At 46.1% G+C, this 230686-nt stretch carries 201 protein-coding genes, 4 tRNA genes, 1 other RNA gene, 2 pseudogenes and 1 riboswitch (2 of these 209 only partly in view); of the genes and pseudogenes, 64 read left to right on the plus strand and 144 right to left on the minus strand.

What is annotated here, in order from left to right; translation table 11 throughout:
* On the minus strand, positions 1-1133 hold the 5' portion of the coding sequence (locus EJL91_RS03435) for a hypothetical protein (protein WP_125140553.1). The gene continues 316 nt to the left of window position 1, outside the view; only the first 1133 of its 1449 coding nucleotides appear in the window; the start codon lies at positions 1131-1133; its stop codon lies beyond the left edge, outside the window.
* A gap of 347 nt (positions 1134-1480) precedes the next feature.
* On the opposite strand from EJL91_RS03435, the gene EJL91_RS25330 reads away from it, so the two are divergent.
* Complete coding sequence (locus EJL91_RS25330) at positions 1481-1681, plus strand: helix-turn-helix domain-containing protein (RefSeq protein WP_423243422.1); 201 nt, start codon at positions 1481-1483, stop codon at positions 1679-1681.
* Positions 1682-1948: 267 nt separating this feature from the next.
* Here the strand turns inward: EJL91_RS25330 and EJL91_RS03445 are convergent, their stop codons facing one another.
* From EJL91_RS03445 to EJL91_RS03500, 12 genes are all read right to left on the minus strand, one after another.
* Entirely contained in the window at positions 1949-2731 is a 783-nt protein-coding gene (locus tag EJL91_RS03445; RefSeq protein WP_125140554.1) for a class I SAM-dependent methyltransferase, read from the minus strand.
* 17 nt (positions 2732-2748) lie between these two features.
* A complete protein-coding gene (locus EJL91_RS03450) occupies positions 2749-3444 on the minus strand; it encodes a response regulator (protein ID WP_125140555.1) in 696 nt (231 codons plus the stop codon).
* On the minus strand, positions 3437-6127 hold the full coding sequence (locus EJL91_RS03455; protein WP_125140997.1) for a sensor histidine kinase: 2691 nt from the start codon (positions 6125-6127) through the stop codon (positions 3437-3439). The genes EJL91_RS03450 and EJL91_RS03455 overlap by 8 nt, the downstream gene beginning before the upstream one ends.
* A 272-nt stretch (positions 6128-6399) precedes the next feature.
* Positions 6400-7740, minus strand: a complete 1341-nt coding sequence (locus tag EJL91_RS03460) for an MATE family efflux transporter (protein WP_125140556.1) — start codon at positions 7738-7740, stop codon at positions 6400-6402.
* A 145-nt stretch (positions 7741-7885) separates the two neighbouring features.
* Positions 7886-8518 (minus strand): K(+)-transporting ATPase subunit C, encoded by a 633-nt coding sequence (kdpC, locus tag EJL91_RS03465; RefSeq protein WP_125140557.1) that lies wholly within the window; start codon positions 8516-8518, stop codon positions 7886-7888.
* Positions 8519-8534: 16 nt separating this feature from the next.
* On the minus strand, positions 8535-10619 hold the full coding sequence (gene kdpB / locus EJL91_RS03470) for a potassium-transporting ATPase subunit KdpB (protein WP_125140558.1): 2085 nt from the start codon (positions 10617-10619) through the stop codon (positions 8535-8537).
* 49 nt (positions 10620-10668) lie between these two features.
* Positions 10669-12381, minus strand: coding sequence for a potassium-transporting ATPase subunit KdpA (kdpA, locus tag EJL91_RS03475; RefSeq protein ID WP_125140559.1), 1713 nt, complete (start codon positions 12379-12381; stop codon positions 10669-10671).
* Positions 12382-12409: 28 nt separating this feature from the next.
* A complete protein-coding gene (locus tag EJL91_RS25335; protein WP_125140998.1) occupies positions 12410-12487 on the minus strand; it encodes a potassium-transporting ATPase subunit F in 78 nt (25 codons plus the stop codon).
* Between the two features lie 269 nt (positions 12488-12756).
* Entirely contained in the window at positions 12757-12951 is a 195-nt protein-coding gene (locus tag EJL91_RS03485; protein WP_125140560.1) for a hypothetical protein, read from the minus strand.
* A gap of 156 nt (positions 12952-13107) precedes the next feature.
* Positions 13108-14418 carry an SLC13 family permease gene (locus EJL91_RS03490; protein ID WP_243125217.1) on the minus strand — a complete coding sequence of 437 codons (1311 nt, stop codon included), beginning with the start codon at positions 14416-14418 and terminating at the stop codon, positions 13108-13110.
* Positions 14419-14422: 4 nt separating this feature from the next.
* Positions 14423-15373, minus strand: coding sequence for an alpha/beta hydrolase (locus EJL91_RS03495; RefSeq protein ID WP_125140561.1), 951 nt, complete (start codon positions 15371-15373; stop codon positions 14423-14425).
* A 301-nt stretch (positions 15374-15674) separates the two neighbouring features.
* Positions 15675-16481: a MerR family transcriptional regulator gene (locus tag EJL91_RS03500; RefSeq protein WP_125140562.1), complete on the minus strand. Its 807-nt coding sequence runs from the start codon at positions 16479-16481 to the stop codon at positions 15675-15677.
* A 260-nt stretch (positions 16482-16741) separates the two neighbouring features.
* Between EJL91_RS03500 and aroD the strand changes: the two genes are divergently transcribed.
* Entirely contained in the window at positions 16742-17497 is a 756-nt protein-coding gene (aroD, locus tag EJL91_RS03505; protein WP_125140563.1) for a type I 3-dehydroquinate dehydratase, read from the plus strand.
* 33 nt (positions 17498-17530) lie between these two features.
* On the opposite strand, the gene EJL91_RS03510 is transcribed toward aroD, so the two are convergent.
* From EJL91_RS03510 to EJL91_RS03520, 3 genes are all read right to left on the minus strand, one after another.
* The gene (locus EJL91_RS03510) at positions 17531-18733 is read right to left on the minus strand and encodes a vWA domain-containing protein (RefSeq protein WP_125140564.1); all 1203 of its coding nucleotides are present in this window, start codon (positions 18731-18733) and stop codon (positions 17531-17533) included.
* On the minus strand, positions 18723-19535 hold the full coding sequence (locus tag EJL91_RS03515; protein ID WP_125140565.1) for an AAA family ATPase: 813 nt from the start codon (positions 19533-19535) through the stop codon (positions 18723-18725). Before EJL91_RS03515 ends, EJL91_RS03510 begins: the two co-directional genes overlap by 11 nt.
* Before the next feature lie 75 nt (positions 19536-19610).
* Positions 19611-21047 (minus strand): aldehyde dehydrogenase family protein, encoded by a 1437-nt coding sequence (locus EJL91_RS03520; protein WP_125140566.1) that lies wholly within the window; start codon positions 21045-21047, stop codon positions 19611-19613.
* Between the two features lie 344 nt (positions 21048-21391).
* On the opposite strand from EJL91_RS03520, the gene EJL91_RS03525 reads away from it, so the two are divergent.
* Positions 21392-22345: an alpha/beta hydrolase gene (locus tag EJL91_RS03525; RefSeq protein ID WP_125140567.1), complete on the plus strand. Its 954-nt coding sequence runs from the start codon at positions 21392-21394 to the stop codon at positions 22343-22345.
* 167 nt (positions 22346-22512) lie between these two features.
* On the opposite strand, the gene EJL91_RS03530 is transcribed toward EJL91_RS03525, so the two are convergent.
* From EJL91_RS03530 to EJL91_RS03550, 5 genes are all read right to left on the minus strand, one after another.
* The gene (locus tag EJL91_RS03530) at positions 22513-23985 is read right to left on the minus strand and encodes a carboxylesterase/lipase family protein (RefSeq protein ID WP_125140568.1); all 1473 of its coding nucleotides are present in this window, start codon (positions 23983-23985) and stop codon (positions 22513-22515) included.
* 102 nt (positions 23986-24087) lie between these two features.
* A complete protein-coding gene (locus EJL91_RS03535; RefSeq protein ID WP_125140569.1) occupies positions 24088-25230 on the minus strand; it encodes a TRAP transporter substrate-binding protein in 1143 nt (380 codons plus the stop codon).
* An 86-nt stretch (positions 25231-25316) separates the two neighbouring features.
* Positions 25317-26603, minus strand: coding sequence for a TRAP transporter large permease (locus EJL91_RS03540; protein ID WP_341466941.1), 1287 nt, complete (start codon positions 26601-26603; stop codon positions 25317-25319).
* Positions 26603-27106: a TRAP transporter small permease gene (locus EJL91_RS03545; protein WP_125140571.1), complete on the minus strand. Its 504-nt coding sequence runs from the start codon at positions 27104-27106 to the stop codon at positions 26603-26605. The genes EJL91_RS03540 and EJL91_RS03545 overlap by 1 nt, the downstream gene beginning before the upstream one ends.
* Positions 27107-27359: 253 nt before the next feature.
* A complete protein-coding gene (locus EJL91_RS03550) occupies positions 27360-29678 on the minus strand; it encodes a helix-turn-helix transcriptional regulator (RefSeq protein WP_164516737.1) in 2319 nt (772 codons plus the stop codon).
* Positions 29679-29947: 269 nt separating this feature from the next.
* Here EJL91_RS03550 and EJL91_RS03555 point away from each other — a divergent pair, with 269 nt between their 5' ends.
* A complete protein-coding gene (locus EJL91_RS03555; RefSeq protein WP_125140573.1) occupies positions 29948-30844 on the plus strand; it encodes a LysR family transcriptional regulator in 897 nt (298 codons plus the stop codon).
* Between the two features lie 26 nt (positions 30845-30870).
* On the opposite strand, the gene EJL91_RS03560 is transcribed toward EJL91_RS03555, so the two are convergent.
* From EJL91_RS03560 to EJL91_RS03575, 4 genes are all read right to left on the minus strand, one after another.
* Positions 30871-31863: a sensor histidine kinase gene (locus EJL91_RS03560; RefSeq protein ID WP_125140574.1), complete on the minus strand. Its 993-nt coding sequence runs from the start codon at positions 31861-31863 to the stop codon at positions 30871-30873.
* Positions 31856-32536: a response regulator transcription factor gene (locus EJL91_RS03565; protein WP_125141000.1), complete on the minus strand. Its 681-nt coding sequence runs from the start codon at positions 32534-32536 to the stop codon at positions 31856-31858. Before EJL91_RS03565 ends, EJL91_RS03560 begins: the two co-directional genes overlap by 8 nt.
* Positions 32537-32636: 100 nt before the next feature.
* Positions 32637-33554, minus strand: a complete 918-nt coding sequence (locus EJL91_RS03570) for a LysR family transcriptional regulator (RefSeq protein WP_125140575.1) — start codon at positions 33552-33554, stop codon at positions 32637-32639.
* A gap of 162 nt (positions 33555-33716) precedes the next feature.
* On the minus strand, positions 33717-33983 hold the full coding sequence (locus EJL91_RS03575) for a DUF1905 domain-containing protein (protein WP_125140576.1): 267 nt from the start codon (positions 33981-33983) through the stop codon (positions 33717-33719).
* A gap of 648 nt (positions 33984-34631) precedes the next feature.
* Here EJL91_RS03575 and EJL91_RS03580 point away from each other — a divergent pair.
* Positions 34632-34982, plus strand: coding sequence for a hypothetical protein (locus tag EJL91_RS03580; protein ID WP_125140577.1), 351 nt, complete (start codon positions 34632-34634; stop codon positions 34980-34982).
* 304 nt (positions 34983-35286) lie between these two features.
* Positions 35287-35523 (plus strand): acyl carrier protein, encoded by a 237-nt coding sequence (locus EJL91_RS03585; RefSeq protein WP_243125218.1) that lies wholly within the window; start codon positions 35287-35289, stop codon positions 35521-35523.
* A 607-nt stretch (positions 35524-36130) separates the two neighbouring features.
* Here the strand turns inward: EJL91_RS03585 and EJL91_RS24760 are convergent.
* Positions 36131-36268 carry a hypothetical protein gene (locus EJL91_RS24760; protein ID WP_206429449.1) on the minus strand — a complete coding sequence of 46 codons (138 nt, stop codon included), beginning with the start codon at positions 36266-36268 and terminating at the stop codon, positions 36131-36133.
* A 532-nt stretch (positions 36269-36800) separates the two neighbouring features.
* Positions 36801-37382, minus strand: coding sequence for an SOS response-associated peptidase (locus tag EJL91_RS03595; protein WP_125140580.1), 582 nt, complete (start codon positions 37380-37382; stop codon positions 36801-36803).
* Positions 37383-38008: 626 nt separating this feature from the next.
* On the opposite strand from EJL91_RS03595, the gene EJL91_RS03600 reads away from it, so the two are divergent.
* Together EJL91_RS03600 and EJL91_RS03605 are read left to right on the plus strand one after the other, a co-directional pair.
* Positions 38009-38200 (plus strand): hypothetical protein, encoded by a 192-nt coding sequence (locus tag EJL91_RS03600; protein WP_125140581.1) that lies wholly within the window; start codon positions 38009-38011, stop codon positions 38198-38200.
* 176 nt (positions 38201-38376) lie between these two features.
* Positions 38377-38790: a VOC family protein gene (locus EJL91_RS03605; RefSeq protein WP_125140582.1), complete on the plus strand. Its 414-nt coding sequence runs from the start codon at positions 38377-38379 to the stop codon at positions 38788-38790.
* 65 nt (positions 38791-38855) lie between these two features.
* Here EJL91_RS03605 and EJL91_RS03610 read toward each other — a convergent pair whose 3' ends face one another.
* The 6 genes from EJL91_RS03610 to EJL91_RS03630 form a co-directional block, all read right to left on the minus strand.
* Positions 38856-39389, minus strand: a complete 534-nt coding sequence (locus EJL91_RS03610; protein ID WP_125140583.1) for a cell wall hydrolase — start codon at positions 39387-39389, stop codon at positions 38856-38858.
* Between the two features lie 89 nt (positions 39390-39478).
* Positions 39479-39739: a hypothetical protein gene (locus tag EJL91_RS03615; protein WP_125140584.1), complete on the minus strand. Its 261-nt coding sequence runs from the start codon at positions 39737-39739 to the stop codon at positions 39479-39481.
* A 219-nt stretch (positions 39740-39958) separates the two neighbouring features.
* Positions 39959-40678 carry a hypothetical protein gene (locus EJL91_RS03620; protein ID WP_125140585.1) on the minus strand — a complete coding sequence of 240 codons (720 nt, stop codon included), beginning with the start codon at positions 40676-40678 and terminating at the stop codon, positions 39959-39961.
* A gap of 69 nt (positions 40679-40747) precedes the next feature.
* Positions 40748-40891 carry a hypothetical protein gene (locus EJL91_RS24485; RefSeq protein WP_164516738.1) on the minus strand — a complete coding sequence of 48 codons (144 nt, stop codon included), beginning with the start codon at positions 40889-40891 and terminating at the stop codon, positions 40748-40750.
* Positions 40888-42309: a GmrSD restriction endonuclease domain-containing protein gene (locus EJL91_RS03625; protein WP_125140586.1), complete on the minus strand. Its 1422-nt coding sequence runs from the start codon at positions 42307-42309 to the stop codon at positions 40888-40890. The genes EJL91_RS24485 and EJL91_RS03625 overlap by 4 nt, the downstream gene beginning before the upstream one ends.
* Positions 42310-42327: 18 nt before the next feature.
* Positions 42328-43044 (minus strand): hypothetical protein, encoded by a 717-nt coding sequence (locus EJL91_RS03630; protein WP_125140587.1) that lies wholly within the window; start codon positions 43042-43044, stop codon positions 42328-42330.
* A 662-nt stretch (positions 43045-43706) separates the two neighbouring features.
* Between EJL91_RS03630 and EJL91_RS24765 the strand changes: the two genes are divergently transcribed.
* The 34 genes from EJL91_RS24765 (at position 43707) to EJL91_RS03800 (ending at position 89712) form a co-directional block, all read left to right on the plus strand.
* The gene (locus EJL91_RS24765; RefSeq protein WP_206429450.1) at positions 43707-43883 is read left to right on the plus strand and encodes a hypothetical protein; all 177 of its coding nucleotides are present in this window, start codon (positions 43707-43709) and stop codon (positions 43881-43883) included.
* 110 nt (positions 43884-43993) lie between these two features.
* Positions 43994-44497, plus strand: coding sequence for a hypothetical protein (locus EJL91_RS03635; protein ID WP_125140588.1), 504 nt, complete (start codon positions 43994-43996; stop codon positions 44495-44497).
* A 73-nt stretch (positions 44498-44570) separates the two neighbouring features.
* On the plus strand, positions 44571-47246 hold the full coding sequence (locus tag EJL91_RS03640; RefSeq protein ID WP_125140589.1) for an RNA dependent RNA polymerase: 2676 nt from the start codon (positions 44571-44573) through the stop codon (positions 47244-47246).
* A 14-nt stretch (positions 47247-47260) separates the two neighbouring features.
* Positions 47261-47995 carry a hypothetical protein gene (locus EJL91_RS03645; protein WP_125140590.1) on the plus strand — a complete coding sequence of 245 codons (735 nt, stop codon included), beginning with the start codon at positions 47261-47263 and terminating at the stop codon, positions 47993-47995.
* A gap of 266 nt (positions 47996-48261) precedes the next feature.
* A tRNA-Gln gene (locus EJL91_RS03650) sits at positions 48262-48333 on the plus strand.
* Positions 48334-48367: 34 nt separating this feature from the next.
* Complete coding sequence (locus EJL91_RS03655) at positions 48368-48592, plus strand: hypothetical protein (RefSeq protein ID WP_125140591.1); 225 nt, start codon at positions 48368-48370, stop codon at positions 48590-48592.
* A 48-nt stretch (positions 48593-48640) separates the two neighbouring features.
* Positions 48641-48901 (plus strand): phage holin family protein, encoded by a 261-nt coding sequence (locus EJL91_RS03660; protein WP_125140592.1) that lies wholly within the window; start codon positions 48641-48643, stop codon positions 48899-48901.
* A 45-nt stretch (positions 48902-48946) separates the two neighbouring features.
* A complete protein-coding gene (locus EJL91_RS03665; RefSeq protein ID WP_125140593.1) occupies positions 48947-50296 on the plus strand; it encodes a hypothetical protein in 1350 nt (449 codons plus the stop codon).
* A gap of 87 nt (positions 50297-50383) precedes the next feature.
* A complete protein-coding gene (locus tag EJL91_RS03670) occupies positions 50384-50884 on the plus strand; it encodes a hypothetical protein (RefSeq protein WP_125140594.1) in 501 nt (166 codons plus the stop codon).
* Between the two features lie 3 nt (positions 50885-50887).
* Positions 50888-51904 carry a hypothetical protein gene (locus EJL91_RS03675; RefSeq protein ID WP_125140595.1) on the plus strand — a complete coding sequence of 339 codons (1017 nt, stop codon included), beginning with the start codon at positions 50888-50890 and terminating at the stop codon, positions 51902-51904.
* A gap of 17 nt (positions 51905-51921) precedes the next feature.
* The gene (locus EJL91_RS03680; protein WP_125140596.1) at positions 51922-52521 is read left to right on the plus strand and encodes a hypothetical protein; all 600 of its coding nucleotides are present in this window, start codon (positions 51922-51924) and stop codon (positions 52519-52521) included.
* Positions 52518-53297, plus strand: coding sequence for a hypothetical protein (locus EJL91_RS03685; RefSeq protein ID WP_125140597.1), 780 nt, complete (start codon positions 52518-52520; stop codon positions 53295-53297). Before EJL91_RS03680 ends, EJL91_RS03685 begins: the two co-directional genes overlap by 4 nt.
* 40 nt (positions 53298-53337) lie before the next feature.
* The gene (locus tag EJL91_RS03690; protein ID WP_125140598.1) at positions 53338-54069 is read left to right on the plus strand and encodes a hypothetical protein; all 732 of its coding nucleotides are present in this window, start codon (positions 53338-53340) and stop codon (positions 54067-54069) included.
* 409 nt (positions 54070-54478) lie between these two features.
* Positions 54479-54925 (plus strand): RusA family crossover junction endodeoxyribonuclease, encoded by a 447-nt coding sequence (locus EJL91_RS03695; protein WP_125140599.1) that lies wholly within the window; start codon positions 54479-54481, stop codon positions 54923-54925.
* 83 nt (positions 54926-55008) lie between these two features.
* Entirely contained in the window at positions 55009-55602 is a 594-nt protein-coding gene (locus EJL91_RS03700; protein WP_125140600.1) for a hypothetical protein, read from the plus strand.
* 17 nt (positions 55603-55619) lie between these two features.
* Positions 55620-56045 carry a hypothetical protein gene (locus tag EJL91_RS03705; protein ID WP_125140601.1) on the plus strand — a complete coding sequence of 142 codons (426 nt, stop codon included), beginning with the start codon at positions 55620-55622 and terminating at the stop codon, positions 56043-56045.
* A 99-nt stretch (positions 56046-56144) separates the two neighbouring features.
* Complete coding sequence (locus EJL91_RS03710; protein WP_125140602.1) at positions 56145-62336, plus strand: hypothetical protein; 6192 nt, start codon at positions 56145-56147, stop codon at positions 62334-62336.
* Positions 62337-62715: 379 nt separating this feature from the next.
* On the plus strand, positions 62716-63786 hold the full coding sequence (locus tag EJL91_RS03720) for a hypothetical protein (protein WP_125140603.1): 1071 nt from the start codon (positions 62716-62718) through the stop codon (positions 63784-63786).
* A gap of 2 nt (positions 63787-63788) precedes the next feature.
* Positions 63789-64682, plus strand: coding sequence for a hypothetical protein (locus EJL91_RS03725; RefSeq protein ID WP_125140604.1), 894 nt, complete (start codon positions 63789-63791; stop codon positions 64680-64682).
* Positions 64683-64696: 14 nt separating this feature from the next.
* Positions 64697-66169 (plus strand): DUF5048 domain-containing protein, encoded by a 1473-nt coding sequence (locus EJL91_RS03730; RefSeq protein WP_125140605.1) that lies wholly within the window; start codon positions 64697-64699, stop codon positions 66167-66169.
* Positions 66169-66810 carry a hypothetical protein gene (locus EJL91_RS03735; protein ID WP_125140606.1) on the plus strand — a complete coding sequence of 214 codons (642 nt, stop codon included), beginning with the start codon at positions 66169-66171 and terminating at the stop codon, positions 66808-66810. Before EJL91_RS03730 ends, EJL91_RS03735 begins: the two co-directional genes overlap by 1 nt.
* 13 nt (positions 66811-66823) lie before the next feature.
* The gene (locus EJL91_RS03740; protein WP_125140607.1) at positions 66824-67543 is read left to right on the plus strand and encodes a hypothetical protein; all 720 of its coding nucleotides are present in this window, start codon (positions 66824-66826) and stop codon (positions 67541-67543) included.
* A 15-nt stretch (positions 67544-67558) separates the two neighbouring features.
* On the plus strand, positions 67559-74446 hold the full coding sequence (locus tag EJL91_RS03745; RefSeq protein WP_125140608.1) for a DUF6273 domain-containing protein: 6888 nt from the start codon (positions 67559-67561) through the stop codon (positions 74444-74446).
* Positions 74447-74498: 52 nt separating this feature from the next.
* Positions 74499-74756 carry a hypothetical protein gene (locus EJL91_RS03750; RefSeq protein WP_125140609.1) on the plus strand — a complete coding sequence of 86 codons (258 nt, stop codon included), beginning with the start codon at positions 74499-74501 and terminating at the stop codon, positions 74754-74756.
* A gap of 12 nt (positions 74757-74768) precedes the next feature.
* On the plus strand, positions 74769-75632 hold the full coding sequence (locus tag EJL91_RS03755; RefSeq protein ID WP_125140610.1) for a hypothetical protein: 864 nt from the start codon (positions 74769-74771) through the stop codon (positions 75630-75632).
* A 19-nt stretch (positions 75633-75651) separates the two neighbouring features.
* Complete coding sequence (locus EJL91_RS03760) at positions 75652-76839, plus strand: hypothetical protein (protein ID WP_125140611.1); 1188 nt, start codon at positions 75652-75654, stop codon at positions 76837-76839.
* Positions 76840-76860: 21 nt separating this feature from the next.
* The gene (locus EJL91_RS03765) at positions 76861-81642 is read left to right on the plus strand and encodes a hypothetical protein (protein WP_125140612.1); all 4782 of its coding nucleotides are present in this window, start codon (positions 76861-76863) and stop codon (positions 81640-81642) included.
* A gap of 54 nt (positions 81643-81696) precedes the next feature.
* Positions 81697-81930, plus strand: coding sequence for a hypothetical protein (locus EJL91_RS03770; RefSeq protein WP_125140613.1), 234 nt, complete (start codon positions 81697-81699; stop codon positions 81928-81930).
* A 16-nt stretch (positions 81931-81946) separates the two neighbouring features.
* Complete coding sequence (locus EJL91_RS03775; protein WP_125140614.1) at positions 81947-84460, plus strand: LamG domain-containing protein; 2514 nt, start codon at positions 81947-81949, stop codon at positions 84458-84460.
* A gap of 14 nt (positions 84461-84474) precedes the next feature.
* Complete coding sequence (locus EJL91_RS03780) at positions 84475-86124, plus strand: hypothetical protein (RefSeq protein WP_125140615.1); 1650 nt, start codon at positions 84475-84477, stop codon at positions 86122-86124.
* A gap of 17 nt (positions 86125-86141) precedes the next feature.
* Positions 86142-86732, plus strand: coding sequence for a hypothetical protein (locus EJL91_RS03785; protein WP_125140616.1), 591 nt, complete (start codon positions 86142-86144; stop codon positions 86730-86732).
* A gap of 39 nt (positions 86733-86771) precedes the next feature.
* On the plus strand, positions 86772-87512 hold the full coding sequence (locus EJL91_RS03790; protein WP_125140617.1) for a hypothetical protein: 741 nt from the start codon (positions 86772-86774) through the stop codon (positions 87510-87512).
* A gap of 74 nt (positions 87513-87586) precedes the next feature.
* Entirely contained in the window at positions 87587-88471 is an 885-nt protein-coding gene (locus tag EJL91_RS03795; protein WP_125140618.1) for a hypothetical protein, read from the plus strand.
* A gap of 83 nt (positions 88472-88554) precedes the next feature.
* Positions 88555-89712 carry a hypothetical protein gene (locus EJL91_RS03800; RefSeq protein WP_125140619.1) on the plus strand — a complete coding sequence of 386 codons (1158 nt, stop codon included), beginning with the start codon at positions 88555-88557 and terminating at the stop codon, positions 89710-89712.
* 215 nt (positions 89713-89927) lie between these two features.
* Here EJL91_RS03800 and EJL91_RS03805 read toward each other — a convergent pair whose 3' ends face one another.
* From EJL91_RS03805 to EJL91_RS03825, 5 genes are all read right to left on the minus strand, one after another.
* The gene (locus EJL91_RS03805; protein ID WP_125140620.1) at positions 89928-90428 is read right to left on the minus strand and encodes a hypothetical protein; all 501 of its coding nucleotides are present in this window, start codon (positions 90426-90428) and stop codon (positions 89928-89930) included.
* Positions 90429-90648: 220 nt separating this feature from the next.
* Positions 90649-92187: an IS66 family transposase gene (tnpC, locus tag EJL91_RS03810; RefSeq protein WP_125140621.1), complete on the minus strand. Its 1539-nt coding sequence runs from the start codon at positions 92185-92187 to the stop codon at positions 90649-90651.
* An 88-nt stretch (positions 92188-92275) separates the two neighbouring features.
* The gene (tnpB, locus tag EJL91_RS03815; RefSeq protein ID WP_125140622.1) at positions 92276-92632 is read right to left on the minus strand and encodes an IS66 family insertion sequence element accessory protein TnpB; all 357 of its coding nucleotides are present in this window, start codon (positions 92630-92632) and stop codon (positions 92276-92278) included.
* Complete coding sequence (gene tnpA, locus EJL91_RS03820) at positions 92626-92997, minus strand: IS66 family insertion sequence element accessory protein TnpA (RefSeq protein WP_125140623.1); 372 nt, start codon at positions 92995-92997, stop codon at positions 92626-92628. The genes tnpB and tnpA overlap by 7 nt, the downstream gene beginning before the upstream one ends.
* 523 nt (positions 92998-93520) lie before the next feature.
* The gene (locus EJL91_RS03825; protein WP_125140624.1) at positions 93521-94060 is read right to left on the minus strand and encodes a hypothetical protein; all 540 of its coding nucleotides are present in this window, start codon (positions 94058-94060) and stop codon (positions 93521-93523) included.
* An 88-nt stretch (positions 94061-94148) separates the two neighbouring features.
* On the opposite strand from EJL91_RS03825, the gene EJL91_RS03830 reads away from it, so the two are divergent.
* Entirely contained in the window at positions 94149-94562 is a 414-nt protein-coding gene (locus EJL91_RS03830) for a hypothetical protein (protein WP_125140625.1), read from the plus strand.
* Positions 94563-94643: 81 nt separating this feature from the next.
* On the opposite strand, the gene EJL91_RS03835 is transcribed toward EJL91_RS03830, so the two are convergent.
* Positions 94644-95126, minus strand: a complete 483-nt coding sequence (locus EJL91_RS03835) for a hypothetical protein (protein ID WP_125140626.1) — start codon at positions 95124-95126, stop codon at positions 94644-94646.
* A gap of 14 nt (positions 95127-95140) precedes the next feature.
* Positions 95141-95938, minus strand: coding sequence for a tyrosine-type recombinase/integrase (locus EJL91_RS03840; RefSeq protein WP_125140627.1), 798 nt, complete (start codon positions 95936-95938; stop codon positions 95141-95143).
* Positions 95939-96049: 111 nt separating this feature from the next.
* Here EJL91_RS03840 and EJL91_RS03845 point away from each other — a divergent pair, with 111 nt between their 5' ends.
* Genes EJL91_RS03845 through EJL91_RS24490 form a run of 4 tightly spaced genes read left to right on the plus strand, consistent with a single transcriptional unit; the run spans position 96050 to position 99939 of the window.
* Positions 96050-96508 (plus strand): hypothetical protein, encoded by a 459-nt coding sequence (locus tag EJL91_RS03845; RefSeq protein ID WP_125140628.1) that lies wholly within the window; start codon positions 96050-96052, stop codon positions 96506-96508.
* Positions 96505-99363 carry a hypothetical protein gene (locus EJL91_RS03850; RefSeq protein ID WP_125140629.1) on the plus strand — a complete coding sequence of 953 codons (2859 nt, stop codon included), beginning with the start codon at positions 96505-96507 and terminating at the stop codon, positions 99361-99363. The genes EJL91_RS03845 and EJL91_RS03850 overlap by 4 nt, the downstream gene beginning before the upstream one ends.
* Before the next feature lie 12 nt (positions 99364-99375).
* The gene (locus EJL91_RS03855; RefSeq protein ID WP_125140630.1) at positions 99376-99762 is read left to right on the plus strand and encodes a hypothetical protein; all 387 of its coding nucleotides are present in this window, start codon (positions 99376-99378) and stop codon (positions 99760-99762) included.
* Positions 99763-99774: 12 nt separating this feature from the next.
* On the plus strand, positions 99775-99939 hold the full coding sequence (locus EJL91_RS24490) for a hypothetical protein (RefSeq protein WP_164516739.1): 165 nt from the start codon (positions 99775-99777) through the stop codon (positions 99937-99939).
* A 582-nt stretch (positions 99940-100521) separates the two neighbouring features.
* On the opposite strand, the gene EJL91_RS03860 is transcribed toward EJL91_RS24490, so the two are convergent.
* Positions 100522-100938: an MBL fold metallo-hydrolase gene (locus EJL91_RS03860; protein ID WP_125140631.1), complete on the minus strand. Its 417-nt coding sequence runs from the start codon at positions 100936-100938 to the stop codon at positions 100522-100524.
* A gap of 353 nt (positions 100939-101291) precedes the next feature.
* Here EJL91_RS03860 and EJL91_RS03865 point away from each other — a divergent pair, with 353 nt between their 5' ends.
* Together EJL91_RS03865 and EJL91_RS03870 are read left to right on the plus strand one after the other, a co-directional pair.
* Positions 101292-102239: a peptidoglycan recognition protein family protein gene (locus EJL91_RS03865; RefSeq protein WP_125140632.1), complete on the plus strand. Its 948-nt coding sequence runs from the start codon at positions 101292-101294 to the stop codon at positions 102237-102239.
* Positions 102240-102291: 52 nt separating this feature from the next.
* Positions 102292-102840, plus strand: coding sequence for a hypothetical protein (locus tag EJL91_RS03870; protein ID WP_243125219.1), 549 nt, complete (start codon positions 102292-102294; stop codon positions 102838-102840).
* A gap of 1657 nt (positions 102841-104497) precedes the next feature.
* Here the strand turns inward: EJL91_RS03870 and EJL91_RS03875 are convergent.
* From EJL91_RS03875 to dctP, 33 genes and pseudogenes are all read right to left on the minus strand, one after another.
* Positions 104498-104570, minus strand: a tRNA-Thr gene (locus tag EJL91_RS03875).
* A gap of 43 nt (positions 104571-104613) precedes the next feature.
* Positions 104614-104685 (minus strand) — tRNA-Glu (locus EJL91_RS03880).
* A gap of 15 nt (positions 104686-104700) precedes the next feature.
* Positions 104701-104774: transfer RNA gene (locus EJL91_RS03885), tRNA-Pro, on the minus strand.
* 195 nt (positions 104775-104969) lie between these two features.
* Positions 104970-105164: a heavy-metal-associated domain-containing protein gene (locus tag EJL91_RS03890; protein ID WP_125140633.1), complete on the minus strand. Its 195-nt coding sequence runs from the start codon at positions 105162-105164 to the stop codon at positions 104970-104972.
* A gap of 98 nt (positions 105165-105262) precedes the next feature.
* A complete protein-coding gene (locus EJL91_RS03895) occupies positions 105263-105565 on the minus strand; it encodes a metal-sensing transcriptional repressor (protein WP_125140634.1) in 303 nt (100 codons plus the stop codon).
* Positions 105566-105634: 69 nt separating this feature from the next.
* Positions 105635-107920 carry a heavy metal translocating P-type ATPase gene (locus EJL91_RS03900; RefSeq protein WP_125140635.1) on the minus strand — a complete coding sequence of 762 codons (2286 nt, stop codon included), beginning with the start codon at positions 107918-107920 and terminating at the stop codon, positions 105635-105637.
* Between the two features lie 580 nt (positions 107921-108500).
* Positions 108501-109007: a COG2426 family protein gene (locus EJL91_RS03905; protein WP_125140636.1), complete on the minus strand. Its 507-nt coding sequence runs from the start codon at positions 109005-109007 to the stop codon at positions 108501-108503.
* Between the two features lie 8 nt (positions 109008-109015).
* Positions 109016-109483, minus strand: a complete 468-nt coding sequence (locus EJL91_RS03910) for a zinc ribbon domain-containing protein (RefSeq protein ID WP_125140637.1) — start codon at positions 109481-109483, stop codon at positions 109016-109018.
* Positions 109484-109581: 98 nt separating this feature from the next.
* Positions 109582-111948: a DUF6449 domain-containing protein gene (locus EJL91_RS03915; protein ID WP_125140638.1), complete on the minus strand. Its 2367-nt coding sequence runs from the start codon at positions 111946-111948 to the stop codon at positions 109582-109584.
* The gene (locus tag EJL91_RS03920; RefSeq protein WP_125140639.1) at positions 111923-112822 is read right to left on the minus strand and encodes an ABC transporter ATP-binding protein; all 900 of its coding nucleotides are present in this window, start codon (positions 112820-112822) and stop codon (positions 111923-111925) included. The genes EJL91_RS03915 and EJL91_RS03920 overlap by 26 nt, the downstream gene beginning before the upstream one ends.
* Entirely contained in the window at positions 112815-113318 is a 504-nt protein-coding gene (locus EJL91_RS03925; protein ID WP_341466944.1) for a GntR family transcriptional regulator, read from the minus strand. Before EJL91_RS03925 ends, EJL91_RS03920 begins: the two co-directional genes overlap by 8 nt.
* A gap of 152 nt (positions 113319-113470) precedes the next feature.
* Complete coding sequence (locus EJL91_RS03930; protein ID WP_125140640.1) at positions 113471-113785, minus strand: hypothetical protein; 315 nt, start codon at positions 113783-113785, stop codon at positions 113471-113473.
* 209 nt (positions 113786-113994) lie between these two features.
* Positions 113995-114750 carry a TIGR03915 family putative DNA repair protein gene (locus EJL91_RS03935; RefSeq protein ID WP_125140641.1) on the minus strand — a complete coding sequence of 252 codons (756 nt, stop codon included), beginning with the start codon at positions 114748-114750 and terminating at the stop codon, positions 113995-113997.
* A 1-nt stretch (position 114751) separates the two neighbouring features.
* On the minus strand, positions 114752-116377 hold the full coding sequence (locus tag EJL91_RS03940; RefSeq protein ID WP_125140642.1) for a putative DNA modification/repair radical SAM protein: 1626 nt from the start codon (positions 116375-116377) through the stop codon (positions 114752-114754).
* A gap of 429 nt (positions 116378-116806) precedes the next feature.
* The gene (locus EJL91_RS03945; protein ID WP_125140643.1) at positions 116807-117907 is read right to left on the minus strand and encodes a cytidylate kinase-like family protein; all 1101 of its coding nucleotides are present in this window, start codon (positions 117905-117907) and stop codon (positions 116807-116809) included.
* Positions 117908-117922: 15 nt separating this feature from the next.
* Positions 117923-119368 carry a sodium:proton antiporter gene (locus EJL91_RS03950; protein ID WP_206429451.1) on the minus strand — a complete coding sequence of 482 codons (1446 nt, stop codon included), beginning with the start codon at positions 119366-119368 and terminating at the stop codon, positions 117923-117925.
* A gap of 264 nt (positions 119369-119632) precedes the next feature.
* Complete coding sequence (gene galE, locus EJL91_RS03955) at positions 119633-120649, minus strand: UDP-glucose 4-epimerase GalE (RefSeq protein ID WP_125140644.1); 1017 nt, start codon at positions 120647-120649, stop codon at positions 119633-119635.
* Positions 120650-120895: 246 nt separating this feature from the next.
* Positions 120896-121525, minus strand: coding sequence for an RNA polymerase sporulation sigma factor SigK (gene sigK / locus EJL91_RS03960; RefSeq protein WP_125140645.1), 630 nt, complete (start codon positions 121523-121525; stop codon positions 120896-120898).
* A 121-nt stretch (positions 121526-121646) separates the two neighbouring features.
* Positions 121647-122450 (minus strand): GNAT family N-acetyltransferase, encoded by an 804-nt coding sequence (locus EJL91_RS25340; RefSeq protein ID WP_125140646.1) that lies wholly within the window; start codon positions 122448-122450, stop codon positions 121647-121649.
* 115 nt (positions 122451-122565) lie between these two features.
* Positions 122566-123015 carry a SufBD protein gene (locus EJL91_RS03970; RefSeq protein WP_125140647.1) on the minus strand — a complete coding sequence of 150 codons (450 nt, stop codon included), beginning with the start codon at positions 123013-123015 and terminating at the stop codon, positions 122566-122568.
* Between the two features lies 1 nt (position 123016).
* Positions 123017-123265 carry a hypothetical protein gene (locus EJL91_RS03975; RefSeq protein ID WP_125140648.1) on the minus strand — a complete coding sequence of 83 codons (249 nt, stop codon included), beginning with the start codon at positions 123263-123265 and terminating at the stop codon, positions 123017-123019.
* Between the two features lie 414 nt (positions 123266-123679).
* Positions 123680-123775: pseudogene (locus tag EJL91_RS24840) on the minus strand (type II toxin-antitoxin system YafQ family toxin); the annotation flags it as partial.
* A gap of 439 nt (positions 123776-124214) precedes the next feature.
* Positions 124215-124556: pseudogene (locus EJL91_RS03985) on the minus strand (transposase); the annotation flags it as partial.
* Entirely contained in the window at positions 124526-124768 is a 243-nt protein-coding gene (locus EJL91_RS03990) for an AAA family ATPase (RefSeq protein ID WP_341466957.1), read from the minus strand. The gene EJL91_RS03990 and the pseudogene EJL91_RS03985, both read right to left, overlap by 31 nt.
* A 229-nt stretch (positions 124769-124997) precedes the next feature.
* On the minus strand, positions 124998-125837 hold the full coding sequence (locus EJL91_RS03995) for a nucleotidyl transferase AbiEii/AbiGii toxin family protein (protein WP_125140650.1): 840 nt from the start codon (positions 125835-125837) through the stop codon (positions 124998-125000).
* Entirely contained in the window at positions 125837-126430 is a 594-nt protein-coding gene (locus EJL91_RS04000) for a type IV toxin-antitoxin system AbiEi family antitoxin domain-containing protein (protein WP_125140651.1), read from the minus strand. The genes EJL91_RS03995 and EJL91_RS04000 overlap by 1 nt, the downstream gene beginning before the upstream one ends.
* A 646-nt stretch (positions 126431-127076) precedes the next feature.
* Positions 127077-127556: a peptide deformylase gene (locus EJL91_RS04005; RefSeq protein ID WP_125140652.1), complete on the minus strand. Its 480-nt coding sequence runs from the start codon at positions 127554-127556 to the stop codon at positions 127077-127079.
* Positions 127557-127986: 430 nt separating this feature from the next.
* Positions 127987-128349: a VOC family protein gene (locus EJL91_RS04010; protein ID WP_125140653.1), complete on the minus strand. Its 363-nt coding sequence runs from the start codon at positions 128347-128349 to the stop codon at positions 127987-127989.
* A 470-nt stretch (positions 128350-128819) separates the two neighbouring features.
* Complete coding sequence (locus EJL91_RS04015) at positions 128820-129386, minus strand: glycerol-3-phosphate responsive antiterminator (protein WP_243125220.1); 567 nt, start codon at positions 129384-129386, stop codon at positions 128820-128822.
* Positions 129383-129946, minus strand: a complete 564-nt coding sequence (locus tag EJL91_RS04020) for a YcxB family protein (RefSeq protein ID WP_125140654.1) — start codon at positions 129944-129946, stop codon at positions 129383-129385. The genes EJL91_RS04015 and EJL91_RS04020 overlap by 4 nt, the downstream gene beginning before the upstream one ends.
* Before the next feature lie 52 nt (positions 129947-129998).
* Positions 129999-131312 (minus strand): TRAP transporter large permease, encoded by a 1314-nt coding sequence (locus tag EJL91_RS04025; RefSeq protein ID WP_125140655.1) that lies wholly within the window; start codon positions 131310-131312, stop codon positions 129999-130001.
* On the minus strand, positions 131309-131821 hold the full coding sequence (locus EJL91_RS04030; RefSeq protein ID WP_125140656.1) for a TRAP transporter small permease: 513 nt from the start codon (positions 131819-131821) through the stop codon (positions 131309-131311). The genes EJL91_RS04025 and EJL91_RS04030 overlap by 4 nt, the downstream gene beginning before the upstream one ends.
* Positions 131822-131962: 141 nt before the next feature.
* A complete protein-coding gene (gene dctP, locus EJL91_RS04035; protein ID WP_164516740.1) occupies positions 131963-133057 on the minus strand; it encodes a TRAP transporter substrate-binding protein DctP in 1095 nt (364 codons plus the stop codon).
* Between the two features lie 564 nt (positions 133058-133621).
* On the opposite strand from dctP, the gene EJL91_RS04040 reads away from it, so the two are divergent.
* Both EJL91_RS04040 and EJL91_RS04045 read left to right on the plus strand, forming a co-directional pair.
* Positions 133622-133939: a DUF6442 family protein gene (locus EJL91_RS04040; protein WP_125140658.1), complete on the plus strand. Its 318-nt coding sequence runs from the start codon at positions 133622-133624 to the stop codon at positions 133937-133939.
* Between the two features lie 11 nt (positions 133940-133950).
* On the plus strand, positions 133951-134163 hold the full coding sequence (locus tag EJL91_RS04045; protein ID WP_125140659.1) for a helix-turn-helix transcriptional regulator: 213 nt from the start codon (positions 133951-133953) through the stop codon (positions 134161-134163).
* A gap of 71 nt (positions 134164-134234) precedes the next feature.
* Here the strand turns inward: EJL91_RS04045 and argF are convergent, their stop codons facing one another.
* From argF to EJL91_RS04135, 18 genes are all read right to left on the minus strand, one after another.
* Positions 134235-135140, minus strand: a complete 906-nt coding sequence (gene argF, locus EJL91_RS04050; RefSeq protein ID WP_125140660.1) for an ornithine carbamoyltransferase — start codon at positions 135138-135140, stop codon at positions 134235-134237.
* A complete protein-coding gene (locus EJL91_RS04055) occupies positions 135137-136321 on the minus strand; it encodes an aspartate aminotransferase family protein (protein WP_125140661.1) in 1185 nt (394 codons plus the stop codon). Before EJL91_RS04055 ends, argF begins: the two co-directional genes overlap by 4 nt.
* A gap of 39 nt (positions 136322-136360) precedes the next feature.
* Positions 136361-137227: an acetylglutamate kinase gene (gene argB, locus EJL91_RS04060; RefSeq protein WP_341466958.1), complete on the minus strand. Its 867-nt coding sequence runs from the start codon at positions 137225-137227 to the stop codon at positions 136361-136363.
* Complete coding sequence (gene argJ / locus EJL91_RS04065; protein WP_125140663.1) at positions 137227-138435, minus strand: bifunctional glutamate N-acetyltransferase/amino-acid acetyltransferase ArgJ; 1209 nt, start codon at positions 138433-138435, stop codon at positions 137227-137229. Before argJ ends, argB begins: the two co-directional genes overlap by 1 nt.
* Positions 138436-138470: 35 nt before the next feature.
* A complete protein-coding gene (argC, locus tag EJL91_RS04070; protein WP_125140664.1) occupies positions 138471-139421 on the minus strand; it encodes an N-acetyl-gamma-glutamyl-phosphate reductase in 951 nt (316 codons plus the stop codon).
* Positions 139422-139466: 45 nt separating this feature from the next.
* Positions 139467-140852 (minus strand): argininosuccinate lyase, encoded by a 1386-nt coding sequence (gene argH, locus EJL91_RS04075; RefSeq protein ID WP_125140665.1) that lies wholly within the window; start codon positions 140850-140852, stop codon positions 139467-139469.
* A 100-nt stretch (positions 140853-140952) separates the two neighbouring features.
* Complete coding sequence (locus tag EJL91_RS04080) at positions 140953-142203, minus strand: argininosuccinate synthase (protein ID WP_125140666.1); 1251 nt, start codon at positions 142201-142203, stop codon at positions 140953-140955.
* Positions 142204-142618: 415 nt separating this feature from the next.
* Positions 142619-143821 carry a DUF2812 domain-containing protein gene (locus tag EJL91_RS04085; protein ID WP_243125221.1) on the minus strand — a complete coding sequence of 401 codons (1203 nt, stop codon included), beginning with the start codon at positions 143819-143821 and terminating at the stop codon, positions 142619-142621.
* Positions 143818-145044 (minus strand): DUF2812 domain-containing protein, encoded by a 1227-nt coding sequence (locus EJL91_RS04090; protein ID WP_125140667.1) that lies wholly within the window; start codon positions 145042-145044, stop codon positions 143818-143820. Before EJL91_RS04090 ends, EJL91_RS04085 begins: the two co-directional genes overlap by 4 nt.
* A gap of 10 nt (positions 145045-145054) precedes the next feature.
* Positions 145055-146230, minus strand: coding sequence for a DUF2812 domain-containing protein (locus EJL91_RS04095; RefSeq protein ID WP_125140668.1), 1176 nt, complete (start codon positions 146228-146230; stop codon positions 145055-145057).
* The gene (locus tag EJL91_RS04100) at positions 146227-146541 is read right to left on the minus strand and encodes a PadR family transcriptional regulator (protein ID WP_125140669.1); all 315 of its coding nucleotides are present in this window, start codon (positions 146539-146541) and stop codon (positions 146227-146229) included. Before EJL91_RS04100 ends, EJL91_RS04095 begins: the two co-directional genes overlap by 4 nt.
* 379 nt (positions 146542-146920) lie before the next feature.
* Positions 146921-148768, minus strand: coding sequence for an ABC transporter ATP-binding protein (locus tag EJL91_RS04105; protein ID WP_125140670.1), 1848 nt, complete (start codon positions 148766-148768; stop codon positions 146921-146923).
* On the minus strand, positions 148752-150497 hold the full coding sequence (locus EJL91_RS04110) for an ABC transporter ATP-binding protein (protein WP_125140671.1): 1746 nt from the start codon (positions 150495-150497) through the stop codon (positions 148752-148754). The genes EJL91_RS04105 and EJL91_RS04110 overlap by 17 nt, the downstream gene beginning before the upstream one ends.
* Before the next feature lie 174 nt (positions 150498-150671).
* The gene (locus tag EJL91_RS04115; protein WP_164516741.1) at positions 150672-151955 is read right to left on the minus strand and encodes a helix-turn-helix domain-containing protein; all 1284 of its coding nucleotides are present in this window, start codon (positions 151953-151955) and stop codon (positions 150672-150674) included.
* A 95-nt stretch (positions 151956-152050) separates the two neighbouring features.
* A complete protein-coding gene (locus EJL91_RS04120) occupies positions 152051-153298 on the minus strand; it encodes an ABC transporter permease subunit (protein WP_206429452.1) in 1248 nt (415 codons plus the stop codon).
* Positions 153295-154377, minus strand: a complete 1083-nt coding sequence (locus EJL91_RS04125; protein WP_125140673.1) for an ABC transporter permease subunit — start codon at positions 154375-154377, stop codon at positions 153295-153297. The genes EJL91_RS04120 and EJL91_RS04125 overlap by 4 nt, the downstream gene beginning before the upstream one ends.
* The gene (locus EJL91_RS04130) at positions 154374-155972 is read right to left on the minus strand and encodes a sugar ABC transporter ATP-binding protein (protein ID WP_341466946.1); all 1599 of its coding nucleotides are present in this window, start codon (positions 155970-155972) and stop codon (positions 154374-154376) included. Before EJL91_RS04130 ends, EJL91_RS04125 begins: the two co-directional genes overlap by 4 nt.
* A 96-nt stretch (positions 155973-156068) precedes the next feature.
* Positions 156069-157226: a DUF3798 domain-containing protein gene (locus tag EJL91_RS04135; protein WP_125140674.1), complete on the minus strand. Its 1158-nt coding sequence runs from the start codon at positions 157224-157226 to the stop codon at positions 156069-156071.
* Between the two features lie 443 nt (positions 157227-157669).
* On the opposite strand from EJL91_RS04135, the gene EJL91_RS04140 reads away from it, so the two are divergent.
* Positions 157670-158566 carry a LysR family transcriptional regulator gene (locus tag EJL91_RS04140; protein ID WP_125140675.1) on the plus strand — a complete coding sequence of 299 codons (897 nt, stop codon included), beginning with the start codon at positions 157670-157672 and terminating at the stop codon, positions 158564-158566.
* A 7-nt stretch (positions 158567-158573) separates the two neighbouring features.
* Here the strand turns inward: EJL91_RS04140 and EJL91_RS04145 are convergent, their stop codons facing one another.
* The 6 genes from EJL91_RS04145 to EJL91_RS04170 all read right to left on the minus strand — a co-directional run bounded on the left by EJL91_RS04145 (position 158574) and on the right by EJL91_RS04170 (position 166469).
* Positions 158574-159995, minus strand: coding sequence for a sodium:solute symporter family protein (locus EJL91_RS04145; protein WP_125140676.1), 1422 nt, complete (start codon positions 159993-159995; stop codon positions 158574-158576).
* A 43-nt stretch (positions 159996-160038) separates the two neighbouring features.
* Positions 160039-161217, minus strand: a complete 1179-nt coding sequence (locus EJL91_RS04150) for a M20 metallopeptidase family protein (protein WP_125140677.1) — start codon at positions 161215-161217, stop codon at positions 160039-160041.
* Positions 161211-162719, minus strand: coding sequence for an HAL/PAL/TAL family ammonia-lyase (locus EJL91_RS04155; RefSeq protein WP_125140678.1), 1509 nt, complete (start codon positions 162717-162719; stop codon positions 161211-161213). The genes EJL91_RS04150 and EJL91_RS04155 overlap by 7 nt, the downstream gene beginning before the upstream one ends.
* Before the next feature lie 338 nt (positions 162720-163057).
* Positions 163058-165061, minus strand: a complete 2004-nt coding sequence (locus EJL91_RS04160) for an oxidoreductase (protein WP_125140679.1) — start codon at positions 165059-165061, stop codon at positions 163058-163060.
* A gap of 142 nt (positions 165062-165203) precedes the next feature.
* Complete coding sequence (locus tag EJL91_RS04165; protein WP_125140680.1) at positions 165204-165551, minus strand: GntR family transcriptional regulator; 348 nt, start codon at positions 165549-165551, stop codon at positions 165204-165206.
* Entirely contained in the window at positions 165552-166469 is a 918-nt protein-coding gene (locus EJL91_RS04170) for a GntR family transcriptional regulator (protein WP_125140681.1), read from the minus strand.
* A gap of 306 nt (positions 166470-166775) precedes the next feature.
* On the opposite strand from EJL91_RS04170, the gene EJL91_RS04175 reads away from it, so the two are divergent.
* Complete coding sequence (locus EJL91_RS04175) at positions 166776-168731, plus strand: oxidoreductase (RefSeq protein ID WP_125140682.1); 1956 nt, start codon at positions 166776-166778, stop codon at positions 168729-168731.
* A 116-nt stretch (positions 168732-168847) separates the two neighbouring features.
* On the opposite strand, the gene EJL91_RS04180 is transcribed toward EJL91_RS04175, so the two are convergent.
* The 12 genes from EJL91_RS04180 to EJL91_RS04235 all read right to left on the minus strand — a co-directional run bounded on the left by EJL91_RS04180 (position 168848) and on the right by EJL91_RS04235 (position 183421).
* Positions 168848-169276 (minus strand): MarR family winged helix-turn-helix transcriptional regulator, encoded by a 429-nt coding sequence (locus EJL91_RS04180; protein ID WP_125140683.1) that lies wholly within the window; start codon positions 169274-169276, stop codon positions 168848-168850.
* A 91-nt stretch (positions 169277-169367) separates the two neighbouring features.
* Complete coding sequence (locus EJL91_RS04185; RefSeq protein WP_125140684.1) at positions 169368-170015, minus strand: CatA-like O-acetyltransferase; 648 nt, start codon at positions 170013-170015, stop codon at positions 169368-169370.
* Between the two features lie 57 nt (positions 170016-170072).
* Positions 170073-170170: riboswitch (purine riboswitch) on the minus strand.
* 174 nt (positions 170171-170344) lie between these two features.
* On the minus strand, positions 170345-171979 hold the full coding sequence (locus tag EJL91_RS04190; protein ID WP_125140685.1) for an amidohydrolase: 1635 nt from the start codon (positions 171977-171979) through the stop codon (positions 170345-170347).
* A gap of 78 nt (positions 171980-172057) precedes the next feature.
* Positions 172058-173146 (minus strand): phosphotriesterase family protein, encoded by a 1089-nt coding sequence (locus tag EJL91_RS04195; RefSeq protein ID WP_125140686.1) that lies wholly within the window; start codon positions 173144-173146, stop codon positions 172058-172060.
* Positions 173147-173249: 103 nt separating this feature from the next.
* Positions 173250-174215: an ABC transporter ATP-binding protein gene (locus EJL91_RS04200; RefSeq protein WP_125140687.1), complete on the minus strand. Its 966-nt coding sequence runs from the start codon at positions 174213-174215 to the stop codon at positions 173250-173252.
* A 36-nt stretch (positions 174216-174251) separates the two neighbouring features.
* Positions 174252-175076 (minus strand): ABC transporter permease, encoded by an 825-nt coding sequence (locus tag EJL91_RS04205; protein WP_125140688.1) that lies wholly within the window; start codon positions 175074-175076, stop codon positions 174252-174254.
* Positions 175073-176143, minus strand: a complete 1071-nt coding sequence (locus tag EJL91_RS04210) for an ABC transporter ATP-binding protein (RefSeq protein WP_125140689.1) — start codon at positions 176141-176143, stop codon at positions 175073-175075. The genes EJL91_RS04205 and EJL91_RS04210 overlap by 4 nt, the downstream gene beginning before the upstream one ends.
* A gap of 89 nt (positions 176144-176232) precedes the next feature.
* Positions 176233-177180 (minus strand): ABC transporter permease, encoded by a 948-nt coding sequence (locus tag EJL91_RS04215; RefSeq protein WP_125140690.1) that lies wholly within the window; start codon positions 177178-177180, stop codon positions 176233-176235.
* A 102-nt stretch (positions 177181-177282) separates the two neighbouring features.
* Positions 177283-178875, minus strand: a complete 1593-nt coding sequence (locus EJL91_RS04220; RefSeq protein WP_125140691.1) for an ABC transporter substrate-binding protein — start codon at positions 178873-178875, stop codon at positions 177283-177285.
* Positions 178876-179380: 505 nt separating this feature from the next.
* On the minus strand, positions 179381-180367 hold the full coding sequence (locus EJL91_RS04225; RefSeq protein WP_125140692.1) for an aldo/keto reductase: 987 nt from the start codon (positions 180365-180367) through the stop codon (positions 179381-179383).
* 31 nt (positions 180368-180398) lie between these two features.
* The gene (locus tag EJL91_RS04230; RefSeq protein ID WP_243125222.1) at positions 180399-182081 is read right to left on the minus strand and encodes an amidohydrolase; all 1683 of its coding nucleotides are present in this window, start codon (positions 182079-182081) and stop codon (positions 180399-180401) included.
* 65 nt (positions 182082-182146) lie between these two features.
* Positions 182147-183421: a helix-turn-helix domain-containing protein gene (locus tag EJL91_RS04235; protein ID WP_125140694.1), complete on the minus strand. Its 1275-nt coding sequence runs from the start codon at positions 183419-183421 to the stop codon at positions 182147-182149.
* A 523-nt stretch (positions 183422-183944) separates the two neighbouring features.
* On the opposite strand from EJL91_RS04235, the gene EJL91_RS04240 reads away from it, so the two are divergent.
* Entirely contained in the window at positions 183945-184628 is a 684-nt protein-coding gene (locus tag EJL91_RS04240) for a DUF2461 domain-containing protein (RefSeq protein WP_125140695.1), read from the plus strand.
* Positions 184629-184820: 192 nt separating this feature from the next.
* Here EJL91_RS04240 and EJL91_RS04245 read toward each other — a convergent pair whose 3' ends face one another.
* The 11 genes from EJL91_RS04245 to EJL91_RS04295 all read right to left on the minus strand — a co-directional run bounded on the left by EJL91_RS04245 (position 184821) and on the right by EJL91_RS04295 (position 195838).
* The gene (locus EJL91_RS04245; protein WP_125140696.1) at positions 184821-185243 is read right to left on the minus strand and encodes a DUF2000 domain-containing protein; all 423 of its coding nucleotides are present in this window, start codon (positions 185241-185243) and stop codon (positions 184821-184823) included.
* Positions 185244-185567: 324 nt separating this feature from the next.
* Positions 185568-186464: an NYN domain-containing protein gene (locus tag EJL91_RS04250; protein WP_125140697.1), complete on the minus strand. Its 897-nt coding sequence runs from the start codon at positions 186462-186464 to the stop codon at positions 185568-185570.
* Positions 186465-187068: 604 nt separating this feature from the next.
* Positions 187069-187404: a TIGR04076 family protein gene (locus tag EJL91_RS04255; RefSeq protein ID WP_125140698.1), complete on the minus strand. Its 336-nt coding sequence runs from the start codon at positions 187402-187404 to the stop codon at positions 187069-187071.
* A 197-nt stretch (positions 187405-187601) separates the two neighbouring features.
* On the minus strand, positions 187602-188684 hold the full coding sequence (locus tag EJL91_RS04260; RefSeq protein WP_125140699.1) for a phosphotriesterase family protein: 1083 nt from the start codon (positions 188682-188684) through the stop codon (positions 187602-187604).
* A 58-nt stretch (positions 188685-188742) separates the two neighbouring features.
* Entirely contained in the window at positions 188743-189720 is a 978-nt protein-coding gene (locus EJL91_RS04265; protein ID WP_125140700.1) for an ABC transporter ATP-binding protein, read from the minus strand.
* A 28-nt stretch (positions 189721-189748) separates the two neighbouring features.
* On the minus strand, positions 189749-190567 hold the full coding sequence (locus EJL91_RS04270; protein WP_125140701.1) for an ABC transporter permease: 819 nt from the start codon (positions 190565-190567) through the stop codon (positions 189749-189751).
* A gap of 16 nt (positions 190568-190583) precedes the next feature.
* Positions 190584-191600, minus strand: coding sequence for an ABC transporter ATP-binding protein (locus EJL91_RS04275; RefSeq protein WP_164516742.1), 1017 nt, complete (start codon positions 191598-191600; stop codon positions 190584-190586).
* 21 nt (positions 191601-191621) lie between these two features.
* Entirely contained in the window at positions 191622-192566 is a 945-nt protein-coding gene (locus EJL91_RS04280) for an ABC transporter permease (protein WP_125140702.1), read from the minus strand.
* 33 nt (positions 192567-192599) lie between these two features.
* A complete protein-coding gene (locus tag EJL91_RS04285) occupies positions 192600-194219 on the minus strand; it encodes an ABC transporter substrate-binding protein (RefSeq protein WP_125140703.1) in 1620 nt (539 codons plus the stop codon).
* Between the two features lie 333 nt (positions 194220-194552).
* Positions 194553-194924 carry a GntR family transcriptional regulator gene (locus EJL91_RS04290; RefSeq protein ID WP_125140704.1) on the minus strand — a complete coding sequence of 124 codons (372 nt, stop codon included), beginning with the start codon at positions 194922-194924 and terminating at the stop codon, positions 194553-194555.
* On the minus strand, positions 194921-195838 hold the full coding sequence (locus tag EJL91_RS04295; protein ID WP_125140705.1) for a GntR family transcriptional regulator: 918 nt from the start codon (positions 195836-195838) through the stop codon (positions 194921-194923). Before EJL91_RS04295 ends, EJL91_RS04290 begins: the two co-directional genes overlap by 4 nt.
* A 304-nt stretch (positions 195839-196142) precedes the next feature.
* On the opposite strand from EJL91_RS04295, the gene EJL91_RS04300 reads away from it, so the two are divergent.
* The 3 genes from EJL91_RS04300 (at position 196143) to EJL91_RS04310 (ending at position 200374) form a co-directional block, all read left to right on the plus strand.
* Entirely contained in the window at positions 196143-198098 is a 1956-nt protein-coding gene (locus EJL91_RS04300) for an oxidoreductase (protein WP_164516743.1), read from the plus strand.
* A 133-nt stretch (positions 198099-198231) separates the two neighbouring features.
* On the plus strand, positions 198232-199581 hold the full coding sequence (locus EJL91_RS04305) for an MATE family efflux transporter (RefSeq protein ID WP_125140707.1): 1350 nt from the start codon (positions 198232-198234) through the stop codon (positions 199579-199581).
* Between the two features lie 181 nt (positions 199582-199762).
* A complete protein-coding gene (locus EJL91_RS04310; RefSeq protein ID WP_125140708.1) occupies positions 199763-200374 on the plus strand; it encodes a DJ-1/PfpI family protein in 612 nt (203 codons plus the stop codon).
* Between the two features lie 109 nt (positions 200375-200483).
* On the opposite strand, the gene EJL91_RS04315 is transcribed toward EJL91_RS04310, so the two are convergent.
* The 5 genes from EJL91_RS04315 to EJL91_RS24495 all read right to left on the minus strand — a co-directional run bounded on the left by EJL91_RS04315 (position 200484) and on the right by EJL91_RS24495 (position 205643).
* Positions 200484-201845, minus strand: coding sequence for an ABC transporter permease (locus tag EJL91_RS04315; protein ID WP_125140709.1), 1362 nt, complete (start codon positions 201843-201845; stop codon positions 200484-200486).
* The gene (locus EJL91_RS04320) at positions 201832-203679 is read right to left on the minus strand and encodes a COG1361 S-layer family protein (protein ID WP_125140710.1); all 1848 of its coding nucleotides are present in this window, start codon (positions 203677-203679) and stop codon (positions 201832-201834) included. The genes EJL91_RS04315 and EJL91_RS04320 overlap by 14 nt, the downstream gene beginning before the upstream one ends.
* Complete coding sequence (locus EJL91_RS04325; RefSeq protein ID WP_125140711.1) at positions 203676-204443, minus strand: ABC transporter ATP-binding protein; 768 nt, start codon at positions 204441-204443, stop codon at positions 203676-203678. The genes EJL91_RS04320 and EJL91_RS04325 overlap by 4 nt, the downstream gene beginning before the upstream one ends.
* Before the next feature lie 330 nt (positions 204444-204773).
* Complete coding sequence (locus EJL91_RS04330) at positions 204774-205196, minus strand: hypothetical protein (RefSeq protein ID WP_125140712.1); 423 nt, start codon at positions 205194-205196, stop codon at positions 204774-204776.
* A gap of 285 nt (positions 205197-205481) precedes the next feature.
* Complete coding sequence (locus EJL91_RS24495) at positions 205482-205643, minus strand: type II toxin-antitoxin system antitoxin (protein ID WP_164516744.1); 162 nt, start codon at positions 205641-205643, stop codon at positions 205482-205484.
* Between the two features lie 183 nt (positions 205644-205826).
* On the opposite strand from EJL91_RS24495, the gene EJL91_RS04335 reads away from it, so the two are divergent.
* Both EJL91_RS04335 and EJL91_RS04340 read left to right on the plus strand, forming a co-directional pair.
* Positions 205827-206018 (plus strand): hypothetical protein, encoded by a 192-nt coding sequence (locus EJL91_RS04335; protein ID WP_125140713.1) that lies wholly within the window; start codon positions 205827-205829, stop codon positions 206016-206018.
* 115 nt (positions 206019-206133) lie between these two features.
* Complete coding sequence (locus tag EJL91_RS04340; RefSeq protein ID WP_125140714.1) at positions 206134-206358, plus strand: hypothetical protein; 225 nt, start codon at positions 206134-206136, stop codon at positions 206356-206358.
* 121 nt (positions 206359-206479) lie between these two features.
* On the opposite strand, the gene EJL91_RS04345 is transcribed toward EJL91_RS04340, so the two are convergent.
* On the minus strand, positions 206480-206683 hold the full coding sequence (locus EJL91_RS04345) for a helix-turn-helix domain-containing protein (protein WP_125140715.1): 204 nt from the start codon (positions 206681-206683) through the stop codon (positions 206480-206482).
* Between the two features lie 186 nt (positions 206684-206869).
* Here EJL91_RS04345 and EJL91_RS04350 point away from each other — a divergent pair, with 186 nt between their 5' ends.
* The 4 genes from EJL91_RS04350 to rnpB all read left to right on the plus strand — a co-directional run bounded on the left by EJL91_RS04350 (position 206870) and on the right by rnpB (position 210005).
* Entirely contained in the window at positions 206870-207097 is a 228-nt protein-coding gene (locus EJL91_RS04350; RefSeq protein ID WP_125140716.1) for a hypothetical protein, read from the plus strand.
* 318 nt (positions 207098-207415) lie between these two features.
* Positions 207416-208339 (plus strand): aspartate carbamoyltransferase, encoded by a 924-nt coding sequence (pyrB, locus tag EJL91_RS04355; RefSeq protein ID WP_125140717.1) that lies wholly within the window; start codon positions 207416-207418, stop codon positions 208337-208339.
* On the plus strand, positions 208333-208758 hold the full coding sequence (locus EJL91_RS04360; protein WP_125140718.1) for an aspartate carbamoyltransferase regulatory subunit: 426 nt from the start codon (positions 208333-208335) through the stop codon (positions 208756-208758). The genes pyrB and EJL91_RS04360 overlap by 7 nt, the downstream gene beginning before the upstream one ends.
* Positions 208759-209643: 885 nt before the next feature.
* Positions 209644-210005, plus strand: an RNA gene (rnpB, locus tag EJL91_RS04365) — RNase P RNA component class A.
* Positions 210006-210061: 56 nt separating this feature from the next.
* Here the strand turns inward: rnpB and EJL91_RS04370 are convergent.
* The 11 genes from EJL91_RS04370 to EJL91_RS04420 form a co-directional block, all read right to left on the minus strand.
* Entirely contained in the window at positions 210062-211078 is a 1017-nt protein-coding gene (locus EJL91_RS04370) for a CPBP family intramembrane glutamic endopeptidase (protein WP_125140719.1), read from the minus strand.
* A 206-nt stretch (positions 211079-211284) separates the two neighbouring features.
* On the minus strand, positions 211285-212940 hold the full coding sequence (locus tag EJL91_RS04375) for a nucleoside kinase (RefSeq protein ID WP_125140720.1): 1656 nt from the start codon (positions 212938-212940) through the stop codon (positions 211285-211287).
* Between the two features lie 33 nt (positions 212941-212973).
* Positions 212974-213777 carry a Nif3-like dinuclear metal center hexameric protein gene (locus EJL91_RS04380; RefSeq protein WP_125140721.1) on the minus strand — a complete coding sequence of 268 codons (804 nt, stop codon included), beginning with the start codon at positions 213775-213777 and terminating at the stop codon, positions 212974-212976.
* Complete coding sequence (locus EJL91_RS04385) at positions 213764-214456, minus strand: tRNA (adenine(22)-N(1))-methyltransferase (protein WP_125140722.1); 693 nt, start codon at positions 214454-214456, stop codon at positions 213764-213766. Before EJL91_RS04385 ends, EJL91_RS04380 begins: the two co-directional genes overlap by 14 nt.
* A 24-nt stretch (positions 214457-214480) precedes the next feature.
* The gene (gene rpoD, locus EJL91_RS04390) at positions 214481-215599 is read right to left on the minus strand and encodes an RNA polymerase sigma factor RpoD (RefSeq protein ID WP_125140723.1); all 1119 of its coding nucleotides are present in this window, start codon (positions 215597-215599) and stop codon (positions 214481-214483) included.
* 138 nt (positions 215600-215737) lie between these two features.
* Positions 215738-217528, minus strand: a complete 1791-nt coding sequence (gene dnaG, locus EJL91_RS04395; protein WP_125140724.1) for a DNA primase — start codon at positions 217526-217528, stop codon at positions 215738-215740.
* Between the two features lie 10 nt (positions 217529-217538).
* Positions 217539-218546 (minus strand): deoxyguanosinetriphosphate triphosphohydrolase, encoded by a 1008-nt coding sequence (locus EJL91_RS04400; RefSeq protein ID WP_125140725.1) that lies wholly within the window; start codon positions 218544-218546, stop codon positions 217539-217541.
* 250 nt (positions 218547-218796) lie between these two features.
* Positions 218797-220506, minus strand: coding sequence for a S8 family peptidase (locus EJL91_RS04405; protein ID WP_125140726.1), 1710 nt, complete (start codon positions 220504-220506; stop codon positions 218797-218799).
* Between the two features lie 128 nt (positions 220507-220634).
* Positions 220635-221552, minus strand: coding sequence for a SufB/SufD family protein (locus tag EJL91_RS04410; protein ID WP_125140727.1), 918 nt, complete (start codon positions 221550-221552; stop codon positions 220635-220637).
* Positions 221552-222286, minus strand: a complete 735-nt coding sequence (locus EJL91_RS04415; RefSeq protein ID WP_125140728.1) for an ABC transporter ATP-binding protein — start codon at positions 222284-222286, stop codon at positions 221552-221554. Before EJL91_RS04415 ends, EJL91_RS04410 begins: the two co-directional genes overlap by 1 nt.
* 313 nt (positions 222287-222599) lie before the next feature.
* Entirely contained in the window at positions 222600-223481 is an 882-nt protein-coding gene (locus tag EJL91_RS04420) for an SMP-30/gluconolactonase/LRE family protein (RefSeq protein WP_125140729.1), read from the minus strand.
* Positions 223482-223671: 190 nt separating this feature from the next.
* Here EJL91_RS04420 and EJL91_RS04425 point away from each other — a divergent pair, with 190 nt between their 5' ends.
* Entirely contained in the window at positions 223672-223809 is a 138-nt protein-coding gene (locus EJL91_RS04425; protein ID WP_279230033.1) for a CbrC family protein, read from the plus strand.
* 144 nt (positions 223810-223953) lie between these two features.
* Here the strand turns inward: EJL91_RS04425 and EJL91_RS04430 are convergent, their stop codons facing one another.
* From EJL91_RS04430 to EJL91_RS04455, 6 genes are all read right to left on the minus strand, one after another.
* Complete coding sequence (locus tag EJL91_RS04430; protein ID WP_125140731.1) at positions 223954-225231, minus strand: aminotransferase class V-fold PLP-dependent enzyme; 1278 nt, start codon at positions 225229-225231, stop codon at positions 223954-223956.
* A 158-nt stretch (positions 225232-225389) separates the two neighbouring features.
* A complete protein-coding gene (locus tag EJL91_RS04435) occupies positions 225390-226247 on the minus strand; it encodes a MurR/RpiR family transcriptional regulator (RefSeq protein WP_125140732.1) in 858 nt (285 codons plus the stop codon).
* Between the two features lie 167 nt (positions 226248-226414).
* Positions 226415-227788, minus strand: coding sequence for a Na+/H+ antiporter NhaC family protein (locus EJL91_RS04440; protein ID WP_125140733.1), 1374 nt, complete (start codon positions 227786-227788; stop codon positions 226415-226417).
* A 23-nt stretch (positions 227789-227811) separates the two neighbouring features.
* Complete coding sequence (locus EJL91_RS04445; protein ID WP_125140734.1) at positions 227812-228360, minus strand: HD domain-containing protein; 549 nt, start codon at positions 228358-228360, stop codon at positions 227812-227814.
* 160 nt (positions 228361-228520) lie between these two features.
* Positions 228521-229717 (minus strand): pyridoxal phosphate-dependent aminotransferase, encoded by a 1197-nt coding sequence (locus tag EJL91_RS04450; RefSeq protein ID WP_125140735.1) that lies wholly within the window; start codon positions 229715-229717, stop codon positions 228521-228523.
* 41 nt (positions 229718-229758) lie between these two features.
* Positions 229759-230686: the 3' portion of a beta/alpha barrel domain-containing protein gene (locus tag EJL91_RS04455; protein ID WP_125140736.1), read on the minus strand. It continues 83 nt past the right edge of the window; the window shows 928 of its 1011 coding nt (coding positions 84-1011); its start codon lies off the right edge, out of view; the stop codon is at positions 229759-229761.

Genomic DNA, 230686 nt, shown 5'->3' on the forward strand with positions numbered 1-230686 from the left:
ATAATTCTGTCATCACCGCTGAAATAACCACTTACCACCTCAGGGCAGGTAGTGACCCCCGCGAAGATGTCTTCTCTCAGGAACCATTCCTCTTTCTCACTTGGCTCCATCGTGTAACATGTATACCAGCCGCACAGTTCCTCGGCCGTGACGGCGCCCCGGCCGTCTATGTACTCCCTCAGATGATCCAGCCGGATCGGATCGCCCTCTTTTGGTTCCCCGATTAAATCCAGATATCCGATATAACGGACTGCTGGTATTTCGCCGATTGCCTGATCCAGAAGAATCGCCATCATCGAATAGGCCTGGTTTTCATTTTCCTTTAAAAGGGGCAGCAGCTTTTCACAGAATATGGAAAGACCTATCTGCTTGTCGTCCAGTTCCTCAATCCAGACCAGAGCATCCTCTGTGCCGGCTCCCTGTCCGTACATTCTCAGTTCAAAGCCTTTTGACGGCTGTCTTCCTATCCCGATATTCCAGTTCTCAAATAATTCTTCCGGCGCATGCTCTTTAAAATAAACGAGCTTTATCAGGCGTGACCGTTCTCCGTCCGGCGTTAGGAACAGTTCGCATTTTTCTCCGTTAAATCCCATCTCAAAGCAGATATTCTCAAAAGCCGGGGAAAGCAAATCGGCGCACATGCCGGCCACTTTTTCACCATGTTCCCTGCGCTTTATCATCTCGCGAAGTTCAGCTTCCCCTTCAAGAAACGAATCCCAGCCCTCCTTCACTCTCTGACGGAAGGGTTTCATGGATACAGGAATTGTGAGATTCCGCTCACATTCCTCAATAAAGTTTATCGTATCTTCATCTCCCGGGAGCGCCTCCAAAGCCTTTTCAAAGTAATATTTGGCCTTCTTATCCTGGTTTAAATAGTAGCATGCATAACCCATGCGGAAATTCCATCTGTGATCCGCGCCGAGTTCTTCCCCGACCGATTCCAGCAGACGGACCGCCTTCTTAAAAAGTCCGCTGTCTCCCTCACCGGCCAGGTTATTGCAGGCACAGGCCAACTCACTGATCAGGACCGGGGTCTGCTCTTTCTCGGGAAGAGCCTCTATAAAGTCTATAATTTTCTGATATTCTTCATTTTGATTCCATTCATTAAGCTGGCGTAAAAAAATCTGATCCATGTTATGCGGCCTCCGTATCCGCTGGGTTTCGTTGGTGCGGCAATCTGACTTCATTATACTGAATCAGAGGGGATTTTTCAAGAGGGGCGAGATCTGGCCGAATAACGAATGTATTACCGGACGTGTGGGAAACAGAAATGAAAAAGATGCCGATTGTATAATTTTTGTGCAACAGGAGGCACAGAAGAAATGGTGCGCCCGCTGCGCAAGGGTAAGCCCTGCCGGTTTGTCGAATGTTACTGAACTTTATCAAATAATGTAAAACATTCCTGACAGACTTCATGCTATACTATCGCTATAAGACAAGCGCGCGCCTTAAAAAAGAGACATGAAAAAGAGGTTTGACAGTGAAAATAGGGAACCAACTACAGGTAATCATGGACAAGAGAAATTTGACTTACCGGCAACTTGAACGAATGACCGGCATATCGCATACGACGCTTAACAAGATTGCGATCGGAGATACTTCTCCAACTCAAAATACGATGATATCGATCGCTAAAGGGTTGCGTATGGATGTGACCGAAATATTTGATTTAAAGTATTAAGGAGATACGAATGAAAACGGACTTCGTGAAAGCGATCTTCCTGATGATACCGATGATGGTAAGATAGCTGTGTCAATGAATCAACAGTCCCGGCAATACTTTGTATCCTTACCCAGTCCCGCCTGATACAGTTTTCCCCCCTTTGAGCGCTAATCAGGCAAGCGGGCAAGCCCGGATACGTATGGCGTATTGCACTTTGAGGCATAGCCAGTTTTGGCTATGCCATTTAAATTTAAGGCGGTAAGTTGAGCGCAATTTCTTTTCCTCTCAGGGTTTCCGGGCAAGCTCTAAATCAATTGTATCAAATAGGGTGATTGTGCCGCCCGAATGATGAATGGCCCGTTCTATTTCCGAAAAGAATTTTCTTCTTTTCTGTTCTTCAATCGCAATATGGTCGGAATACGTGCCAAGAAGGGCGGTGTATTCTTCCGCCGTAAAAACCCTTGTCCTGTGATAGAGCCGACAGCTTATATCGGTAAATCCGTATTTTAGCGCCGTTTCTGCACTCCTCCGCGCATCTTCCTCCCGGTACTCGCCGGGGCTTGAGGAACCGGGCATGTATAGCGAGTAGATTTGTTGGAGTGTTTCCCCGAGTCCTCCCCTGCCTTTCTCTATGTATGGATGGTTAGCAAACCGGGCAAATGCGCCCCCGCTTCTCAGTATATCATAGACCTTCGCATATCCCGTCTCTTCCGGGATCCAGTGAAATGCGGATGCGCAGTATACAAGATCGCAGGAATTACTTTCACAGTTAAAATCTTCGAATTTAGCCGTTACAACTGAAAAATCGGAAAATCCCCTGAATTTATGACGGCACAGCTCCGCCAAATTGCCTCCGCATTCCACGGCAGTCACTTTGCATCCTTTCATTAGAACCGGCAAGGTCGCCTGCCCTCCTCCAATTCCAATTTCCACAACACGGCTCGACCGATCGATTGTAATATACTTCCAAATATCCTCATATAACTCCGGAACATATCCCGGACGCATTTTTTCATACTTTTCAGCTTCCAAATCAAATGTCCATTGAAGCCCGCTTCTTAACGCCATAACTCTCCGTTCCTTCCCTAGACCTTCAGCATCCTGTACCCCACTCCGATATGCGTCTGGATATACTGGGGATTGGATGGATCTGCCTCAATCTTCTTTCTTAATGTCGCCATAAATACTCTCAGAGACGCCACATCGTTATCCCAGGCGCTTCCCCATATTTCTTTTGTAATATAGGTATGCGTCAGAACTTTGCCTTCATTTTTCGCCAGCAGGCAGAGCAGTTTATATTCAATTGGAGTCAGATGAAGCTCCTCCTTTTTCAGGGTAACGGTTCCTGCCGCATAATTGATTTCCATATCTCCGTTTGTGAAGACAGAAACCGGCGTCGAACCGTTTCCTGAGTCGTTCAGCCTGCGGAAGGTGACGCGCAGGCGGGCCAGCAGCTCTTCCACGGAAAAGGGCTTTGTCAGATAGTCGTCCGCTCCCGCGTCCAGAGCGTCGATTTTATCTGTATCTTCGCTTCTGGCGCTGAGTACGATGATGGGCGTCTTGGCCCAGGAACGAATCTTGTGTATAATATCAATCCCGTCCATATCGGGAAGTCCCAAATCCAGCAAAACCACGTCTGGATTATAGGAAACCGCCTCTGTTATGGCCGTCTCCCCCGTCGCAGCGGTCCGGAACCGGTACTGATGTGTCTCCAGCGTTGTGGTGATGAGATTTCTGACGGCAGCATCGTCTTCCACTACCAAAATTAACGGTTTATTCATGCAGTGTTACCTCCTCAAGTGGTAAAGTAAATGTAAAGACAGCTCCATGGGGCACATTGTCCGTGGCCGTAATTGTCCCTCCGTGTGCCGTAATAATTGATTTGCAGAGAGCCAGGCCAAGGCCGAGGCTGCGGCGGCTGTCGGCCACCTTTGTTCCTGCGGTATAGAACATATCAAAGATATGTTTTTTAGCCTCTCCGGAGATACCTTCGCCCGTATCCGCTACGGTCACGACGGCGGCTCCCCCTTCCTTTTTGGATTCAACCGTTACCTCTGAACCCTGAGGCGTGTATTTAATGGCGTTATCGACCAGATTGATAATTACCTGCATAATCAGCCTCGCATCCGCCCTCACCAGCAGGAGGGAATCATCCGATAACACCCGGATATTGTGTTCAGCCCGTCTTCGATCCGTGTGGCGCAGGGCCTCTGCAATAATCTCATCGAGGAGTTCTGCCGTCAGCCGCAGTTTCATCGTTCCGTCTTCAATTCTTGTAACCGACAGCAGGTTTTCCACCAGATTAATAAGCCAGAGGGAATCATCATAAATATCCTCATAGAGCCTTAACCGTTTCTCCCTGTCAATGCAGTCCTCACTGGAAAGCAGGATTCCCGCATTTCCGGATATCGAGGTCAGGGGCGTCCTCAGGTCATGTGAAATGGAGCGCAGCAGATTGGCCCGGAGCTGTTCATTCTTCGCCATCAGCGCGGCTGCCTCCCTCTCCTTTGACACCTTATCATTCCTAAGCGCCAGGGCACATTCCCCCAGAATTGAAAGCATGATGCTGTTCTCAAATGCATCGAGAGGCTCCCCGTCTATAGCGATTCCCACGACTCCGAATACCTCCTGCGACATCCGCACGGACAGATAGAGGCACCTGGCATTTCCCAATGTCCCGGTTGTCGCGCCCGCGCGCTTATTATTGTGGAAAACCCAGGCTGCCACTGCCCGCTCATTTTCATCGGTATAGGCCGACAGCGGGGTTTCACTGTGGACGGCAAAGAGCTGCGGGGCTGCCAGACCACCATTCCGGATTCTGTAGAACAGAATATCCCGGTTCAGCAGCTTTGTCAACTGGTTGCATGTCACGGAAATCATCCCTGTCAGATCCTTTTCATTGCCGAGCGCCCGGTTTGTGTCAAACAACACCCTGGTCCTATAGGCTGTCTCGGCGGCCTGACGCGCCTGACGCTGAATCTTGACCGCCAGGGAACTGGTCAGAAATGCCGCTATAAACATAATCGGAAAGGTGGCAAGATACTTTGGGTCATAAGCGTTAAACGTAAATCTGGGCGCTGTGAACAGAAAGTTAAAAAGCAGGACGCTGATCACGGAGCTAATCAGGCTGTACAGCCGGTGTGATGTGACAACCGCGGTCACCAGCACGCCGAGAATATAGATGGTTATAATATTAGCCTCGCTGAACTGAAGCAGGTCGAACAGATAACTGACCGCCGTAGCGGACGCAAGCACCAGGAGGCTCTTTGCAACCTCAGCCATGGAAAGCTTCTGTTTCTTTGTAAAATGGGGCCGCGCCCGGTAAGACAGGGCAATCTGATCCGGAATAATATAGATATCCAGATTAGGGGCTATCCTGGTAATCCTCTCGGTTAGCGGCGGTGGCCCCAATAAAAAACTGCGGCGCGTGCTGCTTCTGCCGAGTACAATTTTCGATACGCCGGACAGGCGGGCAAATTCGGAAATCTGAAAAGCGATGTCCTCCCCGTATACGGTTTCAATCGCTGCCCCGAGCTGCTCCGCAAGGCGGGCGTTCTGCCTGAGCCTCTCCTTATTTTCCTCGGAGGAGGATGCAAAATCCGGCGTTTCCACGAACACAGCCGTAAAACTCCCCTTAAATGCCGCCGCCATCCTGGCCGCAGTGCGGATAATTTTCGCATTAGTCGGCGAACCCGACAGACATACCAGAATGTGCTCATCGGCAAGGCTCCTGTTCACCTTCCCTCCCGACTGCTCCGACATCCGGTTGACCCGGTCCGCACACCGGCGCAGCGCAATTTCCCTCAGCGCAACGAGATTCTCCACTGAAAAGAAATTTCCCAGCGCCTTTTCGGCCTGCTCTTTCCGGTAAACCTTACCCTCTTTCAGGCGTTCAATCAGTTCACCCGGCTCAATATCCACAAGCTCCACCTGCTCCGCATTGTCAAATACAGAATCCGGGATTCTCTCCCTCACCGTAATGCCCGTGATGGAGGCGACAAGGTCGTTAAGGCTCTCAATATGCTGGACGTTGATTGTTGTGTAGACGTCGATGCCGTTATTGAGCAGTTCCCTCACATCCTGGTACCGTTTCCGGTGGCGGCATCCCTCCGCGTTAGTGTGCGCCAGCTCATCTACCAGAATCAGCTGCGGTTTTCTCGCTATGGCCGCGTCCAGGTCAAACTCCTGCAGCGTAATGCCGCCGTGGCGGATTCTTTTGGCCGGCAGAAGCTCCAGCCCATTTAGCAGCCGGGCGGTCTGAGGGCGTGCATGAGGTTCCACATAACCGGCAGCTACATCAATGCCGCGCCGTTTTGCCTCATGGGCGGCCTGCAGCATCGCATATGTTTTGCCCACCCCTGCTGCATATCCAAAAAATATTTTCAGGCTGCCCCTGCTTTTTGCCTCTTCCTCGTTCTTAATCCGGCGTAAAAATTCCTCGGGGCTGCTTCTGTTTTCTTCCATAAAAATCACCTCTGTCTGTGAGAATATACCGTAACGATTCTCTTCCATTCATTTCCTTCATCCTAATCGGTTACAGTATATCAGACTATTTTTAAAAGACGTATAAGGAAATAAGCGGATGGTATTAAGATTGCATTAAGATTTCCCCCAGCGCCACAGCTTAATCCCGTAAAAACGGCGTTTTGGGAAACCGGTGACAAAAAATCCCTCCGGGGATCCTTATATCCGCCGGAGGGATTCATTCTCATTCGCTGTCCCTTCCTCCGCTCTCTTTACTTCTCCTGAACCTGTTCGAAGGAACTTCCATACTTTTTATATACATAAATATCAAAAATAATCATGCAGGTCCATCCCAATGTCGTTCCTACGGCAACCGATTTCAGTCCAATATCCGCAATCAGGCTGTAAGTAAGTATAATCCGGATCGGCATCTGGATCAGGGTACCCATAAGCGTAAATTTCAGTTTTCCTATACCTCTGAAATATCCCTGGAAACTGTATGTGATTCCCGCCATAAAATAAAAGCAGGCCATCGGACGCAGATAGGCAAGGCCGATTGCAATGGCATTCGTCTCACTGGGTTTCAGGAAAATCTCAAACAGCGGCCGTCCGGCAAACAGAATAGCAAATGTGACAAAAACCGTATAAGTGACGGCTATCACCATTGTAATCTTAAATGCCTTCGGAATGCGGTCGTATTTCCTGCCGCCCTTGTTCTGGGCCGAAAAAGTGGTTACCGACGAAGCAATACTGCTCCCGGGCGCCAGCACATAGCTGTCTATGATGGATGCCGCATTAAAGGCTGCAATCGCATCCACTCCCAGGGTATTGACCCCCGACTGCACCAGTAAACGGCCGAGATAAAGCATGGTCTGCTGAAGGGCTGAAACTGAGCTGTAATTCACGGTGCTTTTCAAAAGTTGGAGATCAATCCGTATTTCCGAAGGCTTCAGGCACAGGGCAGGCACTTTCCTGTAGATATAAATAAGCAGCGCCACCGATGAAACCGCCTCCGAAATCACGGTGGCATAGGCCGCCCCCAGAACTCCCAGCTGAAGGTTCCTGATAAAATAGACATCCAGGAAGATATTAATTGCCGTGCTGAACATCAAAACATAGAGCGATGTTTTTGAATCCCCGGTCGCTCGCAGGGCCGCCGCCAGGATATTATAAAGAAACGTAAAGATAAGCCCTCCGGAAATCACCCTCAGATACCTTGCCGCCAAAGCGGAAATTTCCACAGGAGTCCGTGTGAGCCGTATGAAAAAATCACTTCCGGCGTAAAACAATACCGTCAATACAACGGTCAGAATCAGTCCGGCGCCAAGCGAGGTGGACAGCTCTTCCCTGAGCCTCTTATAATTCTTAGCGCCAAAGTATTCCGCCATCAAAATGGATGCTCCCATCGTGATTCCGGCAATCATAAAAATCAGAATATTCATAATCGGCCCGGCCGCCCCAATCGCCGCCAGCGCCTCTTTCCCTTTAAACTGCCCCACCACTACGGAATCCACCGTGTGGTAAAGCTGCTGTAACAAATCACTGAATATAAGCGGCACCGAATACAGTAACAGGTGTTTCGTAATATTCCCTTCCGTCATATCCCGAGTCATCGCAAAACCTTCTTTCTCATTCGAACGCGATGACAATTATATTCCCTGCTGCACCATGTGTCAATAACATATCATCGAAAAGAAATAGGTCATAGACAGAACGGAAATTGGGGGATTTTCCACTCTTTCCATCCCGCCAGCATCCTTATTTTCCCATTCTCCCCGCTATTTCCAGATTACACCCCAGCACATTCACTTTCTCCTCTCCGAATATCCCCAGGACCTTTTCCTCGGTATTGTCCTCAATAATCTGATACAGTTCTTCCTCCGAAAGGCCCGAGGCTTTCGAAACCGCTTCCACCTGCACCTTCGCCCCCTGAACCGTAATGTGGGGATCCAGGCCGGAGCCGGAGGCCGTCAAAAGATCGGCGGGAATATCCTCCCGTCTGACACCGGGGTTGGACTTCATAAATGATTCCAGATCCGCCTCCACCCGTGTTTTCAAATCGGGATTGGAATTTCCATAGTTGAACGACCCGGAAGCAACTCCGCCGTAGCTTTTGTCCTCCTTCTCCTCTGTTGTGTAACAGTTATAGCCGACCGAGGAAATGCGGCCGTGGAAAAACCAGGGTTCTTCAAACTGCTGCCCCACATACTTTGAGCCGACCGTACGCTCCTTACCGCCGACAACGGCCTTAATCAGGCTTCCGTTTGCCTGAGCCGGGAACAGGATCTGGCCTGCCAGGGTCAGGGCCGCCGGATACAGAATGGTGCAGAGCGCACCAAGCACGATTGTGCACACCACCGCTTTTTTTAAATAGGTAAAAAATAATTTCATATCTGTCTCCTCCTGATTATAATCCCAACATGGCAAGCATCGGAGCCACTATCATATCAATCAGCTTGATACCGATAAACGGCACCGCCACTCCTCCGATTCCATAGATCCCCATGTTCTTCAGCAGCATTTTCTCCGAGCGCATCGGTTTATATTTCACGCCCCGCATCGCGATAGGAATCAGCCCCGGAATGACGACGGCATTGAAGATAAGAGCCGATAAGATGGCGCTGTAAGGTGTCGTCAGCTTCATGATATTCAGCATATTCATCTGGGGAATCACAAGCTGGAACATGGCCGGAATAATAGCAAAATACTTGGCAATGTCGTTCGCAATCGAAAATGTGGTAAGCGAGCCCCTGGTAATCAGAAGCTGCTTTCCAATCTCCACCACCTCCAGAATCTTGGTCGGATCGGAGTCCAGGTCCACCATGTTGGCCGCCTCTTTTGCCGCCTGGGTGCCGGAGTTCATGGCAATTCCCACATCCGCCTGGGCCAGGGCCGGCGCGTCATTGGTACCGTCTCCCGTCATCGCCACGATTTTTCCCTGGGCCTGTTCTTTTTTAATTTCGGTAATCTTGTCTTCCGGCTTACACTCTGCAATAAAACCGTCCACCCCGGCCTCCCTTGCGATTGTCGCCGCCGTCAACGGATTATCACCGGTGCACATAATCGTTTTGATTCCAATCTCCCTGAGTCTTGCAAACCGCTCCACCAGCCCCGGCTTCACCGTGTCTTTCAAATAAATCACTCCGTAAATCTGATTGTCCGCGCAGACTGTCAGAGGCGTACCTCCCAGTTTTGATATGCTCTCCACGATTCCATCCAAATCGGGCGGCACCGCTCCTCCCCTATCCGTTACAAACTCCCTGACGGCCTCGCCCGCTCCTTTTCTGAGCTTCAGGCCGTTCTTTAAATCCACGCCGGACATTTTCGTCTGGGCGGTAAATTCAATGAAGCTCATCTTTTCACCGTCTTTTTTGTCTGACTTCGCGCCCATCTGACGCCCCAGTTCCACGATGGATTTACCCTCCGGCGTGTCATCCTCCAGGGAGGCCAGAACAGAGAACTCCACCAGTTCCTGTTTTGAGACGCCTGAGACCGGGTAGAAATCGGCTGCAAGCCTGTTTCCAAAGGTGATTGTTCCCGTTTTGTCGAGAATCATCGTGTCCACGTCACCGCAGGCCTCCACCGCCTTACCCGACATGGCAATGACGTTAAAACGCGTCACACGGTCCATACCCGCAATGCCGATGGCCGACAAAAGGCCGCCTATCGTGGTGGGAATCAGACACACCATCAGTGCAATCAGGGTAGCCACCGGAATGTGAACCCCGGAGTAAACAGCGAAAGGATAGAGGGACACTATGACAATCAGGAAAATAATCGTCAGACCGACTAAAAGTGTATTGAGCGCAATCTCATTGGGCGTTTTCTGCCTGGATGCCCCTTCCACCAGGGCTATCATCTTATCCAGAAAGGACTCTCCAGGCTCCGCGGCAATCCTTATTTTAAGCCAGTCCGAAACCACGGTCGTGCCGCCGGTGACGGAGGAAAAATCACCTCCCGATTCCCGGGTGACGGGAGCCGACTCACCTGTAATTGCCGATTCATCCACCGAGGCAATTCCCTCTATCACTTCGCCGTCATTGGGGATCAGTTCGTTCATCCTCACTATCACCACATCGCCCTTTTTAAGCTCCGCAGCAGAGACATCCTTCTCGGAGCCGTCCGGAAGAATGAGGTGGGCGGTGGTGTCCTTCTTTGTCTTTTTAAGCGTTTCCGCCTGGGCCTTGCCGCGCCCCTCGGCCACCGATTCCGCAAAATTAGCGAATAATACGGTAATGAAAAGAATCAGTGTTACGAAGACGTTGTAAATCCGGAGCGTTCCCGCGGAAAGTCCTCCGGAATGGGCCACATCCCCGAAGAGGTTAGGCATAAAACACAGTAAAAGCGTTATAAGAAATCCCGTTTCCACCACAAACATGACCGGGTTTTTCATCATATACCTGGGATCCAACTTTTGAAATGCTCCTGTGACCGCGCTTTTTAATATCTCTTTTGTAATGAATTTTGTAGTCTGCTGTTTTACTTTCGACATCAAATCCTGCCTCCTAATCTAAGTTCCTGTGTATGACAATGTATGAAATTTACATAAGTCCCGGAAACCATATTGTCAGATGCTCCGCAATGGGGCCCAGTGCAAGCGCCGGGAAGAACGTAAGCGCCGCAAATATATACACGATGAATACGAGAATCATTGTAAATACCACATTATCCGTCCTGAGCGTCCCGACCGTTTCATTGACCCTGCGTTTTGCCAGGATGCTCCCGGCGATTGCAAGCTGCAGGATGATTGCCGGAAAGCGTCCGAAATACATCGCAAGTCCCGCCGTGACATTCCAGAAAACGGAATTATCCGCCAGTCCCTCAAACCCGGAACCGTTATTCGCCGCCGAGGAACTATACTCGTAAAGCACCTGGGACAGTCCATGGAATCCCGGACTAGTGATCCCCGCCAGTCCTCCCGCTGTCGATACGGCCAGAGCCGAAAAACCGAGAATCAGGAGCGGATGGATAATGAGGCAGACCGCCACCAGTTTCATTTCCCTTCCCTCGATCTTTTTTCCCAGATATTCCGGCGTACGTCCTATCATCAGTCCACAGATAAAGACCGCTAATATCACGTACATCACCATGTTCATCAGGCCCACTCCTTTGCCTCCGAACACACAGTTTAACATCATATGTAACAGGGGCACCAGGCCGCCCAGGGGAGTCAGGCTGTCGTGCATATTGTTGACCGTACCGGTGGTAAACGAGGTCGTCGTCGTGGTAAACAGCGCTGACTGGGCTATGCCGAATCGCACCTCTTTTCCCTCATATGAACCTATGCTCTGGTTAAGTCCCACACTTTCAAGCACCGGGTTACCGGCCAGTTCCGCCCTGTAGCAGACCGTAAGCCCGATGACGAAGATGATTGCCATAGAGGCGAAAACCGTCCTTCCCTGGCTTCCAAAGAAAATCTTTTTTCCATCTTTCTTCCTTCTGTCCGCAATCATATTTCCAAAGGCAATGACGCAGGCTCCCGGCAGGAGCATCATGGAGTAAAGCTCACAGAGATTGGTGATAATCGTCGGGTTTTCAAGCGGCGTCGATGAATTGGCGCCCAGGAAACCGCCTCCGTTGGTCCCCACGTGTTTAATGGATTCAAGGGCCGCAATAGGACCGGTGGCGATATCCTGCCATTTGCCCTCCAGCGTCTGAACCGTAAAATTAGACTGGAAATTCTGGGGCGTTCCCTGCCAGATTAAAATCATTCCCACGATAAAGGAAATGGGAATTAAAATTCTCGTTGTATTTCTTACTATATCCTCATAGAAATTGCCCATCGGCCTACCCGACATACCACGGCAGAAGGCCATGCATGCCGCATAACCCGTGGCTGCCGACGTGAACATCATAAAGACAATCACGGCCATCTGGCTTAAATAAGACAGGCCGGATTCCCCGGAATAATGCTGCAGGTTTGTATTGGTCATAAATGATATGATCGTGTTGTAGGACAGTGTCGCCTCCATCCCCTCTATCCCGTTCGGATTCAGGAACAGGATTCCCTGCAGTCTTAATATCAGGTATCCGGCCGCTATCATGACCGCATTTGTCATAAGCAGGTTGAGCGCATAGACCTTCCAGCTCATTTCTTCCCTGCCAAGCCCGCAGATCCTGTAAATCACGTTGTCAACTCTATCGAAAACGGGATCTGCAAACGTCTTCTGCTTTGCCGCAACATGGTACAGGTAAATTCCTGCCGGAACCACGAGCGCCATGTATAGGAGCAGTGTTATTGTTATCTGAAACATTCTCTCTTCCTCCTGTCACACTTTTGCATTAAAGTTTTTCGGGATATACGAGCGCATAAACCAGATATGCGGCAATCCCCGCGATGATGAATCCTAAAAATACCATACATTTTTCTCCTTTTTAAACTTTGGACCGTTATTTTTTTCCATCCTGTTCTATCTGTGAACCGCACCAGCCGATGAACAGTTTCATAAGAAAACAGCTTCCTAAAATGATGCCTGCCATACAGAGATCCATCATATTTATTCCTCCTTTTGCTGCCGGTTCTGTAATTACGGATTACGCACCGGATTGATAGTTCAGATTCTAGCACCTGCTTTATAAAAATAGTGTTAGTCCGAATGCGGTTCACATTAAGATTGTATAAGTAATGCCTACGTCCATCCGAGCAGCAGGGCGGCCGGTATCATCACGGCCGAAGTCACGGCAAAAACCACAGCCAGGATAAAAAGCGGAATCCCGACCAGCGCCCCGGCGGTAAACAGGCCGGGGTGCAAATGGGCGAACATCATAACCGCGGCGTCAAATCTAAGTCCAATATTTTGAAATATGCGAATCATACATACCATAATCAATTCCTCCTTACACCTTTATCCTAGCACCCGCTCTGTTAAATCTGTAAAAGTGAATCGGAGAAGGAAATTAAGATATTATAAAAAAAGTCCCCTCCGTACAAACGGCTGATAAAAAACCGTTTGTACGGAGGGGACTTTTCTCTTTTCTGTTTATAATCTCAAAATTCCAACTGCCGCCGCCAGCACCATAACAAGTATGTTCGTGACCGTCATAATCGAAACGCCTTTCTTTACAATGCCGTCCACTTCCGTCTCCAGCAGAGGCGCAGCCACATAAATCGACGCATTGACAGGCGTTACGCCGGTCGCCAGCGCCAGGTTGCACACATAAGGAGCGATAATTTCAATCGGCCTATATCCAAACTGGGCCCCGATAAAAATCAGAAGCGGATACATCGCGTTGTATAACTGATACGGCACAAACCGAATCACCGGAACGCTCACGGCCAGAAGGACGATAAACGCATATTTTGCCGTTCCTCCCGGAAAAATGCCTACGATTAACTGGGCAAAGGACTCGACCATTCCCGTCTGGGCGAATACCGCAATGTAGACGGAGATGGAAAGGAGCATCAGAATGATATTAAATATCATGGTTCCCGTCCTGTTCCACATATCGGCAAAGGTTTTCGGATAATTTAAAAGGGCGGTAATACAGGACACAATGATAAAAACAAAGTAGGCCGGTATTTTATAGACGGCCAGCGCCACAATCACGGCAATAAAGACTGCCAGATTGGCCCAGAACAGCTTCGGCCTTGCGTTTTCCTTTCCTTTGTTCTCCTCTTTTGCACCGTTTTCAGCCATTCCCTGTTCAGGGAGCCCAAGCGTCCCCACTTCCTTTTTATGCAGCCAGGCAAAATAAACCCACTGGGCAATGATAACCGGGATAAAGCACAGCGCCCACGGAATGGAGGCCGAAGCCAGCTCAAGCGTATCGCACTCCGCCATCATCGCCGACATCGCAATTCCGACGCCCCACGGGATAAAACACATGGCGGCCAGCGCCGTCTGAACCAGGATAAACGCATGGACCCGGTTGAACCTGTATTTTCTATAAAGAGGCATCATAATCGGAAAGGTGACAAGATAGCAGGTGCTGATATTGGCTGTCAGCATCCCCACAGCCGCAATTACGGTGGTCAGAACCATGATGATGACGACATTCATCCTGGAACCAATGAGTCCGGTGATGCTTCCCACAATCCGGTCAAACATGCCGGTCTCGGTCAGCATGGAAAAATACAGCAGACCGAATATGAGCATATAACCGGAGGAGCGCATTGTCGTTGCAAACTGCTCCACTACCATGGTGCTGATCTCAGCGGGACTGTATCCGAGAACCAGGGCAACCGCCACCGGCACGAGAAACAGGGTAAAGTTCATCGGAATGACTTTCGTCAGGATTAAAACAATGACCGCGGCCATCATCGTGATGGCCATTATATTCAAAATACTCACAAATTCATGCCTCCTTCCCCTGAATCATGCCGAATTCCCTGCGGAACGAGCTGCTGATATATTCATGCACCAGATCGGTGAACGGGTGATGCACCGTCAGAAATCCATGCCCCATCCTCGGAGCCACGAAAATTTCACACGGTACCCCTGTTCTGAAAAGTTTTCCGGCATATTCCCTGGCATCGTCCCGGAACGCGTCGTACTCTCCCGCTACGATGCAGTGCGGCCCCAGGCCGTGCAGGTCCGGACACTCTCCCGGAAATGCGTAGTAGGAAGGTCTCTGCCCGTTATATCCTCCCAGATAGAGGGCCTCCGGGCACTCCGCCTTATTCTCCGACTGCATTACAATCTGGGGAAGCTGCTGGAAGGAGGTGTCTCCGGTCAGGCTCAGCGCCAGCTGCGGACATACCAGAACCGTAAGCGCCGCCTTCGGCCCGTTGGTATCCCTCAAATAAAGCGCCAGGCCGCCCGCCATATTCCCGCCTGCGCTTGTCCCGTGCACTCCGATCCGCTCCGGATCTCCTCCGATTTCTTCACCGTGCTCATAAAGCCACATAAACGCCGTATAGCAGTCCATCAAAGGTTTTGGAAAATAGACCTCCTTTGTCGTCAGCCTGTATTCGACACTCACCACAATGGCTGGTGTCCTCCATGCCAATTCAATACAGCGGCCGTTGTCAATGTCCAGGTTTCCTCCGACCCATCCGCCGCCGTGGATGTCCATAATCATAGGCGCCTTCGCAGGAAGGCCGGCCGGTTTATAGATGCGGAGCCTCAGCACCGTTCCCTCCTCGGTTCCCGGTATCGTGCGGTCCACAATGGTCATCCCCTCCGGCACCTCATAGTTCATCATGTCTTCTATCTGTGCCTTCTTTGCCCTCATTGTTTCCTCTGAACCATCTTTGTAATAAGATCTCAAATGATTTTCATAACCTGGATATGGTGTCAGTTTCATATCGGTTCCTCCCTGATATAGTTTGATTGAGTTGATTTTAAATGTGAAAGCCGCTCTCAGCTCAACACTTTCAGGGTGGCTGATTCATACATGTTTTGATTGCATTCATGCAGAATTTTCATCAATTGTCCGTTTTTTCCCTTTTCCTCTTCCGTTTTATCCGGCTTATGTCTATCATTTTTAAAAATCCGTCCCCTATTTTGCCTGTAATCCGTTCCTCTCCAAGTTCTTACGCCGCTCCGGACATCCAACCTGAGAGCCGCTCGCAGGTTGCTCAAAGCAGGACCGACGAACCAGACTCTTATTTTAACGGCACCACAATCTTAAAATAGTGCCAGTCAGTGCCGTCCCCGCCGCGCGTGATTTTGATTCTGAATGCATATACGGAATCCGGAAAGTTGGGTGCATATTCATGGAATGCCATTCTAATATCCTCCGCCATCGCCCCATTCGAGACAAAATGCCCCGTATACCGCCTGTAGGCAATGAACACCTTTTTAGGGGAAAGGGAAATAAATTCCGGGTGCTCTTCGAACACCGGCTGTTCCTCCATAAAGCTCAGGCTCTGCCCCCATGAATACTTCTTTTCCCCGCCCTCCATATATTCTCTGTCAAGAGTCACAACCGCCGTTGTCTCCGGGGCATAGTCCATGATATTTAAGGCGTCCATGGCCAGGTTCTCCCCCGTAAACAGCAGATTTTCCGTCTGCATCCTGCAGTAGATGATCTGAGAAAACGGCTCAATATACCACTCCCCCAGCTCCTCCTCTGCGCGTCTGCATTCCTCCATGTACTCCTTAAGAAAGCTGCGAATCCCTGTCAGCTTTAAAAGTTCTTCCTCCACCGCCCGGAGTCGTTCCATCAGCATTTCATCAAGCAGACGGCTGTCCGCTGTTTTTCTCAGGACATCCAGTTCCTTCAGCGAAAATCCCATGCTGCGGTATCGGATGCATTCGGACAGATCCGTACAGATGCTCAGCTGATATCTCCGGTAATTGGATTTTTCGTCCCGTTCCGGAGTCAGAATTCCGATCTTTTCATAGTATTTAATCGTGTGGGGAGAAACTCCCATAAAACGTGCCAGGGTTCCAATGTTTTTTTCGTCCATATAATTCTCCTTTGTACTGTGGAAATAACGTCTTCAAATATCACGTTTTTCACCTCTTGGCTGTATTTTTTGACGTACAATCGCACAAAAAAGCCGCGTTTACGATTTAAAGCATTAAATTTTAGCAGTTTAAAGCAAAAAACTCTTGACAGAAGTCCGTATTGCTCTTATACTGTAACAAAACATTTTGAAAAACCTTTAATTGGTGGCGGTGAAAAGCCGGGAAGGCCTGCTTTTACCGCGTATAAGGAGAAGATGCCATGAATGCCTCAGTAAAAATCAGAAACGTTGTATTCGGAGAAGGAATCCCGAAAATCTGCATTCCGCTCACGGACACGAATTTGGATGGACTGCGTCAGTCCGTCAAAGCAATGGAAAACGCCCCCTTCGACTTTGTAGAATGGCGCGCGGATTTTTACCAGAATATTGAAAATCCGCAGGTGCGATTTCAGGCCATGGCATATCTTCGCGAGTTGCTTAAGGAGATTCCGGTCCTGTTCACGATCCGTACCGACCTAGAGGGAGGAAAGCTGAGACTCAGCACGGAGGATTACACTGCCCTGAATCTTGCCGCCATAGAGAGCGGCCTCGTGGATTTGGTCGATGTGGAACTTTCAAGGGGCGATGATACGATGAAAACGCTGGTAGAAGCCGCCCATCAGGCCGGGGTGAAGATTATCGCCTCCCGCCACGACACCGCCTCAACGCCTTCCAAGGAGGAGATTGTAGGCCATCTCTGTGAGATGCAGCAGCTCGGGGCCGATATTGCCAAATTTGCCGTAATGCCCCGGAATGACCGCGATGTACTGACACTGCTCGACGCCACGCTCACGATGAGGGAGGAACATCAGGAGACGCCCGTTATCACGATGTCCATGGGTCGTCAGGGCGCCATCAGCCGAATTTGCGGCAGCGTATTTGGTTCCGCCATCACCTTCGGCACCGCAGGCAAAGCATCCGCCCCGGGCCAGCTCCCCGCCGATCTGCTCTCCAACTTTATAACAAGTCTTGCATAAGAACGGTATATGCATTCAGGGAGGCGTATTCATTTACGCCTCCCCCTTTTTAAGTTCTTTGATCGCCGCCTCCAGGCCGCGCGCCGTCAGCTGGAACATGGGAAAACATTCGCGTACCAGACCGATGGTCCGGGAAGCGGCATCGTAGTCCCAGAGTTTCTCATGTAATGGATTCAGCCAGACCGATGACGGGAAACGTTTCTTCAGCGCCTTCAGCCAGTAAATCCCCTCTTTTTCATTCTCGTGGTAATAATCAAGAGTGCCTCCCGGCTCCAGAAGTTCGGACGGAGCCATCAGTGCGTCCCCTACAATAATTACCTTATATTCCGGTTTCAGGTTTTGGAATACCCACTCCGTGGAAATCTTGTCATCCCACGAACAGCCCGGCTCGGTAAACAGCTGATCGTAAAAGCAGTTGTGAAAATAGTACACCTTCAAATCCTTGAACTGGGATGCCTGGTTCACAGCCTGGAAGAGACGGTTGCACATATCGGCATAAGCCCACATGGACCCGCCGCTGTCCATCAGAAGCAGAAGCTTCGTCTGGTTCTTTCTCGGCCGCTCCATCACCAGTTCCAGACGCCCTCCCCGATCGCAGGTCTTTTCAATGGTTTTTGTCACATTCAGTTCTGTTTTAGCCCCGTCCTCCTTGCTGGACAAAAGCCTCAGTTTTCTGAGCGCCACCTGAAACTGCCTTAACTGCAGTACCTTATCTTCGCGGAAGTCCTTATAATTACGCTCCGCCGCCACTTTTAACGCACTTCTGTTCATTCCGGCCCCATGGACGCGGATTCCTTTCGGCGCGTAGCCGGAATGGCCGAACGCTGTGGTTCCTCCGGTTCCGACCCACTTATTTCCCCCGTGATGCTGCTCTTTCTGCTCTGCCAGCCTCTGTTCCATCAGACGGCGTATCTCTTCGATATCCATCTTTCCCCAGGCCGCGTCCGCTTCTTCCCTGTCGAAAGGCGTCTGCGTCATTGCCCTCGAAAGCCAGCGGGCCAGCTCCTCCGGAAGGCAGTCCTGTTCTTTTATATTTTTAAAGTACTCTAAAAACGCCTGATCAAACCTGTCGTAATCAGACTCCTTCTTCACCAGGATTGAACGCGCCATGTGATAAAATTCCGTCAGGCTGGCTTCATTCAGATTCAAATCCAGCGCGTCCATCAGGCAGGTCCACTCATTTAGACTGGTTTTCATGCCGTAACCGCGCAGAATATATAAGAAATCAGTAAACATATCGGTTCTCCGCCTGTTTTAAGTCCTCTGTTTTCTTCAGAAGAACGCCTGCAAAGGGGATTTCCTTTTCCAGTGTGCCGATTGGAATCCCTCCGATATGGAGGGCCTGTATCCAGTCTAAAACTTCCGAAGTTCCCGGTTTTTTCTGAATTCCCTTCATATCACGTATCCTGTAAAACGCATCCAACACACCCCCAATCAGTGTTTCCTCAAGATCCGGATAGTGCGCTTTAATAATCCGTTCCATCATCGGCGCATCGGGAAACGCGATATAATGGAAGATACAGCGTCTCAGGAACGCATCGGGCAGCTCCTTTTCCGCGTTGGATGTGATAATGACAATCGGCCTCACCTTCGCTTTTACGGTCTCCCCCGTCTCCGGTATATAGAATTCCATCTGGTCCAGCTCCCAGAGAAGATCGTTGGGAAACTCCAGATCGGCCTTATCGATCTCGTCTATGAGAAGCACCGCCTGTTTTTCCCGTTTGAAAGCCTCTCCCAGCTTGCCGAGACGGATGTATTTTGCAATGTCGCCCACACCCTCCTCGCCGAACTGGCTGTCGTAGAGACGCTGGACCGTGTCATAGACGTAAAGCCCGTCCTGCGCTTTGGTGGTGGACTTAATATTCCAGATTAAAAGTTCCATGTCCATGGATTTTGCAATTGCTTCCGCCAGCATCGTCTTGCCGGTTCCTGGTTCGCCTTTTATTAACAGCGGCTTTTTAAGCGCAGCCGCTATGTTGACACTGCGGATCAGTTCATCCGACGCTATATAGTTCTCATTTCCGTGAAATTGCAGCATTGTTATTTTCCTCCTCCAAAACAGGGCACAGAGCTTACCTTTGCTCTGCGCCCTGCCTTTATGTTACTATCAAACTTATTCTTCGTCCATACCTGGTTTGAAGAAGTCACCAAACAGTTCTTCATTGGACGGCATATCTTCCGGAAGAGGACGTGCTACCCATGTTGTGTTCATGTAGTGCTTTAATGCGATGTTTTCGGAAACAATGTTTCCTCCCCATGTTCCGCAGCCCATGGATGATGTTGGAGGCATTCCGTTTGTGGAGGAACCGGAGTTACCTCTGTTGTTTGGCTGGCGTACCATAATACGGGATACGGGAGCTGCCATTCCAAGTCTGTGAATGTGCTCGTCGTCGAAGGAGTAGATACCACAGGAGTGGCCTTTTCCGCCTACGTTGAAGATAGCCTGCATCATGGTCAGGGCATTCTCAAACTCTCCCTCGTACTTGAAGAGGCTTAACAGTGTGGTCAGTTTCTCGCTGGAGAAGAAGAACTCTTTTCCAATCTCACCTATTCCGCCGCCTGTTACTGCGATGAACTTGCGGTCTTCCGGAATCTCGAATCCGGCGATCATAGCCAGCTTCTGTGGGCTGATGGCTACGGTCTGCGGCAGACGGTGGCCTGTCTCATCCCACATAACCTTCTTGATCATCTCAGCCTCTTCCTCGTTGGCAAGGTAAGCGCCTTCTGCCTCCAGAGCCTTTACGAAATCATCGTAGATAGACTCATGGATTACCAGGTTGCCATCACAGGAGCAGCCTGAACCGAAGTCGGATGTCTTGGAAATACGTGTATTGCTGGCTGCCTCTTTCTGACGCTCCGGTGTGTTGCAGGTGTCATCGATGATGACGGTTGCGTTTCCTGCGCCTGAACCGTATGCAGGAACACCTGCGGAGTAAGCGGATTTAACCATTGGGCGGCCGCCTGTTGCGATGATGAGGTCTGCACGTTTCATCAGCTCGTTGGTCAGGGAGATGGACGGCTCTTTGATACCCTGGATGATGTCGGCCGGTGCGCCTTCGCGTACAAGAGCCTCACGGATGATATCAATACACTTGTTGGTTACGTTTTTAGCACGTGGATGCGGGGAGCAGATGATTACGTCTCTTGCCTTGATCGCGTAGATAATCTGTCCTGCAGGTGTTAAACATGGGTTTGTGGTTGGAACCAGGGAAGCGATAACGCCGACTGGTTTTGCATATTTCACAAGTCCTTTTTCTTTATTCTCCTCGATGATGCCGACGCTCTTAGCGCGGAGGCAGTCTCTCAGGATGAGCTTGATTTTGTTGCGTTTGTTTCTCTTTGTGACTTTGTCGCCGAGGGAAGTCTCATCAACAGCCTCGTCACAGATTGGAGCCCATACTTTCATATCGCATACAGCGGCAGCGACAGCCTGGCAGAGGCGGTCAACGCGCTCCTGGTCATATGTAGCGATAATGTCGGCTGCAACGCGTGCGCGTGCTACCATTTCTTCGATCATCTGGATCTGCTCTGGGGTTACTTCTTTTGCCATAATTGTAATTCTCCTTTACATTATATAGTTTAAGTGCAGCTGTTCAATACGTTTGCTGTTAACCTGTCCTTACGGTAATTTCAGTATATATGCCGCGGCCCCAAAAGTCTAATACCGGAATTCTCTCATGTTCATAGAGAGAATCTATTGATTTTCGGGGTTTAACATTTTTCACTATCGTTAACATTTCTTGTGAATTCCAAAGCAGTTGTCCAAACAGGAAAAAGCGTCAATTTCCTTTTGTAGAAAGGTATAGTAAGATAAATTTATCAGACGGCGGCAGGTACATTTCTTCCCGGACCCGACCGCCGGCCAAAATCAATCGCTAAACAGGAGGTATTATCATGAATGAAACAGCTTATCCAGGCTATGAATATCATCTGAATTTGTACGATATCATTGCCAACGGTTCGGAAGAGGAGCAGGAAAAAGCCCGTGAAGAACAGAGGAAATATATCAGCGGCTATGTTCTTCCGGAGGGAATGACCATGAAGGACATCACCATAACCGGCCCGGACGGGAATCCTCTCACCCTGCGCGTCTATACACCGGCCAATCTGCCGGAACACGCACCGATGCTTCTGGAGGTTCACGGCGGCGGCTTTGTCGGCGGCAGTCTGGACATAGATAATTACCGCTGTATCTATCTGGCACAGCACACGCCCTGTATCGTGATCGGCGTAGACTACCGGCTCTGCAATGAAAGCATCCACTTCCCGGCTCCCCTTATGGACTGTTACGCGGCCCTGAACTGGATTTACGAACATGGCGGTGAGCTGGGCGGCGACAGGGAACGCATTGCCGTCCACGGCACCAGCGCCGGAGCCAACCTGACGGCCGGTCTGGCCCTGTATGCCCGAGACCACGGAGGACCGAAGATCACGATGAGCATTCTCAACTGCCCTCCCCTGACCATAGAGACCTTTACCTCCACCATCCAGAACAGCCAGTACTCGTTAGGAAGCGGTTCCTTCGGGGAATCGGTGGAATACATTTACCTCAATGATAACGGATACAATGGAGGAATGCCCAATTACTATGCAATGCCCGGGTATTGCCGGGATCTCAGACATCTTCCCGCCACTTATATCATCGCGGCCGAATACGATCCGCTCCGCGACGACGGGCTGGCCTATGCAAACCGCCTCCTGAAAGCCGGAGTTCCCTGCGAAGTCATTGTCGCGCCGCGTGTCGGCCACGGATTCTGCGTCGTGGATCACCCGCTGACAAGATGGGTTCACAATGGGGTGTGCGCCTCCCTTCGGAGGGAATTCGGGATGGAGATTGGCGAATTTTAGTTTTCTTTTACCGCACTTAACGGCGTATAAACCAAGCAAACCAGCAACAAGCTCCTTCCCAATTAGATTGATTGGTAAGGAGCTTGTTGCTGGTTCGGTTCAATTGGCGGAAAACTCATATACTGCCTTCCACTCCGCCGTCTTTCAGAGGCGTCCACCTTCTTCAATTAAATCTTTTTCCTGCACTCTACCCTTGCATTCGCGGGTCTCTTAAACATCTCAATTTGCTTGTCCAGTCTCATTGTCAGGGGTTGTTTTGCCCGATACGGCTCCCATTTTGGAAGCGCACTGTCTCCTTTTCCATTTGGCGTGCCATATTTTACAAAGTTCGCCCAGTAGGTACTGCAGGCGTCGGCCAGGAGGTAATCCTCTCCCTCCCATGGCCTCCAGGAACGCATCAGCGTCCGGAACACATACCACAGGTCTGCCGCATGGAACGGTCCCATATCATCCCCCGGAAGCATGCGTTCCAGGCTGTAAATGAAGGTCTGACCCTTCCCCTGACACTCCCGCAGTTCGGCAAACGCCTCCGCCGCGCTCTGCAGCAGCTCCGTTGCCATGGCTTTCTGATATTCGGCAAATTCCGGGCCATCCTGCGGGCAGAGAGCGAGATAATCCCCGGCCTTGTCTCCCAGCGCCTCCTGCATCACCTGTTCCAGATGGCCTCTGTTCCTGGCAAAAACCAGGCCCTCCATAGCCGTATATCCAATCAGGCAAGGCATCTTCGGCGTCTCACCGGCCCTGCAGCATTCCACCATGCTTTTCTCCAGGACATATCCGTCCACCACCGGCCCGCGTTGAAGCTCCGGGCCCGGCATCGTCTCTTTCCACCGTTTCAGCAGTTCCGCCCCGGACAGCGTCCTCGCCTCCTCTATCGTAGAAACTCCGAGAGCAGCCAGACTTGTGCGTTCTTCCGCCTTTTTCAGGTTTGGAAACTCCATATCCGGAAATGGAGACAGGCCGCCTCCGCTCTGCATGATCGCCTTTGCATAAAGTCCTTTTGTCAGAGGGGAACACACCAGCGCCTGCACACAGCATGCTCCGGCCGACTGTCCGGCCAGGGTAATCTGCTCGGGATCGCCTCCGAATGAAGCAATATTTCTTCTGACCCAGCGAAGAGCCGCAATCTGATCTAACAGCCCGTAATTTCCCGATATGCCATACTCATTCTCATTATCCAGTTCCGGATGGACCATCCATCCAAATATATTAAGCCTGTAATTGATCGTAACGAGAATTACGCCCTTTCTGGCAAAATGCTCCCCGTCAAAATGGGCGGAATGGCCATATCCGGTCATAAACGCCCCTCCGTGGATCCAGAACAGGACGGGAAGCTTTTCATCCGCAGACTGCGCAGGCGTCCATACATTCAGGTACAGACAATCCTCGCTCATCTCCTCCTCACAGGGATAAAATTCCTTCTCATAAAAGCTTCCTTTTCCAACTCCGAGCTGATAACACCTGGCCGATGCCCTGGCGCAATCTCTCACGCCGTCCCAGCCTGCTGCCGGTTCGGGCGCTCTCCATCTACGCTTTCCTGTCGGCGGCGCCGCATACGGGATTCCGTAAAAGGCCGTGATACTTGGCCACCCGCAGGGCACTCCAAGGATTTTTCCATTTTCAACCGTTACTTCTCTCATCTGTCTGACCTACCTTCCACAGTAAGAGTCCAGCCCTGGGCGTATCATAAAACATTTCTGTCGTCTGACCGCCCCGGACCGAACTCTTATCTCAATTATGTATTATTTTGCAGCGGCTTTGGCAGCCTCAACGTAGCTGTCCACAAAAGCCGGATCGATGTTTTCTTTCATCATGTCGATTACCACCTGGGATGCCTTACCGTACAGCTCCCTGATCTCATCTGTTACCGGCGTAACCTCAATGCCATAATCCGTCTGGCACAGTTTGGACATTCTGGCGTCGTCATCAGCGGTTCCTGCTAACTGATATCTCTCGCAAAACAGTACGAACTGGTCGCAGGCAAGCTTCTGCTCTTCACTCATACCGTCATATTTTGCCTTGTTCATCACATAAGTGCTTACAAACGGGATGTGGTTCGTCTCCACAACATATTTCTGTACTTCACAGAGTTTGGCCCCAACGATAGAGGCCCACGGATTTTCCTCTGCATCCAGCATTCCCTGCTGAAGGGCAATATATAATTCTCCAAAGGCCAGAGGCGTTGGATTGGTTCCCAGCTCTTTCCAGAACGCCATATGGTATTTATTCTCCTGGGTACGGATGTTAAGTCCCTGAAGGTCTGCTGCCGTTGTAACCGGTTTGTTGCTGGACAGAATGCGGAAATCAGGTGCATACAGCGTAGCCAGATGCAGGCCTGCCTTATTGTAGTATGGTTCCAGCTGATCCTTAAAGTTTGATAAAACCTGATTGGCAGAGTCTACGTCCGTATACAGGCCGCCGATATCCAGCACCGCCAGCTCCGGAATCAGGCCGACCTGGGAGGTTGGAGCTCCCGTAAACATATCCACGCTTCCCATCTGCGCTCCCTCAATCAGTTCCACATCACCGCCAAGCTGGCCGCCCGGATAAAAATTCACAACAAAGTTCCCGTCCGTCCATGATTTTGCCGCCTCAATTGCTGCATAAATGGCGTCTCCCATGACGGTGCCGTCCACCGTACCGGAACAGCCAAGCGAAAGTTCAATCGGATCGCAGGCAATACTTGTATTCAGCCCTTCCGATGCAATCGCGATAAGCTCCGCATTTCCCGCAGAAGCGGTAACGGAATCCGAACTCTCTCCGGCAGCTTTTGCCGCTGTCTCCGGACCGGCCGTGGCCGAACTTTCCTTGCCGGAGCCGCCGCAGCCCGCCATGGACAGAGCCATTGATACCGATAATGTAATCGCAATAATTTTCTTTTTCATTATGATTCCTCCTGAAATGATATGTTTTTATTTTTTATCGTACTTATTTGTTTTTCACTTGTTGTTCCTGTTTTGTTGTTCCTGTCTTATATAAGGCACAAACTGATAGCCGGAATAAATGTAATTAGAAGCAGCGCCAGCAGGAAGCAGCCGATAAACGGCACGGTCTTTACACCCAGGCGCACAACCGGGATTTCCACCAGCGGGGCCGTGACAAAGAGGTTCATTCCAAAAGGCGGAGTGACAAATCCCACAGCCAGAGCCGTAACCATAACAACGCCCAGATGAATCGGGTCAATTCCGAATCCGGTGGCAACCGGCATGATAATCGGTGCGATAATCATAACTGCCGGTCCGACGTCCATAAACATGCCGATCAGCAGCAAAAGCAGAAGTAAAACGACAAACAGCATATATTTATTAGAAATTGTCGTCCCAATCAGCGTCTGTATCACGTTGGATGCCTTTAAGAGAATCAGAACGCGGCTGAATCCCTGAGCCAGGGCAATCATCATGAGAATCGGCGCATAGGAAGCGATGGCATCCTTAAAAAGCTGCGGGATATCCCTGAATGTGATGCTCTTATAAACAAACAGGCATACAATCAGCGCGTAGATAACGGAAATACAGGCCGCCTCCGTGGGAGTGACGAAACCTCCATAAATACCGCCCAGAATAATGACGGGAGTCAGAAGAGCCCAGAAACCTTCCATAAAAATGTTCAGGAACCCCCTTGCCTTCAGCGCCTCATAATTGGCTGCAATTTTCTCCTTGTCCTCACCCTTTCTTTTGCAGTATAACCAGCAGTAAAACATGATGACGAAAGCGATCAGGCAGCCCGGAAGGACTCCTGCCTTAAACAGGTTTCCAACGGATGCTCCCGTGAACAGCCCGAACATGATAAACGGGATGCTGGGAGGGATAATCACGCCCAGTCCTCCGGCCGTCGCCACAATGGCCGCCGAAAATACCTTGTCATATCCCAGACTGACCAGAATCGGGATACACATGGTTCCAACCGCCGACGCCGTAGCCGGCCCGGAACCGGAAATTGCACCGTAAAACAGGCAGGTGATGACAACGGCACAAGGGATGCCGGCCGTCCTTTTTCCAACAATAATTGCAAAAATATCAAATAAACGCTTTGAGATTCCTCCCCTTGTCATGAGGGCTCCCGACAGCATAAAGAGCGGTACCGCCAGGATCGGAGTTGTATTAAGCCCGGAAATCATTGCCTGGATAATATAGTTCATATTTCCCGGAAAGCTGCTGTTAATAAGCTGCGGAATCACTGTCGCCAGTCCCATGGCAACCGCCATCGGCAGGGCCAGGACCATTGCAACCAGAAACGCCCCAAAAACTAATCCTAACATTATTCTGCCACCTCCTTATTATCTTTCCTGTCTTTCTTCCAGAACCATTTCACCAAATCCTGAATCTGACGGATGACGCCTATCACGGAACCGATAAACACGGAGCCGTAAAGCACGTACATCGGCACTTCCATAGCCGGACTCTTCATGCCGCCCCGCACGGAATTCATCATTGCGAAATAGCCGTAATAAGAAAAATACGTAAAGAAAATCAGAGTGACAATGCGTCCGGCCAAATCAAATACCTTCTTAACCGAATCCGGGAAAAATCCCACCAGGATATCCACCTTCAGCATCTTATTCTTCCGAATGCAGTAACCGATTGATAAAAATCCCGAGATAACAAATGAGAATCTGCAGAATTCCTCCGGCCACGACATTGACTCCCGATAGACAAAACGCATGATAATCTGTGCAAACATAACTGCCGTCATGAGAATCAAAAGAATCATTAAAAGACATTCTTCAAAATTCTCATCGAACCATTTCCAAAATTTTTTCACTTTGGAAACCCTCCTTTCCACTTCCCCTTATATTATTTACGGTCTGCGGCGCTGCCGCTCCTCCTGCGGATAGAGGGATTGAAAATTTCCCGTCCCCGCCGTCCGTAAAGTCAGAATAACAGGAAAAAGTCCGCTGGTATACGGACTTTTTTTGTGGAGAGCACACATTTTTCACGGTTTCCGGGGAAATGTTACCAATTCGAAAAATTGTTATTCGCGGTGAATATGAGGGTACCGGATCGTAGCTTTGCGGTTATGAATCCTGTCCTCCCCGGTAATTTCCCGGAGTCTGGTCCGTATATTTTTTGAATACGCGGATAAAATTCTGCACGGAGTTGAAACCGCAGCAAAAGCCGATCTCCTTGATCGTGACATTAGTAGTCCGCAGAAGCTGCCTGGCCTTTTCTACCCGGAAGGAAGCCAGATAAGCCGAAAATTTCTCCCCGCTGATTTCGTTAAAAAGTTCGCTGAGATAAGAAGCGCTGATTCCAATATGTTCGCATACGTCATTTAATGACAGATTGCTGTCGGCGTAATTCTGTGCAATATATTCTTTTGCCAGCTTCACATACCGGTAGCTGTTCTTTTTGTTATAGGTGTGCAGAAGCCCGACGGCGATCCTGGCATTTTCAAGGACACGCGCCGACAGCTCTTCCCTGGTTGAAAGTTCCCCCAGCGCCGTCACCGCATGGACCGATTCCAGAAGTTCCTGCTCTTCCTCATTTAATGGCAGTGTTATGACTTTCTCCGTCAGCTCGTCCAAAAAAAGCTGGGCCATATTTCTGAATTCCGCTAAATCCGTGATATCGCGTTTCAAATCGGACAGAATCTGGCCGAGCAAGTTTTCCGTCTCCGCCCGGTTGCCCTGGGAAGCCTGCTCCACCAGAGCCTTTGTCCTCTCCTGGCAATAACGGCGGTTGACAATCCGGTCCGTATCCCGGTCGTTCTCTTCTTCCTGTTCTACCTCGCTGCTGTCCAGATACTGCTGATACTGAAGTTTCCCCACCGCCTCTTTATAGGCGTAACGGATATCCATGATATTCTGGTAAATACTGCCCCGCTCCAGCTGAATCCCATAAGGAATTTTCTCCCCCAGCTGCTGCAAAAGCCTGGACAGCTTCGCACATTCCCGCTTAATTGCCACCACAGGGTAATCCGGCGGAAATCCCATGACAATACCCACGATCATTTTCTCGGTGCGGATATCGTAAATATGGTAATCCAAAATCTCAATCCCCTCCACCAGTTTCTTGATGGACAGCAGATGCAGGTTCAGCTCCACATCGGTTCCTTTTCTCTCCCTGGGTTCGCTGAGTTTGCAGGCCAGAACCAGGTAGCGGCTGTTCACCAGGATCGGATTGCCCACTCCTTCCAGAATTTCGCGGACCCGCTCCTCCTCAATCGTCTTTCCCACCATCAGGTTTTTAAGCATGGAGTCCAGGATTTCCGGGGCAATATTGGCAATCACTCCCTTGAGCTGGCTCTGCTGGTCCATGGCATCGCAGTAAGCTCCCTCCAGAAAATCAATTTCCGTATCTCCCGACTGTTTTTCCCTGCCGTCGGCCTGGGTTACCAGCTTCATCAGCCGGTTGATGGGACGGTAAATGAAATAACTGATATAGTAATCAAACACAATACTCAGCGCCAGGAAAACCAGCGCCGCCATAAGATACATGGGCAGGACATCCATAACTCTCACGGATAGATTTCCCGTATCGAGCGGCATCAGATAAATCCGGCCGGTCTCCGGCGAATCATAGCGGTAAAATCCCCTGGTACTGTGCCCTGCCAGCTCCGCCAGATTTTCCTGGCTGATAAACATCCCGTCATTTTCCCAATCCGGGTTTATCGTGTCATAGGCAAGCAGATCTTCAAAAAATGCCTCCCGGTTCTCATCATAAATGTAAATTTTTGTCTCCCCCGACGCTCCCTTAAGCCCCAGCGTACTTCCGAGCGCCTGTACATTCAATTCATACATCAGCGTCCCGATATGGGAGGCAATGTTCAAATCCTGCATAACCAGGATCCGCCCTTCTTTTGACATCACCGTGGTCGTGGTCATCGTGCCGGTCTTTCTACTGATTTTCTGCCGGTCCGGCGCCTGTTCCTCCAGATGCTCCCTGAGAATAGGCCAGTCCTCAAACTCCTCCGCCTGAAAAATCGACTCACTGTCCCGGATTTCACCGGCCAGGGGCGAATACAGACAGGCGCTCTGCACCAGCTCGCTTCCGCTTCCGATGGACTTAAGCTGGCGTCCAATCCGGTAATCGCGTTCCGGAGCGACGCGCCCGGGAGATATCATATATGTAATAAAATCATTGCTCCACATCATCTGGGCCATGTTCTGGCCCAGTACATTGATAAGCAGCTCCATCGATTCATCCGTCTGTTTCAAGCGGCTCACCCCCGACAGCGCCGCCTGCTTCCTGTAGTTCTGGCTGATCATATTGTTCATCCAGAATCCCATAAAAAGTACCATCCCCAGGGACAGCAGAATCAGTCCCATAAAAATTCTCGCAAACAGGCTGTTCTTTATTTTACAGAAGCAGCCTGAAACACTGAAATGTCCCATACATTTTTCTCCCCTGGCCATTTTCTGCCGGTATTTTTCTGCATTTTGGCCGTAATATCCCCATTTTTATCATTTTCAGTATAACGATTCCCTTTGGACATGTCTAATACCAGTATTCTTTTGTGTTGATAGAGGGATTCTATGATAGAGGCGGTTTTTGTAGAAATCCGCTGTAGCTTATGATATAATCCAATGAGAAACCTGCGCTTATTGGATTTAAGTTCTGAATTCAGATGTGGGCGTGATACATAAAAAAGGACGGTGTCATCATGACTTTGCTGCAATTACAATATTTTGACACTCTGGCCCGTGTGCTTCATTATACACATGCGGCGGAGGAACTTCATATCGCACAGCCGAGCCTCAGCTACTCCATCAACGAGCTGGAGAAAGAGCTGGGTGTCAAGCTGTTTGAGAAACAAAACCGGAAAATCTGTCTGACTGACTACGGCGAACGTTTTCTGCCCTATGTACAGAAATCCCTGATGCTGATGGAGGAGGGAACCAATACATTAAAGCAGATGGCCGGCACCGCCCCGCTTGTGGTGCGCCTCGGATATTTCCATTCCATCTCGTCCTCCCTGATTCCATCCATGGTTGAGGAGGTTTACCGCCTTCCCGAGAATCAGCAGATCCGGTTCCATTTTACCGAGGACACTTCTTTTGATATTTTCAGCCTTCTAAAGAACGGAAAACTGGATCTGGCATTCTGCACCCACCGCGATGAATGGGCTGATTCCATCACGATTATGAAACAGCCCCTGTACCTCGCCGTTCCTCTGGAGCACCCTTTGGCCGGCCGCTCCTATGTCACCTTTGAAGACTTTGCCAGGGAACCGCTTGTGATGCTCGATAAGGCCAGCAGTCTGCGCAAACAGCTCGACCACGTATTCACCCAGCGCGGCGTAATACCCAATGTCGTTTTTGAGGTCCGGGAATGTAATGCCGCCCTCCAGTATGTGGCCCTGAAATTCGGCGTATCGATTCTGCCCGAGGTACCGGCCATGAAGACAGAGCGCGTGAGGGCGATTCCGATTGACGATAAGGGAAAAGAATTCCTCCGGACCGTTTATCTCTCCTGGGATCGGAGCCGGCCTCTCACCCCGGCCGTACAGCGCGTACGCAATCTGATTGTACAGCGGTATGCCTGCTCTTCTCCCGGCTGATGGGACATGTAATAAGAATATTATATTTATTCTTTAGGAAAACGGATGACAAATACCGCGCCGCCCTGCGGGTGGTTCTTTGCGGTAATTGTCCCGCCCTGCCGTATGATAATCATCCTGGATAGAGCCAGGCCAATCCCATATCCCGCCTTATTTGTGCTCTTACCGCGATAAAACCGGTCAAACAGACGGGGCAGCTCTTCCGTTTTAAAACCTGCGCCGCTGTCATGAATGCTTATTTCTGTATACAGCAGATTCTCCGTGCAGGAAATCTGCAATTTACCGTGATCTCCCACACTTTCCATACAGTTTTTGAGAAGGTTCTGGACTGCTTCCGAAAGCCAGCCGGAATCTCCCCGAATGGATACTCCCGGCTGTACGTCCTTCTCCACTTCTATTTCATGCAGCTCCATAAAGATGAGAAACGGCCGGAGCGCAGCGTTAATTATGGCGTTTACATCGACCGGCTCACTCTGAAATTCTACAACCCCCGCATCCAGACGAGATATTTTTAACAGGGAGGTAATCAGCCAGTCCATCCGCGTAAGCAATTCTTCGGTTTCGCGCACAAATGACTTCCGTTCCTGCTCATCCCTGCAATTTTCCATCAAAGACAGTGTGAGATTGGCGGATGTCAGCGGCGTGCGGAGCTGATGGGCAATATCGGCCAGAGAATCGGCCAGATGGATCTTCTCTTTTTTCAGGGCATCGTTCTGTTCCCGGATGCGCAGCATCATTTTCGTGATTTCGCTGTGCAGAATGGAGAGTTCTCCCTCATCCAGAGCATCAATCTCCAGCCGGTCGGCATTGTGAAGCACCAGATCGATCTGGTTGGAAAGCCGGGCGATGCTGTTATATCTGGCTTTGGTAAACACACAAAAGGAAGCGCCAAAGGCGGCGGCGGAAAAAGCGGCCAGAAATCCGGCGGCCGTATTCATCAGAAAGCCAAGTAATGTAACGGCTGCCGCCATCACGGCATATACGATGGCAAACCTCCGGAATTCCCTGTTTCTAAGCATTCCCATCCCCCAATCTATATCCCGTTCCCCGGACCGTCAGAATGATACGCGGGTTTGCCGGATCATCCTCCGTTTTCTCCCGCAGGCGTTTGATGTATACGGTCAATGTATTGTCATTGACAAACTCTCCCGCCGCATCCCACAGTTCATCAAGCAGACGCCCCCTCGTTATGATACTTTGGGGATTGTTAATAAACACCAGCAGCAGACGGTATTCCAAAGCGGAAAGAAAAATTTCGCTGCCGTTCTTTTTTACAATGCCGCTTGCCGTATCGACACGCAGACCGCAGATTTCAAATACCGAACCGCTGCGTCCCCTTTTTCTCAGGGCGGTGCCAATCCGCGCAATTAACTCCCGAGGCCGGAACGGCTTGGTAATATAATCGTCCGCGCCCATGTTCAACCCGGTAACCACGCTCGCCTCATCACCGGAAGCCGTCAGAAAGATTACCGGAATATCCTGCGCCTCTTTAATTTCCGTATATACGGTAAAACCATTTCCGTCGGGCAGGGTAATGTCGATCAGCGCCAGGTCAAATTTATTGCTGGCCGCCACGGCGGAAGCTTCTCCGCGCGTAGAAGCATGGATGACCGTATATCCCTCCGAACGGAGCAAAAGTATAAGGTTTTTAGCGATTGCTTTATCGTCCTCAACCAGAAAAATCCGTTGCATCATCCGTCTCTCCTGTCCATGTCTGAAGATACGGGCCGCCGCATTTAAAGAGGGCGCCCAATCCGAACGCCCTCCCTGGCTGCCGCCTGTATCGTATTCCTTAACGTATCAGCATCCCGTGATGCTCCAGATACTGATCAAACACCTCTCCGCTGCGGATAATATAATCCCTGAAATATTTTGCAGCCGGAGGGATATAGCGTTCCTTATTCCACTGCAGATAAATCCTCCGCTGGGGTATATCGTTGGCAATAGGAAGAATCTTTGTATTATACGGAGCCCCTGCCAGAGGATATGGCACAATCGATACTCCCCGCCTGGCTGCCACCAGGCCGTAGATAATCTGATCATTCGGCGTCTCTGAAACAACATTGGGGCGGATCCCCATCTCGCCAAACAGTTTCTCAAGCTGGCCGCGAAGCTGCGCATTATTATCAAAGGCAATAAAATTCTCACCATCCAGCTTTTTCAAATCCACTTTCTCTTCCCCGGCCAGTTCATGGCCTTCAGGGACCAGGACAACCAATTGATGCGTGCCGATATAGGCCGCGTCTATCTGCGGATAACTCAGCCTGGTCCCAAGGATCAGATCCACCGAACCGTCCAGAAGTTTTCCCTGTATCCCTTTCCAGATTTCCTGGCTGTACTGAAACTGCACCTCCAGGCGGTTTGTCTCGGACTGATACCGCACCATAAGATCGGTGGCAAACTGGGCAATCGACTGAAACCCGGCCAGAACAATCGTTCCCACATTCGGATCAATATACTCCTTCAGTGTCGTGATACCTGCTTCCAGGGAATTGATTGTCTGCTGAACATAAGGAAGAAAGATTTCTCCGTATTTTGTCAGCTTAATATTGCGGCCCTTCCGCTCAAACAGCTCCGCTCCCAGTTCTTCCTCCAGCTCTTTAATGGCATGGCTCAAATTGGACTGGCTGACATGAAGCTGCTCCGCCGCCCTGGTATAATGTTCCAGTTCTGCGATTGTATTAAAATAATACAGCCACTGTAAATTCATATATTACTCCTCCCCACAATCATCCTGTCCTTATCTTTCTATTATCCATGATTTTCGGAAAAAGTTCAACTGATTTATAGTTTGACGGCGTTAGATTGCCGTTAGTTTACTGTTAATTTACTGTCAGTTTGCTGTCAGTTAGAGATTTCTGCGTGCATTTTGCTATCGCTCTTTAAGGCAGACATGAAGCCTGTCTCCGGGCTGTTTACCCGTAGCCGTACGGATATCTTTCCGAATTCCCAGAATGTGTCCCGGCGTTCCCATACGCACGATACTGCCCTCGTAAGGCACCCCGTCAAATTCAGCATAAACCTTGACCCTGCCCCTGCCAAATTCTTCTTTCACATCAAATGGGATATTAATATAAGCTCCATCTATACCGGGTACTTTTTGTATTACGGCATCAAATTCATATGTTTTTCCGGTCATATTTTCCTCCGCTTTTCTTAATCATTAAATCCTGCTGCTTTCATGTTGTTATTTTAAATTATTTCCGATCTCCCTATTCTTTATCCGAAGCAGATTGTATGAATCAGTGCATAGTTGTTAAGTGATACAGACAGAGTACCATCCCCGCTGTAATATACAATCGCTGCTTTATATGGTATAATTTATAAAAACATCCGAATAGACCGCCTGAACTGAGGGGCGGATTTCCTCTGTTTTAATAAATTCATTGTGGAAGGAGGCGGTACTGTGAAATGCAGAAGATGTGGGGAAACTTTTGAGGGAAATTACTGTCCTGTCTGTGGAGAAGCCGTCAAAAAGGAAGCGGCTCCGCTGAAGCCGGCCTCTAATGATTATGTATCATCAAAGCAAAAGCGGGTAACGGAGAAGCGAAGTCTGTACCAAACCTCCGTTTTTACAGCGGCAGCATTGTTTCTTTGTTTTCCACTCGGATTGTTCTTGATGTGGAAATACCGGAAATTTAACAAAACAGCCAGAACGGTGATAACCGTCCTTTGTTCCATATGCTCGGTACTGCTCATTCTCTCCGTCCAAAGTTTAGTTATACACGGGACTCCCCTCTTTTATAAGGGAGTTCAGGATATTGTCGGCAATGATGGAGCACCCGGTGTGTTAGATATTTTGAAAATCGACGAAACCGGTAAAGCCCGGGCAGACAGCACGGCGGACGAAACTGAATCTGCGCCTGATATTGAAAAATACTCCTCTATCGTTAAACAGGAACTGAGCCGTTTTCTTACGGATCTGACTTACTCAAAATCATCCGATGACTGGATTATTTCTGAAAATGGCGCTGTGACCACTATCCTGACCAGGGTAAGAGACAGTTCCGGAGAAATGAAAGCAGTGACGGTAAAGATCAAATATGAAACCGGCCAAAAATATTATGAGCCGCTTCGTATCGAATACGACGGTGAGCTGCTGTTCGACGGAGAAATCCTGTTTCAGGATCCGGTATAAAAGGTATTGTATAGAAAGTCTTTATGATTTTTATTTTTTATTTATTGTCCGGTCAAACTTTTGTCACAATTTTCCTGTATAGTATAAATCAAACAGGAAGAAAACCTTTTATATAGACTTTTTCATACTCATGCCGGCAGGAGCAATCCTGACCGGCTCCCCCTTTTTCTGGGAAAATAAAAATCAAATAGACTGGAGACGGTTGTGCAGGCATAATGCAGGAATGTCTTAAGCTATCAATTTTTTCATTGTTATGATATTATAATATGGACTGAAACGATACATAATCCGGGGGATGAAATATATGGATAAGATTAAGGCAATATTAGAGGAATACACGGATGTTCCGGTTACCGGGTCTTCGAAGCTCATTGACGACCTCGGCCTGGACTCCTTTTTAATTGTATATTTTCTGACGGAAATCGAGGACTGTTTCGGGATAGACATCAACGAATCCGATTTTGACAGCTTCATCACAGTGGATGACGTGTGGGAACATATCTGTCAGGAGAAGAGAAAAAGGCTGCAGGCTGATTCATAACCGGCAGCTTTTAAAGCCCTTTGGCTCCTGTTTACTCCAAATAATTTTGCCGTACGTCTAATAGAACGTTCTGCTTTCGCCTAGCCGTTCTGCGATTTTATTTTCAGAAATTTCTTTTTATATATTATCGGACTGTCAACATGGACTTGTCAAGAGGCAATCCCAGCCGGCTCCCTCCTTTTCCGGGACTATTAATAGGATTCTTTTGTCCGCTCTCTTAATACCGTTTGTCCCCCATTCCATAATCGGAAATGAACTCACATTTCAATATAACCGACATATAATGTATTAAAACTGTTTGGAAAGATCCGTATGGCTATCGATCCCCGTGGAACTATGATTCAACAAGGAAACGTAATGCGAATTAATAATGCATTCGTAGAAGACGTTACCTGCTATAATAACTTAAGTGCATCTATTTTAGTATCTTACTCCGTACCAGAAATAAATAATATTACTTCCATACAGACTATCAGGTTAAATCTCAATAGCGGAACCGTGGTTTTGAACTCATTCGGTCAAAGCATATGTTTATGCTGCATTCAGAGGGGTATGTGGGTGAATGTCGTATTCTCATCCCGTATGACAAGGAGCATCCCGCCTCAGGCTAATGCCTTCTTAGTAGCGATTCAAAGAACAACACAGCCGTCGCCGCCCTGGTTCCCATGGCCGCCTTTACCACCCAGGCCGCCTCAGCCGCCCAGGCCACCAAGACCTCCGCAGCCTCCCAGGCCTCCTCAGCCACCTAGGCCTCCTCAGCCGCCTAGGCCACCAAGACCTCCGCAGCCACCTAGACCTCCGCAGCCTCCAAGGCCTCCGCAGCCTCCAAGGCCTCCTCAGCCGCCTAGGCCTCCGCAGCCTCCAAGACCTCCGCAGCCACCTAGGCCTCCGCAGCCTCCAAGGCCTCCTCAGCCGCCTAGGCCTCCAAGACCTCCTCAGCCGCCTAGACCCCCGCAGCCTCCAAGGCCTCTACCACCTCCAAGGCCACAGCCTCAGCCACCCCCAAGGCCGCAGCCCAGAACTCAGGAGCTGCAGGAGGAACTGTTTTAGTCAATTCTAATAGGAACCCTTTATTATGGTTGGAATAGGAACCTTCATTAAACTGATTTGATTTTCTTGTATCTGGCCAATTTTGTATAAACAGGTTTCTTTTTTGACAGGGCCTTTGTTTCTCCTGTACTGGCGGAGAAACGTAGTTATCTTAGTTAAACTCATGCTTCATTGGTAAAGGTGAAAAGCTCATTGAATGAACTTTTCACCTTTATTTTTAATTCCTGCTAAATTGAAATCTCTCTTCTCAGAACTGGCATATTGGAGTGAATATAAGATAGGGCAAATTTCTCTGATAAAATCCATTCTTCCGACAGCTTTCCCGGAAGTATTACCGGCATACGGTTATGCACATCTGCAATTGAGTTATTCGCACTGGTCGTCAGAATAGTGAATCTGTTTTCTCCTCTAAATTCATTATAAATTCCCGCCATATATAAAATATTGTCTTCCGGTAAATTAAACTTGTATTTTTTCTTTTCACCGCTTTGAGTCCATTCAAAAAATCCGGTACTGGGTACCGCACATCTGCGGTTGTGTAAGCTTGTTCTGAACATTGGGCGCTCTTCTGCCGTTTCAGACCTGGCATTTATGATAACACCTTTTGCAGATCCAAAACGCGGGTACCCCCATGTACTCAATTCGGGGGTAATCTCTACATCCTTTGCATAAAGGATTGGGACCGTATTGGTCGGATAAATCTCACCTGTTTTCATTTCGTTTCCCTGATGCTTTTGGTCCAGAGCTCTTATGATTTTTATAATTTCCTGATTTTCCTCATCCGTATATAAACTATATCTGCCGCACATCGGATATTCCTCCTGTCAATTACTTCCCGAACTAAGGGTGGGAGTCTTATCATCTATTATTAGAAACAAACGATAATATATACAGACGGGAATAATTGTTTTCATTCTACAAAATCATGAAAACAGTTATATTGTCTCTTGATTCTATCGGCCGCCGATACTGTAATCTGCGTTCCTGCATGATCTTAATGACAGGGAGCTGCCGAATCTTCATCTGCGCTGACCGGATTTGCGCCTTTCATTCAATACTATTTTTTTTCTTCCTGCTTTATTATTTTCCATTCATTCACATATTTTTCCCTTGCATTAATGTAATCTATATTATATTTTTTTATAATGCAGAGGGCAGGCACCAGGCAAATAAATGCGTATAATTACCATATATTTCCAGTAAAATTCTGGTAACTACGTGATATCCTTTAATTACAGGAAAGCAACGCATCTAAAACTAAACTATACAGAAACAGTCTATCCGATATCCCTGCCTCTTTGAAATTGCATTAACCAGTTAGCAGGACACTTGATTCTACTCCCTTATTTCCCAGGCTCTGCACTCTCCCGGCCGCCTGTGCTTGAATTTTAGGCTGGAAGCCCGTAACCATAGCGCAAATCAAAGGGGGCATTACATGAAAAATAAGGAAGCGAAAAAAATTGCAAGGAATATTCTCGGTTACTGTGTTACACAAGCCTGGAATGATTTGGACAATTGTTATTACAAGCGTCTGATTCCGGCGGACCGCGAACTTATAAAGCTCTATATCCATCGATACGGGTACATAATCGGACTACTGCTCCGCCGCCGGTATCGGCCAAATTAACAATCCTTAATTAATGAGCCGGGAAAAAGGGTAATGACCATAGCCTCTTATACGTTTAACCGTATGAGGGGCTATTTTGTAACCATTTCCTCCACAGCTTCAATTTTTGTCCTCTGAATCGTCAAAGGCAAACCTGGACAGACTATTCTATATTAAAGAATAAGGAGAGCTTTCCCATGACAATTCAATGTTATATTAACTTTCAAGGCAACTGCCGTCAGGCCGTAGACTTTTACAGCAGCGTATTTGATACTCCTGTCCAAATAATGACTTATGGAGAAATGCCCCATAACCCTGAATTTCCTGTTTCTGATGAACTGAAAAATCAAGTGCTACATGCATCAATTAATCTGGACGGTAATGAGCTGATGTTCTCTGATGTTCCGCCTGAAATGCCCTTTTACCCTGGCAATAACATTACCATCACCCTAAACGGGGAGGATCCGGAGACACTCACTCAATGGTTTCAAAAACTCAGCGAAAACGGCAAAGTCGAAATGCCTTTGGAAGCTACCTTCTGGAGTGAATTATATGGAAGTGTCGTTGACCAGTTTGGCGTGGGCTGGCAAATTAACTTGAAGAGGAAGTAACGGTGGAATCATGATGGGGGCTGTATGTTAGTCAGATGGCTGCCATTAAAAGGACAATTGCCGCTTTAATAGCAATAGTAATGCCACTTCGTTCTGATATAAACACCCTTTCCCTGTCTGCATCCGGACTGCCAGATGACATTTGCGGGAAGGACACTTCCGTTTTCCAACAGCCATTTTGCATTAGACCAGTTTCTATCTGTAGGCTCCCTATCATAATTTCCATCGTCAATGCAGGCATACTGGCCTTTTTGAAAGATAACCGCTTCAATTGTATCCGGGAAATCGGGATGTGCCTTCCTGTTTAAAACTACCGAGCCAACGTATAATTGTTCATTATCCGGACAGCTCTGGCATTCTCCTGCGAGTATATGAGCCAATAGATACAGCTCTTCATCCATGTAAGTTTTAACTGGTTCTTCATAGATACCTGCTTCATATAATGCATATTTCTTTACCACTTCTGTGATAATATTGACTTGCTGCCCTGATTCCTCTTGTGCCGGTTTTACGTTTTGCCGCCCGTCGCCTGCCTGTACGGTGGCAGGCATAGCAAGACCGGATGCTGCTAAGAAAATCACAAATAATATTTTTTTCATTCATCCTCCTTGTAAACAGAGAATACCGGTATCCTAAATCGTGAAATCTATGTAATCAATTCTCGTTTGCAACCGAAAATTGCAGTTTTTTATGATGTAATAATCTTTTTGTTCGGAACTACTATCTCGGGTTCTTTTCTGAACAACTCATCAATCGTACGATTATCATAGCAATGCATTATCCTGCTGATCTCCTTTCCGTTGATTTCCTGAAGAATAATCCCTTTATCTGTTTCCGGGCAAACCAAATCAAACCTGACAAATCCATCATTGTGCACATAGCTGTTACACTTTCTATCAAAATCTATTTCCTCTCCATTCATCAATATACAGTAAAAAAAATCATTCATTAAATTCTCTCCTTTTTAAATTTCATTTTGGTTGTACTCTAATTCAATTATGTTCCAATTCCATTTCATAATTCATATGGTATTCTCTGTCTGTACCGCAGGTTTTATTGCATGTTGGACAACGTACCGTGATTCTTCCGGCCTTCACTGGTTTGCAGGTACAAAAGCCACCTGTCACGTGCACACTAATCTTCATACTGTTCCTCCCCCTCATCTTAATTATGCTTTATCTCTTCCGCCATACAGAATCAGCTCCGCCGCAAAAGGCAGTGATTCGACCCATCCGGTAAAATAGTTTGACCACTCATCCAGTTTATGGTTAATCCCCGAAAAATATAGATTGCGAATTCCTTCATAATTTATCAATATAGTCCTTTTCAGGTTATAAGAAATTGGGAGAAGCTGGACCATCTGCCGCCAACCTATTTTCTGTTCTTCAGCTTCCGCCAATTCTGAAGTGTGATTATTAAATCCATTGCGGTTCACATTTAACTCAAGAATGATCCGGCTTAGTAACTCTAACGAAGTAGAATTAAGGTGATCATGGCTAAAATCATTCAGAGTGAATTCCTTTGTATAAATCTTGTACCTGTTTGAGGAGAAATCCTCAACAGTACCTGCTTTATATGTATCGAATTCCTTGAACCAATATAATGGAGCCGTAATATCAACACTTACCATAATTTGACGCATAAACTTTCTATGCTCAGTTCCCATCAGAATGAGTTCCTGCAAAAGCTTCAAATCATTTTTGCCAATCTGGTATGTGTAGTTAAATTGGTGTGAACATGTATCTTTTGCCGCACAGTTTGTGCATCCAATCCCCGAATCTCCTCCTTTGCAAATTCCGCTGTCAGATTGTTCCCATGAATTAAGTGAATTTCTCGCTCCACGTATGCCATGTTCAAATCCCCAAACTTCGGTATCCTCAAACTTCAAAGTCTCATTACCTCCAACACTTCTCCAAGCAGTCTCTCCCGACAATCAGACAGGTCTTTTTCCCCCTGCTCAACTTTCGATGATTAAACTCAGATAGTTCACTATAAGCTCTAAATTAGATTCACTTTCATCCGGCCTTATCTCAGGCTTTCGGCCTTTCTTTTCCGAACTCTTCATAATATATTCTTTCACTGACATTGTATTTTCCATCATTCTTTCTCCTTCAGATAGAACGTTAAATCTCTCAGCATATAGATATAATTCTCTTTTTGATTTTTAATATATGTAGAATTTCGTTTAAAATAGTCTACTATCCAATCATCCAGATCGATGTAATTGTGACAGCTATATGCTGTTAAGGCTAATAATGATAAATGATTTTCCGGATTAAGAAGTTCTGTATCGTTATCTACATTTAACGTAAGATCACTTAGTATTTCTTCATAGAATTCAATATCCTCCCCGTCTATGTCCCGGCCGGTTTGGGCTGTAATAAATTCAGGGACACTCTGATTCTTATCCGCTTCTATCTCTTCTTTTTCGTCAAAATGAAAATAATTCTTCAAAAGAATCGTTAATATCTCCAGTTTCTTTACAACAACCTTTTTGTCTTTTGTGGCTCTATTCCGGTTCAGAATCTCAAAGGTGTCATTATCGCATTCACTTACCACTTTACTGTGCAGCCCGCCACGAAACGCATCGAGAAATTCGGTGAATTTTCTGTCCGGCAAACCATAGCCTAAAAAATCATGGAATAATGTCAGCCATACAAAAGCATCTTTACTCGTAAAGAAATCAGAATATTGATCGGTCACAACCGCAGTAATCCTGTTTAATTCGTCTTCTAAAATGTCAAACTCCTTATTTGATGCATTCTCATTTAAATAGTCGCCCATCTTTTTCCCCTGCTTCTGCCAGTTATTAAGATGGAACATGGACATTATGGTTTCGCATACCACACGTTCATAAATGCCGTTGAGCCTGTCCTTTTCTGAAAAACTGCCACAGTCTTTGAAAAAGCTGTGATTTGTAATACTTCTTATCTTTCTTGCATACTTGTATACATAAGTAAACGCTGTTTGAGAGGGATTCATAGACTTATGGTTGTTATACCTGCATACGAGTTCAGATATTCTTTCCATTGTACAATGCTGATGAACGACTGTTTTAATTTGAAAATTATCAAACGCTCTCTGAAGTTCTTTTGGAAGGCTGCTAAAAGTTTGACCTTTTAAATCCAGTGTCTTCGTCTCATAAACAAAATTTTCTTCACTATCCCTCACGAAACCGCCATGAGTATTCACCTGTTTAACCTGATACTCAATCAGACTCTTTTTAATCGATGACGTAATTTTGTAATTTCCATACCGAAACAGCATAAAGGAAGATGTCCTCTGTACCCCGTCAACCAGCCATAATTGGGTCGTTCCTGCCTCCCGGTCCTCCTCTCCCATGATAATTGGAAGAATGTAATCTCCGGTAAAGACGGTATAGATAAGCTCGTTTATCATTCCCGCATCCCACTGTCCGGCAAGGCGCTGAACATCCTGATCCTCCCGTATATCTTCTTCTTTTACGCTTTCTAAATATGCAGCGAGTGAATATGTGTGTTCTCTGATTGGTTCTACCATTCAAGCTCCCCCTTGGTTTTATAATAATATCTTTATGTTACTGTAGGACTGTATGGCTCTCATGCAATCAGAATATACGCCTGCCGTGAGATGTAAATTTCCTCTAATCTCCTTTGCTTTATACCCTTCAGAAAGCATCAATACGATCTCCCGTTGTCTTTTAGATAATTTCTCAAGATATTTTTCTATCTTGTCATCATATGTTCCGCCGATTCTTCCGGAAACCTCTTTTTCTAAATCAAAGCTGGAAGGAATCATACTTTCTATCGTTGTTATTTCTCTGCCGCCAACGGTAGAGTCCATAGATACGTCATCAACGAATTCCATTCCCTTTACTCCTTCCCGGGTTACTGTCTCTATTTTCCTCTTTCTTTTACTTCTGTTTCTATAAGTAAACTCCGTTTTAATTTTATTGGAAAGGCAGGAATACATATAGTTTTCAAACTTCTGTGTTCCGTCGTATGTCTTCAAAACAACCGTAAACACTTCGTTTGCCAGGGAATAAAAATCATCATAATCTTTTGGCGAGATTCCTCCGAATTTAGTCAAAATATGGTCAATCACCGCCCGCAATCTTTTGGCATTGTCCGAGTAGTAGTCTAATGTTATTTGCTCTTTGTCCATTTTGCCGCACCACCTGTTCATAAAGTAAATACTGTCTCTGTTACTGTGAAGGCCATCGTTGTAAATATCCGGCCCATCTCTTTGTTTTAGTATCTTTCTCCTCCTTTCCATCTCTGCAATCAGCCTCCTTCCTTATGCTCTCTCTACCTTTAACTTCCAGAATTGGCCGCGCTGCCGGCTTGTAAAAATGCAGAATGCGTACCATAAATTGAAGGAGCCTGCGCCTTCCCCGCCATTATGAATTGTTCTGTTAAACAACCACTCAATATGCATTTGTTTATTCATGGAAATAAAGCAGAAACGCTTGACAACAAATTAGATCGTATGTAATAATGTAGCCGTGTAGCTTTCCGCTATGCCTTAAATTTCTCTGTAAAGAGAGTTTATGTTCGTAATTGAGAAGACCTGTCTTGGAGGTGCGCCAACACCGATGATAAGATAGTCTTCTCTTTTTGTTTTTATATACTACAGTATAACTCGAACACATGTTCTTGTCAACCCAGATATCGAACATGTGTTCGGCATTCATTCCTTTCTATATTTCTTTCTATACTTCTTTGAAAGGCACCATTCTCCCGGGATGGTGTCTTTTCTTTTTCTCAAACAGAGGCCCCTATCGTAATCCGCACAAACCCTGTTTTGCCTTTGGAAAACAAATTCATAAAAATGTGAATCATTTTGGAGAATATAAAAGCAGGCCGGCCCCGCGCTTAAGCAAAAAAACACGAAATTGTCTAAAAACAATACTTCAGGAAGGAGAAGAAATCTAAAATATGACAGCTAAACCTACAAACAGCACAAATAACCACAAAACATTCGGAGGCAGAATATATGCCTGTGATTTTGATACGGAGCACAGCAAGGGTAATATTATAAACAGGATTATTGCAGACCGGCGTTTTGATGAACAATGCCGCAAAAATTGTGAAAACAGGGAACGGAGGTTTTAATACAGGGGGTTTGGTATCAGTACATAAAGTCTGTCCCGCTTTCCGCGGACAGACTCAGAGCAGGACTATGAATCAACCGTTGATTAAAAACACAAAAGGAGGAGATATCTGTGTCTTTTAGTTTCATGGATCTCATGAGCGCTATGAAAATCGGAGCCGTAAGTTATTTTACTTATAAAAGCTATTTTGTCTGGTTTCGGGATTTGCCGGACATTCCAAAGGGTTATTACCTTCCTATTGCCAATATTGATTTGGTTTCCGACGATAAATGCCAATCCATCATAAGGGATTTGACAGTCAAAAAAAAGGAAATGGACAGGAAATATCCAATCGAAGAAGAACAGTTATTTAATATTAATTATAACAATGACTGCTTTTTCACCGCCCTTTATCTCGGACAGATGTTTGATTATTGGTACGGAAAACTGTCTTTTATCGATAATAAAAAGTTGGAGCTCAAATACGAATTATTGCTGGACAAATTCTGGTCCTGTGTGAATGAAGAATGCAGTTATGAAGATTTGAAAGCATATGCTGAGATCTTTTATCACAGCTACTTAAAAATCTCCGGAAAGGATGGTGGTAAAAATAGTCAAACAGCAATCATGTCATAAATTTATATATAAATTACCAAGCAGCCGTTTAAAGCAGGCAAAATGGAATCTTACTCTTCCACTTCAAACTGCTGTGAAAAACAGAAACGATATTGTCGCGCTGAATGACAGTCAAATCCTGAGATGGCTCTGTGAACTTAACGGAATTGAAAATCTCGACAAGGAAGTATTTGAATTAAAAGCTCAGATTAAATATATAAAAAAACAAGAAAAAAACATAGAAAACAAAGAGACAATCAGGAAATTATACGACAAACTTTATTCTTTGCAGTACCAAAAAGATTATTTCTGCATGATTATGGATTCCGGCAAGGATTACGACAGGGCTAATAAAGGGTTTAGGATTAATGGGTATAAATACCACCGGCTTCTTGGAACGAACGGCGGCATAAAAAGATCGACCATTACATACATCGGAGACACGGTTTATAAAGAAATATTAAAAAGAATGGATAACAACAGAGATAAAACAAAACCGATTATCCCTGCCAAATTAGAGGCATACCAGGCTCTAATCTGCAGTGCTTCAATTCCCGTCACAATGCCGAGGATACTGATCGTTAACGACTGCAACATCCGTTTTACAGAAGACATTATAAAAATATCAGATGAAAATGAAGGGGAACCGGAACTGAAAAGCGAAAGAAATTATGTGATTGACTATTGTGATTCCGATGGATACGGTCTAATGTCACCAGATTATTCACGGATTGTCAACCGGGATTTGTATGGTGAAGAATATGCAGATAAAACGCTTTCCGGCATTAACACACGATATGCCTGGACGAAGGGAATGCTGTTCACATTTGATTTTGTAGAATTTGCAAAGCGGATGAACCATGAGGACTATATGGTTCAGGATGCATGGGGAATCCGGCGTGACGTCAGGGATTATGATGTCGTGCTTACCACTTCCATGGTGAAATTATGGGATTCTTACGAGAGCCTCGATACGTTTATAGAATGCTGCAATAAAAATCATTATCAATTTTCTGTTGCAAAAGCAACTCCTCACAAACTGGAAAATGTGAGAAATTCAAATTACCAGTTTTTACAAACATATGACTTATCCGACGGGGATCTGCATCAGCTTTGTGCTCCGACAATCAGGGAGATTCAAGATGTCCTAGGCAATGACTGGAGAAGGACCATCGTATTTCTGAAGGGCATGTACCTGGATAATGATAATGTAGACTATATTGACAATGATTTTATTAAGGCCGTCATGATTGATAAAAGAATGATGGAAGATCCCTTTATTATCAGGAAAATACATGCCATGATTAAAAAACGGATTGAAATGGCGGCAAAGGGGTCAATCCGGTTATCCGGTAATTTTGCAATTGTATCGGGTGATCTGTACTCTCTTGCACAATCTGTCTTTGGCTTACCGGTGACCGGACTGCTTGAGGCAGGACAGGTTTACCACAGGTACTGGATCGATAAAGGGGCTGAAGAGATTGCATTGTTCCGTGCCCCTATGACCTGTCACAACAATATCCGTAAAAGGAAGGTTGTCCATAATGAAAAAATGGATTACTGGTATCAATATAATACAACCGGAATTATATTGAACTCCTGGGATACAACCTGTGATGCTTTAAATGGTGCGGATAAAGACAGCGATACATTTTTCACAACGGATAATCCAATCATTGTAAAAAACACCCTTAACTCTCCCACCATCGAATGCATGCAGAGAAAGGCAGAGAAAATAATTCCAGCAGAATCTGATATGGTTAAAGCAAATAAACTTGCTTTCGGCGATGAAATCGGAACTACCACTAACCGCATTACTGGGATGATAGAAAGGCAGTCTGTATTTGATAAAGACACCGAGGAATATAAAATGCTCGATTACCGTATTAAATGCGGACAGCATTATCAACAATGCGCCATTGATAAGGCAAAAGGCATCTTAGCAAAACCCATGCCCCAATATTGGTATGATAAAAACGCATGTAAAAAACTTCCTGAGGATACGGCGAAGCAAATACATTTTAAAGATTTATGCATGCGGGTTGTTGCAGAAAACAAGCCCTACTTTATGAAATATGTTTATCCGGATCTGCTGTCAAAGTGGAATAAGTACATGAAAGACGCAAACAGTAAATGCATTCGGGAATTTAAAATGTCACTGTCCGAGTTAACGCATAAATCAGACAGAACACCCCCGGAAGAGGAATTTTTAAAATACTATTCGGCTTTAAAGCCGGTCGGCGATAATCCATGTATCATCAACCGTATTTCCTGGATTTTCGAAGATGTATTTCAAAATTTTATCTCCGAAAAAATGAAAGCGGCGGCATTTGACTCTTCCATATTAAAATCGGGATCCAAATACAGCGCCGGTGACTACAGAAAAATTTCAAAACTGAAAGACGAATATGATGATACCGTCAGATACTATCAGCAGTTGGCAAACAAACAGCGTCTTGACAAAGAAGATGTGCTGTTAAACCGGAACATGATGTTATTAAAATTTAAATGGCAGTGCGAAAAAATATGCCCGAATGCAAAAGAGCTCTGCGATATCGTGGTTGATATGTGTTATTCCTCCGAAAAGTCGAAACAGTTTGCGTGGGATGTATCGGGTGAAACGATTATTGAAAACTTATTAGAAAAGAATCATTCTACCATAAATTATCCAGTCTTAACCACCGGGGACGGGGAATTTGAATTCGGCGGTGAGCACTTTATGATGTGCAGTAAAAAAATCAAGGGAGATGATGAGCCATTATTATCTTAAATGAAAAGGAGTATGTGGACAACATCCTTCAACATAAAAATATCGATGTATCAAAAACCTGTACTTTCCTGAGCATATATGCAAGGTATTTATACCATGAAAAAGGCTTAAAGAAATCAGAAATCATTGAAGAATTAAATCATATCATGAATTTGTACTATCCGCGCTTTAATCCGGTTAACTGGTCTGTTAGCATTGAAAAGTATGCAGGCAAAGCAGGTAAATATCCCTTGTGTGAGTGTAAGGGAATCTGGATTACTGAAAATGAACTGCAGACAATCGAAGAAGTACAGGACAAAGTATTAGGCCGTCTTGCATTTACTCTGCTGTGCCTCGCAAAATTTCGGAATTACCGAAATCCGAATAATAACAATTGGGTAAATTACAGTAATGGCGAGATTTTTGACATGGCATGTATCAATACAACTGCTTTTAATAAGGATATAAAGTTTAACCGGCTTCTGGAATCCGGATTAATCGAATATGCGAAGAAAGTAAACAATCTCAATATTCGGGTTATGTTTGTCGATGATAACAGCCGGCAGAAGTTATTAATAACCGATTTTAGAAAGCTCGGATACGAATGGAAGCTTTATAAGGGCGAAAAATATATACGCTGTACTGGCTGCGGTATACTCGTCAAAAGAAAAACCAATAACCAGAAATACTGCAAAGACTGTGCTTACGAAAAACAACTGGAGCGTAACAGGGATTATAAATCACAGCTCCTGATACAGGATATATTCTAAACAATGTCGATGCAGTCGAAAAAGCCTTTATTTATAAGGTTTCCCGGAATTCTTCCTGCGAAATGAGATTTTCCTTATATGGTATAGAATATATGGAATACACCTAAATATTCATTTTGTGATATCACAAAGTGAAAGATTACCCTTACCCCTTATTCACGGTGCCAAATCCAGAAAACATCTTTTCTCTTTTTCTTTTTTGGAAGCTGCCTTGCCCTTCTGGCAATACAGCTTCCGATTCCTTTCAGAAGCAAAGTAAGCCTGATTGGGCTATCGCCAAGCGGTAAGGCACAGGACTTTGACTCCTGTATTCGTTGGTTCAAATCCAACTGGCCCAGCTGCTCCTCTTCTACTCTGAAGAGCAAATTTAAAATGAAAGAAGGATTTATTATTACAAAGATAACAAAGCATGAAATGGAATATCTGGTAGAAAACGGGGTTCCTTTCGGTGAGAGCGGAATCAGCCACACCGTCGCCAGACACCGCCGTTCGTATTATATGTGCGACTCCAGAAGAAACAGACAATTACTTGATCATTACAGAAAAGCCCATACTTTAATTGGCAATGCCGATTATAACCATGCTGTACGGAGCTGAGTTTTCTCCTCCCCGTTTTATACCCATCAATAAGAAAGAAGGTACAATATGGATTTAACTTTTATTACTCAGCTATATATCCCCTTAGTAACCGTTGCCTGCCTTATTATCGGATATATACTCAAAAAATGGATTCATGATGTTGATAACAAATGGATTCCAACCGTTTGCTGTGCGGCGGGTGCAATACTTGCCTGCTTATCCCCGCAGGGGGTTTCTCTTACTCTTTTTGTCTCCGGCGCCGTATCCGGGCTGGCTTCAACAGGTCTTCATCAGGCGTTCAGGCAGCTTATTGATAACGTCGGGTAATTTTAATGCATCTCTCATATCATTATAAGAAAGGACGGTGATGAATTGCAAAATAACAATAAAAAGATTCCCGGCCAGGATTCCCATGTCACGTTTGCCTCCCGGTTAGATGGTGGCAGTGAAGAGACCGTCATTCTTACCTCAGATAAAACTGCCCGGGAATGGATAGCTAAGACTTTTTATGAAGACACTCATGTTAACCTTGATGAGTTAAATCAGTTAGCCGAAAATGCTCAGGGAGACATTCTAAAAATCCTGAAAATAAATTCGATGGTTCAGCAGCAAATCAACGGAAATAACATCATCGGAGCAGTATATGGATCTCTCCTGTCAAATCTGAAAACCGATATAAAAATATCGTTTGACCATCTCCCTGATACATATGAAGCAGAAACAAAAGAAAAAGCCGAATCTCTTATCGGGCGGTTCCATAAAGAAACCGATATTGGTACGTTCCTCTCATCTTCTATCGCTGCTGTTTATACAAAAGGAAACAGTATCCAATATCTGCGCTGTGAAAACGGACATTACATGATTAATCCCTTCCCGCTGGGCGTTGCGATAGTGAGCAAACTTCCGGCAGACGGCCTCTCCTATGCGTTAATCGATATAAATGAGCTTGTGGACCGGCTTCAAAATTCAGTCCCAGACGGTGAAGAAAACAATCCGCTGCTTCCTGCCGGTATTACGGAAACTATCCGGGCAACTTATCCTGATGAAGTATATCAGGCATACATTAAGAATGAACGGTATGCAAAACTGGATATTCGCAGAACAGGCCTGAACCGGTTTTGCGACATGAACCAGGAGTATGGCCTGTCTCCGGTTTTCATGGCAATCAGACCAAGTCTGATATTGGATACGTTTGAAAAAGCGGATGCGGCCGCCGCCTCGGCAAAGGTCAAGAAAATAATCCATCAGATACTCCGGAAAGAGGTGATGGGACAATCCTTCGAAAAAAAGGGACTGGAGGAAATGGCTTACGCTCATAAGAATCTGATCTCTGCATGGGAGAATCCGACAACCCTTTACACGTCTCCCCCCTGTGTCGAGAAGGTTGAATATGTAGAACCAGGACTTAAACCGATGGACAAAACCTCCGTTTATCAATATCGTTCCAGGGTTATCTCTGCCCTTGGAATCTCTTTACTTCCCACAGGCGGAGAGCAGTCAGGTGACGCTCCAGACATTACCTTACAGCGGTTAATGAAAACGATTAGCAAAATCTCAGAACAGGAAGAGAATATTTTGTCACGCTGGTATTCTATCATCCTAGAAGAAAATAATATTTCCCAGGAATACTGCCCTGTTCCCCATATTTTAAACACAGAACTGCTTGAATCAGAAATGAAAAAAGATTTGTCGGAATTACTTATTAACAACGCGGAAATTTAATTCCCGCTGCGAAAGGGGGTGATGAAAATGATTAAGACTGTAACTATGTTTGGCATAAAAATTGCAATAGAAAGCTGGTGATAACAAATGGCGGAAAGCACTTCATTTGAAAAATTATTTCAACGTTTTTACCGAAGGATTGAGAACGATGATGAATTTTTCAATTACTATAATATCGACACTGAAGAAACCATGCAGCTTGCCCACGACAGGGCAAGAGGGTGTTTATTGGATGCGTTGGATAAACTGGCTTCGGCTGACGGCCTGCAGGTAGATTTTTCCGATTACGATGAAGAAATCGAAATCATACATTTTAAAACTACTGCGAAAGAAAATAAATTGATCGTTGACTTAATGTTTCAATTCTATATGGAACGGGATTTACCACTACTTCACGCATTTAAGGTGAATTTTGCTCCAAGTGACTTAACCGTCTTCTCCCCTTCCAGTGAACGTAATTCTTATGAAGCGTTTATAGCGCGTTTAAACACTGAAAATGAAATTGCATTGGATAATTACAAAAATAGGGACAGAGATACCGGCAGGCTGAAAAACACTATTAACTACTCTATCTATTCAGGTATTTAACATATGGATATGAATTATTATAGGAAAATCCAAAATGCTTACGGCACAAAAAACAAACGTGAAAAAGAGCTTGCCAAAACCACTCGAGAAATGGCAAGACATTTTGGAGATACATACGATACCAGGGAAGTTCTTCTTAATAACACGGTAACCGATTTAATGATCATCAACGACACCGGCTCCAATCCGTTTAGGAAAAAAATAGTATCGCGTCACAGCGAACCTCTTCATCCCGGCGATTATGTGTTCTGGAATAAACGGTGTTGGCTGATCACCCTGACCGATCCCGATGATAAAACCTGGAACCGCGGATATATGCATCTTTGCACCGGTCTATTACGCTGGCAAAATGAAAAAGGCGGAATAATCGAACGTTGGGGATATTCAGAGGACTTAAAACATACCTCTGCAGGTATATCCGGAAATGAGGTTGTTACGGTAGGGGATAACCGATTTGATTTTATATTGCCAATTGATTCCGAAACCAAAAAACTGAAGCGTGACATGCGTTTCCCGATGGATTTTGAGGATTCGGAGGAACCTGATATTTATAAACTTACCAACTGTAATGTAAAATTTAACGATGAATCCTGTTCCGGCCGGGGCGGCACTATGGCCGTCACCTTATCGTCTGATGTTTTTCACCGCCACAAAGATAAAAAGGTACCTTTAGGCAATGAGACCGAAGTATGGATTTGTGACTATCATGCTTCCGTTTGCCCCTCTCCGTCCGATGCGGATAATACAGCCATTTCCATATCCGGCAGCCCAAGACTTAAAAAGGGAGTGATTAAGACTTACACTGCTCACTTCACTGGTAGAAGAGGTGAAAACGTTACTCCTCCGCCGTTTTTATGGAATGTTGTATGCGATTGTGATATCGTGCAGACCGTAGATGGAAACAATATACAATTACAGGCTCTTGATAAGGAAAGTATCAATAAGACCTTAGAGCTGCAATTAATAGTCGGCGCCACAGCAGCCGCGAAACTTGATATCACCATTACCGATAACTTTTAGACAGGAGGCCTGCTAAGATGATTTACGATCCCTTATCCGATATGAGCAGAATTAAAGAAAGCCTCTGCTCCTTATTTTGCGATGATGAAGACATCGGCAGATTAGTCATGCCAATTCCGGATGATCCGGATTTCACATGGGAACAAAACTGGTATGGCGGAAACATGGAAACAACTGTGTCCGGGCAGGCAAAGGTAACAACACTGCTTGGACATTGTTTTGATGTTCCCTATATGGAAGGAACCGTGACGGATAACCGCTGCGCAATCTTTGTAGAGACACAGCTTCTGCGGGTGCCGAACAAATTTCTTAAAGAGGTTGGAATCGATATATCAATTGTATGCCATAAAGACGCTGTCAGACTGTCCGGGGAAGAAAGTTCTTACTTTCATGCAAAAGGCATCTATGGCAATCGCGTGGACTGTCTGTGTCAGGCAATCAATTCATCCATCCTGAACCCTCAAATCATGGAAACAATTCAACGCAAATATTCAATTGGTAAATTGCAGTTATCTGAAAAAGAACCCATTCGGCTTTATGTTCCGGGCACCAGATTTTATGGAAAAATTCTTTCATTCAACTACCATACCAACTATCAGACTAAGGCAGGCAGGTGATACGGATAAAACTCTCATATTTTGATTTATTGACGCCGGACCCTGTTTATGTTTCAGGTATAGGCAGAATAAAACCCATCAAACTGAAAGAACTGTCTGAGGTGTCCTATCAAACCTATCAGATGTATATCAGTCTTCTTTTTTTTGATATTAAACAATATTTTGATTCGCAGGATCAATCATCAGCATTTGTAGAACAGCGTGACTTCTACTCTTCTCTTTCTGAAGAAGATAAAACGAAATACACTGTCTTTGATTTTTTCATAACGAATCCCAGCTACAATTTATTTATTCAAAAATGCCTTGCCTTTTTTATCTCCGGCGATGTTTCATTCCATCAAAAATCATTATCCTATCTCGTTCAGGAAAATGAAACCATCGTGGGAACCATTTCCCGGGACAACTGGAGCGATGTCTGTGATCTGATTTTACAGCGGCAATACCGCTCAAAAAGCAATGAGTTTGAGGATGCCTCAAAGGCAAAGAATAAAAGAGCTCTGAAAATTCTAAACAAGTTGAAGAAAGGCGCGCAGACTGCAAAAGGAAACGATGAAAACCGGGATTATGAAATTCCGAACCTGATTTCTGCACTTGCCTCCAAAAGTTATAATTTGAATATTTCGAACATTTGGGAGATCACGGTATTCCAGTTATATGACCAATTCCAAAGACAGCAACTGAATTCAGTCTACGATATTCAATCAACTTCAGCTTCCGTTTGGGGAACAAAAGAAAATAAATTTGATATAAACCAATGGTTTAAAAGTCTCAATTAACGCCCTATATGGGTTAAAAACATTTTAGGAGGAATTACTTATGAATTTAAACATGGCTAATAGACAGTGCTGCGACCTTGACATCAGAGATTATAAAACAAATCAACCGTGGATGTTTGCAGAATTCTGCAATACCACGACGGCCGGCCTCACCGGAGAATCCGTTTATGCAATGAAAAAGGGAAGCAAGGCAATTGCATTCTCCGATCCGGTTAGCGGCACAATGACTCTTGAATTCCAGGTACATCCATTCAAGATTTATTCACTTTTAAGCGATGGGGAACTTGAAACAAATGCAATTGTACCGGTAAGAGAAGTTGTTGCTGCCAATGCCGCCGGTTCCCTGACTCTTTCAAACGCTCCTGTCGCCGGTTCCGTATTTGTATATGCAGAAGGAGATTTTGCAGGTACTGCAATTGAAGGAACTGTTACTGGCACTAAATTTACGGCCACAGAAGAATCTGCCATTGCGGAATCCGAAAAATATGAAGCCGCCTATCTGGTAGAGAAGACAAACGGCGTGAAAAAGATTTCGTTTAATAATAAAAAGATTCCGAAGGATTATAGAATTACCATGGAAACTCTTGATAAAAACGAAGACGGAGAATTAATTCCGATTAAGATTACGGCCTACAAAGCAACACCTCAGAGAAATTTAGAGTTATCCTTCTCTTCTGCCGGTGATCCGGGCGCAGTAACTCTCACCTTTGATATTCTGGAGGATCGCGACGGAAATGTATTAGATATTGTTGAGATCGAGGACGGGGAGTAATCCCGTTCTCAGCGAAAAAGGCCGGATTAGTTAAACAGCCAATCAAACGGCGGCTTTGATTCATTCGAACTATTGTAGTTTATATAGGGTGATAAACTGCAAAATGCGGTTTATTGCCCTGTTTTTTTCTGCCTGGGAGTTCCGCGTCCGGAACTCCTTATTCAAAAATAAGGATGGTGATTAATATTCAATTTTATACGTTAGAAGAGGCAAAAGAGGTTTATGGAGAAAATAACCTGGTACCCATATCTCAACTCAAACAGATTATTTTTTATACAAAGTTCGGATGCCAGCCGAAATTTATCTGGGAATCGGAAAAAGAGGAGGGTCGCATCGTAGCGTGGTTCCATCGGAAAGAGACTCAGCTCGTATATGAACGCTGGATGTCGAACCGCCCCCAAAGGCAGGTGTGTATAAAATCAAAAAAATAATATTGGTTATTGACAACAAAACACTTGCCGCATACGAGAAGTACTATTTTCTAAAGCATCCCAAAGCCACAAAAAATCCAATCAAAAATCCCTATCATGAATCCATAAACACATGGATGATTATGAAACGGCCTATAATGAACCATTTGAAGCGGCAGTGGAAGGATTTCATAGTCTGGTTTATAGAAAATCAAGGTTATACTAACCTGCACATTGAAAAGTGTGATATGAAATTTATTACCTATTATAAGACTGCCCGCAAACATGATATTGATAATAGTTGTCCCAAATTTATCCTGGACGGTTTATCCGAAAGTGGTCTTATTGTCGATGATGACAGCAGTCACATTACATCCCTGACAATGGAGTGTTATGTAGACAAAAGTAATCCAAGAACAGAAATTGAAATTCTCGCCAGCAAATAGGAACCGGTGCCTATAAAAAACGCCGAACACTCTTCCGCTGCCGAAAAGAATTTGCAGTTCACATATCATAAAAGGAGAATCCTATGGAATTAAATTATAAAAACAAACTGAGCTTTTCCGAAAGTCTGGCTATGATTGATGAAGTATATATTACTTTGTTTGAATCCGATCCCGAAACAGGAGCAATAAGCTATTTCCCTGAGTTATATGACTATGCTTACCGTTTAGCAATTGCCAGATATTACGGAGGATATCTATGTACGGGTGTTGCCGAAGAAGACTATTCGGCAGCGATGGATGTAGATATAAACTCATTGGACATTGATGATTTACAACTGTCGGGAATAGAGGAAGCTATCCTGCAAAAAATTGAAATGAAAAAAGCGGAAATGAATCGAGCTAATATTCTGGTTGCATCCAAATTCGATGAAATTATTAATCCGATTGTCGGCTTACTCAATACGCTTACCAACACAATCGAAACGTTTGACATCAATAACCTGGACAAAATACTTGGCTCTTCTAATATGAAAAATCTTATGGAGAATTATCTTAAGCCCGGAATAGACGAAAATCACCTTATGAAATTAATTAATGCAACGAAAAAAACAAATAAGGAACCTGAAAATATCATGGTAAATGAAGGCTCTTCCGAAACTGTGACAGAGGATAACTAAAACAGCAGGGAATGAATATGTCCACAATTACAATAAAACAGGCAAATGATATAAATAAAGTTTTGGAAAAAGAAATTTATCAGTGGCTGGCACAGCTAAAGAACGAACTACCGGAATTATTGAAAGACTTTATTATGAGTGAGTATCATGAGCAAGATTCATCCTCCGCCCTATATAAGCGCCAATATCGTATTTTAAATTCTGTAATGTCAAGCAATATTAAAAAAGCCGGAAACACCTATTCTATGGAAATCTATCTTGATTCCGATAAACTCTCCTATGCTCCGTCTCTGTGGGGAGCCGCATATCCTTCAGATTCCGTTGATGTGAGCGACAGCTGGTTTTGGTATACTTTCCTAAATTCCATCGGAGAAGGCGGAACCTATGATATATTTCAAAAATTCAAATCTTATATCGGCGAAAAAGCACTTATTCATACTTAGCACAGTAAAAAATAAGTGCTTTTTAACACATCCACGTCTATACGCAAGGATCTATAATGCTCAGCGCTTTTGTTCTGGGCTTTTCAAAAGGAGACTTTAATGCCAATCGATGATTTCAAAGTACAAATATCTGGCACTGTACTTGGTAATAATGTCAGTTCAGATTTAAAAAAACAGTTTAAAAAAATAAAAGATTTATCAGTAACCATAAATAAAGCATCTCTCGAACAATCTGCTATTACCGATATTAAAAACTCTCTGGCCTCGAATCACCTCAAATTACAAGTTGATTTAGGTGACACTGCATTAAAGCAACAGGCACAAAATGTCGGTCGCAATACGGGAGCTGTTATTTCTGATATCATTCAAAAGACGATTAAAAAAAGCAACGGTAACAAGGATTTTGATATTTCAGGTGAGACCTTTCAAACTTTAAAGGATAAATTTGTTCAATTCCAAGCCATCGCATCCCAAAGTTCACTGTTAGGTAAAAATGGAGCACTCTCTACACTGTTTAGCCCCTCACAGTCCCCTCTTACTCCTGAATTATTAGGTGATTATGAGGCTTTTAAAGATTTATTTAATGAATGTAATTTGAGCGCCGAAGCCCTAGCTGAAGGAATAGGCGGAAATTTAAACAAAGAAATTGTAAAGTATGCTTCTGGATTTAAAAATGGAGAACTGACAACTAAAGGCTTCATAAAATCGCTCAGTAACATGACCCTTGGGGCAAAAGCAGCTCAAGTTGCTTTAAATGGTTTATCTATTGTTGGAAATATGTTTGTATCTTGGGCTATATCTAAAGGCATCCAATTAGCAATAGGCGCATTCGACAACTTTATTCATAGTACAGAAAAAGCAAAAGAAGCCGCAAAGAACGCAAGACAAGACTTTACAACCCAGAAAAACGAATTAGATGACATCAATACAGCTCTAGGTGAAAATAGCAAACGCATACAGGAACTTCAATCAAAAGGTTCATTAACCTATGTTGAAGCAACAGAATTAGATAAGCTAAGAAAAGCGACAAAAGAGTTAAAATTACAGCAGGATTATAAACAACGAGAACTAAAAAAAGCGTCTGAAGAAAAATACGAAGCTGATACAAAAGCCTATAAAAAAGAATACGGTTTTGGTGATTTTTCATCTGAGACAGTTCACCGCTTAGCCAATTTGACTGACAGTCAATATAACGATCAATCAGCAAATTTTGATGATATAACACTTCAAGCTGCGATGATCGAACAATATCAGAACAAACTAGAAACAGCGTTAGCAGATGGAGATGAAAAAGCTGCCGAAGCTGCCAGAAAAACGATTAAAACGCATCAAGACGCTATTGAGGAAGCAATTCCCACACTAGGTGGTTATAAAGACAGCATTGATGAACTGGCCAACTACAAAGTTCTTAATGACGAAGAAACACAATTTGCTGATAATGTTAACAGCGCTCTTAAATTAGCATATACCTATGTTGAAAATGGCTCCAAAATCTGGAACGAGTCTATTTTAGATGAAGTATTTAACACTGACGGCCTGGAAATAACCCAAAAAAAATTAATAGAACTGGCGCAGGCAGGAAAACTTGACGAAGCAACTATCGCTTCATACGAAAATCTAAATGAGGCAATTCAGAAAAGTGATTTTATATCTGACAGCGCCTCTCCCATTGCAGCTTTCATCGACCAGCTTCAACTTCTGGCCGCTGAAGAAAAAAACGCTGAATCCTCACTGGAGGGAATCGATCTTGGAAATCTGAATGAGCGCATCCATTCTTCTATCGCAGCTCAAAACCTGTTCAGCATTGCATTGTCCGAACAAAACGAAACCGGTACCCTTTCTGCTGAAACGTTAGCCGGACTTCAAAAGCAGTACGGTAATTTAGGCAGTGTTTTAGAAATCACCTCCACAGGCATTCAATTAAACACGCAAAAGCTTGCAGACTTGAATGTTGAGGAACGCAAAAACATGCGCTCCGAATTTTCGGAGAAATTTTCTGCATTAAAAGAGCATCTGAACAGCACTGCCTATGAACTGGCCGCGTATAATCAAAGATTAGAACAAGATACCTCGCTTACCGAAGACCAGCGTAATGCATTAGAGTCTCTCATCCGGTCAAAGGAAACCGACCGTTCGACTACACTAGGTCAAATAGCCGATTTGAAATTTCTCCAAACTGAATATGAAAATTCTCTTTCTAAGTATAATGCCTTTACAAAGGCTCTTTCAAGTTCGGATTCCGGCGCTCATTATGATACAATCCAGTCAAACCTCGGTAAAGTTCAGGAAATGTGGAACAAGGGATTAACCGGTACTGACGATATTCGTACCTTTGTTGACTATATGACAAATGAGGATATGTCGGCGGCATCCGTCGAGGAAATCTCGGCGGCCTATCAAAAGGCTATGGCGGATGCAAAGAACTACTTTACTGAAGGTCAGGAAGGTTCTATCCGTTTTGCAAATGCTCTGAAAGAGATCGGAATGGCTACTGAAGACGCCAACCACAAATGGTCTATCGATATTACCGACATAGATGATACCGCTCAAAAGCTTGGTTATAGCGTTGATTTTGTTAAGGATAATCTTCAAAAGCTGAAAGATTACGGCTTTGATTTAACCTTCTCTTTTGACGAAGATGGAAATATTGATACAACAGATGCACTAAATGGACTGAACAATCAAATAGATGAAATTGAAGAAAAAATCCGAAATGTGGCGCCAGGCTTTGATACCAGTGAGTGGGAAGCAGAGCTTGATGAACTTAAGGCCTCAAAAAATGAACTGGAAGATATTGTCCAGATAACGATTGATAAGCAAAAAGCCGTTGAAGAAATTCAGTCTTTACAAGAGGAAATAGATAAGTTAACTGCCGCTCCCGATAAATCTCCAACCGACCTGACCCATATTGCATGGGCAAAAAACAAGCAGAAAGAATTAGCCGACGCAAATAACATTACAATAGAAGCCGTACTAAATCTCAATGATGCCGGAGGGAAAACGGAAAGCTCCATCATAGACATTGCAAATTTGGAAATCGAAGATAAGGAGTTTAAAGTCTCCGCCGATATCGCAGAAGCCACTGCTGTGATTGATTCCCTGACTAGCAAAGAATATACCGCTACTGTTGCAGTGAAATTAAAAACAGGCAACATGTTTTCCCTGTTGCAGGGAATTGCTGTGAGTGCCGGCAGGCAGAAGGAAAATGGGAAAAATGCCTCCTGGACGGGCTCTGCATTTGTCAATGGAAGCTGGAAGGTGGGATATACCGGGAAAGCTTTAGTCGGTGAATTAGGGAAAGAACTTTTAGTTCGAAATGGCATGGCCATCCCCATCGGAACTTACGGTGCTGAGTTTGTTAATCTGCAGTCCAACGATATTATTTTCAATCATGTACAGACAAAGCAATTAGAGCGCAACGGACGTATTAATAGCCGAGGGAAAGCTTTCTTTAAAGGCAGTGTCCCGGCTTTTAATGGAGAGTCTATAAATAATAATCCCTCTTCTGGGAATGGCGGCAATACTGGAGGCGCAACCGCATCAGGCATCTTTTACACTCCTCCCGAATCCGGGTGTAAAGCGATTACCAATGAACTTACGAAAGCTGTCGGGTCATCTAAAAAGATTACAAAAGAAGCAGAAAAACAAAAGAAAGAATATAACTGGATAAAAACAGCTCTTGAATATATTTCCGGCGAACGTGAGAAAATCGCTGATACCATAGAAGATGAAAATGTATCCTATCAAAGGCAGCTTTCCCTGCTTGACGAATTATTAGCAGCAGATGAACAGATAATGGATACAAATAAGTCTGCATTAGATATCTATAAAAATCAGTGGAATGATATATCGGCTGAGATTCTTCAAAACTTCGGAGAGGTTGAAGGCAACAGCCTGCTTTCGAAAATCATGAAAGGGGATGTTACTCCGGACGGCTGGAAAACATCCTTTGAAATTGATCCTGATGATGAATCTATTGATGCTAAGACTGAACTTCTTGATAAAGCGATCGAAATATTTGCTTCTTTATCCAGCCAGGAAGATTCCTATAATAAAGCTTTGGCTCAAATAACAGAAGATCGGCGCAAACAATTTGAAATCAGGCTTAATATGATAAAAGCATCTTTTGAGGCGGTTGAATCTGCAATGAGTAAACTCGAATCCGAACTGAATCTCAAAGAGACTACGGGCCGTATGATAACCGAAGCTGACTATCGGGAGCTGATCCGTCTATCTGAAGATCAAATCGACTTATATTATGAGCAGCTCGACATTCTGCAGGAAGAACTGGATGGATTAAAAGAAGGTAGCGCCGAGTGGTATAATGTAAAATCCAAGATTTCAGACTGCTCAAATGCCATTTTACAATGTGAAGAGAACCAGGCTAAATGGAATGAGGAAATTTTAAATCTTCCAATTCGCCGTATTGAGCGTTATTTAGCACTACTGAATAATATAAAAAAGAATATTACAAATAAAATCAGTGAACAGGATTCTCTGGGAATCAAAGCGACAAAGGAACAGCTCCAAAGTCTGATTGATATTTCTTCCCTGCAAATCGACAAGCTCAAAGAACAGCATTCCCTTCTTTCTGATAAGCTTGGTAATTATGAGTATGGAAGTGATAAGTTTAATGATGTGAAAAATGAAATTCAGGATGTCGAAGATGAAATATCCTCTCTAATTCAAAGCCAGCAGGATTGGAATAAACAAATTCTTCAGATTCCTTTAGACAACATCGGCAAACTGAAGGAGCAATTGCAAAATATTCTCGGGGCCCTGACGGAAGTAACCGATCAATTTGATGCTTCGATCTCCGCCGTCACTACTGCTATCGAAGAACAGGTCGGTGTGATTAATGATTTAAAAGATGCCACCACAAAAGAATATGAAGCAAAAACTAAAATTGAACAGGACAAACTGGATTTATTACAGGAGCAGAATAAAGAGCGTGGCGTACAACTGGCACTGGAACAGGCATCATATGACTTGGCCAGAGCGAATAGCCAAAAAGCAAATCAGGTTGTCAGAAATGGAGAGCTCGTCTACGAAGCGGATCAGGATGCCGTTCGAAATGCAAATAAATCGAAAGCAGATGCTGAATATAACAAAACAGTATATGATTTAGAGGAGCAAATCAAAGCGCTTGAGGATGAACGGGATAACGTGCTGGAAAATTATGATGAGCAGATCGAAAAATTGGAAAAAATAAAAGACAAGTGGTCTGAAATTGCTTCTAATATTGAAAAAGCCCGAAATGCTTCCGACGCAGATGAAATCCTGGGGCCAGACTGGAAGGATAAAATTCTCTCCGGTCATGGTGATGATCTTTATAATATGCTGAAGGGCAATTATGAGAATATCGCGGCGCAAAAGGATTTGTATGAGAAACAAATTGACAGTAATGACAAGATTGCCAGTTTAATGGAACAGTATATTGCCGCATATCAGGATGGCACAATGTCATTCTCCCAGGTGATGTCTCAATTTGATTCCCTTATTCATTCTGCCAAAGACGGCTTCTCTGCTCTGGAAAATCTTGAAGCCATATTAGATATTACGGGAAATAAAAATGCTGATTCGGCTTTAAATGATATTCAAAATCGTATCTCCTCTTCTCTTAATGATTTTAAGGATTATCTAAAGGCCGCCAATTCAAATAGTGATACAATTGCATCTTATACTTCCACCTGGGAGGAAATTAAAAAGACCCTGGAAGAACAGCTTGCAACCCTGAAGGAACTGGCCGAGGAGGAGGCAAAAAGGGTCTCTGACGCTAAAGTTTCTTCCGGCAACAGCGGCAAAGGCAAAGGCCACTCTTCTTCTAAAGGCCCAAACTGGAATACGCCGGACAACACCGCTACCGGACCCGGAAAGGAAAGTGAACTCCGGGAAACTGCCGAACGGACGAAAGAGCAAAAAAAGAACCATTATAAAGATGGCATTGAAAAAGGCCCTGTTCAGCGCAGCCCCGGAACTTCGGTGAGAATGCTAAAGACTCTTGCCACGCAGAAACTGAACCGGGATGAAGTTGCCGCAACACTGCATACCGGAGAGATTGTGTTAAATGAACTTCAGCAGCAGCAGCTTTTACGGAATCTGGAGCAAATACCTGTTGCGCTGCCATTCTTCGCCCCTCCGGCAATCACAACTGATACCGCTGGTAAATTGCAGGAATTTAATTTCCAGACTGAAATTAATTTGAATAGTGTAGATAACACGCAAAAATTAGCAGAGGCCTTTAAGCGGGAATGGGAACCGGCGTTACGGCAGGCGTATTCTAAATACTAATATAATGAGACATCCAAAATATTGGGTGTCCTTTCTACAGTGAGGTGGTAAAAATCAATTATTCAGAGTTGATATATGACATAGCAAACAAAATAATCCGTCAGACTCTTTCTATGATAAAGACAAAATCGTATTCCGATAAAACTTTTACCGCGAGAATCACAGGAATTATCTCCGTGAAAAAATACCGGATACAATATTGCGGAAATACCTATACCGTATCAGCGACAATCCCATGTGCAGTCAACGATACTGTGCGCGTATGTGCCCCCTGCAATAATTGGACTGATTTATTCGTGGTAGAAAACAAAACCAGTCCCTCTAACTAACTGTAATATGCATAATATATTATCTTATCACATAAGGAGGTGATACAGCTTTGCAGGCATCCATTTACAGCATTCCCCCTTTTGATGCATCGACAGGAACCACCATCAGATTCGCATGGAAAGGCAACCAGGTATTTAAAAATCGATGTATCATTAAAAATAATGAAACAAATGAGGTTGTATACGACCATACAATTGAAAGCTTTAAATATGAGCATCCAATTCATCTCCTGGCTGCTGCTCTGATTAACGGCGAAAAGTATAACGCCTATATTACCGTTTTCGATAAAAACAATATCGAATCCGACATCCAGCAGCTGGGCCAGTCTTTTCTCTGTCTTGCGCTCCCGTCATTTCATTTTTCAAACATTACCGATGGGCAGGTGATTTCCGCCTCCTCCTACACCTTTCATGTCTCTTATTTCCAGGAAAGCGGAGAATTACTTGACTCTTGGGAAATTTCATTATATACCAAGTCACACACGCCGCTTTCGACATCGGGAACAAAATATGACACAAGCGCTTTAACACACACATTTTCGGGCTTTACCAATAAAAGTGAATACACCGTAAGAGCGACAGGAAAAACGGTTAACGGGATTGATGTCGACACAGGGTATGTAAATCTCTCCGTCACCTACAGCATCCGCGATATCTTCTCTCTCTTAGAACCTACTAATCTGGCAAAGCAGGGAGCGATTCAAATACGTTCAAATATTGTGTCCTCAGAAGGCCACCCGGAATCCACCGTAACCTTTATCGGTGATGAATATGTTGATCTGACTCATAATTCCCTCTCTTATACAGAGGGATTTGAATTAAATAAAAACTTTTCACTGGCCATACTTTTTTATGGAGCCTGCCCGAACCAGGAGGTTTTAACTCTTCGTTCCAAAAATCCAAATGCGCTGACCCTGTCCGTAACATACCGAATCGGAAAGTTTGGCAGCGATGAATTGTCGGCATGTTATGAATTAAAGGTCTCCAGCTATTGGATAAACTATATCCGATACAGCAACATCACCTCGCTGCCTTTGGCCGATCAAAAAACAGGGCTGCTCCTCTGCCGTGTAAATGGTCTGTACGATATAGAAATAGCCAATCTTGGAAAGGCGGTGTAAAAATGTTTATCGGCTCTACATTTGCAGGATGTCCTGAAACCGTATACGGGACTGGGATTGAGGAAGAAATTCTTACTGCTATAACATTAAAACATATGATTCTTGACGAACTTTACGCCACAAAAAAAACATTGATTAAGTTCAATTGGAATATCCCGGCAGATTGGGATTTTGATACCCATTTACATGCACTGTACCATAATGATTTATACGCCGGAAACGTAACTTATTCGGAAAGCATTGTCCAGAAAATCAAAATCAAGAAAAGAATCAAGGGAACCTTTACCTGGAAAACCATCTTTGAGAAAGAGATTCACTCGAATGAAGATTTTGCAATTGAGTTTTACGACTACTTAGAACCATCAAATACGGATATCGAATATGCCTATGTGGCCGTAATTTCCAATGCCGACACCGATACCATCTCGACCTGCGTACACTCTGAGTTCGACTGCTTCTTCCTGGTCGGCCAAGACGAAAGCTATCCTCTGGAATTGGATACGGAAACTTCGATCCAGTATAACCGTGAATCAAAAACGATTGTTGCCCCGGGTTCAAAATATCCCTATGTAGTGAACAACGGAATCTCCCGTTATTATTCCGGCACTCTCACTGCTACTTTCATCGAATTCAAGGATAATTGTTATGCTGTCGGCGACGGCTGGAATTACAGAAATCGTATTGATCAATTCCTGTCGGACGGCAAGGCAAAAATTCTTAAGACATTTGAAGGTGATATGTACATGATAAATCTGGTCGGCAGTCTGCCCCGCACCATAAACGGGCACTACCAGAATATCTCACATCAGATTGAATGGGTGGAATGCGGCAACCCGGCAGCCATTTCAGACTTGTACGATTACGGTTTTATCGATACCGATATAGACAGAGAATAGGAGGATAGAAACTTATGGCTTACTATCCTGCGGATGCGGATTTAAGCGCGGTCCGCCAACGACCAAAAGACATTTTCGTAAGAATTGAACTGCTTAACAAAAACTATAAAATTATAGATTCACTGACAGCCAATCTGATCAGTGATTCAATTAATATCGACAGCAAGGCAAAACAGCGAAGGACCTATAGCTGTAACATCCATGTCTCCGATTACTCATTTCTAATCGGCAATGACAAAAAAATATGGATTGATAAATATATAAGAATCTATTATGGGATTCAGACACTCCGTTCATCGGAGATTCTCTGGTGGTTAATCGGGACTTATACATACCTGGATGCCGATTACTCATACAGCGGAACTGATAATACTCTCTCTTTATCCTGCGCCGATCTGATGGCCGATTACGACGGCACAAAGAACGGAGTAATCGGCGGTTACTCTCTCACCATTCCCGCCGGGGAAGATATTCGCGAATCTGTTTTAGCATTGGTAAAAAAGGCCGGTATTACAAATTACTATATAGAGGATATCGGGAAAGAGATCCCTTATGATTTGGAATACTCCGATTCGGTGACTTACTGCGATGTATGGGCCGATATCTGCGGGCTGTACGATTCCTGGGAATTCTTCTTCGATGCCGATGGCACATTTATCTGGCGCCAGATTCCAACTGGTCTTTCCGAACCCTGTCAATTGGATGACTCCTTCCTTCAGCCGCTGGTAATTAATGAGTCTGTAAATAATACGTTCAGCGGCGTCTATAATGTAACCGAAATATGGGGAAAAGTATTGGAACTTGAAAATACCGACCGCTTTGTAGAAACCTCGACGTCGTCAAACGGTATCTACAATATTGCTCTTAAAGGGGTGGCCAGCCTGGAGGAGATTGAAAATCTCGATCGAATCGGCATTAAAATATGCTCTGACAGTATCGGAAACGATAAAGTAAGCATTAACGGCCTGACTGCCATACCGATTGTCAATGATGACGGAAGTGCCCTTGAAGCCGGCCGTTTAAAGGGCAGTACAACTTATGTCTTTATGTACCGGCGCACCTTAAATGGAACAATTCAAAATTGTCTGTATCTTCTCGGACAATACCAGGCTCATGGAATATACAAAGAAACTAACCCCGAGTGTCCATTCTCAATTGATAATCTTGGTTACGAAATATCTCAGCGGCTTAATTATGAGAAATTATATTCCGACGATCTCTGTTACAATCAGGCGGAGTATTTGACATACCAAACAACTGCAATGAGGGATACCGTAACACTCTCCCTTATAATTATCCCCTGGCTGGATGTAAATCAGAAGATAGAATACACCCCAAGTATATCCGGTACTACAGCCCAGTATATGATTCAAAGTATTTCCTGGTCCACCCTGGAGGGTACGATGACAATGACTCTCTACCGGTTTCTGGAGAGCTTTTCTTATGTCAGAAACAAAGAAACCTCACTTGAAAGGAGGAGTATTTAATGGCTGTAACAATAGAACCAGCAGAAAAAAAATATGTAGACTTACCGCTTACGGAATTCCCGGTAAAAGAAGATACAAAAAAACGCATGATGGATATAAACAGTGTTTTAATGCCGGTTGTAACACAATATAATTCTTATTTTGCGCAGGGCAATTTAGCGGCATGCAATGATCTTATAAAAAACAATCCCGATATTCTGGATTGCTTTTTTAATGCTGAAAAATGGAACTGGACCAGAGACGCCATTATCGCATTGCAGCGCTTTTATCTGGAAGATGTTGTAACCTTTATTAATGCCGTTGCGCAGAACACGGTTGGCATAGAGGATAACCCAGCGGATGAACAGGCCAGTCTGGTTGCCTTTTCCGCCGCAAAAGTCAATTCTCTATTTGACAGATTCCGGAGTATCCGGGATGTAACGATTCCTGTAAGCGGATTTGAAAATAATGTATTCACTTATCATAACGATAAAATACTTGCCGGCTATGCGCCTGAAGTCAGATTTTCAGAAGAAAGCATTCCTGTTGCGGTAAAGGCCCGGGTAATTGTTAAAACCTATGATGGATATATGACGTTTAAAGTTAAAAAAATGCCTGCGGCCGACCTGCTGATCGAGAGTATCTCGTTGATGGCTGTTTAGAAGGGAGAACACTTTGTACACACTCTTAGTTAATCATGATCATTCTGTTATTGCTACCAATAAAACCACAATCATGCAGCGGAGCAAGCTGGTTGACACGATCCAAATCCTGGTTCCGAAAATTTATGATGACATTGACATGACCGGTGCCGTTGTAAGACTGGAGTATCTTACTCCCGGCAATACCTATCGATTTCAACTGCTTACCCTGAATAATTCCGGCTATAAAAATGATTATCTTCAATACTTAATAAAAGGAGACACCGATATTACAGCGGAGGCCGGTGATTTGAACTGCCGCCTATCCTTCTATCTGTTAGAACAGGTGGATGGGAAAGAGATCCTGCAGCGCGTCAGGGAAACATTGAATTTCAAAATCCCCATTACCCCTGCTTCCGCATGGAGTATGCAGATTCCCGATGACGTCCTTGATCCGTTATCGCAGCTGATATTGGCACAAATGGCCGTCAATAAAGAAACGGAAGCCCTGGCCAGGCAGCTTTACGACGATGGGGCAAAAGATATCCAAATTGATGAAATCTCTAATAAAATCAAGCTTCTCGCCCGTTCCGGACAAATTGGAGAAGGTCTTGATGTGGATACCCTGGCCAGGAAAATTGCAGATATCATCCTTGCCCCCGATTTAGACGGAACCGAGGACGGTGTAACATATCTGGATGAAATACCCGCCAGCGCCGATGCTGCCAACCTGGATGAACTGCTGAAAAAATAAGACAAGGAGGCTTAAATGGCTCTTAAAGATTATATCAATAAAAATGAGGCCGGTTCAGTAAACGGAACTGGCTCTTCCGCCGGATCCGCCTCGCCCTCTGCTGCCGGGGACAATTTTACCCTTTGTGACGACGGCAGATATTTCGTTTATGAGAAGTATTCAGATACTGTCTATTCTCTTATCACGGAAACAAAGGATATCCAGTTGGATTCAAGCCAAATCAATATGGCCCAGGAATCCAACAGCCAGTATATTGCTTTTAAAATGGACCGATACCGGGACGGCATTGATTTAATGAATATGTATATCCAAATCCATTATGAAAATAAATCGAAAAAAGGCACGGTTGCAAATGCAGTCAATGTCGCCTATAGCGATGACAAAATTGTATTTGGCTGGTTAGTCGATGAAAATGTCACTGCTCTGGCTGGCAACGTCACCTTTGAGATTACGGCCACCGGCGTTAATGAAAAAAATGAAAAATATGTCTGGAAAACAAAGCCGAACGGAAAATTCACTGTTTTAGAAGCTCTTAACTATGAAGGTATTATCGAGCCGACCGATGAATGGTATACAAGTTTTATCAACATGATACTTACCCATGTATCCGATGCAAAATCATACGCCGACATGGCTCAGGCGTCGGCCGAGTCTGTAGATGCCGAAACCATAGAAAAAAACGTTAAAAATACTCTCTCACCCGAAATTACACAAAGGATATCGGATGCACTCGCTGGTTATTATGATAAAACTTCCGTTGATTCTCTTCTGGAAGATATAAATACCACCATACGCGGCATCAACAGTTTATCTGATTTGACGGTTTCATACGACGACGTCACCGGCACCTTAACCTTCAAAGACGGTGAAGATGAAATCACGAAAATTGTTATCAACAGTCTTTCAAATCTGAAGGTTTCCTACTCTGTAGTAAACGGAAAGGGAAAACTTGTTTTCCGAAACGGCGAGACAGAGATTACATCCGTTCTGCTGAGTGAGATTGAGCCTTCCGCCGCATGGACATCGGCGCTGAGAGAATCAATTACATCAGAAATCACAGAAGCAGCCGACACCGTCGGCGCCTCTGTCGCAGACGTAAAAGCCGCTGCAGACACGCTGGCAGATAAGGTTAAGACCGTCACCGGCGACGTTAACGCCGCCAGAGACGATATTGATAATCTTAAAACAGGTGTTGACACGGTTTCCAAAAAAGCGGCTGATACTGAAAACTCTCTGAACATTGTGAAAAAAGACGTTGAAGGATACGGCTCCGATATCCAGGGTTTAAATTCCGGACTAGCCGACCTGGATGAAAAGGTAAAAAACCTTGGAACGGTTGAATCTAATACATACGATGCAGATTATGCAGATAACATTTTTACTTTATATGAAAATGATGAAGTCAAGCGGCAGTTTACCATCACCGGAGGCGGCGGTTCCATTGACACCTCCACCATTACAATCGAGCGAATAACATCGGATCAGCTTATCATTCTTTCTGACGGCACGGCGGTGATTGAATTTAACTTCACATCCGTTGATAATGCCGGAGACACCACGGGAAATGGAACCGCAGCATGGAAGGTCGGCAGCACTGCTGTTGCGTCCTCTATTGCCATTCAGGGAAAAAACTCATTTGATATTACGCAGTACCTAAAAACCGGCGCGAATACTGTCCGCCTGACTGTCACAGACAGCTTTGGTTCTGTTTCTTCCAAAACATGGACCATCACCGTTGTCGAATTTAAACTGGAATCCATGTTTGATGATGCTCTCTTCTATTCCGATGAAGTCACGTTCCGCTATACCCCCTATGGCGACATTACAAAACAGATTATATTCAGGCTTGACGGCCAGGAACTGGGCGGGATTACTACCGCGGTTACCGGCCGGCAGATGGTTTATACGATTCCGGCGCAGTCTCACGGAGCCCACTCATTTGAAGTGTACATGACGGCTGAAATTAACGGCCGGGAGGTACGGAGCGATTCTGTATACAGAGACATTATCTGGGTGGACGTGAATAACGGCACACCCGTAATCGGCTGCTCCCTCAAGGCCTTTACAGCCAGACAGTATAACACCACTTCCATTCCATATGTTGTTTATGACCCGAAACATAATCCGGCCGATATCAGCCTGTCTGTGGACGGCAAAAACATATCCGCATTGTCCGTCGACCGGACGCGCCAGGTATGGAGCTATAAATCTTCTGACGTGGGCGAACAGACTTTACTTATCACCTGCGGGGAAGTTACAAAGGCAATTACCGCCACAATTGATGAACTTGGCATCGATATCAGTCCCGTTACTACAAATCTGGCATTTGATTTCAATCCGGCCGGACGCCACAACGGCGAGTCCGACTGGCTCAAAATTAACGATACTCTTTCCGTAACTGTTTCCGACAACTTTGATTCATCCAATGGCGGATATCAGATTGATGACGACGGTGACACCTTTTTCTGTGTAAAAGCCGGCACAAGCGCCGTCATTCCTTATCATCTTTTTGCCGATGACGCCAAAAAGACCGGCAAGAATTTTAAACTTATCTACAAATGCACTAATGTGAAGGATTACGAGGCAGAGGTTCTCTCCTGCCGCAATAATCATATCGGCATTAAGGTGAATGCACAGGAAGCCGTATTAACCTCCGAACAAAATCAGTTAAGCGTTCCTTACTGCGAAGATAATTATATGGAATTGGAATTCAATATTCTGCCGGATGCCGAACATACGGAAATGGTTATGTGGATCGACGGCATCCCTACCAGGGTTAAAATCTATTCTGCTTCCGACAGTTTTACCCAGACCACTCCCACAGGAATTACAATCGGCTCCGATGATTGTGACGTATGGGTTTACCGGATGAAATCTTACACGATGAACCTTACCGATGACGAAATACTGAGTAACTTCATAGCAGACGCAAAAAATGCCGACGAAATTATTTCCCGGTATATGCGGAATGACATTCTCGATTCCTCCGGCGGCCTGGATCCGGATCTCCTGGCAGAGAAATGCCCCGATCTCCGCATCATTAAAATAGAAACGCCGCGGTTTACTACCGGTAAAAAGGATAAAGTAGCAAGTACCTCTTTTCAGCAGATATATAAAAACGGCCGCGAAGCAATGGACAACTGGATTTCTGAGAATGGGATTCTCAGCGGACAAGGCACCTCTTCGGATAACTACGGTGAAGCCGGAAGGAACCTGGATCTGAACTGTAAGGGCGGGTTCAAATTTTCAGACGGCACAACTGCTGAAAAATATGGAATGACGGAGAACTCGATTCCCGTGAACTATTTTAATATTAAGGTCAATATTGCATCATCAGAGAATATCAATAATGCCGGAATTGCTGAGGAATACCATCTTTTTAATCCATATATCCGGCAGGCTAGGAAAGACGATTCCCGTGTGCGCGACACAATGGAATTCCATCCGTGTGTGGTTTTTATCCGTGAAACGGATACAGACAGCGCGGTTGAATTCGACGACGGTCAGTGGCATTTTTATGCTGCCGGTAATATTGGCAACAGTAAAAAGAATTCGGAGGCATTCGGCATGAATCCGGATAACCACAAGGAATTTATCGTGGAAGTATCTAATAATACTGATCCGCAGTGCAGATTCCTATCCGATGATCTCAGTAATGAGGGATGGGACGGCGATACCAGTTTCGAAATGCGTTATGAAAATCCGGACTGCACTCCGGAGGAGCTGCAGGCAGGAAAAGATGCATGGCAGACGCTCCTGACATGGGTTGTCAATGCAGAACCGGAAACGTTTTCCGCTGAATTTGAAGAGCATTTCATCAAGGACTCCCTTCTCTTCTATTATTTATTTACAGAACGGTATACGCTGGTGGACAATCGTGCCAAAAATACCTTCTGGCACACGGAAGATTTAATTCATTGGGATCTGTGTTTTGATTATGATAATGATACGGGCATGGGCAATGATAACGAGGGAGGCCTGACCTTGCGGTACGGTTATGAAGATACCGACACGATTGGAACTAAATCGGTTTTTAACGCCTCAGACAGCAAGGTATTCTGTTATATACGTGATTATATGCAGGAGGATCTGGCGGCTCTGTTCATTAAACTTGAAAGCCAAGGCGCCTGGTCGGCGGGCAGGGTTTTAACTAAATTTGAAAAAGAGCAGGCGTCCAAACCGGAGCGTTTATGGATTACGGACATGAGGCGCAAGTATTTCCGTCCGTACGAAGACAATGGAACCCCTTCCTATCTCGAAATGATGCACGGGGATAAAAAGCACCAGCGGAGGCAATTCCAGAAATACCAGGAAAAATATATTAGTTCAAAGTATGTCGGAGCTGCCTGTACTTCGGATGTAATCACGATCCGCGGTTATACGCCTGCTAACTGGACAGGTGTAAAGCCGGACGGAGTATTCCGCATTAAACCGTATGCGGATACTTATATTGTTAACCGTTTTGGTTCCAACCAGATTAAAGTCCGCGGCAAACGGGGTCAAACCTATGAAATGAAGTCTCCTATTGCTGCCATGAATGATACGGAAGTATATGTTTACAACGCCTCTCTCATTCAGTCTATCGGTGATATCGCCCCGTTTTACCCAGGATATACCGATTTCAACCAGGGCATCAAACTGATTGATTTAACGGTCGGTTCCGGGGTTGAGGGGTATTCAAATACCAATATGAATGATTTTGGGATCGGACGCAATGTTTTGCTGGAACGGTTAGATCTCCGTAATTTACCTAATTTGAAGAAAACCGTTTCACTTTCCGAGTGCATAAATTTAGAGGAATTTTATGCCGACGGTTCCGGAATAACCGGTGTTATATTTGCCAGGGGCGGAAAAGTCCGTGTTGCCCATCTTCCTGCAATCGCCTCTTTAACGGCAAATAATCTCTACCGTCTCGAAGATTTGACTATCTCTGATTATGGCAATATCACAACCCTTTCCATTGAAAACTGCCCTTCTATTGACGAATCGGCCCTGATAGACAAATCCGTTAATTTGACAAGGCTGCGTCTGTCCGGCATCGACTGGACGTTAGAGACAACCGAACGTTTGGACAGGCTTGCCAAATTAGCGGGTATCGATGAAAACGGTTACAATACCCTTACCTCTGTTCTGTCCGGTAAAGTATACATCCCTGTCATGAGGCAGCAGAAACTCGATTATTATAATGCAATCTGGCCAAATTTAGAGATCCGGTATGATACGTTAATCACCCAGTACAAGGTCACATTTTTAAATGACGATGAAACCCATACCGTTCTTGATATCCAGTATGTGGATAAAGGCGGGAATGCCCTCGATCCGATTACCAGAACCGACTCCCCGATTTCCACGCCGGCCAAGGACAGCACAATCAGTACAAATTTTGCGTTTGCAGGATGGGACGAGACGCTGACCGGCATTTTTGCCGACAGAATCATTACGGCAGTTTATACTGAGTCTGTGAGGGAATATACCGTTAAATATGTGTCAAAAGGATTAATGCTTCAGGAAAGCGCAGCCCCCTTCGGGACCACCGTTTACTATAAAGGTGATCTGCCGGCTTACACGGCTGAAGAAGCGGCTTACAAATACTATCTTTTTGCCGGATGGGATAAGAGCGGACTTGTAGACGGGGATAAAACGATTACCGCAGTCTATGATAACTGCGAATATACAGAGGGTTATTTTGACGGCAAAGATTTGTCCCAGTTGACCCAGGTGGAATTATACGCAATGATGAAACTTGGTCTGGAGACCGACTTACTGACCGTAAAAGACAGTTTGGATTTCCGCCTTGGCAATGATTATACTTTTAAAGATATCGAGGAGCATGAAGTAATCGCATCAGATATGAAATTTGACGGAAAAAATTATTTTGATACCGGAATTTCTATTTTGGATCAGGACCGTGATTTTACTCTTGCCATCGATTATGAATTCAGCGGCAGCAATTCGGCCGGAGCGACACTTGCTCAGTGTTTTCAGTCGGACGGATCAAATGGTTTCCGTTTATGGTGGGCAACCGAACCAAAACTCTCCTGGGGAACCGACAGTGAAAAACCATCCACGGGAACGAATCGTGAGATTCTGGTAATCAGACATACAGCCGGTTCCCAACATGTCACTGTATATAATTCAAATCTTTCGGGAAATGAAATCACAACGACGGGTCTTTCGGCTATCCGAAATCCTGTTATTTCCTCCACACTCGTCTTCGGCTGCAGTAAAGCGGACGACGGCGCGTATGAAAATCACGCGTCGGGAACTGTACATTGGTGTAAAATCTGGTACGCAGACCTTGGTGAAGATATGGGAAAGAATATCGCCCAATGGATACATGAAACAATTCCAATGGAAATAGCAAAGTTTAAGGGGTATTATCTGTCCGACACCTCCTCTAAGCGCGCCTCTATTACTTTCCTGGCAAATGCTCTCCTCGGAACAAAAAAGCAGTTTAGCAATAAGAGTACGAACGAAGGCGGCTGGGCCTCCGCTTCACTGAATGCCTGGTTAAACACCCGTCTCTATAACGCCCTGTCTCCGGCATGGAAAGCGTTGATTAAACCCGTTAAGGTATATTCTTCAACCGGTATGAAATCCTCAGATACATCTTTCTCCAACTGCTATTTCTATGTGCCGTCCCTCTATGAAACAGACAATTCTGCAACAAGCGAACCTTATATCAACGAAGCGAATGCCACGATTCCCTATCTGATTAATGACGATGCCAGAAAACGCGCTGCTGTAACTGCGCCTGAAACCTATGAGTCTTATTGGACCAGAAGCCCGAATGTGGGTTTTACCAACTATATTTATATGATTGATGAAGCAGGCGCACAAGCCGGTTATTCCTATCCGAGTTATGACGGTGGAATTTTATTAATGTTCTCCGTTGGCATATAAACAAAATCCCGGGGCCATCCTGACGGATGGCCTCAACTTCAGGTGGTGAAAAATGTACTATAGAGTTATTAAAAATGGAAAAGTAATTGACGTTTTAGAGCGCATTATCTATGTTAATTATCAGGAAAAACACGATCAGATCCTGATCTGTGATATCAAAGAAGCGGAGGCAATTTTATCGTCTGACGGAAAATATGCCTGGCATATTGACGGCTTATACAATTTCAAGCCGGACAATTCGGTTTACATTATCACAGAAATTTCAAAGTTCGATTACGACAAATACAAAAAAAATATAAAAGTAAAATAAGGAGGAATATTTATGTCTTTAATTCCTCGTTTTGCTCATGCTTCTACAAGAGCCGTTGCTGAAGAATGCCTTAAGAAAGGAATTATCAAGCATCCGTCCGTCTGTCTTGTCAAGGAAGGAAATTACCTCTTATTCGTTACACGTGATAACAAATTAGATATGATCAGCGGTTACAACCAGATTACAGATATTAAAAGTCTGGATGGAATCTTATACTTTATGGCCGGAGATAATGTTATTTACACGGCCGATGCTGCCGTCACGCCCGATACACTGCAGCGGATTAAGGAAGATGTCGAAGAAGCGATTAATCTTTCTTCCTATGCCAAAAGTGAAGACGTCACAAGCTTACTGGACTCTAAAATCGGCGATATCGGCAGCGCCTGTTCTGTCAGAGATTATGTTGATTCTCTTTCCTATAATTCATTAAGTGAGCTGCCTATTTCAAATCTTTATGGTTCATTGACAAAAACCGCTGTGATATCCGAGCTGGAAGACGGCGTTTATAAGGTATCCGGGCAATTTAAAATTGGCGGCGGCCATCAAACGATACAACTTTCCGGAAATGATGTTATTTTTGTTGTTGCGCATAACCACATTGACCATACAATTGCAATCACACAGCTCACAGGTAATGTAATCAGGATTTATATCCTGTCTTCAGATGGCAGTTACACATCCGACCGTTATGTCACAGAATCCTATGTCCGGGAACAGGATTTTATCACGTCAAAAGAGGTCAGGGATTACGTCAAAACCCTGGTAACGGATGCAATAGTGGAAACTATTGACACCGTATTGGATGAACGGCTTGACGCAGCTTTGGATCACAGACTTGGCAATATTGGAGAAGAGGCTATTACCGCTCTCTTCTAAAAGAAAGGAACTATACAAAATGGCAAAAATACAATACATGAATTTGACTGATCTTACTTTGTTCAAGCAGCTATCAGATGCTGAAACTCTTAATAAAATTAAGCAGGCGGTGTCCCCGGCCATCAAAACAATTTCTCAAAGCGCAGATCTTTATACTGTTTATTTTTATACTAAGGAAGCGCCTGTCACCGAAGATGACGCTGCTTTCAGTATTGCATTACCAAATCCAACCGATCTTATGAATGCAAAAGCGGATAAAGTAAAAAGCGCTGTTGCCGGAAATTTTGCAAGTCTTAGTGCAAACGGCAACCTCACCGACTCCGGAAAAAGGGCGGCTGATTTTGATCCGGCCGGCGCGGCAGGAACAGCTAAAACAGAGCTGCTCAAATTCATCGGCACAATTCCCACTGATGCCGCTGCGAAGACAATTGTCGCCTATATCAAAGAATCGGTTGTGGCCGGAAAATACGATGATGCCGCACTCAAAGCGCTGATCAGCGGAAACACTACGGCTATCGACATTATCAACGGAACTGGCGAAGGCTCCATCAAAAAAGCGATTATTGATGGTTTAAACGAGTTTACAGCCGGCGCTCCCGACAGCCTGGACACTTATAAGGAGTTAACCGACTGGATTTTAGGACATGCCTCCGATGCCGCCGACATGAACAGTAAAATTAATACAAACGCTGCGAATATATCAAATCTGACTGAATTTGTAGGAAGCCTCCCCGAGGGTTACGTTGCAAAAACAGTCATTGAATATATTGCCGAATACGTAGCCAAATCCCTGACTGATTCTGATTTATCCCAGTATGCGAAAGCAGAGGATTTAGACGCAGCCGTAGCACGGATTGACACAGCAGAGTCAGGATTGAGAACGGCAAATATATCCATTGCCGGAAACACAACCGAACTTGGCAAAATCAAGACCAAATTAGGCGACATCCCGGAAGGTGCCGCCGCTACCACAATTGTCGGTTATGCCAAAGAACTGTCGGATGCGCTTAAAACACAACTTTCTGATTTTGCAGCGCGTCTTGCCGCTACCGAAAAGAACGTAACAGCATTAGAAACCGATATGATAAAGGCCAAACAGGACATTTCAAAAAATGCTGCTGCCCTCGACAGTTTATCCGGTTTAGTCGGGGACGGCTTTGAGCCAATTCCCGAATCCGCCATCCGCTCATTATTTGCCGCCACATGAAACTAATCGAGAGGAGGGAACATGGGAAAACAATATTTAGATGAAAAAGGGCTTAAAATTACTGTCGGGGAAATGCAAAGGCAGAATGATAAACTAAAACAGGGGATTTCTCTCTCTTCCGGAACAAACAATGGAACACTAAAACTTACCATTGGAGACAGAGTGGTTGATGACATTCCTGTAACAGGGCTTAAAGATACAGCTTATCTTCCATCCTCCTCTTTTTCCCCGGTCCGCGGTTCCGCATCTCTTTCACAACTTGCCCAATCAATTCGTTTAGGCAGTGGCGCTCAGGGCGAGATTTATCAAAACAGCGCTAACTATCATCAAAAATTTGAGATTTTAGATAATGCATCTTCCGGGGATGCCGTCTTTAAATTCTCCCAATCATCTGATAGCGGGGCAACTTTTTCTACACTGGCGGAGATTCGTGAGGATGGAAATGTCGTTGCAAATACTTTTTCCGGAAACTTAAATGGGAAATTAAACAGCTATGCTTTGGGGCACTGGAATGCTATACCGTATATCCGCGACGACGGAGTAATGGAATTTGGTAAATTTCTCGATTTTCACTCTTCTGTCGACAGCAAAAATGATTACGATATCCGTTTGGCAGCATACGATGGATATTTACAACTACTTGGTGGTTCCTTAAAAGGAAATTTGCAGGGAAATGTAGTCGGAAATTTAACCGGGGTTGCATCCAAGGCTGCACTGGCTGATAAACTTACCAAAGCCAGAACTGTAACCATCGGTAAAACCTCCCGTTCGGATGACGGTTCCGGAAATTTATCCTGGTCTTTATCTGAAATCGGAGCCGCCACAGCCAACCATAGCCATACGTCATTCGATGCTGTAAATATTACCGGTCTTACCATAGATGTAAATGATTATAACCTGGCTGACGGTTCGATACGGGTGATTCGTTTCATTGAAAAAACAAGTGCCGGTTCAGCAAATATCACAAATATTCCTGTTTCTGGTGAGTCGTTTATTTTAATTGCGGAATTAGTTCGTTGGGCCTCCAACACCGATTACGTAAGTAAGCAGACATTTATATCCAAAGTAACCAAATCAACGTATGAGCGCTGGTGTACGAACGGAAGCTGGACAAATTGGCTGCCTAATGCCAGATTTTCTTTGACTCCTGTTTCCGGTCAGGTCTTAATTACAGATGGAACATCCGGGCAAATCAAAAGTTCCGGATTTACCATTGGAAAATCAGTTCCTTCAAATGCGGTTTTTACTGACACCAACACAATGGTTACAAATACGCTTGCCACCACGTCCAAAGCTTATATTACTGGTACAATGTCGGCCACAACTGCTACAACCACACAGATATTTGACACTGGAGTGTATTTAGGCGCGGAAGCCGGACAATTGGTTGCCGCTAAGTTTACCGGTGCATTAGATGGGAATGCGAAAACAGCTGCACGCGCAACGACGGCAGATAAGTTTACCGCAACGAGAAGTGTCAAGATTGGGAACACCGCCAAAAACGACAGCGGCAATAATGGCTTAACCTGGACTTTGGCAGAACTGGGAGCCGTGAATAAAACCGGCGATACAATGACCGGGCTCCTCACCCTAAAATCCGATCCCACTTCTGCCCTCCACGCTGCCACAAAACAGTATGTGGATAATAAAATTAACACCAGTCTGTCCGCCGTGGATTACATGCATATGATTGGTACGGTGGGGTCGAATGGGACTGTTACCGAACTTCCGTCTTCAAACATTAAGATAGGCGATTCCTATAAGGTAATCACTGCTTTTACTTTGGCGGCTGATAAATCCCATTCTGGTGAGGCGGTAAATGCGAAAGTCGGGGACACCTTTGTTGCAATGACGACTGCCCCTAAATGGCTGCATATTCCTTCCGGCGATGAGCCGACGACTTACCTCCGCTACTCAACAACTACAACGAATTTAACAACCTCGGCCAAAACCGGTGATATCATTCTCGGATACGCCGCTGCGAAACAGGTCGATTCAAGTATCGCTGCTGGCACTACTTCCACCAATCTTCCGACATCCGCTGCGGTTGCAAATTATGCCCTCAAGAAGACCGGCGACTCTATGAGTGGAAATCTCACCTTATCTGGAAACATTTATTTAACCAAAGGAAATACGGCAGGTGAAACACAAGAAATCAAATTTACCTGTGGTGCAAATGATTTTGCAAGAATTCAAACCGGGGGTGAAAAAGATCTCGGTTATTTGGAAATTGCAACCTCTGATAATGCCAATGAACCAATTTATTTCCGGCAATATACTGGTTCCTTTACGACCGCAGCACGGACGTTGACCTTGCTGGATGAAAGTGGTAATTCTTCATTTCCCGGTACAATATCGTCTAAAGGTTTTATTGGAAATGTGACAGGGAATCTCAGTACGGGATCTGCGATAAATAGTTCTTTATCTACCGGCACTTACCTGGAAGGCAATAAAGGCAAGACAATTGTTAATTCAACTGCCGGTGCCGGTTCTTATACAATGCTTGTTAAGATGAATTCGACTAATGGTTATTTTATGCATGGAACCTACCAAGATAAATATCTTTTACAATATACTTCTAAAAGTACCGTAGATGAGGGAACGAACAATGTTACAAAATCTGTTTGCCTGCTAAATGAATCAGGTAATACTTCTTTTCCAGGAACAGTTACGGCTCCAACGTTTTCAGGTACAGCAACTAATGCAACTAAGGCCACACAGGATTCGGCTGGTCAGCAGATTAATGCAACATATATCAAAGGGTTATCAGTGTCTGGTAGGACTATTACTTATACTAAAGGCAATAGCTCCACAGGAACCATTACAACCCAGGATACAACTTATCCTATTACCGGTAAATCAATAGATGCAGATTTTTCCACAAAATATCGCACTCAGACAAAAGGAAACACAAATAGGGGATATTACCTTTCTGCTATTCGTAACGCAACTGCCAATGTGGCTAATTCACCACAATTTGGTAGTGGCATTGCTTTTGGTAATGAAGACACACATGGTTATCTATATACATCTTATGATTCTAACAAAGCTTTTATCGGTGGTGGAAATGCTGATAAATTAATCTGGGTCAAACAATTAGCCTTTACTGATTCATCTATTACTGGTAATTCTGCAACAGCAACCAGACTGAAAAATTACTATACAACGAGGCCAACTTCTGCTAACTTGCCAATCACAGGTGATGGTGGAATAATTTCGTTTAAAGCTGTGGACACGATGACTGAGGGTAAACCACCGCAAAACTCGCATGTATTGCATTTTGAATGGGATAATACGGGTGGGTATAACTCACAATTAGCCATTCGCAATGGTACAGGTGATCTTTATGCAAGAGGTATGGATGCTGGTACTTGGAGAGCTTGGAGAACCTTTTTAAACTCATCTAACTATTCGTCTTATGCACTTCCTGTAAGTGGTGGCACGCTTAATCTGTCTACATTTTATGGGCTTACCCTCAAACGCAAGGACACCAACGGTTCTGCCATTCAATTTTCCAACTCAAATGGCACTTTGATAGGTGTAGGTGCGGCTTCAGACAAAACATTTGTAGTATCCTCTGAAGCAAATACGAACGGAAACATGTTCAAAGTGACACCCGCTGGCAAAGCTTACGCCGGAGGAACTGAATTATCAAAAGTAGGCCATGGACATACTGCCCTAACACCAATAGCCTCAAAGACATATACCGGATGCTATGCTACTGCCAATGATTTTGCAAATGCAACCTTCTATTTTGGAACAATAAAACCGACAGACTACTATGTGAACTGGAGAATAAAATATCGGATCCACGCCTCAATACTTGGACAGAATAATTATAAAGGGTTGTTCGACGTAGAATTATTAGGCGCACAGAATTCCAGAATAGTATATAAGGTTTTGAACAGCCATTATTCAACAAGCTATCGCACATTATATTATCACGTAATATACTCCGCGACATCAACAGGGTTTAATGCTGGATATGGTCACGCATTAGGTATCGGTTTGAGGAATTCCACGAATCCTACTTCTGCAAGTTATCCAAGAACTTTTAAGATAGAAGTTTTAGAGACGGCCAACTGTAGTGTGACTATGTTTGATGGATTAAAACTGTATTCTGGTATACCTGGTACAGGAAGCACCAATTATAGCGGTTACGGTGAATGGGATGGATTCAACAATGGCCTGAGGGAAACCGGTGATGACAATAACTATGACCGTTTAGTATCTCAAAGTGCACGAGTATATGCTGGTACAAACAAAATTTATCCCTACACAATCATTATGGAAGATTCTTCTGGAAAATGGCAATCACTTGTCATGTCGAATTCTACCGCTACGTCAAAATCTAAAAATGCGACCGGGTTCAGGCCCGAAAAGATGTTTTATTATCATTCCGGCTCTACGGTCTCGTCTTCTGCCCAAGTAGCTGCAACCACACTATACCAGGCCATGAACAGCGTGGATTTTCGTTATTCAACCAATTGCGGAACAACATTGACGGCCTATAAGGCAATTTATTTAGTTGGAACAATAAGTAAAAGTTTATTTTACCTTACTGATTCTTGGTACTCACAGTCTTTACCGACTTCTGACGACGGTAAAGTATATATTTACCTCGGCGAATCATATTCTACATCCGGTATCAACTTTGTTGTAGAGCATCCTATTTATTGGTACAAAAATGGCGCGGTGAGGACATATCCGGATACCGGTATCTCGGACAACACCTGGAGTATTGGTAATTGCGTTATGAAATATAATACATCCACAAAATCCCTGGATTTTAGTTTTGGATAATATAATGGAGCTGCTGACAAGCGGCTCCTGTTAAGATAAAAGGAGAAAAATATCATGAAGAAAACAGTCAAAGAATCGAATAACACTATCAAGACAGTCAAATATCCCTATGAAACTATCGAAAATATTTTAAAATACATGAACGAAACAAATTGGATGAATACCGATGTGTTAAGAATTTATGGTTTCTTAGATAACTTAAGGGGAATTCTAGCCACCACAGGAGAAGTATCTGAAGAGGAAATTGAAACTGATAAAAATACGCTTTCTGAAGACGTTGTAGCGTAAAGGCAGGTGACTCATTATGAGTCTTATTTTATGGCTGCCTCTGAATGGCACTCTTGATAACAATGGGTTACTTAGCCCCAATTATCATATGCAAACAAAACTAAAATATAGCGACAACGGAAAATTAGGTAAATGCATGCAGTTTGACGGAGATGCTTCTCAAATCTTATCGATTTCTAACGTTCCTCAGAAAGCTTCTAACTTTTCATGGAGCTGTTGGTTCTGTCAAACCTCTGTTACAACAACTAACAACGGTGTTGCTTCAACAAGCCAATATCTTTTATCTGCCGGAAGAGACTGTGGAATTATAGGTTTTAATTTAAGAGTCATGAACGGTGCTTTAGCTGTTCACTTGGGTTCAGCAGAAGATCCTACTACCAATAATACTACAGCCAGCAAAACAGCTAATTTTATTACAATTCAATCCCTATCCTTGGATACATGGTATCATGTCACAGTAACCGTAGATGAAGCTACTGTATATTGTTATATGAATGGTAAATTAGTCACTTCTTCCTCTCTGGTTTCGATAAACTACGCAAGTGGTAATATAGCAATGCATTCATATTTCACCATTGGTAAAATGGCGAACTGTCATGCTAATACGACTTCATATCTCCCATTTGTCGGATATATAAGCGATGTGCGAGTTTATGATCACTGTCTTTCAGTAAGAGAAGTTAAAGAAATTTCAAAAGGTTTGATTCTTCACTATCCTTTAAGTTCACCATATTGTGAGCCGGTTACAGAGCTTTACGGAGAAAAATATGCAAATGGTTTGGCCCTAGCAAAAAATGGTGAAATCACCAGTAACTTATGTACGGATGAAGATGGTAGTCCCTATACTAACTATTCTTTTTCTAAGCCTCCTGAGTCTACTAAAGATACATGGTATAGCATTAATTTTGGAAGCTACCCATTTACTGCCGGTAAGACCTATACTATCTCTGTTGATTACAGGGTAAACAGTTGTCAAAATTGTGATTTTACATTAAGGCATGCCAGAATTGGTAATGATTATTTTGGGTGCAAAACCTTTTCCTTAATCTCAAAAAACAATGTAGGAAAAGGATGGCAACACGCATCTATCACACAAGTAATTCCAGACAAATTTGATTATAATGGAACTGAAAAAATATGCAAGCCTCAGATCGAATGGTATACCGGAAATTTAAAGAATTCCGCTACCGACACTACCACCGTGCGTAGTGCGAATTTTGATCTAAAAAATGTCCAAGTGATTGAAAAGGATTATGATTTACCATTCGGGACACGAACAGGCATCGAATATGACTGTTCTGGATATGGAAACGACGGTACTATGGAACTGGAAACTGCCCCATCATGGAATGCTGATAGTATTAAATATAGTGGATGTTATCAATTTAGCAGTAACCACTTTATTAAATTCAGCTCTATATATGAAAGCAAAAAACTTTATGAATGCACGATAGCTTTTTGGTTTAATTTAACTTCGTCCACTTCATATCAGGCTATTTTAATTCCTTGTGGGAACCCTTCCGGGGGACTCTGGCTGTCAGTCAACTCAGAAAATTGCAGGTTATGGGCATATCAAGGGAAAAATGAACCACGCTATCATACAGTTGTTGGTGAATATTTCCCCAAAAATTGTTGGCTACATGTTGCTTTTTCATTTAATAATGGAGTAAGCAAATTCTATTTAGATGGGAAATATCAAAATTCTGTAACTTGGACACTCCCGTATATTGAATTAAAGGATTACTTTTCTTTAGGTGACAGCTATGGTGGCGATTCCTGGAATGAAACTCCCTTTAACGGCAAACTCTCCGATTTTCGAATTTATGCTACTGCCCTCTCCGATTCCAATATTAAAGATTTATACGAAACAAAGTTCTCACTGGATAATAGCGGGAACTTTTTTGTTGGAGAATTGATTGAGGATACACAAACCGTTGCTTTCGGACAAAATGCTGTTTTATCTACAAAAGAATTCTATGAATTTGATTCCCAAAATCTGTGTTATATAACTTCATATGGGGATGCTCCCTTGGAATATGGGTATACACCATCTACAGAAAACAATTCTAAATTTGAATTCTATCGCGTTCACCAAGACACGTTACAAGTAGGTGACATTGTTGTGATTGACTTGGATTTTGAATGGAGCGGAGGTTTCGATACATCCAATACGAACGGGACCTTCGATTTATACTTTCAAGGTGAATGTAAAAAGAAGGATGATACTACTGCTTATTGGGTTACTAATGAATATACAAACTCGTTAAATAGTATCAAGCGTCCCAAAGAGTTGGTTCTATCTTCAGAAAGTGGCACGTTTCACTATACATCAAAACAAACCGTAACTGCTTCTATGCTTGACTATGATATCAAATTTATCGGCCTCAGAAGTAACTATTCGAATGGGAAAGGGAAAGTTTCCTTTAAAAATGTTTGTGTCCGAAATTTAAAATATTCTGATGATGGTATAGGAAAATTGAAAATCCCAGATGACGGCACTCTTGCATGCAAAGAAATCATCGAATATTAAGGAGGTGATGAACTATGGTAGGTAATAATGGACTTATAAAAGGTGCATTAAGGGTTATTGGCACCCTTTTTGCTACGAAAATAGAAACTGATGAAATCAATGGTATTACGAAGTCAGAGATTAATTTTCTGGATAATGTAACCAGCAATATCCAAACTCAGCTTAACGGAAAAGCGACAACGGCCCAAGGCACAAAAGCTGACAATGCCCTCCCCCGCGCTGGTGGTACTATGACTGGAAATATAGCTTATAATATGCACTCCACCACCCAAACCCCTGTTAAGGTTTATGGCGGAAACAACAATGGCCAGGGAATCTCTGTTGGAGCCGGTGCCGCCACAATAGTTGGCTCTGGTGAGTCTGCTAAGGCGTGTGAACCATTATTAGCAGCTACCACTGAACAATTGTGGTTAACATCGGATGATGATATTAAATTCTATACAAATTGCCAGACGATAGGCAATAAAGTAGGAGTTACTTTAGGAACCGGGCGACAGTTTTACCCAGATGCAAATAATACAGGGTCGCTCGGTACATCCAGCAATAAGTGGAATAACGTATATGCTACAACTCTTACCGGCAGTTTGTCGGGAAATGCTTCTAGTGCATCAAAATGGGCTACAGCCAGAACAATAAGTTTCGCCGGAGCTGCCACTGCAAGTATGCCCATTGATGGAACTGCCAATAAGACTTTTACACTTTTGAGACGTGGAGCTAGTGTTGGGCAGTCAAGTGATGTTGTTTCTGATAAGCCGTGGTATAAATTTTCCAGCGTATCCATAAGCAGCTCCTATGCAGATCGCGAAATCGCATTTAAGGTTTCTTCCGGATATACTCTTACTGCAGCATCTGGCATCTTAAAAGCGCGTATCAGAACAAACGGAAGCAGTTTCTATGAAAGTGCCCAACTTTACTGGGAATATGCCAACTTAGATATTGATTTAAACAAATTTGTTATGGTTTATAATACCGGAACCAAGCCAACAATATGTGAACTTTGGTGTAAATGTGATACTTCTCATACAGGATATCATTTTTCTGTCATTGGAGAAAACTCCCGAACTGATCGTAACGATACCTATTGGACCTTGTACAATACATGGAGTGCCGGGTCACAGTCAGCTCCTACAAGTGGTTATACACAACTTACGAGTCGTTTTCTCACTATTAAAAATCCGATTTCCGGTAATGCCAGCACCACTACGAAACTTGCAACGCCCCGGACTGTCACATTCACAGGCGATATGACAGGCAGTTTTTCTTTTGATGGAAGTAAAAATGTAACTGCGAATCTTTTGTATACAAAACTTCCAAAAGTTGATAAGGTTTTAAGCGGAATTGTTGTTTCTCCATCCTCTTTCACAAATGGTATAGCAAAAATCACAAATTCTTATTTTACCCCCTACAGTGTAGTAGATGTATATTTTGATGAAGCAAGTATTCCTATTGCAAAAAAGGCAGGGATTGTTGTTAATAGTGAAAACGGATATTTGGAATTAAAAGCCAAAAAGGTTCCGGCTGGGAATCTAACACTGGAAACAATTAGAATTATGGATAAGGAGGTTACTGCTACTTTGAATGGAACACGTACGCTAAATGGGGATATTACTTTAGAGGGATATACACATACACCCATTGTTCAAAACGATGCAAGGCATGAATAAAATTAGGAGGTCTTATTTTGGCTAATTTCAGTTCTGTTCCGCCCGGTGAATTTTGCAAAGAGATACCTATGTTAGAGAATACGGATCCAAATTCAAACACAATATTTAATAATCTTATTCAAGAATTAATTAATAATGATTTATTTATGAATGCATTAATAAATAAAATGGCTAAAAAAATGGATACTTTGGAATCGGCCATGTCATCTCTACCAAATAAATACCTCAGTCTAAATAGCGGCGGAAAAGTATCAGGATCTTTAGAAGTGGAAAAACTAATATCTAAAATTTCAAATGGTGTTTCCCGCTCCGAAATTTATATTATCCCGCATGTTCCATATGAATTAATCGAACCTGCCCATGATACCCAAACGTATTTACAAGAATTGACCAAATGGATATGTTCCAATTATCCCAATACTAAAATGGGAATATTCATCGGCCTAGCCCATCCTAATTCAGCCGGATTCGTAATAATGAACATATATGACACTTCAATAATTAAAAATAATTGTCCTGAGTATGCATCCGGATTATATCTAGATCTTAGTGGAAATATTAACATATTCACTTATCGTAGCTACACTTGGGGCTTTCGTAGCCTTTAATTGTCTGGTGGGAATCCACCGCACAAAAAGGAGATTTTTATGCCTACATTTTCTACTCTCCCCCCTGATACTTTTGATGACAAAATACAAATATTGAATCCTACTGATTCAAATTCAAACGTTAACTTTAATAACATTTTTCAAAAAGTCATAAATAATGAAGCGTACTTACTCTCCAACATAGAACAGCTTACCTCAAAAGTCAATCAACTGACTGCTGAAAATGCAACTCTCAAAAAACGCACAGTTAGAGAAGCAATGAAAACACGAGGTTTGGTAAGGACAATTGAGATAGCTGGAGCTGCCGATACTTATTATCCTGTAGCCGTTACTATGGGAAGCACTGAGAATTATAGAGCCGTCCGATTTGGGCTTGGGAAACATCTTGGAAGCAAGACTGCCAGTTATGCCGGAAATCACAGTAATGGAACCAGTTCCTGCAGTTATGAATGGCTGCTAAGTGCGGGCGGTTGGGATGGGAACTGCCGATTTTTGCGGACGTTATACGGCGCTTATGGTTATGCCCCACTGCTCTCCCATATTGAAATGTCAGGCGGTTCATTCACGGGTATCGTTCTCTGGCTCCGTGGCGGAGGAACAAGCTATGTTCTATCATGTGACGATACCATAAACAGTTTAAATATCTATTATTCACGGACAAACCTTACAAGCTATGATGCAAGCAGTTCTTATGCTTATTTTGTTGAACCGCGTAATGCAATCGGCAATGGCGGCTTAGGTACATATGGTACGATGAGTATAAACGGCATCGTTCCATAAATTCTATTCGAACAAAAACAATTGTTAAATCAAAAGCCGGATTCGTATGTGTTTATTTATAGAAAGGAAATTTCATGTCTACATTTTCTACTGCTTCGCCGGATTTCGATAATAAGATTTCTATGTTAAAACCGACTGACGCAAATTCTAATGTTGTGTTTAATAACTTAATCCAGAAATTGATTAATAATGATACCTTTCTCTATAATCAATCCCCTGGCTGCTTTAAAATAAAACAGCATAATTCTGCAAATGATACATTTGCCTCCATTGATCGCTATCCACTGGAAGATGATTACGGACATACAACCATCAGAATATTTAACAATTCTTTTGATGGCATTGTTATAGAAAATGCTTCCGGCAGTGGAAATTATGCCAGCCAGTTATATATTAGTTCTGACAAAATGCTCTTCCGAAGACGGCAAGGCACAAAAATCTGGCCGGACTGGCAAAGATATGATGATAGTATTTTATTTCCAAAAGCCGGAGCCCGTTTTTATCCTTCAATAAAAAACAATTATATAAGTACCACTGAAGCTATAACCGGTTCGTTGAAAATTAAGCTGCCAACATTTTTTGCCTATAAGATGATTAGTTTTGACGTCCGCATATACACATATCAGGATAATGGCATGGCAACTTTTCATATAGGCGGCTATGATTATTTAGAAGACAAAAAATGGTATTGCAGATCAGCGTATTGTGAAGCAAGTAAAAACTGCCTGATAAAAGACCGTGTAGTCCAATTTGGTCATGACGGTTCGAATAGCTGTATTTATATCGGATCGTATAACGATGTGTGGAAATATCCCCAGGTCTGCATTACTAATATCTTGCTCGGTTATAGTCCGGAAGGCATCAACGCCAACTGGTATGAGGGAATTGAACTCAGTTTTGTCCAGTCGGGCGCGCAAGATTATACTTCATTTATGAATCCATGGTCAGATTCGCACTGATTTATATAGAAATGCAACTCTCATTAAAAGATAGGAATTCTCCTGTCTTTTTTTGTATAACAAAATCCCAAAGGAGGAATTTTATGATAGGAAGAACAAATGCCGATGGCGGCGGTGGCGTATCCAGTGACGAAACCACAGTTGTCGCTTCTCAGGTTTTAGCTGGCAAGACTTATTTAGGTTCTGATACTGACGACGAGGCCGGTACTGGAACCATGCCCAATATACAAGCCGTAGACCCTGCAAAAAGCCTCTCATATGGCAGTGGCCTGGTCTATGCAAGAATGTCAAATGGCGCACATGTTACTAATGCATCGAGTGGTTATCCGGAAGTTAGTATCACAACTCAGACCAAATCGATATCTCCCACTGCGTCATCGCAGACCGTTAGCCCGGATGCCAATAAAGTATTATCCGGCGTCACTGTTAACGGTGTGTCAAATTTAACTGCCGGAAACATTAAAAATGGTGTCACCGTAGGTGGAACCGCCGGTACATATAAAGGCTTAGGAAGTGCTGCCGCCTCCCAAGTTTTATCAGGAGCAACCTTTTCAACTGCGTCCCTGAGTAACGCTTCTGGCACTATGCCGAATTACAGTGGTTACACTTCAACGGGTAACTATGTAAGTTCAACTTTCCGCTCCGCAACCAGTGGATATGTGTACGCCAGCCCAGGCGCAACTGGCTATTATTCAACAGGTTCTTACCTTCGGATACCCGCTTCAAACCTTACTGCTGCTAACATTAAAAAGGGTGTTTCCATAATGGGTATTATCGGAAGTTTCGAAGGGTATGTTTCTAGTCCTTTGTATCTATATAAAAATGGGGTTTGGTCTAATTTATCAACACCAGGATTAAGTAGTATAAATGCAGATGGGTACTGGCGTGAGTTACGAAATTATTCGGGATATTTTGAGTTATATTGTCGCAGTGCATTGAGTACCGCGACTCCTGCAATGGCAAGGTTAAACCAGATAGTTGATTTGACAAACTATAATTATATTAAAGCAACCGTAACCAATGATGCCTACGCTATTTTTCGTATGGGAATATCTACATCAGACTCAGTTACGAGTACATCAGCCTTGTCAAATGTAACTACAAAAACCAATACTGGAAATTCAACTGTAATAGTAAATGTATCAGCTATATCTGGTGGTCGATATATTTACTTCTCTTTAAATAGTGACGGTGAAACTACGGTTTCAGATGTATATACACTTTTCTTGACAAATAGTTAAATAATTCACTTAGTGCAATAATATTGGGAGAACACTCCCACTCAAGTTTACTAGTGCTTTTTGTGTTATACAAGTATTCCTGCTATCTAATTAATGTACTATCGCCGAATTTAAAAGTGAACATGTCTGTATTTATTCACTTATATCTGTACAGAAAAATTGCTCTGATGATCAGGAAGTAACCATTATGAATTTGCTAAGGTAATCGTAGTTCCTTATTTTACTAAAGTAATACTGTCTATGCCAAGATAAGGATCATCGTCACTAGTCCTTTTCATTGACGGCATAAGAAAATATATATAATACTCTCCAGATAAACTTTTTACATCAATTGACCTTACCGCGTACTGCTTTGTTTTGTAGCCAACCGAAACTGAAGCAGCAAAACTAGCACTTGTTAAATTGGCAGCCGTAGATACCCCAACATAAGCATATTTTCCATTATCATAGATGTCGTCGTAGATTCCACACCCAATGGAAATATAGCTATAACTTGATAGATTTACTTTACCAGTTGTACGGGCGATTATTATATAGTCGGATGTCGAAGCAGCAGCGTTGTTAACATGTAGAGTAGAACCGCTAGTATATATATAAGGATTGGCATGATTGCTATATACTTTATCCCAACCTGTAGGTGAAATGTTTTTCCAACCTTTATCCCATATTGGCAATGGACTGTCTACCCATCCTTGGAAACTTCCGATAATACCCAATATAGCAACACTGTCTAAAATGGGTATTATCGGAAGCTGGGAAGGGTATGTTTCGAGTCCCTTATTTCTATATTAACGGAGGTACTTATGGTGGCGGACAGTCAGGAATTACAAAAATAAGAGACACATGTACTGGAAGTAATGATAGTTGGTCAGTAACCGTCAAATAACAGAGTGTATAGAAAAATCGCCAGCCTTCTGATCTTCTCAAGGTTGGCGGTTATCTACATATTTTCTGTATGACAGGTTCCCATGGCATATAGTCTTCCAGAAATTCCGGATACTGCTGGAATGCTGTTCCGGGGATATCACTCAAAATATACTGAATATATTTTCTGGGGTTTAGGCCATTGACTTTTGCCGTTTCCACCAGCGTATAGATACCTGCACTGGCCTCTGCTCCTTTGGGGCTTCCAGAAAACAGCCAGTTCTTACGTCCTATCGTAAAGGGACGGATGCAGTTCTCGGCAAGATTGTTTGAGACAGCGCAGTTCCCGTCCAGCAGATAATTCATCAACCCCTTTCTCTGGTTGAAGGCATAGGTAAATGCCTCTCCAAGTTTGGATTTTGGAAGGATTCCGGCAGATGCATCTTCAGCCCACGACCAAAAGGCATCTAATACAGGCATTTCTTGTATCAGACGCTGTTCCTTCCTGCCTTGGGGAGACAGGACTTCCAGTTTTTTCTCAATCTCAAACAGCTGATTGATGTAGCTGATGGCCTGTGCCGGTATGGTTGTTTCCCGGCTTTCCGTTTCTTTTGGAAGGGCATCCACAAAGTATCTGCGAAGGTGTGTCCAACAGAAACATCTTGTAATCCCAGATACTTTTTCATAGCCTTTATAAGCATCTGTGTGGATGTATCCGTGGTAACCTTCCAGAAACTTCTGGGGGAAAGTTCCGCTGCGTCCCGGATTATAATCAAACAGCCTGGCGGGATGGCTGCTTTCTTTTATGGAGCAGTATACCCACATATAGGAATCCGTGGTGTTCTTCCTTCCGGCTTCCCCCAGCACCTGTACCGGCGTCTCGTCGATGTGCAGATATCCCTGTTCCAGAAGTCTTTTCCGTAACAGTCCGACAATCGGAGACAGCCAGTCCCGGTAACTGGCAAGAATCCAGTTGGACATGGTTGCCCGGCTTAAGGCCACACCAAGATCGTTCCATTCGTTTTCCTGACGGTACAGCGGTACGGCCAGCTCATACTTCTGATGGATGACCCAGGCAACCGTGGAAGGGGACGCATAAGAGTGCTGGATGACCGGACAGGGCATGGGGGATTTCTCCATATATGCTTTCCCGTTCTTACGACACTCCCTGCATTCGAATGTTTCACGGTAATAGTCAATAACACGTACCTTGGCAGGGATGAGCTCGATTTCCGTCCGGACGAATTCCTCCCCCACCGAAACAAGCGGCGAACCGCAGGTCTGGCAGAAACGGTCTTCTTCTGCAAGTGTGCAGAGTTTCTTTTCATGAGGGATGTCTTTGAGCAGTTCTTCTTTCTGACCTGGGAACCTTTTGCGCCGATAGGAAGCGACATCCTTCATATCCGGTTCAGCAGCTTTCGAATCGGCCTCCGTTTCCGCTTCATCAAAAAGAGACATCTGTCCCTCGATATCAAGGGAGGATGTCTGCTCGGTTGACCTGCCATAAAGCTTGCGGGTCAGGAAAGCTACCTTTTCCTGGAGGAGAAGATTTTCTTTTTCTAGCTCTGTAATGCGGTTTTCTAATGCTGAGATTGGTGTTCCGTCGGCCATGGAAATCGGTTCCTTTTCGTATTCTAACTGTATTTAGTATAGCATAAAAGTGGCTGAGACTCCAGTATTTACAAGCTTTTCAGCCACTTTAAAGGCTAGATTTCGGATGCAGCTTCTTTACCGCCTTTGGCTGGTCCATGGACAGTCCTTCCAGCAGCCAGCGCAACTCTTGAGCGGATATCCGGCGTACATCCGCCGGGGTCCTTGGCCATTGGAAGTTCCCATTTTCCAGACGCTTGTACAGTAGGACGAAACCGTCTCCCTCCCAAAACAGAGCCTTCATACGATTACGTTTATGACCGCAGAAGAGAAAGAGGCTGTTGGAGAACGGATTCAGCCGGAAGTTCTGCTGGACGATGGCTGCAAGGCCATCGATGGATTTCCTCATATCGGTATAACCACAGGCAAGATAAATCGTTTCTGCCCGTGAAAGATCCCCTAACATCTGGATGCAGCCAGAATGACGGACTGAATCAGGGAGTCTGGCGTATTCACAGCGATCTCAATCACTGCACTGCCGGAACGGATGATAACAGATGCGGGATTGGAAGGGCAATGGCTGATAACCGGAATCGATGCAAACACTGCAGTCTCCGGTGCTTCCGTGGAAACAGATCCTGCATTTCGCTTATGCGGAAGGTTCTCAATCGCCAACTTTCTGATCTTTGCGAGCCAGTAATAGTAGCTTTTCAAAGAAATGCCATTCTCTTCACACCACTGCTGGTTAGAAAGCCCACTGTCGCGGCATCGGTGAATGACTTCCAGCCATTTCTGGATATTGATTTGTGTCTTTGCTGATAATTCTTCCATGATATACCTCCGTGTTTTAGATTTTTAAGAGTAGACCCTAAAAACTCTAAGAGTAATTATCACGGATTATGGCAGGAAAAGAAATACACTATGTTATTTGACGCTTACGTTGGTCATTATCCAGTCAAATTTATTTCATGAATTTGTATCATGGTTATTACTTGCTGAGATTTAACAACGTAATTGATTTAAGCCCATATAGATATCTTAAAGTAATCGGGAACTGTGAGGGAAATTGGGTTGGAATTGGAGGAGGTGCATCTCCTGATTCAGGAATGACTATGCCTGAAGAACTCGCGGCATCAGCGGGAAGTGGAATCTCGTCTAGTTCCAGCGGAGAACAGACCCTTATCTGTGATATAAGCAGATTATTAGGAAACCACTTTATTTATGTTTGGGGTAAACAGTTGTCCGGGAACAACGCAAGAAATTGTAGTATTGTGCAGGTTCTTCTTACTAACAATTAATGCTTATTTACATAAGTGCAAAATTTTATATCGTATAAAAAAGGTGGTAATAATCCTTAAGCGACTAAATAAATCTCATTAAAGGTGAGAACAGAGCCTGATGCTCCTCTTGACCCAGTACCGGGCAATTGTTGCCATAGATAAATCCAATAAGTTCCATTCAATGAACTTATATTCAATTCATATAAACCACCGCTAATTGCTACCGCAGGGTCTATATAAGCCTGGAAGCTATTGCCTGTAACAGCTCCACTTGAACTTATTCCGATTCTTTGATAGGTAGGAGTATTCCCCCAAGCAGTGGATGAAAGTTTTACATACAACTTTGAATATGCTGCAAAAGATATCTCTACTTGGTTAAATTTCATTAGTCGATAAGCACCTGCCGAGTTGTCATTTCCAAGTTTAAACCATAATTTAAAACTAGAATAATTCCAATCATCTTCATTATAGCCACGAGTTGTTTCGACGACAACTGATGGGAAATAGTACATTTCGGGGGATAATATCGGTCTGGAACTTCCACTGATGGTCCCCGGTTTCATCAAATAGTATGGACTGTCCACCATGCCCTGAAAACTTCCGATAATACCCATTTCAGACAGTGTTGCTATATTGGGTATTATCGGAAGTTTCGAAGGGTATGTTAGTAGCCCGTTATATTTGTATAATTCGGGGACATGGATGAACCTAAACGTTTCTGGCATGACCGCAACTACAACTGCAACTACTATTTCAAATTCCGAAGGCACAATGCTTATTACAATATCCACAGGTGTAAGACAGCGTTTCATCATGGGAAGAGTAAATTCAACTATAGATTTAACCAATTATAAGTTTATCAATCTTAATATAATAAGCACAGATAAGGACTATAACGAAGATGGAAGTACAATTACAGTTGGATGCTCTTCATCCGCTTCAATAACAACTAAATCATCATTGAAAGCCTATATAGATACAAGAAATACAGGTATAATGAGACTTGACATAGCTTCTGTAACCGGAAGTAATTATCTCTATGTAGGGGCCTACTCTAGCTTTAGTAATCATGATTCATTTTTAAAATTCAATCAGCTATTTTTAACCAATACTTAATATTTAACGTGCCATACGTTGCTATAGATGAATCAACGGATACTCCATTATTACTGAGTGTTCCAGTTTTGTCTCTATTATTTATGCTCCAGTGAGATATAGTTGAACAATTTGATGAAAACTAGTGTATGTGTAAAAATAGATGTAGTAGTTTCCGGTTACAGAAGAAATGTCCAACAGAACATCTGATTCAAAAAATCTTATCTGTGCAGTAAAAGACGTAGATGTTAAATTAGGATTGTCAGATATTCCCAGTATGCCATATGAAGGATAATTTCTGTCGAAATTATGCGCATTTATTTTAAGTCTAATGAAATTATATGTGGATAGGTTTATAGATTGATTCAATCTACCCAAAACCCAATATTGAGCAGTTGAGGCAGAGAGATCAATAACAGTTTTACCTTGATTTGTCGTCGAGATTTTTATAAATGTTTTACCGTTTCCCATATTTTGTTCAGCAGTTTTAACTACTCCGATTATCTGTAATCCATTCCAAATTCCATTATTAAATAAGTATAATGGGCTAGTAGTATACCCCTCCCAACTTCCGATAATACCCAATATAAATAGTGACCCTACCAGGTCACTATTTTATTAATAATACTCCTCTGTTCCGTCGAAGTTCTCCGTAGATAAATTCTGGTGGTTTCAATACTCTCATGCCCCATCAAATCGGCCAACAAAGCCAAATCCTCCCTCTTCTCCAAAAAGTTTTTTGCAAATCTATGGCGGAAGGAATGGGGGTAAATCACACTGGGATCCAACCCGAATTTTACAGCATACGCCTTAATCTGTTGGGCAATTCCCCTTGTCGTAATCTGTTTTCCGGTACGGTTTAGGAAAATAAAGCCGGAATCCCGTTCCAAAGTCTCAATCCACTCGATTGCTTCTTTCTGCAATTTCTCCGGTATATAAATCCGTCTCAGTTTTCCACCCTTTCCATATAAATCAACATACCCGGTATAGACATGCTCTATCTTGAATTTAATTAATTCACTGACTCTGGCCCCGGTTGCCGCCATAAACCAAACTGCAAAATAAAGCTGCTTATTCTCCAATTTTTTAAGTCTGCGCTTAAAGTAAATATAATCCGCGTTACTAATCACATTTTCAAGGAAATTTTTCTGTTGCACCTTCACACATTTAAGCTGAAGCCGTTCTTTGTTCTGGTATTCTAAATATTTATTCATTGCCTGAATTCGGACATTGACCGTCAGTGGATTGTAATTCTGTATCAAGAAGTCTTTATAATCCAGAAGGTTTGCCTTGTTGACTTCCGGGTAGTGCTCGTTAAAATATTTTGCTGTCCAGGTATAGTTCTGAATTGTACTGCTCGCCAAGTTATCTCTTTTTAAATAGGTATCGTATCTCATTTTTTATCTCCTTATTTTTACTTTTGTACCTCGTAAAATAGTAACCACAACTTTAATAAAAATCAATGTATTTTAATCATCCACGATTTTCCAATCAGGAAGGAGGGTGTTGTGAACATTATTTTTAACAATCAAACAAATACAATCCGGCAGTTTGGTTCATTTAATACGGTGGAATTAAATGATATCAGATTTTACATCCCAAAAGAGTTCGAACAAAACTTATTTATCCTAATCTCGGATCAAAATCAGCATACTGACGTTTTACAACTGACAAAGACAAATGAGGCACATAGTGACTACTCTATTTACACTGTTTCTCTTGAGAACACTGTGTCCAATAAATCGGGTATTTCTTCGTTACTACTCTTCTATCTTGAACAAGATAAGCTCATAAACTCAAACTCTTTATCGCTCAACATTTCATTCACCCAATTCAAATCAGCGCTCAAGGTATACATGTTACAGAAAATATCAACTGAACTTGCAGAAACCTATAGCAAGATAACAGAATTGACCAAATTAAACATATCACTCTATGAAGATATCAAGGAGGTAAGCCAAAAATGATTACAACGCCTTCTGATTACATCAAACGCCTGGAAGCAATCCAAAAGTCGGTGACTCCTACAATTGAAATGATTAATTTAGGAACAGAGCCACTTTTTATCATTAATACTGATACCCGTGAAATAGCAGTTCCCCCGGCAATGCATCAACTGGGAGTAGTCTCCGATCACAATGCTGAGACAATCTACTTACAAATCGACCGTTATTTTGATAACGCTGACTTGTCGCAGAAAACTTGCGTAATACAGTATATAAACGCTGCTAGTGAAAAACATCTATATCCTATAACTGAAAAATATATCGATGAAGTAAAAGGGAAATTAACATTTGCATGGAAGTTGAGTGGAAATGTCACAAAAGCTTCCGGGTTTATATCTTTTTCCGTTCGGTTTTATGAAATTGAGAATGATGCCTATCTCTATAACTTCAATACTAAAACAGCCAGTTTTATGATTTCAGATGGTTTGGATATCAGAGAGGATATATCAATAGCGCCCTCTCCCACTGATATCATTATCCTGGTGGAACATCTTGACCAAGTAGCGGCACAGACAGCCAGTGACGCCAATCAGACCTCGGAAGATCGTTTTAGGGTAGAATCTCTTGTAGAATCAGCTGTCCAAACTATTACAGATAAAAAAGATGGTGCTGTAAAAGATATCCATGCTGCTACCTCGAATCAACTTGGAGTGATTACTTCTGAAGGGGTAGCACAAATAAATAAAATTCAACAAAAGGGAAATGAAACATTAGAATCTATCCCTAATGATTATATTCAGATAAGTAATGACGTTTCTGAATTGAAACATAAGGATATCCGGAATTCCAGCATCTATTCCAATGCTCTGATTGGAGAAGTAACTGGTGAAGAACAAGTGGTGATTAGTGATGCGGCAAATGCGACTATCCCATACTTGGAAGTGGATGGTGTCAGTGAGCAGGTGGTGACGACGGGGGCGCAGTTGTTTGATGACGAGTCCATAGTATTAAATGAGCGTGTCACAAAAACATCCCAGGAATACATAATATCACCGACTGATACAGATGATGCTGTATTGTCATTACCTCTTCCTGTAAGTAAAAACGTGGCAACAAAGAAGTTCACAGTAACGTTTTATGCCAAAGCTAACAAAAGTGGCACAAGACTGATGGTTGATTTATTTCCCGATATCATTTCTAGTGATGCCATTCTGGTTTTGGAAACAGAGTATAAAAAGTACACGGCAACACTAACCGTAAGAGAAAATGATTCCTCTAGTATTAATTTCAGGATGTTTATTTTAAAATCATCCGGAATAACAGTTTATATAAAAAAAGAAATCATATTAAACGAAGGCGACACCGCCCAGCCCTGGGAACCCTACACCGGCGGCAAGCCATCCCCCAGCCCAGATTACCCGCAGGAGATTGTAAGCGTCGCCCATGTAGCCATCAGCGGGGCGCAGTTGCTGGACTACTTATCGCTGCCCAGCACAACTATGAATGGGATAACTTTTACCCCACGAGCAGATGGTACAGTATCAGCGGTGGGATTGGCTACTGACGTATCAGCGTTTGATTTGTATGATTCAGAATTACCTCCGGGAACCTACTATATATCAGGATGTCCTACAGGCGGGACAATGGAGACATATCAAATTATAGCATACAAAAAAACTAGTGGAATCTTTACTATCTTAGGAACAGACACCGAAGATGGAGCGGTATTTAATGTAGTCCAGGGTGATAACATCGTAATCCGTATTGTATTGCGTAAAGGAACATCAGGTACAATTATATTTAGACCTATGCTTAATGCAGGCGCGACACCGAAATCCTGGGAGCCCTACAACGGCCAGCAGCGGGAAATTGACCTGGAGGTGGAGTCAAAGGGGGCTAATTTATTAGCATATCCATATGATGATAAAATAAAAAACACAAGCGGAGTAACATTCACACCTGCCGAGGATGGACGTATAGTAATTGGTGGAACAGCAACTGAACATGCATATTTTTATATTTGCCAAAATCCAATTCAACTTAATGCGGGGAATTATGTGTTATCAGGGGGGACAGACGGTGCAGAACTACGAATTTTAAAATCAGTGCTTCCATACGAGTCTATTGCAGTATCAACAAACGGAAAAGAAGTTGGTTTTACACTGGAAGAACAGAAAACAGTGATTATTGACATTGTAGTACATGCTGGGAAATCAATATCTACCACGTTATATCCCATGCTTATTGTAGGCTCTATGCCTCTTCCCTGGGAGCCATACCACTATCAGAAAGTCACCATCCCCCTAACCGAACCCATTCGCGGAATCGGCGATGTCAAGGATCGGTTTAGTGTGCGTGATGGTGTGTGGGGGATTGAAAGAAATATTGCAAAAGTTGATAATAGCCAGTGGAAAATCAGAAACATTAAAGATGGTAATAAAGGACATAGGTTTGCCTATGTTTCGGATTCTATTCCTACATTCCCAAACTTTAAAGTTCAATCCACAAAATATAGACAGGAATTGAAAAGTAGTTTTGAAGTCGCCGGTGATTATATCTCGACCGACGAAAAAAATACACATGCAATATTTATCCGAACTTTAGAAAAAGATTTTGAGACAGAAGCCGAATTTTGTGAATGGATGACAGACGCAGAGACAATTTATTCCCTTGCCACTCCCACCTGGGAACCCTTCCCAGAGTCCATCCAGGCCGCACTCAACGCCTTAACCACCCACCCCGGCACAACCTACCTGACCGTCACCTCCACCGACATCAGCGCACCCATTCGGCTGGAATATGTCCAGGACATCAATAAAGTTATTACGCAACTGTACACTACAATAAATGAGTTGAAAGCGTCTCTCGCAAAATAAGAAAGGATTATTATGAAGATCTTCACAAACGAATATAACGAAATATGTGCCATTAATAACACTACCTGTTCAGATTTAACGGAATATGAAATTGACGACTCCACATTTGAGGGAAAGTGTGAAGCTTTCATTTGTGGATATAAATACGAGCCTCAATATCAATTGGAAATGAACTCGGACGGAACAAACAAAAAAGACGAGTTCGGAAATGACGTTTTTGTCTTGGATGAGGAAGGCAACAAAATCTTATCAGGGTATAGTATATACCCTTTCATTGATTACAATGTTTTGCTGCGTATACAGGCCGAACATGATGCACAGGATTTATTGTTCGAGGAGTTAACGCAATCTATTGTTGACAACGATTACCGCTTATCATTGATGGAATTAAACGAATAATGGAGGATAAATATGACTTATAAAAATTGCAAAAAATTAATAGAGGCTGCAGAAAAGAGAAATACAAAAACGGAAGATTTTATATTGGATATGAAAACCAAACTCAGTGTATTTTTGCAGAACAAACGCATTAGCAAGATAGAATATGATGAGTTAGAATCCATGCTAAATATTTAGATTAAAATAACGCCACCGACGATAATATTGGTGGCGTTATGTATTATATTACGGATTACATTTTTTACACGGAACATAACCTTTTGAGATAATTTCATCTCGGTTCATATCAGTGTCTTCCCGATTTTTAGTCGGCAGTGAACCACATGATAAACGGTGGAACTTTTTACTGGAGGTATTTAAAACATAGGTAGTGCTTACCTTTTGTGCTTCCTGAGTTGGTGTTTCTGTCGGTGTGACTGTTGCCTTTATCGTTTCTGTAGCAACAGGGTTGCTTTCAACACTTGTATTACTGGAAATGCTTGGTTCTTCAGATTTCTAGGACTCACTGGGTGATTCATCAAATACTATAGTATTGCCATCTGATTTAGCAATGATTGTTCCCTGTTCATCAGTTCGGTAGACCTTTATTCCTCTGGAACGAAAATTGTTAAGTGTTTCAGCGCGGGGATGTCCATATTTATTACCTTCGCCGCAACTTATTACTGCATACGTCGGTTTTGCGGTATCCAATAATGCAATGGATGATGATGTATTACTGCCATGGTGTCCAACCTGATAAACGGCGCAGCTTGTATCTATTCAGTTGATAATGGCTGCCTCTGCTTCCTCCTCAGCGTCTCCAGTAAAAAGGAGCTTTCTTTTCCCGTGCCGCAGGATGATTCCAACTGAGTTGTTGTTCGGATCACTATATGTACCATTAAGCGAGATAATTGTTAATTCTGCGTCTCCTAATCGATACTTCTCTCCTACTACTGGTACAGTACTTCTATAGCCCTTGTTTTTCATTGCATCAACGATGTCATGGTAAGTAGCTGTGTCTTTTACATATTCCGGCATGATTATTGTATCTCTTAAATTCGAATCCAGTTTTTTCTCTTCTGCAACAGTTTGGGCCTCTGCAACGGCTGTCGTGTTCAATGGCTGATTTTGAGATATACTTGGCGGCATAGAAACTCCGGCAAAGAAAAACAAAGCAATTGGAACAACGAACTTCATCCAACGTTTAGTTTCACGTTTACTTTGAAAAACTTTCCATAAGGCAGGGCATAACGACAAACCAAATAAAGCCAGTAGAAATCCTGCAATTATTGATTCGGATATGCCGTAAAATCTTGTCAAAAGAAACATAATGGGAAAAATCTATAGCAATATATTACTCTTTTTTTCATAAAGTCCCCTCCTAAAGTTGTTATATCTATAATATTGCGCTTTTCATAGTAATACAATCTTATTAGCGGGTGGGTAGAAAGGAACAATTATGAATAATGATATCAATATTCATAACACTGTTATTGAAGATCCAGATCCCGACTTCATGGGATTTGATGGTACGGAAGGGGTTGACAATAATGAAGATCAATAAAATACTAACCCCTTATAATTATACAACCGGAAATATTAATCGTATTAAATACATTGTCATACATTACGTCGGTGCTGCTGGTGGAGCTGAAGCTAATTGTAAATATTATGCCAGCCAGCACATCGGTGCTAGCGCCCACTACTACGTAGATTTCAATGGAAGTGTCTGGCAGTCTGTGGAAGACAAAAACATTGCATGGCACTGTGGAACGAAAGGAAACTATTATCATCCTGAATGTCGGAACAGCAATAGTATCGGTATTGAATTATGTGTCAGAAATAAAGGAAGCAAAGCAGACACCAGTAAGGACTGGTACTTTGAAGATGCAACCTTTTCTTCGGCAATCCAACTTACAAAAGAATTGATGAAAAAATATAATGTAGATATTGATCATGTTATTCGTCATTACGATGTAACTCACAAAATATGCCCTAATCCCCTCGTATATAACCACACAAAGCATACATGGGCTACATTTAAATCGGCCTTGAATCAGCCTTTGGACATTACAGGCAAGGAAATCCTCACATATGATATTAAAACCGATGTAAATGGGCTTGTAGTGAGTGTAGAGCCGGATGATGTCTTAAATGTACGGGGCTTTCCTGTGACAGGTGCAAAAACGGGAGAACTGCGCAACGGAGAAGTGGTTTTTCCTGATAAAAAAACTTTTGTTGATGGAATCGCATGGTATTATCTCCCCAGCAAAAAGGGCTGGATTTGTGCTAAGTATCTTGAAAGAGGATGGGTATATGAAATCAGTATTTCATCGCCCTACAAGTGGTGGTTTATACACAGAAACTACACCTGTACGAAACAAGATATAGAGGTAATAAACGGTAAAATTTACAAATTCGACGTAGAAGGCTATATGATAGAAAATGTAACTGGAAAATATTCGATTGGGAATAACGGAGAAGTCAAATTCGATTGACCACTGCGCAACACTCTAAATACTGATTAATGAAAGGAATGGTATTTTTGAAATGAATTACATAGAGCAGTTAATAAATTTAGGAATAGGCACTGCCCTTATCACTATTATTGTTTTTATGTTGGCGGTTTCACAAATGTGGAACATTTTTAATAGTTTCTGTGACACTCTTGGAATCGAAACAAAATGGTCCCGCAAGCGCAAAGCAGAAAGCTCAATGTTACACAAACACGAGGAAAAGCTCAATTCGATCATGACTGATATTAAAGAGATTAAGGAAGCAAACAAGGTTGATAACAAAGTAACCAGGGACAAGTTTAATGTTCTGAGTCAGATGCTCCAGGAAATCGAGCAAAAGATGGATAGTATGGAGGAACGGCGAAATAACGCGAGGCGCGAAACTCTTAAACAGCAATTGTACAACTTATACTACAAATATAAAGAGCGAGCTGAAGAAACAGGTGAAATGGTTTTATCCAAATGCGAATATGAGCAGTTCTGGACTGCTTTTCGCGAGTATGAAACGGAACCTTTAAATGGGGATGGACTGATTCATAGTGTCGTTGAAATATATATGAGGGGTTTCACATCTGAAGAATGATTCACTCGAAGTTATTGTAGCTTTTAATTTTACCGATATGAAAAATAGATGAAAAATGAAAACGTTCTATGAGACTCATTACTTCGGCGCTATCCTTCACAATATCTATTCTGTCTTTTTTAGTGCAACAACACCTGTACATGCCGGGCACACTGCTCAGATTTCCTTTGCAACAAATACTTTGAGCCACATAAGTTGAGGTTATTATAAGTAGCTCTTCTTCCCAAAAATAATTTACATCATTTTTGGGATTACTATTAGAAATTGCTCCAGATGGTAAGGGACTATTTTGTTTCGGTGGTTGATAAGGTCCTAAGAAATTATTTTCAGAATAACGTGGATCATAACGGAATTGTACATTGCAATATTTATCCTTATGGTCTACCAGGAAAAACTGAGGAAATAATTTTTATGGAGTAGGACAAGAAAGAGAACTTATAAAAATACCTCTATCCGCATATCTACCAAAGTAGTATAATAGAGTAAGCAAATAGAGAAACAAAAAAAGATTATTGAAGATGCAATTTTAAAGATAAAAGAAAATTCGGATAAATACATCAGGCAAAAATTATTAGAGAAGTTATATTTATTTATATCTGGTTATATGATAAGTCAATTAGATTCAGATGGAATACATTCTAAGTATTTATCAGAGTTTTCTGAATTTACAGCAAAGAAATACAACATGTATGAGGCACTGACAAAATTTTTCGGGCGCTTAGAAGCATAAACTGAAATTGAAGAAAACGGTTCAGTTGAGCAACAATCAAAATGATATAATATTATTGTAATTCATTTGTAAAGAAGGGGTTGTCATTAAAAAAAGAAAATTAATATTATATGTTGTTGTCTTTATTTTGTGTATAGGATTTGTCAATGAAAAAATTAAAATAGCAATTGGAAAAGATAAAATAAAAACACTATTTACACATGATATTTCTTTATCGTATACAGAGCACAACAAATCGTCTAAGCGGTATGTGTATACAGATGGAAATTATAAATATGAAGTTGACAGTCACAATACACATATTATCTCAATCAATATACTTCCTACTCCTGTATCAAAGCTTCCAGTTACTAAAACGCCCGAAAGCGAAAAGGACGCTGAGGAAATTGCATACTATTACCTTACTAAATGTATTGGCGATTTAATTGAAGGTGACTTAACGTTTTCGATTAGGCAATCAGATACTTCACAGTATTGGGTGGATATTATAGAAAAAATAAATAATCTAGAAACTGGTACTTCATGTGGAATTGGCATGAATAAGGAGAGAGGTCTTGTTACTGCAAGGTTCACGATAGGAAAACCACATAAAATACGTAATATAAATCAAGATTCTTTATTAAAGAAAGATAAGGCAATAAAAATTGCATTTGATTCTTTGCGTTCAGAGTTAGATGAAAAAAATATCGTTCATATAATTTCTGAAATGCACACCTATTCAAATGGAACAATTTATTGGTCAATCAATATTACTTCAAATAATGGAATAGCTTATACTGTACATGTCAACGCACTTAGCGGTAAAATCATCGGAAATGTCATGACCACCGACTTAGTCGTTGGGCGGTTTTCTCCCCACATCAAGCAAACAAAAAAAAGAAGTCGAATCCCCTTGATACTACAAGGAATTTCGACTTCTTTCCATACAGCTCCCGGCCGGATTCGAACCGGCGACCTACGCATTACGAATGCGTCGCTCTACCGACTGAGCCACGGAAGCGTTTAAAAAATGCCCTGGATTAGCTCCAAAGCAATTTCTAAAATGACCTGTCCGGGAATCGAACCCGGGTTTACGCCGTGAGAGGGCGTCGTCTTGACCGCTTGACCAACAGGCCATATTTCAGGTGTAATCGAGGCGACGTGATTCGAACACGCGACCTCTGCGTCCCGAACGCAGCGCTCTACCAAACTGAGCCACGCCTCGATACCTTTGGTAGTATAATATAAATATCAGGAAATGTCAACCATTTCTGAAGAAAAATATTATAAATTTTTTCACTCAATTAGTACAATTCTCCGGAACTCCTGAAAAGCCTTGAAACTGCAAGGTTTTTCCAACTTTTGCAGAAATTCCGGAAAACTATTAAACGTAGGTTAAAACATTTGAGCTATTTCCCTCTTACACCTCAACCGCAGAATATCCTAAATCATCCAGGATCTCTATTGCCTTCTTTTCACAGTGACCGCATCCTTCAATTGTCACAGTTTTGGAATTTAAATCTACCTGATGCTCAATTTCAGCAGCCGTCAGCGCCTTATCAATTCTGGATACGCAGCCTTCACACATAATTTCTTCACATTTAAATTTCTTCATATTCTTTCTCCTTATAAAATTCCATCATACTTTAACAACCGTATCAGCGCTTACTCTTTCAACATTAATTGTTTCCGCTCTTACCGTCCCAACGCTCATCACTTCATCAGCTTCTGAATCGTTTTACAAAGCTCTTCCACTGTCTCCTCGCCGTTTCCGGCTTCGATCTCGTCTAAAACGCACGTTTTAATATGATTGGAAAGCAGGACCCTGGAAAAGCTGTTTAGCGCCGCCTGGATAGCCGATACCTGGTTCAGGATGTCAACACAGTAACGTTCGTCCTCCACCATGGCTTTAATTCCGCGCACCTGTCCCTCTATTCTGTTCAGCCGTTTCAATAAGTCCTTTTCTTCCGTCAGATTCCTGTGTTTATGTCTCTCCTCGTTATCGCAGCAGCTCATTCCGAATCCCCCTTTTATAGTCGGTCTCTATTTTTGAATACCCTTTTAATTTTGCAGATTTGTTATATTTTAATTAAGCTTCAGGCCTTTCAGACGGAGCGCATTGCCTACAACGCACACAGAACTTAAAGACATTGCGAAACCGCCCAGCATCGGGCTTAATAGCGGCCCTCCGAACAGGTAAAGCAGTCCTGCGGCCACCGGGATTCCTAGTGTGTTGTAAAAGAATGCCCAGAAAAGATTCTGCTTGATGTTGCGTATCGTAGCCCGGCTCAGTTTAACCGCTCTGTAAACATCCATTAAATCAGATTTCATCAGCACAATATCTCCAGATTCCAATGCGATATCACTTCCTGAACCAATCGCCGTTCCAACGTCTGCCTGTACCAGCGCAGGGGCATCATTGACGCCGTCTCCTACCATCATAACGGTTTTTCCCCGACTTTGCAAGTCTGCAACGGTACCGGCTTTATCGCCGGGCAGCACTTCCGCGATGACGTTGTCTATATGGGCCTCATGTGCGATATACTCAGCGGTCTTTTTATTATCTCCCGTAAGCATATAAACTTCCAGGCCAAGGCTTTTCAGCCTGTCAATAGCATGAATGCTGCTCTCTTTGATTGTATCCGCCACACAGATAATACCGGCCATCTTTCCGTCTGCCAGGACGAACATCGGGGTTTTCCCCTGTTCTGCATAAAAACCGGCCTTTTCCATTTGTCCGGAAATACCGGATGAAACAGCGTTTCCCGTTTCACCGGACGCCGCAAGCGCCTCCAGCATCCTGACATTACCGATTCTGATTTCACGGCCTTTAAGCATCGCCTTGATTCCGGAGCCTGTAATACTGTCAAACTCTTCCGGCCTGGCAAGGGTGATACCTTTTTCTTTCGCATCCGCCACAATCGCTTCCCCCAGAGGGTGTTCCGACATCTGCTCGCAGCTTGCCGCAACACGCAGAAGTTCTTCCGCATTCCAGCCATTTTCCGGGATAATATCGGTCACTTTGGGTTTGCCTTCCGTAATTGTGCCGGTCTTATCCAGGACTACTGTGTCCACTTTATGGCCAATCTCAAGCGCTTCTCCGCTCTTAATCAGAATTCCATGGCTGGCGCCCACACCGGTTCCCACCATGATCGCCGTTGGAGTTGCAAGTCCCAGCGCACAGGGGCAGGCAATGACGAGCACCGCCACAAAAATAGTTAATACAAAGGAGGCGTCCATTCCTCCCACAAACAGCCATAAGAGGGCTGCTACAATGGCAATTCCTATAACTGCCGGGACAAACACACCCGCCACTCGGTCTGCCAGTTTCGAAATGGGTGCCTTTCTTCCCTGGGCATCCTCCATCATCTTGACAATCCTTGCCAGAGTGGTATCGCCGCCCACATGGGTTACCTGTGCTTCCATCGCTCCGTTATAGTTCATGCTTCCGCCAATCAGGTTATCGCCTTCACTCTTTTCCACCGGGATACTCTCACCGGTCAGCATAGACTCATCCACACTGCTGTTTCCTTTTACAATGATACAGTCCAGAGGGATCCGGCTGCCGGGCTTAATCAGAATGTGCTCTCCCGTCTTAACGGACGAAGTCTCCACCTCACGCTCCTCACCGTTCTCGTAGACTATTGCCGTATCCGGCGCAAGCTCCATCAGTTTTCTGATGGCTTCGGACGTCTTTCCCTTACTTCTTCCTTCCATATACTTGCCCAGCATAACGAGTGTCACAACGACTGCAGCCGATTCATAATAGAGGGAATGGACTGCCATCGGATCATTAAATGCCAGGAATGTCATAACAAGGCTATAGAGAAACGCACTTCCCGTTCCGATAGCCACCAGAGAATCCATGTTTGGATTGCCTTTAAACAGCGCCCGCAGTCCTACCAGATAAAACTTTTTTCCGCAAACCAGAACCGGGACGGTCAAAATCATCTGAGCCAGAGCAAAATTGAGGGGATGGGTGTGCATATCAATGATGTCGGGCACCGGAAGCGGGAACGGCACCATGTGTCCCATTGAAATATAGAGAAGCGGGAGTGCAAAAATGATCGCTACAATCAGTCTTTTCCTGCTGGCCTTAAGCGCTTCCTCCTGCCTGATAAATGTCTCTTCCTCCTCGGCCATGCGATCCGCTTCCGCCGGCACCAGCATTGCCTTAAATCCGGCCTTATCTACCTTTTCAGTAATCACTTCCGGGTTTACCAAAGCCTCGTCATAGGTAATTGTCATCTTGGATGTTGTCAGGTTGACGTTGCTCTCCTGCACCCCTTCCAGACGCCGTGTAACCCGTTCTACCGCGCTGCTGCATGCCGCACAGGTCATTCCGTCTATGTTGTATATTTCAGTTTTCATATTTTTCATCCTTTCTCCATGTACATATACCCCGTATATGTATATTTATATTAAAACACATTTACATTTATGTCAAGTGAATTATTTTTTTGTTCAAGTGAAGCAAGCGATGGATTGTCTGTTTTGATGTAAAGTGACTTTTATATATTGTACGCGGTATTTTAATAGGCTTATAATTGATAGGCAGAAGATACTGCGTGATACCGTGTTTTATACCACCTCCATATTCTCTCCCTGCTAAACCGCCATGGTGAATTGTGTTACCGCTTATAAAAGGCGGCATCCGGCCCGAATAACCTTTCACCTGACTCTGCCTGAATTTATTTTCTATTGCTTCGTTTACCTGTATTTATCTTTAATTCTATTATTAGTCAGCTTCTCCATACTATATCAAAAATATACCCGCCTGTTCCTAAAAGCGTGCTCCTAAAGACAGGCTTGACACAGTCTTGTCATACAAAAAATTCTATTTTATTCTTTTATGCTGCTCGAAGATAACCCGAACAGCATAAAAAAACTGCGGCAGGAAGAACCCGTCACAGTTCTGCCTATACCGCAGTCATTAAAATCCACTAATCCATTATCCGAAAAGAACTCCTAAAACGCCATAAGATAGGATAGACATAATCACTGTCGCTATGACAATTCCGATTAAAATTGCGGCAAATGCCGTCTTAAAACGCACTCTTAGAAGCGCCGCTATCAGAGATCCCGTCCAGGCTCCTGTACCAGGGAGGGGTATCCCGACAAAGAGCACCAGACCCCAGAAACCAAATTTCTCTATCTGATCTTTTTTGCTCATTGCTTTATTTTCAAGCCATAATGCAATGGGGCGGAACATCTTCACCAGCTTCATCCACTCCAGAATCTTTCTGATCAGCAGCAGTATAAAAGGAATCGGCAGAATATTGCCGATGATACAAATCGGTATTGCCCGTAAAAGCGGCACATTCAAAAGCGCCGGTGACGCTGCTAAAAGGCCTCCCCTCAGTTCCAGGATTGGAACCATGGAGATGATAAATATAACTGCTTCTTTGGAAATAAACTCCGAAAGATTCGCGGTAAACCATTGTACTAATGCGTCCATTCTGTCTCCTATTCCTCGTTTTCGCTGTCTTCCTCTGCGAAGATGGACTCATCAGCCTCTCCATGAACCGTAAACTCTACCTCCGGCCCTTTGCTGTCCTCTTCCTCTGCACCGGCTGTTTTATCCTCCATCGGAGCGCCGCACTTGCTGCAGTACAGGGCATCTTTCTCAACCTTGGCCCCGCATTCCGCACAGACCCTGGTTCCCTCCAGTTCCGCTATCTCATCTTCCAGAACTGCTATTTTAATAATTCCCGCCTGGATAGTCTTGAATTCATCGGCATACTCGTCTTCCAGTGAAGCTTCATGTCTGTCATAGTATGCCTTGCCAAGGCTGATATATGCTTTATTTACTTTTTCCTTTTCCGATGACAATTTTGATTTAAGCTGAATCACGCCGGTGATATCCTTCACCTTATTGGCCGCTTCCTTGCTTTTATCACTGATTACCTTACCAAGTTCATCTAAAAACGCCATTCATTTTCCTCCTCTACAGGATATTTTTCCTCACTTATTTTATCCTGTAAAGGAGAGAAAGTCAATCAAAAGTAAAGACCGCCCCGGGGCTTGCGTCCTTAATACCCCCTGGTAACGTCGTTTTTCATGTTTTCTTCTGATAATTTAAACGTTTCTTTTACGAATGAAGGGACTTTATCGTAGTCAAAATTAAGACTGTATTTCCGGTATTCCGGTTCATCCTGGGAATCGTCATTATACCGGTCCACCGTATAGACTTCTTCCGGCTCAGTAGAGGCGTCGAATTCATCCTCCGTCTGCCCCTGTTTCACCGACACATAAGCGGTAAGTCTTACGCCCGAGTAAAGCTCATTTAAATAGTTTGTGCAGTTAAGTTCACCCGGTACGGAGCTGTTAAGAATCTCACGGATTTTTTCTTTATCGGTCACTGTGGCCACTCTGCTTCCGCGTTCTTTCACATAAACGACATCCTCTGAGACTTCCGCCTCCGCCCTGGCAAGATCCTCCTCTGTAATATAGCTCTCCATCACAATTTTATCCACATTATCAACCGTAAGGAATTCGCCGGCATCAACCCCGCATTTCTTCAGCAGGCTGATTGTCTCTGTAAAGGACGGGTAAATCGGGTAATAAAATTTCCTGTTGAATTCACTGTAGTCATTCCCCTTGGCCTTCAGCGTATTGATGATATCCTGCATTTTAACGGTCTTAAACTGGATTGCCGCGATCGGGCTTTCTTTTCTTCTTGTTTCGGACGTCAGTCCCTTCAGTTCTTTCTGGTATGTTTCCAGAAGCTGGGCCTTCATTTCCTCATTTTTCAGGTTCACATGGCTGAAATCGCTATACTCCTGATAGTTAATTCCCGCTATATCGGATGCCTCATAAGCAAGAACCGGATAAACCGTCTCTTTATATTCATTGCTGTCATAGACTCTGTCCAAAGTATCTCTGACTGCGGACAAACTCATATAATAGCTGCGCAGAACTGTCTTTCCGCTTTTCAGATGATAAGCGACAATTACCTCGTCGATCCTATCACCGTCTTCCGACGGCCAGTATGAATAGCGGCTCTGTGACCTGTTTCCGCGGTTCTTCCGCTTAGCCTCCGCTGCGTCGTTTACACCGCGGTGCCCTATCTCGGCTGCGGCCGCCACATCGGTCAGCCTCATCTTATTAAGCAGTTCCGACGGGGATACGTGGTTCCATTTCACATACTGATATCTTCCCCCTTCATTTCCGGCCATCTCCGGCTCCACCATGTAATCAGAGAGGAAGTCCGCATCCATTCTCCGGCAGTAAATACCGGCCGACTCCACCTTCGCCTCCGATGGGACATAGGAATCGTAGCCGGACAAATCAAACCGGAAGAATGCGAGAATCGCTGCGGCGCAGACCGCACAAAGTGCAAACTGTCTTTTGTGGGCAAAGAGCCTTCTAAAATCAAAATTATAAATGATTTCAATCGTGCAGTAGCTGATAACAAGGCCGCAGATCAGACCGAAGACGCTCCATCCGTCGCTCCCCATCATCTCCTTGAAAAGCAGGCTTCCAAGCAGTCCTATCGGAACTACAAGGAGGAGTTTGATAACCGGCTGGCTCTTCTTGAATGCCATGGCGCGCCCCGCCGCCTCGGAAGGCCTCTTTTTATAAAGGAAAACACAGAGTGCGGTAATCAGGGCAGCCGCTGCTAAGGCCCCTAAAGCCATCCCTGCCGTCTTTTCCGGTATTGAGGCCGCGCTGATGTACCAGGCCGCCGGTGAAGAGCGCTGCGCTAATTTTACAAATGTATCCGTATTCTCGTAGAACGTTATGTAATAACTGCTGTAATAGCCTGTAAGCAGCAGGGTGCTTCCCGGTCCCCAGATGAAGAATACTGCGGTTCCCAGGATACTTACAATCGTATTGCCGGTCATCATAACCGCGGCAACCACCACCGAATAGATTAAAAGGTAAAATGACATGTGGATGCAATAAGCCTTTATCACATCGAACCACGGGAATACCTGCCCCGCTTTTACCTGAATCATAATGCTTGATATGAGCAGGAAAATAAAATACGGTACTGCGGTATAAAGAAAACCGTTTAAATATACAATGCCGAACAGTTTCTCACGTTTTACCGGCACGCTGTGAAAGAAATCTGTTTTCTTTCTGGAGTGCAGGTAGGAAAATCCCGATATGCCGCAGACAACGGCAAACACAAGAATCAGGAACACCATCATCCCATTATTGGCGGACGTCCATTCGAGGAATCTCTCCTGGAGCTGCTGTTTGATTATATCCACACCCTGTGCTTCCCTATCCCACACCATATCTATGCGCTCCTGTGAGAGATAGCTGCTGATCAGCAGAGCTGTCTGTACCGGAAAGGCGAAAAAGAGGATAAGCGATATCAGAGCAACCGTCCAAAGGCGCTGTTTCGTATTTTCTTTCATCAGATTAAAAAATAAGTTTTTTGATGTCATAACCAGCCACCTCCGTTTCACTGATAAATATTTCTTCCAGGGAGAGAGGAATCATTTCGAAAAATACAGGATGGAATGTCTGCATTACCGCCTCAATCTCTTCCTTCTTCCCTCTAACCGTCAGAGTCAGGAGACTTCCTCTGCGCTCTGTCCTGATGATATCAACTCCATTTAACTCCTCCGGTTCCGTACCCGGCAGCAGTACACACTGAACCTTGTGGATATTCAGCTTCATATCATCCAAATCCTTGGACAGCAGAATTCCGCCTTTATGAAGTAGACCCACATGATCACAGATATCCTCCAGCTCTCTAAGGTTATGGGAGGCAATGATTGGAGTCAGGTTCCGCTCCTCCATATCGTTGGCAAAGAGGCTCTTTACCGTCTGGCGCATCACCGGATCCAGCCCGTCGAAGGTCTCGTCGCAAAAGATGTAATCGGTGTTGGCGCAGATTCCCAAAAGTACGGAAAGCTGTTTTTTCATGCCCTTGGAAAAGGTGTTGACCTTTCGTTTCGCGCTCAAATCGAAGTTTTGCAGGAGACCGTAAAACCGCTTCTCATCGAAATTCCTGTATACGTTTCTGTAAAATTTCATCATTTCTTCAGGCGTTGCGTTGTTTAAAAAATACTGTTCATCTGAAATATAGAAAAATCTTGACTTTACTCTGTCATTCTCAAAAATATCTTCTCCGTCGATCGTAACTCTGCCCGCATCCGGTTTCAGAATTCCGGCAGCCATTCTGAGGAATGTACTTTTTCCGGCTCCGTTGGTACCGATAAGCCCGAACACACTTCCATCCCTGATTTCTGCATTAATATGATCAACGGCTGTGATATCGTCAAATCGTTTTGTCAGGTTGATTGCTTCAATCATCCGTTTCTCCTCCTTTTTCCTCCCTTAGGGCCATTACAGCCTCTTTCACGTCCGGCGTAAGGCCGTCCGCTCCTGCCTTTTCCGCCGATTTCTCTGCGGCCGATGCCGCCGCGTACACGCGCGGTTTCCGGTCATTATTGCCATAAAGCTGAATCACCTGCTCCTGAAACTGCAGCATCGTGATCTCTGCCCCTTTTGCTTCCTCCACCAGTTTCCCGAGTCTTATAAAAATTTCTCTCTTCTTTTGTTCACGGATTTGATGGTTTTCAGCCACAAAGCTGCCTCTGCCTTTTACCGAATAAATGTATCCCTGGCGCTCGAGTTCCGCATAAGCTCTCTGGATTGTATTCGGATTGATAGACAGCTCCGTCGCAAGGCTGCGCACGGACGGAAGCTGGCTGTTCTGCTCCAGAATCCCGCGCACCATCAGCTCAGACATTTTCTCGACAACCTGCTCATAGATGGGACGCCGATCTTTATAGTCAATCAGAATCATACGCTCCTCCTTTCCTGTGTCATTTGAATTAAGTGTATTAATTCTTTTAATACACTTAGTATACAAAAGGAGCAGCTCACTGTCAAGCGGCCGCTCCTTACTTTTTTCTTAACATGCTAAAGCTATGTATCGGTAGCATTTGCAAACTTTAATTAGTTTGCTGTAGATTCCTCTACCAGAGCTGCATTTTCGTCAGCTGCTTCGCCGTCTGCTGCCTCTGTATCCTCTGCTTCTGCTACAGTCTCAGCTGCATCAGCTGCTTCTGTGTTCTCTTCCATAGTCTCATCAACAGCTTCTGTTGTCTCGTCTGCTGCTTCTGTCTCAGGAGCTTCTGTTGTTTCAGCCTCTGTTACGGCTGCTGCTGTTGTGCTGCTTGCTCCGCTTCCGCCACATGCTGTCAGAACTGAAGCTGCTAACATTGCACTCATCATCATTACTGCTGCTGGTTTTACAAAATTTTTTTTCATAATAAACATCTCCTCTTTTTTTGAATCAATTACCTTAATTCGTGGTACGCCAGTAATGATAAAGAGAAATTGTGTCAAAATTGTGACCATTTTATTAACGAATCATAAAATTATCCCCATATTTTTTATAAAAAAGAAAGAATTCGTAAGAATATTTTCTTAACACACTGAGTCTGTCAGTGTTTCCGCCTTCCAAATTCTTAATTATTTCATTGAAATTCTGTCATGTACGGACGGTATCTCAGAGCCAGATGACCTCTTTGACAGACATAATTCTCTCTTTCTTTGATTGCAATGCTGTCAAAAAAGATTTTCCAGAGTGTTTCATACTCTTTCTGATCGGTTTTTTCCGAGAGCTCCCCCAGTCTTTTAGCGGAATCTCCTGCCAAAATGTACCAACCGGTATCCGGAGCATAGATTACCGCCCGCTCCCTGTGCTCATCATAGATAATAAACCGTTCCGGCCTCAGCCGATCGGAAAAATGCAGGGCCAGCATCGGAAGGACATCGTTCTTAGGCCCTATTTTTGAAAACATAACCCGGTTCTTAAGCTCTGAAAACCGCAGAAACTGCTTCATATTGTGCGCTTCGTTCAGTAAATTGCGGTTCATTCTGAAAATCTCATGGACAGCCGGTATCTGAAGGTTATCGGTAATCTGCCTGCCGATATGAAAGCCGTATATCAGGAAACGGTAAATTCGATCCGCCTTCTCCTCCTCGAAACTTAAAGAGGCGTTATAAATCCAGCCGTAAGCTTCCCTAGATATCTTACTTACAACAGAATTCGTCACCTTGCCGATCTTTTCCCCGCTCACTTCCACGTCGCGGTATTCCGCAAACAGCTCCATATTGTAGGCGCCATAAAGCTGCAGCTTGACGTTGTCATGTCCCAGACGGCTCATCCAGGCGTCGTAAACACCACACAGGATGGAATCAAAATCATCCCTGCATAAAAATATAACCATGTTACATCTCCCCTGTCATGACGGAGCGGGCTTCCTCAGCGGGCGGCTTAACCTCCATATGGAAGTCGTCGAACAGCGACATCTGCCGGTACAGCCCCCTTTGTTCCAATTCCCAGTGGCGTCTCTTTTCTTCTCCTATTATCTGTCCGGCTATGGCGTCCTCCGACAGTTTTACCGGATACATCATTTTACCGGAGCAGGTAATAAAATATACCGCTCTTTTGAGTACAACCCCCATTTTTTTCAAATCTTCAAATCTCAGTACCGCCTGCTTTCTCGCGGCCACAATGCGCATAGCCGACTTTGTCCCAATCCCCGGCACCCGGAGCAGAGAAGCATACGTCGCCCGGTTCACCTCCACCGGAAAATCTCCCAGATTTCTCAGCGCCCAGTCGCACTTGGGATCCAGAAACACATTAAAATTGGGCTTTGACTCCGACAGAAGCTCCGAAGCGTGGAAACCGTAGTACCGAAGCAGCCAGTCTGCCTGATAAAGCCTGTGTTCCCTTAAAAGGGGCGGCCCTCCGGGCAGGGACGGAAGCAGGCTGTCGTGATTGACAGGCACGAACGCAGAATAGAATACCCTCTTAAGACCGAAATTCTTATAGAGAGCCTCCGTCACAGCCATCAGTTGGAAGTCACTCTCCGGCGTCGCCCCTACAATCATCTGCGTGCTCTGCCCGGCAGGCACAAAGTACGGCTTCTTATTGGATACTCGTCCCACGCCGTAATTGCCATAGACGGACTTTCCCGGGATCACCCGCGGCCGTTCGGGCTCCGCGCTGTCCCCCGGCGATGAAGCCGGCGGAGGGGACTGTATTGTACCGGACGGGGATACTCCCCCGGTCATAACGGCAGTCCGTTCCGATTGATCCGATTGGGCGGCCGGAAGAGACTGGGAGAGCGCTGTCTTCTCTCCGCCTCCGGATGGTAAAGCCCGGGTACCGTCCGTAAGGAATCCCGGAGGGAGTATAATTCCCTTCTTTTCCAGAAGTCCCTCCCGGGCCATCTGCTGTACAATTCCCCTCTGGATCTGACGCATCGGTTTCAGGATCTTATCCCTTGTCTTGCCGGGCGCCAGCTTTCTCAGGCCGTCTGCCGTGGGCAGTTCCAGATTCACGCTCATCCTGTCGGCCAGGAAACCGGTCATCTCTATCAAAGCCGGATCGGCTCCCGGTATCGCCTTCACATGGATATAACCGTTAAACCGGTGTTCATTGCGCAGCAGATACAGAGTCCGGTATATCTGCTCCATCGTGTGATCGGGAGTATCCAGAATCCCTGAGCTTAGAAACAGACCCTCTATATAATTCCTCCGATAGAATTCCATCGTCAGCCTGCATACTTCCTCCGGCGTGAACGCCGTGCGGATCGTATCGTTGGATCTTCTGTTCACGCAATAGCGGCAGTCATAAATACACTGATTCGTAAACAGAATTTTTAAAAGAGAAATGCATCTTCCGTCTGCCGCAAAACTGTGACAGAGTCCCGCCTCACTTGCACTTCCGATGCAGCCGTCCTTTCCCTTCCTCTCAACACCGCTGGAGGTACAGGCCACGTCGTATTTGGCGGCATCTGTTAAAATTTTGAGTTTTTCTTCGATAGATAGATTCTCCTGTATCAGCATATTGCTTCTCCATTTCCATGAGTCTGTTGTAAATAGAAGAAAATCGGACGCATGTCAAATTATGATCTGCTTCTTTACTATAGTTCTACTTTTTCACATATTCTACTTCTTCACATATTCTATTTCTTTGCGTGTTCTGCTTTTCACGTTCCTTATCCGAGACGCTCGCAAAGAACAAATGTTCTGTTTTGATTCTACCACAAGCTTTCATCTTTTTCAAGAGTTTTTCGAACATTTGTTCTGTTCCATATTTTTCCTTCTTCAGCCGGAATTACGGTTTCTCTTCTTATTAATAATACCGTTTCACTCGGATGGGCCTCCCCTGATTGCTCATCATATTTTATACGGTTGTTTCTTAACGTAAAATTAACCTTTAACGCAAAAAACCGGAAGAAGGCAGTATTTCCTTCTTCCGGTAAATTAAATCATTTATTTAATTTCAGAATTGCTGCTGACAGTCTCCGCCGCCGCAGCGGATTTCGCCGCCTTCCGGTCCTTCGTGCCGCGGTCAATCATCCTGAGGATGAAATCTACAGTTCCGTCTATACCATAGCTGGCGCTGTTGATGCAGAGATCATAGTTATTTGCATTTCCCCATCTGCGGCTGGTGTAAAAGTTATAGTAATGAGCATGCTGGCGGTCGATACGCTTCAGGAAACGTCTTGCCTTCTTCTCACTCATCCCGTTGTGTATCTCCATCGTATGGTGCACACGCTGTTCAAACGGTGCGGTAATGTAGATACTGATATGAGGAATGCTGTTGTTGGTCATAATTGCATCGCCGCAACGTCCCATGATGATGAAATCTTCCTTTTTCGCCATATCACAGAGCAGATCACTTTGGTTAAAGAATACGGCGTCCCGTTTGGAAAGACCGTGGTACCGGCTGAATTCCCTCATGTGCTGGCGGATCGTCAGCCTCTTGGCGTCCTCAAACGCGCTGGCCAGGTTTGGTTTGGAGTCGGGATCATCGGAATAGCCGATGGAGTCGCGCACTGAATCCCTCTCCGCCTCCAGCCTCTTAAGCACGGCCTCAAATATCTCGGCATCGTAGTAATTAATTTTCAATTTATCGGCCAGTTTAAAGCCGACATCAATTCCGCCGCATCCATAAGTCCAGCTGATGCAGATAATCAGGTGATCCTCGTTTGAGAAACGGTTCTGAAGATTAAAGGTGTTCAGTTTCGCCATCTCCGGATCAATGATATCCCCGCTGACAAAGCTGGTGGGCAGGCTCATTACCTCCTGAAGAATCAGGTTGTACTCAGTCATTACGAGCTTCCGCTCCGCCTTATCCTTGATGGTGCGGGCCATATTGGCAATCAGGGCCAGTTCGCTCCGCATCAGGTGCCCCTGAGGACGGGTCAGCATCGTATTCACCAGCTCATCTACACACCGTTCCCGGTCTCTGTTAAATACGCGGCCCAGGGAGGAACCTAACTGTGCATAAACTTCTGCATCCAGATCATAGATCCGTTCCGCCAGTTCACGGATTCGTTCTTCACGGATTTTTTCTTCGTTATTTAACATCTTGTCCCCTCCTCCCTATAAAAAGAACAGTAACATATCCAGCACAAAGACCGGAACCAGGATTGCCAGTGACCAGAGAAGATAGCCGAAAAACGACGGCATGCGCACACCGTTCTCGTCCGCTATTGACTTAACCATAAAGTTGGGGGCGTTTCCGATATATGTATTGGCTCCCATAAATACCGCGCCGGCCGAGATAGCCATCAGCATCTGAATCGGCACCGTTCCGAGCGTGGTAGCCATCCCCTCCTTGAATCCGAGCGCCCCTGCCGTGGTCAGGAATACCAGGTATGTCGGCGTGTTGTCCAGGAAACTGGATAGCATTCCCGTTGTCCAGAACATCTGGAACGGCTCTGTGATTCCCAGCTTTCCTCCATTGGCCTTCAAAAGCATAAGAGCCGGCTGCATGGTAATGAAAATACCGATAAAAAGCACCGCAACCTCACGGATTGCACTCCAGGTAAAATGGTTCTCTCTTCTGATTTCCACATTGGTCGTCTTGAAAGAGAGAAACGCCGCAAGAAGAATGATCACAATCTCGATTAAGGCCGGATAGCCAAGCTGCACTTCTCCAAAAATATGGATTCCGCGTACATTTCCCGCCGCATCCTGGAAAGCAGGATGTCCCGGCAGCGTTCCGCTTAAAATAACGGCCGCCACTATCATGACCAGGAAAATAAGATTGTGGATTCCCCTGATTTTAACCTCCGTACCCGGCTTGCTGATATCCGGTTTGAGGCCCAGTGCAATATCTTTTCGATAGGCGCGCCTGTCAATCCAGTAAAACAGAAAGAGAAAAACCGCCATATTCACGAGAAGAAGCGGTAACAGCTTCAGGCTCCAGAAGAAAGGAATTCCTCTCATAAATCCCATTAAAAGAGGCGGATCCCCGATAGGAGTAAGACAGCCGCCGATATTGGAAACAAGGAAAATAAAAAACACAATGATATGGCGTTTTCTTTTTCTCCATGAATTCATTTTAATGACCGGACGGACCATCAGCATGCTGGCGCCAGTCGTGCCAATCCAGCTTGAAAGTAAGGTCCCCAGCGCCAAAAGTCCCACATTGATTCTCGGAGAACCTGCCAGGTCCCCGGACATCGTAATGTTGCCCGAAACACAGAACAGTCCGAACAGCAGGATAATAAATGTCAGATAATCATTCACAATGCATTCCAGCACCGTCTCAAGCGCCGTGCCTGCACTGAATGTAAAAGCAAACGGAATAATAAAGAGCAGCGACCAGAAAATCACCGCATGGGGCTGGTGTCCCTCCCACCACTCTGCTTTAATTAACGGCAGAACCGCAATACATAAAAGAAGTCCCGCAAAAGGAATACACAGCCAGATTGGAACTGACACACTCTCACCGCCGGCCGTCTGCTCCGCAGCCAAGGCTGTAACCGGATTGCAAACAAGCATCAGGCCCAGGCTTCCTAAAAAAGCTAATAACTTTTTCACAACAAAAAACCTCCCTATCCTTTTCTGGACATTTGATAGTCCAGCCAACAATTATAGCAAGTTTAAGGACTAATTACAACAGCAAATTGACTAAATAATAGTAACAATCATGTCAAAATATGTATATTTATAGCAAATTAATACAGGCAAGCCGAATCACCACCGGCTTGCCTGTATATTACAACCTGAAATCTTTCAGTTGCTGCTTTTATAATTGAAGGTACTCGCTCATAGTGCTTTTATTCTGAGCCTCAGATACTCATATTAGCTTCTGTAACCGTCCGGATTTGAAGACTGCCATCTCCAGGAATCCTCACACATTTCTTCGATGCCGCGCTCTGCCTCCCAGCCGAGCTCTGCTTTGGCTTTGGCTGCATCGGCGTAGCATGTTGCGATATCACCCGCACGTCTTGGCTTGATCTCATACTTGATCTCTTTGCCGCTTGCCTTTGCATAAGCTTTTACCACATCGAGAACGCTGTAGCCGTTGCCTGTACCCAGATTATAGATGGTAACGCCCGCCTTCTCTTCTATCTTTTTCAGCGCCTTTACATGTCCCACAGCCAGGTCTACCACATGGATGTAGTCACGGACTCCCGTACCGTCATGGGTCGGATAGTCGTTGCCGAAGACGCCGAGGCATTCAAGCTTGCCTACCGCCACCTGCGCAATATACGGAATCAGGTTGTTGGGGATACCCTTGGGATCCTCACCAATCAGGCCGCTCTTGTGTGCGCCAATCGGGTTAAAGTAGCGAAGGAGAACCACATTCCACTCCGGATCCGCCACATGGAGGTCGGTCAGAATCTGTTCCAGCATACTTTTTGTCTGTCCGTATGGGTTCGTAATCTTGCCCTTCGGGCATTCCTCTGTAATCGGGACAAACGCCGGATCGCCGTAGACAGTCGCCGACGAGCTGAAAATAATATTCTTAACGCCGTGATTCCTCATCACATCGCAGAGAAGCAGGGTTCCGGTAATGTTATTATGATAATATTCCAAAGGCTTTGCAACAGATTCTCCCACTGCCTTAAGTCCGGCAAAATGGATAACGGAATCAATGTTTTCTTTCTCAAAAACTGCGTCAATTGAAGGCTTATCCAATAAATCGGCCTTGTAAAACGTCACCTGCCTGCCTGTGATTTTTTCCACACGCCTTAAGGACTCCTCGCTGGAATTAATGAGATTATCCACTACCACAACCTCATATCCCGCGTTCAAAAGCTCCACGCACGTATGGCTTCCTATGTATCCTGCACCGCCTGTAACTAAAATTGCCATAATAAACATCCTCCTTCTAATCAAAACTGCATGTTCAGCCTTAATTATAAACGCAGGACATTTATAATACAATCAGAAATATTGCGATAAATTATCGAATTTATGCTATTTTCCAGGATTGGCTGCCGGATCGGCATCCGGCCTTCTGCATGGGTAGCAGAAACCGGTATGCAGACAGAGAATACTGCCTTGTCTCCGACACTGTTTTTCCGGGCAGCCACACACCCGGGATAAACCGCTTCCGGCTCATCCGTTTTTCTCAAACTCCAGCCTTAGTTTTTCCAGGGCCTTCTTCTCAATCCGGCTGACATAAGAACGTGAGATTCCCATCTTCCCTGCTATTTCCCGCTGGGTGCGTTCCTGTTCCCCGAAAAGCCCGTACCGCATGCTCAGTACCTCCTGCTCCGTATTTTTAAGGCATTTCTTGTAAGCCTCATAAAGCTCTGAGACATCCTGCTCCAATATGATTGTCTCCAGGGCGGCCTTATCTTCCGCCTCAATCACATCGATCAGGTTAACGGTCTCTCCGTCCTTATCAACACCAATCGGGTCATATAAGGAGACATCTTTGGAATGCTTTTTACCGGCGCGAAACAGCATCAGAATCTCGTTTTCCACACATTTCGCTGCATAGGTAGCCAGGCGGGAACCGCGGTCCATCTTGAACGTATTTACGGCTTTGATCAGTCCGATTGTCCCAACCGACAGAAGGTCTTCCATTTCATAATCGGTATACTGGTACTTTTTTATGACATGGGCCACCAGCCTTAAGTTGCGTTCAATCAGGACGGCCTTGGCTTCTTCGTCTCCCTCTTTGCAGCGTTTTAGATACTCACGTTCTTCACTGGCCGTCAATGGTTTTGGAAATGTTTTCAAAGAAAGCCACCTCAAAGCTACGTTAGTCTATCTTATGCGCTTTGAGAGCCTTAAGTGCTTTTACAACTTTTTACAGGCTGGTACTATTTTAGAAACCGTCATTTTATGCTTATCCACCGCTTTACGGCATACTCTTTAACTGCTCCATCTGTTTTTCAAATGTTTCACGGTTCTCGGCTTCCGACCTGGTAGGATCCGTACCGTCATAGAAGGGACAGGGCAGTTCACTGCATTTGCCGCAGTGATGAAATTGTTTTGTATATGTACAGCAATCATATATTTCACAGCTCTTCCCACCGGTAAAGGTAAGCCAGAATGGTTTTCCCTGGATTTCGCGGCAGCCGCCGCAGCCGTCTTCCGTTCCGTAATACCCGCACTCCGGACAGACTACGCCGCACGGGCTGATTGGATCTTTGCTCCTCTTGACTGAAAAGACAAGATGCGGCATTACGACACCTCTGTAATGTTTGATTATCGTTTCCCTGTACTCCATTCCATTTCTTCCCGCAACCTTTTGGGATGGGATATTGTTGTCTCTGATAATCGAAAAGACTTCCTCCGCGCCCAATTCCCTGAAAGCGTAATCACGGCATGCGGCGGCGGCCTCCAATGCGTAGCCCTGATGCCAGTATGCCCTTTCAAAAAGATATCCTACTTCGAGTACGCGCCTGTCACCGCAATCCTGCATTGTAAGCCCGCACTGCCCAATGATACGGCCGCTTTCCTTCAAAAGTACGGCCCACAGACCGAATCCTTCTTTTTCGTATCGTCCTATCTGTCTGTCCAGCCATTCCTGCACTTCCCCGTCGCTGAAAGCTCCTTCATATGCGTACATGGCCTCTTCATCCTGCAGTATCCTGCACAGTGCGTCAAAATCCCCCTGATTCATCTTGCGCAGAACCAGCCGGTCGGTCTCTAATATCATATTCATGTCTCCTTATTCTGTCTGCTTCTCCTACAGTGTAAAGCGGATTGCTGTTTCGCCCGGTTCCTCAGGAAATTTTCAGGACATTCCGGGCCAGGCACCAAGAACACGCCTCTCACCCCTGTATCGTTTCCAGCGCCTCTTTAATATCCCGGGCGACAAGGGGACTCATGCTTTCTTTATATATTCCCGGATTCGCTTTTCTAAGGGCTTCACAGATATCTTCCCGCAGTTCCGGCTTCCATTTAGCTATGGACGGCAGGGCTTTGATGCATTGTCTGGATGTAATGGGCTTTTCGTCCTCAATATGCTTAAGGTAACGGTCAATCAGCTCGTCTATCTTATTTTCCGTATCCCACCTGGCGTTGGCTGCTATCAAAAGCAGGCCTCTTGTCCTGATGTAGGAGTTGTCATGATCCATCATTTCTGCGAAAAAGTCAAAAAACGGATAAACGTTGTCCGTATCCGCAGATTCTTTTTCCAGTGTTTTAAAACTCTGGTAGGCTCTTGTCTCATCTTTCGTTTTCAGCGCCTCCACAAATTCTGCAACTTGACCGAAATCCACTCTATACACTCCCTTTCTTCTTTCGTTTTCTATTCTCGATCCGCTGGCAGCAGGTCGGATACTTCCCCTCCGCCTCATGGGTGGCCCGGCACTCGATACAATTTCCATGGCGGACACATTTTCTCTTGCATGGACAGGCCGGATTGTTTATTCCCGGTAAATTAGGGATGGCGGCTCCGCCGGGTTGGGGGAAATTGGGTATGTTGATTTTTCCTGTTTCGTTGGGGATGGGATCTTTGCTCTTTTCCATGGTTTTGGCTCCTTCAGGACTGCATTATTGTGATTTGCTTATGCTGCTTTTGATAGGAAATGAATTTTCTTTTTAGCATTTGCATTTATGATTTGTTTATGCCTGAAATTGTGGAGCGGTTTATGGGGACAATGGATTGTGATTAATTTTGTATATAGCCAGTGAGGCGGGGATAGTATTTGCACAAATGATTTTTGACGGTGAATCAGCTTCAAACTCCGCATGCTGTGACTGACTTATACGTGGTCTGCTTTGTAAAATACCAATTTCAATCCACACAGCCCTCCGCAGGTGTGACGGAGGTTCCATAATTTACGTCACCCTTATGTCAAGTCAACGACATAATTTTCTACTTATTCAGCCGAAGTCCAACTTTTTAAATGATGGTGGACTTCGGCTGAATTTTTATACAATTTACTTTCCAAACAAGTTGGAATGTGTTCCAGTATGAGAAGCAATTAAAACCAGCTTGTCTTGCTGTATTGCATAAATCAGCAGCCAATCCGGTAAAAATTGTGTGCTGAATTGTAGCCTGAGGGTAAATAGCAAGCTGAGATTCCCGTTTGTAACCCAAGAATCCCTGTTTGTAAATAAAAATCCTGTTTTGTAAGCGAATTTCCCGTTTTGTAAACGAGTTCCCGGATTTTCATTTACACTTTAATATGTTATAATACGTTCAGCAATAAATTTGCGTACAACGACCAGAAATCAATTTCCTCCCGCTGTACGCTGAATATGTGATCCACGGTAGTCTCGAGTGAATATTAACAGTCACCATCTCTGCCATACCTATGCGACAAATTTCGACAGGATGCTGTATCGAACATCATAAAATTCAGTCGGTTTTTTGTACTACTTCTATCTGGGGTTTCAGAGAGTTTGAAAAAAAGTCTGTAAATGTTAATCTTCTATGATAATAACTAGACTGAAAGTTCCTGTTGAGCTTTTAGTCCTTGACGTCAGAAATAAAGCCCTCGGAGGCTTCAAATCCGTAAATATCCTCCAGTGTGTCAGAAATCTGGCGGGTGGTCATTCCCTTGGCATACATGGATATGATTTTCTGGTCGATATCGGAGATATCCTCCTGCCGCTTTTTAACTACTCGTGGCTGGAAAGTGGACTTGCGGTCCTGGGGGACCTTGATGTCCATGCCGCCATAGCTGATGTTGATACATTTGGCTTTATAACCGTTACGGTAATCATCGCTGTCAGAACGCTCCGACTTTCCATAGCCAAGATGCTTATCCATCTCTGTTTCCATCATTTCTTTGATTGTGCCGCCGGTTCTATCTCAATTCTTGGGGCATCATTAAGGTACTGCTCAGCGTATTTCAGAAGATTATTTTTATTAAAATCATCAACAGATAAAACCGGTTCATTTAAAAGCCGTATGGCATAGAGCAGCCCCGTCTTACCTGAATTGTTCGATCCGATTATGACATTCAGTCCCTTTTGAAATTCCATGGAGAAGTCTCGGAAACACCGGTAGTTTTTAATTGATATTTTTGGATATACATGGTAACGCCCTCCAACACTTTATGTGATTTATCATATCTCACCGCACTCAAACAATTATTAAACCTGCCAATCGGTAATGTTCTATCTTTTCATCGAACTACGAAATATTACGAATTTTGATACAACCGCTCATGATAACACTTTGCTACAATATTAGCACATATCGTATTCAATATAGATGGCCTTAATTACTTTCTTAATTTTATACATTTCCTTACTTCACAATATCAACTAAGCAGCTGACCGATTCCATCACGTCAACCCAAAGTACATCGGCGGCATAATTAAATTTGCGCTGATAATTTTTCCAACGGTCGATCAGAACGGTGCTTTCAGCTACTTCCTTCAAAATCAAATATACGTCAGACAACAACCCAATTGAGCCGCGCTTCGCACTGGTGTTGACAAACGCCTCCTTGAGTGTGGCGTTATCAATGTTGTGCTCCTGTGTGTTGGTAAGTACATAAATATCGTAATAATCTCTCATTCTGGTATTGGCTGTGCCGCGGGCAAGAAGGGTTTCTAACTTTTCCGCCAGCACCGTTTCCAGATTATACGCAAGAATGGAGATGGTGCGTTCCTCAAACAGCAGCCGGAATGAATAGGACACTTCACGCGGTGTTATTACGTCACCGGTAGAAAAGTCGATTTTTAGCAGGGTATGCATCGTTTCAATAGCAGTATCAAGCATAATACGAATGCCGGGATAATCGGCCTCGTCCATAATCGGCATCACGCTTTTGATTTCAAAAATCATACCGTCCTCAATGTGTATTGCGGTAATTTCCTCGACAATCTTCCTTGCATTATCTTCGTTCAGCGGCAGATTTTTTAGCGTGGCGTCTACATCCATAGTTGAACGATTGTCCACCCCAACCATAGCGGCTACCAGAGTACCGCCCTTTAAAATCATAATGTTTCTGTATTGTGAGAGGGAAAGTCGTTCCAGAAAACGCTCCATTACATAATTGCGGATGATAACCTGTGCCTTGCCACTATCTCCTTTGGAGATGTTGCGAACAAGAGCTTTCAATTGGCGTGATGTGTGTATCATTATAAAAGCACCTCCAAATACTGACGAACAGTTTTCTCCACTGAAAAGGCTTTAGCGTACCGCATAAGCAATGGGATATTCTTCTCCTTCAAACGAATATATGTTTTAACTCCCTCTTGCAGATCTTGAATTTCAATATACCGGCGGCTGCGAAATAAATCGCAGATTGTGCGTTCGGCATTATAAGCCCTTACTGTGTTACCCGATGGTGAGCGCACTTCCACAATACCTTCCCCGAAAAGCTCCTCTTTTATTTTATAAACCTTGATACCTTGCTTCGATAATCCTGTCGAGTTTGTGCCTGTTTTCAAAGTAACAGAAAATGGCGAGGGTTCACGATTGGCAAGATTCAGAAGGTAAAGAGCTGTTTCGTGAGAGAATACCGCTTCCGGATAGCGCACCTGAATTACATATAGTCCATCTTCCCAAGCGTCTTGGGACATATATAAGCCGTGGGCAACACGTTCAAGCCCATATTTACACACAAAATCTCCGAGAACAGTTCTCGAAACTCCGGCGGCTACCGCATCCGACGTTTTTAAATATCCATTATTTTCTTGAAGCAGCTTATTTAATGTTTCTGTGCTGGTCATAGTATCACCTTACTTTCGTGCTCTTATTATAATTCGTTTGGGCGTAAAAGTAAAGAATGTTTTTGAAGTTACACCCGAATGCTCAATGGTTTCATTAAAGTAGTTTAAGTGTATTTTAGGGAAGTGCAATTTGCGCCCTAAATGAGCGGTACTATTTTTTCCCCTTTCTTTGCTATAATTCGCTTTTGTCGTTAATGTAACCTCTCTCTTTCTGCTCCTTTGTTTTGGGCCGATTTTTGATTTGAAATTAAGTGGAAAAAGAATAAAGACAAATCGTTCAAACCCTTGATTTTACGGGGCTTTTCCGATTTGTCTTTATTATACTGTATGGGCACACACATATTACAATTTCAATTCACACAGACCTACGCAGACTGTGACTTCAATGGCAAACACATCGTTTGATGTGACAAAAATTTCAATTCACACAGACCTACGCAGACTGTGACCCCAAAAAAACCTAAACACTATCCCCTATCTTAATAAACCCTTATCAACCTCCCCCCACTCTTCCCCCTTATCTCTCATTAAATAATACATTTCCCCCTCCAACCTAACAAGAACTTCACCAATTTCCAGTGCGAATCCTCCTATAATTTCATGTTAGCTTCCGGCTCCCGCCAGCACTTATAAATATACAAATCCTCTATTTCCTCATAAAAAACGATTTATTATCTTTCGCCCTCATCGTAGCCAGTATCCCATCCAGGTGATCATATTCATGCTGGATTAATTCCGACAAATCTCCTTCCAATTCCATTCTGCACTCTTCCCACCGGATATTTCTGTATTGAACGATACATCTCTTATAGCGTTCCACCATCACATACAATCCAGGAAACGACATACAGTCGTCCATCACATCCATCTTACAATCATCCGGAAATTCGAGGATCGGATTAATAAACAGAACCGGTTCTCCCGTATTCATGTAAATCACTCTTTTGGCTATCCCAATCTGAGGGGCCGCAATCGCTCTTCCTGCGTGGTAAATCCGCCGAAACTCCATCATCGTGTCGTGTAAATCCTGCTGCAAGCCGTCAAGCTCAGAAAGCTCCTCCTTCTGTACCAACGCGCTTGCCGAATAAAGATCGGGATCCCCCAATAAACGTATTTCTCTGATCATTGTTAATCATCTGCCTCCTTATCCTATACCCTCTATTAGCCGTACGATTGCTGCGGCCCTCAGACAGCCGCTTGCCTTTTATTTTCCGAACACTTTCCTATCGTTTTCCCGTCACTCCTTATCTATCCCGCCATTTTTTCAGACGATCCCAGATGTCGTGTCCCAGAGCCACATTTATGGATAGAAACAGAAATCCAGCATAAATTAGCAATGCGGCAATTGCCTTTTTGGTTTTCATTTTTTTCCTCCTTTTGCCCGGCAATATTTTCATAATCAATCTACTGATAATTATATCATATTATATATTTTCCAGTGCACTTAATAAAAAGGGGGCTGACATTATTTTATTTATTCAATCGGCAAAGAAACCTTCACAATCCCTTATAAAATGTAAGAACCGTAACCCCTAATCCGCCTTGGGACTTGTTATTTACGTAAACTCAACTATCACTACCTCGTTTTCATCAGGATCTTTTAACCGAACTTCATAGGTACCCCAATCATATCTAATAGGCTCTGATAGTGTAACTCCTTTTTCCTTCAAACATATCATTGTTGAATCGAGAGCTTCCGACTGAAAAACAAATGATTGATATCCGGTTGGCTGTGCGTTGAATGCTTTACAATCCCATATACAAAGAGTGGGTGCGTTTTCCATAAAGCCAAGATAAACTCCATTTGAATCATCCACATCGGTCCTAATAAAAGGAATTTCTAATATATCCCTATAGAATTTTATAAGTTCTTGCGCCTGCTTAGAAAAAATATTTGTACAATAATATCCTGTTATCATCTTCTCTCCTCATCCAATTTATTTTTGCCTCCTGCCGCCCGTCGGAACAGGATTTGCCTGAGGCACGTTTCACCCATGTGACTGGTTTCATTCTACGGTTCCAAAACGGTTCTGTCAAATATAGAAATATCCTTTCAGAACTGCTCCAAGCTGATATTTTATTTGAGCGCCAACCGGACACCATTTACTATTTTTCAAATGAAAGAAAATAAAAAGAGAGTATCAAGCAATAACATGAAATCAAAAACAGATTCATATCAGGTCCGATACCCTCTTTTCAAGAAAAACGATTAACTGGCAATCATTGACGCCAGACAATTTGTAATAAACTATCCTTAAACGGTAACTTTAAAGTAACTTTAACCGACACCATTTATACATCCCGGAACAGACAACCGCCCGGGCGCTTCCAAGCCATAGACTCAACCGCGCCAGACCCGCCGCATCTCCTCAACACAATACCGGCCGCATCAAAGCTTCCACAATTCCGTATTCGTCGTAGAGATCGCATCCGCTCCGGCATCAAATGCCTCTAAAATATCCCCCTTACTTCTCAAAAGGCCGCCCGCAATAATCGGCATATCGGTATAACTGCGTATTTCCTTCATTACGCGGGGCATAATCCCGGGCATTACTTCCACGAAATCCGGCCGGAATGTTTCCAGCTGCTTTTTCATGTTGCTGAGCGCGATGGAATCAATCATAAAAGTCCTGAAAACACCGTAGAGACCGTTATCCATTGCATGCTTGACCAGGACGGGCCTGGTACTGATAATCCCGTCAGCCTCCGTGTTCTTTTTCACAAAATCCACAGAAACTTCCCTGGAGCTTAAACCCACTACCAAGTCGAGATGCACAATAGCCAGTTTATCTCTCCGCTTGATCCGTTCTACGATTTTTGCAATATTGCAGACCGTTCCATACAGGATGAAAATAATCGCGCAATCCGTCTCCAGAGCCTCTTCCAGGGTACCCTCCTCTTTAACAGCCGCTATTACAGGAGAGCGTTCCAGTAAATCCCTTGTTTTCATACTCATTTTTTTCTTCTCCAAAGCCAGTTGATAAAACGCACAATAGGAATGCTGCTTCGTCGGATTGTCTGTTGGGTCCTTTCTTCCAGAAAATCTCGAAAGGCATCCGTACTATCACCTAAAGCTGCCTTGGGTATCATATATCCACCGTATTCATCGCGAAAAATATAGAAATAGCTTCCATCCTCCGCTATCCCACGCACATCGGAATATGACTCAGAACCGTCTTTGTTGCCCTCCGGCAGGCAGTAAATGTCCATTCCCCTGTCACGGAATACATAGCGTGATGAAGGGAACGGCCTGCCCGCTTTCCTGAGCTGTTCCGACAGTTTATGCGCGGTCCGGTTGCTGGAGACGTAGGTGCTGGTAGCCAGATAACCGCCATAGGCCACCAGCAGGATCCCCCACCACTCAGAAAAGCAGACCACGCCGGTCATCATCAGCATCAGGCTGAAAGCGGTCCGCCACATGCGGTTGCTTTTGCAGAACATGTCATACTGCATATGGGCGAGCGCCTTGAAGCTCTCTTCCGAATGCTGCATTTCAATCTCGTAAAAAGAAGCCATAAATTTCTCCGTTTCAAACTGGAATCAGCCGTAACACCTACCCTGAGCCGTATCAGCCCGGCGCGGTGCCGTAAAGCAGATCCGGTACGCAGGTGATAAGGAACGGACAAAATGTAAGCAGCAGCAATACAATGAAGAGGCATAGGATAAACGGCCATACCTCCTTTAGGAAATCTCCGATCGGGCACTTCGTAATACCGCAGGTGGTAAACATCATAGAACCAAACGGAGGCGTGATGCCGCCAATCATGATATTTACAATTGCAACCAGTCCAAAATGGTAATCGTTGATTCCAAGCTGTCTCGATACGGGCAGCAGTAACGGGGTGATAATCATCAGCGCCGCTCCGCCTTCCAGGAACATACCCATAACCAGAAGAATCAGGTTACAGAGCAGAAGGAATACATATTTATTGTCGGTCAGTCCCAGCATTCCTCCTGCCACGATCTTCGGCAGATTAATCCATGTCATATAATAACCGAATACCTTCGCCGCCACCATGATCAGGACAACGCTGGAGGTACCCGCAATCGTATCAAGCACAATAGGAATCAGATGCTTTTTCAGGGAAAGCCGTTTGTATACCAGCCCGCCGATAATAAAGCAGTAAAGCACGGCAACGGCGCCGCCCTCGGACGGTGTAAACATACCAAGGCGCATACCGATGATGATTCCGAATGGGAAGAACAGGCCCCAGAAGGAAATGAACGCCTGCTTCAGGATCTCTTTTGCAGCCGGACGTTTGTCACGGGTTTTCGGGTAATTTCTCTTTTTTGCAATAATAGCCACGGTAATCATCATGGAAACCGCCATGAGAATACCTGGAACATATCCGGCCGCAAAGGTCCGCCCCAGTGAAATCTGGGCAATCAACGTAAATACAATCAGGTTGACTCCCGGAGGAATAACAGGGGTGGCAGCCGAAGAGGCAGCCGTGATCGCAGCCGAAAAGGCTTTGGAATAACCTCGCCGCTCCATCTCGGGAACCAGCATCTTACTCTGCATTGCGCAGTCCGCATTAGCAGAGCCGGAGCAGCCGCCCATCAGCATACTGAGCAGTACGTTAACCTGGGCAAGCCCGCCTTTCATATGGCCGGTCACCATCTCGGCAAAGTCCATCATCTTCTCACTGATTCCCCCATAGTTCATGACGGAACCCGACATGATAAAGAAGGGGATCGCCAGCATGGAGAAAGACTGCGTAGACTTCATAACCGTCTGCAGAATCAGCCAGCTCTGTGAAGTCGTATCAATAAATGTAAAATAGAAAAACGTAGCGCCGAATAAGGCGTAAACAATAGGCATACCTAAAAAGTAGAAAATAAATACAAGGAAAACAGGGATCAATTGAACTATGCTAATCATGCAGTTTTTCCTCCTTTCCCTGCCATTGCGAATTTCATTAAATCTTTTACTATAAAGTAAATGCAGTAAATCAGAGATAATCCAAAACCAAGGGGTACGGCGATTGAAATGTACCAGCTCGGCACACGAAGTGTGTTGGTCAGTTTGCCCCATGTATTGACAACGTACTGCACGCTGATATTGGTCAGCATAATCAGAACGCCCAGTTCCAGAATCTGAACAATTACGGTAACAACTTTTTTCATTTTTGCCGGCATCATATTGACTAAAATATCTACGCCCAAATGAGCGTGCGTACGGTAAGCATACGCACTGCCGATGAAAACAGTCCAGACAAAAAGCCCCGTCACGACCTCCTCACACCAAAACAGCGGACTTCTCATGATGTAACGCATAAGAACATTGATGTTAACCAATAGAGTACACATAACCAGGCTCGTGCCGGTAACAATCGCATCAAGATTCTTCAGTATTGATTTAAAAGAATACTTTTTCGATTTTTCTTCCATACCTACCTCCACTTTATTCTGTATCAGGAAAGCAAAATGTTCCCTGTGTATTCCGGCCCTGCCGTTTAACAGAGACTGCCCGAAGAGTCGGGCAGTCTGCTTGAGCGGTAATTATACCATTCCGTACAATCACCGGTACGCTTACTTATTCTTTGAGCGATAGTCTGTAAGGAATTCAACAAGCTTTCCGTGAAGTTCCGGATCTGCCTTATATTCCTCTACGATCCAGTCGTAAACAGGCGTACATGCTTCTGTAAAAGCGTCAATGTCAACATCATTCCATTTAACGCCCTGCTGCTCCAGGAACGTAATCATATCGGCTTCATCTTCCTCTGCATGCTCCTGCTCCCAGATACCGGCTTCTATACAGCACTCATCCAGAATATCTCTCCATTTTTTAGGAATAGACTGATAAACATCTTCTGCCATAAACAGCCAGCGTGTAGCGATGAAATGGTTGGTATTGGCTACATTCTTTGTGTACTCATATGCGCCCGTATCTTTCAGGGTTGAAATGGAACCCTCAAAGCCGTTAACAACGCCGCTGGACATCGCGGAGATACACTCGGTAAAGCTCATAGGAGAAGGTGTTGCTCCCAGGGCGGTAATCGTCTGGATAAACAGAGGAGATTCGGTGGAGCGAAGAATCAAACCATTCAAATCTGCCGGTTTCTCAACAACCTTGTTCGTACAAACACTTCTGAATCCAAAGGAGTAATGGGTATCCAGCACGTGGATGTTAAACTCCTTGGCAAGACGGTCATTTAAATTTTTAACTATATCTGTTTCCATAACAGCATTGTACTCTTCGTTGGATGTGTAAAGCATCGGTCCTACAAGTACATTAAAGTCACCTATGTAATCGGCAAAGTATGACGGTTCCTCCAGACCCATCCAGATAGCGCCGTTATGCGCCTGCTCTACGGATTCTCCGTAGCAGTCGAGCTGGTTCTGTCCGTAATATTCAAGGACAATATGGCCTTCCGTCCGTTCATTTACGATCTTGGCAAGATACTCACTGGCCTTATAGTTCCACTCTGCCGGCTGGAACACGTTTGAAAACTTGATTGTAATCTGAAAGTCGTCGGCTTCTTCATCCGAAACTTCCGCTTTTGGAGCCTCAGCCTCAGCTCCTCCTGTAGTTGGTGTACTGGCCGCCTGTTTTCCACTGCCGCCGCATGCGCTCAGCGAAAGCGCCATTGTAGATGCGAGAAGTATCGCAATTGCTTTTTTCATAACAACCTCCTTGAGATATTTGATTAATTTCAGGTACCCTGAAACTCCGTTTTTCAAAGACAGGGGCACTTTAAGCCATTGGTTTCGCCTCCTTTTTTGCATAATAAAATGCAGCTCCTTCATAACAGTCCCTACCTCTGTGTAGACTGTCCGAAGCTGCATTGCTCATCTCTCATTTGCAGATTATTTAGTTGCCTGTCTTCTAATAAATTAATTCTATCACCTTTTTAACTTGCAATCAAGTGTTTTTTATCTATTTTCCACATTTTTTTCCAGTTTCAATCGCATGTTATGTGTATTTTATACAAATTGTTTGGAAATTTATGTCAGATGCCATCATAGCTTATCTCTGACGTCTTCAGGAAACTTTAAAAAACTCTGCCTTATCCTTCCTGCCGACAGAAGTGTTTGCACTTATCCTGCATCTGAAGGAAAACCCGGGTGGAGCGAACCGAACAGATGTAATTAAATGCAAAGAAAACTTGACACGAGGCCATTCAATCAATATAATAAGATTGTAAGGAAAACTTGACAAATTCACACATGAATTATCGGGGTAAGCCTATGGATAAAGATGAGATTTTGCGAAAAGCACAAGTTCAGAAAGGAAATAAGCCGGATGAAATGGAGCAGCTTGTTCAGAAGACAGGATGTAAGAATTCTCTGACGTTTGGAATCGCGCTCTGCATAGTTTTAACAATATTAAAGCTGCGCGCAGGAGTATCTTTCAATGATGTATATGCAGTATGGGGATCGATGGCCAGCATCTATAATCTGTATGTATGGAAAGAGCTTAAAGATAAAAGTAATCTTTTCCTGGGAATTGTATGGGGAATAGGTTCGTTTGTATGCTTAATCCTATATATTACCGAGATTTTTTGACAGGACAGAATATGGATAATGAACTTATATTAAAAAACAGGCTGAAAGAAGCACGAAGTGAAACAGGAATTTCCCAGGGAGAATTGGCAGCTCTGGTCGGTGTTTCCAGGCAGACAATCAGTTATATTGAAACCGGCCAGTTTAATCCCACTGCAAAGCTTGCGCTCCTGCTTTGTATTGCATTAGATAAGAAATTTGAAGAATTATTTTATTTTGAACCGTGATTCCCCCTGAACGAAGAGAGCAGACCAGATCATATTGACCGGACTGCTCTCTTTCTATAAAAGAATACTCCTTATTTCATCAGCGTAACCATAACCGCCTTCTGCGCATGCAGCCGGTTCTCGGCCTCCTCAAAGATTTCATCCGCATGTTCTTCAAATATCTTATCCGTTATCTCCTGGCCGCGGTAAGCGGGCAGGCAGTGCTGTACCATAGCTCCCGGTTTTGCGGCGGCCATCAGTTTATCGTTTAACTGATATCCCTGGAAGGCCTTCATACGCACTTCCTTCTCTTCCTCCTGGCCCATGGATGCCCAGGTGTCCGTAATCACAATATCGGCGTTTTCCACAGCCTTCACCGGATCATCGGTCAATGTAAATGCATCGCCGCAGCCTGTTGCAAAGTCCAGAACCTGCTGAGCCGGTCTGTAACCTTCCGGCGCCGCAATGGAGACGTTCATCTTCATCTTGAGCCCTCCCACGATCAGGGAGTTTGCCATATTATTGCCGTCACCGATATAGCAGAGTTTCAAACCTTCCAGCACACCGTACTTTTCGCGGATAGTCATCAAATCGGCCAGTACCTGGCAGGGATGGCAGAAATCGGTCAATCCGTTGATGATCGGGATGGAACCGTATTTTGCAAGATCCTCCACCTCTTTCTGTTCATAGGTGCGGATCATGATTCCGTCCAGGTACCTCGACAGGACGCGGGCCGTGTCCTGAACCGGTTCACCGCGGCCAATCTGCAGATCTCTGGAGGACAAAAACAGCGCCTGGCCGCCCAGCTGGAAGATTCCCGTTTCAAAGGAAACCCTGGTTCTTGTGGAGGATTTCTGGAAAATCAGGCCGATGGATTTTCCCTCCAGAAGACGGTGGGTGATATTGTGTTTTCTTTCATATTTAAGCTGGTCCGCCAAGTCGAGAATGGAAGTAATCTCCTCCGGCTGTAAGTCCAGCAGTTTTAATAAATGGTTCATGCTCCGAATACCTCCTTCATAACTGCAACTGCGCTGTCCATCTCCTCATAGCTGATAACGAGAGGCGGAAGAAGACGGATTGCCTCCTCACCGGCCGTAAGCGCCAGCACGCCCTTTTCAAGTAACTGATTGACCAGAGAAGCGCGTATTTCTTTATCCACAACGATTCCCAGCATCAGTCCCATGCCTCTGACCGTCTTTACTTTTGAAGAGCCCAGTGACTGGATGGAATCTTTCAGATATTCGCCTTTTTCCCGTACCTCTTTCAAAAATTCCGGTTTATTTACAATGGAAAGCACTGTCTGTGCAGCCGTGCAGCAGAAAGGATTGCCGCCGAATGTCGTTCCATGGGTGCCTGCGCCCAGTACGTCCGCACATTTCACTGACGCCATAACCGCGCCGACCGGCACGCCGCCGCCAAGTCCTTTTGCCATGCTCACCGCATCCGGTTTTATCCCGTACTGCTCATAACAGAACAGGCTGCCGGTGCGGCCGATACCGGTCTGGACCTCATCAATTAAGAAGAGAATGTCTTTTTCCTTACAGATGGCTGCCGCCTGCTCCACATATTCCCGATCCAGAGGAAGGACTCCGCCCTCTCCCTGAATCATCTCCATCATAACGGCACAAACGGAATCATCGATTTTTGACTTAAAATCCTCTATGTCGTTGGCCGCAGCGTAATCGAACCCTTCGGTAAACGGGAAGAAATACTGATGGAATTTTTCCTGGCCGGTTGCCTTAAGCGTTGTCACGGTACGCCCGTGGAAGGACTGTTTAAGTGTGATAATCTTGTTTCTTCCCTCCCCGTATTTGTCAAAGGAATATTTCCTGGCAAGTTTGATCATTCCTTCGTTGGCCTCCGCCCCGGAGTTGGAAAAGAATATTTTTCCCATTTCGCAGGAGGTAACTAATTCTTTCGCCACCTGTACCATCGGTTCCGTCAGATAAAGATTGGAGGCGTGCATCAGCTTATGCGCCTGGGCATTTAATGCATCTACCAGGGCCGTGTTGTCATGCCCCAGGCTGTTGACGCCGATTCCGGATGTCATATCGATGTATTTTTTTCCTTCGGTATCCCAGAGAGTGGCTCCTTTTCCATGGTCAAGTGCAACCGGAAAACGTCCGTATGTATGCATTAAATAGAGCTGTTCCTCATCTTTTAGTTCCTGATATGTCATAATCTGTTATTCCTCCTGCCTTTTCATGCCTTCCCCGTCCTATGAGAACATGGTCCCCACACCGTCTTTGCTGAGCAGCTCGATGAGAATCGAGTGCGGGACACGTCCGTCCTGGATATTGGCTCTCTCAACTCCCTGGCGCACTGCCTCGACGCAGCAGTCCACCTTGGGGATCATGCCTCCCGATATAATGCCTGATTTAACGAGTGCCGGAACCTCCGATACTTTAAGTTTGGGAATCAGCGTGCTGTCATCCCCCGGCTCCCTCATCAGCCCCCTCACATCGGTCAGCAGAATCAGTTTTTTCGCTTTCAGCGCTACGGCCAGCTTCTCTGCCGCCGTATCCGCGTTGATATTGTAATTGGTTTCCTCGTCGACTCCGGCGGCCACCGATGAGACAACGGGGATATATCCTTCCGACAGCATATCGAGAACCAGTTTCTCATTCACCTCGGTTATCTCTCCGACATATCCGTATTCCGTGCCGTCGGGATCCTGTAAACGCACCGCCTTAAACAGGCCGCCGTCCATTCCTCCGAGACCAACGCCCTTGCCGCCCGCTTTTTCAAGCAGGGATACAAGGTTTTTGTTGACCTTGCCGCAGAGGATCATCTGGACAATATCCATCGTCTCTCCGTCGGTATAGCGGAGACCTTTGACGAATTTGGACTCTTTGCCGATTTTCTTCAGCATATCGGATATCTCTGGGCCTCCGCCGTGGACAAGAACCACCTTGATCCCCACCAGATTTAAAAGGACGATATCCTGAATTACCGCTTCCTTCAGCTCTTCATTGATCATTGCATTGCCGCCGTATTTTACCACAATGACCTGACCGGCGTATTCCTGGATGTACGGCAGCGCTTCCACCAGGATTCCGGCTCTTGTTTCAGGGTTTAAATTCATCATGTCCGATAATCTCCGTTTATTTTCACATAGTCATAAGTCAGGTCGCAGCCCCAGCATGTCACCTTGCCGTCGCCTTCCTTCAGCGTCACATTAATTTCCACTTCCTCTTCACTCAGTATCTTCTTCGCCGTCTCTTCGCTGAAATCAAGCCCTCTGCCTTTTTCACAGACAGCAATGCTGCCCGCTTTGGAGGCAAATTCCACCGTCACCTCTTCGGTGTTAAACGGTGCGCCCGAGTATCCCATAGCGCAGAGCACGCGGCCCCAGTTGGCGTCGGAACCGAACATTGCTGCCTTCACCAGTGAGGAAGAACAGATGGATTTACTGAGCAGTTCCGCCGTAACTTCGTCCGCAGCCCCGGCAACGGTACAGGTCATCAGTTTGCTGGCGCCCTCTCCGTCCCCCGCGATCTTGCGGGCCAGGTCTTCCGTCACCGCATGGAGGGCCTCACAGAATGCATCGAAGTTTTTGCCCTCCTGTGTGATTGTTTCATTACCCGCCATTCCGTTTGCCAGAACGGTGCACATATCGTTGGTGGAGGTGTCTCCGTCAACCGTGACGCGGTTAAATGTCTTTTTTACATCCGCCTTCAACGCTTTCTGTATCATCTCCGGTGAAATGGCGCAGTCGGTTGTGATAAAGGACAGCATGGTCCCCATATTTGGATGGATCATGCCGGAACCCTTGCAGATTCCGCCGATACGGCAGGCCGTTCCCTCTAATTCAAATTCCACCGCAATGGTTTTTACCTTGGTGTCCGTCGTCATGATCGCCTCTGCGGCGGTCAGGGAATTATCGTATTTCATTTCCATATTTCCGGCATTTTCTTCAATGCATTCTACATTCAGCGTTTGGCCGATTACGCCGGTGGATGCCACAATGACATCCTCTAACGGGACATTAAGCGCTCTGGCTGCGGCCATTGCCTCTCTTCTGGCATTCTCGATCCCAAAAGGCGCACAGGCGTTGGCATTACCCGAATTGACAATCACCGCCCTGGCCTTTCCGTTCTTAAGATGCTCCATTGTCAGAAGAATCGGGGCCGCTTTGACCCGGTTAGTCGTATATACCGCCGCGGCGCTGCATTCGCAGTCGGAAAGAATCATCGCCAGGTCCTTCTTGGTCTGGGATTTTCTGATTCCGCAGCGCATTGCCCCCGCTTTAAATCCCTTTGCCGCGCAAACGCCGCCATCTATGATTTTCATATTTTAAGCTCCTCCTCATAACACTAAAATGTTAATCAATCCGGCTGTTTCAGATTCAGCCCTCTTGTCTCTTCGAATCCCAGCATCAGGTTCATGTTCTGTACGGCCGCTCCCGAGGCTCCTTTTCCCAGGTTGTCGAACAGGGCCGTGATAATCGTCTGGTCATCATGGCCGTTCACAATCAGTTCCAGGCTGTCAAAACCCGCCATCGTTCCGGCTGCAATCATGCCGTCGTATCCGAAGGGATGTACTTTTATCAGCTTCTGCCCTGCATAGTGGGCGGAAAGCGCCGCATGGATCTCCTGCGCCGTCACCTTCCCGTTCAGCCGCCCGTTCTGAAGCATCACGGTTACAGCCATTCCCTTATAGTAATCGTCAACGACGGGACAGAATACCGGGGGACTGTCAAGTTCACATATTTTCTGCATCTCCGGCAGATGTTTATGTTTCAGGTTCAGCCCGTATACTCTCGGGGTACCGTAAAGCTCCGGTTTCTCAGGTGACTCATATTCCGCTATCATCTTCTTGCCGCCGCCGGAGTATCCGGTCAGTGAAAACGCAGTCAGAGGATAACCGGCCGGGATGATTCCCATAGCCGTCAGAGGGTAAACCGCCGTGATAAAACCTGTCGCATGGCAGCCGGGGTTGGCAACCCGTTTTGAAACTTCCACCAGTTTCCGGTGGCCCTGCGAGAGCTCCGGCAGGCCGTAGGCCCATCCGGGCGCCGTCCTGTGGGCGGTGGAGGCGTCGATAATGCGGGTATCCGGACTGTCTGCCAGCTTCACCGCCTGCACCGCGGCCGCATCCGGCAGGCACAGGAAAACAATGTCGGCCCGGTTAATCAGCTTTTTTCTCTCCTCTGTATCTTTCCTCTTCTCCTCATCTATCAGAAGAAGTTCAATGTCATCACGGCCCGCGAGGCGGTCATAAATCTGAAGTCCTGTCGTTCCTTCTTTTCCGTCTATATATACTTTTGGCTTACACATACATCCTTTTTCCTTCCTCATGCCTGTAATCCTTTAAACGGTCCGTCAGTTTTCACGCTCCGTGATAAAACGCTCAATCACCGCTATCTGGCGCGACACTTCCTCCGGTGAAGGCCCTCCCGCCACATTTCTGCCTTTCACGCACGTTTTCAGGTCGATAGCTGTATAGATATCTTCCTCAAACAGTTCCGAATGTTCCCTGTATTCCTCCAGAGTCAAATCCATCAGTGACTTCTCCTGTTTCACGCATTCCGCCACCAGGCAGCCGACCGTCTTGTAGGCATCCCTAAACGGCATTCCCTTCTTGGTCAGGTAATCGGCGCAATCTGTGGCGTTGATGAACCCCCGGAGGGCCGCTTTCTTCATATTATCTTTACAGAGTTCCATTGTCGCAAACATCGGAGTCAGGACTCTCAGGCACTGTTTTACGGTGTCAATGGCGTCAAATACGGCTTCCTTGTCTTCCTGCATGTCTTTGTTGTATGCCAGGGGAATTCCCTTTAACACCGTAAGGAGCGTCATAAGAGAACCGTAAACGCGGCCCGTCTTGCCCCTTACCAGTTCGCAGACATCGGGATTCTTCTTCTGCGGCATAATCGAGGAACCTGTGGAAAACGCATCATCCAGCTCTACAAATTTAAATTCCCAGGAGCACCATGCGATAATCTCCTCCGAAAACCGGGACAGGTGCATCATCAGGATGGAAAGTGCAGAACAAAGCTCCACACAGTAGTCGCGATCGGACACTCCGTCCAGGGAGTTATCCGTCACTCCGGCAAACCCCAGCTGCTCCCGCACAAAATCGCGGTCGATCGGGTAGGTCGTGGAGGCCAGCGCCCCGGAACCAAGGGGCATATCATCCATCCCTTCCAGGCAGTTTTCCAGGCGGATGACATCGCGCTTCATCATATTAGCGTAGGCCATCATGTAATGGCCGAATGTCACCGGCTGCGCCCTCTGGAGATGGGTGTATCCCGGCATTACCGTGTCCAGGTTCTTTTTGGAACTGTCGCAGAGCGCTTCCATAAAGTTTATGATCAGTTTCTTTATCTCGCCGATCTCCTTTTTTACATAGAGACGCATGTCGAGCGCCACCTGGTCGTTCCGGGAGCGGGCGGTGTGGAGACGTTTTCCGGCATCTCCGATCCGCTCCGTTAAAATCTGTTCCATCGCCATATGGATATCTTCATACTCCGCCGTGAACTGGACTTTTCCCGCCTCAATGTCTTTTAAAATTCCTTTTAAACCTTCGATTATTTTGTCTGATTCCTCTTTCGCAATGATTCCCTGCTTTCCCAGCATGGCCGCATGGGCCATGGAACCGGTAATGTCTTCTTTATAAAGACGGCAGTCAAAGGAAATGGAGGAATTAAAATCATTTACTTCCAGATCCGTCTCTTTCCCGAAACGCCCTGCCCATAACTTTGCCATTGTATGTCTGACTCCCTTCATTGAATTGCTGCCGTCTGCAGCTTCAGCGGAAACTGCTGCGCCTCAGACGGCAGTCAATGATTTCTTACTCTGTATCTTTTTACTCTACGTCCGGAAAATGTTTCCCCGTCTTTGCGGCCAGCGCCTGATCGTTCAGCGCGCGCACCTTGATAGGAAGTCCGAAGAGGTTGATAAATCCGGCGGAATCTGCCTGATTGTAGCAGTCATCCTCGTCAAATGTCGCCATATCGGCGGAATAGAGTGTATAAGGTGAGGTTACGGAAGCCGGAATGATATTTCCTTTATAAAGTTTCAACTTCACATCTCCCGTCACCGTCTCCTGTGTAGAATCCACAAAAGCGCTCATGGCCTTGCGGAGCGGCGTGTACCACTGGCCGTTGTATACCAGGTCTGCAAATTTCAGGGCGAGCTGCTGTTTGTAGTGCTGTGTTTCTTTATCTAATGTGATCTCCTCCAGCTTTTCATGCGCCTTATAAAGAATCGTTCCGCCCGGTGTCTCATAGACGCCGCGGCTCTTCATTCCTACCAGGCGGTTCTCCACCAAATCAAGGATACCGCAGCCGTTTTCTCCGCCCAGCTTATTGAGGACTTCAATGACCTTCTCACAGTCCATCTCTTCGCCGTTTACGGAAGTCGGAATGCCTTTTTCAAAGTGGATTTCCACATAGGTTGGGGTGTCCGGAGCCTGCTCCGGTGAAACGCCCAGCTCTAAGAATCCCGGTTTGCTGATTGGGGCCTCGTTGGCCGGATCTTCCAGATCCAGTCCCTCATGGGAAAGATGCCACAGGTTTTTGTCTTTGGAATAATTCGTTTCTTTTGTAATCTTTAGCGGGATGTTGTGCTGCTCTGCATATTCAATCTCTTTTTCACGGGAATTCAGTTCCCAGAAACGCCATGGCGCGATCACATCCATCTGAGGCGCAAATGCCTTGATTGCCAGCTCAAAACGTACCTGGTCGTTGCCTTTTCCGGTACAGCCATGGCAGATGGCATCGGCCCCCTCTTTCACTGCAATCTCCACAATCCGTTTTGCGATGATTGGGCGGGCAAAGGAGGTGCCCAGCAGATAATTCTCATAGGTGGCTCCTGCTTTCATCGTCGGGATAATGTATTCGTCTACAAACTCTTTTTTCAAATCTTCTATGTATAATTTAGAGGCTCCTGTCTTTAACGCTTTCTCCTCCAGTCCGTCCAGCTCTGCACCCTGGCCTACATCGGCTGAAACTGCGATCACTTCGCAGCCGTAGTTTTCTTTTAACCACGGAATTAAGACAGATGTGTCAAGGCCTCCTGAATATGCCAGTACGATTTTGTTGTATTTCTTTTCCATAATAATTTTCCTCCACTTGATTTACTGTTTTATTTTTTTCTGCTGCTCTGTTAACAGCCACGGCCCCTTCGACAGGTCCGCTGTGAAATTGGCATAATTATACCTCTACAAGAATAATTATGCAATACCTTTTTTGAATTTTTATTAAAAATTATTGTATATATAGTGTATATTTCTTTTTATTATGCATAAACGTGATAAAACATTCAATTTTATGCATAATACTGTGCATTTTTCATATGTCTGCCACGCCACTTTCCTATACTTTTAAAAAGACCACCGCAAAATGCGTTTTCCAGCAGGAATTTGACGCTGTACGGTGTATTCCGAACGCTATCCTGTTGGAAGCCTGCATTCTGTGGCAGTCTCTTTTCATATTTTCTTATTTTCTTAAATTATATCTTTCCTAAACTCATCAAATCTTACAACCGGCTTCCATTTTCGTCCCATCAGTAACGACACGCTCCAAGACCCCGGCTTTGTCCTCAAGCCTCTCCTTGCCCTGATAATAAATAACCAGAACCTTCTTTCCTTTCTTTGCCACGAGAATCTGGTTTTTTCCGTCTTCCATTAGAGAATAGCGCTCATACCCTTCTTTGGAAAGACGGCTGTACGCTTCTTCGTATTTAGAGAGGTGCTCCCGTTCCAGGTCGCTGTACAGAAGCTCGGCCAGCCAGTTGAAACGTGCGTCGTACAAATCGACTTTCAGCGAAGAAACACTGTTTGCTTTTGCCCCCTTCTCTCTCACGGAGGCCTGCTGTCTGATTTCGTATCTCTCATTCAGCAGCAGGCTGAAGTAATAAATTACATCGCCGTCTTTTCCATCCGCATTCTCTTCCACGGTTCCCGTTTCCAGAACCTGGAGCACCGGGAGGGGTCTGTCCTGTATCTCCTGATGGATCGGTCCGCCTGTCCCTATCGTCAGAAACAGGGAAGCGAAAACCGCGACGATTAATATAGTAACGATGTGGTTTGCAAGAGAGCTGTAGCGCTTCTTCGTCCCCATCTCCACGGGCAGCTCCTCATCTTCGCCTGAGCCAAGTTTCTCACGCCACTTTTTTATCTTTCTGAATGCCGATATATTCTGATAGCCCAGAATAATAAGCAGCAGGATACCGAGTACATAGTACAGAAAAAATGGATTTGCAAGGACAAGGCCGATTCCTCTTGCTTCCCTGGATATCGTATTGTAACATGTGACGAAGAAACAGGCGAAAGCAACGATGCTTGAAATTCCCAGGCTCCGGAGTTTCTTTTCGTATCCCTTCAGCGCAAGATTCCTGACAAGAGGATCCGTGTGGAATTCTTCGGTTTCCTCCGACTCTGCCAGAAATATGTGATACATGCTCTTGTGGCTTGTCACATACTTCCATCCCATCATCTCGTAATCTTCTTTTTTCTGAGGATCCAGTTTCCCTTTCTTTTCATCGACCGGTTCGATGCGGTAACGGACATTAGCCGGCTCCCCGATGTCAAAATACCACCATGACCAGGCGGTCTCATCCAGGAAGTATCCTTTCCCGGCCATCTGTCCGAGCCAGTCTTCCACTGCTCTTAAATCCATTTCGTTGACCGGCAGTTTTTCCAGATGCTGCTCATTTGAATGTTTTACGTTCAAAATCCCCGCCTCCTTTCCGAAACTAGGACTTCTTCTATCAGCGATACCTTATCATTTAATTTAACGCTTCCGGAATACTCTGCCAGAAGCAGCCGGCCATCCAGCATGGCTGCCGCAACCTGGGTTCCGTCTTCACGGGTTCCTGTCACAATGTGAAAAGCTCCCGCTCCGCCCGTCAGCTTTGGTGTCTCCTTGACACAGCCGTCCAGATACTTTTTCTGCAGCTCCGAGTATAATTGATCCGCCATAATCCTGAAGCGGGGACGGTAGTATATCACATGGAGTGAAGAGGAATTGCCGGCCTTCTCCCCGCTTTCCCCGGCAGCTTCGTCTCCCTGATCGTAAATCTCATAGTTGTTCCCGGCGAACAGGCTGAACCGCCTCCACATGATATTGCCGCCTTCCCCATCTATGTTTTGTTCTTCTTCCCGGACGTTCTTTAAAGTCTCGTCTTTGTCTCCCTCCAGCTTTTCCAGGGTCAGCACGGTCCTGACTTGTTCCTCCATAGAAACCGCCTGGCCGCTCTTATCCGGAAACAGGGACAGAACCAGCCCGGCAATCAGCAGAATTACACTGAGCCTCTCTGCGGAATGCCAGAGTCTTTTCCTTTTGCTCTCCCGTTTTGTATGTACGGTTTCGCCATCCGGCATGATTCCTGCTGCCAGGCATTTTCTCCGTCTGCATATTTTTACGACAACGCTAATCCAGCCTATAAGCCAGATAATATAGAATATCTGATAAAATACCATTGCCGGCCTCATTTCAATTAAAGTCAGCACCGGATAACGGATTAGATCCCTCAGCACGGAATAACCGTTGAGCGCCATCAGCGCCACTACCAGTACACCCTCCACCAGCTCATTTCTAAGCCTCTTTTCCAGCATCCTGACGGAAAAGCTCTCCACCACCGCATCGGTATGCAGTTCTTCCGTCTCCGGGTCATCGGACATAAATATATGGTAGAAATCCCGTTGGGTTGCCGCATAGCGCCAGCCCATCTCCTCATAATCCAACCGTTTCTCTTCGTCCAGCTTTCCTTTCTTCTCCGTGGCGGGATCGATGCGGTAGCGGACATTCTCCGGCTCCCCGGCTTCAAAGAGCCAGGCATAGGGCCCCGCTTCTTTCAGGAACCAGCCCTCTGCAGCCATTTCTTCCAGCCAGTTTTCTATCTCTTTGATATCAAACGTGCTGACCGGAGGATATTTATAACGTTCCGTCTTCATTGTCCGCACCTCATTCCCTGCTTTCCAGGACGTTCTTTATTACCTCTGTCTTTTCCCGGAGATCGCTCTGTCCCTCATATTCGAGAACCAGTATTTTCTTCCCGTCAAGGACCGCCAGAACCTGCTTGCCGTCTGCCTCTGTAAAAATGCAGGAGTCAAAGCCCGTATCGCTTATCTGATGATTTTCCAGTTCAGCCCCGCTAAGGCCGGCATATTTTTTCACCGCATCGCGGTACAAGATTTCTGCGAGGGGAGCGAATACTGGTTCAAAATAATAGCCTGATATGGAAGTTTCTATTCCTTCCCCTTCCCCCTCATCCAGCACCTCCCGTGTCTCATGCAGTTCATAATTTTCACTCAGCAGATTTTTGCGTTTTTTGTAGTAATTGATGTCACTGTCCAGAAACCAGGCCGGCTTTTTCCGTACTTCTCCAGTCTCAAGCACTTCGAGGACGGGAAGTTTTTCCGTCAGGAGGACTTCATCTATTCCTGCGCTGTAGGGCCGAAACAGGAAACTGAGCGCAATATATATTAAGAAGCAGACCGGCATATAATATCTTCTGAACTTTTCGTTTGGATATGCTGCAAGGGGTTTTGTCTCCAGTTCCCTGGTTCTCCCCTCCGCAATGCAGACCCGCATTTTCTTTATCTCCTGATAGGAGACGTATCCGTTCCAGATACATCCGGCTGACCAGAACAGCATGAAAATAAACCGTAAATCTGGTGTCATCAACGTGAGCACCGGATACTTAAATAGGCCATGGCCCGTTCTCATAGAAAACAAGAACCAGAAAAGCACGGTAATTGCTACTACAATCAGATCCGTTCCTAAGGACTTCTCGAGCTGCTTCAGGGACAGGCTTTCGACAAGGCCGTCCGAGTGAAGTTCCGCAGTGTTGGGGTTATCCGCCCGAAAGATATGATACATCCTCCGATGGGTGAGCACATAGTTCCATCCCATTGCCTGATAGTCTTCCCTTTTTTCCAGGGACGGCATTGCCCCCTTCTCTGTAACGGCATCCAGTCTGTAACGGATATTTTTCGGTTCACCCTCTACAAAATACCATGATGTTCCGGCTGTATCAATTAAGAAATATCCCTCCAACGCCATCTGATCCAGCCAGGCTTCAATCCCCGGTATATTAATCTCTGTAAATGGAAGCCGCTTCATAATCTCTTTTTTCATAGATATCCCTCGCTTTCCGCATCAGCAATACACTGTCTCAGCCTCAGCGCCTCCTCCCGGTAGGCCTGCAGCCCCTTCTCCGTGATCCGGTAGGTTCTCTTTCTCCCCTCCACCTGAATCTCTTCAATGAACTTCTCTTCCTCAAACTTGCCCAGGATTGTGTAAAGAGTCCCCGGTCCGATTTTTAACCGGCCTCCCGTCTTCTTTTCCACAAATTCGGCTATCTCTATTCCGCACATCTCTTTTCCGATAAAAGACATCAGTACGTAAAACATGGATTCCGTCAATATTTCAAGCGTTTTCTTCGCCATAATGCATGCACCTTCTTTTCCTGCAAATCCACTTAACCGGCCAATCCACTAAACCTTTAAATCCGGCTGAATTTCTCTCATCCGTGAATCCGTCAAGTCCAATATCATCTCTCAATATCGATAGTCGATATCGTATATTGATATTATATTACAGGAACTTCCTTTTTTCAATAGCCGTTCCTGACAATTTCCTTACGGAAATCCTTCTAATCTCTTATTTTACAAAAAAGTCCTCCTGCAGAGAATCCCCTCTGTAGCAGACTCAGCACGCTAAAGCCCATATTTAAAAAGCCGGAAGCTCGCAAATTCCCGCATGCCTCCGGCTTATCAAACCAAAGAAACTCAATCTATCGAAATACTGAAGTAACCGCACCCCCGTTTATGCCAGCTCAAACATCCCATTATACAACTGGTAATAAACGCCTCTTTGTTCAATCAGATTCTCATGGTCGCCTCTCTCGATAATCTTCCCCTGCTCCAGTACCATAATTGCATTGGAATTGCGGACCGTGGACAGGCGGTGGGCAATCACGAATACAGTCCTGCCCTCCATAAGGCGGTCCATTCCCTTCTCGATCAGCCGTTCCGTTCTCGTATCAATCGAGCTGGTCGCCTCATCCAGAATAAGGACGGGCGGATCGGCCACGGCCGCCCTGGCGATAGCCAGAAGCTGCCGTTGGCCCTGGGACAGGTTGTTTCCATCCGCCGTCACCATCGTGTCATACCCCTTTGGCAGACGGCTGATAAAGGAATCGGCGTTAGCCAGCTTTGCGGCCTCCACCACCTCCTCCATCGTGGCGTCCAGCCTGCCGTAGCGGATATTGTCCGCGATTGTGCCGGTGAACAGGTGGGTATCCTGAAGAACCATCCCCAGGGAGGAACGCAAGGCATCCTTTTTGATATTTCTCACATCGATCCCGTCATAAGTAAGACTTCCTCCGTCAATGTCGTAGAAACGGTTAATCAGGTTGGTGATCGTCGTCTTCCCGGCGCCGGTGGAACCGACGAAGGCAATCTTCTGCCCCGGTTTTGCATAGAGGCTGATTTTCTTAAGTATCAGGTGATCCCGGTTATATCCAAAATCCACATCCTTAAACTGCACATCACCCCGGAGCCGGGTTAACACCCCATCCTCCGCTTTCCAGGCCCAGATTCCCGTCTTTCTGCCGCACTCCTTTAAAGAGCCGTCTTCCGTCTCCTCCGCATATACAAGAGTAACCTTTCCCTCGTCGGTCTCCGGCTCCTCCTCCATCGTCTCAAAGACACGTTCCGCTCCGGCAAGAGCCGCCAGAAGGAAATTCGACTGCATGGTAAACTGGTTGATCGGCATCGCGGTCTGCCTCACAAAAACGAGGTAGCTTGCAAGACTTCCGATATCGGTCCATCCTTTCAGAGCCATAAACGCCCCAATCATGGTGACGATCGTATAATTGATGTAGGAAATGCTGACTACCATCGGTATCATGGTACCGGAGTAAGTCAGGGCGCTGACGGCCGCCCGCTTAAGCCTTCCGTTTTTCTGCCGGAACTGTTCGATGTTTTCCCCTTCGTGGTTAAACACCTTTACCACTTTCTGGCCCGCCGTCATCTCCTCAATATATCCGTTCAGTTCCCCAAGGTATTTCTGCTGGTAATTGAAATAGTATTTACTCTTCTTCCCGCTGTAACGGATGTAGGCGAACATCAGGATGTAGCAGGCGAACACAATCAGTGAAAGGCGCCAGTTAAGGATAAAAATCAGGGTGAGCGTCCCGACAATCTGGATAAAGCTCTGGATGACCATTGCAAAGCTGTTGTTTAAAGCATCTGAAACCGTGTCGACATCGTTGGTAAACCGGCTCATAATATCGCCGTGGGTCCTCGTGTCAAAATATTTCAGCGGCAGCTTCTGGATATGCCGGAATAAATCCTCCCTGATCTCGGCCGTGATTTTCTGGGCCGCCCTTACCATGAGCTGTGTATAACCAAACGACGATAAAACACCGGCCAGATAGACGACACCCATAAACAGGATCGCAGAAAAGAGGCCTTTCATGTTACCCGGCACAATATAGTTGTTGACAATTGGTTTCAGCATATAGGTGCCGAGCAGGCCCGAAAGGGCGCTGATTGTCGTGAGTATGGCCACGAGCAGAAACAGGAACTTATGGTTTCCCATATACCCCAGGAGCTTCATTATCGTTCCTTTCAGGTTCTCGGGCCGTTTTGCGCTAAGCTGTCTTGCCATTTTCATCCGCTCCTTTCTGCTGGGAATTGTAAAGCTCCTGGTAAATCGGATCCGACGCCAGAAGGCTCTCATGGGTTCCCGTGGCGTGGACCTTTCCGTCTTCCAGTATGATAATCTGGTCGGCATCCATGACCGAAGTGATTCTCTGCGCAATGATGAGCTTTGTCGTATCGGTCAGCTCACTGAGCTGTTTTCTTATTTTCGCATCGGTAGCCGTATCCACAGCGCTGGTGGAATCATCGAAAATCAGTACTTTGGGTCTCTTTAGAAGCGCCCTGGCAATACAGAGCCTCTGCTTCTGTCCGCCCGACACATTAACGCCCCCCTGTCCCAGATCCGTATCATACCCATCCGGGAAACGCCCGATAAATTCATCGACGCAGGCGGCGCGGCAGGCCCATTCTATCTCTTCCTCATCCGCGTCACGGTTTCCCCACAGCAGGTTTTCACGTATTGTACCGGAAAAGAGTACATTTTTCTGGAGTACAATACCGATGGCATCGCGCAGATGGATCAGGGAGTATTCGCGGACGTCTCTCCCGTCCACCTTTACGCTGCCCTCTGTGACATCATAGAGACGCGGAATCAGCGATACAAGGGTGCTCTTCGCGGAACCCGTTCCCCCGATAATACCTACCGTCTGTCCTTCTTCTATATGAATATTGATGTCCGTCAGAACTCTGCGTTTCGCTTCCTTCTTATATTTAAAGGATACGTGTTCAAAATCGATTGTGCCGTGTTCGATCCGCGCCTCCTTCTCACTGCCGTCCATCAGATCCAGAGGTTCGTCGAATACTTCCCCGATTCGTCTTGCACTGGCCAGGGAGCGGGTCAGCATCAGAAATACGTTGGATATCATCATCAGGGAATTCATAATCTGCATGACATAGCTTAAAAATCCCGTCAGTTCACCGACCTGCATTCCTCCCACCTGGATCATCTGCCCGCCGAACCACAGGATCAGGATAATGGCCGCATACATTGTGAACAGGAATGAAGGCATGTTAAGGACGGCGAAATGAAAGGTCCTCTCGCTGTTTCTCTTCAGATTATCATTCACCCCGGCAAATTTTTCTTCCTCGTATTCCCCTCTGACAAAGGCCTTCACTACGCGGATTGCCGTCAGGTTCTCCTGGACGACCGCGTTCACATGATCGACCGCTTTCTGCAGTCTGCCGTACATCGGGGCAACCTTTAAGATGATTCCAATCAGGATGGCCGCCAGCACGGGCATGCATACTGCAAACACCAGCGCCAGCCGCGCGTTCAGATAACAGGCCATCAGAAGGCCCAACACCATCATGACGGGGCCGCGGATCATCGGTCTCATCCCCCCTACGATTGCATTCTGCATTACGGTCACGTCGGTGGTGAGCCGTGTAATCAGGGAAGAGGTTTCATAGTGATCCAGGTTTCCAAAGGAGTACTCCTGCAGCTTTACATACTCCGCCTCCCGCAGTCCCGCACCGAATCCCCCCGCGGCCCTGGCGGAATAACGGGCATATAAAAGGCCGGTGCACAGAGAAATGAGCGAACATACCACCATCAGTCCCCCTTTGGAGTATATGTAGTTCAAATCCCTCCCGGCTACGCCCACGTCCAGAATCCCAGCCATAATCATCGGAATAATCAGTTCAAAGCTGGTTTCTATCACAACGAAAAAGATGGCCAGAAGAAAATCCGGCCTGCATGGCTTAGCAAATTGTAAAATACGTTTGATATCTTTCATTCTTAATGCCTCCGCTGAGTTGTTGTCGTGCATTTATTTAGCCGTCTTATAGTTAGAATACTAACTATTGTCTAAAATTATTTTATGACGGCTCTGCCAAAATGTCAACATATCAAATGAAGAGGACGCCCAAAAGTCTGTTTCCGCCGGAAACCTTCTTTCAGAACATCCTCTTCATCCCTCATCTTTATACTGTTTCGGAGACACCCCCGTCATATTCTTAAAAACGGTGCAGAAATAGCTGACACTGCTGAATCCCGTCTGCATGGCAACCTCATTTAACGCCATCTTCTGTGACAGCAGCTCCTTGGCCCTCTCGATCCGGTAAATCGATATGTACCGGTTAAACGCCACCTGATACAGCCGTTTAAACAGACGTCCGAAATGATACGGGCTGTAATGGAAAATCTGGGCCGCTTTTTCCAGATTAAACTGGCTGTCGGAATAATTCTGTTCAATCGCCTCGTCTATATAGCGTACCAGAAGTTTATCCCCGCTCTGCATATCCGTGCCGACACAGCTCATCACGCTTTTACAGTACTGCAAAAGGAGGTCTTTGATCTCCTCAATGAACCTGCAGTTTGTGATATTTCTGGCGCTTTTAAAATAAATATTTTCCAGTTCCCCTTCTTCCGCTGCCATCTCCACAAAACGGCTCTTGAGCAGCCCCAGCATCTCAATAAAGATAAATCTCACATCCACCGGATCCATTAAAACAGTCTGCATATAGCCGACGCTTTCGCCCACCAGGCGCTTTATCTCCTCCTCATTGCCCTCCAGCATTGCAGTGATCACTTTTCCGGAACAGGTGCGTATTACATCAGGTTCGTAGAGCACCCTCGGCATTTTTAATTCTCTGAAGTACGCATACTGGTTTTTCTTACCCCTGAAGCTGTCGAGAAGCGCGCTCTTACACTCCGCATAAGCCTGCGGAAAGTGATCAAGGCCGCTGCAGTAGGAGCTGATGCCTACGGTAATGTCTTCCCCATCCTCCTCATTCACTTGGGCGATAATCGATTCGGCCAGTTTTTTCAGTTTATCCGAATACTCTTTCTCCTCGCTGTAGCGTTTCTGGGGAGTGCATAAAAATATGCCGATAATTCCCCGCCCCAGATAGTCCGCAACGAGCCCTTCCATCTGATTGCGCAGAAGGCTCCGCTGAATCGACTGGATGATATGGAACATTCTCGGGAAATGGTTAAAATCGGGATAGACCCAGAATACATCCTTGTGATCGGTCTGTACAAGCATCATGCGGTTCGGAACTTTGGACAGCCCAATAACCCCCAGAATGTTCTGAAGGTTATCGGAATTTAAGTTTCCATAGATAATGCTGTATGCAAATTCCTGGCAATATAAATCGTAATTGCCGTTTTTCGTATTTCCACAGAATTTGCGGAAAAAATGGGGGATATCGCTGACATTCGCAAGCTCATTCTTTTCATCTGCTTTCGCCAATTGTGTCACCTCGTTCAAATCCTGCGGCCCGCGCATTTCTCAATTTACAGGCTTTTTACAGCATCCAGGATATTGTATCACACTTATTCTGCCGTTTAAATATGAATCTCTGTCTTCTTATTCCCTCTCCATGCATAAAGGCCCAGCGCCAGACCGATGACTCCGTACACCATAAAGGTCCTGAAATACTCACCGAGCAGCGGCTGGCCAAACACGGCCTGGCCTACCTCAGGCGACATGATGAACATGGCGTTAAACAAAAGTGTACCAATCATTGCCTGTTTTATCGTGGCCTTTGAGATAGATGCCCCGCCTACTAAGAGCGCTGCAACCGAGAACATGCCGATCTGTGTATGGGCGCCGTAGCTGTTTAAGGTACCCGTGTTCTGCAGGAAAATAATCTGTCCCCAGGCGGCCAGGACGGTGGATAAAATGACTGCAATCATCCTCGTTCTGTCCACATTGATTCCGGAAGCTTCCGCAATATGCTGGTTTTGTCCCACACTTCTGAAGTCCTGCCCCAGCTTCGTCTTCATGATGGCCTGCGTAAATACGCACAGAGCCACGATAAACAGCCCGGTTGCCATCGGAACCTTGATAAGAATCAGTCCGGAGCGTGTCGTGATCGCCCATGCGCTGAAAGCGATGGCCGCAACGCATGCCGCTGCGTTTCCGATAAACGCATTTCTGTCTTTTTTCTTTAAATAACGCAAAACAAGATACGCAAGGATCAGAACCGCACTGATGAGTATGACCCACATTAACGGCACTTTCCACACATTATCCAGCGCGTATTTAAGTCCGCCCTCTTCCACCGGCACCAGATCCACCGTTGTTCTGATTCCCGTTCCGGTCGGTCTGATTAACGGGTTAGTAGCCGATACATGGATGATATAGCCAATGACAAACAGGAAGAGGAACTGATATAAACCGTTTGCAAAATATCCGACGATCAGGCCGGAAATCATTTCCTGTCCTTTTGTATTATTGTAGAGTTTGCCTGTGAAAAAGCCGAACAGAACCGCCAGAGGCGTGGCTACCAAGAGGCAGAGGAAGAAACCGCCCAGCCCTCCTATGTAAAAATACCGTACCGCGACAATAGCAATCTGGCCCGCCATCGCTCCGATGACAATACCGAAGTTGAGGCCCAAACCTGCCAGTACCGGGATAATCAGAGACAGCACAAGAAATGCGTTTCTGAAAAACCGGGAGCTCAGTTCCGAAACCAGGAACGTAAATCCTTCACCGTTTGAGAGCATCAGGCCGACGATTGTGAACGCCAGGAAAATAACCATGACAATGTTGTCCATCAGCCAGTTCTTCCAGTTGATTTTCTGTTTCATGAACGGGCCCCTCCTTTCACCTGGCATAAAGCGTATAAAATAATGCCGTTCTGAATTACCATACGAATCATTTCAGACAAATCAGTTCCCGCAAACACCACGTTTGCCACGGGGAGGGCGGATGCCAGCAGTCCCTGAAATAACAGTGTTCCGATAAATACATGGGATACCTTTGCGGCATTGGGGGTTGCGCCTCCAATCAGGATTCCTGCTACCGCGGGGAATGCCATCATTAACGGAGCCGTATATAACTGGACAAAACCATAACTCTGCGCATAGATAATGATTCCCACCGCGCCCAGGACCGTCGACAGGATATTTCCGATAATCCTATTTTTGTTGATATCCATGCCCGAGGCCACGGCAAATTTGTTGCTTTTTCCACATGCAACCACCGCCATGCCCGATTTGCTCTTAAAGAACAGCCAGATCAGGAAGCAGAAGAAACCAAGCACGAGGAGAAGTCCGGTCGGAATGGTAAAGTTTCCGATTGTGATTCGGAGGAAATCGTTGAACAGGCCGTCGGCTCCTATATTTTCAAGCTGAATGGTTTCCCTGAGCCCGTCTCCTAAAAACCATTTCATGTTGGGGCTCTGGAACGGAAGCATCAGCCATACGAGACACATTACCGCTACTGCGGCAAAACCTGTATAGGTTGCAATCGCCATCTCAGAACCCTTGATGCTGTTCAAAAGTTTTCCGTATAATATGCCTACGACGACGGCGATCACAGTGGCGATCATCATGGCAGCAAGCAGAAACCCAAGGCCCGTCAGGCCGATTTCAATGGAAATGACCATGCCCAGAAGCCCACAGCAGATTCCCAGGGGCAGGGCGAAATTGGGTCCCATCCCCGCCTGGATGGACGGCACCATCGCAAGGACCAGGACGCCGTTCATGCCGATTCGTTTTATGATATCGGAAAGCGTCATCGGAAGTGAAATATCGAGAAAGCTGCTCATTACAAGTGTGATCAGGAAAAACGTCCCGATAATCAGCCTGGGGGTACCGACTTTACTGACCACTTCGTTTACAAGACTTTTTTGTTTATTTTCGTTTTCTGATAATTTCTTTGTCATTCACTCAGCACCTCTTCCTGTATTTTTTTGCTGCCCGACATCATCAGGCCGAATTCCGCCTCCGGTGCGAGCGGTGAAAGAATTCCGTTCACCTTTCCGTCACAGATAATTGCAATCTCGTCACAGACGCTCCGCAGCTCCGCCAGTTCGGAGGAAGTGATAATGATTGTCATGCCGAATTTCTTATTAAGCTGCACCAGTAAATCCAGAATCAGCTTTTTCGCGCCGATATCGATTCCTCTGGTCGGTTCCGAGACGAGCAGCAGCTTCGGGTTCAGTGTCAGCGCCCTTGCCACACAGACCTTCTGCTGGTTGCCGCCGCTTAACTCTCCCGCATCTTCCTGGGAGGAGGTGCAGCGGATATCCAGATCCCCGATCATTTTCTCCGCATGCCTCCGAATGGCGGAGGGATCCTTGAAGCTGAGGGGACCCACTTTTCTTACAAACTGATTTGTTATCTCAATTGCCGTTATAACGATGTTCATCTCTATGGACTCATCCAGGAGCAGGCCAATCCCCTTTCTGTCCTCGCTCACAAAGCCGAGTCCTTCCTGAATCGACAGGCGGGGATTGTTCAGTTCCAGTTTCCGTCCTTCAAAAAGCACTTCCCCCCTGGATGGATAAATTCCCATTAATCCATTTGCAATGCCGAGTTTTCCCTGTCCGGCCAGTCCGCCGATGCCGAGAATTTCTCCCTTTCGGACCTGCAAATCGACGCCTTTAACACGCTCTCCCGGCATTCCTACTTCTAAATTTTTAATTGAGAGTATAACTTCATCCGAGATGCTGCGTTTTTCATCACTCGCGCGGCTTATCTCAACTTTACGGCCTATCATAAGCTCTGCGATTTCTTTTGCATTTGTATCCTTGATATCTTTTGTGGCCACCCACTCGCCGTCCCGGAGGACCGTAACACGGTCGGCAAGGCTCACGATCTCATCCAGCCTGTGGCTGATAAATATAATTCCGATTCCTAGCTTCGACAGTTTGCGCACCGCGTCCATCATGTTTTCCGCTTCTTTTTCGGTCAGGACAGCAGTCGGCTCGTCAAATACCAGGAGCCTGACTCCCTTTTTATCAATTTCTCTGGCTATCTCAATAAACTGCATGTATCCAACGGGAAGACCTTCCACGAGCACCTCTTCATCGAGTGACATTTCCAGCGTGTCCAGCGCTCTTCTGGCGTCCTGGTTCATCGTCTTCATGTCAAGCGTCTCCAGCCTCTGGCCGAATACACCGCTGAATGCGTTCTTTTTCGTAATTTCCCTGTTGATTTTAATATTCTCAGTGATTGTAAATCCGGGAAGCAGCATAAACTCCTGATGCACCATGCCAATGCCGTAATCCATCGCCTCATGGGGAGATTTGATGACCGCCTCTTTTCCGTCGATTATCACGTTCCCCCCGAAACCGCCCGTGGAATGTATCACCGGCATTCCGAATAAAATATTCATCAGGGTAGATTTACCTGCTCCATTCTCTCCTATCAGCGCATGAATCTCGCCTTTTTTCACCTCCAGGCTCACATTCTTAAGAACCTGGTTCCCATAAAAATCTTTTGAAATGTTTTTCATTTCGAGAAAGCATTCACTCACAACTCTCCCTCCCGCCTGCAAAATAATGTCAATCAAAGAGGGGCACGGCGGCCTCCCGCTGTGCCCCCAGGTTCCAATCAGAAATGGCAAATCATATTAATACTCCAGGAATGGCATGGTAATAAGCTGGATCTTATCGTAAGTTTCTCCGTTTTCCGTATAGGGAGCCAGTGTAATCTCTACGCCCGCATACTCTTCCATGCATTTCTTCAGAGCCGCAACGTCGCTTCTCTCTGTTATTTCGCCGTCGATCCATTTTATTGCATAATTGGTGCAGGCGGCTGTGGCCATCATGGAGTTTGGTACAGGCCATGTTGCAAAACGTCCTGCGCAGCCGGCGTCTTTGAGTTTCTCTTTTGTCTGTTCGATAATATAGCTTACGTCACCCTTCTGGTCGTCGGATAATTCCAGGCCCAGTGCGGTCGGATAACCGTGCAGAGGAGACGGACAGCACTGAAGTGACATGATAGCGTGTTTTTCCATGACCGTTTTGATGATCGGCACCTGCATTCCGCACTGTGCGCCCCAGATACATGTATTCTCGCCGTATTTTTCAATCTGCTTCGGGATATCTTCAAACATAAACTGCTGCATGCCGGACACGCCTGCATCACCGGCAGGATCCGGAGCCGTAAGCTCTACGAATGTCATGCCCAGTTTTTCACTTGTCGCTTTCATGTCGTCTCTCTTGCGGATCATAATCGGGTCAGAGAGGAATCGTGGGAATGAATAATATAAAAATGTATCGGCTCCCATTTTCTGAGCCTCTTCCACCGTCAGGTGGCCTAATTCCAGTTCGTTGGGCATCATTCCAAAGTCCACACGCTTTGCCACGTCAGGAGGATTCTCACCCATTCCCGCAACCAGGAGGAGAACTTCATCGCCGCGCAGTTCTTTCAGCTTGTCAATCGCCGCGTTGGTTCCAGGGAAGCCCGGGATAAAAACAATAGCTTTTACATCCGGGTCGGAAGCGACTTTGGTAACTACGCTTATCATCTGCTCCTGCTCCGTGCTGTAGTTCTCAGGCCAGGTCACATGCGTTACACGGCCGGGGAATTTCTCAACCATCTGGTCGGCAATACGGTACTCTTCCTCATTTGAGGATACGGTAGATGAGATAATAACCACTTTTCCTTTACCGGAATCGGCGGCAGCGGATTCACCCGCGCCCGAACCGGAAGCGCCTTTTGCTCCGCAGCCGGCCAGCCCCATACTCAAAGAAAGTGCCAACAAAACCGCCATCATTTTTTTCATACATTCTACCTCCTGATTTTCATTTTTTCTTTGAAATGTCAATCTCTACTTTTCTCCGATGAGTTATCTGAATATAATATGTTTTTATGTAATTATTTTCAAAACTCATACCATTATAATACACAGGATGTTTTCTAAAGTCATTCAAAAAAGTGGACAGTTAATTTTAATATTAGAATAACAATTTCTTAAATGGTATAGTGTATTAAAAAGGAACCAGGCGGCGGGATTCTCCCCTTCCGTGGGGCCGCCCCTGCGAAAAAAAATGCTGCCCGGCTGATATACGGACAGCATTTGTACTCGTAAATATAATAAATTCTAAATAAACAGAGCAGTGTATTTACAAGACAGATATTATTTCCTATAATAAAAAATAAACTGATTAATAGAGTCCCAACAACTGACACGAAGAAAAGCGAACAGACATCTTAAGGAGCCGTCAGATGAAAATACAATACCTGCAATATGCGTTAGAAATAGCGGAATGTGGATCTATCAATAAAGCAGCGGACAAACTGCAGCTCTCTCAGCCAAATATAAGCAGTATTCTTAAAACTCTGGAGAATGAGCTGGAATTTCCCGTATTCTCCCGTACCAGCCAAGGAGTGGCGGTAACCCCCGAGGGGCAGCACTTCCTGTCCTGTGCACGACGGATTATTCAGGAATATGAACAGATCTCTGCAATCAAGACAGGAGGAACTACGCGCCGCTTTCACCTCTCAGCAGGACACCATTCCGCGATTGAGGAGGCATTTTCCCTCCTTTGCGCTGAATTTCAGGACAGTGGTAGAATGGATTTTTCCATACGGAATACCGATCCCGACAGTATTATCGAGGATGTCTACCACAATCGGAGCGACCTCGGCATCTTGCTGTTGCCGCGGGACAACTCCGATGCCGTCTTGTCTCTCTGTGCAAAGAAAGGACTGGTGGTCACCGCTCTGCGGGAGCTGTGCTTTAACATACACCTGCGCCGGGATCACCCTCTGCTTCAGGAAAAATCACTCAATATGAACCTGCTGCAAGATTATCCTTTCGTGGATTACAGTAATAATGTACTCTCCTCCAGCCCGGATTTAAATCGCCTGGGTATAATCAATCCTGACAAAAAAATCGTAGTGGACGAGCGTGATACCCGCTGCCATATCGTAGCAAGCACCGACGCTTTCAGTATTGGATGCAGCCTGCATCCCCGAATACGGGATAGCTACCACTGGGTATGTATTCCCCTGCCGGATATCTCCTATCGAATGATTTCGGTACACCGGCGAAATTTTGGGCTTACCCCTGAGGCAAAACGTTACCTTCAGCTCCTCAGGCAGGAGACGGAAGACATTTGATTTTATGTTAGTTTTCTTCAAGTACCGCCAGCTGTGCGGCTGTTGGAGGCGGGGTAACAAGGCTGACGACGATAAACACTGTGAGTGAAACGATGGTTGCCAGCAGATTGGAGGGCATTCCCAGCAGACCGGAGGCTGTGCCTGACAGGAAATATTCCGAATACAATCCAATGCTCATTGCCGAGAGCATGCTAATCATTGCAGCCTTAGTCGTTCCACGCTTCCAATATAGTGCCATCACCATGGGAACAAATACGGCTGTGCCATAGAAAAGACCTCCCACATACATCATCTGTACCAGACTGTCCGAGACAAGCGAAACACCTATGCCCAGGACACAGACTACAAGCGTAACAATCCGGGAAATCTGAAGAACATGCTTGTCTGAAATCTCCTTACCGTTGCAAAAATAGGGCTTGTAAATATCATTAATAAACAGATGAGAAGCCGCCATAATCTTGGAATCTGCAGTCGACATTGCCGCTGCGAACAGGCCGCCCAGTGCAATTCCTGCAACACCGCTAGGCAGAACATTCCTGATAATCAGAGCATAAACAGTCTGGCTGTTCTCGAGGTTTGGATAGAGCGCATAAGCAAGTACTCCGATGAATGCCACTGACAGTCCGAATATTACATACATTCCACTGGAAAAGAGAAAGGCAAAACGCGCAGTGCTCTCATTTTTAGCTGCAAATACCCTTTGTAATATGTGCTGATTAGTGGCATAGTCAAACATATACAGAAGCCCCAAAGACAGCGGTGTCAATATTCCCTGAGAACCAATGTTGAGATATCCCTGAGGAATCTTCTGCAGCATTGCATCCCAGCCGCCGATATCTCTGAGAGCAAAGGGTATCACAAGAATAATGGAGATACAGATAACGATAAACTGGAATACATCGGTATTGACGACCGCCAGCAGCCCCCCGCCGATGGTATAGGCCACTACCACTACCACCGTAATCATTAACGCCAGCTCAAAACTAATGCCAGCGATAATGGATACCGCAGAGGCGGCGACCGTAAATTGAATTCCCAACGTGGAACCAATAGCCAAAAGATGAACGATTACCGAAAGCAGACGCGTAGAGCTGCTATAGCGTCTGCCCAAAAGCTCCGGAACGGAGGCGATCGTCAGTCTGCGAAGCTGTTTTGCCAGCAAAAGCCCTAATATAAACATAGGTACAACAGCTCCCCAGTTATACCACGCACCTCCCAGGCCACGGGTATAAGCATAGGCTACCGCACCAACCACAGCATTGCCGCCGATATCTGTAGCCGCCATACTGAATCCCGCCTGTATTTTACCTAGCGAACGGCTGGCCATCAGAAAGTCATCCGCTGTTTTTGTCTGTTTGGTTGCACGCCATCCGATATATAATACAATTAAGAACACAAGAATCACACCTACAATATCCAGAATACTCATATATCCTCCTTTTACGCGGGAACCTCCCCGCTAAATCTTATCCTTATTGTCCCCTCAGCCAATCAATAGCACCTTGGGCCAGCATAGCCGAACCTTTCCAAAGAACTGATTCATTTGGAAAAAAGTGCGCATTATGCAGCGGAAAAATCTCCCGTCCATCCGAAAAACCGCAGCCCAGATGGATATAGGCGCCCACTCTTCCCTGGAAAAATTGACCAATGTCCTCGCTGGCCATGATGTTCGAGGTTATCTCGGTATACCCTTCAGCGAACAGGCTTCTCGCCGTTGTTATTAAGCTGTCGGTTAAATCCGGATCATTGCTGACCACACAATTGGAATCCGTATAGGTGAGTTCGCACCGGCATCCTTCCCGCTCAGCCGCCCACTTTGCATCCTCTTTCAATCTCCGCAACAGCAATGCCCTCGTCTTCCTGCTGCGCGTGCGGACCGAACCGTACAGCGTCACCTCATCCGGAATTGCATTTCCTTTATCTCCCCCACATATCTTTCCCACTGCAATTACCGACGGCTCCGAAAGCTCCCGGCAGGATGCTGAAAGTGATTGAATTTTCAGCACCGCCCGAGCAGCAGCCGGAATCGGGTTCGCCACATGATCCACATCAGAGATATGGCCTCCCTTGCCGAGCATGCGGATGGAAAAAGCATCACTGCCGGCCATTAAAATTCCTTTCTTAAGTCCGATATCTCCGGGTCCCAGTTCCGGGATCGTATTTGTAACGTGTAGTCCGAGTACTGCGTCCACCTCAGGATGTTCCATTGCGCCTTCCTCCACCATCTTCCGTGCACCCTGTCCCCCCTCCTCTCCCGGCTGAAACAAGCATTTGACCTGACCTTTAATCCTGTCTTTATGCCCTTGCAGGAGCATAATCGCGCCGAGCATCATTGCCATGTGCATGTCATGTCCACATGCATGCATACAACCGTTATCCGAGGCATATGATACTCCTGTCTGCTCTCTTATCGGCAATGCATCCATATCACAGCGTAAAGCAATCGTCTTTCCCTCCTCTCCACCTCGAATTACTGTCTCTATACCGGAGGACTCAGTATACAGGCGATATGGTGCCCCCATACTGTCCAGCACACGACAGAGATAATCCTGCGTGCACGGAAGATTCAGTCCGAGTTCCGGTATCTTGTGCAGTTCCCGCCGCCAGCAGATAATCTTTTCCTGAAGCTGCTGCGCCTTATGATTCAACATTGTAAATCCTCCTCCAGATCCGGCAAAATCACTCTGTCCCTGACCAGCTGATATGCTTTTTGCATCTCAGCCCCCAAATCACGGTCATCCTCTTCCAAAAAAGAAATTTTCCGCCGGATAATTTCATAGGCAAAGCGCGTCCCTTTTCCCGACGGCTTTCTGCCCGCCAAATCCGCGGCCTGTGCTGCGTGCATCGCCTCGATGCCCAACAGCCAGTACAAAAGGTCCACTATCCTCATAGTCTTTTGCACAACATAAGGGGTGTTACAGCCGTGATCCTCGGATTCATTTGCCGTAGGCAGATAATCGAGACTGGCCGGATTTGCCAGATGACGAACCTCTGTATCCAACGCGCTGACCGTCTTCTGGATTGTGGAATAGGCAATGACTTCCTTCCTCGGCCGCAGGAAACGCGGCAAACCGCTGAACTGCTCGTTGTCCAGCCGTAAAACGCGGGTAGCTGATAAATGGGACAGATGGGACAGTGACAATCCCAGCATTTCCAGCGCAAGCGACATCCCGGTCACAATAAAATTATCTGTGGAGATCATTGTCCCCTCTTCTGCCAGCACCATGGGGCAGTCATCCGACGAGTTGATGTAGCGGAGAAGCTGATTGCGGGTATAATCATAGGCATCCCGTACCGCGCCATGTATCGCACAGCTGCTCTTATAACTAAGCGCTCCATGGAGCGATTCATTTCCACAGGCCCACAGACTGCTTCCCTTCAGACAGGTGCGCACATACCGGAGACTGTCATACTGGCCTTTTAAAGGACGTTTTCGGCAGCTCCGTGGATCCAGGAACATAGGATTATACCCCTGAGCCTCGTACCCCATCGCATAAATAAGATCCGCCATTTTCAGCACATTGTCCACATCCGCGCAAAGCAATGCTGCCTGCGCCATTGCTAAAGCGTTGCTGCTTACTAACGGCAGACCGTCTTTCGGCCCGAGCCGGATTGGCTTTAAGCCGCAAAGCGAGAAAGCTTTTCCGGCCGGCAGATGATCGCCCTTGTATTCCACTGCCCCCTCACCGATCATTGCCAGCCCCATGTAAGCCAGGTTTCCAAGATCCGCCATTCCCACCGAGCCGCGCACAGGGATGCGGGGATGGATTTGGCAATTTAACATGTCCCGCAACAGAAACAGAATTTCGGTTTGCACTCCTGCCACACCATTCATAAGGCTGTTCAGGCGCACCAGCATCGTGGCACGCACCGTTGCCCTGTCCGCATAAGGTGGAAGGCCAACACTGTGAGAATGCAGAATTCTCTCGTTGAAAATACAATAATCTTCCGGCGGTATGTGATTGTCTTTGTTTGCTCCTAAACCGGTATTGAGGCCGTAAATCTGCTGTTCACTGCTGCTCAGGCTAAGCACTACGGCACGAGCCGCCTCAGCTTGTTCTACTGCTTTTGGTTCAAGGGCTACCTGCTCATTCTCACATGCGACTTGCAAGATCTGTCCTATTGTGAGTTTTTGACCATTAATTTCTATCATCTTCTAATGTCCCCTCTATTTGTTTTTTGGTTGCCGGCTTCTATTCCATTTGTTTTCTTTTTTATTTATTTTACTACTTATTTATATTCATGTGAATTATCAGTTTTCCGTACCCATATAATCGTTTTCTTTTACTATTGATGTTTTATCGCCCGTTTTATCTTAAATCTCACTTTTTCTTCTCTTCAAACAGCAATCAGGTTTGTGAATCACTTTGTCAAATTCAAGCATTTTCGTATTTACAAATTATTTCCAACAAAAAGGCTGATACTCCAGCAGATATTCATCTACCTTCGTAACAGCCTTTTTGAAGTCATATTATATTTTAATGCGTCTTTTTAGAAAAACCGCCCAAACTGATGGGTTAAAGGCGGATATGACAGGTTTTTGCCCGCATAGTATCCGTCTTTCACGGCCTCCAGCACTTTTCCCGCCTTCTTGCAGTCTCCCACTTCGATAAACTGGGAAACACAGTTTCTGAATTCTTCACTGACCGATTTTCTGGCTTTCATACCGGCAGACAGCAGCACCAGCTCCGCGGTGTAGGAGCACTCTTTTCCGTCTTTTTCCACGTAAACAACACCGTTTTCATCCACGCGCGTACACTTCGCCTCCGTCACCGTATGAAGATTCGGATATTTGGCAAATTCCAGTAAAAGCCCGTTGCGGTGCGGTACGGGTGCATCCTTGGCCATTTCGTCACGCATCTCGATGATCGTCACGTCCACGCCGGCCATCGCCATAGCAAGCCCTTCCTCACATCCGGCCAGTCCTCCGCCGATCACAACCGCCTTCTGTCCGGGAAGAAGTTCCTTCTTTCTGTCATGAAGCTCCGTTACCGTCACAACCTTTTCGTGATCGATGCCGGGGATCGGCGGAATTAACGGCTCTGCGCCGACGGCCGAAATAATTACGTCGGCTCCCGACTCTGCGGCATACTCGGGCGTTACCTCCGTATTGCAGCATATATTTACATTCTTCCGCTCCGTCATCCGGATCAGGTACTGCATGAAATCATACAAATCTTTTTTAAACGGAATATCCTCCGATGCCGTGATCAGCATACCGCCGAGCCTTGAAGATTTTTCGCACAGCGTCACGTCATGGCCCGCTTCTGCTGCCGTGATCGCGGCCTGCATTCCTCCCGGGCCGCCTCCGATTACGAGGACCTTCTTCGGTACAGGCGCCGGGCGGTAGGTAAACTCATAGAGCTCTTTTCCAAATGTAGGGTTGACCGAACATCTCACATTGCCGTTTGCGATCCCGGTGTAGGATGGAAAGTCCAGGCTCATACAGTGATTGCAGCGGATACACGGACGGACTTCGTCCTCTTTCCCCTCCTGTATTTTTCTCGGGAAAAACGGGTCGGCCAAAAACTGCCTGGCCACTGCAATAACATCTGCCTGGCCCGATGCCAGAAAGTCTTCCATCATCTCCGGAGAATTAAATCCTCCCACCGTTGCCACCGGCGTTTTCACGTGTTTCTTGATTTCCGCCGCCAGAAAGGCATTGCAGCCCCTCGGCAAAAAAGAGCACGGGAACATTCTCGCATCTGCATTCGGATCGTGGAACGTCATGGCCGATACATGGATTAAATCCACCTTCCCGTCTATCATCTTTGCGAACTCGATTCCTTCCTCCTGGGTGAAACCGCCCTCGATAAATTCCGAGCCGGACATCCTGTATTCGATCGGGAAATCTTTTCCCACGGCCTGTCTGACACGGTCGATGACCATAAGCGGGAACCTGGCGCGATTTTCAAGGGAGCCGCCGTAACGATCTATCCTGTGGTTATAAAGCCCGGATAAAAATTCACTGAATATCCAGCCATGCCCTCCATGGAGCATGACCATGTCAAAACCGGCGCATTTTGCCACATAGGCGCCGTGGGCAAAAGCATCCGCGATGCTGTTCATCATATCCTCGTCGAGCGGAAGCACATCGGTTCCCCGCTCGCCCTTCTGGGCGCTCGGCCCGTACACCAGGCCGCCCTTTGTAAGCGCCGGATTGGCATGCATTCCGCAATGGGCGATCTCAATGCTTGCCAGCGCATTGTGCTGATGGATGCGGTCCACAAAATCGAGATGGGTCGGCATGAATTTTTCCTGATCCAGGTTGGCGGAACCAAAGTGGGCGCCACCCGTCTCTATATGTACGACGGTTTCCCCATGGGTCACAATCGCCGCTCCTCCTATGGCTCTCGCTTCATAAGTCGCCAGCACGGCATCCGTCAGATACCCCGTGGGGCTGCTGTCTCCGTTCATCGGTGAAGCCTCAATGCGGTTTTTCAGAGTGATGCCTCCAATCTTCAGAGGACTGAATAAATGGGGGTATTTCTGCATATGCGTTACCTCGCTTTCCAATACTTTTATCGCTTAATTGCTGCTTTATAAGCTGTATCATACACAAAAAAACGGGGTAAGTCATTTCAAATAATTTGCCGCTTATTCAAATATCACACGCTCCTGCCCTGAAATGTATAGTTCATTTCGGTGTCTTTTTTCCAAGCATAATCTCCCCGGCCATCAGGATGATTTCCTCTTTTGTCATTTGCATTCCCGCCAGTTCCTCAACCAGCTCCTCCGCATTTTTATAAAAGGATTCTCCCTCCCCTTTCTGCCTCACATACGTCCCGCTCCCTCTCGCCTGCTCCAGAAGGCCCATCTGTTTTAAATAGGATATGGCCGCTTTCAGTGTTCCGCGCGCAACGTCATAGCGCCTGCACAGCTCCCTTTCACTCGGCAGTTTCTCCCCCGGTTTTAAAATGCCGTTCTCAATCTCCTGTCTGAGCTCGTTGACAATCACTTTGTAAATCGGTGTGGTTTCTTTCATTTACTCCTCCTGCAGATACTGTTCCAACGCCTTGAATGAGTCCGGAAGTATTGTGTAATAAAATTCCAGGACATTCGGGTAGTCCTCCCGGATGTCCTCCACCAGCCGCTCTTCACAGTGTGCAGGCACAACCCAGCAGACGGCTTCCGGAGCAACAACATGACGTTTTTTCTTCCACTCATCCCTGTGACAGAGAAAATATGTATTATGTTTGCAGAGAGAAGCCAGTGAGTGGCTGATGTGTTTGATAAAGTCCTGGCTCTCGTAGATAATCCCTATCATCTGCGTATCGCTCAGCCCGGACAGCGCCTCGGCCACCTCTCCGGCCACCGTAATTTTAAGCGCCACCAATATTTTATTGTGGACCTTCGCCAGATTCTGCAGTTCATGATAGTGTGCCTTCGTCGTAATCCAGAGCGGTTCCTCCGGGATCACTTCCCCGAATGCCTCAAGAATCTCGTAAACATTATAGTAAGCGGGAAGGAATTTGTAGCGCTCTCTGATATTCCAGCACATATCCGCCGCAATCTCGGGCGTGCAGTCGAAAAGGGCGGCCCTCACCTCTTCTTTTTTCCTGAATTTCAGCCGGCAGGCCTCCTCAATGAGATGGAACGCCTCCTCGGCCGAAATCCCGGCCTGCAGGGCTTTTTCTTTATATTCCTGGATTTTCTGCCGCTCCGTCCCCCAGTCCAGCACATAGGTGCCGCTTCCCCTGTTCCGCTTGACGCAGCCTTTGTTCTCCAGCTCCTCATATGCCATCCTTATGGTCCCTTTGGAAAGTCCCGTTGTCTCATAAAGCGCGGCCTCGGAGGGAAGCTTGTCCCCCGGCTTCAGTTCCCCGTTCACAATCGCCCGGGTAATCTGATCGCTGAGTTGTTTATATGCAGGCTCGTTATTATCAAGAATTTCGAATTCCATCCCATTCTCCTATCTTTTGTATTTGGGGAGAAACCAGCCGAACTCAGGTTTTCCCTTCACAGCAGTTATAACCGATTATACTATATTCGCAATAAAAAGAAAAGCAGGTGCAAATTTCAAACTTTTAGCAATAATAAACTATATCAATTTTTTTTCTTTCTTTAATTCTTAAAATAAACTGTCTACTTTTTTGAATGACTCCCTATGCATTTTTGTGTATGATGCAAGTAGCTATACAACAGACTCTTGCCGGCTCTGAAAGCAACTGTAGAAAATCTGCAAAAACCATAGAAAGGATGCAACCATATGATGTACTCTCATTTATTTTCTCCAATTAAAATTGGCACCCTCACGATCCGCAACAGGATTGAAACCGCCCCCATGGGTGTCTCGGATTTGACTCCGGAAGGCTATCTCACCCCGGCTAATATTGCGCTCTACGGAGAGCGGGCCAGAGGCGGCGCCGGCATTGTGACAATCGGAGAAAGCCTGGTAGACTCTGCCACAGGAAAGGCCCATGGGCGTATGATTCCGCTTGATACGGAAGAAATCCTTCCCTATCTGATTGACTGTACGGATGAGATAAAACGTCATGGAGCTGTTGCTTCCATTGAGCTGATACATGCAGGCAGGCGCTCCCATCCCAAATATACCGGCGGCGTGGTATACGGCCCCAGCGCAGGCGACTGCATTTACGGCGGCCCCGTAACCGAGATGGATGAGGCCATGATCGAACATGTAGTTGAAAAATTTGGCGATGCGGCCGAGATGGCAAAGCTGGGCGGTGTCGACATGTGCATGGTGCACGGCGGCCACGGCTGGCTTCTGGGACAGTTTCTTTCCCCTGTAAATAACCAGAGAACCGACCGTTTCGGCGGAAGCCTTAAAAACCGCGCCCGGATTTCATTTATGGTAATAGAAAATATCCGCAGAAAATGCGGTAAGGATTTTCCGATCGAATTCCGCCTGAGCGGAGACGAATTCATGCCCGGCGGTTTTACCGTGGATGAAGCGGTCGAACTGGCCAGGATGCTGGACGGTAAAGTGGATCTGCTCCACGTATCCGCAACCAGCTTTCACGACAAGGACGCCGCCCAGAGAATGTTCCCGAACACCTTCCTTCCAAGAGGGTGTAACGTCTTTCTGGCTGAAGCGGTAAAAAAAGCCGTTACCATGACACCGGTTGTCACCGTAGGCGCACTCGGCGAACCGGAGGCAATGGAAGAGATTATCCGCTCCGGTAAAGCCGATATGGTCGCCATGGCAAGAGGGATTGTAGCGGATCCCTACTTTCCCATAAAGGCAAAGACAGGACAGGAGGAAGACATTACCCCCTGCATCCGCTGTAATTACTGCTTAAGCGGAAGCTTTGTGCCCTATATCAAATATCCCACAAGGGTCAGCCGGTGCACGGTCAACCCGCTCTGCGGCCGGGAACTGGAAATGCGTCTTCCAAAAAAAGCGGACACCCGCAAGAAAGTAGTGATTATCGGAGGAGGCCCGGCCGGAATGGAAGCTGCCGTTGTCGCTTCGGATCGCGGCCACGATGTCACGCTGATTGAAAAGAACGGAAAACTCGGCGGCGCCCTCAATTATGCCACCCGTCCCGCATTCAAAAAAGACATAGAAAAACTGGAGCAGGTTCTCATAAACAGGGTAAAAGCAAGGCCCATACGGCTGCTGCTTGACACGGCCGCCACACCGGCGCTTGTCTCTTCCTTATCCCCTGAAGCTGTAATTATTGCCGTCGGAGCAGAACCGGCCACGCCGCCGATTCCGGGAATTGACAAACCATTCGTCCATTACGCCGCCCACCTGGAACCTGATACGCCTCTTGCCGAGCCGGTTGTCATCATTGGCGGAGGTCTTGTCGGATGTGAGGAAGGCCTCCATCTGGCCAGAAAACACGGCTTTGACGTAACGGTTCTGGAAATGAAAGACGCGGCCGCGACGGACGCCCCCTTCCTCCACTGGAGAGCCCTGATGCTCGAACTGGAAAAGGAAGAAAAAGTTCATTTAAATACACAGATTCAATGCACCTCCATCGCTGATGACGGCGTATATGGTACGGACGGCGCCGGAAATAAAGTGTTCTATCCGGCAAAGACGGTTCTGAACGCCGTGGGTATGGAACCTCTCTCTGATTTGGCCGATGGTTTCCGGAACTGTGCGGATGAATGTTATGTGATTGGGGACTGTAAAAAACCGGCGAAACTGCTTGAAGCGATTCATTACGGCTACTTTACCGCGATGACCCTGTAAGCCGCCGCACCGGCGCCGGACGGATACCGGCAGCAATAAAGCGGCATTGTCCGTACAGAACACAATGACAGATTGTTCTGTACGGATAATGCCGCTTCTTCTACTATCCCACTTGTTTACCTTGCTTCTTTTCCGCTCATATTCTTATAAGCCCTGCTCAGGAAATTGGTGAACTGCGCCGTCTCCTCCGCCGTAAAACCGGTCAGCATCGATGCTTCGACCTCACGGCAGCGCTCCTCCCATTTATGCGAGGCCTCAAGGCCCTTTTCCGTGATATGGAGACTTCCTGCGCGGCGGTTGCCTTCCATCGTTTTCCTGACAATAAAACCGTTCTTTTCCAGCGTGTCCAGCACACGGCTTGTGGTTGCCGGTTCAATATCACAGTGCTCCGCCACATCCTTCTGCATACATCCTTCATGCTCCGCCAGATACAGCAGCACCTTCGGCTGCCCCGAGGCCAGGCCAATTTCCGCCATAAAGGGCCTTAAGCATTTGCGCTGGGCGTGGAAGGCGCGGTACAGCAGCATATAAAACGACATTTTCATCTTATTCTTCTCCTCACATTTCCGGTAATTGGGACATCCCGGGCTGTATCACTCTTATTGTTAGACAGCTAACTTATATTCCATCCTTATTTTATGCCCTGCCTTCGGAAAAGTCAATCAGAATTCCGTCTTCCAGCGACCGGTAAAACGAAGCCAGATGTGCGCCGTCGACCAATCCGTGATGGCACAGGATCGATACGGGCATCAGGTATTTTCCGTTGTCCTCGAAGTATTTTCCCCATGTAATCCTGGGATTGCTGTCGGCGGGCATGGGAACCGGCTGGATCAGGGAAGTAAACGAAAACCACGGCAGTGTTGAAATAAAAAGAAGCTCGTCCGTATCTTCTTTCTCCTCCTCGATGCTGTTCTGCATCCTGGCCGTCTCCTGCGCCCGGACAGCATAAGGAAGATAATCCTCAAACGCCATGCTGCTGTCGAGTGTACAGTAACAGTATGTCCCGTCCTCCTGGGCCACCGTATGGGAGGTTCTGCAGTTGTCAAATTCGATAATCCGATTGTCACGAATCCGCTGCCGAAGTTCGGGGACACGGTTGGCCGCCCTTGCGATGCAGTAACAGAATGAAAGAAAGAAGGGAAGTTTTTTCTGCTTTACCACCCCAACAAAATCCGTAACGTCAACATTCACCGTTGTACCCATGTAAGGGAACCCAAGACCGTTAAAATACTCAAAATGATTTTTCCTTTTATAGGAATCCATATCCAGATGCGTGTAACTCATATAATATCCTCCTTATTTTATCATTCCCGCCGGTAATTAAAAAACTGCCGCAAACAGAAGACTATAACCATGGGTCATAATCAACTATTTGCGGCAGTTGGTAGAAACGCTCAACCATATTATGAGCTTATATAACTAATTGAATTATAAATGATTTTATAAATCTATGCAAGAGCCCAAAATGAATTTGGAATAAGTAAAAAATGAGATACCTAAGGATAATCTTTATAATAGTCCAGAATGTGATTCACAAATTCCCGGGCCGTTCTGCGGCGTTCCTCCAGTTCTTTTGGGTCTCCCCGGGGATTCTTATCCGTTTATGGTACCTGTCATCTATACTGATATACTATTTTTCCCCCGCACATCGTCATCAGAACCTTCACGTGTTCTATCTCGTCCGCAGGAATCTCAAATATATTCCGTTCCAGGACCTGAAGATCGGCGCATTTACCCACTTCCAGAGAACCGCAGAAGTCTTCCGCATGGTTCTGCCAGGCCGGATAAATCGTGTACATCCTGACGGCCTCACGGATGTCAATAGCCATCTCCGGGTGGTAAACCTTCCCGTCCTTCGCCTTTCTGCTCACCAAAAAGTGCAGTCCCTTCATCCAGTTCATCGGAAGCGCCGGAGCATCGGATCCTTCCGCCACCAGCATTCCTCCGTCCAGAAGAACTTTGTAGTCCGTCTCTCCGCCGAACTCATAACCTCCCACGGCCTGGGCCCCGCAGCCGATCCCATGTCTCACGCACTTTTTGATGTTCTCCCTGCTGGAACCACTGGCATGAAGGATAAAGTGGCGCAGATCGCGTCCCGGCTCTTCCTCCTCTGCCTCCGAAAGGGCATCCACCGCTACGTCGATTCCACGTCCTCCGGTAAGGTGTGTGGCCGTCTGCCAGCCCCTGTGGTGAAGTTCTTTGAGTGTTTTGGCAAGCTCTTCTCCCTGTTCCTCAGGCGTTTCGCCCGGGAACATGCAGTATCCGTTCTGCTCGGGAGGCAGCTCTCTCTCCCATCCGTCGTCTCCGAACACTTTGATGGCATCCGCCCTCACCCACTCCTTGTCTCCAAATTCCGGCAGCCTCATTTCTCCGATTCCTTCAAAAATGGTATCATAGCTCTGGACACCGCCCTTTCCGGCCAGAATATTGACGAATACGCGGGCCGTCAGTTTTCCCGACCTTCTCAGCCTCTCATATCCGTGGATGGCCTCCTCGCCGTAGGTTCCAAAACACATATCGTTTCCGCCTATGCCGACTATGTCGTTATGGGAGGTAATGCCGTAGCTGTTCATCTGCCGCTGCATGCGCATCAGGCACTCGTCCATTTCATCTCCCACAAGATGATAGGCCGCGCGTCCTACCGCTGCCTGGGTTCCGAAATCGGTGAACAGCCCCGTTGGGCTGCCGTCCTCAAACCGGAACATGGTGCCTTCCTCTTTCTTAAACACAGTATCTTTCGTGATTCCGGCAAGCTCCAGGGCACGTCTGCTCACGAGCATCGTGTGGAGGCCGCCGTCATTTAAGATGACGGGATGCCCCATGGAGCCCTCCTCGATATCCTTCCAGGTGGGAAGACGGTCTTCTTTGGCCCACTCCTCCACCTGCCATGTTTTAAATCCCCAGCCGATGATCCATGTATCTTCCGGCAGTTTTTCCGCCTTTTCCCGTATTCTTTCGTTGAATTCCTTTAAGTTGCAGGCATCCTCCGGCTCCACCTTGACAAAGTCGGGTGACAGGCTCAGTCCGGCAAAAGCCGCATGGATATGGGCGTCAAAGGTTCCCGGAAGCACCAGTTTCCCCTCCAAATCGATGATTTTCGTCTCTTCGCCCTGGTATTTGAGGGCCTGGCTTGTATTTCCGCAGTAAAGGATTCTACCGCCGTCAACCACAAGAGCCTGTACAAACCGGAATGCAGGGTCGACTGTACAAATGACTCCATTGATAAAAATTGTATCTGCCTTGTGCATCTTTTTTCCGCCTTTCCTGTAAACCGCGATTACACGGCATGAAACATTATTTTTTAGGGCTGAAGCTTTACCCTGGCATCAATATGCCAGGATTCTGGCCGGATTCTTCACCATGATCTGGTCGATGGCAAAGGGTGACACGCCTACGATATCGCGGAGCGTCGGAATGGCGTATCGCGTCAGACGGCCATAGCCCTCACCGCCGTAGTATCTGGCCATATGTTTCGCGCATGTATCTGTCGCAAGGACAAGCTGCTTTGCATATTCCTCCTGGATGAGCTGGTAGACAGCCGCCAGGCGCATCCAGCCCGGAAGGCTTGTGGAGCCTGTGGCCTCCCTGTCCGAGGTGTTGCAGATTTCGATGCAGATGTTGATTCCCGTATCCAGGACGCGGTGCAGATAGTCGAGGCTGATCCCCCAGCTCTTCTGGTTGGTAATCAGCGTCTTTAAACTGCCCTCTCCGAGAAACGCACCCATATGCGCGATCACGGTCCGCTCCATGTCCACGTTTTCTTCCTTCAGGATCTTTGCGATTTCCAGAGGGCCTCCTCCCATCGTAAAGCAGGGATGGACCGTCAGCGGAAGCCCTGTTTCGTTGGCCGTTCTGGCTGCCGCGCGCAGTAAGAGTTCTTCCCTTGGACGGAACCCGGATGAAATTCCCACCTTAATCATTCCCGGTTTGATGCCGGTATCTTCAATCCCATATTCGATCTCATGCTTCATAAAGTCCATGAAGTCTTCTATCTCCGCATTATAGCACCACTCCGGCCATGATTCATAGATATAAATTCCCGTCGTACCGACCACATTTACGCCGGTATTTTCCGCAATCTTTTTCACTTCCCTGATATCGCTGCGGATTCCGGGGACGCTCATCTCCACCAGGGACCGGCCTCCGGCCGCCTTAAAGTCAGCCACTTCCTTTTCCATGACCGCCGGGTCATCCAAATCCTGGGTGTCCCAGGTAAACATGTTATTTCTGCGGATGATGCCGATATTTTCCAGCGTATTCTTCTCGTTTTCCCCTATGGATTCCTTAAATCCCGGATGTTCCTCCACAAACTGCTCCCGGAACACACGCCCCTTCATCAGGATGTGCTCATGCATATCGGTAAAGCCCAGCTCTTCCGGCTTGATTTCCCCTGTAACCGTAACAACCTTTTTCATAGTTAAACACCTCTCCTTTAAAATCACATATTTACTCTGCCATCTATTGTTTCTGGACAGGATATAAACGGTACTGTCCACAGGTAGTGTCCCCCGAGGCGTGTTACTGCGCACATAGTAAGCAGTAACTATAATGCCCTTCTGAGACTTTGAAGCGGTCCATCTCCCCGCTCTTACACTCCTCCGTCGCAAACTGGCACCTTGGATGGAACGGACAGCCTGCGGGCATGTTGGATAAGTCGGGGACATTGCCTTCAATTACATTCAAATCCTCATCGCCGGCCGCCAGGCTGGGCACGCAGGCAATCAGGCCTCTTGTATACGGATGGGTCGGGTTCTTAAAAATCTCCCTCGTATCCGCCTCCTCCACAACCTTGCCGCCATAAAAAACGGCGATGCGCTGTGCCAGCGTCGCCACAACGCCCAGGTCATGTGTTACAATGATGATGCTCGTTCCGAACCGATCCCTAATATCCCTGAGAAGTCCCAGAATCTGGGCCTGTATCGTCACATCCAGGGCCGTTGTCGGCTCGTCGGCCAGTAAAAGTTTCGGTTTGCAGGCCAGCGCTATCGCTATCATTACTCTCTGGCACATTCCGCCGGAAAGCTGGTGGGGATAACTGTTCATCCGTATCTCCGGATCCGGGATTCCTACGACCTTTAAAAGATTTACAGCCTCCTCATAAGCCTGTTTTTTGTCCATTTTTTCATGTTCCAGAATCATCTCCATGATCTGCTTTCCGATACGGATGACCGGATCCAGACAGTTCATCGGATCCTGGAAAATCATGGCGATTTCTTTTCCTCTTATCTTCCGGAATTCGTTGTCGTTCTTATATAAAATGTTTTCACCGTTAAATGTAATCTCACCGCTTATAATAGCGGGCGGCGCCTCCACAAGTCCCAGGATATTAGACAGCGTCACGCTCTTTCCGCAGCCCGATTCCCCTACGACACCCAGGATTTCTCCCTTATCCACATACATGTTTACGCCGTTCACCGCGTGGATATTGCCCGCTTTCGACGGGAATTCCACTTTTAAATCCTTTATTTCAAGCAAATGCTCCATATCCGCTCTCCTTTTCGCTTCGTTTCACCGCCTCCGTCAATTACTTCTCAGTCTCGGATCCAGCACGTCCCTCAGGCCGTCTCCCAGAAGATTGAACGCAAGCGTCGTCAGCGTGATCATCAGACCGCCGAATATGGCAACCCAGGGGGCATCGATAAACACATCCTTTCCCTCATTGATAATCATACCCCAGGACGGCGTCGGCGGCGCTATTCCAAGACCCAGAAATCCAAGGGAGGATTCCGCCATAATACAGCCGCCGATTGTCCCTGATAAGGTGATGAAAATCTGAGGCAGGGCATTGGGAATAATGTGTTTAAAAATCGTGTAGCCGCTCCCCGCGCCCATTGTTTTCGACGCCATGATGAAGGTACGCTCCCTGATGGCCAGCGTCTCGCTCCGTGCAATACGGTAAAAACCCGGAATAACCGGAATTCCGATTGCCAGGCACATCCTGGTCTCCGTCGAACCGAAGCAGATGGCGATAATCATTGAAAGCAGCATGGATGGAAATGCCATCATGATATCCATCATCCTGCCTACAAAGAAATCCATTTTTCCCCTGAAGTAACCGCAGACAAAACCAATGGTGCTTCCAATGGAAAGAGCCAGCATTACAGACAGGAATGAAACCTTTAAGGACACTCTGGCCCCGTATATCAGCCTCGTCCACACGTCCTTCCCGTAATCATCCGTTCCCATGATGTGAAGCATCGACGGAGCCAGAAGACGATCGCCCAGGTGATTCGTCTTATAATCATAGGGTGTCAGCAAGGGGGCCGCCACTGCCAGAAACATCATTGCAAGTATGACAACTGCCCCGAACACGACCATTTTATTATGCAGCAGCCGTTTTATCATCTGCCTTCCCCTCCTTTTCCAAAGCCGGAGCTGTAGTCCAGCTTTAATGTAAGTTCTTTATACCGGTGGCAGGCCACCTGGTGGCAATCCGACACTCTCTCAAGCACAGGGGCCTCCCTCTCGCACCGCTCCTGTTTGTACGGGCACCTCTCATGGAAAATACAGCCGGACGGCGGATTTAAGAGGCTCGGCACATCACCGGTCAGCGCTCCCGTATTGACCTGATAATCCGGGTCCGGAAGCGGCACCGCCGACAAAAGCGCATGGGTGTAAGGGTGCTTTACGGCGGCAAACAGTTCGTTTTTCGGCGCCACTTCTACCAGATGTCCGAAATACATTACGCCGATTGTATCAGATATGTATTTTACAACGGAAAGATTATGGGAAATAAAAAGATAAGTAAGTCCCAGTTCCTTCTGCAGATGCCTGAGCAGATTCAGGATCTGAGCCTGGACCGATACGTCCAGGGCGGATACCGCTTCATCGCAGATGACAAATTCCGGGTTGAGAGCCAGGCTTCTGGCGATATTCACCCTCTGCCTCTGGCCGCCGGACAGCTGATGGGGCATCCTCGTAAGAAGGTTCACCGGCAGTCCGACCAGATTACACATCTCTTCCACCTTTTCGCGTTTCTCCTGTTTGGTGCCATACTGATGGATATCTAACGGCTCCATAATAATCTCTTCAATGGTGAGATACGGATCCAGCGCCTCGTAAGGATCCTGGAAAATAACCTGCATTTCCCGGCGCACTTCACGAAGCTGTCTGGCATTCATTTTATAGATCGGTTTCCCGTGGAAATATACATCCCCGGCCGTCGCTTTGTACAGACTGAGAATCAGTCTTGCAAGAGTGCTTTTCCCGCAGCCCGATTCTCCCACCAGGCCAAAGGTCTCCCCCTTTTTTATGGAAAGTGATACTCCGTCAACGGCTTTGATAAACTCCTTGCTCTTTACGGCGCCCGGAAACCATTTTTTTACGTCTTTCACTTCCAGTATTACTTCTTTTTCCGCTTCTTTTCCTGTTTCTATTTCTCTGTTATCTTTCTCTCTATTTTGCTCAGCCATAAGTCAACCTTCCAATTCCAGCTTGTTTGATCTTCTGTTACAGTTCAGCCAAGATGTATTGCACGGGGGCTGAATAGTAACAATCGTCATTATTTTGCAGAATCCTGAACACGAATACGCGGATCGAACACGCCGTATAAGATATCCGTAACCAGAATTACGAGAATCATAAATACTGCCAGAAATACCGCCGTCCCCTGAATTACCGTGTAATCCCTGGCGTTTATGGCATCGACCAGAAGTTTTCCGATTCCCGGTCTTGCAAAAACCGTCTCCGTTACAACCGCGCCTCCCAGATATGCGGCAAAGGTTCCGCCTACCACCGTGATAATCGGTGTCAGTGCATTTCTCAGGGCGTGTTTCAAAATGATGGCGCTCTTTGCAATTCCCTTAGACTTACAGACCTTAATAAAGTCATTTCCAAGAATCTTGAGCATCGAGGTTCTCGTCGTCCTGGCAATGGATGCCGCCGAACCGAGGCCAACCGTGATGACCGGTCCGATAAGGCCCAGGAAATGCTCTTCCGGCGCCAGGTTCAGGCCGATTACCGGAATCAGTTTCAGCTGAACGCCGAACACGATGATGAGAATCAGGCCCAGGAAAAAAGAGGGCATCGACATCAGGAGCGTATTCAGGCTGAGAATCGCCATGTCAAATATACTGCCGCGGTACAAGGCCGCAAATATCCCCGACGTCACTCCCAGCACAATAGCTAACAGCACCCCGAATATCGTCAGTTCCAGTGTGTTTGGAAGACAGTCCAGTATCATGCCGAATACCGGCTGGTTATTCGCCATCGAGTATCCCAAATCTCCCCGCAGTGTATCAAATACGGAATCTGCCAGCTGCACTGCCATCGGACGGTTATATCCGTGCTCTTCCCTGTACTCCTCTATCTCCTGGACGGTAGCCGATTTGCCGAACTTCATCGCCACCGGATCGCCCGGGATAGAACGGATAATCAGGAATACCACGATCATGCTTCCAAGAATCGTGGGAATGGCAAATAACAGACGTTTTAATATGTAACGTTTCATGTTTCCCCTCCTTCAACCTGTGAAGCGTTATCATTCACGGTACGGCCGCTCTTCTTTCGAAAAACAGCCGTACCGTGAACAGCAAGCTCTTTTACAGGTCCACTACTGCAGATCCATGTTCTTAAACTGGAACAGAAGTTCAGCGTTCAGTGAGAAGCCTTTTACCGTATCCTTAACCAGGATATCACCACAGGATTCAGCGATCGGAATGGAAGGAATGCTCTCAACAAGAATCTTCTGTGCATCGCCGAAATACTTATCTTTCTCGGCTTTATCGATGGATTCAAAACCTTTGGCTACAAGCTCGTCAAATTCTTCATTCCTGAACTGGCACCAGTTGCTTCCCGGAATCTTGGCGCTTGTAAAGGATGTCAGCCACTGGTCACCGCGGTATCCGTCTCCGTTTACCAGGAACCACATTTCATGGCGTCCGTTTCTTACATCGTCGAGGAAGGTTGCAAACTCGGTAAGGTTTAACTGCATGTCGATGCCGATGTCGGCCATATACTCCTGGATGACAAGCAGCGGTCCTTTGGAAAGGGTGTCGTTCGGTGAAGCAACCGATGTGGAGAAGCCGTCCGGATAACCGGCTTCCGCCAGAAGCTGTTTGGCCTTCTCAGGGTTGTATTCATATGTATAACCGCTCTGCTCCGGTGTGCTGGCATAAATACAGTAGGACTGAACATAGCCTGTCGGCGGGAACAGCGTCCCTCTCCAGTAATCATTAAGCATTTCATCGTAATTGATTGCATATTTGAGAGCTTCCCTGACTTTTGGATTGTTGAACGGCTCCTTTTCCAGGTTCATACCGAGGTAATAACATCCGGCTCCCGCAACTTTCTTTACTTCACAGCCTTCCGTATTCTCGAATTTAAGGATGCTGTTGGCATCGTTCAGGGTCATGATATCTACTTCGCCCGCATTGTAGAGGTTAATTCTGCTTGACTCATCGGCCAGCATCGTGATTTCCACCTTGTCTAAAAGGGCCTTTTCTCCCCAGTAATCTTCAAAACGTTTGATTACATATGCCTCTGCCGGTTTTCCGGATTCGTATTCGAAAGGTCCTGTTCCGACCGGTTTTGCGCCAAATCCGGAAGGTTTCAGTTCTTCGTATGCCTTCTTGCAGATGATATTGCTGTACCATGATGCGAAGTCCATCAGGATTTCATTGTCCGCCTCTTTTAAATGAAGCACAAACACGTAAGGGTCGGAGGTGTCCATGGATTCGATATTGTCTACCTTGCATTTTGATTTTGTATCCGTGGCTCCTACATCGGGATCGCTCAAACGTTCCAGTGTGTATGCCACGTCCTCGGATGTGAATTCACCGTATCCGGCATGGAATTGTACGCCTTTTCTCAGATTGAAGGTGTAAGTTTTCCTGTCGTCGGAAACCTCCCAGCTCTCTGCCAGGCTGGGAACGAGATTTCTGTCTTCATCAAAGGCCAGCAATGTCTCAAAAATAGAGATACCGGCTTTAACACTTCCTCCGTCGCCCCAGAGCGCCGGATCAAAAGTGGATTTTTCCCAGTGTGTCGCAACCTTCAGCACCTTTTCCCCATTTTCGGCTGAACTCTGCTCTGCGGCGGAGCTTCCGCCTGTGGCCGTCTGCTTATTTCCTCCGCAGCCGGTCATTATCATCGATACGGAGAGCGCTAACGCTGCCGCCGTTGTCAGTAATCTTATTTTTTTCATATTCTGGCTCCTTTCAACCCTCGTTCACTTTTTAAGAAACAGAAGAATGTTACATCTCAATCTTTTTAATCTTTTTTCGCCGGCTTCCATGTCATATGGCTGCTGTTCCCCGCTTTAGACGGACTTGCATGAAATTAGTATCTTTTCATGCTAATCAGGAAAGTCCGAATATAAAAAATAATCTAAATTATTTTCTCCTGTTCTCTTATAACTACTTATATCCTTATTTTTTCCGGAATTTTTGGATATTTTAGTATAACTTTATTTCCATGCCTGAATATTAACATATTGTTACTTAATTGTCATTACAAAAACAGGAGGGTCCTCTTTAAAAAAAGCTTCGTTTTTTATGTGTGGTATATAACAGTTGGGGAATGGACAGAGGATGTAAGGAAGGTTATCGCTGTCAGAGCAACATCAAATACGCCCGTATCGTTTTCGTCTTAACCATAAAAAAACAGGAGCTTCCCTCAATTTTGATAGGAAAGCTCCTGTTTTTTACTATTTACCAGGCATAGCTGTCCGGCGCCTCTCCTCCCGGTCCCGGGAAGATCTCGTCCAGACGTTTCATCGCGCTGTCGTCCAGCTTCACATCCAGTGCGTGAATGATATTGTCAAGATGCTCCGGCGTCCTCGGCCCGATGAGAGGGCTGGTGACTACAGGGTTCTTTAAAATCCATGCCATTGCTACATCCGACTGTTTCTCGCCAAGGTCGTGGCAGAAGCCGGCAAAGTCGGTCAGTGTTTTAAGCATTTCCTCTGAATAATGACGGTTCTCGCTGCGTGAGCCGCTGAGCCGTTTCAGGGCATTCTCCCCAAGCATTCCGCCGGCCAGCGGGGAGTAGGTAACGAGGCCTAACCCAAGTTCCCTGGCTGCCGGAATCACTTCCAGCTCGGGCAGTCTGGAAAGCAGATGATACTGGTGCTGCTCTGCTACCAGGCCGAGGAAATGACGTTTATCGGCCTCCCACTGTGCCCTGACGAGGTCGTGGGCTGCAAAGTTGGAGGACGCAATATAAGTGGCCTTTCCGCTGTTTACAAGAGGCTCCATTGCCCCCCACATCTCAGGCCATGTCACATGGCGGTCGATATGGTGCATATAATAAAGATCAATATGATCGGTCTGAAGGCGTTTTAATGATTCCTCCATATGCCTGCGTACCTTCCAGGCGGACAGTCCGTCTTCGTCATTCGGTCCCTCAAACGGATCCTCCATTGTGGCAAATACTTTTGTGGCCAGGATTACGCGCTCTCTTCTTCCGCCGCCCTGGGCAAACCATCTGCCGATAATTTTCTCCGTCAGACCGTGCTCGCCTTCTCCGGCAAAACCGCCGTAAGCGTCCGCCGTATCAAAGAAGTTGATTCCGGCATCCAGTGCCTTATCCATGATATAAAATGCGTCCTTCTCCTCTGTGGAGGTTCCAAAATTCATTGTTCCCAGGCAAAAACGGCTGACTTTCAGTCCGGTGCGTCCCAAATATGTATATTCCATGTTTTATTTCTCCTATTATTTTTTAGTTCTTCTAAACGGTAGTGGAGTGGACAATCCGTCCTCCCACCACGGTCATTACAACCTTCACCTCATCAAACTCATCCGGTGATATCTCAAAAATATCGGTATCAAGAACCTGAAGATCCGCCAGTTTGTCAACCTCTATGCTGCCGGTCACATTCTCCCTGTGGTTCTGATATGCCCCATTGATTGTGTACATTCTGATTCCGTCTTCAATCGTGCAGCCGTTTCCCTTGTTATAGCAGGTGCCCGAAACGGTTGTTCTCGTCATCGCGAATTTAAGCCCCATCAGCCAGTTGACCGTCATGCAGGGAGCGTCGGCCCCCTGGCTCACCACGACGCCGTTGTCCATAAAACGCTGATAATCAAACATTTTGGATGGGTCCTCCGGGTCCACGCTGTTCACCAGAGATTCCATGAATCCCCACGGAGCCACTGCCTGCGAGGAAAGCACGATATGGTGCTTTGCACACTTTCTCATATTCTCATCCGAAAAATCGTCACCGTGAATGACAAAATGGCGCAGATCTTTTCCGGGGTACAGTTCCATTGCTTTCACATAGGCATCCACAATGGTGTCAATTCCGCATCCTCCTGTGGAGTGGATTCCTATCTGGTATCCCATACGGTGAAGTTCCACGATGGTTCTCGTGATCTCTTCCCTCTGTTCCTCTATTGTATCTCCCGGGAAATAGCTGCTTCCGCCCGTCTTTCTTCCGTCCGGGCGCAGCCACATGCTGTCTCCGAACAGTTTAACGGCACAGGCATCGACCCAGTTTCTGTCTTTTAATTCCGGAACCCTTCCTGCTCCCGCTCCCCCGATGATGGCGTCATAGGTGGAAAGGCCGTTAAGGCCCGCCATGATATTGACCGAAACCCTGGCTGTAAGCTCGCCCGCTTCCCCCATTGCTTCATACACATCGATTACCCGGGATCCTCCGGCGCCGGCAAACAGATGATCTCCGCCGATTCCGACCATGTCGGTATGGGTGGTGACGCCGTTCTCATTCATCTCTCTCTGCAGCAGGATAATACAGTCACGAATCTGTTCATCGTTCAGAAGCGTTGACACTTTTCCAACCGCATCCATCAGCATAAAATCGTCGAGATACCCGGTCGGCTCCCCGTCTTCCCGCCTCTGGATTTTACCCTCATGGCGTTTAAGCTCCGGCGTGTCCTTTGTAATTCCCACCAGTTCAAGCGCCCTGGTATTTACGAGTACATGGTGAAGTCCGCTGTTAGCGAGCCATACCGGATGATCCGGCACTGCCTCATCGATATCCCAGCGGGTGATCTGCCGATGTTCCTCTGCGCACTCCCTGATACAGCCGGAGCTCAGGCCGGAACCCATAATCCACTGTCCTTTCGGCGTCTTTTCCGCCGCATCCTTTAATATCTTCTTAATGTCGTCCAGGCAGGAAACACGCTCCTCTCCTACGTCCAGGAACCAGGGCATTTTATAAAGTCCGGCCAGGCAGGCATGCGTATGGCAGTCCTGGGCGCCGGGAAGCATCAGCTTTCCCTTCAGATCAATTACTTCCGTTCCTTCACCGATATGGCACTTTATCTCTTCATCACTTCCGGTATCAATGATCCATCCGTCTTTTACCGCAATTGCAGTACAGAAATTAAAATCCGTATCGACTTTAGCTATCTTTCCATTCATAAAAACAAGATCTGCCAAAACTGACATTCCTTTGTCCTCCATAGTTGGCTTGTAATAAGCCGCAAATTGTTTATATTTTTTAATTTGTATCTTTACTTTATAAAGTTCTCTTGATACTGTTTCGGTGAAATACCGGTCAGGCTTTTGAAGACTGTGCAAAAATAGCTGATACTGTTAAACCCGGTCTGAAATGCGACTTCATTCGGCTTGCCGCCCTTGGCCAGAAACTCCTTTGCCCGCTCTATCCTGTATTTCGCCAGATACTGTCTGAAAGACTCTCCCCGCATATTCTTGAAAAGGCGCCCGAAATGGTAAGAGCTGTAGTGAAAAAGGGTCGCCATTACGTCCAGATTAAACTCGCTGTTGGGATAATATTTTTCTATCACCTCGTCGATTTTATGTAACAGCAGTTCCTCAGAGCTCTGTGCTTCCGCGCCCAGTTCTTTTATTAATTTGCTGCAGAACTGTTCCATTGCCTTTTCAATATCGTCTGCGAACATGCTGTTGATAATCTGTTTCGATGTGTTCAAATATGCTTTTTCCAGTGTATCAATCGGTATTCTGGAACCGCAGAACCGCTCTCTCAGCGAGTCGGTGAAACTTACCAGAATCAGGCGTATATTGGTCGGTGACATTGCGACGGACAGCATGTACTGCATCATCCTGTCTACCTGTTCTTTCACCGCGTCCTGTTCCCCCGCCGTGATCCCGGAGACAATCTCAGAACCAAAATTTTTAAGCTCGTCCCTGGAAAAAACCGTCTTAGGTTCTTTAATGTCTTTATAAAATACCATATGGTTCTTCCCCAGCCTGAAACAGTGGAATAATCCTTCCTTGCCCTCAGCATAGGCCTGCGGAAATCTCGAAAGGCTGCTGCAGTATCTGCTGATTCCGATTGCAACGCCCTCTCCGATTTCTTCGTTGACCCTGACAATCATCTCCGACGCCAGTTCCCTGATTTTCTCCGTGACCTCTTTTTCTTCTGAGGAGGATTCCTGGCCGGTGCACAGGAAAACGCCAATTACGCCTCTTCCCGTATACGATGCCACCAACCCCTCTATACCACTTCGCTTCACACACCTCTGAAGGATCTGGGTTATGTTGAAACGTCTCGGAAATTGGTTAAACTCCGGATAAAACTGGAACACGTCGTTATAATCCGTCTGTATCAGCAGCAGCCGGTCGGGAACGCAGCTGAGTCCAACAAGCTGAAGGATCTCATCCACATGGCTGCTGTTCAGGTTTCCGTATATGATACTATAGGCAAACTCCTGACAGTATAAATCGTACTGCCCGTCTTTTGTACTGCCTTTAAATTTTCTGAAAAATGCAGGAATATCTTTAATAATAATCTCGTTTGAATCCATCTTGCAGCACTCCTTGTAGTCTTTTTTAAATCAAGTGTACCACAAAGCTTTCCTGTTTTTCCATATTTCCAACAAAAAAACCGACAGACAATAACCATACCATATCTGATATGCAGTCTCCCGGTGTACACCATTTTTTTAATATGTGAGCTCACACTGTGTTCAGAAGAATCACTGAATAGAATTGTTTTAAAATAAGTAAGGAAATTTGTGTGTGTGGAATTTCTTTATGTTTAAAGGATAACATTTCTGAAAAGTAAAGTCATTAAAGAAACCTGCTTTTTTATACAATAATTATACATACACTTTACAAAGTGGTATAGCCCTGCCGGACGGATGACTTAAAATTTCTGTTCCCGATTCCGTCATTATTCCTGTTCCTGATGTTTTAAAAAGACTGAAAAATATTTTCCAGGCAAGTCTGTCACAATCTGATTCCGGCGTTGTCTAATCTCATAGAAGAGCTGATAATGAGGGCCTGAAAATGGTTCGCAGCAATCTCGTATACCACAGGAGGATACATATGAATACATCTGTAATACTGGACTACCTATCGGAATTAAGCACCCATAATAACCGCGAATGGTACCACGCACATAAACAGGAGTACCGGGAGGCAAATGCACACTTTGAGATGCTTTTACAAGAGCTGATTTTGAAAATAGGGGAAGCGGACAGCAGCATCCTGCACAACCAGCCAAAGGATTTGACATTCAAGCTGGTGCGTGATACCCGCTTCAGTCACGACAAATCTCCTTATAATCCGGCTTTTCGAGCCCATATTTCTTCAGGCGGGAAACTCCCCATCCCGGTCGGCTATTTTCTGATGATACAGCCCGGAGGCAAATCATTTCTGGGAGGGGGGCTGTTTGCAGATGTATTTAAGGACGCTACGGCAATGATCCGAAATTATATTGCCGGGTATCCCGATGAGTGGGGCTCAATCATAGAAGCGGACGGCTTTCGTGACTTCTTTAAGGTGCAGGGGACCTCATTGAAACGGGTTCCCGAAAGTTTTGATAAGGAGCATCCCCAGGCACATTACCTGAAATATAAGAGCTGGTATCTGGAATATCCCGTCGCCGACGAGCTTATCAAAGACGCGGAGCATTTCCCGGAATTTGCAAAAGATATTTTTATCAAAATGAAGCCTTTTAATGATTATTTAAACCAGGCTCTGGCCGGATTCCAGATGCCGCGGCGTTAGATGAACGGAAAAACATAACAGTACCGTCTTCTGATGCAATAAACTCCCTCCCGGGTTAAGCAGCCTTATGTTTTTCGCCGCCTGTCCGGAGGGGAGTTTCCTTTTCGTTCGTTAAAACGTTATTTCTTTCTAAAAGCATGCGGCCTCCTCTTGCGGAGGCCGGGTCTCCCCTCACTGAGCCCCGGTCTGCCCTTATCGGAGCAGAGGCATGCTGCCGGTGAGCTTGTTTACTTTTTTCTTGGGCCCGCAGATTGCCAGTCCAAAGTACTGCAGGGCGCTTTCCGGGGCATTTCCCATCTTCTTCGTGAAATCGCCATAGTCATTGCAGCTCTGCGCCAAATCGGAAAAATCCACCACCGTCAGTTCCTGAAAATCAGGCTGATAGAGCTTTTCCCTGATTTCTTTGATTGTTTCCGGTGAACCCTTTAAAATGGGCACAGGAACACCGATGATACCCAGATGCTCATTACCGTTTTGGTCGGTTACATTCTCTCCAACCACCTCCGGCATCTCTTTTCCCAGTGTGATTCCCATAATCGCCGTGGTATTTGCAATGATTCCCAGCGGAAGCTGATCATCGATGATCATGACACATTTTTCGTTTTGTAAATTCATTTTCTGTTCCTCCTGTACTCAAACGCGGTATTTCTGCAGCTCTTTTCTACTCCAGCCTGCTGCCCTGCTTTCTCTGTTTCTAATGCTTATCGATTACCTTATCATATCGGAGGGGAAAATTCTTGTAAGATATTCTCATTTTCGGGCTAATATGCCGTTGATATTGAGATTTACGCTGGAAATGGCTCAGAGTTCTTACCCAAAGTGGCGCTTCAATGGCATCGGTATTGATTGAAAAAATCCGCTCCTCCCACATTGAAGGGAAGAACGGATTATTTATCATCACGCTGTTTAAAATTGAAATGCCTAAAATATTTAAATATCCTACATCTGCTTGATTTTCACATATACCACTTTCAGCAGTTTATTATTGGGATTCTTCATTGTCCTTGTCTCAAGATAATCAAAACTCTCAATAAACTGGCCCAGTTTTTTGCACTTATAGTTACGTGGATCAAAGCCGGGAACTCTCTTTGGAAGCACGGTTCCAATCTCGGACTGGTTGATCCAGCCGTTTTCATCGGATCTCGATTCAATGATTGAGACAATCTCCGCGCCAATCTCTTCTTTTGTCGGCACATTGTTCAGTCTCGAATCGCCCTTGGCATTATCCGTTTTTTCCTCCTGGTTGTCCGAAGCTTCAACCTGGTGGACTTTCTGCCTTCCTTCAGAAGGTTTCTTCGTATCCCGTTCCTCCGAAGGACGGTAGGCTGCCGGCGGTTCCGCGATTTTAGCGGTCTTCTCCGCTGTTGCCTTATTATCCTCCGCCTGCTCCTCCAGGCTCTCCTGGTACAGTAGATCGAGGAATTTAAACGTCTCACAGGCGGAAACAAGGGAATTCGGAGTTTTCTGCTCTCCCATTCCAATAACGATCATTCCGGCCTCCCGAAGACGGATTGCCAGCTTTGTAAAATCACTGTCCGAGGTCACCAGACAGAACCCGTTCACCTTTCCCGAATACAGGATGTCCATTGCATCTATAATCAGAGCAGAGTCCGAGGCATTCTTCCCCTTTGTGTAATTAAACTGGAAAACCGGCGTCAGCGCAAAGTCACGCAGCGCATCCTGCCATGCCATAACACTGGGGTTGGTAAAGTCGCCGTAAATACGCTTGTATGTAGCAATTCCGTAATCACTTACTTCATCCATGATCAATTTAATGTACTTTTTCGATACGTTCTCTGCGTCTATCAATACTGCAATCTTGTCCTGTTTATCCATAAATGCCTCCAACATTTTATCAACTGGAGAAATTATATCATACAAGGGGGGATTATTCAAATAGAAACACGCCGTTTCTGCTCTCTTCTCAGTCGGGATGACGCTCTGTCTGGCGATATTGCCTTTAGCCGTTGTTATCTTTTCTTGCCCTGTACCAAATGCATAGGCAGGAACCCAAAGCTATGACGTAGAGGCCAATCAGGACAATCGATGTTATCTTGTCAGGACTTAGTAATTGATATATAGGATAAAAGGAAGCGGCAATACACAATGGGATTACAATTCCAAAAACTGCTCTTTTTCTTGTTGATAGATAAACATGAGTCCCCAGCAACGCTGTCATAATAAAAAAGGATAGTAACTCGGTAGAATTAAAACCACCAAATTCTGTTACATATCTTAGCATACTGCATTCTGCCGGCTGCGTCATTGGATAAATTTCTGAAAGAACAAGCAAAAAAGTGCTCTATACTTTTTAAATGAACCGGACACATATAATAATGAGCCTATCATTCGATCAGAATAAAGCACTAATTTCTACGACAAAATCTTCCGGGTACTCCCCATCCATTCTGCCGTCTATATCCTTATATACAAGGTAATTTTAAAGATCAAATGGCTGAACTTCACCTCTTTCAATCAAAAATGTTACCGGTCTCAGTCCGTCTGTACAGCAGCCGACCTCGACTCCGTCTTCTTTTGTCCAGGGTGCGTAGGAACCGCCGCGGCTGATTGTCAGCATCTGTGGGTAAAGAGCAGCCCATGCCTGAGGACAGAAACCCTCCGGACATGTCATAAATGCATCTACGATAATTTCCTGGCCCTCTTTAAAGCCTCCGCATGGTTTCAGTTCTTTTCCGATTGATAAATATTTCTCTGCCAGTTCCGGATAAATTGCTGTCTTTAATACTGTTAATTTTACTTTATACATTTCTGCCATGATTTTATACCCCTTTTTCTTTTATTGATTTTTTTGTGTGATGGTTTATCTCTTTATCTCAGCATATTCTTTACATTTACGTTACTTTATCATCTGTTCCGGGCGGCAGACCGCCCGTTTGCGGCGCTCGTTTTCCCACCGCTTCCGGCTATAAGCTTTACGGCAGCCGGATGACGCCCGGATATCAGGTACCCCTGTCAATACGCCAGAATTCTGGCCGGGTTATCGATCATGATACTCCTGATTGCATAGTCCGACACACCGCCGTATTGTTTGAGCGCCGGTACGGCAAATTTGGTAAGACGGCAGTAGCCTTCCCCGCCACATCGTCTGGCCATTGTTTTGACGCACATATCGGTGCCCAGTACCATCTGCCTGCAGTGGCCTTCATTAATCAGCTTAACGAGACCGGCCAGTTTCATATAATCCGGATTTGACTGGGACCCCAGGGCCTCTAAGTCAATCTGGCCCGACATAAACTCCACGGATACGTTGGCTCCCGCTGAAAGGATTGCTTTCGCCACATCCAGATTAAGAGCCCAAAGCTCCGGATACCGTATCATCTCCGACAGTCCCCTGTTGTTCGCCATCGGAACATGGGCAATGACTATCTTCTCTGCCGGAACGCCTTCCTCCTTCAGGACTTCCACAATTTTCCTCGGGTCGCCTCCTCCCTGACCGCAGGGATGAACCGTAATCGACATTCCCGTATCCTTTGCCATCTGGCCTCCGGCCCGCAGGGACATCTCCTCTCTTCTTGTGAAGCTTGAAAGCGCTATTTTTACACAGCCGGGTTTCACTCCGGTATCCTCGATGCCGTTTTCAAACTCATCCATCATACGTTTATAGAAATCGGCTGTCTTCCAGTCGTCAAAACGTCCCATCCAGGATGATTCAATATAAAAGCCGGTAGCCGTGATAATATTGACCCCTGTCTTTTCTGAAATTCTTTTAATCGCCGCCACATCCAGGCGGATTCCCGGGACGCTCAGCTCCAGCAGGGAATCACCTCCCGATTCTTTATAATCGGCAACTTCTCCCGTCATGACTTCCTCATCGTCAAGATTCATTGCATCCTGGCACAGAGTAAAGTTGCGTTTTAAAAGGCCGATATTCTCCAGAGAAATCTTGTCTTCCCATTGAATGGGGAGGTTCTTCGGCATCGAAGGGCGGCAAATTTCTCCCATATCGGTCCCGTCAAACATCACATGTTCGTGCATATCGGTGTAGCCTAATTCTTCCGGTGCAATATCACCGCACACAGTTGTAATTCTGGGCATAGTATCCTCCTTAAATTAAACTTAACGATTCCGTACTTTCATAGCTGCCTCGTTACTCTCAGCCGTTGCCCTCCATTAAATGGCAGGCCGCAAGATGTCCGTCTCCGCATGGGTGGAGCTTTGGATTTTCTTTTTTGCACCGCTCCGTCGCATACTGGCATCTTGGATGGAAGGGGCAGCCGCTTGGGCGGTTGGCCGGATCGGCAATATTTCCTTCTATTACCTGCAGACGGCTTGCCTTGGTTTGAAGCGTCGGAATACAGGTGAGAAGTCCTTTCGTATAGGGATGCTTCGGGTGTTTAAACAGGTCGGCCGTATAAGCCTCCTCCACAATCTGGCCGCTGTAAAATACTACAACACGGTCGGCGACATCGGAGATTACGCCCAAATCATGCGTCACAATCATAATGCTCATTCCGTATTCGCCGCGGAGCTTTTTAATCAAATCCATAATCTGTGCCTGAATTGTCACATCCAGGGCCGTAGTCGGCTCGTCCGCCAGCAAAATCTGCGGTTTACAGGCCAGAGCCATGGCAATCATAACTCTCTGGCGCATTCCTCCTGAAAGCTGGTGGGGATAGTCATTGATCCTTTTTTCCGCATTGGGAATCTCTACCTGTTTGAGAAGTTCCAGGGCCTTTGCCATCGCCGCGTTTTTCAGCATCCTCTCATGCAGCATCAGGCTCTCTGCAATCTGCGGTCCGATTTTAATAACCGGATCCAGGCTGGTCATCGGTTCCTGGAATATCATGGAAATCTCTTTTCCCCTGATTCTGGTGAAATCCCTCATCGGTATATCCAGAATGTTCTGGCCTTTGTAATAGATTTCCCCTTCTATCTGTGCGGGCGGCGTCTTTAAAAGACGCAGAATCGCCGACATCGTAACGCTCTTACCGCATCCCGACTCTCCTACAATACCCAGAGTCTCACCTTTGCCCAGTGACAGGTTCACGCCGTTTACAGCATGGATTGCTCCGCCGTCCATTGGAAATTTTACGAACAGATTTTTTATTTCCAAAATTTTATCATTATCCAACTTCGTACCTCCTAAAGCGTTACTGCCGTTATTTTAATTTGGGGTCCAGATAATCTCTGATACCATCGCCCAAAAGATTGAATGCAAAGATTGTAAGTGCAATCATCAGTCCGGCGAAACCTGCAATCCAGGGTGCATTGAATATGTAGCTCTTGCCTTCGCTGATAACAAGTCCCCAGGACGGTGTCGGCTTCGGAATGCCGAATCCCAGATATCCCAGTGAGGACTCCGCCATTATGGAGCCGCCGACGCTGAAGGAAAGAATAACAAAAATCTGAGGCAGCGTATTCGGAAGGATATGACGGAACAGAATCTTGCTGCTCTTTGTGCCCATGGATTTCGCCGCCATAACATAGGTTCTCTCCCCCACGTTTAAGGCAGCGCCTCTCGTGACACGGTAAAATGCCGGTATTAACGGAATTCCCAGCGACAGACACATGTTGAGGACGGACGGCCCCAGGGCGATTCCGATCAGCAGTGAAAGTAAAATTGACGGGAACGACATGAATACGTCCATGACACGGCCTAGGGTAAAGTCGAAGGGACCTTTAAAATAACCGCCCATCAGCCCTAAAATGGAACCGAGCACCAGGCCCAGCGCCACCGCCGCCAGAGATACGGTCAGGGAAATCCTGGCTCCGTAGATAACTCTTGTCCAGACATCGCGCCCAAAGTTGTCGGTGCCCATAATATGTTTGGCGCTGGGTGGCTGCAGCTTATCGGAAAGCGTTATCGTATCAAATGCATAAGGGGTCAGAAAATTGGCAAAAACCGCCAGACAGACGATGACAGCCAGGATAAGCAGACCGGCCGCAATCCCCTTATTTTTCTTTAAAAATTTAATCATAGCTTTATCCTCCTGCCTATTCCTGTACAATGCTTAAATCCAGTTCCCCGGCCCTGTGGCAGGCGACCTGATGGCCCGGTGAAAACTCGGTAAGCTCCGGCTCCTCACAGCGGCATATATCCTTAACAAATGGACACCTGTCCTGGAAAATACAGCCCTTGGGAGGGTTCATGAGGTTCGGAAGATCCCCCTGCAGAATCAGACGTTTCGTCTTCACGTCGGGATCCGGAATCGGCACCGCCGAGAGGAGGGCGCAGCTATATGGATGGAGACAGTTTTCAAACAGCTCATCCTTATCAGCAACCTCTACCAGCTTACCAAAATACATAACCCCAATCTTGTCGGAAACAAATTTTACCACTGCCAGGTTGTGGGAAATAAATACATAGGTCAGGCCGTTTTTCTCCTTTAAATCCAGAAGAAGGTTCAGTATCTGCGCCTGGATGGAAACGTCCAGCGCCGATACGACTTCATCACAGAGAAGCAGTTTTGGCGACAGGGCAAGGCTTCTGGCGATACAGAGCCTCTGTCTCTGTCCTCCCGATAGCTGGTGGGGATAGCGGACCATCAGTTTCTCTGGCAGTCCCACTTCCTGAAACAGCTCTTTTACACGTTCGTTTATCTGCTCCCTGCTGTAGCCGAAATTCTCCATCGGCTCGGCAACAATCTGTTTTAAATTAAACCGCGGATTCAGGGAGTCGTAAGGATCCTGGAACACGATCTGCATGTCCTTGCGGATTGCATCTAACTGCCGCTTCGGCATGTTCGTGATATCCTGGCCGTCGAAAACGACTTTTCCCCCTGATGCTTCCATCAGTTTCATAACCAGCTTCGCCAGCGTGCTCTTTCCGCAGCCGGATTCTCCAACGAGTCCAAAGGTTTCTCCGCGTTTTACAGAAAAGGACACCTGATTGACAGCCTTGAATACTGTTTTATCAAATAATTTTCCACTGCTTGCTTTATAATATTTGCATATATTTTCTACCTGCAGGATATCGTCGTTATCCTGCACACATTCCTGCATTACACTCATTGTCCCAACTGCCTTTCTTCACTATTTATCCGACTGAACACGGATTCTCGGATCGATGATGCTGTACATGACATCCGTCAACAGGTTTACGACGATCAGCAGGATAGCAATAAATACGGCCGTTCCCTGTACGACAGGATAATCCCTCTTAGTCACCGCATCCATCAGAAGCTTTCCGATGCCAGGCCTGTTGAAGACAGTTTCAATGACGATTGAACCGCCAAAACTGGACGCCAGATTATAGCCGATGATCGTGGCGATGGGGATTGCCGCATTTCTCAGGGCGTGTTTGAATAAAACGGCTTTCTCGCTGAGTCCCTTTGCCCTTGCGGTCCTGATAAAGTCCTCCCCCATGACCTCCAGCATGCTGGAACGTGTCGTACGTATGGTCAGGGCGCTTCCGCCGAGCACCATGGTAAGCACCGGAGCCACAATCGTCTGGAAATAGTTGGCGCTTTCACTCTGGATGCCGATAACCGGTATCAGCTTCAGCTTCACGGCAAGCACCACCAGAACGATAATCGCCACATAGAACGAGGGCAGAGACATTCCTATCGTACTCATGCCGCTGATGACGTAGTCGGGCCATTTGCCCCTGTGTACGCTGGCGACCACTCCCCAGATAATTCCCAGAATGGAGTTCAGCACCATTCCCCAGAGCACCAGCTCCAGTGTGCGCGGAAAACGTTCTTTCAAAAGCACGGTCACTTTTTTATGGGACGACAGGGATTCACCCAGGTCACCTGTAAGGAATTTCTTTACGGCAATTCCCATCTGCGTAAGCATCGGTTCGTCCAGGCCGTTCTGCGCCCGGAAGAGTGTGAGCTCTTCCGGAGTTGCAGTCTTTCCAAGCATGACGGAGGCCGGATCTCCGGGAACCATCCTGATAATCAGAAATACAGCCAGGAACACGCCTAAAATGGTCGGAATCGCCATTAAAACACGCATACCAAAATATTTTTTCATAGACTACTCCTTAACATAGTTACTGCGCAACCATTATTCCTCGATGTATGCCTCCCGGCATGTCAGCATCAGACCCGTTGTAATCTTTAAATCTTTTACTTTCGGATTTACAACCTGGTGGATGGAATAGGTGGTCATTGAGTAAAGGCAGCCTGAATCCATGATATTCTTCTGTGCCTCATTGTAGAGTTCCGCTTTCTTTGTCAAATCGTTCTCTTCCACTGCCGCTGCAACGAGTCTGTCGTATTCCGGGTCGTTGTATGCAATATAGTTGATGATGCTTTCACTTGTAAACTGTTTTAATACGTTGTCAGGAATAACAGGACAGGAATCCCAGAACAGGTAAATCGGGATTTCTCCGGCTTTTGCCTTATCCAGCCATACTCCGAAGTCTACCGTCTGAAGGTTCACTTTCAGGCCAATCTGTGTCAGGAACTGCTGTACCAGTGTGGCCGGGCCGGAACTTAGTGTATCGTTCGGGGAGTACATGTCAATCTCAAAGCCGTTTGGATATCCCGCTTCTGCAAGGAGTTCTTTGGCTTTCTCCGGGTTGTATTCCGGATTCCAGTAATCTTCCAGTGCGTAACGGCAGAACGTCGGAAGGAAACCTTTGGACACCTCTTCCGTTCCCTTGAAATATTCGTTGCAGACCATATCGCGGTCGATGCTGAGTGCAATTGCCTCGCGTACCTTCGGATCATTTAACGGTTCAAAGTTGGCATTGATTCCGATGAAGGACTGCGCGGAGTCTCTGGCGTTGAGAAGCACATAAGTATCCGGATCTGCCATGTATTCTTCGACTTTTTCCAGGTTATTTACGTCGTATGTATCGATTTCTCCCGCCTCCATTGCATTGGCGAGCGTTACATCGTCCGGGATTACATAGTATTCCACGCGATCCAGTTTGGCTTTCTGTCCCCAGTATCCGTCGAATTTAACTGTGCTGTATTTCTCTCCAGGCACACCGCCGTCTTCCAGCATGAATGGGCCTGTTCCAATCGGGCGTTTCTGGTATTCTTCCAGTCCCATCTCTTCCACTGCCTTCTGGCTTGTGATGGTGAGGTAAGATCTGGCAACCTTATCCGGGAAGAACACATCGCCTTCTTTTAAGGTAAATACTACAGTATAATCATCCGGGGCCTCCACCTTATCGATGTTCGTGAGGCCGAGATTCGTCGCATTAGTCGCCGTGTTGTTGATAGCCGGATCCGAGAGGCGGCCGACTGAAAATACTACGTCGGATGCTTTCATCTCGCCGTAATCATAGTGGAACTGCACACCCTGGCGCAGTTTAAAGGTATAGGTCTTTAAATCATCGGAAGTTTCCCATGATTCTGCAAGAAACGGAGCCGGTTCCTGATTCTCGTCATACTGAAGAAGTGACTCGAATACGTCCGGGCCGAACTGGAAGGAAATGCCTGAGAAAGTAGCCGGATCAAAATTGCCGTTGCCGGAATCCCAGGTTCTGCCTACACGAAGTACGGAGCCGCCTGAACTGCTCCCGCCATTTTCTGTTTTTGCTGATGAGGATTGTGACGCATCCCCGGACGTACTGCCGGAACATGCGCTTAAAGAAGCTGCTGCCGTAACTGCGGCCATAAGCAGCGCAAGATATTTCCTGTTAGATTTTTTCAAACTCTTGATTCCCTTCATTTGCCTCTCTCCTTTTCCACTTAAATCGTTAGCAGGAACGGAAGCAATGACTGAAATACTGATATCCTTACTGTAAAGCCTTAGAATTGCTTTCACAAAGCAACGATATAAGGCACAATAATCCGACCTTATACCATCAACAATTAGAGGTAAGCAAAACGTTCCGAAATTCCACACACATTCGATATTTCAGATTGCTTCACTACCAATCCTGACTTGAGCTTTCATCACATGAATTTTAATCTGTTATTTAAGCTCTGCATCAGTAACTTGTCCAAAGTTTACTATTTTTTTTGTAAATTGTCAATATATATTTGTACTTTCTTTGCAAGTTTATTTTCCGTCTTTGGCTTCTGTCGTTGATTTCTGTAATATGAATGTTTTTCCAAGTGTCAGTATTTCGTCTTCGCCCAACCTCAGGGAAGCCAGAAAAGCGACGAGATCATCGGCCTGTTTCTCCAGATCTTCCACACCCTTCTCCCTGCTCTCCACATAAGTTCCGCTCCCGCGCACCTGCCTGATAAGACCTGCTTTCTGAAGTTCGGAAAACGCAGCCTTTAAGGTTCCGCGCGCCACCCCGTAAAGATTACAGAGTTCTCTTTCCCCGGGGAGTTTCTGGCCTTCCTGCCACTGCCCGGACTCGATTCTTCTCCTGACATCATCCACAATCTTTCCATAGACTGGTGTTTCTTTTCTCTCCGTCATCTTTTTCTCCGCTCCATAAATCCTTTAATCTGCTCCAAAGATTCCTTTGTCACTCCATAATTAAACACTATATAGCGGCTTCCCATCGTCTTCATCTGTCTGATGATCTCTTCTTCCTGCACGGACACAAGCCATATGATGTCGTCGGAACGGATTGCCTTTTTCTTATCCGCCCACTCTTCCTTCTGGCAGAGGTAAAAGGTATTGTGCCTTCCTAAAAGAGCAAGAGTATGGCTGATGTGCATCAGAAAATCCTGACTGTCATAGACAATGCCAAGCAGGCAGTCGTCATCCAGCTCCCCAATCTCTTCCTCCTCCGTGTCGGGTACGGCCAGCCTCACCTGCAAAAGCTGCTTCCCGGCCAGTTCCGCCACGGGCAGCACCTCTTCAAAATGAGTCTTCGTGGTAATCCAGAGTTCCTCCCTTGGAATCACCTCTCCGGCCCTCACACCGCCGACCTCGTAGTAGGTTATATTAAACTTCCACACCTTCAGCAGATCTCTGATTATATCGCCTGCAATCTCCGGCGTGCAGTCGATCATGGCCGCCTCCTCCGGGATATCGGGCACAAAAAAGCGGCTGCAGGCTTCACTGATCAGCCGGTAAGTTTCCTCGGGTCCAAGTCCCTCCTTCGCACACTTGTCCCCAAACAGAACCATGTGCCTGAGACCGGGCTGCCAGCCCTGCACATAAGTGCCGCTGCCATGGACTCTCCGTATGTATCCTTCCGCCTCCAGCTTATCAAATGTCTTCCTGACCGTACCCTTAGCCAGCCCCGTTTCGCTGCAGAATTCAGCCTCCGACGGCAGCCTGTCCCCCTGTCCGTACTCCCCGGCCTTTATGGCTCCTATAATCTGTTCGGACATCTGCATATAAGCAGGCTTGCTGTCCTTCATATCAATTTTTATCCTCATAAACCAATCCCACCTTATTTTTTAAATTATACTATATTTTCGTAAAAAAATATACCTTTTCCGACATTGGGCTAGATCATTTTCTGTTTCTATGCACAAATATTAAAACAAGCTGTCTGTTTTCTGAAATGACTTAACACACTTTTTTGTGTATGATCCGATCAACAGCATATTTCTGAAAATTTACAAAATAATTTAATGTTATCAAAAACAACGAAAAGTACGCACTGCGGACTTTTCATCGTCAATCAATCATTGCATGAAGGCATGCAGAAATTTATTTATGAAAGGATGTAGCAGACTTATGATGTATCCAAATTTATTTTCACCTATCAAAATCGGCTCTCTTACAATTCGAAATAGAATTGAAGTGGCACCCATGGGCGTCTCCGATCTCACGCCGGAAGGTTATCTTACTCCGGCCAATATAGCCCTCTATGGAGAACGCGCAAAAGGCGGCGCCGGCATTGTAACCATTGGAGAAAGCCTCGTAGACACCGTTACGGGCAAAGCACACGGACGCATGGTTCCCCTCGATTCAGAAGAGATACTCCCCTATCTTATCGACTGCACCGACGAGATTAAACGCCACGGCGCCGCAGCCTCCATAGAACTGATTCATGCCGGACGCCGCGCACACCCTCAGTATACAAACGGCAAAGTCTACGGCCCCAGTGCGGGTGACTGCATTTACGGCGGACAGGTCATCGAGATGGATGAAGCCATGATCGAATACATCGTGGAAAAATTCGGCGATGCCGCAGAGATGGCTAAACTGGGCGGTGTCGATATGTGTATGGTACACGGAGGCCATGGCTGGCTTCTAGGACAGTTCTTATCTCCCGTCAACAACCAGCGTACCGACCGTTTCGGAGGCAGCCTTGAAAACAGGGCCAGAATCTCCATGATGGTCATTGATAATATCCGTAAAAAATGCGGCAAAGATTTCCCGATTGAATACCGTATCAGCGGCGACGAATTTATGCCGGGCGGTTTCAACCTGGATGAGGCCATTGAACTTTCAAAAATGCTGGACGGCAAGGTGGATCTGATTCACGTATCCGCGACCAGTTTCCACGATAAGGACGCCGCGCAGAGAATGTTCCCCAACACCTTCCTTCCGAGGGGATGCAACGTTTATCTGGCAGAGGCGGTTAAAAAAGCAGTGAAGAACACGCCGGTAACGACCGTAGGCGCACTCGACGATCCGGAAGAGCTTGAGAAAATCATCAGCTCCGGCACCGCCGACATGGTGGCCATGGCCAGAGGCATCGTAGCCGATCCCTATTTCCCGGTAAAAGCCAAAACAGGCCATGCGGACGACATCACACCGTGTATCCGCTGCAACTACTGCCTGAGCGGCAACTTTGTTCCTTACATAAAATACCCGACCAGGGTCAGCCGCTGTACCGTTAATCCGCTCTGCGGCAGGGAACTGGAAAGCAGACAGCCGAAAAAAGCTCCTGTCAGCAAAAAGGTTGTCATTGTGGGCGGAGGCCCATCGGGCATGCAGGCTGCCGTAACAGCCAGCGACAGAGGCCACGATGTAACGCTTGTTGAGAAATCTTCCGTTCTCGGCGGCGCTTTAAACTACGCTGTCCGCCCTGACTTTAAAAAAGATATTAAAAAGCTGATGCAGGTACTGGAAAACCGTGTAAAGAACCGCCCAATCGAGGTTCTGTTGAATACAGAGGCAACCCCGGAACTGATAAGCTCCATCAAACCGGACGCACTGATTATCGCCGTCGGCGCCGCTCCCTCTGCTCCTCCGATTCCCGGCATGGATAAACCCTTTGTACATCTTGCCGCCCATTTAGAGGATGACGTAAAAATCGAGGGACCGGTTGTCGTAATCGGAGGCGGACTTGTCGGCTGTGAGGAAGGCCTTCACCTGGCAAAGGAAAAAGGATATGACGTCACAATCCTTGAGATGAAGGACGCCGCCGCCACCGATGCCCCGTTCCTGCACTGGAGAGCTCTGATGATCGAGCTTGAAAAAGAAGAAAAACTCACGCTGCGGACTCAGATAACATGTTCTGAAATTGCAGACGACGGAGTGCACGGAACAGACGCAGAAGGAAACGCAGTGGTATTCCCTGCCGGAACTGTCCTCGCCGCTGCCGGAATGAAGGCATTAAATGACGTAACCGACAGCCTGCGCGGCTGTGTCGATGAATATTACGTAGTCGGCGACTGCAAGAAACCGGCCAAGATTCTGGAAGCGCTTCATTACGGCTACTTTGCGGCCATGGACTTATAAAGCAATCCATCATATTTTATATCAGGCGGTGAAAAGCATGTATTACGGCTTTTTACCGCCTCAAACACGAATAATCCGTACGCACTGCGCGCGGGTTAAATCACCATAATTAAAGGAAAAGGAGTTTCACCTCATGCAGATTGGACACAGTCTCACCGAGGGCAGCGTAAGAAAACAGCTGATACTCTTCAGCTTCCCATTCTTTCTGTCCAGCCTGATTCAAAATCTGTACATGACTGCTGACATGCTGATCGTTCAGTGGGTAGGCGGAGCCGCCGCCAGTTCGGCAGTCGGCATCGGCGGCGAGGTTGTATCTGCTTTTACATTTTTAATTATCGGTTTCGCTTCGGGCGGAACCGTCTTAATATCCCAGTATGTCGGAGCGCAGCGCAGGGAGGATGTAGAAGAGACCATTGGAACCTTGCTTACTTTGTTTGCCCTTTGTGCCGTGCTTATGACATCCGTCATGTACCTTGCAGCCCGCCCTTTCCTGATACTCCTGAAAACTCCTGCCGAATCATTTGACAACGCCTGCAGCTATATGCGCATTTGTATGCTTGGCAATTTCTTTGTCTTCGAATATAATGCCATCAGCTCGGTTTTAAATGGAACCGGCGACTCCAAAAGACCCCTGTTCTTTGTGGCCGTATCGGGAACGCTCAACGTGTTCCTGGATTTATTGTTTGTCGCCGGATTCAGGATGGGACCGGACGGTTCCGCCTGGGCCACGGTTATCTCCCAGGCAGTCAGTTTTTTTATCTCCGCAGTATACCTTGTCAAAAAGAGCAATATTTTCCGGCTGTCTCGCAGGAATTTACGGCTCAGGCGCACCAAAGTCTTTCTAATTATAAAGATTGGCTTTCCGGCCGCCGTCCAGAACAGCATCTCCTCTGTCTCTTTCATGTTTTTGACGGCCCTGATCAACCAGTACGGGTACGCCGCTTCGGCAGCCGCCCAGCTGGCAGGCAAATTCAATAATATCGCCATGCTGCCCAGCTCCGCAATGTCGGGAGCCATGGCCGTCATGACGGGACAGAATATCGGCGCAAAAAAACCGGAGCGCGCCCTCTCCTGCCTGAAAGAGGGAATCAGCCTTTCCCTCCTTATCGGTATTCCCCTCTTTCTGGCAACCATTTGTTTCACACCGCAGTTCATGAGTGTACTTGCCCGGGGTGAACCGGAAGTGATACGTTACGGCACCCTGTACATCCGTGGCTTCTGTGCGGACTATCTTCTGACTGCATTCGTGTTCTCGGCCAACGGTTTCATCAACGGAACCGGCCACACGCTGATTACGCTGTGCAGCAACACACTCCAGGGACTCATCATACGGGTTCCGGTCGCCTATCTGCTCGCCCTTGGATTTCATATGGGGATCCTGGGGATCGGAATTGCAGTCCCGGCGGCCACCCTTGGAGGGGGCATTCTTGTATTTTTCTATATTCTTTCAGGGCGATGGAGACAGCATGTGACGGTAGACTGATGTTACAAAAATATTGCAGGAGCGGCGGTGGAAGCAGATGCTTTCCCGCCGTTCTTAGTCTGCCATTCCACCGCTTTTTCCTGAATGAATATTCTGTGGTTTCCATTTTGAGAAAAAGCATAAATAAACGGCGGGACGTGTTATAATAGAAACTATATGGCATCTGAAAAGGAGAAAAACAATGAAGAAAACGATATTATTTGTAATTCTGGAACAATATGCGGACTGGGAGGCGGCTTATCTGTCTTCCGCCCTCTATATGCTCGGCCAGGCAGAATATGAAGTCAAAACCGTATCCCTGACCGACGGGGCCGTCCGGTCTATCGGAGGATTCCGCGCCCTGCCCGACTATACGGTAAACTCTGTCCCCGGTGATTATGAGGCCCTGGTTTTAGTCGGCGGCTTATCATGGAGAGAAGAGTCGGCGCTGCAGGTTAAGCCGCTCGTTGAACAGTGCCGCGAAAAAGGCAGGGTATTAGCCGGTATCTGCGATGCCTCCGTTTTTTTAGGCGCCTGCGGTGTATTAAATGAAGGCAAGCATACCAGCAATGATCTGAAGGATTTGAAGGCATGGTCGAAAGAAGCATATACAGGAGAGAAAAACTATGTACTTCAACCGGCGGTGAGCGATCAGAATATCATTACCGCAAACGGAACCGCGCCTCTGGAATTTGCAAAAGAAGTCCTCCTCACCCTGAATGCCGCCCCTGAAGATAAAATTATGGAATGGTTCCAGTTTCATAAGCAGGGACTGTACAATGCTCCGCTGCCAAAAGATGTAAGTTTTGATTAAATGGAAACATAGACATAGTCCAGCCTGGCGGCAGTAATTCGCACGTGCCGCCCGGATTCCCGATATCAGTAAAAGGGACGCCCGAAAAGCGTCCCTTTTTAATATTCTATTAGTCATTCCTGATTGCCGCTAACGGACTCAGCTTCATCGCTCTGAGAGCCGGGAAGAATCCGGCAATCATACCGATCAATACGGCAAAGCCGATTGATGCAAAACCCAGCCATGGCGGAATCATCGACAGCTTGCTGGTCATTCCGTATAACAGGGCTCCTGCCAGAAATTTATTAATCAGGAAGGAGACTCCATAGCTTAATAGCACCCCGACCACGCCCCCGACAAAACCGATAAACCCGGCCTCAATCAGGAACATGCTTCTGATATTTCCCATTGCGCATCCAAGCACCTTGATAACGCCTATCTCCTTGGTCCTCTCGTAGATGGACATCATCATCGTATTTGCAATGCCGATAGCCGCTACAAAGAGAGATACCGCTCCGATGCCGCCGAGTACGGCCTGCACCATGTTGGACTGCTTCTGGGACTGTTCCAGCCACTCCATCTGGCTGTTTGCCTCGTATCCCATGTTGTTGATAGCCTTCTGGACCTCCACAACATTCTTCATATCGTCGACATTCACGGTAGCCTGTTCATAGACAAAATAGTTGTACGGTTTACCTTTTTTGTTGGTCGGCTGTCCCGGGATCGGATTCTTCTTAAATATCTGCTTGAGCTGTGTCTTCAGCTTCTCGATATCGACGTAAATGCCGTAGCTGTATTCATTCCAGTCCTCCGGTCCGCCTTCCACTATTCCGGCAGTCTTCAGCATATATTTTTTCGGAGGCTTTGCCGGAGACGTCCCGTCCCCTCCGGACGGATATTTCGACTGGTAATAGGCATCGGTATCAAAGATCGTGAAGAGCGGTTTATTCATGAAATCCACATCGGGGCCTTTGCCCGTCCTGTAGTCATATCCGTCCCCTGTCTTTGAGTTATAGAAATCCTGCGAAGTCATATTTCCGACCACCATTTCCATGTCCTGAGAGTCGGCGTCGGGAAGTTTTCCCTCGCCCAGTTTGATATCCTTCATGGCTGATAAAGGAATTCCGACTAACTGGACATTCCCCTCGTAGACTCCCTGTTTCATAATCACAAACATGTTGAGTTTCGGGTAGGCAGAAACCACATGCGGGATCCGCTCAAACACTTTCATCGTATCATCTGTCATAAAGCTGTCTTCCGGATTGGTCTTATCACTGGAATTACCGCGATCGTAATTGTAGACCCGTATCGCAGTCAGGCTCCCCGACGATTCGTACTGCTCCATCGTGAACTTGTTCAGTCCAATTCCCAGAGAAATCATGACCACAATGGAAGCCGTACCAATCACAACCCCCAGAACCGTAAGAAACGTCCTGAGTTTTCTCCGAAGCAGGCTGTTGACACTCATTGACAAAAGATCAAAGAATCTCATCGTCCATTCCTTCTTCCTGCGCCGCCTTCTTCTTTTTCCTGATTACAATTACCGTTGTGGCTGCAATGATAATAATGAGGGCTGCGGCCGGGAATATCACCATCTTATACTTGCCGAAGAAGGTCTGTTCCCCTTCCATACCGTCCATTCCCTCCATGCCGTCAATGTTTCCCGCTTCCATATCTCCGAAATCATCCGACGCCTCATTGACATAGAGCATCATCTCCTTCTCAATCTCGGTCGCCAGTCCGTTCTCATCTTCATATGAAATAATGATCTTCACTTTCCCGTCGTCCATAGTCGGAGCCACGCCGGTCACCATGGTATCCACGTTGCCTGTCTCGCCCGGCTTGATATTACCCACATAAGCGTCGGCCGTCTGGATTGAATCGGCCTCAAAACGCGCCATGACATTGTAAAGCAGCACCTTGCCGGTATTATTAATTCCAAACATAACGTTTGTCTCGGAACCTACATTAATGCTGTCGGGCATAACCTCGATAGTACCCGTATTCAGCCTCGGTTCCTGTTTAACAGGAATCGATATCTTGACTTCTTCCTTGGCATTCTTGAACTCCGGGCTGTCATATTGTTCCTTAATTGTCATTGTATAAGACTTCTGGTTGGCCGTCGGCGACGATTTGAAAACCATCTGTAAGTCCGTCGTCGCACCGGGAGCAAGCTGGTTTACCACCACGGAAGTGGAACCCGTATCCGATGTAAAAACAGGGCTGCTCTCTACTTCTTCCGAAGCAAAAGTAAACATGATGTTACTGGATGTTACATCGGACGATGCGTTCTTCATTGTGACGTGAAGTTCAAAAGGCTGGCCCGCAAAAACGACATCCGGCACGGTATAGAAGCTGTCTACAATAATTCTGGCCTTGGTTCTGTCCTCTTCCCCTGCATCAGCGGAAAGTTCATCCTCATCTTTACCCACTACCCTGACATAAAATACTTTATCGACCGGATCGATGAAATCGCCCCCGCTCTCTTCCCTGTATGAAATCTTATAATGGATTGGGAAGAAACCCGATTTGACTTCCTCTCTCACCGCCATGCTGTACGGAACGGTAACCGTCTGCTCCGGATCCATATCTCCCATATACCGCAGGTAATTGCCCTCGTTGATATCGAACGGAAATTTCGTGATGTCGGGATCCAGCTGCATGTCTACGCGGACATCATAAACCTTTTTCAGGCCGCTGTTTCTTAAATTCACTCCAAAGTTCATTACCTGGGAATAGGCTGCGGACGGGGTAAACTGGTTTTCACCGATTGCAAAATCGTAGTCCAGCTTTGTATTGTCATCCTCTTCCGTGGAACCGTCATAGGCGGAAACCCAAATGTTTACGCCTACTTCGATACTGTCGTCAATGATAAAAAACGCCTGGTAATAGCCTGCCGTCAAATCCCGCCTTAATTTATAGCTCAGTGTGACGCTCTTGGATGAGCCGGGCTTCACATTGATATCTTTCTCTTTGAATGTGGTAGAATCCGCCTCGAATGGGAATGATTTGTCGTACCACCGGAGCTCTCCCTCATCTGAATCGTCGGCCTCTCCGAACTGCCGCTCCATAATACGCTCATATTCGTAGGAATTGGCCAGTCTGATCTTCTCTAAATTATTGTCTCCCTTTGTGCCCTTATTATGGATTGTCATCTTGATGGAAATCTTATTTCCCGCTTTTCCCTTCGGCACCTTACTCACTGTGATTGTATCGTCGTTAAACTGGTTCATATCCAGCATTTCCGCCGTCGCCACCTGCGTTCCCATCATTGCCAGCAGCACGACAATCAATGCAATCACCGGCACTCTCTTCCACTTTTTCATTCTGTCTTCTCCTCCCCGTCTTCCGTATCACCACCGGCACGCTGGTGGTTTTCTTCTATCTTAACGATCTTTCCGTCGATAATATGAAATATTCTGTCTGCATATGTAGCCAGATGGTCGTCGTGGGTAACCATGACAAGCGTCTGGTTGTGCTCCCGCACGATTTTCTGCATCAACTTCAGCACCTCCATCGTCGTCCTGGAATCCAGGTTTCCCGTCGGCTCATCGGCAAAGATGATCTGGGGATGCACCACCAGCGCCCTGGCGATTCCGACTCGCTGCTGCTGGCCGCCCGACATCTGGTTCGGCATATGGTTCCCTACCTTATCAAGGCCTACCAGATCGAGGTACTTCTTCGCCCGCTCGATTCTCTTCTTTTTGCCGATTCCCTGAAAGGAAAGGGGCAGCGCGATGTTCTCCACCGCATTCATCGTATTTAAAAGGTTGTAGGACTGGAAGATAAATCCGACCCGCTCCCGTCTGAAGGATACCAGCTGGTTTTCATTCAGCTTCTCGATGTGCTTTCCCGCAATGACTATCTCGCCTTTTGTCGGCTTCTCAAGACCTGCCAGCATATTTAACAGAGTCGATTTACCGGAACCGGACGTTCCGACTATCGCGCAGAATTCTCCTTTATACATTGTAAAATCCACACCGTTCAGGGCGTATACTTTCGTCTCACCAACGCGGTAGACCTTGTATAAGTTCTTCACCTGTATGGCGGGAACCTTCTCTTTTACAAGTTCTTCATGGCTAAGTTCCACATTGTTTCCTCCTGTGTCATATCCTGGTTTTGCTGCTCTATCTTATTATACATAATAGACTCCCATTGTCCCACCTCATTTTTCTTAAAGTTCCTTAAAGATTTCTTACGCGGGATAAGGGCAAAATCCGATAAAACCGTTGGGTTTGTTACTAACATGTTACTAACCTAATTTAGCAAAAATGTATTTTATTTAACGTTTCAAACTAAAAGACAGGTGGCCGAATCATTCTGTCTATCAACAAAAAACGCCTTGTTTTCTGTTCTTACAGAAAATCAGGACGTTTTACTTTTATTTTTTATCTGACGCAGGTAGACAAACTGTCATTGTTTAATTTGTGTCATTGTCAATATGTTCTTTAATTTTACGGTCAAGACCAATACTATAAAAAACGGAAACAGTCAGAACAATCAGAAAACACACAACAATGCAAGCTGGAATAACAATATTAAAGACAAGTCTGATAAATAGAGTAATTGTGAAAAAGGCTACCAGAATAACCAGAGGAAGATTTGTTTTTACCACAGCATACTTCCCGTAAAGCTCCTGTGACACTCTTCGATAGTTTTTTTCAATCCTGCTCTGTTGTTCGCTTTCTGGCTTTGAAAGTCCAACATATAAAAATTTTGCGGAAATTGCTAATGTAATGCCCCACTGCCACCAATCAGCTTTTATTATGTTCAATGCAAACAGCGGCAAAGCACAAAGCGAAATAAAACCGAACACAAAATAGTTTTTATGATATATTTTCATGCGGTACCCCCATTACTTCCAGTTTATCAAATACACCTTATCTGCCTGAGATGAATCAGCCTGACAAATTTTTTAAGTTGCTGAATATAACATTTTCTTTTTTCTAATTCTTCCTGCATATACCTCCTTCCCATCAGTATTTTTTACATTATAACATATACAATATTAGAAATAAACTTTCGCCCTGAAAGATAATGTCTCATCATTTTTTACGACATTATAGGTACAATATCATTCGGATATAAGATATGGATAAAGCGGCAGGTTTCTTCCCTGCCGCCTTATCTATTCTATCTTTCCATGCTGTTTCTCATGTTCTGCAATCGCCTGTCTGATCAGATACAGGACTTCTCCGTTGATGGAACGCCCCTCATATTCCGACAATATAGTCAGTTTCCGATGCGTGTTTTCATCTATTCTCAATCCAAGATGTTTATTCTTTTCCATGTATTTTCCTCCAAAGTTTAATATCAAGTACATTTTAAGTACGTTTTGTGATACAATGTTGCAAATGGACTTGTTTTAAGTACACAATATTTTCCCGGATTTGACCATAAAATAATTTCCATTATTTACCATTGGAAATAAAGGAACACAGTGATATTCTTTAATAATAGGGAGGAAAAAAGTATGAAAAGGAACCATATAAAAAATAATCTTATTTATTATTGGTCTGTCCTTGATGTTGTTTTAACCGGACTCTCCGGCTATATTATCCATTATGTTAAAACGGGGAAATTACCCCCGAAAAGAACGAAATATAGCCAAAATGAAATACTGGAAGAACTGAGAAAAATTGCGGAAGAAGCAGACGGGCAATAACCATTTACCCTGCTGTCCTTATCTTCCGGGTTTCATACTTTCCCAACTGCCTGTGCTGAAATTTCAGGCTGGAAGCTCGTAAATCATAGCACATACAAATGAAAGGGGTAACATTATGACTATAGAGGAAATCTACTCCTGGTACGCAACCGGACCGCGCGAAGAGATCGCCGGTGACCATTCTCCTACCAAAGCAGAAAACAGGCTGATAGAAATGATGCGCGCCCATCCGGATGGGGAAGTCATGGAGACTCTCCTGGTGGATGTAATCGCCGACTGGGAGGAATATGGCTTCAGGGGTGGCTACCTGATGGCTTTAGGACTATTAACAGCCAAATAGACCGAATAGGGATGTTGAAATAAGGCGGCAGCTGATTTTCAATGTCCCTTCACTATATATCAGGGAATTTCCCGTTTTCAGGATCTGCCTGCTAAAAAGGCAGCCAATTCTTCAGGCTGCCCTACTTTTTTCCTCTGCCTAAGATATAGTCCGCGCTCACGCCGTACAAATCGCACAGTTTCAGCAGATGTCTAATCGGCAGCTCCGACGCCCCTCTCTCATAACGCGCGTACATTGTCTGACTGGTGCCCAAATAATCGGCAACCGTCTGCTGTGTCATGTCACAGTCCTCTCTCAGATCTTTGATAATTTTCACATATTCCATAATTACATTATCCCCTTTAGTGAAAAAAGGATAACATAGTAAACATATTTACTATTGATTTTAGTACATATATTTACTAAACTATTTTCTAAAGGAGGGTAAAAGCTGACAGCGGTTAATTTGCGGGCTGCGATTGCCGCATCATCCATTTACATATCGGGTTTATGAAAAACAGAAGGAGGAAAAATGAGAAGTAAATGGCACCAGTTAAAAAACAACATTCTGTATTATTGGTCCGTTGCCGATGTTGCTGTAACCGGCTTTGTATTTCACATTGTACATATCGTGAAAACGCGAAAACGGCCCACTATGATGTCTAAAGAAATGCTGGAAGAATTAGAAAGGCTTGTGGAAGAAGACAGGCAAGCCAGGAAGAAACATACTCCCCCCAGGGAACCTGAGCCGAAGGGTTAATGTGCCAAAGCGCCTCTGAAAACAATTGCCCTGAGGCGCTGCCGGGCGGCTGATTTACCATAACTGCCCGTGACCGCCGGACTCTTCCGAAACGGTTCGGCATCTAATAAGATGCCTTGTTTTCCTGTTCTTTTCTTCTCTGCCTATTTTTTAATCATACTACAGAATCCTTTAAAAGAAAATGCTCCATAAAAGGACCCGGATTCCTTGTGTTACGTCTAAAGTACTCACATCGTTCCATTTTTTTTACAAAACCTATGGTAATCTGACCTGAAATGCTATATAATATTTTTCAAAAAGCATAAAAAGGAGAGCCAAATGAGACATTTGTTAAATCCCTTAGATTTTTCTGTCGAGGAGATCGAGCTGCTGCTTGATCTGGCTTCTGATATTGAGAAGAACCCCGGCAGGTACGCCCACGTATGTGACGGCAAAAAGATAGCAACCCTGTTTTACGAGCCAAGCACCAGAACACGTTTAAGCTTTGAAGCGGCAATGTTAAACCTGGGAGGCAGCGTATTAGGTTTTGCTTCCGCCGATTCCAGTTCTGCTGCAAAGGGCGAAAGTGTTTCTGATACAATCCGGGTTATTTCCTGCTTTGCAGATATATGTGCCATGCGTCATCCCAAAGAGGGCGCCCCTATGGTAGCTTCTACCAAATCTTCTATTCCAGTTATCAATGCCGGCGACGGCGGCCATCAGCATCCCACCCAGACATTAACCGATCTAATGACAATCCGCTCTTTAAAAGGAAGAATTGACAATCTGACGGTCGGACTCTGCGGTGACCTGAAATTCGGACGTACAGTCCATTCGCTGATTAACGCACTGGTCCGCTATACCGGAATCCGCTTCGTGCTGATTTCCCCGCCGGAACTGCGTGTACCGGAATACATCCGCGAGGATGTGCTGGACGCCAACCATGTTGAATACAGGGAGCTTGAGAACCTGGACGACGCAATGCCGGAACTGGACATCCTCTACATGACCAGAGTCCAGAAAGAGCGCTTCTTCAATGAGGAAGATTATATCCGCATGAAGGACTGCTATATCCTCGACAAGAAGAAGATGGATTTGGCAAAGGACGATATGTTTGTCCTGCACCCTCTTCCCAGGGTAAATGAAATCTCCGTGGAAATAGACGACGATCCGCGCGCCGCTTATTTTAAGCAGGTGCAGTATGGAGTGTATGTGAGAATGGCATTGATTATGACATTACTGGAGGTGGAAAAACCATGTTAAATATCAGCGGATTAACAGAAGGCATTGTCCTGGATCACATCCAGGCCGGAAAAAGCATGGATATCTATTTTAAACTGGGCCTGGAAAAGCTGGACTGCCAGACCGCCATCATCAAGAATGCCAAGAGCAGTAAGATGGGCAAAAAAGACATCATCAAGATCGACGGAGGCCTCGACCTGGTGAACCTGGATATCCTTGGCTATATCGATCACAATATCACAATCAACATCATCAAGGACGGTCATATCGTAGAGAAAAAGAGGGTGAGGATGCCAAAGAAGATTACCAATGTAATCTACTGCAAGAACCCACGCTGCATCACCTCCATCGAGCAGGAACTTCCGCATATTTTCTACCTTGCGGATGAGAAAAAAGAAATCTATAGATGCCAGTATTGTGAGGAGAAATATTCAAAATAGGGGGGTGATTGAGAAATGAGGACGCCGCCGTCAGGCCAGGGACCGGGGTGGTGAGGGGGATCGATGAGTCTTTCGTCCCGGGCGTCAGGTTGTCGCGGGCGGGGAATCCGGGCAGAAAAAGTTCCTCCGGGAAACGCTTGCGCTCGTTGGAGTACATAACGGTCACTAACCTCGAAAATACCTCGGTAAGTGCCGATGAACTCCCAGGTTCCCTCCGGAATCTTTTTCTCCCTTCTTCCCCCCAGGAAAGTTATGGCTGGGACGAAAGACTCAGCCAAGACGGCTGCCCGGCCCCTGGCCTGCGGCGGCTGATCTGTCCTATTCCTTCAATGGGGGAGGCGCTTGTCGCTGCCACTACGTTTCTCAGGATGCCTAAAAACTATATCCTCTTCACGATGAGACTGTGTAAGCTTATAATCTTAGAGTGTTTATTCCGATACTCTTTTCATGCAGTCCAAGACATCGTCAGAATGTAAAAGAATCGCAACTATATGGTGGCCGCGACAATACCACCGCCGCACTTGACGAAAGAGACAATCAGCCCCTGACGCCGGCGGACGGGGCAACACACTTCGCTGAGTCTTCAGTCCCGTCGACAACCTGCCCGGGGAAGGAAGGAGAAAACTTTCCGAAGGGAGACCTTGGAATCCGCCGGTGCTTGATGAGGTATTTTCGAATCTAGCATCCGCTGCGCATTCCACAAGCGGAAGCGAGTCCCCGTAGGAATTTTTTCTCCTGGATTCCCCCTCACCACACCCTACCAACCGGGACTGAAGACTCATATACACCCACCCACTCCCCCGTCCGCCATCTTACAGAGGCGTCCTCACATCTCAACTAAATCCCTAGACAAATACGAAAAAATATGATAAACTTGTAACGTTTTGAGTAAGACAAATGGCCGCGGCTGCAGGACCGAAAGGCTGCAGGTGAGGAAAGTCCGGGCTTCACAGGGCAGGATGCCAGATAACGTCTGGTGGAGGCGACTCCAAGGACAGTGCAACAGAAATATACCGCTGGACAGGCACGTTGTGCCGGTTCCAGTAAGGGTGGAAGGGCAGTGTAAGAGACTACCGCCCGGCTGGTAACAGCCGGGGCACATGTAAACCCCATCCGAAGCAAGACCGAACAGGAGGCGTAAGGCGGCCCGTCTGCCTCCGGGTAGGTCGCTTGAATTTACCGGCGACGGTAAAACTAGATAGATGGCCATTCAACGACATAACCCGGCTTATCGTCTTGCTCAAAACATTATTATATCTAACTTTGAATCTGCCGCACCAGGCTGAACTCTTCTGAAATTTTTCTAAAGGCTGTTATCCTTCTTTTCCCGCCCCCTAAATTCCTTTGTGAAAATAAACGGCACGAATAATACCATATTAAAGATCAGGAGCAGCAGGACATCCTTCCAGCCGATTAACTGATTATGAATCACGGCTGCATTTCCGCTGTTCAGCACGGCTATCAGATTATTATTCAGAAAATGCAATATCACCGGAACCCAAATATTGTTGGTCTTCAAATAGGTATAGGAAAAGAAAATGCCTATTCCGATACAGGTGATCTGTTGGGAAAGTATGCTTTGAAGCCAGGTCTCCGGGCTATAATAGAATATATTAATCGGCAGATGCCAAAGTCCCCACAACACTCCCAGCAGCAGTACACCCCGAACCTTACCAAAGTGCTTTTGCAGAAACGGTGCGAAGTAATATCTCCACCCATATTCTTCGCCAAAAAAGGCTGTAAATACAAGAAAAAAGTTGACCGGCAATATAAAAATCATGCTGTAAAACCGTGGATTTTGAAATATTTGTGCGAATTCATCCATCTGGCCGCCGGCTAAATAAGACAGAAAAACCCTCCCTAAATATAGCCCTAAAAATAATATAACCATCAGCGCAGACGCTTTTCCATTATGTGCCCTTAACCCGTATGATTCCCGCTTTTCCTTCTTCTCTGCAAAAAGAATGAGCCAGGAGGCAACAGAACCTATGATTATAACCAAATTAAGAAATGCAATAAATCCCGGATTAGCTACAAACACACTGGCAATCGTCATCAGACAAATCACTGCCGTAATTGTGATAAAGAAAAAATAAAATCTTCTGGGAACCAACTCATCCTCTTTTTTTACCACCAGTATTGCCAGCATGATGCCTGCTGCCGGATAATACATCTGAGCATTTGGAAAAAAGCTCACATCGATTCCCCTGTTATACGCATACCCCATCAAAATGCCCATTAGATATGGCAGTACAAAAGCAACAGACAGGAATATAAGCAATTGCTTCTTTTCAACCATCTCAATTTTACTTTGATTCAACACGGCTCCTTTCTTGTTTACACATGAATATAGATGAAACTCTCCATATACTCTGACCAACATGAAAAATTTCCAAATCACCTGCGGCACAGTCAAAATGCAGCAACCGCCTGACCGAATAGTTCGGGTCATTGAGCCAGAAACGGCATCTGTCCCAGTCATGCAATGCTACCTGGCATGACTGGGATAGATGCCGTCCGAGACGCCTATACCCTGAAGCAGCTTCCTCCGACAAATTCCCTGAGTATGGAGTTCTGTGGAATTCTCTCGCTGCTCACGCCCAGAAAATAATCCAGGAATTTAAGCAGGCGTTTTGCCTCCGAGTATTCTTCAGAATCCCTGGGAACGCTGTAAAGGAGCGGCTCCGCATATTGTTTCAGCACCGCCAGTTCATAGAGCAGGGCCGAGTTAAACATGACGTCTGCCTCTTCCTGATAAGGGAAGATATTCCTCTCCTCCCCCCTTCTCACGGAATCCCACATTCTGATTGTGACCTGTGCTGAAGAACCTCTTGTCCTGTCGTCCCGGATCATTCTCCGGAGCAGTCTGCCGTCTGTTGTCGGAATCCGGTTGTGCTCATCGACATTTAACTGTGTCAGTGCGCTGATATAAATCCTGAATTTACTCTCCTTCGGCAGGGAGTATGACAATTTGTCATTGAGGCAGTGAATCCCTTCGATTACCAGAATATCCTCCTCGCCGAGCTGCAGGAAATCTCCCTTGTACTCTCTCTCACCGCTGACAAAATTGTACCTCGGAATTTCCACCCTTTCCCCTGCTAAGAGCGCAGTCATATCTTCGTTAAACTGCTTGATATCGATGCACTCAAGCGCCTCATAATCGTAGTTTCCATCTTCATCCCTTGGGCTGTTGACCCGGTTTACAAAATAATCGTCTACCCCGATAGGATGCGGTTTTAAGCCCAGGGCGCTCAGCTGGATGGACAGACGGTGGGAAAATGTGGTCTTTCCCGACGACGACGGCCCGGCAATCATGACAAATTTATTCTTGCCGGATGACGCAATCTTTTCTGCAATATCGCCTATCTTCTTTTCCTGGAGTGCCTCCTGCATCAAAATCAGTTCATTCATTCTGCCCTGGGAAATCGCCTCATTTAACGTTCCCACATTGAAAACGCCCAGTTTCTTTCCCCACTGCTCCGACTCTTTCTGCACCTCAAAAAGTTTCCGTCTCGGGCTTAACGGCATCAGCTTTTCCGGGTTCTTTCTCGACGGCAGGATCAGGACAAAACCTTCATCATAGAGCTGCAGGTCAAAATATTTGATATATCCCGTATTCTGCACCATATATCCGTAAAAATAGTCCTCAAAATTTTCGATGCTGTAGATATTGACCCTGGAAGCGCGGCGGTAATAGAATAATTTTTCCTTATCATACATCCCGTGCTGATGGAACAGTTCAACCGCCTCATCCGTATTTTCGCTGCGTTTTAAGATAGGCAGGCTGAGTGAAACGAGACGTTTCATCTCCTCCTTCACCCGATCCAGCAGCTCCTGGTTCAGAATCAGAGAGCCCTCCGTCTCAATATAGAGGCCGTTGCCCACGGAGAAGCATACGGTCAGGCTGCTGACATTCTCCTTGCCTACAACGTCGTAAAACGCCTTCAGCATGAGAAACAGAGCGCTCCTCTGGTAGCTTAAAAAGCCTGCCTTGTCGGCGGCCGTGATAAACCTGAGGCTGCAGTCTTCCTTCAGTGTCTTATGGAGTTCCTTCAGGCGCCCGTCCACCCAGACGAGCAGGATCTCATACTCATAATGATCCTGAAAATCCTTAGCAATCTTGTGAAACGGCGTTCCCTCCACATACTCCCTTGTCTCTTCCCCTATTGTTACAATCGGCATATAACTCCTCCATTCTGAAATTTTGGCTTTGTATTATATCACATGATTTGGAAATACATCCCGTTCTTTTATAACGTTAAGTTTCTCTTCCAGGTTTTCCTCCAGGAATTTCTCCATAAATCCGGTGAAAATATGCTCAATCCCGTAGTGTCCGGCGTCTATCACCGCCATGCCGTTCGCCACGGCGTCGATTCCCTCGTGGTGGCCGATATCCCCGGTAATGTACACATCGGCTCCCCATCTCAGCGCTTCTTTTAACGTGCTCCCCCCTGAACCGGGACATACAGCCGCCGTCCTGACGGCAGGACCGCCGTCTTCCACGTCGCCGAATACGGTGACAAACGGAATTCCATAGGCTTTTTTAACTGCCTCTCCCGCCTCCCTAAGCGTCATGGCATGCGGAAAGTTTCCGCAGATGCCGATTCCGTAATCCTTATCGTCAACCGTCTTTCCCATAACCTCCAGAACCTCCGTATCCGTAAGGCCCAGGCGGGCGCCCGCCAAATCGGCCATACATCCCGGAGCCGCGTCGAAGTTTGTGTGCATCGCATAATAGGATATGTCGTTCTGAATCAATTTCAGAATACGCCTGCTGATAAAATCTTCGTCATTCACCTTTTTTAACGGTCTGAATATGAGGGGATGATGGGTGATGAGCATGTCGGCTCTGCAGCGCACCGCATCCTCTATGACGGAGTCCGTGGCATCCAGAGCCAGATATACCGTTTTCACCTCTTTGCCGCTTCTGCCCGCCAGAAGGCCCGGGTTATCCCAGTCGCATGCCATGGGCAGCGGCGCAAGCGCTTCCAGTTTTTTAATCAGTTCACTGCATTTCATCCTGTGCCTCCTTTATCATTTCCCGCCTCGTTAAAAGCTCCCCGAGGCGTCTTGCGGCGCTGTCGGAGTTTTTCTCAGACAGTGCTGCGATGAGTTCATCCACCGAGCGTCTCTCTTTCTCCAGAAACTCCCGGAATACTTCGTTATTTTCCTGAATCAGGCATTTTCCATACTCGTAAAAGCATTCCCGGCCATAATGCATGGCGCCATGTCCCGCCTCGATGACCGTGTAATATTTGCCCTCATCTTTTACCATGGTTTCCCGCAAAATAGTGAAACCGTTCTCCTCCAAATAATGCCTTACGCTTCCGATTTCCGACTGGGGTGACAGAATCAGACGTTCCGTGCTCTCCCACACGTGCCTTCCCGCTTCCAGGATGCGCACAATCAGTTCCCCGCCCATTCCTGCGATAACAATAGTATCGGCCTCGCCCGGTTTCAGATTCAGAAGGCCGTCGCTGAGCCTCACCTTTATCTTATCGCCGAGTCCGTATTCGAGGACATGGTTCTCAGCACGCTCTAACGGCCCTTTCCGTACATCCATAGCCAGCGCGGAGGGGGAAATCCCTTCCTTTACCAGATAAATCGGTATGTATCCGTGATCAGTCCCTATATCAGCAATTTTGCTTCCCTTGCGGACAAAGGAAGCAATCGTCATTAAACGGTGTGATAATTTCATTTAAATATCCTCGGTAATTTTTATTTAATCCAGATAATCTTTCAGTTTTTTGCTGCGGCTTGGATGCCGCAGTTTTCTCAGGGCCTTCGCCTCGATCTGGCGGATGCGCTCCCTGGTTACGTTAAATTCCTTGCCCACTTCCTCAAGCGTCCTGGGCCTTCCGTCGTCCAGGCCGAAACGCAGGCGGAGAACCTTCTGCTCTCTGTCCGTCAGCGTGTCCAGCACCTCCATCAGCTGCTCATGAAGCAGCGTAAAGGTCGCCGCATCCAGCGGAACCTGTACATGGTCGTCCTGGATAAAATCGCCGAGGTGGCTGTCTTCCTCCTCACCGATAGGCGTCTCAAGCGATACGGGATCCTGGGAAATCTTCATAATCTCCCTGACGCGCTCTACCGGTATCTCCATGCGCTCCGCCACTTCCTCGGGGAAGGGCTCGCGGCCAAGCTCCTGAAGAAGCTGCCTGGAGGTCCGGATCAGGCGGTTGATCGTCTCAACCATATGCACCGGAATCCGGATCGTCCTCGCCTGATCGGCGATGGAGCGCGTGATAGCCTGGCGGATCCACCAGGTCGCGTAGGTACTGAACTTAAACCCCTTGGAATAGTCGTATTTCTCCACGGCCTTGATCAGTCCCAGGTTGCCCTCCTGGATGAGATCCAGAAATTGCATCCCGCGGCCCACATAGCGCTTTGCAATACTTACCACCAGACGCAGGTTAGCCTCAGCCAGGCGCTTTTTGGCGTACTCATTACCCATCTCCATCTGCTTTGCCAGCTCAATCTCTTCATCCGGCGATAAAAGCGGAACTTTTCCGATCTCCTTCAGATACATCCTGACCGGGTCTTCTATATTAATTCCATCCGGTACGCTTAAATCTATATTCTCAACATCGATCTCTTCCTCTTCGTTTAATTCCTCCTCGATAAAGAGATCCGGGTCAATATCGATATCCTCGTCGAACTGCAGCACGTCGACCTTGTTATTCTCGAGAAAATCATACATCTGATCCAACTGATCCGGGCTCAATATTTCACCATGGAAAAAGTCAAGAATTTCTTTATTGTCCAATACATTCTTCTTACTTTTCGCCAGTTCCAGAAGCTTTATAAGCTTCTCTTCAAATGTCACTGTCTTTTCTTCCATAATTCTCCCATCCCTCCATAGCTTTATTGTACATTCGCTGCTATGAAACCAAAGGCCGCAATATCACGGCCGCTGTTTAATTTCCGGCAGGGCTGTGAATAATGACAATCAAAGGCTTAATAGTAACGTATTTTCTCCTTAATCAAGTGAAATATGCAGATTTGCCAGTTCGGCCTGCTCCTTAATCAGCTTCTGAAGCTCTTCAAGGCCGGCGGCATGCCGGATTTGATGTTCCAGGCTGCTCCTTTTTATCCGAAGTACGGTTTCTGAAAATGCTTTCTTCTGTTCTTCGTTACTTAACGACTCGTCCAGGCTGGCGCTAAAAAGCGCCGCTACTTCCCTGTAGTTCCCCTCATCGTCGATAAAGTGGTTCAGGATGGCCGCCGGGTTTACCTCCCCTTTCTCGTGGCCGTCAAACACCATCTCCGCCGCTTCGCGGTAAAGAGGTTTGACAAAATCCTTGGGGGTGATGATTCCTTTTATTTTATCGAATAGCTCCGGTTCCTCTATCAGCCAGGTGAGCAGAAGGCGTTCGGATTTCCTGATTCCCTCTTCCTTCTCTTTTTTCTTAACGGGCGCTCCCGGCCGGGACGGCGCAGGTTCCTCTTCCTCCGCTCCCCTGCTCCTTGCAGCCCCCATCCCCAGGCGGCTGCCCAACTGGTTAACCAGAGTTTTCAGGTTCTCATAGTTGATGAAGAATTCCCTCGACACGGCCTGGATATAGTTGTCCCGTTCCAATGCCTCCGGAAAATCCAGGAGCTTTCTGGCCGTTTTGTTGTAGAAATCGGTCTTCTGTTCCGGGTCCTCCATGTTGCAGCCCTCTTTTAAGACGTCAATCTCAAAGAGGAAACTGTTGCGGGCGTTCTCAATTCGTTTGCGGAACTCGTCCGGCCCCAGGTTTTTCATAAATTCGTCGGGATCCTTATAGGGCCTCATATTCAGCACCTTTGTCGAAATCCCGGCGTTCTTGAGTATCGGTATGGCGCGCAGGGCCGCTTTCACTCCCGCCCCGTCGCTGTCGTAGGTCAGCACTACCTGATCCGTATACCGTTTCAGAAGAGCCGCATGCTGTTCTGTCATTGCCGTCCCCAGCGAGGCCACCGCATTGGTGAAACCGGCCTGGTGCATGGATATGACGTCCATATAACCCTCACAGAGCAGGATGAATTTCTGCCTGGAGGTTCTTGCGTAATTCAGTCCGTAAAGATTCCGGCTCTTGTCAAAGAGCTTGGTTTCGGGCGAGTTCAGATACTTTGGCTCCCCGTCTCCCATGACACGCCCGCCAAAACCGATCACACGGTTGTTGACGTCCATAATCGGGAACATGACCCGGTTCCAGAACTTGTCCCTGGCTCCCCGCTCCTCAATCGTCACAAGGCCTGTCTCTTTTAAAATGCTGTCGTCATAGCCCTTGCTTTTCAGGTAACGGTATAAATCGTCACTTGTTTTATTGGAATACCCCAGACCGAACCGGAGGATCGTCTCATCGGTCAGTTCACGCCTGCGCAGATAATCGTATCCCACCTGGCCCTGGGGCTGTTTTAACTGAAAATAAAAATAGTTGGCTGCCTGCTTGTTGATCTCCAGCAGAGCCGCCTTAAGATCCGCCTGTGCTTTTGCCTCTTTGGAATACTCCATCTTCGGGAGTTTGACGCCCGAACGGTCCGCCAGCATCTCAACGGCCTCGCGGAACGAATAATTCTCGTATTCCATAATAAAGGTAATCACATTGCCGCTGACCCCGCAGCCGAAACAGTGGTACATCTGCTTCTGGGGCGCCACGGAAAACGACGGTGATTTCTCATGATGAAAAGGGCAGAGACCAAAGTAATTGGCCCCCTTCTTCTGAAGCTTCACATACCCGGAAATAACATCCACGATGTCGCTCCTCATTCTGACTTCTTCTATCACTTCTTCCGGATAATACATGAAAACCTCCTTATACTTTCCAGGATTTTGGTACAAAGAGCTCGTTGAAACGGTCGATGGCATAAATGTCCGTCATTCCTGCAATGTAGTCGCAGACGACCCGTTCTTCTTTTTCCCCGCGCTCTCTCATCATATCCAGATATTCTTCTGGTAATTCGTGAATATGTTTCATATAATGCTCATAAAGCATCACTATCATGTGCTGCGCTTTTCCTTCCTCGGCCTTGGCAATCCCGTTGCGGTAGACGTTCTCGAACATCCATCTGCGCAGTCCGTGCATCGCCGTCTCCATGCCAGGTGACATGGCTATCTCCGGTTTGTCAAAGCTCTGGTAAATAATATCGTGTATCATCGTATTGAGACGCTCCCTGACGCTGCCCCCGAGAATATCCGTATACTCGGCCGGCAGATCACCTTCCTCAAAAATCTTTCCGCGGATGGCGTCGTCAATATCGTGGTTAATGTAGGCAATTTTATCGGAAAGGCGCACGATATGCCCTTCCAGGGTGGATGGATGGCCGCTGGTGCGGTGGTTTAAAATCCCGTCCCTCACTTCCCAGGTCAGGTTGATTCCACGCCCCTTTTTCTCCAATACCTCCACGACGCGGACACTCTGTTTGTAGTGTGCAAATCCGTCGCTGCAGAGCTTGTCGAGAATCGACTCTCCCGAGTGGCCAAAGGGTGTGTGCCCCAGGTCATGCCCCAGTGCAATCGCTTCGGTCAGAGATTCATTCAGCCTCAGCGCCTTTGCAATGGTCCGGGCTATCTGGGAAACTTCCAGTGTGTGGGTCAGGCGTGTCCTGTAGTGGTCTCCCTCGGGCGCAAGGAACACCTGCGTCTTATGCTTCAGCCGCCTGAATGACTTGCTGTGCAGAATCCGGTCCCGGTCCCTCTGGTACTCCGGACGGATGTCGCAGAGCGGTTCTTCCCGGTCCCTTCCTCTCGTATTTTCACTTAAAGAGGCGTAAGGACTCAGATACTCGCGTTCCCATTTTTCCGTAGTTTCTCTGATATTCATATTGATCCCACCCTTATTCAGAACAATTTATGTAATAATCTCGAAAGTTCACCCATTATCTAACCATAATATCATATTTTTCTACTTTTTAACACCCTTAATCTGTTAAAATTTTCTAAAAATTTACGAAAAAGAAGACAAAAGAGTGAGGATTCAATGGGGGAAGGCACCGGGTACAGGGTGACGGGCGGGATAGTTTCATGAGAGCAAAGGTATAGCTGTTCCGGTGTGCCTTTGCTCTCAATGGTGCTTAAACCGGCAGGGATGCCGCCAGGCACAGCGTTCCCCACCCAAGGCGCGGATTTGGATAAACGGTTTCGCCCGGCAGATGTTTTGCTCCGCGGATCAGGTAAGCTTTTAATTTTTCGCCATAAAGGAACGGATCGTTCCCCATTACGATACCCCACTGCATCAGCAGGGCTGCGCTTCCTGTTACGAAAGGGGTTGCAAAGGAGGTTCCCGTGACGGGCTCGTAGCCTCCTCCGGCACGGGACGCCATGACATTCACTCCGGGAGCGGACAGGTCCGGTTTGATCAGATTGTCGAGTCTGGTAAATCCCCGTCCGGAAAAATCGGCGTATGTCTGGAAGGAGTCGTTGTAAGCCCCCACCGATATGGCCCTGAGGGCGGTGGACGGAATGGTGAGCGTCGTGTCGGGGGTAGGGCGCAGGAAATGGGTGGAGCGGTTCAGGGCGCTTTCCGACGGCAGCCAGAAGTCATACTGCCCCGATATGATCCGCCTCGGAACCAGCCTTATCTTCCAGACACCACTCTCGACGTAGTCATACCTGGGTATGAAGTCGAAGTAGATTTCCTGGGCTTTGCTGTAAGGGCTGGGTTTTCCGTAGTAAAGAAGGACCGTGGTTCTTGCAAAACGTATCCTCTGTGAACCGAGCTGGCTGTTGATCGGGCCTACCGAAGTGCCGCCCGGGCCTACAAGGATAATATCAAAACTGTCTACATACAGTTTCCAGAGCTGCACGCCGAAGCCGGTCTCATAATCGTCGACCGACAGTTCTATCTCATCCGTGTTCCCCTCGGTCAGGAAACCGGCAGTGTGGCCTCTTGTGCTGCCCTCATTGCCTGTCCCCGCGACAACTGTGGTCTTCCCCTGTCCGGCCATCATGTTGATAAATGTCTCCAACAGGCTGGTTCCGTCATGTGAACCGTATGTATTGCCAAAACTCAGATTAACTGCCAGGGGTTTCTGGTAAAAGACCGCCCGGTTGACTACGTAGTCGAGGGCCCGCATCATCTCCGTTGTCCTCGGAAAGGAGTCGGCCGCCGGTACTCCCAGCTTTACAACAATCAGATCACTCTCCCAGGCAATGCCTCTGTACCGTCCGTCGCCTTCCAGGCCGCTTCCCGCGGCAATCCCGGCCACCGCGGTGCCGTGTCCGCTTACATCCCTCTCCGGCACAATCTGGTAAGCCGCCGCACGGCTGCCTGCCTCCAGCGCCTCATTAATCTGCTCGCGGGTGTATACCGTATCACGGTCCTGATCCCACAGCTCCAGAATGCGGCTTTTTCCCTCCGCATCCCTGAAATCCCGGTGATAATAATCAATCCCCGAATCAATGATTGCGGTGATGACTCCCCGGCCGGTCAGGCCGCTTCCGTTTTCCTGCACCGGATTGATGCACGAATTACTTTTTCCTCTGTTAACGGAAAAATAGAGCCTTTTCGGTTTTTCAATATATTCAACCTGTGAAAAACCTGCCAAAGACTCTATTAGTGATTCCGGTACCGACATGATCGCATAACCGCCCGACAGCGGGTCCGCCTGAATTTCAGGCAGCGCCTCAAGGATTACGCTCAGCTCTCCGTTGTATTTTACGATCAGTTCCCACCGTCTCTCTTCTCTGTTAAACCCAACGCTCAGCGCGGGCGATTTTTCACGTTCTTCCGGAGTGGCATCCATGGCCAGATTCAGAAGGTTTTCCGCTTTTTGATTGTCCATATACATATCCTCAGATTTTCTGTGAACAGTAGCTGCCTGGTTCAATTCAGCCTGCGGCCAAACTGTTATGCTGCCTACTTTCTCAGATTACATCTAAATATATGCGGGAAGACGTGAAAATATGACTGTTATTTTAAGAAACCGTTGACAATCTGCTCCTCTGCCTCGGATTCCGTAAGTCCCAGCGTCATCAGTTTGACAATCTGGTCTCCGGCAATCTTTCCAATAGCCGCCTCATGAATCAGGGCTGCATCCGGATCATTGGCCGTAAGCTCGGGAACCGCCTGGATTTTGGCATTGCCCATAATAATTGCATCGCACTCCGTATGGCCGGCACAGCGGCTGTTTCCGTTGATGATGGATACAAATTTCTGATGGGATTCCTCTTTTGCCACGGAACGCGACATGACATTGGCGCTGGCATCCTCTCCGTTTAAATTGACGATAATGCTGCTCTCCGCATCCTGGCTGCCGTGTGTCAGAAGGCGCTCTTTAATGACTATCTTAGCACCTGCCGCCAGGTCGGCCACCGTCTTTCTGATTGTGGAATCCACCCCCTTAATCTGAACGGTTTCCATCTCCAGATAGCTGCCTTCATCCATCGTTACTTCCGTGGTTGGGTTCAGGATTCTCTTCCCTTTCCCGTCGCCTTCCCCGTAGTGTTTCTCCACATAGCGGACTTTGGCATTCTTTCCGATGAAAAAGCGGTGGATTCCGTCGTGTTCGGACGCAGCGTCCCCGCCATTGTGGATGCCGCAGCCAGCTACAATTGTAACATCGGCGTTATCACCAATGTAAAAGTCGTTATATACCATCTCCATCAGTCCGCTCTGACTTAAAACGACCGGGATATGGACGCTCTCATTCCTGGTTCCTTCTTTGATTTTAATATCGATTCCCGATTTGTCTTCTTTTGTGACAATATCTATGTTAGCCGTCGTATTTCTTCCCGCCATCTGTCCGTTGGCGCGGATATTATAAGCGCCTGCCGGCACGCCGTGCAGGTCAGCAACTTCTTCCAGTAATGTTTTTTGAATCTGATCCATTAATTATCCCTCCTGAAAAAATCGCAGGCTTCTACTGCCGAGGATGTGCCCAGAATCTCCGGAAGCACCTCTTCCCTTTTCCCCTCTTTTAATACACGCCCGTCGGCAATCACCACGATCCGGTCTGCAATGTTAAGAATCCTCTCCTGATGGGAAATAATCATGATGGAGCCTTTTGTCTTTGCCCTCATCCGCTCAAATACCTGAATCAGGTTCTGGAAACTCCAGAGATCGATTCCGGCTTCCGGTTCGTCGAATACGGAAAGGCTGGACTGCCTGGCCAGTACGGTGGCAATCTCAATCCGCTTCAGTTCACCGCCCGAAAGGCTCGCATTCACCTCACGGTTAATGTAGTCCTTGGCGCAAAGTCCAACCTCCGACAGATATTTGCAGGCATCCGCCGCAGACATGTTCTCTTTTGCCGCCAGCCGGATCAGGTCGAGAACCTGGACTCCCTTAAAACGTACCGGCTGCTGGAATGCAAAGCTGATTCCCATATTGGCTCTCTCGGTAATATTCTTTCCCGTGATGTCTTCGCCGTTAAACAGGATTCTGCCGCCGGTCGGGTTGATAATGCCTGCAATCAGTCTTGCAAGCGTAGATTTCCCGCCGCCGTTCGGCCCTGTGATCACCACAAACTCGTCATCATTTATCGTCAGATCGACATGGTGGATAATCCCTTTTTGTCCCTTTTCTTCCTGGATTTCATAAGAAACATTCTCCAGTTTAAGCATGGTGGTCCTCCTCTATAATTAATTTATCCTTTTACTGCTGTACTGCATCATTTCGCAGTTAGTATTATATACCACTTTTCCATCTTTTACTATAGGAAGTATGCGAAAAAACGTGATATATGTTTATTTTTCGTTTCCGGTGACACCTACGTATCCCGGGACAGGCGGAGCACCATGTCCGGACCTTTTGCAAAATCCGGGGAAAAGCCGTATAAACCGGCATTTTCTGTCACCGTCACCAAAGGAGCGCCCGGCAGGATTTCTTCTTCCCGCCGGGCGCTCCCCGCTCAAAGTGATAACTGTTTCAGTGTTTCTATTTAAAAAATTCCGCCCCCTGTGTTTTCGTTTTAAGCCGGTAGATAGTCTCACACGCAAAGTAAAGTTCGGAGCGGTCCGGGCCGCCGAAGCAGAAGTTTCTGCAGGTTCCCGGCACATGAATTTCACCGAGTTTCCTGCCGTTTTTATCGAAGACAAACACATCACCCGTAGCCGTTGTAAATATATTCCCCTGTGCATCAATCTTGGTTCCGTCAGGGCGGCCGCCGACTTCGCAAACCACCTCACCACCGCTTAAGGTGCAGTCTTCTTCCACTTTGAACCTTCGGATTTCCTGTCTCGGGGTATCGTTCACCAGCATAGTCTCTTCTCCGATTTCCATGCACAGGCCGTTGGGCTGCTCAAAATCACTGCGGGCGAGAATCAGCTTTCCTGTCTCATCAATACAGTACACGCCCTGGAATCCCATTTCCGGCTCACGTGCAATTCCGGCTACCTTGCTGGTGCGCCCGTACACCGGATCCGTAAACCAGATACGTCCCCTGGAATCTACGATGATATCGTTGGGGCTGTTTAATTCCTTTCCTTCATAATGGGAAGCCAGTGTTTTCATATAGCGTCCGTCCGGCTCCATACGGGTGATAGAGCTGGTTGCGTGCTCACATGTCACGATACGGCCCTCGAGGTCAATAAAATTGCCGTTGGAAATGTTACTGGGGAATTTAATTACAGTCGTCTCGTAGGTCGCCGGATCCCATTTGTACACCTTTCCCGCGCCCATGTCGGAAAAGATCAGGCAGTCATTTTGAGGCCACCACATAATCCCCTCCGTCACTTTGTGTCCCACCGATATCGGTTCGAGCACCGCGTCGGCGTCAATTAAGTCGTAAAATTCCGGTTCTGCTGCATTGTATAACATAGTATTTCCTCCTTGTATTATCTGTATATTTTATTTGGCTTCACTCCGGCAGTTTTGCAAACGGGGCCGGAATCTTTTCTTTAATGGTATCTGATCATAATGCGATTGTAAAATATTGAAAACAAATGTTTTCATAGGTAATGCCTATGGAAACGTGGCCGTCTTTCTCTGATACAGCTCAATACCACCAATCAGGACCGAACGGAATAAGACGGGCATCCATCTGTCAATGGTATTGGACGCTCTGGTAAACGGCAGCAGTGTCCAGGGCTATCTGTTCCAGTGCCTACACTGCGGGAAACACCCTCTGTGGACAGATTGTGATTGATGGAATATTACGGCAATATTACGACAGCATCATAGACTGAACCACAAAAATCGGCTTTTGCCTGCCGCAGCTAATCTCACGCTGCGACAGGCAAAGGCCGATTTTCTTTTTTTATTATACTCTCTCCTTATAAAACCCGTTTATTTAAAGCCCTGCAATTTCAGATGTCGCTTTCAAAAAGTCTTCCATCTCCCGGGAAGTGTTGACATGGAGAGGGGATATCCTGACAACGCCTTTGGATGCAAATGCATCGAGCATTCTTGTGGAATAAATGCTGTCATAAGTTCTCTCAAATGTGACGATGCTGCGTTTTTCATACTCGGCCGCTGCCTGTTTGGCACCTAGACGTTCAAACTCGATTCCCAAAATCAGATCCCGGGTCCTCAGGTCCCTGCCGTCCATCTGTACCTTAACTCCTTCAATATAGCGGAGGCCTTTTTCCCTTTTGGTTCCTTCCAGCATAATCTGAAGCAGTCCTCTCTCATGGGCGGCTATCCGCTCCATTCCGAGTTCAAATAGCTTTCTTCGATCCGTGCAGCCGGATTCTTTTTTCTGTCCCAATGCTGTCACGTAATTTACAATTTCCGTGACAGCCGCCAGATGAGCCGGCGTTTCGCTTCCGGCCAGCCATTCATCCTTCGGTTTACCAGCCAGCCTGTTATGTTCAAGGCGCGCAGCTCTGTCGGAGAGATAGGCGACTCCAAAGCCACGGACGCCAAAGAACTTATATGGGGCAAAATTCATTGCATCGACTCCATATTTCTCAGGATCCAGTTTACCGTGAGGTGCATGCTGTACGGCATCGCAGATAATATAAAGCTCCGGATTGATTTTCCGTGCCTCCCTGAAAATTGTATCGATGTCGTATTTATAACCCGAGATATTGGAAGCAGCCATACAGGAGAGGACCGCTGTGTTTTTGTCAATCAGTGACAGAACCTCCCCTGCATCCACGCCACCTGTTTCCCGGTTGGCCCGTGCCACCCTGAGTTCGCAGCCGTTTTTCCGGGCATACAACACCATTGCATCAAAGGAGGACGGATGCTCCAGAACCGTTGTCACATAATTTGTTCCTACGGCATTTTCACTGATTACCCGGGTCATCTCCATCATGACGGCAGAAGCGGTATAACCGGGGTAAAGCGCTCCCCCGGACGCGTTAAATATTACCTCTTTCAAATCACGCCGGCCCTGTTTTGCAGCCTCCTCCAAAACACCGGCCAGCCGGTTGGAATGTCCCGGCGCATCCGGGAAACTGCTGATTCTGTGAAATTCATCTTCCGCCCGTTTCAGGCGCAGAGAACCTCCCGCATTATCGAAAAACAGTCTTTTATTGCCCTCAGGATCACACTCCGTATAATAAAACTGGGAACGTATTTCTTCCAGCTCTTCTTCAGAAAACATGTCATCTGTAAAATTCATTTTAAACCTCCGCGTTTTAGTTTTAATTTGGATGCGAAGATGCCTCTGGAAGATAGCGGACGTGGAATGATTGGTCAAGTCTTCAGTTCCAGTTTTAGGGTGCGTGAGAAGGAATCCGTCCGTTACCGGCGGCGTTTTCCTCCCTCACCACGCCCCCTTTAATACAGTTTCTCTTCGTTAATTATCGCATCCAACAGATGAATGCGCTCATCGCACTCCTCTTTTCCCCGGCCGCTGACGGCCAGCAGGATAATTTCCGATACACCGAACGGAGCCACATAGGAATTGGCAAATCCCAGTCCGTCGACCTTTGTAATAATCACAATATCTGCCTGCGCCGCAAACCGGGAAGTCTGGCGATCCGTTATCAGTATCACCTTTGCGCCGTTCTTTTTCGCAATGTCGATTACAGATTTATTAATCTCGGAATAGCGTGCAAAGCTAAACACCACCAGACAGTCTCTATCCGTAATATCCATAATTGTTTCAACGGCCGACGCGTCCGCGTGAGAAATGGTAACTACCCTCGGAACCAGCATTAACAGTCTGTTTGCCAGATAGTAAGCGCAGCTTGCGGTACCGCGGAAACCGGCAATATACTTGGAATTGCTGTTCAGGATGATATCTGCAACCTCCTCAATCACCTTTCCGTCCAGCTTTGCAAAACTTTTCTCCAGATTATCAAGGATATAGCCGCTGACATCCCGGATCAGGCTGTCCTGGTTTAACCGGCTCTTTGTCTGTGTATATTTTTCACCCGGCATTAAAAGTGACTGTTCCTTATTATACTGAGCCGCCATCCGGGCGTTCATTTCGCTTCGGAAATCGGAATATCCCCTGTAGCCGAGTTTACGGATAAAACGAATCACCGAGGTATCGCTGACGCCGATTTTTTCCGCCAGCGTCGAGGATGTCAATATTCCAATGGTGTCGAGATTTTCGAGTATGTACTCCGCAATCACGGCATCCGCCTTTGTCAGTTTCATTTCTTTTATTTTTTCAGCAATACTTTTCATTGTTTGACCTCCGGATATATTTGGACTGCAAATGATTATAGATTAAAAATATCACAGCAAATAATTCTGGTCAATAATAGTCAAAAAATATTGCAGGAAAATATTATTCAACAACTCTATTTTTAATTTACTGATTCACTTATTTTGTTTACCGATTCATTCACATTTTAATTTGTTTCAGAAGCCCCGCTGTTTTCAAATTTGCGTCCGATTCCGGTCAGGGCGCTTCCGACATAGAGAATGATCAGCCCATAACTGTGGAAGCAATACGGCAGTACCTCCCTGAAGGAAAATGTATCCGCAACTACTCCCGACGCTGCCGCAAGACTCATACAGAGCAGAAAAGAAGAATTGTAGGGAACAATGCCTCCGAAAGCCGTGCTCAGACCGTCCGTAATATTGGCTCCCCTGGTCCTTGCAATATGAAACTTCTTCGTCAACTGTCTTACAAAAGGCCCCACAATAATGATATTGGCCGTACTTGCCGCAATTGCAATCATACCGAAAATCGTCATTCCCGCACTGGCCAGCTCCGCTTTCTGTGGCGTATCACATTTACTGTGTATGCCGCTGATTAACTGGTCGAATGCACCGGATCTTTTTGTAAGCTCCAGCACGGCAAAGAGCATGATACAGAATAAAATCAGGCCCGCCATTCCGGAAATACCGGCCACCACCGGACCGTCTGCCGAAATCATCGTACTAAACGGGATAAGGCCCAGGGCAAGATTTAAGGTGATTCCCAACATATTGCAGACGAGCATGGTGGAAACAAGTCCGACTCCTTTTGTCATCAGAAACGCCATGATAACAGGAAGTACCAGCATTACCAGTGACGGGGCCTTGGAGGCGTCCACCTGGGTCATGACCGCGTCTGCGTTCAGTGTCTTGAAGCCAAAGTAGATATATAAAAGGCTTGCCCCTACACCGCTTATGATGGAATACGGAAGTCTCGTCTTTACAACGCTTGATACATCCGTCTCCTGCGTCATTGCCGATGCAATCGTCGTATCGGATATCGGAGCCAGGTTGTCACCGAAAATACTGCCGCTCATTATCGCTCCGACAATGAGACCCGGATTACAGCCAAAGCCCACTGCCAGCGGAAGCATAATGGGTGTCACTGCCGCGCAGGTTCCTCCCGTGGTGCCGCATGCCGTTGAAATCAGCACACAGGTGATAAAGGTAATCACCGGCAGAAAATTTGCATTCAGGTGAAGCTGCGAGGAAAGCCATATCAGGCCCTGAATCAAGCCGCTCTGGCGTAAAAGCTGCGATAAAATGCCTGCCATGATGAATGCCACGGTCATGGTCGCCAGCATATGATCCCCCACGCCGTCTATCACGGCATTATCAAATTCTTTTTTATCCTTACTGAGAATAAATCCCGTACATATGGCCACAAATGCTCCTGCGGCAAATACCATCAGTGAAATATGGCCTGTCAGCGCAGCCGTGATCATGATGACAACAAATGTAATCATGGGAACCCATGCCCCCAAAAGTCCTCCATGAAAATAAAGCTTATTTTCTTTTTCCATTGTAATACCTCTCCCTCTTCTCCTTACGGCTCCGCATATTTGCAGGTCATCTCCCAGTCACAGAGATCTGCATATCCAAACAGAATCCCTTCCCTGAATGCCGGTTTCATATTCTGATCGTGGGTGTGTGTGATAATGAGATGGAGCATATCCAAGTCAAAACCCGCCTCCCTGGCCAGAATGGCCGACAGGACACCGTGCTGGATTTTCTCTGCAATATCGCTTTTTACCAGTTCTCCCTGTCCGTTATATTCATATTCGACGACTTTATCCACGTCATGAAGCAGACCAAACAGAATGAGACGCTGCTCGTCACATTCAACATCGTGATATTTTTTTATAATCTGGTTCATGGCAAGGGCACATTCGATCGCTGAATTGACATGGGATATCAGGGAAACATGCTCCATTCCTTCCTTAAACTTTGCCTGGTCAATCGTCTCCCAAGGACTCATATCAAGCGCCTTCATCCATACGTCCGCCACTGCCGCCGCCTTCTTTTTATCCTCCACCTGCCTGATACATGGAAGATACCGGGACAGAAATTCAATCTTTTCCTCCGATGTTTTCACTTTTTTCTTTCCTTTCTTTTGTTCCTCTCTTCATGTTCTTCTTTATACGTTTTTCGCTCTATGTTCCCCTCTTTATATTTCTCTCCCTATCTGACTGTCCTGCTTTTCTCTCCCGCTTGCCTCTTCCGCCTGTCTATTCCGCCTGCCGCTGTTTCTCACATCACACTAATGCTGCCAGCGCATACGCCAGTCTGTCAAGGCCCTTCTCCAGGTTTTCCATAGAATTCGAGTAGGAAAGTCTCAGGCATCCCGGTGCATAGAATGCGTCTCCCGGCACTACCGCCACCTTGACGGTCTCCAAAAGATAGGTTGCCATATCGACGGAATTTTCAATCACTCCTTCCTGCCACTTTTTTCCGAAATACCATGAAACATTGGGCAGATAATAAAAGGCGCCCAGGGAGTCTGTTGTTTCGACATGAGGAATTGCCTGCAGTTTTTCCCCCATCATCTGCCTGCGTCTGTCAAATTCCTGCCTCATGGCCTCCACGGACCGCTGCTGACCCATAATCGCCTCTACTCCCGCCTTCTGCGTTATGGAATTTATACCGGATGTGATATGACCCTGCAGGCCGCGGATTTTTTTCATACAGTTCTCCGGCCCCGCCGCATATCCCAGTCTCCATCCCGTCATTGCATAGCTCTTTGAGCATCCGTTTACCACCACCGTGTGCGCTTTCGCCTCCGGTGAAATAGATGCGACACATATATGTTGGGAGCCGTCGTACAGCAATTTTTCATATACCTCATCCGATATAATCCAGAAATCGTTTTCCACCGCCAGCGCCACAAGCCCTTCCAGTTCTTCACGCGTATAGACCACGCTGGCCGGATTGTTCGGGGAGTTGATGATGATTGCGGTTGTCCTGGGGGTAACGGCTTTTGCGATTGCCTCTAAATCCAGGTGATATCTGTCTTTTCCATACCCGACAGCGGGAACCTGCACCGGAATTCCTCCCGCAATCTTTACCATATCCACATAACTTACCCAGCACGGCGTAGGGATAATGACTTCATCGCCCTCGTCGGCCAACGTCAGCGTTGCCTCAAATAGCGCCTGTTTGGCTCCAGTAGTGACACAGACTTCGTTCATGGTGTACTCCACTCCGTTGTCTTCCCTCAATTTATCGATAATGGCCTTTTGGAGGTCCGGAATACCCTGAATGGGAGTATATCTTGTAAAATTATTGTCGATTGCCGCCTTTGCCGCATCTTTAATATTGTCCGGCGTGTTGAAATCCGGTTCCCCGATATTCAGTTTGATGATATCCTCACCGCTGCGGTTAAGCTCCGCAATTCTTGCGTTCAGTTCCACTGTAAAGGATGGCGTTACGTTATTTGCTCTTCTGCTGAACATGTTATTCCCTCCTGATGTTGTTCTCTTTCTAATCTTCCGGTTTACCTGCTGCGGCCGATTTCCTTCGCCGTCTTATGAATCAGTTCGTCCGACGGGCTTTTCCGATCCACAGCCGACACTTCCATAATCAGACGGTACAGATTGATATTCTCCGCCTCGGCCGCTGCCCTGAATTTTTTCAGGAAGCTGGAATGGCAGCCCGACTTTCCAAGTACCAGATCAATCGGTTTCACGGGATTGTTGTAATGGAACGGTTTCATCGCCGGTTCCAGCCGGTTGTCGATAAAATCCAGTAGTCCGTATAAATCAATTTCCTCCATCTGACCGTACCTCTGCATCATCGCCACACAGATTTCTGTCGCAAGATTTCCGGCGCTCCTCGCCATGCCCATCAGTCCACAGTCCAGAATTGCCGCCCCATATTGATAGGCCGCTATAGCATTGGCCGCGGAAAGGCCCAGATTGTTATGGCAGTGGAACGCTACCGGAATCGATACCGCACAGCTGAGTTTTTCCGTATACTCTGCGACCTGCTCCGGAAGCATGGTGCCTGCGGAATCCATAATCGTAATCTCATCCAGACCGGCATCCTCCAGCTTTCTGCCCTCCTCGGCCAGCTCATCCGCGCTGAGAATATAGGCCTTCATCACCGAGTAAAATACCCGCATTCCACTTTTTCTAATGTCCTTAATCACCTTTACGGAAATCTCCCCATCCCCTGCATCGGCTCCTACTCTGAGGAAATGAAGCCCGCAGTCCTTTGCAAGCTCCACATTCTTTTCCCTGTAGCGCTTTGCATTCAAAAACATCCCGATCTCAGAGCCGCGGTTCAGATATTTTCTTGCAATGTCCAAATAAGTGAGGTCGGTTTCCGCGTCCGTAAACCCGGCTACTTCATAGGCCCCGATTCCTCCGGAATTTCCAATTTCTATGAGCGGAACCCCGCATGATGTCAGTCCGTCCAGAACC

Origin of the sequence: Clostridium transplantifaecale, from assembly GCF_900626075.1 — a bacterium.
Taxonomy (GTDB): domain Bacteria; phylum Bacillota; class Clostridia; order Lachnospirales; family Lachnospiraceae; genus Otoolea; species Otoolea transplantifaecalis.

Bases quoted from the DNA above. Each gene is read 5' to 3' on its own strand.
- EJL91_RS03445 (WP_125140554.1), bottom strand. From the start codon at position 2,731: ATGGCGTTAAGAAGCGGGCTTCAATGGACATTTGATTTGGAAGCTGAA.
- EJL91_RS03450 (WP_125140555.1), bottom strand. From the start codon at position 3,444: ATGAATAAACCGTTAATTTTGGTAGTGGAAGACGATGCTGCCGTCAGA.
- EJL91_RS03455 (WP_125140997.1), bottom strand. From the start codon at position 6,127: ATGGAAGAAAACAGAAGCAGCCCCGAGGAATTTTTACGCCGGATTAAG.
- EJL91_RS03460 (WP_125140556.1), bottom strand. From the start codon at position 7,740: ATGACTCGGGATATGACGGAAGGGAATATTACGAAACACCTGTTACTG.
- kdpC (WP_125140557.1), bottom strand. From the start codon at position 8,518: ATGAAATTATTTTTTACCTATTTAAAAAAAGCGGTGGTGTGCACAATC.
- kdpB (WP_125140558.1), bottom strand. From the start codon at position 10,619: ATGTCGAAAGTAAAACAGCAGACTACAAAATTCATTACAAAAGAGATA.
- kdpA (WP_125140559.1), bottom strand. From the start codon at position 12,381: ATGTTTCAGATAACAATAACACTGCTCCTATACATGGCGCTCGTGGTT.
- EJL91_RS25335 (WP_125140998.1), bottom strand. From the start codon at position 12,487: ATGGTATTTTTAGGATTCATCATCGCGGGGATTGCCGCATATCTGGTT.
- EJL91_RS03485 (WP_125140560.1), bottom strand. From the start codon at position 12,951: ATGGTATGTATGATTCGCATATTTCAAAATATTGGACTTAGATTTGAC.
- EJL91_RS03495 (WP_125140561.1), bottom strand. From the start codon at position 15,373: ATGAAACTGACACCATATCCAGGTTATGAAAATCATTTGAGATCTTAT.
- EJL91_RS03500 (WP_125140562.1), bottom strand. From the start codon at position 16,481: ATGGACGAAAAAAACATTGGAACCCTGGCACGTTTTATGGGAGTTTCT.
- aroD (WP_125140563.1), top strand. From the start codon at position 16,742: ATGAATGCCTCAGTAAAAATCAGAAACGTTGTATTCGGAGAAGGAATC.
- EJL91_RS03510 (WP_125140564.1), bottom strand. From the start codon at position 18,733: ATGTTTACTGATTTCTTATATATTCTGCGCGGTTACGGCATGAAAACC.
- EJL91_RS03515 (WP_125140565.1), bottom strand. From the start codon at position 19,535: ATGCTGCAATTTCACGGAAATGAGAACTATATAGCGTCGGATGAACTG.
- EJL91_RS03520 (WP_125140566.1), bottom strand. From the start codon at position 21,047: ATGGCAAAAGAAGTAACCCCAGAGCAGATCCAGATGATCGAAGAAATG.
- EJL91_RS03525 (WP_125140567.1), top strand. From the start codon at position 21,392: ATGAATGAAACAGCTTATCCAGGCTATGAATATCATCTGAATTTGTAC.
- EJL91_RS03530 (WP_125140568.1), bottom strand. From the start codon at position 23,985: ATGAGAGAAGTAACGGTTGAAAATGGAAAAATCCTTGGAGTGCCCTGC.
- EJL91_RS03535 (WP_125140569.1), bottom strand. From the start codon at position 25,230: ATGAAAAAGAAAATTATTGCGATTACATTATCGGTATCAATGGCTCTG.
- EJL91_RS03540 (WP_341466941.1), bottom strand. From the start codon at position 26,603: ATGTTAGGATTAGTTTTTGGGGCGTTTCTGGTTGCAATGGTCCTGGCC.
- EJL91_RS03550 (WP_164516737.1), bottom strand. From the start codon at position 29,678: ATGGGACATTTCAGTGTTTCAGGCTGCTTCTGTAAAATAAAGAACAGC.
- EJL91_RS03555 (WP_125140573.1), top strand. From the start codon at position 29,948: ATGACTTTGCTGCAATTACAATATTTTGACACTCTGGCCCGTGTGCTT.
- EJL91_RS03560 (WP_125140574.1), bottom strand. From the start codon at position 31,863: ATGCTTAGAAACAGGGAATTCCGGAGGTTTGCCATCGTATATGCCGTG.
- EJL91_RS03565 (WP_125141000.1), bottom strand. From the start codon at position 32,536: ATGCAACGGATTTTTCTGGTTGAGGACGATAAAGCAATCGCTAAAAAC.
- EJL91_RS03570 (WP_125140575.1), bottom strand. From the start codon at position 33,554: ATGAATTTACAGTGGCTGTATTATTTTAATACAATCGCAGAACTGGAA.
- EJL91_RS03575 (WP_125140576.1), bottom strand. From the start codon at position 33,983: ATGACCGGAAAAACATATGAATTTGATGCCGTAATACAAAAAGTACCC.
- EJL91_RS03585 (WP_243125218.1), top strand. From the start codon at position 35,287: ATGGATAAGATTAAGGCAATATTAGAGGAATACACGGATGTTCCGGTT.
- EJL91_RS03595 (WP_125140580.1), bottom strand. From the start codon at position 37,382: ATGTGCGGCAGATATAGTTTATATACGGATGAGGAAAATCAGGAAATT.
- EJL91_RS03600 (WP_125140581.1), top strand. From the start codon at position 38,009: ATGAAAAATAAGGAAGCGAAAAAAATTGCAAGGAATATTCTCGGTTAC.
- EJL91_RS03605 (WP_125140582.1), top strand. From the start codon at position 38,377: ATGACAATTCAATGTTATATTAACTTTCAAGGCAACTGCCGTCAGGCC.
- EJL91_RS03610 (WP_125140583.1), bottom strand. From the start codon at position 39,389: ATGAAAAAAATATTATTTGTGATTTTCTTAGCAGCATCCGGTCTTGCT.
- EJL91_RS03615 (WP_125140584.1), bottom strand. From the start codon at position 39,739: ATGAATGATTTTTTTTACTGTATATTGATGAATGGAGAGGAAATAGAT.
- EJL91_RS24485 (WP_164516738.1), bottom strand. From the start codon at position 40,891: ATGATGGAAAATACAATGTCAGTGAAAGAATATATTATGAAGAGTTCG.
- EJL91_RS03625 (WP_125140586.1), bottom strand. From the start codon at position 42,309: ATGGTAGAACCAATCAGAGAACACACATATTCACTCGCTGCATATTTA.
- EJL91_RS03630 (WP_125140587.1), bottom strand. From the start codon at position 43,044: ATGGAAAGGAGGAGAAAGATACTAAAACAAAGAGATGGGCCGGATATT.
- EJL91_RS24765 (WP_206429450.1), top strand. From the start codon at position 43,707: ATGACAGCTAAACCTACAAACAGCACAAATAACCACAAAACATTCGGA.
- EJL91_RS03655 (WP_125140591.1), top strand. From the start codon at position 48,368: ATGAAAGAAGGATTTATTATTACAAAGATAACAAAGCATGAAATGGAA.
- EJL91_RS03660 (WP_125140592.1), top strand. From the start codon at position 48,641: ATGGATTTAACTTTTATTACTCAGCTATATATCCCCTTAGTAACCGTT.
- EJL91_RS03670 (WP_125140594.1), top strand. From the start codon at position 50,384: ATGGCGGAAAGCACTTCATTTGAAAAATTATTTCAACGTTTTTACCGA.
- EJL91_RS03675 (WP_125140595.1), top strand. From the start codon at position 50,888: ATGGATATGAATTATTATAGGAAAATCCAAAATGCTTACGGCACAAAA.
- EJL91_RS03680 (WP_125140596.1), top strand. From the start codon at position 51,922: ATGATTTACGATCCCTTATCCGATATGAGCAGAATTAAAGAAAGCCTC.
- EJL91_RS03690 (WP_125140598.1), top strand. From the start codon at position 53,338: ATGAATTTAAACATGGCTAATAGACAGTGCTGCGACCTTGACATCAGA.
- EJL91_RS03700 (WP_125140600.1), top strand. From the start codon at position 55,009: ATGGAATTAAATTATAAAAACAAACTGAGCTTTTCCGAAAGTCTGGCT.
- EJL91_RS03705 (WP_125140601.1), top strand. From the start codon at position 55,620: ATGTCCACAATTACAATAAAACAGGCAAATGATATAAATAAAGTTTTG.
- EJL91_RS03710 (WP_125140602.1), top strand. From the start codon at position 56,145: ATGCCAATCGATGATTTCAAAGTACAAATATCTGGCACTGTACTTGGT.
- EJL91_RS03725 (WP_125140604.1), top strand. From the start codon at position 63,789: ATGTTTATCGGCTCTACATTTGCAGGATGTCCTGAAACCGTATACGGG.
- EJL91_RS03730 (WP_125140605.1), top strand. From the start codon at position 64,697: ATGGCTTACTATCCTGCGGATGCGGATTTAAGCGCGGTCCGCCAACGA.
- EJL91_RS03735 (WP_125140606.1), top strand. From the start codon at position 66,169: ATGGCTGTAACAATAGAACCAGCAGAAAAAAAATATGTAGACTTACCG.
- EJL91_RS03745 (WP_125140608.1), top strand. From the start codon at position 67,559: ATGGCTCTTAAAGATTATATCAATAAAAATGAGGCCGGTTCAGTAAAC.
- EJL91_RS03750 (WP_125140609.1), top strand. From the start codon at position 74,499: ATGTACTATAGAGTTATTAAAAATGGAAAAGTAATTGACGTTTTAGAG.
- EJL91_RS03755 (WP_125140610.1), top strand. From the start codon at position 74,769: ATGTCTTTAATTCCTCGTTTTGCTCATGCTTCTACAAGAGCCGTTGCT.
- EJL91_RS03760 (WP_125140611.1), top strand. From the start codon at position 75,652: ATGGCAAAAATACAATACATGAATTTGACTGATCTTACTTTGTTCAAG.
- EJL91_RS03765 (WP_125140612.1), top strand. From the start codon at position 76,861: ATGGGAAAACAATATTTAGATGAAAAAGGGCTTAAAATTACTGTCGGG.
- EJL91_RS03770 (WP_125140613.1), top strand. From the start codon at position 81,697: ATGAAGAAAACAGTCAAAGAATCGAATAACACTATCAAGACAGTCAAA.
- EJL91_RS03775 (WP_125140614.1), top strand. From the start codon at position 81,947: ATGAGTCTTATTTTATGGCTGCCTCTGAATGGCACTCTTGATAACAAT.
- EJL91_RS03780 (WP_125140615.1), top strand. From the start codon at position 84,475: ATGGTAGGTAATAATGGACTTATAAAAGGTGCATTAAGGGTTATTGGC.
- EJL91_RS03790 (WP_125140617.1), top strand. From the start codon at position 86,772: ATGCCTACATTTTCTACTCTCCCCCCTGATACTTTTGATGACAAAATA.
- EJL91_RS03795 (WP_125140618.1), top strand. From the start codon at position 87,587: ATGTCTACATTTTCTACTGCTTCGCCGGATTTCGATAATAAGATTTCT.
- EJL91_RS03800 (WP_125140619.1), top strand. From the start codon at position 88,555: ATGATAGGAAGAACAAATGCCGATGGCGGCGGTGGCGTATCCAGTGAC.
- tnpC (WP_125140621.1), bottom strand. From the start codon at position 92,187: ATGGCCGACGGAACACCAATCTCAGCATTAGAAAACCGCATTACAGAG.
- tnpB (WP_125140622.1), bottom strand. From the start codon at position 92,632: ATGTTAGGGGATCTTTCACGGGCAGAAACGATTTATCTTGCCTGTGGT.
- tnpA (WP_125140623.1), bottom strand. From the start codon at position 92,997: ATGGAAGAATTATCAGCAAAGACACAAATCAATATCCAGAAATGGCTG.
- EJL91_RS03825 (WP_125140624.1), bottom strand. From the start codon at position 94,060: ATGGGTATTATCGGAAGTTTTCAGGGCATGGTGGACAGTCCATACTAT.
- EJL91_RS03830 (WP_125140625.1), top strand. From the start codon at position 94,149: ATGAACCTAAACGTTTCTGGCATGACCGCAACTACAACTGCAACTACT.
- EJL91_RS03840 (WP_125140627.1), bottom strand. From the start codon at position 95,938: ATGAGATACGATACCTATTTAAAAAGAGATAACTTGGCGAGCAGTACA.
- EJL91_RS03850 (WP_125140629.1), top strand. From the start codon at position 96,505: ATGATTACAACGCCTTCTGATTACATCAAACGCCTGGAAGCAATCCAA.
- EJL91_RS03855 (WP_125140630.1), top strand. From the start codon at position 99,376: ATGAAGATCTTCACAAACGAATATAACGAAATATGTGCCATTAATAAC.
- EJL91_RS24490 (WP_164516739.1), top strand. From the start codon at position 99,775: ATGACTTATAAAAATTGCAAAAAATTAATAGAGGCTGCAGAAAAGAGA.
- EJL91_RS03860 (WP_125140631.1), bottom strand. From the start codon at position 100,938: ATGAAGTTCGTTGTTCCAATTGCTTTGTTTTTCTTTGCCGGAGTTTCT.
- EJL91_RS03865 (WP_125140632.1), top strand. From the start codon at position 101,292: ATGAAGATCAATAAAATACTAACCCCTTATAATTATACAACCGGAAAT.
- EJL91_RS03870 (WP_243125219.1), top strand. From the start codon at position 102,292: ATGAATTACATAGAGCAGTTAATAAATTTAGGAATAGGCACTGCCCTT.
- EJL91_RS03890 (WP_125140633.1), bottom strand. From the start codon at position 105,164: ATGAAGAAATTTAAATGTGAAGAAATTATGTGTGAAGGCTGCGTATCC.
- EJL91_RS03895 (WP_125140634.1), bottom strand. From the start codon at position 105,565: ATGAGCTGCTGCGATAACGAGGAGAGACATAAACACAGGAATCTGACG.
- EJL91_RS03900 (WP_125140635.1), bottom strand. From the start codon at position 107,920: ATGAAAACTGAAATATACAACATAGACGGAATGACCTGTGCGGCATGC.
- EJL91_RS03905 (WP_125140636.1), bottom strand. From the start codon at position 109,007: ATGGACGCATTAGTACAATGGTTTACCGCGAATCTTTCGGAGTTTATT.
- EJL91_RS03910 (WP_125140637.1), bottom strand. From the start codon at position 109,483: ATGGCGTTTTTAGATGAACTTGGTAAGGTAATCAGTGATAAAAGCAAG.
- EJL91_RS03915 (WP_125140638.1), bottom strand. From the start codon at position 111,948: ATGACATCAAAAAACTTATTTTTTAATCTGATGAAAGAAAATACGAAA.
- EJL91_RS03920 (WP_125140639.1), bottom strand. From the start codon at position 112,822: ATGATTGAAGCAATCAACCTGACAAAACGATTTGACGATATCACAGCC.
- EJL91_RS03925 (WP_341466944.1), bottom strand. From the start codon at position 113,318: ATGATTCTGATTGACTATAAAGATCGGCGTCCCATCTATGAGCAGGTT.
- EJL91_RS03930 (WP_125140640.1), bottom strand. From the start codon at position 113,785: ATGAAAAAAAATTTTGTAAAACCAGCAGCAGTAATGATGATGAGTGCA.
- EJL91_RS03935 (WP_125140641.1), bottom strand. From the start codon at position 114,750: ATGGTTATATTTTTATGCAGGGATGATTTTGATTCCATCCTGTGTGGT.
- EJL91_RS03940 (WP_125140642.1), bottom strand. From the start codon at position 116,377: ATGCTGATACAGGAGAATCTATCTATCGAAGAAAAACTCAAAATTTTA.
- EJL91_RS03945 (WP_125140643.1), bottom strand. From the start codon at position 117,907: ATGTTAAATAACGAAGAAAAAATCCGTGAAGAACGAATCCGTGAACTG.
- galE (WP_125140644.1), bottom strand. From the start codon at position 120,649: ATGGCAATTTTAGTTACAGGCGGTGCAGGATACATAGGAAGCCATACG.
- EJL91_RS25340 (WP_125140646.1), bottom strand. From the start codon at position 122,450: ATGATATTAGAGACCGACCGGCTGGTTCTGCGCAAGATGAATCAGGGG.
- EJL91_RS03975 (WP_125140648.1), bottom strand. From the start codon at position 123,265: ATGGAAAAGAGCAAAGATCCCATCCCCAACGAAACAGGAAAAATCAAC.
- EJL91_RS03995 (WP_125140650.1), bottom strand. From the start codon at position 125,837: ATGATACACACATCACGCCAATTGAAAGCTCTTGTTCGCAACATCTCC.
- EJL91_RS04000 (WP_125140651.1), bottom strand. From the start codon at position 126,430: ATGACCAGCACAGAAACATTAAATAAGCTGCTTCAAGAAAATAATGGA.
- EJL91_RS04005 (WP_125140652.1), bottom strand. From the start codon at position 127,556: ATGATCAGAGAAATACGTTTATTGGGGGATCCCGATCTTTATTCGGCA.
- EJL91_RS04010 (WP_125140653.1), bottom strand. From the start codon at position 128,349: ATGATAACAGGATATTATTGTACAAATATTTTTTCTAAGCAGGCGCAA.
- EJL91_RS04015 (WP_243125220.1), bottom strand. From the start codon at position 129,386: ATGAGTATGAAAACAAGGGATTTACTGGAACGCTCTCCTGTAATAGCG.
- EJL91_RS04020 (WP_125140654.1), bottom strand. From the start codon at position 129,946: ATGGCTTCTTTTTACGAGATTGAAATGCAGCATTCGGAAGAGAGCTTC.
- EJL91_RS04025 (WP_125140655.1), bottom strand. From the start codon at position 131,312: ATGATTAGCATAGTTCAATTGATCCCTGTTTTCCTTGTATTTATTTTC.
- EJL91_RS04030 (WP_125140656.1), bottom strand. From the start codon at position 131,821: ATGGAAGAAAAATCGAAAAAGTATTCTTTTAAATCAATACTGAAGAAT.
- dctP (WP_164516740.1), bottom strand. From the start codon at position 133,057: ATGAAAAAAGCAATTGCGATACTTCTCGCATCTACAATGGCGCTTTCG.
- EJL91_RS04040 (WP_125140658.1), top strand. From the start codon at position 133,622: ATGGATAAAGATGAGATTTTGCGAAAAGCACAAGTTCAGAAAGGAAAT.
- EJL91_RS04045 (WP_125140659.1), top strand. From the start codon at position 133,951: ATGGATAATGAACTTATATTAAAAAACAGGCTGAAAGAAGCACGAAGT.
- argF (WP_125140660.1), bottom strand. From the start codon at position 135,140: ATGAACCATTTATTAAAACTGCTGGACTTACAGCCGGAGGAGATTACT.
- EJL91_RS04055 (WP_125140661.1), bottom strand. From the start codon at position 136,321: ATGACATATCAGGAACTAAAAGATGAGGAACAGCTCTATTTAATGCAT.
- argB (WP_341466958.1), bottom strand. From the start codon at position 137,227: ATGAATTTAAACCCTGAAACAAGAGCCGGAATCCTGGTGGAAGCGCTG.
- argJ (WP_125140663.1), bottom strand. From the start codon at position 138,435: ATGAAAATCATAGATGGCGGCGTTTGCGCGGCAAAGGGATTTAAAGCG.
- argC (WP_125140664.1), bottom strand. From the start codon at position 139,421: ATGTGTAAGCCAAAAGTATATATAGACGGAAAAGAAGGAACGACAGGA.
- argH (WP_125140665.1), bottom strand. From the start codon at position 140,852: ATGGCAAAGTTATGGGCAGGGCGTTTCGGGAAAGAGACGGATCTGGAA.
- EJL91_RS04080 (WP_125140666.1), bottom strand. From the start codon at position 142,203: ATGGAAAAGAAATACAACAAAATCGTACTGGCATATTCAGGAGGCCTT.
- EJL91_RS04090 (WP_125140667.1), bottom strand. From the start codon at position 145,044: ATGAAGACGGAACGTTATAAATATCCTCCGGTCAGCACGTTTGATATC.
- EJL91_RS04095 (WP_125140668.1), bottom strand. From the start codon at position 146,230: ATGAAAAAAGAGATTATGAAGCGGCTTCCATTTACAGAGATTAATATA.
- EJL91_RS04100 (WP_125140669.1), bottom strand. From the start codon at position 146,541: ATGGCGAAGAAAACGCTTGAAATATTGACGGAATCCATGTTTTACGTA.
- EJL91_RS04105 (WP_125140670.1), bottom strand. From the start codon at position 148,768: ATGGCAAGACAGCTTAGCGCAAAACGGCCCGAGAACCTGAAAGGAACG.
- EJL91_RS04110 (WP_125140671.1), bottom strand. From the start codon at position 150,497: ATGAAAGATATCAAACGTATTTTACAATTTGCTAAGCCATGCAGGCCG.
- EJL91_RS04120 (WP_206429452.1), bottom strand. From the start codon at position 153,298: ATGAAACAGAAAATCAACTGGAAGAACTGGCTGATGGACAACATTGTC.
- EJL91_RS04125 (WP_125140673.1), bottom strand. From the start codon at position 154,377: ATGACAAAGAAATTATCAGAAAACGAAAATAAACAAAAAAGTCTTGTA.
- EJL91_RS04135 (WP_125140674.1), bottom strand. From the start codon at position 157,226: ATGAAAAAAATGATGGCGGTTTTGTTGGCACTTTCTTTGAGTATGGGG.
- EJL91_RS04140 (WP_125140675.1), top strand. From the start codon at position 157,670: ATGAAAATACAATACCTGCAATATGCGTTAGAAATAGCGGAATGTGGA.
- EJL91_RS04145 (WP_125140676.1), bottom strand. From the start codon at position 159,995: ATGAGTATTCTGGATATTGTAGGTGTGATTCTTGTGTTCTTAATTGTA.
- EJL91_RS04150 (WP_125140677.1), bottom strand. From the start codon at position 161,217: ATGTTGAATCATAAGGCGCAGCAGCTTCAGGAAAAGATTATCTGCTGG.
- EJL91_RS04155 (WP_125140678.1), bottom strand. From the start codon at position 162,719: ATGATAGAAATTAATGGTCAAAAACTCACAATAGGACAGATCTTGCAA.
- EJL91_RS04160 (WP_125140679.1), bottom strand. From the start codon at position 165,061: ATGCAGAAATACCCCCATTTATTCAGTCCTCTGAAGATTGGAGGCATC.
- EJL91_RS04165 (WP_125140680.1), bottom strand. From the start codon at position 165,551: ATGAAAGAAACCACACCGATTTACAAAGTGATTGTCAACGAGCTCAGA.
- EJL91_RS04170 (WP_125140681.1), bottom strand. From the start codon at position 166,469: ATGGAATTCGAAATTCTTGATAATAACGAGCCTGCATATAAACAACTC.
- EJL91_RS04175 (WP_125140682.1), top strand. From the start codon at position 166,776: ATGATGTACTCTCATTTATTTTCTCCAATTAAAATTGGCACCCTCACG.
- EJL91_RS04180 (WP_125140683.1), bottom strand. From the start codon at position 169,276: ATGAAAATGTCGTTTTATATGCTGCTGTACCGCGCCTTCCACGCCCAG.
- EJL91_RS04185 (WP_125140684.1), bottom strand. From the start codon at position 170,015: ATGAGTTACACGCATCTGGATATGGATTCCTATAAAAGGAAAAATCAT.
- EJL91_RS04190 (WP_125140685.1), bottom strand. From the start codon at position 171,979: ATGCACAAGGCAGATACAATTTTTATCAATGGAGTCATTTGTACAGTC.
- EJL91_RS04195 (WP_125140686.1), bottom strand. From the start codon at position 173,146: ATGAAAAAGGTTGTTACGGTTACAGGGGAAATCAAGCCGGAAGAGCTG.
- EJL91_RS04200 (WP_125140687.1), bottom strand. From the start codon at position 174,215: ATGGAGCATTTGCTTGAAATAAAGGATTTAAAAGTGGAATTCCCGTCG.
- EJL91_RS04205 (WP_125140688.1), bottom strand. From the start codon at position 175,076: ATGATAAAACGGCTGCTGCATAATAAAATGGTCGTGTTCGGGGCAGTT.
- EJL91_RS04210 (WP_125140689.1), bottom strand. From the start codon at position 176,143: ATGGCTGAGCAAAATAGAGAGAAAGATAACAGAGAAATAGAAACAGGA.
- EJL91_RS04215 (WP_125140690.1), bottom strand. From the start codon at position 177,180: ATGAAACGTTACATATTAAAACGTCTGTTATTTGCCATTCCCACGATT.
- EJL91_RS04220 (WP_125140691.1), bottom strand. From the start codon at position 178,875: ATGAAAAAAATAAGATTACTGACAACGGCGGCAGCGTTAGCGCTCTCC.
- EJL91_RS04225 (WP_125140692.1), bottom strand. From the start codon at position 180,367: ATGGAATATACATATTTGGGACGCACCGGACTGAAAGTCAGCCGTTTT.
- EJL91_RS04230 (WP_243125222.1), bottom strand. From the start codon at position 182,081: ATGTCAGTTTTGGCAGATCTTGTTTTTATGAATGGAAAGATAGCTAAA.
- EJL91_RS04235 (WP_125140694.1), bottom strand. From the start codon at position 183,421: ATGGATTCAAACGAGATTATTATTAAAGATATTCCTGCATTTTTCAGA.
- EJL91_RS04240 (WP_125140695.1), top strand. From the start codon at position 183,945: ATGAATACATCTGTAATACTGGACTACCTATCGGAATTAAGCACCCAT.
- EJL91_RS04245 (WP_125140696.1), bottom strand. From the start codon at position 185,243: ATGAATTTACAAAACGAAAAATGTGTCATGATCATCGATGATCAGCTT.
- EJL91_RS04250 (WP_125140697.1), bottom strand. From the start codon at position 186,464: ATGGATAAACAGGACAAGATTGCAGTATTGATAGACGCAGAGAACGTA.
- EJL91_RS04255 (WP_125140698.1), bottom strand. From the start codon at position 187,404: ATGGCAGAAATGTATAAAGTAAAATTAACAGTATTAAAGACAGCAATT.
- EJL91_RS04260 (WP_125140699.1), bottom strand. From the start codon at position 188,684: ATGCCCAGAATTACAACTGTGTGCGGTGATATTGCACCGGAAGAATTA.
- EJL91_RS04270 (WP_125140701.1), bottom strand. From the start codon at position 190,567: ATGATTAAATTTTTAAAGAAAAATAAGGGGATTGCGGCCGGTCTGCTT.
- EJL91_RS04275 (WP_164516742.1), bottom strand. From the start codon at position 191,600: ATGAGTGTAATGCAGGAATGTGTGCAGGATAACGACGATATCCTGCAG.
- EJL91_RS04280 (WP_125140702.1), bottom strand. From the start codon at position 192,566: ATGAAAAAATATTTTGGTATGCGTGTTTTAATGGCGATTCCGACCATT.
- EJL91_RS04285 (WP_125140703.1), bottom strand. From the start codon at position 194,219: ATGAAGGGAATCAAGAGTTTGAAAAAATCTAACAGGAAATATCTTGCG.
- EJL91_RS04290 (WP_125140704.1), bottom strand. From the start codon at position 194,924: ATGACGGAGAGAAAAGAAACACCAGTCTATGGAAAGATTGTGGATGAT.
- EJL91_RS04295 (WP_125140705.1), bottom strand. From the start codon at position 195,838: ATGAGGATAAAAATTGATATGAAGGACAGCAAGCCTGCTTATATGCAG.
- EJL91_RS04300 (WP_164516743.1), top strand. From the start codon at position 196,143: ATGATGTATCCAAATTTATTTTCACCTATCAAAATCGGCTCTCTTACA.
- EJL91_RS04305 (WP_125140707.1), top strand. From the start codon at position 198,232: ATGCAGATTGGACACAGTCTCACCGAGGGCAGCGTAAGAAAACAGCTG.
- EJL91_RS04310 (WP_125140708.1), top strand. From the start codon at position 199,763: ATGAAGAAAACGATATTATTTGTAATTCTGGAACAATATGCGGACTGG.
- EJL91_RS04315 (WP_125140709.1), bottom strand. From the start codon at position 201,845: ATGAGATTCTTTGATCTTTTGTCAATGAGTGTCAACAGCCTGCTTCGG.
- EJL91_RS04320 (WP_125140710.1), bottom strand. From the start codon at position 203,679: ATGAAAAAGTGGAAGAGAGTGCCGGTGATTGCATTGATTGTCGTGCTG.
- EJL91_RS04330 (WP_125140712.1), bottom strand. From the start codon at position 205,196: ATGAAAATATATCATAAAAACTATTTTGTGTTCGGTTTTATTTCGCTT.
- EJL91_RS24495 (WP_164516744.1), bottom strand. From the start codon at position 205,643: ATGGAAAAGAATAAACATCTTGGATTGAGAATAGATGAAAACACGCAT.
- EJL91_RS04335 (WP_125140713.1), top strand. From the start codon at position 205,827: ATGAAAAGGAACCATATAAAAAATAATCTTATTTATTATTGGTCTGTC.
- EJL91_RS04340 (WP_125140714.1), top strand. From the start codon at position 206,134: ATGACTATAGAGGAAATCTACTCCTGGTACGCAACCGGACCGCGCGAA.
- EJL91_RS04345 (WP_125140715.1), bottom strand. From the start codon at position 206,683: ATGGAATATGTGAAAATTATCAAAGATCTGAGAGAGGACTGTGACATG.
- EJL91_RS04350 (WP_125140716.1), top strand. From the start codon at position 206,870: ATGAGAAGTAAATGGCACCAGTTAAAAAACAACATTCTGTATTATTGG.
- pyrB (WP_125140717.1), top strand. From the start codon at position 207,416: ATGAGACATTTGTTAAATCCCTTAGATTTTTCTGTCGAGGAGATCGAG.
- EJL91_RS04360 (WP_125140718.1), top strand. From the start codon at position 208,333: ATGTTAAATATCAGCGGATTAACAGAAGGCATTGTCCTGGATCACATC.
- EJL91_RS04375 (WP_125140720.1), bottom strand. From the start codon at position 212,940: ATGCCGATTGTAACAATAGGGGAAGAGACAAGGGAGTATGTGGAGGGA.
- EJL91_RS04380 (WP_125140721.1), bottom strand. From the start codon at position 213,777: ATGAAATGCAGTGAACTGATTAAAAAACTGGAAGCGCTTGCGCCGCTG.
- EJL91_RS04385 (WP_125140722.1), bottom strand. From the start codon at position 214,456: ATGAAATTATCACACCGTTTAATGACGATTGCTTCCTTTGTCCGCAAG.
- rpoD (WP_125140723.1), bottom strand. From the start codon at position 215,599: ATGGAAGAAAAGACAGTGACATTTGAAGAGAAGCTTATAAAGCTTCTG.
- dnaG (WP_125140724.1), bottom strand. From the start codon at position 217,528: ATGTATTATCCGGAAGAAGTGATAGAAGAAGTCAGAATGAGGAGCGAC.
- EJL91_RS04400 (WP_125140725.1), bottom strand. From the start codon at position 218,546: ATGAATATCAGAGAAACTACGGAAAAATGGGAACGCGAGTATCTGAGT.
- EJL91_RS04405 (WP_125140726.1), bottom strand. From the start codon at position 220,506: ATGGACAATCAAAAAGCGGAAAACCTTCTGAATCTGGCCATGGATGCC.
- EJL91_RS04410 (WP_125140727.1), bottom strand. From the start codon at position 221,552: ATGGATCAGATTCAAAAAACATTACTGGAAGAAGTTGCTGACCTGCAC.
- EJL91_RS04415 (WP_125140728.1), bottom strand. From the start codon at position 222,286: ATGCTTAAACTGGAGAATGTTTCTTATGAAATCCAGGAAGAAAAGGGA.
- EJL91_RS04420 (WP_125140729.1), bottom strand. From the start codon at position 223,481: ATGTTATACAATGCAGCAGAACCGGAATTTTACGACTTAATTGACGCC.
- EJL91_RS04430 (WP_125140731.1), bottom strand. From the start codon at position 225,231: ATGAATTTTACAGATGACATGTTTTCTGAAGAAGAGCTGGAAGAAATA.
- EJL91_RS04435 (WP_125140732.1), bottom strand. From the start codon at position 226,247: ATGAAAAGTATTGCTGAAAAAATAAAAGAAATGAAACTGACAAAGGCG.
- EJL91_RS04440 (WP_125140733.1), bottom strand. From the start codon at position 227,788: ATGGAAAAAGAAAATAAGCTTTATTTTCATGGAGGACTTTTGGGGGCA.
- EJL91_RS04450 (WP_125140735.1), bottom strand. From the start codon at position 229,717: ATGTTCAGCAGAAGAGCAAATAACGTAACGCCATCCTTTACAGTGGAA.